This window comes from Bradyrhizobium sp. CCBAU 53415 (assembly GCF_028128735.1).
In the GTDB taxonomy this organism is placed as follows: Bacteria; Pseudomonadota; Alphaproteobacteria; order Rhizobiales; family Xanthobacteraceae; genus Bradyrhizobium.
The window spans coordinates 57,672-288,357 of the sequence record NZ_LBJF01000001.1 but is presented as its reverse complement, the minus strand read 5'-3'; the positions used below and the strand labels follow the sequence as shown (position 1 = coordinate 288,357).

General features: G+C 60.1%; 183 protein-coding genes, 2 tRNA genes, 19 pseudogenes and 1 riboswitch (2 of these 205 only partly in view). Of the genes and pseudogenes, 89 read left to right on the top strand and 115 right to left on the bottom strand.

Going from position 1 to position 230,686, the window contains the following annotated elements; all coding sequences use genetic code 11:
• Positions 1 to 343, bottom strand: partial view of a hypothetical protein gene (locus XH87_RS01220; RefSeq protein WP_271585859.1) — the 5' portion only. The gene continues 176 nt to the left of window position 1, outside the view; only the first 343 of its 519 coding nucleotides appear in the window; it begins with the start codon at positions 341 to 343; the stop codon falls past the left edge of the window.
• Between the two features lie 175 nt (positions 344 to 518).
• On the bottom strand, positions 519 to 1,499 hold the full coding sequence (locus XH87_RS01215; RefSeq protein ID WP_271585858.1) for an AraC family transcriptional regulator: 981 nt from the start codon (positions 1,497 to 1,499) through the stop codon (positions 519 to 521).
• Positions 1,500 to 1,681: 182 nt separating this feature from the next.
• On the opposite strand from XH87_RS01215, the gene XH87_RS01210 reads away from it, so the two are divergent.
• Both XH87_RS01210 and XH87_RS01205 read left to right on the top strand, forming a co-directional pair.
• Positions 1,682 to 2,260, top strand: a complete 579-nt coding sequence (locus XH87_RS01210; RefSeq protein WP_271585857.1) for a VOC family protein — start codon at positions 1,682 to 1,684, stop codon at positions 2,258 to 2,260.
• 1,271 nt (positions 2,261 to 3,531) lie between these two features.
• Entirely contained in the window at positions 3,532 to 5,226 is a 1,695-nt protein-coding gene (locus XH87_RS01205; protein ID WP_271585856.1) for a recombinase family protein, read from the top strand.
• Here the strand turns inward: XH87_RS01205 and XH87_RS01200 are convergent.
• Positions 5,211 to 5,444 (bottom strand): annotated as a pseudogene (locus tag XH87_RS01200) (dioxygenase); the annotation flags it as partial. The gene XH87_RS01205 and the pseudogene XH87_RS01200 sit on opposite strands and share 16 nt — an antisense overlap.
• A 156-nt stretch (positions 5,445 to 5,600) precedes the next feature.
• Between XH87_RS01200 and XH87_RS01195 the strand changes: the two are divergent.
• Positions 5,601 to 5,780: a hypothetical protein gene (locus XH87_RS01195; protein ID WP_035669098.1), complete on the top strand. Its 180-nt coding sequence runs from the start codon at positions 5,601 to 5,603 to the stop codon at positions 5,778 to 5,780.
• Between the two features lie 7 nt (positions 5,781 to 5,787).
• Here the strand turns inward: XH87_RS01195 and XH87_RS01190 are convergent, their stop codons facing one another.
• Positions 5,788 to 7,257 (bottom strand): carboxylesterase/lipase family protein, encoded by a 1,470-nt coding sequence (locus XH87_RS01190; RefSeq protein ID WP_271585854.1) that lies wholly within the window; start codon positions 7,255 to 7,257, stop codon positions 5,788 to 5,790.
• Positions 7,258 to 7,332: 75 nt separating this feature from the next.
• A complete protein-coding gene (locus tag XH87_RS01185; RefSeq protein ID WP_158668861.1) occupies positions 7,333 to 7,542 on the bottom strand; it encodes a hypothetical protein in 210 nt (69 codons plus the stop codon).
• A gap of 229 nt (positions 7,543 to 7,771) precedes the next feature.
• Between XH87_RS01185 and XH87_RS01180 the strand changes: the two genes are divergently transcribed.
• The 3 genes from XH87_RS01180 (at position 7,772) to XH87_RS01170 (ending at position 11,256) form a co-directional block, all read left to right on the top strand.
• Entirely contained in the window at positions 7,772 to 10,462 is a 2,691-nt protein-coding gene (locus XH87_RS01180; RefSeq protein ID WP_271585853.1) for a flavin-containing monooxygenase, read from the top strand.
• 129 nt (positions 10,463 to 10,591) lie between these two features.
• Complete coding sequence (locus tag XH87_RS01175) at positions 10,592 to 10,864, top strand: hypothetical protein (RefSeq protein ID WP_035705779.1); 273 nt, start codon at positions 10,592 to 10,594, stop codon at positions 10,862 to 10,864.
• Between the two features lie 86 nt (positions 10,865 to 10,950).
• Positions 10,951 to 11,256, top strand: a complete 306-nt coding sequence (locus tag XH87_RS01170) for a hypothetical protein (RefSeq protein WP_035705776.1) — start codon at positions 10,951 to 10,953, stop codon at positions 11,254 to 11,256.
• A 48-nt stretch (positions 11,257 to 11,304) separates the two neighbouring features.
• On the opposite strand, the gene XH87_RS01165 is transcribed toward XH87_RS01170, so the two are convergent.
• The 4 genes from XH87_RS01165 to XH87_RS01150 form a co-directional block, all read right to left on the bottom strand.
• Positions 11,305 to 11,457, bottom strand: a complete 153-nt coding sequence (locus tag XH87_RS01165; protein ID WP_199762964.1) for a hypothetical protein — start codon at positions 11,455 to 11,457, stop codon at positions 11,305 to 11,307.
• A 102-nt stretch (positions 11,458 to 11,559) separates the two neighbouring features.
• The gene (locus XH87_RS01160) at positions 11,560 to 12,078 is read right to left on the bottom strand and encodes a septal ring lytic transglycosylase RlpA family protein (RefSeq protein WP_035705772.1); all 519 of its coding nucleotides are present in this window, start codon (positions 12,076 to 12,078) and stop codon (positions 11,560 to 11,562) included.
• Positions 12,079 to 12,421: 343 nt separating this feature from the next.
• Positions 12,422 to 14,074, bottom strand: coding sequence for an NAD-dependent malic enzyme (locus XH87_RS01155; protein WP_081492445.1), 1,653 nt, complete (start codon positions 14,072 to 14,074; stop codon positions 12,422 to 12,424).
• Positions 14,075 to 14,351: 277 nt separating this feature from the next.
• Positions 14,352 to 16,688, bottom strand: coding sequence for a mechanosensitive ion channel family protein (locus XH87_RS01150; protein WP_271585852.1), 2,337 nt, complete (start codon positions 16,686 to 16,688; stop codon positions 14,352 to 14,354).
• Positions 16,689 to 17,430: 742 nt separating this feature from the next.
• Between XH87_RS01150 and XH87_RS01145 the strand changes: the two genes are divergently transcribed.
• Positions 17,431 to 18,315 (top strand): MBL fold metallo-hydrolase, encoded by an 885-nt coding sequence (locus XH87_RS01145; RefSeq protein ID WP_271585851.1) that lies wholly within the window; start codon positions 17,431 to 17,433, stop codon positions 18,313 to 18,315.
• A gap of 9 nt (positions 18,316 to 18,324) precedes the next feature.
• Here XH87_RS01145 and XH87_RS01140 read toward each other — a convergent pair whose 3' ends face one another.
• The 11 genes from XH87_RS01140 to mobB form a co-directional block, all read right to left on the bottom strand.
• Positions 18,325 to 18,600: a DUF3551 domain-containing protein gene (locus XH87_RS01140; protein WP_271585850.1), complete on the bottom strand. Its 276-nt coding sequence runs from the start codon at positions 18,598 to 18,600 to the stop codon at positions 18,325 to 18,327.
• A 92-nt stretch (positions 18,601 to 18,692) separates the two neighbouring features.
• Positions 18,693 to 19,610, bottom strand: coding sequence for a polyphosphate kinase 2 family protein (locus XH87_RS01135; protein ID WP_271585849.1), 918 nt, complete (start codon positions 19,608 to 19,610; stop codon positions 18,693 to 18,695).
• Positions 19,570 to 20,589, bottom strand: a complete 1,020-nt coding sequence (locus XH87_RS01130; protein WP_271585848.1) for a branched-chain amino acid ABC transporter permease — start codon at positions 20,587 to 20,589, stop codon at positions 19,570 to 19,572. Before XH87_RS01130 ends, XH87_RS01135 begins: the two co-directional genes overlap by 41 nt.
• Entirely contained in the window at positions 20,586 to 21,467 is an 882-nt protein-coding gene (locus tag XH87_RS01125; protein WP_158668869.1) for a branched-chain amino acid ABC transporter permease, read from the bottom strand. The genes XH87_RS01130 and XH87_RS01125 overlap by 4 nt, the downstream gene beginning before the upstream one ends.
• A gap of 6 nt (positions 21,468 to 21,473) precedes the next feature.
• On the bottom strand, positions 21,474 to 22,178 hold the full coding sequence (locus XH87_RS01120; protein WP_158668870.1) for an ABC transporter ATP-binding protein: 705 nt from the start codon (positions 22,176 to 22,178) through the stop codon (positions 21,474 to 21,476).
• Positions 22,179 to 22,181: 3 nt separating this feature from the next.
• Positions 22,182 to 22,949, bottom strand: a complete 768-nt coding sequence (locus XH87_RS01115; RefSeq protein WP_158668871.1) for an ABC transporter ATP-binding protein — start codon at positions 22,947 to 22,949, stop codon at positions 22,182 to 22,184.
• Between the two features lie 15 nt (positions 22,950 to 22,964).
• A complete protein-coding gene (locus XH87_RS01110) occupies positions 22,965 to 24,275 on the bottom strand; it encodes an ABC transporter substrate-binding protein (protein WP_271585847.1) in 1,311 nt (436 codons plus the stop codon).
• A 94-nt stretch (positions 24,276 to 24,369) separates the two neighbouring features.
• Positions 24,370 to 25,074 (bottom strand): NUDIX hydrolase, encoded by a 705-nt coding sequence (locus XH87_RS01105; RefSeq protein ID WP_271585846.1) that lies wholly within the window; start codon positions 25,072 to 25,074, stop codon positions 24,370 to 24,372.
• Positions 25,075 to 25,104: 30 nt separating this feature from the next.
• On the bottom strand, positions 25,105 to 26,124 hold the full coding sequence (locus XH87_RS01100; protein ID WP_271585845.1) for an ABC transporter substrate-binding protein: 1,020 nt from the start codon (positions 26,122 to 26,124) through the stop codon (positions 25,105 to 25,107).
• Between the two features lie 285 nt (positions 26,125 to 26,409).
• Entirely contained in the window at positions 26,410 to 27,666 is a 1,257-nt protein-coding gene (locus tag XH87_RS01095; protein ID WP_271585844.1) for a molybdopterin molybdotransferase MoeA, read from the bottom strand.
• Between the two features lie 9 nt (positions 27,667 to 27,675).
• Entirely contained in the window at positions 27,676 to 28,203 is a 528-nt protein-coding gene (gene mobB, locus XH87_RS01090) for a molybdopterin-guanine dinucleotide biosynthesis protein B (RefSeq protein WP_158668874.1), read from the bottom strand.
• A 209-nt stretch (positions 28,204 to 28,412) separates the two neighbouring features.
• Between mobB and XH87_RS01085 the strand changes: the two genes are divergently transcribed.
• Positions 28,413 to 29,303: a formate dehydrogenase accessory sulfurtransferase FdhD gene (locus XH87_RS01085; RefSeq protein WP_271585843.1), complete on the top strand. Its 891-nt coding sequence runs from the start codon at positions 28,413 to 28,415 to the stop codon at positions 29,301 to 29,303.
• Entirely contained in the window at positions 29,284 to 29,940 is a 657-nt protein-coding gene (mobA, locus tag XH87_RS01080) for a molybdenum cofactor guanylyltransferase MobA (RefSeq protein ID WP_442868229.1), read from the top strand. The genes XH87_RS01085 and mobA overlap by 20 nt, the downstream gene beginning before the upstream one ends.
• Positions 29,941 to 30,098: 158 nt before the next feature.
• Here mobA and XH87_RS01075 read toward each other — a convergent pair whose 3' ends face one another.
• Genes XH87_RS01075 through XH87_RS01065 form a run of 3 tightly spaced genes read right to left on the bottom strand, consistent with a single transcriptional unit; the run spans position 30,099 to position 34,050 of the window.
• A complete protein-coding gene (locus XH87_RS01075; RefSeq protein WP_271585841.1) occupies positions 30,099 to 32,060 on the bottom strand; it encodes a molybdopterin biosynthesis protein in 1,962 nt (653 codons plus the stop codon).
• A 1-nt stretch (position 32,061) separates the two neighbouring features.
• Positions 32,062 to 33,168 carry a molybdopterin-binding protein gene (locus XH87_RS01070; protein WP_271585840.1) on the bottom strand — a complete coding sequence of 369 codons (1,107 nt, stop codon included), beginning with the start codon at positions 33,166 to 33,168 and terminating at the stop codon, positions 32,062 to 32,064.
• A 54-nt stretch (positions 33,169 to 33,222) separates the two neighbouring features.
• On the bottom strand, positions 33,223 to 34,050 hold the full coding sequence (locus XH87_RS01065; RefSeq protein WP_158671146.1) for a substrate-binding domain-containing protein: 828 nt from the start codon (positions 34,048 to 34,050) through the stop codon (positions 33,223 to 33,225).
• On the opposite strand from XH87_RS01065, the gene XH87_RS01060 reads away from it, so the two are divergent.
• The 3 genes from XH87_RS01060 (at position 34,049) to XH87_RS01050 (ending at position 36,543) form a co-directional block, all read left to right on the top strand.
• Positions 34,049 to 34,180 carry a hypothetical protein gene (locus XH87_RS01060; RefSeq protein WP_271585839.1) on the top strand — a complete coding sequence of 44 codons (132 nt, stop codon included), beginning with the start codon at positions 34,049 to 34,051 and terminating at the stop codon, positions 34,178 to 34,180. The genes XH87_RS01065 and XH87_RS01060 overlap by 2 nt on opposite strands.
• A 154-nt stretch (positions 34,181 to 34,334) precedes the next feature.
• Positions 34,335 to 35,228 carry a helix-turn-helix transcriptional regulator gene (locus tag XH87_RS01055; protein WP_035705705.1) on the top strand — a complete coding sequence of 298 codons (894 nt, stop codon included), beginning with the start codon at positions 34,335 to 34,337 and terminating at the stop codon, positions 35,226 to 35,228.
• 100 nt (positions 35,229 to 35,328) lie between these two features.
• On the top strand, positions 35,329 to 36,543 hold the full coding sequence (locus XH87_RS01050) for an ABC transporter substrate-binding protein (RefSeq protein WP_271585838.1): 1,215 nt from the start codon (positions 35,329 to 35,331) through the stop codon (positions 36,541 to 36,543).
• A 116-nt stretch (positions 36,544 to 36,659) separates the two neighbouring features.
• Here XH87_RS01050 and XH87_RS01045 read toward each other — a convergent pair whose 3' ends face one another.
• The gene (locus XH87_RS01045; RefSeq protein ID WP_271585837.1) at positions 36,660 to 37,634 is read right to left on the bottom strand and encodes a TAXI family TRAP transporter solute-binding subunit; all 975 of its coding nucleotides are present in this window, start codon (positions 37,632 to 37,634) and stop codon (positions 36,660 to 36,662) included.
• 108 nt (positions 37,635 to 37,742) lie between these two features.
• Here XH87_RS01045 and XH87_RS01040 point away from each other — a divergent pair, with 108 nt between their 5' ends.
• Both XH87_RS01040 and XH87_RS01035 read left to right on the top strand, forming a co-directional pair.
• Positions 37,743 to 38,717, top strand: coding sequence for a Bug family tripartite tricarboxylate transporter substrate binding protein (locus tag XH87_RS01040; RefSeq protein ID WP_271585836.1), 975 nt, complete (start codon positions 37,743 to 37,745; stop codon positions 38,715 to 38,717).
• 417 nt (positions 38,718 to 39,134) lie between these two features.
• Positions 39,135 to 39,210, top strand: a tRNA-Ile gene (locus tag XH87_RS01035).
• Positions 39,211 to 39,227: 17 nt separating this feature from the next.
• On the opposite strand, the gene XH87_RS01030 is transcribed toward XH87_RS01035, so the two are convergent.
• From XH87_RS01030 to XH87_RS01010, 5 genes are all read right to left on the bottom strand, one after another.
• Entirely contained in the window at positions 39,228 to 40,478 is a 1,251-nt protein-coding gene (locus XH87_RS01030) for a tyrosine-type recombinase/integrase (protein WP_271585835.1), read from the bottom strand.
• Between the two features lie 481 nt (positions 40,479 to 40,959).
• Positions 40,960 to 41,466, bottom strand: coding sequence for a transcription elongation factor GreA (greA, locus tag XH87_RS01025; RefSeq protein ID WP_271585834.1), 507 nt, complete (start codon positions 41,464 to 41,466; stop codon positions 40,960 to 40,962).
• A gap of 185 nt (positions 41,467 to 41,651) precedes the next feature.
• Positions 41,652 to 42,053: an Hsp20/alpha crystallin family protein gene (locus XH87_RS01020; RefSeq protein ID WP_271585833.1), complete on the bottom strand. Its 402-nt coding sequence runs from the start codon at positions 42,051 to 42,053 to the stop codon at positions 41,652 to 41,654.
• A 76-nt stretch (positions 42,054 to 42,129) separates the two neighbouring features.
• A complete protein-coding gene (locus tag XH87_RS01015; RefSeq protein WP_271585832.1) occupies positions 42,130 to 42,600 on the bottom strand; it encodes an Hsp20/alpha crystallin family protein in 471 nt (156 codons plus the stop codon).
• A 202-nt stretch (positions 42,601 to 42,802) separates the two neighbouring features.
• A complete protein-coding gene (locus XH87_RS01010; RefSeq protein WP_271585831.1) occupies positions 42,803 to 43,039 on the bottom strand; it encodes a hypothetical protein in 237 nt (78 codons plus the stop codon).
• Between XH87_RS01010 and XH87_RS01005 the strand changes: the two genes are divergently transcribed.
• Positions 43,038 to 43,619 carry a hypothetical protein gene (locus XH87_RS01005; RefSeq protein ID WP_271585830.1) on the top strand — a complete coding sequence of 194 codons (582 nt, stop codon included), beginning with the start codon at positions 43,038 to 43,040 and terminating at the stop codon, positions 43,617 to 43,619. The genes XH87_RS01010 and XH87_RS01005 overlap by 2 nt on opposite strands.
• 318 nt (positions 43,620 to 43,937) lie before the next feature.
• Here XH87_RS01005 and XH87_RS01000 read toward each other — a convergent pair whose 3' ends face one another.
• The 3 genes from XH87_RS01000 to XH87_RS00990 form a co-directional block, all read right to left on the bottom strand.
• The gene (locus XH87_RS01000) at positions 43,938 to 44,333 is read right to left on the bottom strand and encodes a DUF2958 domain-containing protein (protein ID WP_271585829.1); all 396 of its coding nucleotides are present in this window, start codon (positions 44,331 to 44,333) and stop codon (positions 43,938 to 43,940) included.
• Positions 44,330 to 44,551: a hypothetical protein gene (locus XH87_RS00995; RefSeq protein ID WP_271585828.1), complete on the bottom strand. Its 222-nt coding sequence runs from the start codon at positions 44,549 to 44,551 to the stop codon at positions 44,330 to 44,332. The genes XH87_RS01000 and XH87_RS00995 overlap by 4 nt, the downstream gene beginning before the upstream one ends.
• A gap of 728 nt (positions 44,552 to 45,279) precedes the next feature.
• Complete coding sequence (locus XH87_RS00990; RefSeq protein ID WP_271585827.1) at positions 45,280 to 45,465, bottom strand: hypothetical protein; 186 nt, start codon at positions 45,463 to 45,465, stop codon at positions 45,280 to 45,282.
• A gap of 1,443 nt (positions 45,466 to 46,908) precedes the next feature.
• On the opposite strand from XH87_RS00990, the gene XH87_RS00985 reads away from it, so the two are divergent.
• The 6 genes from XH87_RS00985 to XH87_RS00960 all read left to right on the top strand — a co-directional run bounded on the left by XH87_RS00985 (position 46,909) and on the right by XH87_RS00960 (position 51,963).
• A complete protein-coding gene (locus tag XH87_RS00985) occupies positions 46,909 to 47,100 on the top strand; it encodes a hypothetical protein (protein WP_271585826.1) in 192 nt (63 codons plus the stop codon).
• A gap of 120 nt (positions 47,101 to 47,220) precedes the next feature.
• Complete coding sequence (locus tag XH87_RS00980) at positions 47,221 to 49,098, top strand: phospholipase D-like domain-containing protein (RefSeq protein ID WP_271585825.1); 1,878 nt, start codon at positions 47,221 to 47,223, stop codon at positions 49,096 to 49,098.
• Positions 49,099 to 49,165: 67 nt separating this feature from the next.
• On the top strand, positions 49,166 to 50,056 hold the full coding sequence (locus tag XH87_RS00975) for a S1/P1 nuclease (RefSeq protein ID WP_271585824.1): 891 nt from the start codon (positions 49,166 to 49,168) through the stop codon (positions 50,054 to 50,056).
• Positions 50,057 to 50,226: 170 nt separating this feature from the next.
• Complete coding sequence (locus XH87_RS00970; protein WP_271585823.1) at positions 50,227 to 50,490, top strand: hypothetical protein; 264 nt, start codon at positions 50,227 to 50,229, stop codon at positions 50,488 to 50,490.
• A gap of 369 nt (positions 50,491 to 50,859) precedes the next feature.
• Complete coding sequence (locus XH87_RS00965; protein ID WP_271585822.1) at positions 50,860 to 51,252, top strand: avidin/streptavidin family protein; 393 nt, start codon at positions 50,860 to 50,862, stop codon at positions 51,250 to 51,252.
• 303 nt (positions 51,253 to 51,555) lie between these two features.
• The gene (locus XH87_RS00960) at positions 51,556 to 51,963 is read left to right on the top strand and encodes a hypothetical protein (RefSeq protein ID WP_271585821.1); all 408 of its coding nucleotides are present in this window, start codon (positions 51,556 to 51,558) and stop codon (positions 51,961 to 51,963) included.
• Positions 51,964 to 52,183: 220 nt separating this feature from the next.
• On the opposite strand, the gene XH87_RS00955 is transcribed toward XH87_RS00960, so the two are convergent.
• Positions 52,184 to 53,176: a sensor histidine kinase gene (locus tag XH87_RS00955; RefSeq protein WP_271585820.1), complete on the bottom strand. Its 993-nt coding sequence runs from the start codon at positions 53,174 to 53,176 to the stop codon at positions 52,184 to 52,186.
• A gap of 236 nt (positions 53,177 to 53,412) precedes the next feature.
• Between XH87_RS00955 and XH87_RS00950 the strand changes: the two genes are divergently transcribed.
• Complete coding sequence (locus XH87_RS00950) at positions 53,413 to 53,778, top strand: response regulator transcription factor (RefSeq protein WP_271585819.1); 366 nt, start codon at positions 53,413 to 53,415, stop codon at positions 53,776 to 53,778.
• A gap of 198 nt (positions 53,779 to 53,976) precedes the next feature.
• Here XH87_RS00950 and XH87_RS00945 read toward each other — a convergent pair.
• From XH87_RS00945 to XH87_RS00925, 5 genes and pseudogenes are all read right to left on the bottom strand, one after another.
• Positions 53,977 to 54,056 (bottom strand) — tRNA-OTHER (locus tag XH87_RS00945).
• Between the two features lie 247 nt (positions 54,057 to 54,303).
• A pseudogene (locus XH87_RS00940) lies at positions 54,304 to 55,116 on the bottom strand (glycosyltransferase family 4 protein); the annotation flags it as partial.
• 132 nt (positions 55,117 to 55,248) lie between these two features.
• Positions 55,249 to 55,464, bottom strand: a complete 216-nt coding sequence (locus XH87_RS00935) for a hypothetical protein (protein ID WP_271585818.1) — start codon at positions 55,462 to 55,464, stop codon at positions 55,249 to 55,251.
• Positions 55,465 to 55,494: 30 nt separating this feature from the next.
• Positions 55,495 to 55,959, bottom strand: a pseudogene (locus tag XH87_RS00930) (hypothetical protein).
• A 12-nt stretch (positions 55,960 to 55,971) separates the two neighbouring features.
• Positions 55,972 to 56,172: a hypothetical protein gene (locus XH87_RS00925; RefSeq protein ID WP_271585817.1), complete on the bottom strand. Its 201-nt coding sequence runs from the start codon at positions 56,170 to 56,172 to the stop codon at positions 55,972 to 55,974.
• Positions 56,173 to 56,443: 271 nt separating this feature from the next.
• Between XH87_RS00925 and XH87_RS00920 the strand changes: the two genes are divergently transcribed.
• Positions 56,444 to 56,863, top strand: a complete 420-nt coding sequence (locus tag XH87_RS00920) for a hypothetical protein (protein ID WP_271585816.1) — start codon at positions 56,444 to 56,446, stop codon at positions 56,861 to 56,863.
• A 58-nt stretch (positions 56,864 to 56,921) separates the two neighbouring features.
• Here the strand turns inward: XH87_RS00920 and XH87_RS00915 are convergent, their stop codons facing one another.
• On the bottom strand, positions 56,922 to 57,344 hold the full coding sequence (locus tag XH87_RS00915; RefSeq protein WP_271585815.1) for a hypothetical protein: 423 nt from the start codon (positions 57,342 to 57,344) through the stop codon (positions 56,922 to 56,924).
• A gap of 80 nt (positions 57,345 to 57,424) precedes the next feature.
• Entirely contained in the window at positions 57,425 to 57,775 is a 351-nt protein-coding gene (locus XH87_RS00910) for a DUF1236 domain-containing protein (protein ID WP_271585814.1), read from the bottom strand.
• Between the two features lie 155 nt (positions 57,776 to 57,930).
• On the opposite strand from XH87_RS00910, the gene XH87_RS00905 reads away from it, so the two are divergent.
• Complete coding sequence (locus XH87_RS00905; protein ID WP_271585813.1) at positions 57,931 to 59,331, top strand: TAXI family TRAP transporter solute-binding subunit; 1,401 nt, start codon at positions 57,931 to 57,933, stop codon at positions 59,329 to 59,331.
• A 12-nt stretch (positions 59,332 to 59,343) separates the two neighbouring features.
• On the opposite strand, the gene mdoH is transcribed toward XH87_RS00905, so the two are convergent.
• From mdoH to ku, 4 genes are all read right to left on the bottom strand, one after another.
• Positions 59,344 to 61,464, bottom strand: coding sequence for a glucans biosynthesis glucosyltransferase MdoH (gene mdoH, locus XH87_RS00900; RefSeq protein WP_271585812.1), 2,121 nt, complete (start codon positions 61,462 to 61,464; stop codon positions 59,344 to 59,346).
• Positions 61,452 to 62,912, bottom strand: a complete 1,461-nt coding sequence (locus XH87_RS00895; protein ID WP_442868238.1) for a glucan biosynthesis protein G — start codon at positions 62,910 to 62,912, stop codon at positions 61,452 to 61,454. The genes mdoH and XH87_RS00895 overlap by 13 nt, the downstream gene beginning before the upstream one ends.
• Before the next feature lie 399 nt (positions 62,913 to 63,311).
• The gene (locus XH87_RS00890; RefSeq protein ID WP_271585810.1) at positions 63,312 to 63,563 is read right to left on the bottom strand and encodes a hypothetical protein; all 252 of its coding nucleotides are present in this window, start codon (positions 63,561 to 63,563) and stop codon (positions 63,312 to 63,314) included.
• 51 nt (positions 63,564 to 63,614) lie between these two features.
• The gene (gene ku, locus XH87_RS00885; protein ID WP_271585809.1) at positions 63,615 to 64,535 is read right to left on the bottom strand and encodes a non-homologous end joining protein Ku; all 921 of its coding nucleotides are present in this window, start codon (positions 64,533 to 64,535) and stop codon (positions 63,615 to 63,617) included.
• A 391-nt stretch (positions 64,536 to 64,926) separates the two neighbouring features.
• Here ku and XH87_RS00880 point away from each other — a divergent pair, with 391 nt between their 5' ends.
• Positions 64,927 to 65,175 (top strand): hypothetical protein, encoded by a 249-nt coding sequence (locus XH87_RS00880; RefSeq protein ID WP_271585808.1) that lies wholly within the window; start codon positions 64,927 to 64,929, stop codon positions 65,173 to 65,175.
• 173 nt (positions 65,176 to 65,348) lie between these two features.
• Here XH87_RS00880 and XH87_RS00875 read toward each other — a convergent pair whose 3' ends face one another.
• Positions 65,349 to 65,543: a hypothetical protein gene (locus XH87_RS00875; protein ID WP_442868228.1), complete on the bottom strand. Its 195-nt coding sequence runs from the start codon at positions 65,541 to 65,543 to the stop codon at positions 65,349 to 65,351.
• On the opposite strand from XH87_RS00875, the gene XH87_RS00870 reads away from it, so the two are divergent.
• Together XH87_RS00870 and XH87_RS00865 are read left to right on the top strand one after the other, a co-directional pair.
• Positions 65,542 to 65,706: a hypothetical protein gene (locus tag XH87_RS00870; protein WP_271586592.1), complete on the top strand. Its 165-nt coding sequence runs from the start codon at positions 65,542 to 65,544 to the stop codon at positions 65,704 to 65,706. The genes XH87_RS00875 and XH87_RS00870 overlap by 2 nt on opposite strands.
• A 279-nt stretch (positions 65,707 to 65,985) precedes the next feature.
• Positions 65,986 to 66,180, top strand: a complete 195-nt coding sequence (locus XH87_RS00865; protein ID WP_271585807.1) for a hypothetical protein — start codon at positions 65,986 to 65,988, stop codon at positions 66,178 to 66,180.
• A gap of 306 nt (positions 66,181 to 66,486) precedes the next feature.
• Here the strand turns inward: XH87_RS00865 and XH87_RS00860 are convergent.
• Together XH87_RS00860 and XH87_RS00855 are read right to left on the bottom strand one after the other, a co-directional pair.
• Positions 66,487 to 67,168: pseudogene (locus XH87_RS00860) on the bottom strand (branched-chain amino acid ABC transporter permease); the annotation flags it as partial.
• Positions 67,168 to 67,949 (bottom strand): annotated as a pseudogene (locus tag XH87_RS00855) (ABC transporter ATP-binding protein). The pseudogenes XH87_RS00855 and XH87_RS00860, both read right to left, overlap by 1 nt.
• Before the next feature lie 93 nt (positions 67,950 to 68,042).
• Here XH87_RS00855 and istA point away from each other — a divergent pair.
• Positions 68,043 to 69,350 carry an IS21 family transposase gene (istA, locus tag XH87_RS00850; protein WP_271585806.1) on the top strand — a complete coding sequence of 436 codons (1,308 nt, stop codon included), beginning with the start codon at positions 68,043 to 68,045 and terminating at the stop codon, positions 69,348 to 69,350.
• Positions 69,350 to 70,024 (top strand): annotated as a pseudogene (gene istB / locus XH87_RS00845) (IS21-like element helper ATPase IstB); the annotation flags it as partial. The gene istA and the pseudogene istB, both read left to right, overlap by 1 nt.
• Here the strand turns inward: istB and XH87_RS00840 are convergent.
• Both XH87_RS00840 and XH87_RS00835 read right to left on the bottom strand, forming a co-directional pair.
• Complete coding sequence (locus XH87_RS00840) at positions 70,022 to 72,124, bottom strand: recombinase family protein (RefSeq protein WP_271585805.1); 2,103 nt, start codon at positions 72,122 to 72,124, stop codon at positions 70,022 to 70,024. The pseudogene istB and the gene XH87_RS00840 overlap by 3 nt on opposite strands.
• Entirely contained in the window at positions 72,118 to 72,606 is a 489-nt protein-coding gene (locus XH87_RS00835) for a hypothetical protein (protein WP_271585804.1), read from the bottom strand. The genes XH87_RS00840 and XH87_RS00835 overlap by 7 nt, the downstream gene beginning before the upstream one ends.
• 20 nt (positions 72,607 to 72,626) lie before the next feature.
• Between XH87_RS00835 and XH87_RS00830 the strand changes: the two are divergent.
• Positions 72,627 to 72,842 (top strand): annotated as a pseudogene (locus tag XH87_RS00830) (ATP-binding protein); the annotation flags it as partial.
• A 204-nt stretch (positions 72,843 to 73,046) separates the two neighbouring features.
• On the opposite strand, the gene sfnG reads toward XH87_RS00830, so the two are convergent.
• Together sfnG and XH87_RS00820 are read right to left on the bottom strand one after the other, a co-directional pair.
• Positions 73,047 to 74,153, bottom strand: coding sequence for a dimethylsulfone monooxygenase SfnG (gene sfnG / locus XH87_RS00825; protein ID WP_271585803.1), 1,107 nt, complete (start codon positions 74,151 to 74,153; stop codon positions 73,047 to 73,049).
• A gap of 765 nt (positions 74,154 to 74,918) precedes the next feature.
• A complete protein-coding gene (locus XH87_RS00820; protein ID WP_271585802.1) occupies positions 74,919 to 75,200 on the bottom strand; it encodes a DUF3551 domain-containing protein in 282 nt (93 codons plus the stop codon).
• A 554-nt stretch (positions 75,201 to 75,754) separates the two neighbouring features.
• On the opposite strand from XH87_RS00820, the pseudogene XH87_RS00815 reads away from it, so the two are divergent.
• From XH87_RS00815 to XH87_RS00805, 3 genes and pseudogenes are all read left to right on the top strand, one after another.
• Positions 75,755 to 76,419 (top strand): annotated as a pseudogene (locus tag XH87_RS00815) (cyclic nucleotide-binding domain-containing protein).
• 123 nt (positions 76,420 to 76,542) lie between these two features.
• Positions 76,543 to 76,959 (top strand): hypothetical protein, encoded by a 417-nt coding sequence (locus XH87_RS00810; protein ID WP_271585801.1) that lies wholly within the window; start codon positions 76,543 to 76,545, stop codon positions 76,957 to 76,959.
• A 147-nt stretch (positions 76,960 to 77,106) separates the two neighbouring features.
• A complete protein-coding gene (locus XH87_RS00805) occupies positions 77,107 to 77,310 on the top strand; it encodes a hypothetical protein (protein WP_271585800.1) in 204 nt (67 codons plus the stop codon).
• 905 nt (positions 77,311 to 78,215) lie between these two features.
• Here XH87_RS00805 and XH87_RS00800 read toward each other — a convergent pair.
• The 10 genes and pseudogenes from XH87_RS00800 to XH87_RS00755 all read right to left on the bottom strand — a co-directional run.
• Positions 78,216 to 78,533 (bottom strand): annotated as a pseudogene (locus XH87_RS00800) (pantoate--beta-alanine ligase); the annotation flags it as partial.
• A gap of 469 nt (positions 78,534 to 79,002) precedes the next feature.
• Positions 79,003 to 80,340, bottom strand: a complete 1,338-nt coding sequence (locus XH87_RS00795) for a glutamine synthetase (protein WP_271585799.1) — start codon at positions 80,338 to 80,340, stop codon at positions 79,003 to 79,005.
• Positions 80,340 to 81,626: an ATP-grasp domain-containing protein gene (locus tag XH87_RS00790; RefSeq protein ID WP_271585798.1), complete on the bottom strand. Its 1,287-nt coding sequence runs from the start codon at positions 81,624 to 81,626 to the stop codon at positions 80,340 to 80,342. Before XH87_RS00790 ends, XH87_RS00795 begins: the two co-directional genes overlap by 1 nt.
• Complete coding sequence (locus XH87_RS00785; RefSeq protein WP_271585797.1) at positions 81,623 to 82,525, bottom strand: DMT family transporter; 903 nt, start codon at positions 82,523 to 82,525, stop codon at positions 81,623 to 81,625. Before XH87_RS00785 ends, XH87_RS00790 begins: the two co-directional genes overlap by 4 nt.
• 129 nt (positions 82,526 to 82,654) lie before the next feature.
• A complete protein-coding gene (locus tag XH87_RS00780; protein WP_271585796.1) occupies positions 82,655 to 83,440 on the bottom strand; it encodes a gamma-glutamyl-gamma-aminobutyrate hydrolase family protein in 786 nt (261 codons plus the stop codon).
• Positions 83,441 to 83,469: 29 nt separating this feature from the next.
• Positions 83,470 to 84,528 (bottom strand): dhydrorhizobitoxine desaturase, encoded by a 1,059-nt coding sequence (gene rtxC, locus XH87_RS00775; RefSeq protein WP_271585795.1) that lies wholly within the window; start codon positions 84,526 to 84,528, stop codon positions 83,470 to 83,472.
• A gap of 31 nt (positions 84,529 to 84,559) precedes the next feature.
• Positions 84,560 to 87,037: a 2-aminoethylphosphonate--pyruvate transaminase gene (locus tag XH87_RS00770; RefSeq protein WP_271585794.1), complete on the bottom strand. Its 2,478-nt coding sequence runs from the start codon at positions 87,035 to 87,037 to the stop codon at positions 84,560 to 84,562.
• A 2,148-nt stretch (positions 87,038 to 89,185) separates the two neighbouring features.
• Positions 89,186 to 91,069: a sulfate adenylyltransferase subunit CysN gene (cysN, locus tag XH87_RS00765; protein ID WP_271585793.1), complete on the bottom strand. Its 1,884-nt coding sequence runs from the start codon at positions 91,067 to 91,069 to the stop codon at positions 89,186 to 89,188.
• Entirely contained in the window at positions 91,069 to 92,118 is a 1,050-nt protein-coding gene (cysD, locus tag XH87_RS00760; RefSeq protein WP_271585792.1) for a sulfate adenylyltransferase subunit CysD, read from the bottom strand. Before cysD ends, cysN begins: the two co-directional genes overlap by 1 nt.
• Before the next feature lie 120 nt (positions 92,119 to 92,238).
• Positions 92,239 to 93,393, bottom strand: a complete 1,155-nt coding sequence (locus XH87_RS00755) for a sulfotransferase family protein (RefSeq protein ID WP_271585791.1) — start codon at positions 93,391 to 93,393, stop codon at positions 92,239 to 92,241.
• Between the two features lie 1,043 nt (positions 93,394 to 94,436).
• Here XH87_RS00755 and XH87_RS00750 point away from each other — a divergent pair.
• Complete coding sequence (locus XH87_RS00750) at positions 94,437 to 94,664, top strand: hypothetical protein (protein ID WP_271585790.1); 228 nt, start codon at positions 94,437 to 94,439, stop codon at positions 94,662 to 94,664.
• Positions 94,665 to 94,941: 277 nt separating this feature from the next.
• On the opposite strand, the gene XH87_RS00745 is transcribed toward XH87_RS00750, so the two are convergent.
• A complete protein-coding gene (locus XH87_RS00745; RefSeq protein ID WP_126261845.1) occupies positions 94,942 to 95,130 on the bottom strand; it encodes a hypothetical protein in 189 nt (62 codons plus the stop codon).
• Positions 95,131 to 95,756: 626 nt separating this feature from the next.
• On the opposite strand from XH87_RS00745, the pseudogene XH87_RS36695 reads away from it, so the two are divergent.
• Positions 95,757 to 96,450 (top strand): annotated as a pseudogene (locus tag XH87_RS36695) (transposase).
• Positions 96,451 to 97,080: 630 nt separating this feature from the next.
• Here XH87_RS36695 and XH87_RS00725 read toward each other — a convergent pair.
• Entirely contained in the window at positions 97,081 to 97,356 is a 276-nt protein-coding gene (locus XH87_RS00725; protein WP_333909162.1) for a heavy-metal-associated domain-containing protein, read from the bottom strand.
• A gap of 89 nt (positions 97,357 to 97,445) precedes the next feature.
• On the opposite strand from XH87_RS00725, the pseudogene hemN (XH87_RS00720) reads away from it, so the two are divergent.
• Positions 97,446 to 98,789, top strand: a pseudogene (gene hemN, locus XH87_RS00720) (oxygen-independent coproporphyrinogen III oxidase).
• 140 nt (positions 98,790 to 98,929) lie between these two features.
• Here the strand turns inward: hemN (XH87_RS00720) and XH87_RS00715 are convergent.
• The 5 genes and pseudogenes from XH87_RS00715 to XH87_RS00700 form a co-directional block, all read right to left on the bottom strand.
• On the bottom strand, positions 98,930 to 99,370 hold the full coding sequence (locus tag XH87_RS00715; RefSeq protein ID WP_271585789.1) for a hypothetical protein: 441 nt from the start codon (positions 99,368 to 99,370) through the stop codon (positions 98,930 to 98,932).
• Between the two features lie 23 nt (positions 99,371 to 99,393).
• Positions 99,394 to 100,511, bottom strand: a pseudogene (locus tag XH87_RS00710) (cbb3-type cytochrome c oxidase subunit I); the annotation flags it as partial.
• A 129-nt stretch (positions 100,512 to 100,640) separates the two neighbouring features.
• Positions 100,641 to 100,781 (bottom strand): hypothetical protein, encoded by a 141-nt coding sequence (locus XH87_RS00705; protein ID WP_271585788.1) that lies wholly within the window; start codon positions 100,779 to 100,781, stop codon positions 100,641 to 100,643.
• A gap of 60 nt (positions 100,782 to 100,841) precedes the next feature.
• Positions 100,842 to 100,991: a hypothetical protein gene (locus XH87_RS36690; protein WP_442868237.1), complete on the bottom strand. Its 150-nt coding sequence runs from the start codon at positions 100,989 to 100,991 to the stop codon at positions 100,842 to 100,844.
• A 27-nt stretch (positions 100,992 to 101,018) separates the two neighbouring features.
• A complete protein-coding gene (locus XH87_RS00700; RefSeq protein WP_271585787.1) occupies positions 101,019 to 101,246 on the bottom strand; it encodes a hypothetical protein in 228 nt (75 codons plus the stop codon).
• Between the two features lie 1,369 nt (positions 101,247 to 102,615).
• Between XH87_RS00700 and XH87_RS00695 the strand changes: the two genes are divergently transcribed.
• The 8 genes from XH87_RS00695 to XH87_RS00660 all read left to right on the top strand — a co-directional run bounded on the left by XH87_RS00695 (position 102,616) and on the right by XH87_RS00660 (position 110,374).
• Positions 102,616 to 102,957, top strand: coding sequence for a hypothetical protein (locus XH87_RS00695; protein ID WP_271585786.1), 342 nt, complete (start codon positions 102,616 to 102,618; stop codon positions 102,955 to 102,957).
• A 101-nt stretch (positions 102,958 to 103,058) separates the two neighbouring features.
• The gene (locus XH87_RS00690) at positions 103,059 to 103,187 is read left to right on the top strand and encodes a hypothetical protein (RefSeq protein WP_333909161.1); all 129 of its coding nucleotides are present in this window, start codon (positions 103,059 to 103,061) and stop codon (positions 103,185 to 103,187) included.
• Positions 103,188 to 103,298: 111 nt separating this feature from the next.
• Positions 103,299 to 104,729 carry a PAS domain S-box protein gene (locus tag XH87_RS00685; protein ID WP_271585785.1) on the top strand — a complete coding sequence of 477 codons (1,431 nt, stop codon included), beginning with the start codon at positions 103,299 to 103,301 and terminating at the stop codon, positions 104,727 to 104,729.
• Complete coding sequence (gene fixJ, locus XH87_RS00680) at positions 104,726 to 105,331, top strand: response regulator FixJ (RefSeq protein WP_271585784.1); 606 nt, start codon at positions 104,726 to 104,728, stop codon at positions 105,329 to 105,331. The genes XH87_RS00685 and fixJ overlap by 4 nt, the downstream gene beginning before the upstream one ends.
• Positions 105,332 to 105,697: 366 nt before the next feature.
• A complete protein-coding gene (locus tag XH87_RS00675) occupies positions 105,698 to 105,922 on the top strand; it encodes a hypothetical protein (RefSeq protein ID WP_271585783.1) in 225 nt (74 codons plus the stop codon).
• Positions 105,923 to 106,092: 170 nt separating this feature from the next.
• Positions 106,093 to 106,776: a helix-turn-helix domain-containing protein gene (locus XH87_RS00670; RefSeq protein ID WP_271585782.1), complete on the top strand. Its 684-nt coding sequence runs from the start codon at positions 106,093 to 106,095 to the stop codon at positions 106,774 to 106,776.
• A gap of 148 nt (positions 106,777 to 106,924) precedes the next feature.
• Complete coding sequence (locus XH87_RS00665) at positions 106,925 to 107,554, top strand: hemerythrin domain-containing protein (RefSeq protein WP_271585781.1); 630 nt, start codon at positions 106,925 to 106,927, stop codon at positions 107,552 to 107,554.
• A gap of 1,380 nt (positions 107,555 to 108,934) precedes the next feature.
• On the top strand, positions 108,935 to 110,374 hold the full coding sequence (locus XH87_RS00660; RefSeq protein ID WP_271585780.1) for an IS1182 family transposase: 1,440 nt from the start codon (positions 108,935 to 108,937) through the stop codon (positions 110,372 to 110,374).
• Positions 110,375 to 110,600: 226 nt separating this feature from the next.
• Here XH87_RS00660 and metE read toward each other — a convergent pair whose 3' ends face one another.
• On the bottom strand, positions 110,601 to 112,946 hold the full coding sequence (gene metE, locus XH87_RS00655; protein WP_271585779.1) for a 5-methyltetrahydropteroyltriglutamate--homocysteine S-methyltransferase: 2,346 nt from the start codon (positions 112,944 to 112,946) through the stop codon (positions 110,601 to 110,603).
• Positions 112,947 to 113,048: 102 nt separating this feature from the next.
• Positions 113,049 to 113,251, bottom strand: a riboswitch (cobalamin riboswitch).
• An 807-nt stretch (positions 113,252 to 114,058) separates the two neighbouring features.
• On the opposite strand from metE, the gene XH87_RS00650 reads away from it, so the two are divergent.
• Entirely contained in the window at positions 114,059 to 114,886 is an 828-nt protein-coding gene (locus XH87_RS00650) for a nodulate formation efficiency C protein (protein WP_271585778.1), read from the top strand.
• 576 nt (positions 114,887 to 115,462) lie between these two features.
• Here the strand turns inward: XH87_RS00650 and XH87_RS00645 are convergent.
• Positions 115,463 to 115,645: a hypothetical protein gene (locus tag XH87_RS00645; protein ID WP_271585777.1), complete on the bottom strand. Its 183-nt coding sequence runs from the start codon at positions 115,643 to 115,645 to the stop codon at positions 115,463 to 115,465.
• Positions 115,646 to 116,725: 1,080 nt separating this feature from the next.
• Here XH87_RS00645 and XH87_RS00640 point away from each other — a divergent pair.
• Both XH87_RS00640 and XH87_RS00635 read left to right on the top strand, forming a co-directional pair.
• Positions 116,726 to 117,442 (top strand): thermonuclease family protein, encoded by a 717-nt coding sequence (locus tag XH87_RS00640; protein ID WP_271585776.1) that lies wholly within the window; start codon positions 116,726 to 116,728, stop codon positions 117,440 to 117,442.
• Positions 117,443 to 117,452: 10 nt separating this feature from the next.
• Positions 117,453 to 118,196 (top strand): carbonic anhydrase, encoded by a 744-nt coding sequence (locus XH87_RS00635; RefSeq protein ID WP_271585775.1) that lies wholly within the window; start codon positions 117,453 to 117,455, stop codon positions 118,194 to 118,196.
• An 876-nt stretch (positions 118,197 to 119,072) separates the two neighbouring features.
• Here the strand turns inward: XH87_RS00635 and XH87_RS00630 are convergent.
• A complete protein-coding gene (locus XH87_RS00630) occupies positions 119,073 to 120,227 on the bottom strand; it encodes an 8-amino-7-oxononanoate synthase (protein ID WP_271585774.1) in 1,155 nt (384 codons plus the stop codon).
• 1,920 nt (positions 120,228 to 122,147) lie between these two features.
• Complete coding sequence (locus tag XH87_RS00625) at positions 122,148 to 122,327, bottom strand: hypothetical protein (protein ID WP_271585773.1); 180 nt, start codon at positions 122,325 to 122,327, stop codon at positions 122,148 to 122,150.
• 300 nt (positions 122,328 to 122,627) lie between these two features.
• Between XH87_RS00625 and XH87_RS00620 the strand changes: the two genes are divergently transcribed.
• The 3 genes from XH87_RS00620 (at position 122,628) to XH87_RS00610 (ending at position 127,918) form a co-directional block, all read left to right on the top strand.
• Positions 122,628 to 123,620 carry an acyl-CoA dehydrogenase family protein gene (locus XH87_RS00620; RefSeq protein WP_271585772.1) on the top strand — a complete coding sequence of 331 codons (993 nt, stop codon included), beginning with the start codon at positions 122,628 to 122,630 and terminating at the stop codon, positions 123,618 to 123,620.
• Positions 123,621 to 124,186: 566 nt separating this feature from the next.
• On the top strand, positions 124,187 to 124,990 hold the full coding sequence (locus XH87_RS00615; protein WP_333909160.1) for a glycoside hydrolase family 12 protein: 804 nt from the start codon (positions 124,187 to 124,189) through the stop codon (positions 124,988 to 124,990).
• A gap of 2,571 nt (positions 124,991 to 127,561) precedes the next feature.
• Positions 127,562 to 127,918, top strand: a complete 357-nt coding sequence (locus tag XH87_RS00610) for a hypothetical protein (RefSeq protein ID WP_271585770.1) — start codon at positions 127,562 to 127,564, stop codon at positions 127,916 to 127,918.
• 768 nt (positions 127,919 to 128,686) lie between these two features.
• Here the strand turns inward: XH87_RS00610 and XH87_RS00605 are convergent.
• Complete coding sequence (locus tag XH87_RS00605; protein WP_271585769.1) at positions 128,687 to 129,355, bottom strand: FkbM family methyltransferase; 669 nt, start codon at positions 129,353 to 129,355, stop codon at positions 128,687 to 128,689.
• A 1,134-nt stretch (positions 129,356 to 130,489) separates the two neighbouring features.
• On the opposite strand from XH87_RS00605, the gene groES reads away from it, so the two are divergent.
• Positions 130,490 to 130,804: a co-chaperone GroES gene (groES, locus tag XH87_RS00600; protein WP_271585768.1), complete on the top strand. Its 315-nt coding sequence runs from the start codon at positions 130,490 to 130,492 to the stop codon at positions 130,802 to 130,804.
• A gap of 85 nt (positions 130,805 to 130,889) precedes the next feature.
• A pseudogene (gene groL, locus XH87_RS00595) lies at positions 130,890 to 132,561 on the top strand (chaperonin GroEL).
• A 693-nt stretch (positions 132,562 to 133,254) separates the two neighbouring features.
• Here the strand turns inward: groL and XH87_RS00590 are convergent.
• A pseudogene (locus XH87_RS00590) lies at positions 133,255 to 133,612 on the bottom strand (integrase core domain-containing protein); the annotation flags it as partial.
• A 167-nt stretch (positions 133,613 to 133,779) separates the two neighbouring features.
• On the opposite strand from XH87_RS00590, the gene arfA reads away from it, so the two are divergent.
• Together arfA and XH87_RS00580 are read left to right on the top strand one after the other, a co-directional pair.
• On the top strand, positions 133,780 to 135,321 hold the full coding sequence (arfA, locus tag XH87_RS00585; RefSeq protein ID WP_271585767.1) for an arabinosylfuranosidase ArfA: 1,542 nt from the start codon (positions 133,780 to 133,782) through the stop codon (positions 135,319 to 135,321).
• Between the two features lie 399 nt (positions 135,322 to 135,720).
• Positions 135,721 to 136,020 carry a hypothetical protein gene (locus XH87_RS00580; protein WP_271585766.1) on the top strand — a complete coding sequence of 100 codons (300 nt, stop codon included), beginning with the start codon at positions 135,721 to 135,723 and terminating at the stop codon, positions 136,018 to 136,020.
• A 798-nt stretch (positions 136,021 to 136,818) separates the two neighbouring features.
• Here the strand turns inward: XH87_RS00580 and XH87_RS00575 are convergent.
• The 3 genes from XH87_RS00575 to XH87_RS00565 form a co-directional block, all read right to left on the bottom strand.
• Positions 136,819 to 137,091, bottom strand: coding sequence for a hypothetical protein (locus tag XH87_RS00575; protein ID WP_271585765.1), 273 nt, complete (start codon positions 137,089 to 137,091; stop codon positions 136,819 to 136,821).
• Between the two features lie 331 nt (positions 137,092 to 137,422).
• The gene (locus tag XH87_RS00570) at positions 137,423 to 138,796 is read right to left on the bottom strand and encodes a M16 family metallopeptidase (protein ID WP_271585764.1); all 1,374 of its coding nucleotides are present in this window, start codon (positions 138,794 to 138,796) and stop codon (positions 137,423 to 137,425) included.
• On the bottom strand, positions 138,793 to 140,112 hold the full coding sequence (locus XH87_RS00565) for a M16 family metallopeptidase (RefSeq protein WP_271585763.1): 1,320 nt from the start codon (positions 140,110 to 140,112) through the stop codon (positions 138,793 to 138,795). Before XH87_RS00565 ends, XH87_RS00570 begins: the two co-directional genes overlap by 4 nt.
• Before the next feature lie 805 nt (positions 140,113 to 140,917).
• On the opposite strand from XH87_RS00565, the gene XH87_RS00560 reads away from it, so the two are divergent.
• Complete coding sequence (locus XH87_RS00560) at positions 140,918 to 141,082, top strand: hypothetical protein (protein WP_271585762.1); 165 nt, start codon at positions 140,918 to 140,920, stop codon at positions 141,080 to 141,082.
• 196 nt (positions 141,083 to 141,278) lie between these two features.
• Here XH87_RS00560 and XH87_RS00555 read toward each other — a convergent pair whose 3' ends face one another.
• The 3 genes and pseudogenes from XH87_RS00555 to XH87_RS00545 all read right to left on the bottom strand — a co-directional run.
• Positions 141,279 to 142,295, bottom strand: a complete 1,017-nt coding sequence (locus XH87_RS00555) for a tyrosine-type recombinase/integrase (protein WP_442868227.1) — start codon at positions 142,293 to 142,295, stop codon at positions 141,279 to 141,281.
• A complete protein-coding gene (locus XH87_RS00550) occupies positions 142,277 to 142,570 on the bottom strand; it encodes a hypothetical protein (RefSeq protein ID WP_271586591.1) in 294 nt (97 codons plus the stop codon). Before XH87_RS00550 ends, XH87_RS00555 begins: the two co-directional genes overlap by 19 nt.
• A 134-nt stretch (positions 142,571 to 142,704) precedes the next feature.
• Positions 142,705 to 142,863 (bottom strand): annotated as a pseudogene (locus XH87_RS00545) (transposase domain-containing protein); the annotation flags it as partial.
• A gap of 157 nt (positions 142,864 to 143,020) precedes the next feature.
• Between XH87_RS00545 and XH87_RS00540 the strand changes: the two are divergent.
• Both XH87_RS00540 and XH87_RS00535 read left to right on the top strand, forming a co-directional pair.
• Positions 143,021 to 144,631 (top strand): acyl-CoA dehydrogenase family protein, encoded by a 1,611-nt coding sequence (locus XH87_RS00540; RefSeq protein ID WP_333909170.1) that lies wholly within the window; start codon positions 143,021 to 143,023, stop codon positions 144,629 to 144,631.
• A gap of 35 nt (positions 144,632 to 144,666) precedes the next feature.
• Positions 144,667 to 144,819 (top strand): annotated as a pseudogene (locus tag XH87_RS00535) (transposase); the annotation flags it as partial.
• A 3,680-nt stretch (positions 144,820 to 148,499) separates the two neighbouring features.
• Here the strand turns inward: XH87_RS00535 and tnpC are convergent.
• From tnpC to tnpA, 3 genes and pseudogenes are all read right to left on the bottom strand, one after another.
• Positions 148,500 to 150,071 (bottom strand): annotated as a pseudogene (gene tnpC / locus XH87_RS00530) (IS66 family transposase).
• Positions 150,072 to 150,198: 127 nt separating this feature from the next.
• Positions 150,199 to 150,551 (bottom strand): annotated as a pseudogene (gene tnpB / locus XH87_RS00525) (IS66 family insertion sequence element accessory protein TnpB).
• Between the two features lie 21 nt (positions 150,552 to 150,572).
• Positions 150,573 to 150,968, bottom strand: coding sequence for an IS66-like element accessory protein TnpA (gene tnpA, locus XH87_RS00520; RefSeq protein ID WP_271585760.1), 396 nt, complete (start codon positions 150,966 to 150,968; stop codon positions 150,573 to 150,575).
• Positions 150,969 to 151,556: 588 nt separating this feature from the next.
• Between tnpA and XH87_RS00515 the strand changes: the two genes are divergently transcribed.
• Positions 151,557 to 151,772 (top strand): transposase, encoded by a 216-nt coding sequence (locus XH87_RS00515; RefSeq protein WP_442868226.1) that lies wholly within the window; start codon positions 151,557 to 151,559, stop codon positions 151,770 to 151,772.
• Between the two features lie 406 nt (positions 151,773 to 152,178).
• On the opposite strand, the gene XH87_RS00510 is transcribed toward XH87_RS00515, so the two are convergent.
• The 3 genes from XH87_RS00510 to XH87_RS00505 all read right to left on the bottom strand — a co-directional run bounded on the left by XH87_RS00510 (position 152,179) and on the right by XH87_RS00505 (position 156,431).
• Positions 152,179 to 152,853 (bottom strand): YopT-type cysteine protease domain-containing protein, encoded by a 675-nt coding sequence (locus XH87_RS00510; RefSeq protein WP_271586560.1) that lies wholly within the window; start codon positions 152,851 to 152,853, stop codon positions 152,179 to 152,181.
• 909 nt (positions 152,854 to 153,762) lie between these two features.
• The gene (locus XH87_RS36685) at positions 153,763 to 154,086 is read right to left on the bottom strand and encodes a DUF7694 domain-containing protein (RefSeq protein WP_442868236.1); all 324 of its coding nucleotides are present in this window, start codon (positions 154,084 to 154,086) and stop codon (positions 153,763 to 153,765) included.
• 2,111 nt (positions 154,087 to 156,197) lie between these two features.
• Positions 156,198 to 156,431, bottom strand: coding sequence for a hypothetical protein (locus XH87_RS00505; RefSeq protein ID WP_271585758.1), 234 nt, complete (start codon positions 156,429 to 156,431; stop codon positions 156,198 to 156,200).
• Positions 156,432 to 157,897: 1,466 nt separating this feature from the next.
• On the opposite strand from XH87_RS00505, the gene XH87_RS00500 reads away from it, so the two are divergent.
• The 11 genes from XH87_RS00500 (at position 157,898) to XH87_RS00450 (ending at position 169,256) form a co-directional block, all read left to right on the top strand.
• Positions 157,898 to 159,367: an acetyl-CoA carboxylase biotin carboxylase subunit gene (locus XH87_RS00500; RefSeq protein WP_271585757.1), complete on the top strand. Its 1,470-nt coding sequence runs from the start codon at positions 157,898 to 157,900 to the stop codon at positions 159,365 to 159,367.
• A 1-nt stretch (position 159,368) separates the two neighbouring features.
• Entirely contained in the window at positions 159,369 to 159,872 is a 504-nt protein-coding gene (locus XH87_RS00495) for an acetyl-CoA carboxylase biotin carboxyl carrier protein subunit (RefSeq protein WP_271585756.1), read from the top strand.
• Position 159,873: 1 nt separating this feature from the next.
• Positions 159,874 to 161,481 carry an acyl-CoA carboxylase subunit beta gene (locus tag XH87_RS00490; RefSeq protein ID WP_442868225.1) on the top strand — a complete coding sequence of 536 codons (1,608 nt, stop codon included), beginning with the start codon at positions 159,874 to 159,876 and terminating at the stop codon, positions 161,479 to 161,481.
• A gap of 695 nt (positions 161,482 to 162,176) precedes the next feature.
• Positions 162,177 to 163,190 carry an anthranilate phosphoribosyltransferase gene (gene trpD / locus XH87_RS00485; RefSeq protein ID WP_271585754.1) on the top strand — a complete coding sequence of 338 codons (1,014 nt, stop codon included), beginning with the start codon at positions 162,177 to 162,179 and terminating at the stop codon, positions 163,188 to 163,190.
• Between the two features lie 258 nt (positions 163,191 to 163,448).
• Complete coding sequence (locus XH87_RS00480) at positions 163,449 to 163,634, top strand: hypothetical protein (RefSeq protein WP_271585753.1); 186 nt, start codon at positions 163,449 to 163,451, stop codon at positions 163,632 to 163,634.
• Between the two features lie 395 nt (positions 163,635 to 164,029).
• A complete protein-coding gene (locus tag XH87_RS00475; RefSeq protein WP_271585752.1) occupies positions 164,030 to 164,539 on the top strand; it encodes a flavin reductase family protein in 510 nt (169 codons plus the stop codon).
• Positions 164,540 to 165,068: 529 nt separating this feature from the next.
• Positions 165,069 to 166,193 (top strand): M20 family metallopeptidase, encoded by a 1,125-nt coding sequence (locus tag XH87_RS00470; RefSeq protein ID WP_271585751.1) that lies wholly within the window; start codon positions 165,069 to 165,071, stop codon positions 166,191 to 166,193.
• Positions 166,194 to 167,159: 966 nt separating this feature from the next.
• Positions 167,160 to 167,423 (top strand): hypothetical protein, encoded by a 264-nt coding sequence (locus tag XH87_RS00465; RefSeq protein ID WP_271585750.1) that lies wholly within the window; start codon positions 167,160 to 167,162, stop codon positions 167,421 to 167,423.
• A 167-nt stretch (positions 167,424 to 167,590) separates the two neighbouring features.
• A complete protein-coding gene (locus tag XH87_RS00460) occupies positions 167,591 to 167,911 on the top strand; it encodes an AMP-binding protein (protein ID WP_333909169.1) in 321 nt (106 codons plus the stop codon).
• 27 nt (positions 167,912 to 167,938) lie between these two features.
• Positions 167,939 to 168,511: a hypothetical protein gene (locus XH87_RS00455; protein ID WP_271585749.1), complete on the top strand. Its 573-nt coding sequence runs from the start codon at positions 167,939 to 167,941 to the stop codon at positions 168,509 to 168,511.
• A 25-nt stretch (positions 168,512 to 168,536) separates the two neighbouring features.
• Entirely contained in the window at positions 168,537 to 169,256 is a 720-nt protein-coding gene (locus XH87_RS00450; RefSeq protein WP_271585748.1) for a peptide ligase PGM1-related protein, read from the top strand.
• Positions 169,257 to 169,738: 482 nt separating this feature from the next.
• On the opposite strand, the gene XH87_RS00445 is transcribed toward XH87_RS00450, so the two are convergent.
• The 16 genes from XH87_RS00445 to XH87_RS00370 form a co-directional block, all read right to left on the bottom strand.
• A complete protein-coding gene (locus tag XH87_RS00445) occupies positions 169,739 to 170,416 on the bottom strand; it encodes a 2OG-Fe(II) oxygenase (protein WP_271585747.1) in 678 nt (225 codons plus the stop codon).
• Entirely contained in the window at positions 170,394 to 171,518 is a 1,125-nt protein-coding gene (locus XH87_RS00440) for a GFA family protein (protein ID WP_271585746.1), read from the bottom strand. Before XH87_RS00440 ends, XH87_RS00445 begins: the two co-directional genes overlap by 23 nt.
• 1,338 nt (positions 171,519 to 172,856) lie before the next feature.
• On the bottom strand, positions 172,857 to 173,699 hold the full coding sequence (locus XH87_RS00435) for an electron transfer flavoprotein subunit beta/FixA family protein (RefSeq protein ID WP_271585745.1): 843 nt from the start codon (positions 173,697 to 173,699) through the stop codon (positions 172,857 to 172,859).
• Between the two features lie 587 nt (positions 173,700 to 174,286).
• Positions 174,287 to 176,041 (bottom strand): nif-specific transcriptional activator NifA, encoded by a 1,755-nt coding sequence (gene nifA, locus XH87_RS00430; RefSeq protein ID WP_271585744.1) that lies wholly within the window; start codon positions 176,039 to 176,041, stop codon positions 174,287 to 174,289.
• 362 nt (positions 176,042 to 176,403) lie between these two features.
• Positions 176,404 to 177,240, bottom strand: a complete 837-nt coding sequence (locus tag XH87_RS00425) for an SDR family NAD(P)-dependent oxidoreductase (RefSeq protein WP_271585743.1) — start codon at positions 177,238 to 177,240, stop codon at positions 176,404 to 176,406.
• A gap of 636 nt (positions 177,241 to 177,876) precedes the next feature.
• The gene (locus XH87_RS00420) at positions 177,877 to 178,083 is read right to left on the bottom strand and encodes a hypothetical protein (RefSeq protein ID WP_271585742.1); all 207 of its coding nucleotides are present in this window, start codon (positions 178,081 to 178,083) and stop codon (positions 177,877 to 177,879) included.
• Complete coding sequence (locus XH87_RS00415) at positions 178,080 to 179,192, bottom strand: nodulation protein NodZ (protein ID WP_271585741.1); 1,113 nt, start codon at positions 179,190 to 179,192, stop codon at positions 178,080 to 178,082. The genes XH87_RS00420 and XH87_RS00415 overlap by 4 nt, the downstream gene beginning before the upstream one ends.
• 171 nt (positions 179,193 to 179,363) lie before the next feature.
• Positions 179,364 to 181,388, bottom strand: a complete 2,025-nt coding sequence (locus tag XH87_RS00410) for a carbamoyltransferase family protein (protein WP_271585740.1) — start codon at positions 181,386 to 181,388, stop codon at positions 179,364 to 179,366.
• Positions 181,389 to 181,714: 326 nt separating this feature from the next.
• Positions 181,715 to 182,503, bottom strand: coding sequence for an ABC transporter permease (locus XH87_RS00405; RefSeq protein ID WP_271585739.1), 789 nt, complete (start codon positions 182,501 to 182,503; stop codon positions 181,715 to 181,717).
• Between the two features lie 3 nt (positions 182,504 to 182,506).
• Positions 182,507 to 183,427 carry a nodulation factor ABC transporter ATP-binding protein NodI gene (gene nodI, locus XH87_RS00400; RefSeq protein WP_271585738.1) on the bottom strand — a complete coding sequence of 307 codons (921 nt, stop codon included), beginning with the start codon at positions 183,425 to 183,427 and terminating at the stop codon, positions 182,507 to 182,509.
• Between the two features lies 1 nt (position 183,428).
• A complete protein-coding gene (nodU, locus tag XH87_RS00395) occupies positions 183,429 to 185,138 on the bottom strand; it encodes a nodulation protein NodU (protein ID WP_271585737.1) in 1,710 nt (569 codons plus the stop codon).
• Between the two features lie 13 nt (positions 185,139 to 185,151).
• Entirely contained in the window at positions 185,152 to 185,781 is a 630-nt protein-coding gene (gene nodS, locus XH87_RS00390) for a nodulation methyltransferase NodS (protein ID WP_271585736.1), read from the bottom strand.
• An 11-nt stretch (positions 185,782 to 185,792) separates the two neighbouring features.
• Positions 185,793 to 187,154 (bottom strand): chitooligosaccharide synthase NodC, encoded by a 1,362-nt coding sequence (gene nodC, locus XH87_RS00385; protein WP_271585735.1) that lies wholly within the window; start codon positions 187,152 to 187,154, stop codon positions 185,793 to 185,795.
• Positions 187,155 to 187,171: 17 nt separating this feature from the next.
• Positions 187,172 to 187,831, bottom strand: a complete 660-nt coding sequence (nodB, locus tag XH87_RS00380; protein WP_271585734.1) for a chitooligosaccharide deacetylase NodB — start codon at positions 187,829 to 187,831, stop codon at positions 187,172 to 187,174.
• Positions 187,828 to 188,460 (bottom strand): NodA family N-acyltransferase, encoded by a 633-nt coding sequence (locus tag XH87_RS00375; RefSeq protein WP_271585733.1) that lies wholly within the window; start codon positions 188,458 to 188,460, stop codon positions 187,828 to 187,830. The genes nodB and XH87_RS00375 overlap by 4 nt, the downstream gene beginning before the upstream one ends.
• Positions 188,461 to 188,512: 52 nt before the next feature.
• Positions 188,513 to 189,103: a NodY gene (locus XH87_RS00370; RefSeq protein WP_271585732.1), complete on the bottom strand. Its 591-nt coding sequence runs from the start codon at positions 189,101 to 189,103 to the stop codon at positions 188,513 to 188,515.
• Between the two features lie 191 nt (positions 189,104 to 189,294).
• On the opposite strand from XH87_RS00370, the gene nodD1 reads away from it, so the two are divergent.
• The 6 genes from nodD1 (at position 189,295) to XH87_RS00340 (ending at position 196,505) form a co-directional block, all read left to right on the top strand.
• The gene (gene nodD1 / locus XH87_RS00365; RefSeq protein WP_271585731.1) at positions 189,295 to 190,239 is read left to right on the top strand and encodes a transcriptional regulator NodD1; all 945 of its coding nucleotides are present in this window, start codon (positions 189,295 to 189,297) and stop codon (positions 190,237 to 190,239) included.
• 650 nt (positions 190,240 to 190,889) lie between these two features.
• The gene (gene nodD2 / locus XH87_RS00360; protein ID WP_271585730.1) at positions 190,890 to 191,882 is read left to right on the top strand and encodes a transcriptional regulator NodD2; all 993 of its coding nucleotides are present in this window, start codon (positions 190,890 to 190,892) and stop codon (positions 191,880 to 191,882) included.
• 524 nt (positions 191,883 to 192,406) lie between these two features.
• Complete coding sequence (locus XH87_RS00355; RefSeq protein ID WP_271585729.1) at positions 192,407 to 192,616, top strand: hypothetical protein; 210 nt, start codon at positions 192,407 to 192,409, stop codon at positions 192,614 to 192,616.
• Between the two features lie 127 nt (positions 192,617 to 192,743).
• The gene (locus tag XH87_RS00350; RefSeq protein WP_271585728.1) at positions 192,744 to 193,457 is read left to right on the top strand and encodes a MerR family transcriptional regulator; all 714 of its coding nucleotides are present in this window, start codon (positions 192,744 to 192,746) and stop codon (positions 193,455 to 193,457) included.
• A 338-nt stretch (positions 193,458 to 193,795) separates the two neighbouring features.
• Positions 193,796 to 194,908: a branched-chain amino acid ABC transporter substrate-binding protein gene (locus tag XH87_RS00345; protein ID WP_271585727.1), complete on the top strand. Its 1,113-nt coding sequence runs from the start codon at positions 193,796 to 193,798 to the stop codon at positions 194,906 to 194,908.
• 565 nt (positions 194,909 to 195,473) lie between these two features.
• Positions 195,474 to 196,505: an LLM class flavin-dependent oxidoreductase gene (locus tag XH87_RS00340; protein ID WP_271585726.1), complete on the top strand. Its 1,032-nt coding sequence runs from the start codon at positions 195,474 to 195,476 to the stop codon at positions 196,503 to 196,505.
• A 16-nt stretch (positions 196,506 to 196,521) separates the two neighbouring features.
• Here XH87_RS00340 and XH87_RS00335 read toward each other — a convergent pair whose 3' ends face one another.
• Positions 196,522 to 196,740 carry a hypothetical protein gene (locus XH87_RS00335; protein ID WP_271585725.1) on the bottom strand — a complete coding sequence of 73 codons (219 nt, stop codon included), beginning with the start codon at positions 196,738 to 196,740 and terminating at the stop codon, positions 196,522 to 196,524.
• Positions 196,741 to 198,389: 1,649 nt separating this feature from the next.
• Here XH87_RS00335 and XH87_RS00330 point away from each other — a divergent pair.
• The 5 genes from XH87_RS00330 (at position 198,390) to XH87_RS00310 (ending at position 206,249) form a co-directional block, all read left to right on the top strand.
• Positions 198,390 to 198,767 carry a NolY gene (locus tag XH87_RS00330; protein ID WP_271585724.1) on the top strand — a complete coding sequence of 126 codons (378 nt, stop codon included), beginning with the start codon at positions 198,390 to 198,392 and terminating at the stop codon, positions 198,765 to 198,767.
• Positions 198,768 to 199,501: 734 nt separating this feature from the next.
• Entirely contained in the window at positions 199,502 to 200,632 is a 1,131-nt protein-coding gene (locus XH87_RS00325; RefSeq protein WP_271585723.1) for a TlpA disulfide reductase family protein, read from the top strand.
• Positions 200,633 to 201,221: 589 nt separating this feature from the next.
• Positions 201,222 to 203,054, top strand: a complete 1,833-nt coding sequence (locus XH87_RS00320; protein ID WP_271585722.1) for an ABC transporter ATP-binding protein — start codon at positions 201,222 to 201,224, stop codon at positions 203,052 to 203,054.
• 1,373 nt (positions 203,055 to 204,427) lie between these two features.
• Entirely contained in the window at positions 204,428 to 204,673 is a 246-nt protein-coding gene (locus tag XH87_RS00315) for a hypothetical protein (RefSeq protein ID WP_271585721.1), read from the top strand.
• Between the two features lie 850 nt (positions 204,674 to 205,523).
• Positions 205,524 to 206,249 carry an outer membrane protein gene (locus tag XH87_RS00310; RefSeq protein WP_271585720.1) on the top strand — a complete coding sequence of 242 codons (726 nt, stop codon included), beginning with the start codon at positions 205,524 to 205,526 and terminating at the stop codon, positions 206,247 to 206,249.
• 351 nt (positions 206,250 to 206,600) lie between these two features.
• Here the strand turns inward: XH87_RS00310 and XH87_RS00305 are convergent, their stop codons facing one another.
• Together XH87_RS00305 and XH87_RS00300 are read right to left on the bottom strand one after the other, a co-directional pair.
• The gene (locus tag XH87_RS00305; RefSeq protein ID WP_271586558.1) at positions 206,601 to 207,326 is read right to left on the bottom strand and encodes a LuxR family transcriptional regulator; all 726 of its coding nucleotides are present in this window, start codon (positions 207,324 to 207,326) and stop codon (positions 206,601 to 206,603) included.
• 49 nt (positions 207,327 to 207,375) lie between these two features.
• Positions 207,376 to 208,242 carry a hypothetical protein gene (locus tag XH87_RS00300; RefSeq protein ID WP_271585719.1) on the bottom strand — a complete coding sequence of 289 codons (867 nt, stop codon included), beginning with the start codon at positions 208,240 to 208,242 and terminating at the stop codon, positions 207,376 to 207,378.
• A gap of 492 nt (positions 208,243 to 208,734) precedes the next feature.
• Here XH87_RS00300 and XH87_RS00295 point away from each other — a divergent pair, with 492 nt between their 5' ends.
• The 3 genes from XH87_RS00295 (at position 208,735) to hemN (XH87_RS00285) (ending at position 212,402) form a co-directional block, all read left to right on the top strand.
• The gene (locus XH87_RS00295; RefSeq protein ID WP_271585718.1) at positions 208,735 to 209,451 is read left to right on the top strand and encodes a sulfite exporter TauE/SafE family protein; all 717 of its coding nucleotides are present in this window, start codon (positions 208,735 to 208,737) and stop codon (positions 209,449 to 209,451) included.
• A gap of 1,065 nt (positions 209,452 to 210,516) precedes the next feature.
• Positions 210,517 to 210,738 carry a hypothetical protein gene (locus XH87_RS00290; RefSeq protein WP_271585717.1) on the top strand — a complete coding sequence of 74 codons (222 nt, stop codon included), beginning with the start codon at positions 210,517 to 210,519 and terminating at the stop codon, positions 210,736 to 210,738.
• Between the two features lie 329 nt (positions 210,739 to 211,067).
• Positions 211,068 to 212,402 (top strand): oxygen-independent coproporphyrinogen III oxidase, encoded by a 1,335-nt coding sequence (gene hemN, locus XH87_RS00285; protein WP_271585716.1) that lies wholly within the window; start codon positions 211,068 to 211,070, stop codon positions 212,400 to 212,402.
• Positions 212,403 to 212,817: 415 nt separating this feature from the next.
• On the opposite strand, the gene XH87_RS00280 is transcribed toward hemN (XH87_RS00285), so the two are convergent.
• A complete protein-coding gene (locus XH87_RS00280) occupies positions 212,818 to 213,336 on the bottom strand; it encodes a hypothetical protein (RefSeq protein WP_271585715.1) in 519 nt (172 codons plus the stop codon).
• A 917-nt stretch (positions 213,337 to 214,253) separates the two neighbouring features.
• Here XH87_RS00280 and XH87_RS00275 point away from each other — a divergent pair.
• Complete coding sequence (locus XH87_RS00275; RefSeq protein ID WP_271585714.1) at positions 214,254 to 215,657, top strand: carbohydrate porin; 1,404 nt, start codon at positions 214,254 to 214,256, stop codon at positions 215,655 to 215,657.
• Between the two features lie 705 nt (positions 215,658 to 216,362).
• Here XH87_RS00275 and XH87_RS00270 read toward each other — a convergent pair.
• Both XH87_RS00270 and nopM read right to left on the bottom strand, forming a co-directional pair.
• Positions 216,363 to 216,653 (bottom strand): hypothetical protein, encoded by a 291-nt coding sequence (locus XH87_RS00270; RefSeq protein ID WP_271585713.1) that lies wholly within the window; start codon positions 216,651 to 216,653, stop codon positions 216,363 to 216,365.
• 52 nt (positions 216,654 to 216,705) lie between these two features.
• Complete coding sequence (gene nopM, locus XH87_RS00265) at positions 216,706 to 218,451, bottom strand: T3SS effector NEL-type E3 ubiquitin ligase NopM (protein ID WP_271585712.1); 1,746 nt, start codon at positions 218,449 to 218,451, stop codon at positions 216,706 to 216,708.
• A 1,031-nt stretch (positions 218,452 to 219,482) separates the two neighbouring features.
• Here nopM and XH87_RS00260 point away from each other — a divergent pair.
• Complete coding sequence (locus tag XH87_RS00260) at positions 219,483 to 220,988, top strand: NEL-type E3 ubiquitin ligase domain-containing protein (RefSeq protein ID WP_271585711.1); 1,506 nt, start codon at positions 219,483 to 219,485, stop codon at positions 220,986 to 220,988.
• Positions 220,989 to 221,469: 481 nt separating this feature from the next.
• Here the strand turns inward: XH87_RS00260 and XH87_RS00255 are convergent.
• Together XH87_RS00255 and XH87_RS00250 are read right to left on the bottom strand one after the other, a co-directional pair.
• Positions 221,470 to 221,616, bottom strand: a pseudogene (locus XH87_RS00255) (IS5/IS1182 family transposase); the annotation flags it as partial.
• Positions 221,617 to 221,646: 30 nt separating this feature from the next.
• On the bottom strand, positions 221,647 to 222,306 hold the full coding sequence (locus tag XH87_RS00250; protein WP_271585710.1) for a helix-turn-helix domain-containing protein: 660 nt from the start codon (positions 222,304 to 222,306) through the stop codon (positions 221,647 to 221,649).
• 193 nt (positions 222,307 to 222,499) lie between these two features.
• On the opposite strand from XH87_RS00250, the gene XH87_RS00245 reads away from it, so the two are divergent.
• The gene (locus XH87_RS00245; RefSeq protein WP_271585709.1) at positions 222,500 to 223,654 is read left to right on the top strand and encodes a Fic family protein; all 1,155 of its coding nucleotides are present in this window, start codon (positions 222,500 to 222,502) and stop codon (positions 223,652 to 223,654) included.
• A gap of 43 nt (positions 223,655 to 223,697) precedes the next feature.
• Here the strand turns inward: XH87_RS00245 and XH87_RS00240 are convergent, their stop codons facing one another.
• Entirely contained in the window at positions 223,698 to 224,411 is a 714-nt protein-coding gene (locus tag XH87_RS00240; protein WP_271585708.1) for a hypothetical protein, read from the bottom strand.
• Between XH87_RS00240 and XH87_RS00235 the strand changes: the two genes are divergently transcribed.
• Positions 224,392 to 224,808: a tyrosine-type recombinase/integrase gene (locus XH87_RS00235; protein WP_333909159.1), complete on the top strand. Its 417-nt coding sequence runs from the start codon at positions 224,392 to 224,394 to the stop codon at positions 224,806 to 224,808. The genes XH87_RS00240 and XH87_RS00235 overlap by 20 nt on opposite strands.
• Before the next feature lie 431 nt (positions 224,809 to 225,239).
• On the opposite strand, the gene XH87_RS00230 is transcribed toward XH87_RS00235, so the two are convergent.
• Together XH87_RS00230 and XH87_RS00225 are read right to left on the bottom strand one after the other, a co-directional pair.
• A complete protein-coding gene (locus XH87_RS00230; RefSeq protein WP_271585706.1) occupies positions 225,240 to 226,298 on the bottom strand; it encodes a pectinesterase family protein in 1,059 nt (352 codons plus the stop codon).
• 247 nt (positions 226,299 to 226,545) lie between these two features.
• Positions 226,546 to 227,844 (bottom strand): glycoside hydrolase family 28 protein, encoded by a 1,299-nt coding sequence (locus tag XH87_RS00225; protein WP_271585705.1) that lies wholly within the window; start codon positions 227,842 to 227,844, stop codon positions 226,546 to 226,548.
• A 755-nt stretch (positions 227,845 to 228,599) separates the two neighbouring features.
• Here XH87_RS00225 and XH87_RS00220 point away from each other — a divergent pair.
• The gene (locus XH87_RS00220) at positions 228,600 to 228,824 is read left to right on the top strand and encodes a hypothetical protein (protein WP_271585704.1); all 225 of its coding nucleotides are present in this window, start codon (positions 228,600 to 228,602) and stop codon (positions 228,822 to 228,824) included.
• On the opposite strand, the gene XH87_RS00215 is transcribed toward XH87_RS00220, so the two are convergent.
• Positions 228,793 to 229,191: a hypothetical protein gene (locus XH87_RS00215; RefSeq protein WP_271585703.1), complete on the bottom strand. Its 399-nt coding sequence runs from the start codon at positions 229,189 to 229,191 to the stop codon at positions 228,793 to 228,795. The two genes, XH87_RS00220 and XH87_RS00215, sit on opposite strands and share 32 nt — an antisense overlap.
• Before the next feature lie 89 nt (positions 229,192 to 229,280).
• Here XH87_RS00215 and XH87_RS00210 point away from each other — a divergent pair, with 89 nt between their 5' ends.
• Positions 229,281 to 229,682, top strand: coding sequence for a Fic family protein (locus XH87_RS00210; protein ID WP_271585702.1), 402 nt, complete (start codon positions 229,281 to 229,283; stop codon positions 229,680 to 229,682).
• 439 nt (positions 229,683 to 230,121) lie between these two features.
• Here the strand turns inward: XH87_RS00210 and XH87_RS00205 are convergent.
• Positions 230,122 to 230,686, bottom strand: a protein-coding gene (locus XH87_RS00205; RefSeq protein ID WP_271585701.1) for an IS3 family transposase (it continues 667 nt past the right edge of the window). Within the gene, positions 230,122 to 230,686 belong to an annotated coding region that runs on past the window's edge; the region does not span the whole gene.

Sequence of the window (230,686 nt, the reverse complement as noted above, 5' to 3'; positions counted from 1 at the left end):
ATTTGACCATCGTCGCGAACGGCATCCAACTCTCGGTGACATTGCCGGCTCTGAGCCGCGATATGTATGCGTTCGGGGAGCTGCCGGCTCGCTTCTCAGCTTCGGCGACCTGTCGCTTGAGGCTCGCCACTTCGCGTCGCAGCGCCATGTTCTCCTGATTGGCATCCGCGAGCTGCGCTTGCAGATCGGATTGTCGCTCCGAGACCATCTTTCCGCGCTGGAGCGCGTTGGGATTGATGTGTGTGAAACGGAGTAGAGCCCGCATGGCGTGACCGCCGAGAGCGGCCCTTATGTCCGGCACGGGCAGTCGGAAGTGATCGGTTAGATGAGTGAAGGCGTTCATTGGATTGGGTAGCCCCGCGTTCCACCCCGACATAAGCCTGCCGCGCCGTCTCGCAACCCCGCTGACTCGCTTGGAGGGCCTTTAGACGAGTCCGCTATCTGGTGTAGACCGGACCAGCCCGGAAATAGGGTTGAGGTCGCAGTTTGACCCAAGGCGGACATCGAACAGCAGGAGGTCATTTGAGTGCCGGTGATGACTTACCTTTTCGCCATGAACCGGGCGGAATGCCGACATATTTCTTGAAGGCCCGATTGAACGCGGCTTCGGATTCGTAACCGACCTCGGCGCCGACCTGCGCGACGCTGACGCCTGGCGTGCTAAGGCGCCGTATCGCAAGTTGCATGCGCCATCGGCCAAGATAGTGTATTGGCGAAACGCCGACATAGTGTGCAAAGCGATCGGCAAGCACCGATCGCGACAAGCCGACTTCACCGGCAAGTTCAGCGAGTGTCCAGGGCTTGCTGGGCTGCCCGTGGATCAATCGCAGCGCGTGCCCGACATGCCGGTGCTTCAGTCCCGAAAGCCAGCCCTTCGAATCGTCCGGAAGATGCGCGATGTACTGACGCACCACTTCGACGAACATCACTTCGGCAAGCCTCGCCAGCAGGCTTTCGCTTCCGGCGCCACCGCGGCCGGCCTCTTCAGCAGCGACGCGAAGCATGTTGGCCAACCAGCTCTGGGCCGCTGCTGACATCTGGCTGAGAAGCATAGGTGGAAGGGCTTCGAGCAGCGGATTGAACGGTCGTGCATCGCAGCCGAAATAGCCGCAAACCAGATGGCAATACTCGGCATTTTCGTTGTCCAGACGTGTCACGATCGGTAGAGGCCGATCGTTCGGACGAGCATACTCCTGGAGATCAGGAAGACCGCGCATCCCCGGTGCGGAGCTCAGGACATTGGCGTCGCCCATCGGATAGATGACGATGTCGCCCGCGTTGAAACGCTGGCTCGAGTCGGAGCTGTCCGCGAGGCCAGCCCAGCACGAGCCCGATAGGATGGCATGGAAGCTGATCACATGCTCCGCCTCCGGCATGACCATGGTTGCGATGGCGGCTGAAGGCGGCGATTCGCCGACCCACGGGGCGTGGAGGTGCCGTTCGAAGAAGACGGCGCCCGTCAAGCGCACGGTCTTCAGCACGTCCGAAAGAACATCCATAGAAGCGCGCCTCCTCGTCTCGGACGATCGAGCAAGAAAAGCAGACAGGCGGGCATACCAGCACAGTCGTGCGTGCCGTACAAATCGCGCGCATCGGCGCGCCAAAGACAAGTTGGCGGTGAAGCCGGCTGGCAAGCCGACGCCGTTTGGACGGACCCGCATCAAGGCAAGGAGGCGGTACTATGGGATCAGATGCTGCGAACCACACACCGGCCGCGCCCGTCGGGGTGAACCATATCGTGCTCAACGTCCGTAACATGGACGAGAGCCATCAGTTCTGGACTGATGTTGTCGGGCTGCGGCTGGTAGGAGAATTCCGGCAGCGGCCCGGCCGGCCGCCGACGCCGCAAATGCGGTTCTACAGCGGGACCGGGATCTCAGGCATCCATCACCACGACATTGCGCTGGTCGAGAATCCAAATCTACCACCACCGCCCAGCGAGTGGAAAATGTGGGACATGCCGATGGCGATCAACCACATCGCGATTACGTTTGCGAACCAGCAAGCCTGGCTGAGTCGTCTTGCCTATCTACAAGCGAAAGGCGTGAAATTCGACCGGCGAATCGATCACGGGATGACCCATAGTCTCTATCTCCATGATCCCAATGGATATGGCGTGGAGCTTGTCTACGATCTGCCGCGCGAGGTGTGGGAGAACGATATCGACGCGGCGCTGAACTTCGCGGAGCTGCGGCCGCATGAGGGTGCCGAGGCGCTTAACGACCGCACGGACGTGCCGATGTTCGGTTCACGGAACTAACAATATTTCGGCCTCGCTACGCGCGTCTCGGAAGTCTGCTGTTGGCCCTTCTCGGACCTTCCGTAAGGGGCGCTTATTGAGCCGCTATCAGAGTAATAGCGGACCAGCGGTGCGAGCGGAACCGGAACCCCTAGGAAAACTTTCATAGCTGGCGATATGCCGGACTCGTGCGTGACCCGATGCCGGCCACCCCTCCGGAAGAACCTTTTGCGAAGCCCCTGACCCTTCATTTCCAGTAGCTAGCCCCGCTGATGCGCTGGCGATAAGGGGACGCTCCATACAGCGGAGGAAGGAAGAGCGATACCGAACTATTACTGACTCTCCTATTGGAGGCTCTTGTTAGTCGCTGCCATTTGCGGCGTTCCCGCTGTGACGGCAGCGCGACATGATTGAATGATCGACATTTTCGACTGTCGCATGGACACCGCGTCGCCATCTGATCGCGAGGCCGTGTCGCCTATTCACGGGTATGGCCGCGCGCAGCGCGCGGCCTGCCTATCGCGCGAATACGCGGTGCCCAGCTTTCTTCCACGGCTGGGTACGAGCGAGCGAGTGGTTAAAGCGTCGCTCCGTGCAGACAGATATCCGTTATCGTGTCTCAGAACAGTTTTAGGCATAGCTTGCCCATCGAGGGGGAACAGCTTTTGATTTGACCGTTGATCTCACGGCATCGATGGTTGGACACAACCTATTCAAAAGGTCAGCCGGGGTCGCTCTGTCGGCTTTGCGTGCTGCTTGGCGGCGGTGGCGCTATGTACTTCGCGCAACCATCCGCGAAGCAACGGCCATGATGGTCGGTGCAAACCGGAGCCATCTCCGAGACCGCTGTGACCGTTACTCCTGCAACGACCTAGACGGCGGCCTCTCGTTTTGTCGCGGTTCGCGATACCTCTCGAAGGTAAGGCTGGCCTTTGTTTCCCCGGAGTCATGTTCCCCCGGTTCGGCCCATTAGCGAGAGCCTGATCCATCTGCCTGCGACGACGACAGAGACCTATGGTGACCTTGCAGCTAGTGGCCGGTTGGCTCGATCGCCACACAGACCGCGCAGGGTGTTAAAGATCGAGATGGGGAAATGCTCCGCGAATGCAGGCACATAGCGAGGTTTTTGCGCCCACGACTCCGGTGATGCGTCTGCCGCCGCTCCGTGTTATCCGAGTGCTATTCCCGACACCGCCGTGACGACCAACGACAACGTGCGTCGTGGGACTGCGACTCTCCCTGATACGTCGATCCGCGCGGCCGACACGGGCTATGATCTTTGATCAAGCCGAATGGAACGCATGCCAATGACTAGGACGAAAACGGCGGTCGCTTACGCGCGGTTCTCAAGCGAACTTCAAAAAGATCGTTCGATCGATGACCAAGTTGCTCTCTGCGAGAACATCGCGAGGCAGCATGGATACCGCCTCGTTAAGGTCTACCATGACCGCGCCAAGTCGGCCGCGACGATGTTCGAGCGCGATGGGCTGCTCGATCTGATGAAGGACACCAAGGCCGCGAAGTTCGACGCCGTTATCTGCGAGAGCCTTGACCGCATCAGTCGCGATCAGGAGGACTTGGCCGGCATCCACAAGCGGCTGCGCTTCCGCGAGATCGCGCTCATCACGAGCGAAGGCGTCACCACCGATATTCACGTCGGTGTGCGCGGCATCGTCGGCTCGATGTTCTTGACCGATCTCAGCGCCAAGGTTCGCCGTGGTCTCAATGGCCGCGTGCGCGAAGGCAAAATCCCCGGCAGTGTCACCTATGGCTATCGCTGCGTGCCCGGCAAACCCGGCGAGCGCGAGATCGACCCGGAGCAGGCAAAGATCGTGCTCCGCATTTTCAACGAATACGCCAGCGGAAAATCAGTGCGAGAGATCGCAGCGGGGCTGACCCGTGACGGCATTCCGACGCCTCGCGGCGGGAAGCATTGGGTCTATCAGACATTCATGTGCGGCCGGCAGGGCGGCAGGGGCATGTTCGGCAATGTGCTCTACACCGGCAAGATCGTCTGGAATAACAGCCGCACCGTGCTCAATCCGGAGACGGGCCGGAAGCTCAAGCGACGAACGAAGGCGGAGGACGTGATCGAGATCGACGCCCCGCATCTCAGGATCATCCCGCAAACGCTGTTCGATCGCGTCAACGCGATGGCGCGGGACCGGGCTCGCTCGATGTTCGGAGGTTCCGGCAAGCGGCCGGGAGGGAACCCGGAGCGGTCGGTCAGGGATAGCCTGCTCCGAGGTATGCTTACGTGCGGCGTATGCGGCAGTCACATGAGGGTGGCTCAGAAGGCCCGTGACGGCTCTCCAAGAGTCGCCTGCGCGGTGGCCGACCAGACGGGGGAATGCAGCCACCGAAAGACCTACACGCTCTCAGTGCTCGCGACAACGCTTCTGGATGGGCTTAAAACTCACCTCACCGACCCCGCCGTGCTGATCAGCATCACGAGAGGGTTCCATGACGAGATGGCACAGAGCCGGAAAGCCGTCCGCGTCGATCGGGACGCGACGCAGCGCCAGCTCAACCGCGTCAACGTCCAGCTCGATCGGTACGTGACCGCGATCGGCGAGACCGATCAGCCGGTGACGATCCTGATGGAGCGCATCAAGAAGTTGGAACAGGAGCGCGTCGGGCTCACCGAGAAGCTGCGGCTGATCGATGCCGAGAATGCCGGCAACGTGGTGGAGCTTCACCCCAAAGCCATCAGCCAGTTTGCCGCGAACATCGAAACGCTCCACGCCGCCTTGACCACGATCGATGACCCGGAGACGGCCGAACCATTCCGCGTCGCCTTCCGCAATCTGTTCGAGACGGTGAAGGTACACCCAACCGAGCCGCGTGAACCGTATGAGCTGACACCGTTCCTGCGGATCAGTGCCGTGACCGGCATCAATCTATTCCCACCGATGCGCAGTCCGAAAGAAATCCTTGCAGATCAAGGTGTTGCTTGTAGCGATTTATACAACTCCGGGAAACCGTAATAGTCGTAGACCATCGGCGGATGCGGCGAGGTGGACACGGTGAAGGCATCGGCCTCCCAATGTCCGGTGATGACGAGCACAGCCTTCGGTCTCTCGGGGAGAAGCTGCGGCAGACGACCGAACGCCTCGGCGGTCCTGGCATATTGCACGCGCCTGTCCTCCATGAAGGGCCAGGGGCCGCCGCCATGCGACAGGAAGAGGGTCGGAAATCTCGTCATGGGGCTCGTCTCGTTGACAACGGGCGCGTGCGAACTGTCCGCACGATCGGCGGCGAGCATAGGCAAAGCAGCATGGTTAGCAAGTCGTTAACGATTTGCCGCTCAGAATCCCCGGTGTGGCCGAAGCAGTCGGCCTGAAGACAAGTGAGACGTGAGATGAGGAAGTTTGCGCTGGGGGACGTCGTCAACAGTGACAAGGGCCGCCGCGGCGTCGTCCGCGCCGCCTTCAAGTCCAGGGAAGGCCAGCAGTTCTACGCCGTCGAGAAGGACGGCGCGATGGACTATCTGGAGGAAGACCGGCTGACGCCGGCACCCCGCGTGGAGCTCGCGGCTTAAATCCAACTCAATTCCTGCCCTCACCTGCGAGCCGATCGAGGCGCCCCGCCAAGGGATCGTCTCCGCTCGCGATGCGATCATTCGTGATCAGCAGCAGGCGATCGCCGCTGGCCGCGTCCCAGCGCGGCAGGTCGGGACCGTTGGGATCGCCGGTCCTCGCGAAATTGATCCAGTAGGCGCGCACGCGGCTTGCGACCGCGCGATCACGTCGCGACAGGATGCCCGCGCCGGGAACGCCTTCCGCACCGAAGATAAACTGCAACTCCCGCCCGTGGCCAGCTTCCGGATTTGCGCGCCGGGCCTCCGGCACATAGGCGAAGCGATAGCGAAACGTCGGCGCACCACTTGCGACGTGCAGGCGAGCCAGCAATCGCACCGGCTCCGAGAAGACTTTGTCGGTGTAGAACCTTGCCGCGAGATCCGAAGGTCTGGCGACGTCCGGATAGAGCTTGCGCAGTTCGCTGCTGGGAATGCCGGACGACGCAAGCTCCTTCTTGATATCGACCTCATCGTCCAGACCCGTCTCGTCGTCGTTCGAGCCGATGATCAGGGGAATGCGACTTTGACGTCCGGCCGCAAAGCCTGGCGCAAGGTCCTCGGCTACCAGACGTCCATCCATCATCGGCGCGAAGCTGCGGGGCGATTTCTCGAGCAGATGCTTTTCGACGGCAAGCAGGCGCCGCGGCTCGGCCAAGCGCAAATCTTCCTTCGGTCCAAGCGCGGCCACGAACTGCCGACCCACCGCTTCCGCCTCTTGCACCGAGCGCAGGCGCGCGCGGCCGGGCATCGATTGCAGAATGGCTTTCTGGAACAAACCACGCGTTTGCGCAGACAGCATCAGAAGCGCGATCGACGTCGCGCCTGCGCCACTGCCAAACAAGGTGACGTTGTTAGGATCGCCACCGAACGCCGCGATGTTGTCGTGAACCCAATGCAGCGCGGCGACCTGGTCCATCAGGCCGTAATTGCCGGAGCCGCCTTCCGACGAAGCGGGATCCACGAGCCAGCCAAGCGCGCCGAGGCGATAATTGGCGGTCACCACGATGAGGCCGGCCTGCGCCAGCCTGGCGCCATCGAACCGAAGATCGTTCGCGGTGCCGCTGACGAAGCCGCCGCCATGGATGAACATCATCACCGGCAGCGGACCGTCGACCCCGAAAGGACGGAACACGTTCAGCGTGAGACAGTCTTCGCTCGCATCAGGCAGCGCCGGCTGAAGGCACGGCGCGCCGTACTCGTAGGCGGTGCGCATCTCCGAACTTTCGGGCGTCGGCTGCGGCGGGCGCCAGCGCAGCGCGCCGACCGGCGGCGCCGCGTAGGTCAGTCCCTTGAAAGACGCTACCTCGCCTTCCACGGCACCGAGCATCTGTCCTTCACGCGTCAACGCGAATGGAAACTGTCCGACCGACTGAGCCACAGCCGATCGTACGCAACACAGGACTGCGGAAGCCGCAACAAGTGCAAGCAAGGACCGCATCTTCGAAGGGTCTCGATGAAGGGCTGCCGGCAGGTTATGTCGAGGGCCGTCAGCGAGGCAAGCCTCGCGCCCGCACTAGCTGCCTTTGTGCATCAACTCCGCCAGCGCGCGACGCGCGACGATGCCGAGCTCGCCGAGCGTGGAGTGGCCGGACTGCGCCGCCTCGATCAGGCGCTCGGCGATGAATCTGCGGCTGTCGTGATCGCCGCCGTGCGGCAATTGGCGGCACGTCTCCTCCAGGACGACGTCCATGTTCGCCTTGGTTCGCTCACTCAACTCTGTCATGGCGCCCAGTCAGTATACGTGGCTTGTAAGCGCAAGCATACACAGAAGGATGTGGTCTGATTACCCCGGACAATCCCGGCGATTGTGCATCGCGGTGCGTGCATTGGCGCAATGTTCGCCCAGCCACGATGACGCCGCAAGCGACTACCGAAGATTGCACTTGCTCTGATGACAAGCCGGGCCTGCAGCGTTAGCCTGCCGGCAAAACAAGATACACGGGAGGAATGCCATGCCTGACGCGATGGTCGCCGCACGTGAGTCCAAGGCGGCAAGTGGAACAGCCCAGCAGGTCGATGTTGCCGTGGTCGGCGCCGGATTTGCCGGGCTCTATCTCCTGCATCGCCTGCGCAAGGCCGGCTTCTCGGCGGTCGCCCTCGAAGAGGCCGACGATGTCGGCGGCACCTGGTACTGGAACCGCTATCCGGGGGCGCGCTGCGACATCCAGACCATCGATTACAGCTACACCTTCGATCCGGAACTCGAGACGGCCTGGAGCTGGTCGGAGAAATACGCGACCCAGCCCGAGATCCTGCGCTATCTCGGCTTCGTCGCCGATCGCTACGATCTCAGGCGCGACATCCGCTTCAAGTCCAAGGTCACCGAAGCCAGATGGGATGAAGCGTCCGAGCGCTGGCAGCTCACCATCGACAACGGCCCTCCGGTCTCCTGCCGCCATTACATCATGGCCACCGGCTGCCTCTCCGCGCCGAAGCCGCCGGAGATCGACGGCGTCAAGGACTTCAAAGGCGAGGTCTATTTCACCGGCCGCTGGCCGCATGACGGCGTCAATCTGGCGGGAAAGCGCGTCGCCGTGATCGGCACGGGCTCGTCGGCGATCCAGTCGATCCCGCTGATCGCCGAGCAGGCCGCGCATCTGACCGTGTTCCAGCGCACGCCGAATTTCGCGCTGCCCGCGCATAACGGCCCCGCTCCCTCCGACCGCACGGGCCTGCTGCAGGGCGACCGCGCTGCCTATCGCGAGCAGGCGCGCCAGTCGATGGCCGGCGTGCCCTATCCGCAGCAGACCGCCGTGAGCTGGCAGCTCACCGACGCCGAACGCCGCGTACGGTTCGAGGAGGCCTGGGGCAAGGGCGATCTCGTCTACATCCTGACGCAGTTATGGGCCGACCAGGCCGTCGACGTCGACGGCAACCGGATCGTCCAGGACCTGATCCGCGAGAAGATCCGCGCCGCCGTCAAGGATCCCGAGACCGCCGCGGCGCTCACGCCGCATGACCATCCTTTCGGCGCCAAGCGGCCGTGTCTCGATACCAACTATTATGCGACCTACAATCGACCGAACGTCACGCTGGTCAATCTGCGCCAGGAGCCGATCAAGGCGATCACCGCAAGCGGCATAACCACCGACAGGCGCAGCTTCGACCTCGATGTCATCGTGTTCGCGACCGGCTTCGACGCCATGACCGGCGCGATCCGCGCCGTGCATCCGATCAGCGGTCGCGGCGGCAAGTCGCTGACTGACGTCTGGGCGCAGGGACCGCAGACCTATCTCGGACTCACGGTCGAGGGCTTCCCGAACTTCTTCATGATCACCGGCCCCGGCAGCCCGTCGGTGCTGTCGAACATGGCGGTGTCGATCGAGCAGCATGTCGACTGGGTGGTCGATCGCCTGGCCGCGCTGCGTGATGCCGGGTTCACCACGATCGAGCCGACCGAGACGGCGCAGGCCGGCTGGGCCCGGCACATGGCCGACTGTTCGATGCTGACGCTGCACCGGCTCGCCAACACCTGGTACACCGGCGCCAACGTGCCCGGCAAGGTGCAGGGCCTGATGCCCTATACCGGCGGCGTCGGTCCCTATCGCAGCATCTGTGACGAAGTCGTCAGTCGCGGCATGCTCGGCTTCAGGCTCACCGGCCCCAATGGCGCCGTGCAGTGCAATGACGGCGAGGTGGTGCGACTGCAGCCAGACGTGCGCCTGGTGCTGAACCTGCTCGCAACGCTCAACCTGCCGCCGATCGAGTCGATGGGCGCGGAAGGCGCGCGCGCCTTCGTCACCGAGTTCAACAAGAGCCGCCCGGCAGGACGGCCGATCGGCGAGATCGTCGACGGCACCCTGCCCGGCGCCGGCGGGCCGCTGCCTTATCGTGTCTACAAGCCGGCAGCGCCTGGGCCACATCCGGTCGTGGTCTATTTCCACGGCGGCGGCTGGGTGCTCGGCGACGAGCAGTCGGACGAGCCGTTCTGCCGCGACATGGTGCGGCGGACCGGCATGATGTTCGTCAGCGTCGGTTATCGCCACGCGCCGGAGCATCGCTTCCCGACGGCCGCAGAAGACGGCTATGCGGCAACGCGCTGGATCGCCGAGCACGCCGCCGAACTCGGCGGCAAGCCGGGCCCGGTCCTGGTCGCGGGCTGGAGCGCCGGTGGCAACATCGCCGCCGTCACCTGCCAGCTCGCGCGCGATCGTGGCGGGCCCGAAATCGCGGGCCAGCTCCTGATATGCCCGGTCACGGACTGCAGCTTCGATCGCCCGTCCTACAACGACAATGCGACCGGCTATTTCCTGACGCGCTCGCTGATGTACTGGTTCTGGGATCTCTACTGCTCGCCTGCGGACCGTACCGATCCGCGCGTATCGCCGCTGCGCGGCAAGGTCGAAGGGTTGCCGCCGGCCTTCGTGGTGACCTGCGAGTTCGATCCCTTGCGGGACGAAGGCGTTGCCTATGCCGAAGCGATGGAAGCCGCAGGCGTCCCGGTCGGGCAGCTCAGGGCGCACGGCCATTTCCACTCGTCCTTCACAATGGTTGATGTGGTGATCACCGGGGCGCCTGGCCGAGTGCAGATGGCCGAAGCCTTGCGCCGCTTCGCCGGGCTCCCGCCGGAGGTCAGCAGCGGTGACGAGCACGGCAACGGTCAGGCGAGCCCGGGACACAGAATCGCGGCGGCGGCGAGCTGATTGCGACGAGGCGGCGGGAACCTTTTCCCCGCCGTTGCGTTGAGTACCATGGCATTGAGACGCAGCGATGAGTGTGGGCCCCGGCATGCAAGTCCGCGTGCTGGGGTTTTTTTTGCGTGAGGCGAGGCGATGGGAGGCGCGACCGCGGATTCAAAGGTCGATTTTGGTGCGCTTGCGGTGCTGCATAAGTGGCCGTCGCTCGCAAACCAGCGCCGGCCGGACTGCGAGTCATACCAGATAAGGGAAGGCACCCTCGACGAGTGCATCTCGGCCTTCATGAAAAAGCCGGCGGCGACCCGGCATCTCTATGAGATCCGGACGATGGCGCAGCCGCCACTCGTGACGGAGATCCTCTCGCCCGAGCATGTCACCGAGCTATCGCGGTTGAGAGAATTTCTCTGACGGTATTTTGCAGGCACGCAGCATAGGAACCTTCATCCGGTCTTTCCCGTTGTCAGCGATCGGAAGCCAAGGCGTGAGTGCCTCTGATGCTTGAAGCTGGCGTACCATCTCCCGTCGTGCCCTATGGCGCAGACCGGACTCTGTTCGTGGTGATCGATCGCCTCGACCGGGCGACCGAAATCCGCGTGGAGCGGAGCGATCTCGAAACCACGATCAGCGATCTCGTCGCCGGCTGCTTCAGCGATCCCGTCAGGGTGATTTCGTTCAACACGCTCGAGCATTGGATGAAGGACATCTCGACCGATGTCGCCGGCGAGATAAGGGCCCGCTGCGACATCGACGGCGTGACGCTGCCCGACTATCTCAGCGACTTCGTCGAGAGCCATAGCTGACTGCGTGCGCGGAGCAATGCACAGGGCCTTCACAGGGCCTTGGAGGGATCAAGCGCGCCGCTTGCCGGCGATGACCTCGATCTCGCGGCGTCGTTCGCCGGCGAAGGTCAGGAGCTTTTCGATCGTCAGCGTATCCGTGATCCGTTTGGCGAGCCGCTCGGCGCGCGCGGCCTGATCTTCGAGATACTGAATCGTGTTCAAGCGCCGCCTCCCCGAAAGCCCCGATTTATGCGGGCAGCCATGATGCTTGAGAAGCCGCTAACGGGCGGTTAAGCGCGGCGTTCCGGGCCGGCGAATCTCGACCTATTGCACGACGTCGAGCCTGACATTGGTGATGCCCTTGTCGACCATGCCGAGCGCCTCGGCGGCGGAAGGCGAGATGTCGACCACGCGTCCTCGAACATAGGGCCCGCGATCGTTGACCCTCACGGTCACGAAGCGGCCGGAGGACACATCGGTCACGCGCAGCTTCGTCCCGAACGGCAGGCTGCGATGCGCCGCGGTCAATTCGTTCTTGTCGAATTTCTCGCCGCTCGCGGTCTCCGTATCCGAATAGAAGCTGGCAACGCCATGCGAGGCCGTTTGCTTTGCGTCACCAACGGGAACGCGAACCCGGCTGATCGGCCGCCGATGCAGCGCCGCAACCCTGTGCGGACGTTCGACCGCGACCTGCCGGTTGGGGCCGGCAAGGTCGGCCTTTTGGCGGCCGACGGGCGACTGCGCGCACGCCGCGAGCGACGCGGCGCCGAGGGCGGCGAGCAGCAGCCGGCATGAGGTTGCGAGGGAACTCCGGGCAGTTTCGGCACGTGCAATGCGAGACATGGTACGCCCCTCCGAACGGTCGGAATTTCGGTGGGCAATGAGGGCAGAACCTTGTCGGAACAAAAGCGGCTCTGCGGCCGCGGCTGTTTCGCATCAGCTGTGGCGATTCCACCACACTGGCGCGTTCTGAATCGGGACGAAAGGGTCAGGCTCGCGCCCTCTCCTCGCTCTTACGGGCAGGGCTATCGCATCTGAATTTTGCAGAGGTCGTCATTGCCCGGGCTTGTCCCGGGCATCCACGTTCTTCGCGCCGCCCGACAAGGCGTGGATGGCCGGGACAAGCCCGGCCATGACGATGTGGAGACGTTAGCGTGAACCGAGCCGTTCTGGTGCCGCAGGCCGGTCAGTAGTGCGGCTCGTACATCTGCGACTGGACCAAGGCCTTCACGTCATTCGGCGCAGGTCCGTCCGCCAGCCCGCGCTGATAGGCGACGTCGGCAACGGCGGCGGCGATGCGGACCGAGACCTCGCGGATGCGCGGCAGTGCCGGATAGAGACTGCCTTGCGCAAGGTCCTCCTTGCCGACGCAATCGGCGAGCGTGTGGGCCGCCGCCATGAACATCTCGTCGGTCACCAGCTTCGAGCCGCTGGCGATGACGCCGAGGCCAACGCCGGGGAAGATGTAGGAGTTGTTGCCCTGGCGCGGCACGAAGCTGCGGCCGTTGAGCTTGACCGGATCATACGGGCTGCCGCACGCAAACAGCGCGCGGCCGTCGGTGTAGCGATAGGCATCCTCGGCCGAGCATTCGGCCTTCGAGGTCGGATTGGAGAGCGCAAACACGATCGGCTTCTCGTTGAGCTCGGCCATCGTCTTGAGCACTTCGGGCGTGAAGGCGCCGCCAACCGCGGCGACGCCAATGATCGCCGTCGGCTTCAACGTCTTGATCGCGGTGAGGAAGTCGGCGATCGGCGCCTGGTCGGCATGCGCATAGCGGAGCTTGTGGCCGGAGAGGCCTTCGCGGCCGCCGACGACGAGGCCGCGGGAATCCACCAGCCAGTTGCGCCGGAGCGCGTCCGCCTCGGAAGCCCCTTCCGCCATCATGGCGGAGACCACGAGATCGGCGATGCCGGTCGCCGCCTCGCCCGCGCCGAGGAACAGGATGCGCTGATCCCCGAGCTTGCCGCCGGAGATGCGCAGAGCCGAGAACAGCCCTGCGAGCGCCACCGCCGCGGTGCCCTGGATGTCGTCGTTGAAGACGCAGGCTTCATCCCGGTACTTGTGCAGCAGCTTGAAGGCGGAGTGATTGGCGAAATCCTCGAACTGGATCAGCACGCCCGGAAAGGTCTTTCGCGCGGCTTGCATGAACTCGTCGACGAAGCTGTCATAGGCCTCGCCCGTCAGCCGCCGCTCGCGCAGGCCGAGATAATAGGGATCGTTCAACAGCTCTTCGTTGTTGGTGCCGACATCGAGCACGATGGGCAGGCACAATTCGGGATGCACGCCGGCACAGGCCGAATACAGCGAAAGCTTTCCGACCGGAATGCCCATGCCGTTGGCGCCGAGATCGCCGAGACCAAGAATGCGCTCGCCGTCGGTGACGACGATCAGCCTGGCAGGATAAGGCCAGTTCTTCAGGATCTCTGCGATCTGGCCGCGATCGCGCGAGGAGATGAACATGCCGCGCGGCCGCTGGAAGATCAGGCCGTATTTCTGGCAGGCGAGCCCGACCGTTGGCGTGTAGATGATCGGCTGGACCTCGTCGATATTGTCGACGACGACGCGGAAGAACAGCGCCTCGTTGCGGTCATGCAGCGCGTTCAACGCGACATATTTTTCGAGGTCGGTCGGCAGCGCTCGCAGATTGGTGAGAACGCGCTGGGCCTGCCTCTCCATCGTCAGCACGCAAGGCGGCAGGAGGCCGCGCAGGCCGAGCGTCTCGCGCTCCGCTTCCGTGAAGGCGGTGCCCTTGTTGAGCAAGGGATCGCGCAGCAGTGCCATGCCTTGCGGCGGATTGGACGACGTCGGTTGGGCAACGACCCGGGCAGGTCTATTCACGAATTCCCCCAAGAGCTTCACATTGAACCGCGCGCATTGTCGGCCAGCGCGTCATCCAGATCAAGGACGCAGACATTGGAGCGCCGATTGCCATCTCGCACCGCAGCGAGATTGCCGCGAACGAGTGGCAGTTGCGCGAGGAAAGGTTAACGTGGCGAGACGGACCTCTCTCCTAATGGCGAGGAGCGCGGCACACGTCTCCGGGCGTGCTTCGCATCGCCGGGCGGACCATGAAGGTACCGATCACGCCGGCGGCGCATCGTTTGGGCCGCGCGGACTATCCGACTGCCCGCCGCGGCGCCAGATTGGCCGCGCTATCCGCCGGTGGCGCGATGTGCATCAAAATGGTCTGGGTGGCGGATGCGACCTCGATACCGTTCTGCTGGAAGCGCAGCTTCATGCGCCGGTTGAATTCGCGCTGGACCGGCCAGCGCCCGGCCTCGGTGCAGCGGATCTGGCCGACGATCGACACCATCGCACCGTCGACCTTGTCGACGCCCCACAGGTCGAGGTCGCCGCGGATCAGTGCGCGGAATTCCGGCTCGCGGCGCATCTCGTCGACGATCTCCTTGAGGATCTGGCCGGCTCGGTCGGTGTCTTCCTTATAGGCGACGTTGACGCTGACCGAGGCGTTGCCGGCGCCGCGGCTGGCATTGGTGATGGTCGTGACCGCGCTGAACGGCACGATGTGCACGGCGCCGTCACCGGCGCGCAGGCGGATGGTGCGGATCGAGACGTTTTCCACGACGCCCGACAGCCCCGAGACGCTGACATTGTCACCGACCTGGACCGTGTTTTCCAGCAGCAGGAACAGGCCGGTGATGAGATCCAGCACCAGTTTCTGCGAACCGAAGCCGATGGCGATGCCGACGATGCCGGCGCCCGCGAGCAGCGGCGCGACATTGACGCCGATCTCGCTGAGCGCAGTGAGGCCGACGACGGCGGCGATCAGGCAAAGCAGCGCCGTGCGCAACATCGGCTGAAACGTACGCAGACGCGCGGCGCGGGCATAATGACCGTCCCGGGACAGCGTATTGATCTGGCGGTCCAGGAGCGCATTGCCGGCTTCCCAGATCGCCGCTGCGATGAACGCGGCGAGGCCGATCGTCACCACGGCCGAGATCAGCCGGCTGCCGATCTGGCCGCCATAGAACCAGACGATGGCGTCCACGCCCCAGACTTCGAGCACGGCGACGAAGCCGATGAAGGCGATCGCGCTGGATACGATCTTGCGCAGCAGCGGAAGATAGCGATTGGCGCGGACCTCGAGGCCCGGAAAGCGCTGGAGGATCTCCGGCTTGATGCGGAAGCCGCGGTCGATCAGGCCCAGCGTCACCATGATGACGACGCGCGTGACCAGCGCCACCGCTATGGTGCCGACGAAATATTGCAGCAGAAGCGAATAGCCGTTGCGGATGTTGAGCGCCCACACCGCCCAGAGCGCAAGGTCGAGCGCGATGGCAAGATAATGCCAGCCGCCGGCGATCCGGTTCCGCAGGCGGGCCGCAATCCCTTGCCGCTCGGCCGGCGCACGGATGGCATCGGCGACCTGGCGTCGGCATTGCAGGATGATGACGACGATGAAGAGGTGCACGACCAGCATCACCATGCGCAGCAGCGCGGCATAGCCGGTACGATGCAGGCCGAGCAGCAAGGCCACATTGGCGAAGGCGATGCCGGAGACGCCGACGCCGACGATGCGGCGCGCCCAGATCTCGATATAGGCGGCGGTTTCCGCGCGCACTGGAAACAGGCCGAACGGCCCTGCCAGCGCCCGGACCATGCAGATGAGCCCGCGCGAGAACGCGTAGGCGTTGACGACTGCGAGGATCACGAGGCGGACGGTCGTGGGCTCGCCGATCTCCGTCCCGAGCAGCGCCGTGGCGGCGCCGACGAAGACGACCACCGGCAGCAGTTCGAGCACGAGGCGTCCCACCACGAAGGGCAGCCGCAGCAGGACCTGCCAGACCCGCGCAAGGCTGTGACGGCGCTTGCTCAGCTCGGGTGCGGGCGTGACATCGGCCACCGATGACGGCGGGTCAGCGATGGAAAGCATCTCGGCCGGCAGCTGCGCGGTTTGCGGCACGCGTCCTTCCAGGAACACGACCGGACGCCGGATCAGGCGAAAGATCACCCACTCGGCTGCAAGGGCGCAGCCGAGCACCAGCGCCAGCTTCCAGGCGATCTCGATCAGGAGGTTGTAGGCGGCGGGATCGTTCGCGGTCCGCAGGAACCAGTAATAGAACGCCGGAAAATGCGTGAGTGTCCGCGCCATGCTGGCGATCTCGCTCGAGATCGCCCCGATCTCTTCCGACAGCGTGAGCAGGAGCTGCGCGCCGAGACCGTCGGCCGCGAGCGGGATCGGCGATTTCTGTTCGGGCGCGGCGGCTGCAGCCTGCTGCTGACCTGATACATCCGCGATTGCGCGCAACGTATCGATCATCTGCGCGCGCTTCTTGTCGTCCTGGAGGGTTTCCAGCGCGCGCTTCGCCTGGTCGGGCGACAGTGTGGCAGCGCTATTGGCCGGCGGCGGAGGCTCGGCACGGGCGCGGGAGGAAGATGGAATCGTGAGGAAGAGAGCGGCGAGGAGCGCCGCGGCCAGCTTATGCGACACGAGGATTCCCTAAAAAATGAAATGCGCCGGCGACGTCGGGACCGTCGCCGCCGAAGCGCATGCGTCGCATGCGTCATGTCGGATTGCTGCTATTCGCCCCGGCCCTGTGTCGGAAGTTGGCCTTTGAGGCGACATTCTCTTGGCATTTGCCGCAACGCAGGATCAGGAGCCGCCCTCAGCGAAGCGCCTTCAGGCCCCGTGCGCGCAAAAACCTCTCCCGTCGTTGCGAACCGACGGCGAGGAGGAAGACGGCAGAAAGCAGAATGTCAGCAGAAAGCAGAATGTCATACGTCTTCATCGCGACGGCCTCGTCACGGCCATCCGACGCGATCGAAATGATGCAAAATACAGCGCCGGGAAGGTAGGGGCCTTGCCTCACTGATGCGGCCCGCTAAACCTTGTCCCGGCGTGCCGTTCGCGGTTTCCGCCGCTATGCGATAGTCCGAACGAGCTCCATCGCAATTAACGCGGCTGGATTTGCGGAGGTGGCGTCATAGACCTCCCCTTGCTCATGAGATGGACGTTTGCGTGTCGCTTGTTTGCGACCCTTGGCATGGTCCTCCTGCGACACAAAACTGTCAAGCCGGATCAAAGGCTTTGAAATCACAATTGAAGACGCGTTCCGCACCGTTCCCGCGACAGATTGGCCCCGTAACGGCGGCGGAATAAATCCCTGACGGCAGCGTTTGTATCGAAGGGAATATCGCCTCTGTCGCCCTCGTTCCCTTCCGGAAAGCCAGAGATGAAAGCACCATTTTGCATCGCCATGCTCGCCGTCCTCGTCACCGGATCGGCATTCGCACAGAACGCGCCGCAGACGTCCACCAGGAAGGTCGACGGCACCGACAACGTCTACATCTTCCGCTATGGCGGCCATCAGGCGATGTTCGTGGTGACGCCGCAAGGCGTGATCGCGACCGATCCGATCTCCTATTTGCGTCCCGCCAAGCCCTATATCGACGCGATCAAGGCGGTCACCGACAAGCCGATCAAATACGTCATCTACAGCCACCATCACTACGATCACATCGCCGGCGGCCAGCCCTTCAAGGATCTCGGCGCGACTTTCATCGCGCACCGGCGAACCAGGGAGCGCCTGCTCGAGCTGAAGAAGCAGAAATCCCTGCTCGCGGACGTGGTGATGCCGGATCAGGTGGTGGATGACAGGAAGAGCATCACGCTCGGCGGCACCACGCTGGAGCTGAACTACGTCGGCCGCAACCATTCCGACAATTCGCTGGTGATGCGGCTGCCGAAGCAAAAGCTCGTCTTCGTGGTCGACTTCGCGCCGATCGAGCAGGTCCAGTTTCGCAACATCCCCGACAACGCCTCGCCGCTGGAATATATCGCCTCGCTGAAGAAGCTCGCCTCGCTCGACTGGGAGCGGATGATCCCCGGCCATCCCTATGCCGGCGGCCGCTTGGGCACCAAGAAGGACGTCGAGGACGACATCGCCTACATGGAGGATCTCTCCGCCGAGGTGAAGAAGGCGGCGGACGCCGGCACGTGCTTCGACACCGCGATGAAGGACGTGAAGCTGCCGAAATACGCCAAATGGGCGAACTACGAGACCGGCCTTCCCGCCAATGTGGAGCGCTTCTGCTACTGGTGGGCTCGCGGATATTGAGCAATCAGCTCAGCGGACACGCCTGCCGGTTCTCGCCGGCCGCACTTCGGAGGCCTGCGCGAAATACGGATTCGTCAGGCAGGTCGCCGGTCGCCCCGACGCAGCGGCCTGGCACTGGGCGAAGGAGGGAAAGATGCAATCCATCCGCTCGCCCTCGAGCTCGCCGAAGACGTGCAGGCAGACCGGCGCGCGTGGGTCGTAGGTCTGGGCGCACGCGGGTGCGCTCATCGCGAACGCGGCAAGGGACATGCCAAGCACGGACACGGCGAGAACTGACTTCAACACGGCAAACCTCGATTCCGGAGACGGTGCACGGCGGATCGAGGGTAGAGCAATTTCGCTCCCGGTCAAAGCCCGGCATCGAGCCGGGGGCCGCCTCACCGCTTTCCCTTTCCTTCGCGTTCCAGCGCCTGGCGCACCTGCTTGAACTCTTCCAGCGAGGCCTTGTCGGCGCGGGGGAAGCGCAAGTCGAGCCTTTCGAGCGCCGCGTTGATCACCGAGCCGATGACGACGCGGGCGAACCATTTATGGTCGGCGGGCACGACGTACCAGGGCGCGTGGGGCGTGGCTGTGTGGCGGACAATGTCCTGATAGACCGCCTGGTAGCGCGGCCACAGCGCGCGCTCCTTGATGTCGTCCATGGAGAACTTCCACTGCTTGGCCGGATCCTCCAGCCGCTCGAGAAAGCGCTTGCGCTGCTCCTCCCTGGAGACGTTGAGGAAGAATTTCAGCACCACGGTGCCGTTGCGGCAGAGATAGCGCTCGAAGGCCGAGATGTCCTCGAACCGCTCCCTCCAGATGTGCTTGGTCACGAGCCTTTGCGGCAGCTTCTCCTTGGCGAGAATCTCCGGGTGTACGCGCGTCACCAGGCATTCCTCGTAGTGGGACCGGTTGAAGATGCCGATGCGCCCGCGCTCGGGCAGTGCGATCATATGGCGCCAGAGGAAGTCATGATCGAGCTCCTTGCTGCTCGGCGCCTTGAAGGCATGAACCTCGCAGCCCTGCGGATTGATGCCCTCGAAGATCGCCTTGATCGCAGAGTCCTTGCCGCCGGCGTCCATCGCCTGGAACACGATCAGGAGCGACCAGCGGTCCTGCGCGTAAAGCTTCTCCTGAAACTCGATCAGCCGCTTCTTGTTCGAGTCGAGGATCGCCAGCGCCTTCTCCTTGTCGAGATCGCCCCTTTCGTCGGTCTTGTGGTCCTTGAGATGAAACTTGCCCGAACCATCGTGGCGGAATGGCGCGATATAGCGGTCAAGTTCCTGGGCGAGCGATTTGGACGGCTTCTTGCTCATGAGCGCGGGGCACCTTGCGTTGCGGCTTCAATCGGTCGAGCAAGCTACCAAGGATGCCCTTGGGAAGGAATATGATGAAAAGCACGAGCAGCACGCCGTAGACGAGGTTGTCCCAGCCCACCGCCCTGGTGCCAAAGCCGATGCGCAAGGTCTCGGCGAGCAGAATGGTGATGATGGCGCCGACGGTCGGGCCGAGCGAGACGAACAGGCCGCCGACGATGGCAGCGAACACCATCTGGAGCGACACCGCGATGCCGCTGACGGTGTCCGGCGTGATGAACATCTGGTACTGGCAGTAGATCGCGCCGGCGAGCGCCGTCATCAGCGCGCTGAGCAGCGTGATCTTCAGCTTCTGCGCGGTGACATCGACGCCGGCCGCGGCAGCGGCGTCCTCGTCCTCCGAGATCGCCTCCAGCGCATAGCGAGCCATGCTGCGATCGACCCAGTGCCAGACCACGATGCCGAAAAGCCAGATTCCGAGCGCGATCAGGTACCAGGTCGTCTTGTCATCGAATTGCAGCGCCAGCAGCTTGTTGCTAGATGCCCGGTTCGGCGTGTAGCCCAGCGAGCCCCCGGTGTAGTCGCGCGTCGCGGTGATGACCTGGAGCACGATGCCTGACAGCGCCAGCGTCACCAGCACGAAATAGTGCCCGGTGATGCGGAAGCGGAAGCAGGGATAGCCGACGATCAGTGCCAGCGCGCCGGCCGCGATCATGCTGATGGGAATGCCGATCCAGGGCGACAGGCCGAGATGATTCCAGAGCAGCGCTGTGACATAGGCCCCGATCCCCATGAAGCCGCCATGGCCGAGCGAAACGAGGCCAAACCGCCCCATCATCGACCAGGAGGTGTAGGCAAACGACCAGATCAGGATCAGGACCAGAATGTGCAGATGATAGGGATCGCGATAGACGAAGGGCAGCGCGATCAGCGCCGCCAGGCCTGTTCCCCAGGCTGCAAGCCGCTCCTGCCCCATCATCGGCGCCTCGCAAGCAGGCCCGCGGGCCGGATGAACATCATGACGATGAAGAAGGCGAAGGCGAGCACATAGCCCCACTCGAGATCGGAGAACAGGCCGCCGAGCGAGATGATCTCGGCGAACACGAAGGCGGCGATGAAGCCGCCGATGAAGTTGCCGAGGCCCCCGAGCACGCAGATCAGGAAGGTGATCGGCCCAAAGGACAGGCCGACGAAGGGGTGAACGTCATATTGCAGCACCAGGAGGCAGGCGGCGAGCCCGGCCAACGCGCCGCCCAGCGCCGAGGTGATGAGATAGATCCGCCTGGCATCGACGCCCATCAAGGCCATGATCTGCCGGTCCTGCGAGATGGCGCGGATCGCGGTGCCGGTGAAGGTGCGCGTCATGAACAGATAGACGGCGACCATGCCGACCAGCGCCGCCACGAACGATAGCAGCCGTGCGTAGCTGAAGTTCATGTCGCCGAAGGCGAGCACCGGCAGGCGGATGCCGAGATTTCGGAAGTCGATGCCGAAGGCGACGGTGGCAAAGCTCTGGAGCACGAACAGCACCCCGCCGGTCGCGAGCAACTGGTTGATCGGCGGCGCGGTCAGCAGCGGCGCGATCACGAGATAGTGCAGCGCCGCGCCGAGAACGGCCACCAGCAGGATGGTGAGCGGTGCGGCGACGAAATAACTGACGCCGTAATACTGCACCATGAAGTACATGGCGTACATGCCGATCATCACGAGCTCGGCGTAGCAGATCCAGGTGACGTCGATGACGCCGAAGATCAGGTTGAGGCCAAGCGCGAGCAGCGCCAGCACGCCGCCGAGCAGGATGCCGTTGATCACGGCCTCCAGCAGATAAATGTCGAAGACGTCCAGAAATGCCTGCATGCCCCCTCACACCCCGAGATACGCTTCCTTGACCGTGTCGCTCGCCAGCATCTCGGCCGAGGTGCCGGACGCGCGGATCGCGCCCGCCTCGATCAGATAGGCGCGGTCGACCACCTTCAGGACCTGCTGCACGCTCTGCTCGACGATCAGCACGGTCAGCCCGCTGGCACGGATCCGCTTCACGAGCTCGAACACCTGCTGCACCACGACCGGCGCCAGCCCCGCCGAGGGCTCGTCGAGCAGCAGGAGCTTTGGATTGGACATCAGCGCCCGGCCGATCGCGCACATCTGCTGCTCGCCGCCGGACATGGTTCCAGCCATCTGGTGGCGGCGCTCCTTCAGGCGCGGAAACAGGTCGAACACGACCTCGAGCCGCTCGGCATAGTGCCCGCGCGCTTCCTTCATGAAGGCGCCCATCTTGAGATTGTCGTCGACCGAGAGCCGCGGAAACAGCCGCCGGTTCTCCGGAACATGCGCAATGCCGAGGCTGACGATCTTGTGCGCCGGCGTGGCCACGACGTCGATACCCTCCATCCGGACCGAGCCGCGCGAGGGGCGGATCAGGCCGGAGATGACGCGCATCAGGGTCGTCTTGCCGGCGCCGTTCGGGCCGATGACGCCGACGGCTTCTCCGGCCTTCACGTCGAGATTGACGTCGAACAGCGCCTGGAAGGTGCCATAGCCGGCATTGACGGCGCGAAGCTCCAGCATCGGCTAGCCTCCCGCGCGGCGGCGCGCTTCGGCGGCCGCGGCCTGCGTAGTCTCGGCATCGGTGCCGAGATAGACCTCGATGACGCGCGGATCGCCGGCGACCGCGCTCGGCAGGCCTTCCGAGATCTTCTCGCCGTGATCGAGCACCATGACGCGGTCGACGACGCGCATCAACACGCCCATGATGTGCTCGACCCAGATGATGGTGATGCCGAGCTCGTCGCGGATGTTGCGCAGCATGTCCGCAGCCTGATCCATCTCGGCCTCGTCGAGACCGCCGAGGCTCTCGTCGGCGAGCAGCAGCTTTGGCGCGGTGGCGAGCGCCTTCGCGAGCTCGAGCTTCTTCAGGCCGGCCGCGCCGAGGCCATCGACGCTGGCGTGGCGATCGGTCGGCAGGCCGACCATCGCGAGCGAGCGTTCGGCCGCCTCCTCGGCTCTAACCCGGCTGTGGCGGCCCTGGCCGTAGAAGCCGGCGAGCGCGACGTTCTCGAAAATGCTCAGGCGGCGGAAGGGGCGCGGGATCTGGAAGGTGCGGCCGATGCCGCTGTTGATGATCCGGTGCGGCGCGAGGCCTGCGATCTCATGCCCGGCGAACAGGATCGATCCTGATGTCGGCGCCAGCGTGCCGGAGAGCATGTTGAAGATCGTGCTCTTGCCCGAGCCGTTGGGGCCGATCAGGCCGAGGATTTCGCCCTGATCGACCCGGAACGACACGTTGTTCACGGCGGTGAAGCCGCCAAACCGCTTCACCAGCCCGTTCACTTCCAGCACCGCCCCTCTCCGCCGCTACTGGTTGCTGTAGGTGGTGCCCTTCGGCAGCGGCAGCACGGCCTCGCGCTGCGCCTGGCTCTTGGGCCACACAACGTAGGATTTGTCGTCGACGTACTGGATCACGACAGGGAACGAGCGCTCGTTCTGGCCGGCCATCGGCGAGCCCTCGCCGTGGAATTTGACGCCGAAGCCGAGCATGGTGCCGCCTTCGGGGATGTCGGTGTCGAGTGCTGCCTTGCGCAGGGAATCGGGATCGATGCCGCCATATTTCTTGATCGCTCGCGGCAGCACGTCGGTCAGGAACAGGTAGGTGTTGGACGCAGCCATGCCGACATGAGCCGAACGGATGGCGACGCCCGGCTTGCGCTTGTCGAACTCCTCGCCAATCGCCTTGATGATCGGCGGCAGCTTCGGATCCATGCCCTTCTGGTTGGCGAGCCAGATCGAGATCGGATCGGTATTGAAGAAGTAGTTTACATCGGCGCCCAGGCCTTCCTTCAGCTTCTCATAGACCCCGTAGCCGGCGCCATGTCCCACCAGTGCACCGAACTTCAGCCCTTGTTCGCGGGCTTGCCGGAGCAACAGGGTGATGTCGGGATTGTAGCCGGTGTGGAAGATCACATCCGGCTTTGCCCGCTTCAGCTTGGTGACCAGCGCAGACAAGTCCGGGGCCGTGGCCGAATAGCCTTCCCTGAGCACGATGTTGAAACCGGCCTTCTTGGCACCGGCTTCATTGCCTTTGGCAACGTCGACGCCGTAGGCGCCGTCCTCATGGATGATGGCGACCCGCAGGTCCTTCGGATCCTTGCCCAACTTCTCCTTCGAGTTCTGCGCGATGAAGTCCATCGTCATCATGCCGAACTGATCGCCGGAGGCCTGCGGTCGAAACACGTACTTGTAGTTCTTGTTCTCCAGCACCGCGGACGAAATGCAGGTCGTGATCCACATGAACTTCTTCAGCTGCTCGACGCGCGCTGCAACCGGCACGCACTGCGCCGAGGAAAAGAAGCCGAGCAGCATGTCGACCTTTTCCTGCTCGATCAAACGGATCGCTTCATTGATGGCGACGTCCGGCTTGCTCTGAGCATCGGCATAGATCGCCTCGATCTTGTAGCCCTCGACATCCTTCGCGCTGTACTGATCCAGCATGATTCTTGCGCCGGTATATTGCAGCTCCGAGCCGCCGCCGGCGAGCGGACCGGTCAGATCATAGATGACACCGATCTTGAGCTTCTTCTCCTGGGCCTCGGCGGACACCGCCAAGCCTGTCGCTGATATCACGACCAACAGCCCACGTACCAAGCGGGCAGCCATGCGCAGGCGCATCAAAACCTCCCTGGACGATTGTGCATTGCATTCTTGTTGCTTTTGCTTTTTGCCCATCACATGGGCTGAGCGCGGCGATGTCAAGCCTCGCGCATCAGCGCGAGGCGAACTGGCGCTCGACGAAAGCCGTGACAAATCGCGGCATGGACGGTCTGAGATCGCCCATATCGCGCACGAGATGAATGGCCGACAATTCCGGCTCGGCCTCGCGCGCGAGATTGGCTTCGATCCGGGCGCGGGCCTCATCGCCCGGCACATCCAGGTTGAGGACCTGAATCATTGCAATCGCGCGGCCGCTGACGACGCAGTGCCAGTCCGCCTCCGCCGTGTAGTCCGCGGCGGTCAGGCCGGTCTCCTCCGCGATCTCGCGGACGACGCTGCCGGGGATGTCGAGGGTGCCATCATTGACGTCATCGAGGTCGGGCGTGCCCGAAGGGAAATAGATGCGACCTGCATTGGCGGTGTGCTGCGCCATTTCGCCCATCACGAAAGCGCCGTCGGACGTGCGCAACGCGCCCATGCCGAAGCCGTTGAACACGGCCGGATCTGGAAAGCCCCAGTCACGCCAGGCGAGGAAGCTGGCGAAATCGGTCTCGAAATAGGTCGCGGCGAGACGGCCGTCCGTAAACACCGCGTCCCGACCGAGCAGGACGCGGCCGTTCCAGATCTTCGGCCGCTCGCGTTGTTTCTCGGCGAAATGCGCCGCGATCTCGGCGTGCCGCTCCTCGGCGAACCGCCACGCGACCGACCGCACGGCAAGATCAAGTGTTCTGACGCGATGAATGACCGGAGAGGTCATGACCAGGCGACCGCCACGCCTTCGCGTCGGCTATTTGGCAGTCCCCGCGGACTTCTTGGCATGGTCGACGAATTTGTTGGTGAAGGTCTTGCTGACGTCGATCTTGGCGTTGGCCACCTCGGGCGAGCCGACGCTGAACACCGCGAGCACGGCATCGGCGCCTTTCGGGTCCATCTTGCCGGTCTCGGAGTACATCGGGATCGTGTTCTTCAGCGCCGCGAGATAGAGATCCTTGTTCTTGCCGACCGTTTCTTCCGGCATCTTCGCCATGATCTCCTCGGGCGAATGCGAATGAATCCAGGCCAGCGTGGCCAGGATCGCGTTGGTGAGCGCCTGCGTTTCCTTCTCGTGGCCGCTCACCCAGGCCGCCGTCGAATACAGCGCGCCGCCCGGATATTCGCCGCCGAAGGTCTCGAGCGTGTCCTTCTGGGTGCGGGTGTCTGAGAGGATGCGCAGATCCTTGTGGCTGCCCTGGAGCACGGTGACGGAGGGATCGAGCATCACGGCGGCATCGATCTGGCCCTGCTCCATCGCGGCGACCGCGGTGGCGCCGAGGCCGACGCCGATCACGGCGGCACTGGTGGGATCGAGACCGTTCTTCTTGAGCATGTATTTGAGGAAGAAGTCCGTGGACGATCCCGGCGCGCTGACGCCGACCTTCTTGCCGGCGAGATCCTTGACCGACTTGATGTCATTGGTTCGCGAGGGCGCGACCACCAGCACGAGACCGGGATAGCGATCATAGACCACGAAAGCCTGGAGTTCCTGCTTCTTGGCGGCGAGATTGACGCAATGGTCGAAATAGCCCGACACGACGTCGGCACTGCCGCCGAGCACGGCCTTGAGCGCGTCCGAGCCACCCTTGAGGTCCACGAGTTCGACATCGAGGCCGGCCTTATCGTATTCGCCGAGCTGCCTGGCCAGCACCGTCGGCAAATAGCACAGGCAGGAGCCGCCGCCGACCGCGATGGTGACCTTGCTTTGGGCAAGCGAGGTGGTGAGCGCCAGCGCCAGCAGCGCGCCGGCGAGCCTGGCAATCGTGTTCTTCATTGGTTTCCTCCGTTCGGCCGGCGGCACCATAGAGCAGCGGAATGGGCTTGAGAAGCACTGCCTGGGTCGGCTGGCCGTCGGCCTTTCGGCGCAATAGCATGCCTTGGCAACAACGCCGCATGGCGGCGCCAAGCCGATCAGCGGTCGGGTCAAGGCCATCGCGATCAAGACGCCGCCGCAGGCGCCTGATGACGTCAAGCTGCTGGATTGTAGCAATGGCTCCCGCCTGCAAGCGGGAGAGGTGAACGAGCCGCAGCGATCGATTCAACCTGAAGCCATTCTGCTTTAGAGCAGATCGGCGTAGGACAGGAAGCCCACGTCCTGCCCCGGCTCGACATTCGTGATGTCCTCGCCGAGTTCGACGAGGCCGTCGGTCTCGACCAGCGAGGACAGCAGCCCGGCCCCTTCACGCGGGAACTTGGTCGCCTCGAGCCCACCGTCCTGCGCGCGCCGCAGCGAGGCGCGCACATATTCGCGCCGCCCGGCCTTCTTCCTGTAAGTAAACGCCGCCCGCAACGGGATGGGCGTCGGCGGCTCCGGCAGGCCACCCGCCAGCGCCAACACGGTCGGCCGCACCACATGGACGAACGTCACGAAACTCGCGACGGGATTGCCGGGCAATCCGATCAGCGGCGTGCCGTCGATGATGCCCATCGCCACGGGACGGCCGGGCTTGATCGCCATGCGCCACAGCACCAGCGAGCCGATGCTCTCGACCGCCGCCTTGACGTGATCCTCCTCTCCGGTCGAGACGCCCCCGGTGGTGAGGATCAGGTCATGGTGACCTGCGACCCGCTTCAGGCCGCTCGCGAGCGACGTTCGCTCGTCGCGCAGAATGCCGAGGTCGCTGACCTCGCAACCGAGCCGGCGCAGCATCGCCATCAGCATGAAACGGTTGGAATCGAACAGCTGCGAGGCCGCGCGCGGCTCGCCCGGCGACGCCAATTCGTCGCCGGTCGAGAACACGGCGACACGGATGCGCCTGACGACGTCGAGCCTCGTCAGGCCGAACGCGGCGGCAAGGGCGACATGCTGCGGCCGCAAGCGCTGGCCAGCGCGGAGCGCGAGGTGACCTTGCGGAATGTCCTCGCCTGCAGAACGGACATTGGCCCCACGCTTCAGTCCCGGCGGCAGCACGATCTTGCCGGAATCATCGATGCGGACGTCCTCCTGCATGAAGACCGTCTCCGCTTCCGGCGGCATCGGCGCGCCGGTGAAGATGCGCGCGGTGTGACCGGGCTTGATCGGTGCTTGCGCAGGGCCGCCGGCCTGGATGCGACCGTCGAGCGGGAACGCCCGTTCGGCGCTTCCCGGAAGGTCCGCGTTGCGCAGGGCGTAGCCGTCGACGGCGGAGTTGGTGAACGGCGGCAGCGGCAAAGGTGCGGCCACATCGCGCGCGAGCACGCGCCCGTCGGCATCGGCGAGCGCCACAGTCTCGAGCTCGGCAATCGCGCTGACGCGCGTTGTGATGAGGCCAACGGCTTCGTCGACCGACATCATCGGGCCGCCGAAGGCAAAGCAATCGTCCGATAGTTGCGCCATGGTGCCTCGTCAGCGCATCGCAGCGCTCTTTGCCATCGCTTCCTCGAGCGGCATCGCCGCGCGCAGCAACAGCGCCGCGGCAGCCGCGATGTCGTCGAGATGGACAGTCGGCAGCCTTGTGTCAATCGCGACGTCGCTCGCGATCCCGGCAATCCCGGGATCATCGGGAAACAGCAGCGGCTTGCCGTTGCCGGCGCGATGCACCTCGATCTTCCGATGCGGCTCGCGCTTGAACCCCTCGACCACGACGAGATCGACCGCGGAGAGCTTGCCGAGCAGCTCCGGCAGCCGCGGCTCCGCCGCCCCGCGCAACTCATGCATCAGAGCCCAGCGGTTTGACGAGGCAACCAACACCTCGGCGGCACCGGCCTCGCGATGGCGCCAGGAATCCTTGCCGGGCACATCGACGTCAAACTGGTGATGCGCATGCTTGATCACGGAGACACGCATGCCTTGCGCGCTGAAATGCGGGATCAGCCGCGTCAACAGCGTGGTCTTTCCGGCACCGCTCCACCCTGCAAGGCCGATGACTTTCATGCCCTTCGATCTCCGCCAACGGCTTTGCCAGCCGATGGAACCTCCGGCCTCTTCCCCGTCATTGCGAGCGCAGCGAAGCAATCCGGACTGTCGCCGCGGAAAGATTCTGGATTGCTTCGCTCCGCTCGCAATGACGAGCGGAGGCATTTTGCCCATTCCCAGCCATGCTTATATCGGCTTGACCCGAATGTCATGCTAACGTCACGGCCATGATGAAGATCGACAAAGCCCCGGTGCCCCTGATCGTCCCCAACCCCGACGACCCGCGCCTGACCCAGAGCGTGACCGGCACGGACCAGACCGGCGCCAGGGTCGAGATCAAGGTGCCGATGGAGCGGCCACTGACGCTCTACCTGAACGCCCAGGAGATCGTCACCATGATGACGATCGGCGACTATCCGGAATATCTGGCGCTCGGCTACCTGCTGAACCAGAACATGCTGAAATATGACGACGTGGTCACCGACGTCGAATACGACGACGACCTCCAGGTGGTCGTGGTGCGCACCGAGCACCATACCAATTTCGAGGCCAAGCTGAAGAAGCGCACGCAGACCTCCGGCTGCGCGCAAGGCACCGCCTTCGGTGATCTGCTGGAGGCGGTCGAGAGCGTCGCACTGCCGAAGGCAGAACTGCGCACCTCTTGGCTCTATCAGATGACGCAGACCATCAATACCATGCCCTCGCTCTATCTCGAAGCCGGCGCGATCCATGGCTGCGTGCTGTGCAGGGAAGGAACCCCGCTCTGCTACACCGAGGATGTCGGCCGCCACAACGCCGTCGACAAGATCGCAGGCTGGATGTACCGCCACGGCGTCGCGCCTGGTGACAAGATCCTCTACACCACCGGACGCCTCACCTCGGAGATGGTGATCAAGACCGTCCGCATGGGCATTCCGATCCTGGTGTCGCGCTCCGGCTTCACTGCCTGGGGCGTCGATCTCGCAAGGCAGGTCGGGCTGACGCTGGTGGGGCGCACCCGCGGAAAGCGCTTTATCGCGCTCGCGGGCGAGGAGCGCATCGTCTACGACCAGAACCTCGCCTATGTCGAGGAGGAGTCGGCCAGGCACAAGCGCAAGGGTGAAAGTGGTGACGACTAGGTTTCCGGCAACGAGCGTTCCGTCGACCCTCGGCGTGCTGCTCGCCGGCGGCCTTGCACGGCGCATGGGCGGCGGCGACAAGCCGATGCGGACCATCGGTGGGCGCACCATTCTGGAGCGCGTGATCGCGCGCCTATCGCCCCAGTGCAGCGGGCTGATCCTCAACGCGAACGGCGATCCCGCCCGCTTTGCTGCCTTCGGCCTGCAAGTCGTCGCCGACGACGTGCCCGGCTTTCCCGGCCCCCTCGCCGGCATCCTGGCTGCGCTCGACTGGACCGCGGCGAACCGGCCGGAGGTCGAATGGGTGCTCAGCGCCGCCGGCGACTGCCCGTTCCTGCCGCGCGATCTCGTCGCACGGCTGCATGAGGCACGCGCGCGCGAGAACGCGCAGCTTGCGGTCGCCGCATCGGGCCAGCAGTCGCATCCGGTGATCGGCCTGTGGCGCATCGCCTTGCGCGAGGAGCTGCGCCACGCGCTGGTGGTCGAGGACCTCCGCAAGATCGACCGCTGGACCGCGCGCTACCCGCTCGCGACGGTGACGTGGCCGGCGGAGCCGCTCGATCCATTCTTCAATGCCAACACGATCGAGGACATCTCCGAGGCCGAACGGCTGGCGGCGCTGGATGAGGCGTCCTGAAGCGGTGTCGGCTTTGGTGCAGCAATGCGGCTTATCCTTCGAGACGCCCAGCGAGCGGCGTGCGCTCGCGGAGGGTGACGAGCGGGGGCGTGCGCACCAGCGGACTGGCGGGGGATAGTCCGCATCTCGCAGCAGAGCTCTGCTCGAATGACGCCCATCTACGCGGGCCGGAAGCCCGCGCGCTCGAGTGCCGCACGCGCCGCATTCGAGCCGAGTGCGTCGAGAAAGGCCTGCACTGCAGGCCGGTCCTTGCGCGCGCTCACCAGCGCAAAATCATAGTGCTCTTCCGCCAGCGGAATGAAACCGAGGCCGGCCGCATGGGCCACCGGCGCAATGGTCATGCCCCAATCAGCGCGATGCTGCGCGACGGCCGCGGCCACGGCGTTATGCGAGCGCGGCTGGTTCCAGTAGCCTTCCGGGCGCGCACCGCCGAGCAGCCGGTCGATCAGGATGCGCGTGCCGGCGCCCTGGTTGCGGTTGACCATGATGCAGGCGGGATCGGCGAGCGCTGCGGCAACGGCGTCCTTTGCCGTAAGGCCCTCGAAACGCCTGTCGCCCTTGCGAAAGACAATGCCCTGCATTCGCCGCCACCCCGGCACGAGCTCGAGCCCCTCGACGAGATAGGGCGTGTTGTAGGTCTCGCTCTTGTCGTCGAACAGATGGATCGGCGCGAGATCGCATTCGCCGCGCTTGGCCGCCGCAAGCCCGCCGAGGCTGCCGACCGAAATCGAGCGCACCGTCAGGCCGGCCTGCGCGAGCCCGGCGGTAACGAGATCGAGGCCGGTGCAATGGCTGCCGACGATGACGAGATCGGGCACCCGCACATGTGGCGTGAACAGCGTCACTTCGGCTTCAGTCCCGGCCGGCATCTGGTCGGCGAGCGCCTCGATGCGCAGAAAGCCGTCGGCCTGCGCAAATGACGTGATCGCGCCGGACCCCTTGCCGGAGGGATAGGCGATGAGGCCATCCCTGCCCTGGACCAGCGAAACCATCACGAATTCGGTGCGGCCGAGCTCGGAGGCGATGCGCACCGGCACGGTCGCGTTCACCTTGGCGTCCGAGCGCGGCGGCAGCCCGGCCATCCTGCGCAGCATCGGAACGATCATGTCGTGGAAGGTGAACATCGCCGAGGTCGGAAATCCCGGCAGGATCACCACCGGCTGGCCGTCGCACACCGCAAGGCACAGCGGCTTGCCGGGCTTGAGCGCAACGCCATGCGCGATGATGCCGGGCTCGCCGAGCCGGCCGATGATGCGATGGGAAAGGTCGCCCGCGCCTTTCGACGTACCTCCCGACAGCACCAGCATGTCGGAGTCCGCCAGCGCGCGGCGCATGGCCGCTTCGAGCCTGGCTTCATCGTCGGGAACGGCACCGAGGAAAACCGCCTCGCCACCGTTCTCGTCGACGGCGGCTGCGACGATGGCGCCGTTGGTATCGTAGATTTCGGCAGGCGCGAGCGGCCGGCCGGGCTGAACCAGTTCGTCGCCGGTGGAGATCACGGCAACCCGCGGCTTGCGCGCCACTGCGACCTCGGCGATCCCGCAGGCCGCGAGCATGCCGATCTCGCGCGAGCCGATGATGGTGCCGGCGCGCAGCAGCGCCTCGCCGCGCGCGATGTCGGATCCGGCGTAGGAGACGAATTGCCCCGGCGAGACGGCGCGACGGACCTCGATCGCATCTGGCCCGGCCGGCTGGGTGTGTTCGACCATGACCACGGCATCGGCGCCGCGCGGCAGCGGACCGCCGGTGGCAATCGGCGTCGCGGTCCCGGCCGCCACCTGCAGCCTCGGCGCGGTGCCGCAGTGAATGGTCTCGCCGTTCAGCGCGAGGCACACGGCGGCACCTTCCCCGGCCGCCGCGAGATCGGCGGAACGCACGGCGAAGCCGTCGACATTGGAACGGTCGAACGGAGGAACGTCGATCGGCGCGGTGATGTCTTCGGCGAGTGCTGTACCGAGCGCAGCAGCGAGCTTGCGCGATTCGCTCGGAAGCCCGCGCGGGAACAAGGCGGCCTCGAAGCGCGCCAGGGCCTCCTCGCGTGAGAGGATCCTGAGGAACTGCTCCTGTTCGAGCGCGCTACGGTCTGGTGATTCCGGGATCATCGTCATGCCAGGACCCATGTCACTCCCGCATCAGATAGGCATCGATCGGCGTAGCCGCCGCGAATCCTTCGTGGCTGGCGGGGATGAGCAGCCATGCGTCCGCAAGGGTGATGGCCTGAAGCGGCCATTCGCCCACGGCAAGCGGCATCCAGGCACGATCTCCCTCGGCCAGCAAAGCGACCTCGGCGATGCCGACGCTGGATGCGATCTTTCGCGCGAGCGGCAAGGTCACCCGCCAGCGCGGCCGACGCGCCGACAGACGGTCGACGAGCGGCAGCACGAGCGCGAGCCACGCCGCAAGCGCATGATCGGGCGAGCCGGGCAAGGCGACGACGGGAACCGGTCCGAGCCGCCCGACCGCGGCGGTGCGTCCGGGCTGGAGCGCAAGGCCGTGCGCCATCACCTCACCGCGCTGGGCCAGAGCGGTGATGGCGGCGTCCCGGCGTCCGACGCCGCTGCCGCCGACCGTCAGCAGGAGATCGCACGAGGACGCATCAAGCGCATCGGCAATCGAGGCTTCATCGCGTGCACGAGCTTGACGCGTTTCCACATCCAGTCCCGCTGCGCGCGCGATTCCGGCGATCATATGCATCGTTGTCGTTCCGTCCGGCACGTTGACGATGCGCAGCCGGGGCCGCCGCACGCCGAGTCTCTCCAGTCCCGCAACGCGCGCCATCAGGAGATCAGCCGCACCGACCGGATTGCCCTCGGCGCCGGCAGGTGCGCCTTCCGCGATGTCGCTGCCGGCGCGCCGGACGCCCTGTCCGGGCACGCCCTCCGCCAGCACCTGCACGAGCGGCCCCGAGACCTCCACCGCGTCGGCATCGAGCACGCAGTCGGATCCCGCCGGCATCGCTTCGCCGGCCTCGACCCACGAAGGCACGCTTGTTAAAGGCAGTGGCGAGTAAGAGGACGCTCCGACGAGATCATTGGCCCAGAGCGCCCAGCCGTCCGCGGCGGCGATGTCGTGAGGCGGCCAGGCCGCGAGCAGCGGCGTGCCCGCCGCGATGCAGCCGGCCGCTTCCGTCAGCGGCAGCTCCACCGCTGCAAGCGGCTCGAGCCCGTTCAGCACCGCGGCGAGCGCGGTGTCGAGCGGCGTCAGCGATGGCGGCATGCGCTGGGTCATGCGGCATGATGGACCATGCATCGCCCGCTTTGGCAACCGCCGGCGATGCCGGCCTCAACCGCCCGACCTGTCCGAATTGGGGAAGAACAGCTGCTGCCCGTCGACCTTGTAGCCGGCGATCGCCGTCTGCCCCTCCGGCGAGGTCAGCCAGTCGATGAAGGTCTGCGCGAGGTCCTTCTTCACATTCGGAAACTTCGCAGGGTTGACCAGCATCACGCCGTACTGGTTGAGCAGCCGCCTGTCGCCTTCGACGACGATGTCGAGATCGCCGCGATTCTTGAACGAGATCCAGCTACCGCGATCCGACAGCACATAGGCATTCGCGGCGCGCGCCGCGTCGAGCGCCGAGGCCATGCCCTGCCCGGCCTCGCGATACCAGGCGCCCTTGGCGGCGGCGATGTCGATGCCGGCGACGATCCAGAGCGCGAGCTCCGCGGCGTGGGTGCCCGACCGGTCGCCACGCGTCACGAACGGCGCGCCCTTGGCTTCGATCGCCTTCAGCGCCGTCGCGATGTCCTTGCCCTTCACACCCGCGGGATCGCTCTTCGGCCCTATCAGCACATAGTCGTTGTACATCACGTCGTAGCGCTTCACGCCAAAACCGTCGGCGACGAACTTCTCCTCCTGGGGCCGCGCGTGCATCAGCACGACATCGACCTCGCCCCGTCGCGCCCCGTCGAGCACTTCGTCGGCGCGCCGCGCGATCACGGTGACCCCGATGCCGGTCTTGTCGCGGAAGATCGGCAGCAAATAATCGAGCAGGCCGGATTCCTGCGTCGCCGTGGTCGTGGCGAGGACAATGCTGCGGTCCTCCGCGGATGACGCCGCAACGCCCGCGACAAGGCCGCAGAGAAGCGCAAATGCAACGGACAGGCGGCCCATGATCGGGGTTCCCTTTGGCTATGACGCGATCATGATGATGATCGATTGCGCCGCACTCGTGACGCGTTTTCGCGCGGCCCGGCCGGGAAATTTCGGCAACACCGCCGAGGCGCACCGCGTAAGCGACTGATTCAGGATCGTTCACCAAAGCAGAAATCGCGCGTGCGGATGTGTTGCAAAGCAGCGGGATGATCGGGCATGGTTCCCGCGGACAGAAATTGAAATGCAGAATTCCACCTGCGTCGGACGTCAAAAAGAAGCAAGAATTTGCATAGGAATGCAGGATGGAATTCCTGACGACCAGCGAAGCCGCCGACTACCTTCGGCTCGGCGAACGCAAGCTTTACGAACTCGTCACCACAGGTGCGATCCCCTGCACCAAGGTGACGGGAAAATGGCTCTTCCCGCGACACGAGCTCGACCTCTGGGTCCTGTCGGGACTCGCGCGTCCGGCCGGCATGTTGATCGCGGAGCCGCCGCCGGTCGTCGGCGGTAGCCAGGACGAACTCCTGGATTGGAGCCTCCGCGAATCCGGCTCGGGCCTGGGCTCGATGAGCGAGGGCAGCGCGCGCGGGCTGGAGCGCTTGCAGCGCAACGAGGTGATGGCTGCGGCAGTGCACTTCCACGCCTTGGACGCCTCCGACAATCTCGCCGGCGATGCCAGCATCGAAGCCCTGCGGGCCGCGCCGGACCTGCATGATGCGGTGCTGGTCGCGTTCGTGCGCCGCGAAGCAGGTCTGGTGCTGCCGCACGGCAATCCCAAGCGGCTGCACGGCCTGATCGACGTGCTCGCACTCGGCGCCCGGATGGCGACGCGGCAACAGGGCACAGGCGCACAGATGCTGCTCGACGCGCTCCTGAGACGCGCCGGCGCCTCGACACGCGACTTGCGCCGTATCGAAACGTCGGCCCTGACTGGGCCGGACCTTGCCGAACTGGTCCGCGCCGGCCAGGCCGATTGCGGCATCGCGACGCGCGCGGCGGCGCGCTCGGCCGGTCTCGATTTCGTGCCGCTGGTCTGGGAGAATTTCGACCTCGCGATGCGGCAGCGCAGCTATTTCCGCCCCGCCATGCAGGCCTTGCTCCACTTCCTGAACGAGCGGCGCCTGCGCCAGCGCGCCGATGAGCTGACCGGCTACGATCCCTCGCCCGCAGGCCTGATCCGCTTCGCAGCCTGACATTGACGCCCGCCCCCAAATAGTTGCAAAAGAAACCAATTCGGCCGGGCATACCCGGACGCAACACCGGCCAACGAGCCGGCTCAAGGGGAGGACAAGCGTGAATCCAACCAGATTTGGACTACCGGTCGCGGCCGCCTTCGTGGCGGCGCTGCTTTCAGGTGCGGCGTCCGCGCAGGTTTCCGACGACGTCGTCAAGATCGGCGTGCTCACCGACATGAACGGCCCCGCCTCCGCGCCGACGGGCCAGGGTTCGGTGACGGCGGCGCAGATGGCGATCGACGATTTCGGCGGCACCGTGCTCGGCAAGCCGATCAGCGTCGTGATCGGCGACCACCAGCTCAAGGCCGATATCGGCGCTTCGCTCGCGCGGCGCTGGTACGACGTCGAGCAGGTCGATCTGATCGTCGACGTGCCGGTCTCGGCGGTCGGGCTTGCGGTGCAGAACATCGCCAACGAGAAGAAGCGGCTGTTCATCACCCACTCCACCGGCACCGCCGATTTCCACGGCAAGTTCTGCTCGCCCTACGCGATCCAATGGGTGTTCGACACCCGCGCGCTCGCGGTGGGCACCGCGGATGCGGTGGTCAAGCGCGGCGGCGACAGCTGGTTCTTCATCACCGACGACTACGCCTTCGGCCATTCGCTGGAGCGCGACGCCTCCGCCGTCGTCACCGCCAATGGCGGCAAGGTGCTGGGGTCGGTGCGGCCGCCGCTGGCAACGCCCGACCTCTCCTCCTTCGTGCTCCAGGCCCAGGCCTCCAAGGCCAAGATCATCGGCATTGCCGCCGGTCCCCCCAACAACATGAACGAGATCAAGACCGGCGCCGAGTTCGGCGTGTTCAAGGGCGGCCAGCAGATGGCGGCGCTGCTGGCGCTGATCACCGACATCCACGGCCTCGGCCTGCAGGCAGCTCAAGGCCTGCTCCTGACCACGTCGTTCTATTGGGACATGGACGACAAGACCCGCGAATGGTCCAAGCGCTACTTTGCCAAGATGAACAAGATGCCGTCGATGTGGCAGGCCGGCGTCTATTCGAGCGTGATGCACTATCTCAACGCCATCAAGGCGGCCGGCACCGACGATCCGCTCAAGGTGGCCGCCAAGATGCGCGAGAAGCCGATCGAGGATTTCTTCGCCCGCAACGGCCGTCTGCGCGAGGACAATCTGATGGTGCACGATCTCTGGCTGGTACAGGTGAAGACGCCGCAGGAGAGCAAATATCCGTGGGACTATTACAAGATCCTCACCACGATCTCCGGCGACAAGGCGTTCGGGCCGCCGGACCCGGCGTGTTCGATGGTGAAGAAGTGACGATCGCTTAGAGCGATCGTCATTCCGGGATGGTCCGAAGGACCAGACCCGGAATCTCGAGATTCCGGGTTCGGTGCTGCGCACCGCCCCGGAATGACAGTCGCCTCAGGCGACCGTTATTTCATCACGCCGATCTCGCGAAGATACTTCATCACGCCCGGATGGATCAGCTCGACCTTCGGCGCGGCCGCGACCGTGTTCTCCGCCGTGGTCTCGCAGGCCTGCGCGAGCTTCCTGCAGAACGTCGCCTCGACGCCGTGCAGCGTCTTCGCGAGCCGATAGGCGACATCGTCAGGCAGATCCTCGCGGGTGAGGACAAAACTCCACGAGCCGAGCGAGGCGATCGACTCCGTCTGCTTCGGATAGGAGCCGGCCGGCACCGTGAGCGGCTTCAGGAACCCATGCCTGGCGCGGATGCGCGCGATCTCTTCAGCGCTCGGCGCGATGAAGCGCGCGCCCGATGCGCTCGCTGCCACAGCGGCAAAGCCGGGCCAGCCGATGCCGGCGCCCCACAGCGCGGCGACGCGGCCATCCTCGACCATCGCCGGGCCGTCGCCGGCGCGGTCGAGATAGACGGCCTTGAAGTCCTCGTTCTGCTTCAGGCCGAGCCCGTCCAGCACATAGCGCGCCAGGATCGGCAGGCCGGAGCCCTTCGCGCCGAACGCGACGGGCTGACCGACGAGATCGCGAATGGTCTTGTAGGGACTTTCCGCCCGCACCACGAACATGCCAGGGTTGGAATAGATCGCGGTGAGGATCCTCAGCGCGACCTTGGCGCGGCCGATGCCGGCAAAGGCCTCGTAGGCCGGCTCGCCCGCGACGAGGGCGAGATCGAGCTCGCCCTTCTCCAGGAGCGGGATGTTCTCGTTGCTGCCCTTGGTGTTGCGCGGGACGATGGACATCTGCGGATCGGCCGCGTTCATCGCCTCAGCGAAGGCGTTGCCATAGAGCGGAAAGCCGCCGCCCGGCGTCGCGGTGCCGAGGCTGATTGTCTGGCTGATCGTCGTGGTCGGAATGGCCGTGCCTCCGGTTTGGGCGGCAGCGGGGCTTGCGAGCAGCGCCGCGCCGATGAGGATCATTGCGAATCTCATGGTCGCTCCTCGCGGACCTGCGTCAATACCGACTCAGAGACGATGTAGGCAGCAGCCCGATTTTGTGAAAACATGCAGCCCAACGACAATAGAACAATGGGAGGTGTCATGTTGCGAATTTTGCGTAAGGGTGTTTTCGGGCTCGCAGTTCTCTTAGGTCTTTTCAGCGCCACCCCTCCCGCCTCCGCCGCCTATCCCGACCGTCCCGTGCACTGGCTGATCGGCTTTTCCGCCGGCGGCCCGGTCGACATCGTGGCGCGCATCATGGCGCAGTGGCTGTCGGATCGTCTCGGCCAGCAATTCATCGTCGAGAACCGCACCGGCTCCGGCGGCAACATCGCCGCCGCCGCCGCGATCAATTCGCCACCGGACGGCTACACCCTGCTGTTCGTCGCCCCCAACAACGCGATCTCGACCTCGCTCTACAAGAAGCTGCCGTTCGACTTCCTGCGCGACACGGTGCCGGTGGCCAGCATCATGCAGCTCACCAACATGCTGGTCGTCTCCAACGCGTTCCCGCCGAAGTCGGTCAAGGAGTTCATCGACTACTGTCACGCCAACCCCGGCAAGATCTCCTATGCCTCGTCCGGCAACGGCACCTCGGTGCACATGTCGGCCGAGCTGTTCAAGGTGATGACGAAGTGCGACATGGTGCACGTGCCCTATCGCGGCTCGGCCATCGCCTTCCCGGACATCATCTCCAACAAGGTGCAGCTGATCTTCGACAACCTGCCCTCGGCGATGGAGCAGGTGAAAGGCGGCACCGTCCGCGCGCTTGGCGTGACCTCGCCGAAGCGCTGGCCGAGCGTGCCCGACGTGCCCGCGATCGCCGAGACCGTGCCGGGCTTCGAATCGGTCGGCTTCTACGGCATCTCCGCGCCGAAGGGCACCCCGCCCGAGGTGATCGAGATCCTCAACAAGGCCGTCGGCGAAGCGCTGAAGGATCCGAAGCTGGTGGCGCGCCTCGCCGAGACCGGCGGCATCCCCAGGCCGATGACGCCCGCCGACTTCGGCAAGCTGGTGGCTGACGAGACCGAGAAGTGGCGCAAGGTGGTCGAGTTCGCCGGGGTCTCGGTGGACTAGACAACGCTCCGCTGCGGGCTGCGCCGCTTGCGGGCAAGACGTTTGAGGGGGCGCGCGGGCCCCCTCAAGACAAAAGTGCGAAAACAACCCCATGCACAGTAGAACAATTGAGCAATCACAGGGGGTTACGGAAGCGCCAAATGGGCAGCGGCCGGACGATCGCGAGGGCCGTTTGACTTGTCGGGCAAAACAGTGGCAGAATGCGATTATTCCGAATTCAGCGATCGTCCGGCGCGCAGCGTGTCCCGCAGCCCGCGCTCCGCTCCATCAGGCCGCTCTGTTCGACGCGTTGTCCTGACACGACCGAGGACCCCTTCGCCTTGAAAACGCGTGAGGATTGCACCCCCGCCTCAGGCCCTGTAAACGAACCGCGCACCGTTGCCGGCCGCCCCCAAAAGCGGCGGCCGCCTCGCGGCGGGGCCTGTAGCTCAATGGTTAGAGCCGGCCGCTCATAACGGTCTGGTTGCAGGTTCGAGTCCTGCCGGGCCCACCAATGGAATCAGTAACTTATCAGGCTTCGTTCCGTCTGATTGGAATCACCGCACCAGAAACCGCACCAGATACGTGCGCTTTTCGTTCGCCAGCTGGATCGTGCTTGGCGATTTTCTCGACGGCGTCGGACAAATAGTCGGGATGGTGATGGCCATACGTGTTGAGCAGAACCTCAAGCGACATTCCGAGATATCCTGCCGCCTGCCAAGGATCTGCCCCTCTCTGCATCAGCCAAGTAGCTGCGGTGTGTCGCAGAGTGTGAGGCGAAATTCCCGGACCAAGCCCTGCAAGCCTCACAGCACTGTTGAACGCCGTTTTGACCGAGGCAACGGGCCTTCCATTGTACTCGACGAAATGCTTCGCCTCTGGATCAATCCGATGCCAGCGCCGTAGATGAGCAAGCAAGCGGACGGGGATCGGTACTGTCGGTTGCCGCTTGTTGGTTTTGGCGCTGCCCTGTTTCAGACGGTAGTAGCGGCCGCGCTCCAGGTCGACATAGGAGCGACCGATCGCCGGAATGGGAGACGCGGCTGCAATGGCTCCCGCACGGGTTCCGCTGTAAATGCCCAACAAAATGAACCGAGCAAGATGGCGAAGGGGACGCTTGCTTGTCGGGACCTTCACGTCGTCCATCGGACGGCGCGAGCCTTTTTGCATTTCGCTATAGCGCCAGCAGGTCCAAACCAATTTGGCCGCATCGCTGCGCGTCAGCCATTTGTCTCGCGGTTGGCCCTTCTCCGGCAGGGACACCTTCACGATTTCCCGATGATATCCCTCGGCTGCATGGTGACCAATGGCAGCGCGGAGGTCTTCAAGGTCTCGGCGCGCGCCTCCCCTCTTGCCGCGCTTCTTGGCGTACGAGCGACATGCCTCCCCATTTACGTCGCCCAGCATTTTTGCTCCCCACCACTCGTTCAACCGTTCGATCCGCTTCTTGAACTTGCGGATATCGGGGAGCGTATCTTCGCTCTCGCTATCGACCTTGAAACGGCCGCGAAGCTTGTCCAGCTGCGCGTCCATATAAATCGAGAGGACATCCGCGATAGGGATATCGTCTATGTGGCGAATTCGTCGCTTCGGGGTGTGTTTAGAGCTTATGTAGTCTCTTAGCTTTTCTTCCGCGGCCGCAATCTCATCTGCAGCGCAGCCTGTGCTGACATCCCGGCCGTTGTCTCTGATGATCCAGGTTGCCTGGTGAGTGATCTTTCCGCTCTTGTTTCGGCGGGCAGCCTTGAGCTGAAGTCGGGCCCCCTTGCGTCTTCGCGGCATAGCTCTCGCATCCGTTCGATATGAGCCAGTGTTGTAAATTCTTTGCCGGCAATCTTCTCGATAACCAATCGATTACGATCGCGCTCACGACGCAAACCCGCGACCGTCATTCCTCCCAAAGGAAATGCGATCTTCACGGCATCAACAAGGCGAAGAGGGGTATCAGGTGTAATTTCAGGTTGCATTCGACTTGGCATCGACGCTCATGGCGCGGCTGTTAAAGACCGAACTAAGATGTCGGCGCCTTGTTGGGAGTAAAGCTTTCCCTCCTTCCATCGCAGGATTGGCGATTTCCTCGCAAAATTGAGCAGACGGGGCAACTTGAAGGAGAGACTGAGCAACAGTGTACACGACGCTTACTCAGGTGGCTGCAGCCGGGCGATCTAACCTACGGTCTGGTATTGGCTGACTCAGTTATCGGAGAACCTTAGACTTAACCGGCTCCGCTAGGGACTGAGGCAGCCCGCGGCCACTTTTAGCCTCAGACCTGTTCTTGTCTCTTTCGCTTGGCCTCACACCATTTCACTTGCAGGATTTTGAAGGCCTTGGCGCCACCTGGCGCCTCGACGAGTACGGTCGCGCCTTTGGTCTTGCCAATCAATGCCTTCGCGATCGGTGAAGTCACTGAAATCTTTCCCCCGTTCGCGTCTGCTTCCGGCTCGCCGACGATCTGCCAAGTCCGTTTCTCACCAGTATCATCGTCGACCAGCGTCACGGTGGCACCAAATTTGATCGTATCGCCGGAAAGCTTGGATACGTCGACGATTTCCGCACGCGCGAGCTTGTTTTGCAACTCGGCTATTCGAGCCTCGTTGACATTTTGCTCCGCCTGCGCAGCCTGATATTCCGAGTTCTCAACCAAGTTGGCTTCGCTGGCGATCGCCTGCTGAATTTGCTGAACCAGACGAGGTCGTTCGATTTTGATGCGGTGCCTCAGCTCGTCTTCGAGAGTGGCGTGACCCGCGGCGGTCATGGGAATAGTTGTCATCGAGGTTCCGCATCAAATCATTTCTTAGTGGTACAGATCCTGGCTTCGCAGCGGGCTCATCTCTCATCCGGACCGGCGGCCGAAGCAGGAAGCTAAAGCTTCCAGCCTGCGGCCTCCTTGCGCCGAACTGAGCAGATTTGGGACCGTCGGCTCTCTCGATTGACGAGAAAGTCTTCGCTTCACGGCTATCCGCTGACCTGAATGGCACGCGGCTTCGCCTTTTCAGCGAACGGTAGCCTGAGCGAAAGCACACCATCCCTGAGCTCAGCCGCGATCTTACCCTGATCAATCGTGTCGGAAAGCCGGAAGCTCCTCGAGAAGTGGCCGACGTTATATTCGGTATAGAGCGGCTGTAGGCCCTGGTATTTCGAGAAATCAAGCTTGCCGTCGACCTTGAGCACCTTATCCTCGACTCGGACATCGACGCTGTTCTTGTCAACACCCGGCATTTCGAGGACTACATTCAACCCATCCTTTGTCTCATAGATATCAGCGTTCGGCACGAATATCCGCGCCGGGATAGTGGTCTCTTCCTTCTTCTCTACTTCGCGCTTCTGTGCGACCTGCAGTTCCTGTTTCGAAGCCATGTTCGTGCCTCCTCGAAAGCTCTTAGCCCATCCCGCCCTCTCCGACAGCGGCAAGGAACGGGTGACGGCTTACCATTCAGGTGATTTTAATACTGCGTGGCTTGTCGCTTTCCGCTCGCGGCAGGAATAGCGCCAAGATGCCGTCCCGATATTCGGCCTTGATTCCGTCCGGATCGATCTGCACTGGGAACGATAGTGTGCGGTCGAACTCGCCCGAGGTGCGCTCACGGCGGTGCAGGCTGACCTCCTCTGGATAGTCAACCATTTTCCTGCCGAAAATGCGGATGGCATTTTCCTTTGCCTCGATCTGCAGGTCGCTCTTGCTGACACCTGGCAGCTCGACGATGGCAAGTATGTCGTCGCCTTGCTGGAAAACGTTGATGGGCGGGAACGGGCCGCGACTAGCCGTTAGATCCTGCAGCCAATCGGAGGACAGGGTCGCCTCTAGCGATCGTTGAAGATTGAGTAGCGCATCGAACGGATCGGCAAATCCCATGATCATGTTTGCACCCCAGTTAGCTTGTTGGTGGGGCGAGGAAAGGATCATGGTCGCCCCTCGGTGCTTTGACTTAGGACGACCGTTGGCGCTGTCAAGGGGCGAGTGCTAAGCGCCGAAAAATTTCCGTGCTCCGCTTAGCGGTCTTGTTTCAGCATACCCTCCTCGACTGCTGCACGGGTGGCATGGAGCGCATCGTCAACGCGGTCCTTCTTCTCCTTGACCTCAACCTCGGTAGCGCGGCCGACGCGGATCACAGCAAGGTATCGACAAGCTGCTCGGTCAGGTTGTCGCCGAAAATGACAAGCTCGCCAATCGAGCCCTCACCCGGGAGAGCTTCCAGACTGCCGTTCAGACCTTGGATACCCTGTACAAGGATCTTGACAAGGCGGCGTCGGCCGTCGAGGCATTCGGCACGACGAGCAAGCCCATCGCGGCGCCGAAGAGTAGCACCGAGAGAGCTCACCCGAACGAACACGAGTACCGCCATGCAAGCCCTCGGCATAGACGTCCGCATTTGGGCGGTCCTGTTTCTAGCCCTCACGTTGCTTTTTCATCTTCTCAATCGCAAACCTCGGGCGTTGGTTGACGCGGCGGTTTCCCCGCTGAAGGTCCCGGAGCGGCGTCCCTGGGGTTATACCGGACTTGAGCTTCAAGAATTTCGCGAGACGGCGCTTCAGGCGACGGCTGAGAGGGGACGAAGCGCACTCGATCTGTACCGTAAGACGGTCCTGTTGATCGATATAGGATTTGCCATCTCTCTCGCTTTCGCCAGTTTCTTCCTCTGGTGGAGTGCCGTCCCGACCATGGGCCCGAACGGGTTGGTCAATTGGATTGCGACGATGGGATGGATTCTGTCACTCTTCTACGGTGGGTTCGACATTGGAGAGGACGCCAGTCTGTATTTCCTGTTGGGATATGATTCGACCGGCTCAGAGGCGGCAAACTTTGCAGCCGGATGTACTATCGGCAAGATGATCGCCATCACGGGTTCGCTGTTTGGGCTTGCAATCTTCCTCACGCTGGCGTTGATGGATTGGATTATCGCGGGATTTGGCGCGAGGCGATAGAACCGCGCCGGGCGAACTGGCGCGGTCCTGTGGTGGTGCCAGCTCAGGAGACGTCAGGATTTGATGTGGTGAGATTCCGGGCCACCTTGAAGCCGCGGCGCGGGCCGCCGCCCTCGCCGCATCACCTACGAACACGATGTCCATATCCTCGGTGACAGCGACGAACAGGGGCATGACGCCGACCTTGCCCTCACCGACATGCTCCATGAGTACCACTGCCACGCTGGGTTTGCCGTTGATGAGACAGCTGGCGAGGGAGAGCTGGGTCCTCACGGCCCTGGAAGGCACGAACATGGCCGGGTGTGATGAAAGAGGTGCTCATGGAGCACCTCCCTTCGTCACGTCGTGCACGTCGATATTTTCAACGATGCATCCGGCCCTTCTGGCGGCTTCGATATAGGTCGAGATCGGTCCGCGTGCGGTGAAGTGCAGGTCACATTCGATGCCAAGACCAAATCGGCCACGATAGGCAGCAAGTTCGGTCAGGCTGACGGTCCCGAATTCCGGGAAGCCCATGCCGAGATCGCAGAGTCCCCAGGCAACGGTTTCGTCCGAGGGATCAATCTCGGTGAGAAGCCAGGTAGCGGCACCGCAGGGATTGAACAGCTTCACGACCGGATAGAAGTCGATCTCGTCCGGCGTTCCCTTAACGCCCGCCTGACGGCGGCCGTTGTCGAGAAGCTTCGCGCGCTGGGCGGAAGTGAGGAGCTTCATCGCGCACCTCCTTCGTTTGCAGCGTCCGTCTCCGACTCGATCTCGCGGATGACGATATCCGCGTCGCCGACCGGCATCAGGTTGAACTTGAGGTTCAGGCCTTTGCCGTCCCGGTTTGCCCAGGCGGCCCCGATTTCGGCCCAGTAGGAGGTGCCCTTGTCGCCCTTGCGGACCGCATAGATGCGGTGCATGGGTTGCTTCGATTCCTTGACGATCATGTTGTGTCCTTTCACCAATGAGACCGCCGGGATGGCAATCTCGTTGCCGTTCGGGACAACCGAGGCGAATGAGCGAGCGGTCAAAAGCGCGAAGCGCCTTGCCGTAATGGGAGGCAGGCCGTAGGCGGGCACCGTTCGGTTTTGACGGCGAGCGCGCCTCGGTTATACGAAACGGCAATGATGAGAGATTGCTTCGCGGCGGATAAGACGCTGTCCGGGCACAACGACGTCAGAACGAGCGCATGGCACCCGACCGATGCAGTCGCATGATCGATAAGACACCGCGCGGCTGAAACGAAGCAGCAAGCAAATCAAGCCAATGGCATCTACACTCGAGCGAGGATTTCGACCGGCGGTGTTCGACTTGCGGATAACTTGGCCCATCGGACGCGGTTGCAGAGGGGATCCCAAGCGTCCAGCTGAGCAGCCGACAACTGATACGGCTCAGTTAGCTACCAGGGACAGATCCGGATCTCGTTCCATAGGCAGCTCCCGGATGCGCATTGTGCCGAGAAAGCTGCTCCGGGAGCTGGATGAGCTCTGAGCGAGGTGAGCCTGACGCCTGTCATTCAAAACTTTCACATTTGAAGCAGCGCCAGATGGGCGGCCCCTTGCTTCTCGGGGAAGCCAACGTCATCGCATTCTTGCATCGTGGGCAGGTCGGAACGGGTTCGGCTCGCGTCTGGGCGCATCAAAGTCCGAATGTCAGGCTCGAGTGAGATTCTCGTTCAGGGGCGTCGCGTTGGCGGGTTGGCCATCAGGCGCCGCAAGCGAGGTTGCAGGTGCCTTTGCGCGAGGCACTCCGCCAGCTCAATGACCGAGCGGCGCAGGGCTGCATCGTCGATCCGAACAAATACGCGCATGATCCGGAGTCCCTGCAACTCGCGCATTGCTGATAAACTGTTGTCATTCATTTCCGAAATCGTCCCGAGCCCCCTGCTTTTAAGCAATGGGGTAGCGAGCTTGCAATGAAGCCACGCATCAGGCAACGGTTGCATATGCGTAGTGAAGGGGGGCAAGTGGCAAAATGGCACTGCCCCAAGTCGGGCTTGCTGGCATATATGTCGGAAGCTTCAGCCTACGCGCCGGATTTTCTTGATGCGTGCTTGGAGCCGGTGTCTCTCACGGCCGACGTGTCCGGCTTTCGTTCCGTAAATCGTCTGAGGGGGCAAGTCAGAACTGAGTGCATAGCATGCAATGCGCTCCGCCGGGCTTGTCTCGTACTCTGCACAAGCTATTGAGCCGCCAGCAGCCGGCGCAGCCATTTCTGGTCCGCCTCCCGCCGGGCGTTGAAGCGATCGACGCATTTCTTGGAGCAAAGGGCCGTTCGCCACCAGTAATGGCGGACCAGCCCGAACCTTCCACCGCAAACCGCACAGCACCTTCGTTGTTCCGAACTATGAGAGTTATTGCGCATTTGTCGCCTCCTTTGGCGGACGCTCGTGCGGCAACATCGTGCTCACACGTTAAGCGCGGCATCCCTTCTGTTAAATCTCGCTGCATGTACGGGCACCGGGCGCACGAGCTCGGCTCTTTTGTGCGCCCTCGTGGCGAAGCGATACGCTCGATCGCGGTGCGTCGCCTGATTGATCGGCGACTATAGTCAGGTTTTGATCTCGATTGATGCAATGAGCAGTGCGAAACGGATTAAATCCTGCACGCATGCATGCTTCTCCGGCGTTTTTCGCTGGATGCCCTCTTGGGGTAGCAGCATCCCACTTGTACTCCTCAGCGCCCTCCCTGGCATTGTCAAACGTTCCGCCCCACGACCGGCCGTTCTGGGAAACTCTCAGCTGAAAATCTCCGAGTTGGATAGGCTCGTATCAATAAGAAAGTGAGGAGGCCGAAATGATCTGCGGTGGGCGGCTCTCCGCGCCGCCAGATGCAAGCGGTTTTTGAAGAAGATTGGCATGTAGGCTGTTGGATAGCGCCGGACGCACCGGCCGTTGAGGAGAGAAAAGCGATGGCCTTTTTTCGTGAATCGGCGCCGACTTCGTTTCGCGCTACCGATCTATGACAGACCACCGAAGCGCGATGTTTCGGTTGTCGATGGAAGCAAGGTCACTCTCGGCGACACGACCATCGATGTCCTGATCACGCCAGGCCACACCATGGGGACGATCTCGCCGATCTTCGATGTCCATGCGGGGCTTAGAAGCACCGCACCTTGCTGTGGGGCAGCACTGCCTTCAATTTGGCCGCAAGCCAGAACGGTTGCAGGCCTATATCGATTCGACAGCGCGAACCCGTGAGATAGCCAAGCATAGGGCGTCGATGTCTTCATATCGAACCACAGCGCTTACGACGGCTCGGTCGAGAAGCCCGACTGGTCTCTTTTTTTCGTCATGCAGCGAGGCGTGTCCGCCGACCCGGCTGTTCAGGTTATGTTGAATGGCGAGGGTTTCTATATTCCAAGGCCACAGCTCGGCACGGTCGAAGAGGCGCGGTCACTCCAGGTGCTGGACCTAGTTTCTCAGGCCATTGCCATGGCGACATCGAAGGACAGCCTGCCGAAAACCAATAGCGTAAGCCTGGTCGCCGTGCGCTGACCTGATCGCCAACCGCAATTCAGGTGACCTCGTCGCAAGGCGAATATATTTCTCGGCACATCTTGCGATTGTCACATAACGCGGGCAACAATTGGGGCGACGAACCAACAGGAGGGGCTGGTGGGTAAGATCACGCGTGCGGTCGCATACTGCAACAACGAGGTCGCCTTCATCGCCTGGGACGTCGACGAGATGATCCCGGGTTGCCTTGGCTTCGATATTGTCCGGGTATATCCGGACGCGGGCGAGCGCCGGGCTCTCTCGGCCTGGGTGCCCTTCGAGGGACAGCACAATCACGGCTGGAAAGAGCAGGATACGGGGGTCTGGCCCGTTCAGAAGACGAACTGGCGCGATCTGACCTTGCGCCGGCGCCGTGATCGTGCCGAGCGCCGGCCGGACAATGTGCGCGTCAAGTACGAGATCCGCCCGGTAGGTCGTATGGCCGATGGTCTGGAGCCCGTGCCGGTCCGGCAGAAGAAGACCTATGACGGCCCGATCATCCCGCTCGGCTATCTCGGCGAAGCGGTGGAGACCAATGTGATCCTCATCACCTCTGACTACGGGGAGGTGAAGGCAGCCTTCAACAATGGGATTATCGCCGGACAGTGGCTGCGGCACGCCATCGAGGAGGAGAACAAGGACTTCAACAAGGATGTGCTGATCGCGGAAGTCCAGGACCAACATAGCGCCATACGCGAGTATCTGTCGGGAGACCTGGTATCATTTCTCAAGAGCATGATCGACCGGGCTCTTGATAAGGGCGGCAAGGTCTTGCTCGCGCTTTATGAACTCGACGATCCGGAGCTGGTCGATCTTCTGATCCGTAACAAGGCGATCGTCCGGATCATTCTCTCGAACTCGAGTGCCGACCGGGACACGGGAGAGTGGGACAAGCGCAATGCACCCGCGCGTGCCAGGCTCAAGGCCAACAAGGTCGAGGTCCAAAACCGGCTCTTCAATAACCGACATATCGGCCACAACAAGTTCGCGGTCTATCTGGACAGCCACGGGGATGCCCAGGCAGTGATGACCGGCAGCACCAACTGGACATCGCTTGGCCTCTGCGGCCAGACCAATAATTCCATTATCATCGAGAATGCCGACGTCGCCGAAGGATACCATGCCTATTGGCAACGACTGCACGATGATGAGATCGATGACCCCGATCCACCCTCCGCATCAGGCGCCAGCAACGTGCAGGGTGAAGAGCTGCGCAATGAAGATCAGACAGCGGTCGCGGCCAATCTGACTTCGTCACGGGCGCGGCTCTGGTTCTCGCCGAACACCAAGGCGAAGACGCGGAACATCAAGAAGGCGCCGCCCGATCTGGATGAGCTCTTCAATTTGATGACGCACGCCGAGCAGGCCATCTTCTTCCTTGCCTTCCTCCCTTCGCGCGGCGGCCTCTACAGCATCATCGAAACCGCCAGGCAAGCCGGTGAGACCAATCCCAATCTCTTGGTCGTCGGCGCCATCAGCGATCCGACCGCCATGCCCGGCTATCAGGCGAAGAAGGACGAGGACGGCGAGGAAGAGGACGAGACACCGGAGGAAGCTGCGGCGCGGAAGCCCTATGTGTATGATGAGCGCCACACGCATATCGTGCGGGCGAGCAATCTCGGCGCTGGTACGGCACTCGGCGATTTTGAAGCCGAGATCCTCAAGCTGGGCACAGCGATTGTCCACGACAAGGTGGTCGTCATCGACCCGCTGTCCGACAACTGCACCATTGTCACGGGAAGTCATAACCTTGGTTACAAGGCGTCCTACGAAAATGATGAAAACATGCTCATCATCAGAGGCGACAAGAAGCTGTCCCAGGCCTATGCGGTGCATATTCTTGATGTGTACGACCATTACCGGTATCGCGCCTGGCAGGCCAAGAACAAGCTCGAGGGAAAGCCGGTCTTCCAGGGGCATATTGATTTGAATGATCGTTGGCTCGATCGGTACGTCAACGGTCCCAAGGGGGATATTACCGAGTACTTCCTGACTTGATTGGCTCCTGCGCTTTAGATGCGTCGTTATCGATGTTGCCCTTCCTGTTTTTTAAAAGGATTCCATCATGCGAGTTGCTCTCAGCCTTGCCGCTCTCGCCTGCGGCGCGCTCCTGAACTGCATCCAGACCGACAGCGCACGCGCCTGGGGTGACGAGGGGCACCAGGTGGTTGCATTGGTTGCCCAGTCTTTCCTGGAGCCGGACGTGCGCAAGCGCGTGAACGCGCTGCTGGCTGCCGATACCGACCCGTTGACAGGCCATGATATTGCCTCTGCCGCGACCTGGGCCGACAAATACCGCGACGCCAATATTGACAATTCTCGCGAGCGCACGCGGCAGTGGCACTTTGTCGACATCGAGATCACCGCACCGAACCTTGATCAGGCGTGTTTCAATCACCCCGCGCTGCCCAATGGCAAACCGGCATCCGATGGATCGAAGGACGACTGCGTTGTCGACAAGATCGAGCAATTTTCGTCAGAACTTGCGGACCCTGCCACCGACGCCGAGGAGCGCGTGGTCGCCTTGAAATTCCTGCTTCACTTCGTGGGCGATGTGCACCAACCCCTGCATAGCTCCGACGATCACGATCGCGGCGGCAACGACAAGCGTGTCTCGGCTGCCGGCCTGAGCGCCGGCAATTTGCATCATTTTTGGGACACCGAATTCGTCGATCAACTTGGCCCGGACGCACGAACGATCGCCTCTGACCTGATTGGCCACATCACGAAAGAGCAGCAGACCCAGTGGCAGATTGGGGTGCCCGCCGATTGGGCGAAGGAAGCTTTTGCCATTTCGAAAGATGACGCTTATGGGGCCCTTCCCTCACCGAACCAGCGCGGAAGCTTTCGGTTGACCGACGAGTATGTCACAACGGCGACAAACGATGCCGCGCTGCAATTGAGCAAAGCGGGGGTACGCCTTGCCATGATTCTCAATCAGGCGCTCCGTAAATGACGAGGTGAGCATCAACCCGATGCCGAGCCCGTCTACTTGCGGCTCCTGAACGACAGCGCGAGAGTAAACGGCACAAGGGCATCGTTGTCTTCTCTAAAAAGTACGCGTTGGTGCATGCTGCTGGAGAATGCCGATGTGGACGGCCTTGGGTGACCTCGAGGTGGTTACTGGTGCTGAAATACGCGGGCCTGTGTCTCGCCGCAGGTTTCTCCATATGGGGCACTGTCAACGAACTGACCGATAAGGCATTGGACGGCACGCGCCGGCTGACGAAGGCGGGGCTGGTCGCCATTTCGTTCACGGTGCTTGGCCTGATTATCAGTCTCGTTTCAGAAGATCTTCAACGCCGTGAGAATGACGCGTCGCACGCGGCCCAGGTTGCGGCCGAAGCGAAGCTCGCACCAACGAAATCATTGTCTCGGGCCAGCCACTGACGAGCCTCAAGCTCCACTGGCAGTTTGCAAGCAGGGACCCTCAGCTCGAACAAGCGATTGCGGACGGCTCGAACGAGGTGACCCGGAATTCTGAGGATGAGCAGGGAGGAGTCCCGGTTGCGCTTAGAGATCAGACTTTTGAGGGCATCTAACCAACCGATCATGGCTCGGAGTTCGGCCGCTTGGCCAACCGGCTTGCGGATGCAGAGCCCGCGGAGCTGGAGCGACGTCGAGATCCAGCATGAATTCGTGCATATGCGCCGCAATCCTTTGCTGAACGCGAGATAAGAGCAGCGAACGTCACCTCAGATTGTATCAGACTGGCGATCCAAATTGCTGCTTTTAGGCGAACACTTTTGGGGCTTCAATATGAAGAGACTTCTGGCATTTTTGTTGATCGCGCAGTTTTGCTTGGCCATCGGTCAGGCCTGGGCGCAGGGGCTTCCTGCTCCCTCATACTGGAAGAATGAACGGGGCTCGGAACTGTTTGTTTGGTCCGTCAATGGCGGGGCCATACAAGGGACCTTCACAAACCATGCTCAAGGGTTTGCCTGCCAGGGCATCCCTTATCCCGCATCGGGAGCCGTCGGTCCAACCGGACTGTATTTTGTTGTTACTTTCGGTCAGTGCAATTCTTTCACCCAGTGGGTTGGAAAGATTAACGGTCCTCAAATGCCAACGTCATGGACGCTGTTCTACGTTGATAAGAATGGCAAGCCCAGCAAGCTGAAGGGCGCCGATACATTCACACGCGTATGGTAGTCTTCAGCTTTCTTGCGACGTCGACCTTAGATCGAAAACTCGCGCTCGCGAGTTTCGACCTGAGGTGAGCGTGCAAGCTCCGTCCGGTCAAGTGCTCGACAGCCTGCAGGCCATCCAGGAAGGGCCGAAGACTTCAAAAGGGCCTCCCCAGATTAGAAAAAGGACAGTCCAAGCTTTGACCAAATTTGCCGGATCATCCGTACATCAGCATTTTTTCAGGTTCTTGTTTTGAAGTCCAGCGCGGGGTCCGGCAGGTGCCGCTAAGGTGTGCGGCGTTCGTGCTATCGCGTTTGGTTAGAGAAATTGAGTTTTCAGGTCTCGATACTTAAAATTCTCGCCGGCCAACCGGAAGGCCGCGCGAGTCTCGCCGTCCTGAAGCACTACCTGGCGGTGTTCTACACCAGCGGTCCGGACTGGACGGCTCGCATGAAGCGATTGGCGGAGCGGGCGCCGGATCTCAATATTTTCGGACAAGGGCTGGTTGCGCGAGAACCCGGACAGTGGATCATAACGGAAAAAGGCCGGGCCTTTCTTGCTTTGCTGGAACAGACGGGCCTACCCACCTCTCAGGAGCGAGCGCTCGAAGGCACGGGCGAGAAACCTCTCGCAAGTAAGCTTCCCGCGCTTGCCCCGGGCCGACAAGGCCACAGCGCCAGTCGCAGGCATCGCCGACGTAACTGCCTGAGGACGCGCGATGGCCGGTCCACCTAGCCCTTCTGTAAGGCTGACTAGCGACCACAGTGTGGCTGCATACGTGCCACGGCAACCTTGCGTATGGCCTACGCGTAAGACCTTGATGCCTCTGCAAATCATGCTTAGATCGGCCTCGTTTGAAATGGAGATGTTGTAGTGGCACCCGGCATCGTGAAGTGGTCTAGCGCGACAAAGGTGTGATGCACCTCATAAGAGCGTCAAAACACACATAAGTTCGTCACGTTTTGTCGGTCTCCGGAAGCGCGACCGGACGAAGGTTTGCATCGATGATGCGCCTCAGATCGGCATCAGTGGGCCGGCCGCTGATCGTGATCCTTCGTTCGACGCTGCCATACCCCGGGGACGTACTGTTCCGGATTGCAGACATCTCGCTGGTCTGGCTCTCGTCGACGTGGCCGAGCGCGACCTGTTCTAGGAAGTTTAACCTTCCAGGCTGGACGATGCGCGACCCCAATCCGCCGGGCTCTGCCCCCTCGGGGAGGCCGACTCCGTTATCGGAGACTGACAGCTCGATGCCGCTTCCGCTCGCGAACGAGACCGCGATGTGGCCGGGCTTGTCGCCGGAAAAAGCGTACTTCAGCGAGTTCGTCACAAGCTCGTTCGTGATCATGCCGATCGCGAGCGCATGGTTGCTGGCGAGGTCGACGTCCTCGCAGGCCACCTGGAATGCTATTGGTCCGGAAGCCGCCAAAGACTGGAAGACCTTCTCAACGACGTTGTTCAGAAAAAAGCGCATGTTCACCGAGCTCGAATCCCGCTTGGGAGAGAGATGGTCGTAGGCCTCCGCCATCACCTGCAGGCGACGCGCGTTGGCTTGCAGCACGGCTGCGACTTCGGGACCGCCGTGCCTGGCCTCCAGCCTGATCATCCCGCCAAGGATCGCGAGGTTGTTCTTGGTCCGGTGGGCCATCTCCTGCAGCAGCAAGGCTTTCGTTTTGTCAGCGAGGACGACACGGCGCAGTTCAGCGCGCTGGAATTCGGCGACAGCGGCCGTCCCGGCGGCAGTGATTGCAAAGAGCGCATTGGTCGCGAAGTAATCGATGCCCTTGCTGCCGGCATAGCTGAGATAGGCCCCAACAGCTACGGCAGCGATCGCAGCGAATATTCCGGACCCGCGGTCGAAGATCAGTTCCGACAGAAACACGCCGGGGAGCAGCAGGAACCCGGCGAGCCGGTCTGCATCTGCAAGGCCATCTGCAACACGGCGCACCCCAGCATGATGCTCGCCGATATGCCGTACCGGACGGGCGTCGGGAGGCGGTGCTCCACACCAGCGGGTAGAGCCTGTTCATGGATTGAAAGCCACTCGCCGCGGACGGCCGTTCCTCGCGCGATCGCTGATTCCACCCGACCGGCCCATCTGGAAGAGAGCCATCGGATTTCCGGGAACGGCAGAGCATTTGCGCCGTTCGATGCGTGACACATGCGATCCATCAAGAGCGACCAGTGAGCATACTTCTCGTCGAGGACGACCCACTGATCCGCGAGTTCGTCGTCGAGGCGCTTCGCGAAGCAGGCTATCACGTGATCCACGCGAGTACCGGCGAGGAGGCGCTGGCCTGGTGCAAACGCCGGGTCCCGGATGTGCTGGTCACCGACGTCAGGCTGCCAGGACAGGTCGATGGTTGGCAAATCGCGGAGCGTTACCGAGAGCAGTATCCGGAGCTGCCGGTCATCTACGCGACCGGGTTCTCGCCCGTCGCTCCACGCCCCGTCCCCGGCAGCCGCATCGTGAAGAAGCCCTTCCATCCGGAGGAGATCGTTCGAATAGTAGAGGAGCTCGGCCAGACGAAGGGGACGCCCTCGGCTTAGCTGTTCTACTGGCTGCCGCGCCTTTCACCGATCTCAGCAGGGGCGATGCGCGCAGAATCTCGGCAAACTGTCACGAGGTCGGGTCGAGATTTCTTCCTGCAAGCCAGAAGATCGCTGCTCGGCAAAATGACGGATGCGGCGCAGCGTTAACCAATCGACGTGCGCCGGGAGTAGCTTCGCCTGCCAATGGAAACGTTTTGGAGACCCGGCCTGGATTCGAACCGGGATAGAAAGTAGTCCCCTACTCTTGCGTGAGATTCCGCTTCCGCCACCGGGTCGATGGGACCATCGGCTGCTGTGAAGAGATCAGCAATAACCTTTCGCCCCTTTCGAGCGACTTGATCGCGCCGCTCAACGCTTCGGATCCCAGCGTCTCCAGATATTCGGCATCTCTGCGGCAACGTATCATTTCATACTTTCTGGACGCCGGTGAGCTGCTACACTTCGAGAACAAAAGGGTTTGGGGGCGGTGCCGCATTGCCATGAAATGGTTCCGCTCCGAACTCGTCCGGGACAATCCTACGCGGGCGTCCCGCACGCCATCGCCTCGATCATGACGAGGCCGAAAGGCTCCGGCCAGTCGATCGGAAACAGCAAGGCGGCGGCGCCGGCGAGGAACGGCTGCTTGCGCGCCTCGTCCACTTCGCCGACCAGCTGGATGTGCACGCAGTCGATCTCGGGTTCGAGCTTATTCTTGAAGTAGGCCGTCTCCGCGCGCGGTATTTTGGCCGCGATCCGCAGCGGCATCCGGACGGCGCGCGCGATGCGTATGGCGGCTTCCGGCCTCTTCTGCGCCGTGAGTCGTCCGAGAAACGCCAAGTACGACCCGACGTCGTAGGAGGGGCGAAACAGGTCCTTGGGCAATCCGTGTTGGATCGTCGCGATCCAGTTGGCACCGGGAAGCGGACGGCGCTGGTTGTCGGAGATGGAGACGAAAGGGGCCTCGGCGAAAGTCCCGATCACTTCGGACAAGCCGGGCAGGTCGAGACGGCCGTGCATCGTCGTCAGAAACGGCACACCGGTCCGGCTCAACACCGGCAGCGGCAGCCAGTCGACATGGGAATGAATGACGTCGAATTCGCGCGCGCGCTCGGCGATGGCCTCGATCAGGAGCGCGCAGGCCGCGTTCGCGTCGACCCCTTTCCGCCCCAGGCGCAGCGCGCGAGGCCACACCGCGTGAAGCCTGCCCTTTGTCTTCGAATCGCCGCTCGCGAACAGAGTGACGTCGTGTCCGAGGCCGACCAGTTCGTCCACCAGCCAGGCGATCACGCGCTCCGTCCCGCCATACAGTCTGGGAGGAACGCTCTCGGCCAAGGGCGCAAGCTGGGCAATCCGCACCGAACTAGCCTCCGAACGCGAGACGCAGGCCGATCACGACGACCGCGGAGATGAGAAAGGAAATCGCGAGCAGCGTCCAAGAGGGCCTTGTGCTTCCGCGGGCTAGGCGCGCCACGAGCATTTTGATGGTCCTCAACATCCGTCCCCGAAGAACCGGTGCAGATAGGCAATCCCGAAGCCGGCGAGCTCTTCGGTATCGCTCTCCCGCTCTTCTCCTCTCCTCGGCAGATGGCGCTCGAGAAGGCAGCGCCTGTTGTCCTGCGGGTCGACGTCAGGGTGGCGCGCCCGGTAGACAGACCAGGCTGTCTCCGTGGCGTTCTTCAGAACGACTTCGTCGACCATCTTCATGCTCTCGCGGCCAATCCGGTCGCTGGCAACTCAAGGCGGTCGGCAAAGTTTCCGTTTTTTCCCGCTCGTCCGTAGTCGACCGGAGTAGGCGCGCCAGCTCGCTTTGGCGCGGGCTCGCTCGCGTGCCGCGCGGCGGCGCTGCAGACGTTCGCTTCGGCCGGAGCGCCTAGCGGCCAGAAGCGGGGACGCCTGGGCTGTAGCCGAAGGCTCCGCTGCGGGCGCAACGCTCTCCGTCCGCATCTCGCCAGGCTTCGCTTCCATGAACTCGAACAAGGCGCGGCCCTTCTCAGTGATCCGCCAGCCGCCATTCAGACGCTCGACCAGACCTTGCGAAGATGTCGAGAGTGGGCGCACGCGCGGCGAGGCGCTTGGTCCGCTCGGCCCAGTCGCGCCCGCTCGTCGCCATAATCGCCATGTCGCGCTTGAGGTCCGCCACGACGCGAATCCGTCGGGATAGCTCACCAGGATCTTGAGCACAGTGACCTGGAAGATCACCCGGCGTCCCGGCTATCGCCACATCGAAGGAGCCTCGTGAAGTGCCTGGCGACTGACCTTCTTCAGGCTCTCTCGAGCAGTGTCGCCATTGGCCGCGGCTTCCAGAATCCGAGAAGCTACGCGGACCCGAGCACCGGTTTCGAAGCGCGAGATGTCTGCGCAGACATCGTCGAGTACGGCGCGCAAAAGCGCGGTCGTGGCCGGATCGAACATGGGAACCCCCGAAAGGCGAGAGAGAAATCCTAGCGCAAGAAATCCGACGGCGAATTCAACATTGTTAACGTGGCCACGTCGCGGGGCTTCTCTCGCGCCGCAGCATTCCAGTCCGAACTCCGCTGCGCAGCGGCGTTCATGCTCGAAGCTCGACGCTTCGAGCGACGTTGACCCGGGGCCGATATCCCGTTGCCCCTCGTCGCCGGGGCAGCAACCATTGCCTATTTTTCCCGTTATCGCGCAGGGCATGCGTAGCGTGAAAGGAGTTCAGATGAAGAAGCTTGCAATGTCGGCGCTGATGGTCGGCGCCCTTGGTCTGGCCTCGGTGGCCTCGACCTCTCCTGCCGAAGCTCACTGGCGGGGCGGCTGGGGACCGGCCCTCGCCGGCGGCCTGGTTGCGGGAGCCGTGATCGGCGGGCTTGCCTCCACGGCGTACGGTTGGGGACCCGGCTACGGCTACTATGGCGGCCCTGGCTACTACGGCGCAGGTTATTATGGCGGTCCTTACGCCTACGACTACGGCTACGACGAGCCGTATCGCTGGGGCGGCGGCTATACCACGACCTACTACACTGCGCCCGTCAGCTACGGTTATCGCTATCGCCAAGTCGCCCGCCCGGCCTACGCCTATTACGGCGGATCCTATCCGATCGTTCGGCATCACTGGCATCGGCACTACCGGCACTGGTGAGAGCAGCCCACTCAAGTCAACGAAGGCCGCACCTCGAGGGAGCGGCCTTTTTCTTTGCTCACCACCATCCGCCGGCAAACGAGTCGGGTCGCTCGAACGCGAGACGTCGGTCGGGTGTCCTTTTCTGTAGCTTTGCCGCGCGCTTCGGATGGGGGCGGGCCGCTGCGGAGGCGCGCACAGGCGCCTCTTTCTTCAACTCGACGACAGGTGCTGCAGGCATTGCGGCCATGGCTTCGCGCACTTGTTGCCCGGGTTCTTCGATGAGCGGATCGGCCTGAGCGATTGTGGGCAAATCGGTGCGGGCACGCGTATCGAATACGATCTTCTCCGGAAGACTCCTCGCCGAGGTGATCCGGATGATGGTCCTGTCCGGATCGGACGGGCCCGCCTTCTCAACCGGCGCCGGCAGATACCGGTCCGCAGCGAAGAGCAGCGCCAGCAGCAGCCCACCGACGAAGACGAAATAACGAATGATCGGCATGAACGGCCGCTCGCAAATGAGAAATCAGGTACCGGCGGGGGCCGGATTGGAGTGGCGGGTCGCTTCGTTCGGCGCCACCGCTACTGGAGGGATTGGTCGATCTCCTGGACGACCGTGCGGGTCGACGGATCGACCAGCATCACGCGCTCGCCCGAGTAGACATAGCGGTACTTGGTGAGCGAGGGACGCCAGTCGGCAGGCACCGCATCGAGTTCGACTTCGCGCGGCACTGGCTGGCCGACGAGAATCTTCTCGCGGGTCTCCACCGGACGGACCTTGTGCTCGGTGACATAGGTGCGGATCTTCGTGCGGTATTCCGGCTCGATCTGTACAGCGGCAGCGTGGCCGGTGGTGGTGACGACGGTGGACTGCGCCATCGCGCCCGTCGAGATCATCACCGCCATCGCATCGGTCAGCAGAAGCTTGTTCATCTTTCTCTCCTCGCCGCCATATGCGGCATGCGAGAACCCACGAATAATGGCAAGGTTCCCGCTCGTCCGCAGAGGTCCTCGCATGCGACGGAACATTCAGGTCCGGCGAAGGTTCGCCCCAAGCTCCCAGGCGCTTGCTCACGGAGAGCCCGCTGATGCCACCGTCCGATGCAGTCAGGAGTGCCCCCGATCGACGCCAACGAAGGCTCCTGATCCTGTTGGCGTTAGGATTCGTCGTCTTCGGCGCCGCTACCGCGGCGCTCTTCTACGTCCTGCAGCCCGAGACTCTTCGGATCGCCGTCGGCCCCTCGGGCAGCGAAGACCACCAGGTGGTCCAAGCGATGGCGGAGGCTTTCGAAGAGGAAAGCAGGACGGTTAGACTGTCCCCTATCGCCACCGCCGGAGCGGCCGAATCCCTTGCCCTCCTGGGCGCCGGCAAAACCGACCTGGCGATCGGTCGCGGCGACCTCGTCATGCCGGCTGATGCGCAGACACTGGCCGTCCTGCGTAAGAACTATGTCGTCATATGGTCGCAGTCCGGACGCGCAGGCAAGGACTCCAAGAAGAAGGCCGCCGCGAAGATCGGAGAGATCGCCGATCTTGCGGGGCATAAGGTCGGCATCATCGGAAAGACCGACGCCAACGTCGCGGTTCTGCGGACAATTCTAGAGGGCTCAGGCGTGCAGCCCGGCAAGGTTGCCACGGTTCAATTCGGGACCGAAGAGATCGAAAAGCTTGCGCAGGACACCACGCTGGACGCGTATCTCGCCGTCGGTCCGCTCGACAGCAAGATCACGGCCGCAGCCATCGCCGCGACGTCCCGGTCTCGCGGAACTCCGAAGTTTCTTCCGGTCGATGCATCCGAAGCCATCGCCTTGAAGCACCCTCGCTACGAATCCGAAGAAATTCCGGGCAGCGTCTTCAGTGCGAACCCAGCATGGCCGGAGGACAAGGTCGACACCATCAGCGTCAACCATCTCATTCTGACCAGAAAAGGACTGTCGGAAGCCAAAGCGGCTGCCTTCTATCGGCAGCTGTTCGCGGTCCGCGACACGATCACGCAACGTGTCGCCGGCGCTGCGCACATCACGAAGCCCGACACCGAGAAGGAAGCGGAGCCCTCCGTGCACAGGGGCGCGGCGGCGGTCATCAACGGGACCGAGCGGACCTTTCTGGACAAGTACAGCGACTACTTCTGGTTCGCTTTGCTTCTGCTGTCCGGGATCGGTTCGGCGGCTGCCTGGCTGCGCCGCTATCTGAACCGGGACGAGCGGGATGACAACACCGGCTACCGCAATCGCATTCTCGCCCTGGTCTCGGAGGTCCGGGATGCCGGGTCCGAACAGGACCTGCTGGCGTCGCAGCGGGAGGTCGATTCGATCATCGGCGAAACCCTCAAGTGCTACGACGAGGGAGCCATCGAACAAGAGGACATGGCCGCAGTCGGCCTCGTCCTTGAGCTGTTCAATCATGCGGTCGCGGAAAGGCGGGCGGCGCTGCAGGGCGGCGCGATCGAAGCAAGGGCTTCGAGCCCGACCCTTGCCTCTCGCCGATAGGCGCACCCGGCCTCATCGCTTCTGCAACACGGTCGAGAGCGCCGAACCGTCGTTCAAGATCGAGAGGACCTCCCGCAAGGACAGATGCTCTGCGGCCTCCTCGAAAGTATCGCTCGCCTCGACCTTGGCGCGGCCGACCGCCAGGTTGGCATCGACCGTGTCCGGCCTGGCGGCGCGAGGAGGTGGCAGCTGCGCCAGATGGAAGGCTAGGAGCGCGGCGTCTTCGCGCAGCTCCACCAACGCGGATCTGATCCCTACATCCGCAGACGCGCTCAATTCGTTAGCCCGGCGCAGTACCGCAGGCGGCTCTCGGTCTTCCGGGGTGGCAAACAATTGGCCGGACGCGGGCTTGGCCGTCAGCGCGCCGATAGGAACGGCGAACAGCAGTCCGACGATGACCGGCGACATCCAGAGCAGAAGGGGCAGCGAAACGGCGTACGCGCTTGCCGCCATTAGAACGCCGCACAGGGTCGGGACGCCGTATTTCCGATAGAGTTCGCGGCGCTCCACCGTGCCGTCGTCGCGCCTTTGCGTCTGCCAGCCGGCATCGCGGCCCGCCAGAATCTCGACGACCGCGATCGACTGGAAGATCATCATCACGGGCGCCATCAGCGCGGAGACCACGATCTCTGCGAAGAGTCCGGCCGAGGCTCGCAATGCACCGCCGAACTGGCGTCGCATCGAGTCCTGCATCCAAAGCAGGATCAGGCTCAGCAGCTTCGGCAGCAGCAGCAGACCCATGGTGGCGACGAACACCCAGATGGCGAGCACGGGATCCTGGGCCGGCCAAGTGGGAAACAACGAGAAACCCTTGGGAAAATACTCCGGACGCACGAAACGGGCTTGCAGCGAAATCAGCATGCCCAGCAGCAGGAATAAGAGCCACAGCGGTGCCGTCAGATATGCCCCTATCCCCACCATGAAATGCAGGCGCGACACCCAATGGAGACCTCGCGCCGGCACGACAGCGAGATGCTGAAGATTGCCTTGGCACCAGCGTCGGTCGCGCGCCGCAAAATCGAGGAGCGAAGGCGGCACCTCTTCGTAGCTGCCGCCAAGCGTCGGCAGCATGTAGATGCCCCATCCGGCCCGACGCATCAGCGCAGCCTCGACGAAATCGTGGCTCAGGATGTGCCCGCCGAATGGCTTGCGCCCGCGCAGCTGCGGCAGCGCGGCCGACTCCGCGAAGGCCTTTACCCTGATGATCGCGTTGTGGCCCCAGTAGTTTCCTTCCGAGCCGTGCCACCAAGCGACGCCGGCGGCGATCATGGGGCCGTACAGGCGGCCCGCGAATTGCTGGACGCGGCTGAACAGGCTTCGCGCGTTGATGACCATGGGAAGCGTCTGGACGAGCCCGGCGTTCGGGTTGCTCTCGATGGCATGGACCAATCGGACGATGGTCTGCCCGCTCATCAGACTGTCGGCATCGAGCACGATCATGAAGTCATACGCGCCGCCAAACCGCGTGACCCACTCGGAGATATTCCCGGCTTTGCGCGCCGTATTCTCGGCTCGGTGGCGATAGTACAGCCGTGGCGTTCCGACCGCCTGTCGCAGCGCGAGGAGCGCTTTTTCCTCCGCGACCCAGATGTCCGGATCGGTGCTGTCGCTCAGAACGTACCAGTCGAACAGCCTTCCTTGCGAGGTCGTCTCCAAGGATTCGATGATCGCACGGAGCCGCGCCGTCAATCGGTGCGGGTCTTCGTTGTAGGTCGGAAGCAGCATGGCCGTGCGGCTTGCGATCGCCGGCAGTTCCGCATCTGGCGCGACGGCGTCCGGACGATGGACCAGCAGCACGAAGAAGCCGGCAAGCGCGGAGGCGAACGAAAAGGCGACCCAGGCGAGCAGGACCAGGAAGAGCGCCAGCACCACCGCTTCGAGGACGGTGACGCCGCCGACCTCCAGCACGCGATACATCTCATATCCGCCGCCCGCCGTGAGCGCCGCCGTCGAGAAGAGGATGAGGCCGCGCCGCCAGGCCATTGCGGGGGCAACCGGCGCAGGAATGCGGTCGGGTACCCGGTCCTTTCCGAGGTCGCCGGGAGCCATGGAAAGTGGGGACTCGTGCGGCAGCAGGCGCTGGTTCCCGATATCGCCGGCGATCGGTCGCGGGGCCGTGCTCACGGTGCCCATCGATAGACCCAGATTTCCGACAAGGGCTTGTCTCCTTCGGTAAGAAACGCGCGCAGCTCGATCGGCTCGCCTTTCACCTGGCACTGGAAGCTGAGCCGCCAGCCGCCGGTGTACGGATTGGGCTGCGTGACAATGTTCTTCAACTCGGACTTCTCCGCCGTCACGACGCCTTTGACGCCAGCGGGATCGACGCCCTTGAGGTTGTCGCCGACCAGATCGAGCACGAACATGCGCGCGTCCTCGCCCCTCGCCCCGATGCCACTTCGCGTGAATCTGGCCAGCGAATGCGGTTTCGGGCTGTCCGGACCCCAATGCTGCCTATAGGTGTAGATGTATTCGCCCTTGGCCTGCAGCGGGTTTTTCGGCCGCCAGAATGCGGCGATGTTGTCGTGGACCTCCTCCTTCGTCGGGATCTCGAACAGCATGACCCCGCCCTCGCCCCAATCACCGATCGGCTCTATCCACAGACTTGGGCGTTTCTCGAAGCTGGATTCGATGTCCTGGTAGGCGAAGAAGTTTCTCTCCCGCTGCATCAAGCCGAACCCGCGCGGATTGAGATCCTGAAAGGTGCTGATCTGCAGGTCGCGGGGGTTGCTGAGGGGCCGCCACAGGCTTTCGCCCTTCCCGTTGAAGATCGCAAGGCCATCGGAATCATGGACCGACGGACGGAAATCGTCGATGTCGTTGCGGTCGTTCGGACCGTAGAAGAACATGCTGGTCATGGGCGCGAGACCGGCTCGCTGCATTTCGACGCGCGGGTAGACCGACATCTCGACATCGAACACCGTGGTCTCCCCGGGGCGCACGGTGAATCGGTAGCTCGCGGCGCAGCTCTTGCTGTCGAGCAGAGCATGGATCACCAGCGAGGTCGCACCCGGCGCCGGCCGCTCCAGCCAGAACGTCTTGAAGAACGGAAATTCCTCGCCCTTGGCTTCGCCGGTATCGATCGAAAGACCCCGAGCGGAGAGCCCGTACGTCTGCCCCTTGGCCACGGCGCGGAAATAGCTCGCGCCCAGGAAAACACAGACCTCGTCGTAATAGTCGGGACGGTTCATCGGCGCATGGATGCGAAAGCCGGCGAAGCCGAGATCGATGTCCTCGAACGGAGGGACCTTCTCGCCGAACGAAAAGTCCGCCTTGCGGTACTTGAGCTCGGTTGCCTTTCCGTCCGCGACTTCGAAGATGCTCACCTTGTTCTTGTAGAAGAAGCCGCGATGGAAGAACTGTGCTTCGAACGGAAGATTCTTGCCGCGCCAGAGCGCGCGCTCCGGCAAAAAGCGGATCGAACGGTACTGATCGTAGTCGAGGTCCTTCAACCCACGTGGCAGCTTCTCGTCCGGCGCCTCGTACGGTTTGCCGGCCAGCGCACGGGCCAGGTCCCTCACCGTGGACGGCCCGAACGCGTCATCCGACGCTGCGGCGAAGCCGCTGCGCGAGGCGAGCAGCAACGCCGGCAGCACCGCCGACCCTTGAACAAGTTGGCGTCGGTTCACGTGCTCTCCTATTCGCTACTGCTGCCGCGGCCATGCAACGGCCGCCGCGCGAGCGAGTTCCACCGCGCGGCCATCATTGATGTCGCGCCCCCGTCTCAATTAAGCAGACGCGCGCGGAGCTTTCTGATGATCTCCCGGAGATCGGCGGCGTATTCCTCAGCGGCCCCGGCGCGCGTCCTTCAGGCGAGCTCCTCTGGAGGTCGGCTTTTGCTGCGCTGATGCCGATTACGATGCTTTTCCAAGCCCATAGCGGCGACTTCGCCGCCGGACCCATTCGCCAGATCAATGGTAATCTCGGGAGCTCGGTTCGCGCTGCCCGCCCAGGCCCTGCGATCGCGTGCTGATCGGCAGCCTCTAACGGCGACCAGCAAACCAAATGCCGAGCAGAAACGCGACAAGGAGCGACTGCAGCGGGGCTTTCACGGTAACTTTGCGCAGTCGTTCGGCCCAGCGCACCGCTGCATCCTGCGAAGTTGGCGGGATTGCCCTGCCGTCCGCGGACCCGGTCTTCGCGCTCGACCCGTCCGCCGAAGCCCGCTCGAGGCCGCCCTGCTCGTCCGTCAATCCGGAGGCCTCCGTCATCGCCGATGTCTCTTTCATATCCATGCGAACCTCCCAGAGCGGCGTCACAGAAACCGGCCTCCCGCGTCTCGGTTCCTACGCCGACTTCCGCTGCGGCCTGGCTGCCGACTTCTTCACGGCCTCCTTCGGCTTCTTGCCTTCGATCGGCATCAGCATCTCCTTCTGACCGCTCGCTGCCTTTCTGGGTTTCTTGGCCGGCTTGCCCGTCTTCGCCGGCGCGGCCTCCTTGCCGACCGATCGGCGCAGCGCCTCCATCAGATCGACGACGTTTGTTGCCGCCGGCTTGGACTTGGGTGTGATCGGCTTGCCGGCGCGCTTCTGGTTGATGAGGTCGATCAGCGCGGTCTCGTAGTGGTCCTCGAACTTCTCGGGCTCGAACCGCCCCGCCTTCTGGTTCACGATGTGCTTCGCGAGGTCCAGCATGTCCTTCGTGACCTTCACGTCCTGGATCTCGTCGAAATACTCAGCCTCATTGCGCACCTCGTAGGGATAGCGCAGCAGCGTGCCCACCAGGCCCTTGTCCATCGGCTCGAGCGCGATGATGTGCTCGCGGTTCGTCAGCACGACGCGACCGATGGCGACCTTGTTCATCTCGCGGATGGTCTCGCGGATCACCGCGAAGGCGTCGTGGCCGACCTTACCGTCCGGCCTGATGTAATAGGGGCGGATCAGGTAGCGCGGGTCGATGTCGGCCTTGTCGACGAACTCGTCGATCTCGATGGTGCGCGTGGACTCGAGCGCGATCTCCTCGAGCTCCTCCTTGGTCACCTCGATGTACTGATCCTTGTCGAGCTCGTACCCCTTGACGATGTCTTCGTTCGGCACCTCGTCGCCGGTGCCGGCGTCCACCTTCAAGTATTTGATGCGATGCCCCGTCTGTCGGTTGAGCTGGTTGAAGCTGGTCTTCTCGCTCTCCGAGGTCGCCGGGTAGAGCGCCACTGGACACGTGACGAGCGAGAGTCTCAGAAACCCTTTCCAGTTAGCTCGGGGGGGCATGTACCCAGAACTCCGATCGGGGCGGGCCTGGATTCAAGACGAACGGCAGGCGGCAGTTCCGAGACGCGGCCTGCCATCCCCGGAGATATTCATCCGACTTCGACCGCTGCCCCACCGGAATTCGGAGGGAGCCTCTTGACTCCTGGGAACGAAACAGGAACATAATCGGATGAACGCCACTTCCGAGCAGGCCGCATTGGCCCCTGACGATCTTGAGGCCGCCACCGACTAGGCGATCGCGGCCTGCGGAGGCGACCAAGGGAAGCGGTCAAGGCCCTGATCGTGGCCAACGATTTCCTGGAGACCCAGTTCGAAGAGCTCCGGACGAAGGCGTCGACCGGCTACGCCCGTGGACGGCTCCCAGGAGCGCGAGAACGCAAGGATGGGGCAGATGGCTGATGTGACGTACTATGTCGCTCTACCGTTCGTTTTCTTCGACGACGGCCTAACCGCCGGCGAGGCGACAGAGTGCCTCAGCGCCAACGCCGCGGTGATGAGGGCGGAGGCGCTGTCCCGCAAGCCGGGTCACGCGGGCGCGATCGCGTTCAGCCGGACCGGCGATCCGTCTAGCGGCGACTTCAGCGACGCCAAGCTGATCCGGAAGTTCGGCGAGGTGCCGGACGACCTCAGCACGCTGTGACCGACGAAGGTCACTCGTCGCTCGGGCCGGCGCCATCTTCCGGCGCGAGCAAGCTCAGCGCGGTCTCGATCTGCGCGAGCAACCTTTCGATCTCCTCGCGCTCGTTCGGCCCAGGGGCGCGGTCCCTATAAGCAGCGGGCCGCGATTGAGGCGGTCAACTGAAGGCCGAGCAGTTATCGCGGGAGGCGGCCCCGGCCGCATCGAGCGGCATGACCGGGATCGATGTGCTTGGGCATGTTCTTCTCGACTTGCGGCACCATGCGGGCAGGATCGGGAGCGCCAGGAATGCCGCGCGGGCCGAGCTGCTCGCGCGCAATGTCGTCCTCGGTCTTGTCAGGCGCTATGCCGTTGATCGGGCGCGGACGCATGATCCTCTTCCCCGGGCGCATCGGCGGTCAATCGCCCGACGCACCGAGCGCCGCTCCAGACCTCTATGACCGGATGTGCCTCGAGGAGTTTCGCGGCTCGACACCTTGCGTCGTCATCGGCGCCGCACTCCAGCTCATAGACCGCATGGACGACGCCGCATAGATCGACTGCATAGGCCACATAACGCATGGCGGTGCACAAAGCGCGATGTTCAGCACACCCGAACGACTCGCCCGACAGGCAGTTTGTTCCTACGAATTCGGAATGTCGTCAATCCGGTCGCTCTGAGCTAAGCGACCGGAAAGCCAAGGCATATTTGCCGACGGACGCTTCGTCCTGTGTCGCGCCGACCTTGCCTCTCGTCGGATGCGTCAGACCACTTGACGCGAAGAGCGTCGCGCATTGAAATCTGGCTTTCAGTGATGTTGCGGGGGTGGCGTCGTGGAAGAGTTCTACAGAGGCTTCGCGCAGCGGGCGCGCGATTTGGCGGAGAAGGCGGATCCGTTCACCCGACGGCGGCTGCTCGACCTGGCCAAACGGTACGACCTCAAGATCAACGGGTCGAGCTACGCACGGATACCGCCGCCGCGCGCAACGCCGCCGACAGCGCTCTTCTCGGGCTCCGGCGAGGCCTGACTCAGCCCTTCCTGTCCTTCGGGGCCGGAGAAGCCCGGCGTTCGTATTCTTCCGCGAGCGCAGTGAGCCGCTCGATCACCTCCGGATCGGTGATGGAGGCACCCAAGCGCCGGCACCTTTGGGCTTCCGCGAGCCATCGAGTCTTCTCGTCTTCCATGCCGCTTCCAACCCGCTTGCTCCCAGCAGGTTGCGGCCTCGGCCAATCTTCAGCCGTCCTTCAATGCATTCTTGACGTCCTTCGCAGGCCAGCTCTCGCCGGCGGGCCTGACACGCACCTTCCCGCCGCCTCCGACCAGCTCGTGCGTGCGGGAGCGCCTTCAGCACGACGAGCGACAGCGAGAACTGCACGCCGAGACGCGCCCCATAGGAGCCCAGCTACGAGGGCGACGATCCCCGCGGCCGTCCAAACCGAGGTCCAAACCCGCGGCAACCGCAAGCCGACCGCTAGCGCCGCAAATTGATCATCGGCAACGGCGCGAAACGACAGCCCGGTGCGGGTGTAGCGAAAGAAGAGTGCAAACAGCGCGACCAGGCTGCCGGCGACCGCCGCGGCAAACAGGTCGAACCGGCTGATCAACACGCCGCCCACCTCGAACGGGGTGTCGCAGATGCCGATGTCGAGGCCATGCACCTGCGTGCCTCACAGAAGCTGGGCTGCGTCTTCGATGATGTAGGAGAGCCCGAGCGTCGCCATGAACAGTGTGATCGGCGGCTGGTTGACCAGCGGCCGCAGCACCGCGCGCTCGGTGGCGATGCCCAGAAAGATCATGGTGACCAGCGTCGCTGCCAACGCCGCAAGAAATGGCGCGCCGCGCTCCAGCAGACTGACGAAGGTCAAGGCTGCGAACAACAGCATGGCGCCTTGTGCAAAGTTGAGCACACCGGAGGACTTGTAGATCAGCACGAAACCGATTGCGACCAGGGAGTACATCACGCCCGAAAGCAGGCCACCGATCAGCACTTCGATCAAAAACTGATAGTCGAACATCAGACCGCAAGCTCCGTATCGTCCTCGTGTGCGACGCCGAGATAAGCGTCGATGACCGCAGGATCGACACGGACTTGGTCGGGGGTACCGTCCGCGATCTTTCGGCCGTAATCGAGCACGGCCACACGGTCGGACAGCCCCATCACCACCCCGATGTCATGCTCGATCAGGACGATTGCTGCCCCGAAGCTGTCGCGGGCGTTGCGCACATGCTGCGACAGTTCCTGCTTTTCGGTGAGAGTTACGCCCGCGAACGGCTCGTCTAGCAGCAGGATCTTCGGCCTAGCGACCAGCGCCCGCGCCAGCTCGACGCGCTTCTGCACTCCATAAGGGAGGGTTCCAGCCAGGCGGTCGCGGAGTTCTGAGAGATGCAGGAATCCGATCACTTCTTCCGCGGCGGCACGACTCTCGACCTCGATCCGTCGCGCCAGCGGCGAGCCGATGATCTGCCGCAGAAAACCTGTGCGTTGACGATGCGCCAACCCAATCAGCACGTTGTCGAAAAACCGAAAGTCCCTTGAAGAGCGCCAGGTTCTGAAACGTCCGCGCTACGCCAAGGGCTGCCAGCCTCGACGTCGGCACATCACGCGCCAAACCACACGTCTCCGCGATCGGGTCTGTAAAGCCCACTGACGACGTTAAGGAGCGAGCTCTTTCCGGCGCCGTTCGGTCCAATGACTGCCAAGATCTCGCCCGGAGCGACCTCCAGATCGACCTCGCGGAGGGCTGCGATACCGCCAAATGTCAGCGAAATACTTGCACGCCCAAGCGCCGGCCGCACGGGGGTCTTGGCAGACTGTCGCGCGCCATGGAAAACTGCCCCCTCGGCGCCACGAGGAATTGCCCCCTCCTTGGATAGCTGAGGAGAGAGCGAATGAACGAGGAACGAATCACGGAAGGCTCGTCGTGGATTGATCCACGGGGGCAGGTGATGAAGACGCCGGATGACGTGGCGGAGATGTTGCGCCTGAGGGCGTGTGGCTGGGGTCTGAAGCGGATTGCGCGGCAGCTGGGGTGCAGCCATCACACGGTGAGGGACTACGTGGCGGCGGGCGGGGTGAAGCCGTTCAAGTCGCCTGAGCGGGCGAAACGACTCCATGGCCTCGAGGGTTGGCTGCGCGAGAGGTTCATTCGGCATCGCGGCAATGCGGATGTGGTGCGCCAGGACCTGTTGGCCGAGCAAGGCGTGGCAGTCAGCCGGCGGACGCTGCAACGCGCCGTGCAGCCCTATCGCCAGGCGCTGAAGGCCGAAGCGCTGGCGACGACGCGGTTCGAGACGCCGCCCGGCCGACAGCTGCAGATCGACTTCGGGGAGCGTCTGGTCGAGATCGGCGGGGTGAAGATCAAAGCATTCGTGTTCGTGGCGACGCTTGGGCATTCGCGGCGGCTGCATGTGCGTGCGTTCCGGGCCGAGAAGCAAGAGCACTGGTTCGCCGGGCTCGAGAGCGCATTTACGACCTTCGGCGGCGTGCCGGAGGAAGTGCTGATGGACAATCCACGCGCGCTCGTGGTGCGCCACGACGCGGTGAGCCGGTCGGTTCAGTTTAACGACAAGCTCATCGCGTTCGCGAAGCATTGGGGCTTCCGTCCTCGCGCCTGCGCACCGTATCGGGCGCGCACGAAGGGCAAGACGGAGAATGGCGTCGGCTACGTGAAGAAGAACGCGATCGCGGGGCATTCCTTCGCGAGCTGGGACGCATTCGAGGCGCATCTCGCCGAGTGGGAGCGTGAGGTGGCGAACGTGCGTATCCACGGCACGACCGGCGAGGCGCCGATCGCTCGCTTTGCGCGTGACGAGGCACACCGGTTGAAGCCGCTCGGCGGGCAGCCGTCGTTCGGATCGTTGCGCGAACTGGCCCGTGTCGTCAGCAACGATTGCGCCGTCGAGATCGACACGAACAGCTACTCGGTGCCGTGGCGGCTGATCGGCGAGCGCGTGGCGGTGACAGTTGCGGCGGGCGAGGTGCGCATCCGCCATGGCATGCGCGAGGTTGCGGTCCACAAGCAATCGGAGGGTCGCCGGCTGCGGATCGTCGATTCCGCCCACCTCGACGGGGTTGCCGGTCGCGATGGCGCGGTCTGCCGACCGGCAAACGAACCGACAGTGCCGGGGTCGTCTCCACTGCCCTCGTTGTTGCGTCCTCTTGCCGAATACGAAGCAGCGATCGGAGGGAGCTTCTGATGGCGCGCACAAAGAAGGCTACCGAAGCACCAATCGATCGGCTCGAGGCCATGCTGGCGCGATTGCAGCTCTCCGGCATCCGCGACCAGCTCGACAACCTGCTCGACGAGGCGGCGCGCGCGAACCTGTCGGCGCGTGAGACGCTGATCCTGCTGTGCGAGCGCGAGATCGCGCGCAAGGATCATCGCCGCATCGAGATGGGGCTGAAACTCGCACACTTCCCGACCGTGAAGGAGCTTGCGGGCTTCGACTTCGAGGCGCAGCCGTCGATCGATCCGAAGCAGATCCGCGACCTGGCCGCGTCACGTTGGATCGCCAACGGCGAGAACGTGCTGCTGCTCGGCCCGCCGGGCGTCGGTAAGACGCACTTATCGATCGCGCTCGGGCGAGAGGCGATCCTGGCCGGTTACACGGTGCAGTTCACCACGGCGACGACCCTGGTCGCTGGCCTGGCCAAGGCGCATGGCGAGCGACGCCTGGACGAGAAACTGCTCGCGCTGGCGAAGCCAAAGCTGCTGATCATCGATGAACTGGGCTACCTGCCGCTGGAGCCCGACGCGGCGCATCTGTTCTTCCAGTTGGTCAGCCGCCGCTACGAAACCGGCGCCATGCTGATCACGTCGAACCGCAGCGTTGCCGAATGGGGCACCGTGTTCGCCGAGCCGATGACTTCATGATGCCTCCTTCTTCGAACGCTTGGTGCGTCGCACCCGCTTGCGAAGCTGACTGATTTGTTCGTCTGAGAGCTCGATCTGCCATGGCTGGCCTTTGGCTAACTGACGACCCGCCAGCAATCCGCGCGCAAGATAATCGAAGATTGTTTGCGGGGTTACTCCAAGCTCAGCCGCCGCGCCCTGAATCGAGAAGCTACCGTCGGGCCAGCGCATCGGATTCTTGTCCACGCCATTGATTTTGACGGTTGGAATGCCCCAGCGGGCCCGCAACAACCAGACGTTCTCGCCTTTGAAGGCGCAGCCTCGGGCCGCGACGAAGCCTTCCTGGTTGAGTATTGCCGCGATCTCGGCATCCATTTTGTGTTCAGCATTCAACTCGACGATCCGTTGCCGCAACCGATCAATGTCGATGTAACTGCGGTAGGTGTGAACCCGCCGTTGCGCGTGATGCTCGCTGGTTGCGCCGGTCTGCCAGACGATCTTGAGCCACACCTGACCTCGGGTCCGCTTCTGATCAAGAATGACTTCGCGGATGACAAATCGCAGAACGCGCTTGCGATCGGCTGCCGACGTGGTAGCCGCGTTCCAGATCCGTGGCAGGTTCTCTCCGAGCGCTTGGAGCCCTGCGCGTTCCGTTGGGCCAATCAGGAGCGGCTCTTGCGCGCGCCAACGCGCATGCTGCTGCTCGACCGACTCGACGACACGCAGCTTCTCTTCCCAGGCCCGCTCAAGTGAGCGCGCCACAAGACGGTTCTCGGGCTCTACGGCGTCATACTGACGCCGAGCGCGCTCGGCCTCGTAGCGGGCGCGCTCCACGCGAAGCGCCCACTGGCGCTCGAGCTGACGGCTCTCCTGCTCCAGTTGGCCCGCCGCCGCGAGTGCGATTGCAATCTGATCCGGCACCAGGGCGTCGAGGACCACCCGCTCGACCAAGGCGTCAACGGCCAAGGCCCGGACTTCCTGGCACAGAACACTGCCTTGCTGGTCCCGATCCGAGCGGCAGCAATAGACCGGATAGTCAGCATTCGGGCCAGTGTAGCGCATGCTCATGCGCCGTCCACAACGGCCGCAGATCGCAATTCCTTGTAACAGGGCTGCCCCCTTGCGCGGTACGCCAGCGTGTCCCGCTTCATAGCGGAAGACGTTATCTGCCAGTCGCCCCTGGTTGGCCATGAACTCCTCCCAGCTGATATAGCCTGGGTGAGCGGCGTGGAGGCAAACCGCCCAATCCGCGATCGCCACCTTGACCGTTCCCGTCAGCGATCCCGGCCGGCATCGGCTCGGATCTTTTTGCCGGCGGCCATAAACATACGCCCCAGCATAAGCCGGATTTTGAAGGATACTAAGGACGCGTGCACTATCTGGCGCACGCCAGACGATCTCGTGTGGAGATGGCCCAAGCAGCGGTCGAACCGGCAAGGACAATCCGTTCCTGTCCAAGTAACGCATCACACGGCGAGCGCTTTGCAGTTCCCGGAATTTGGCGAACACGAGATGAAGACGGGCCTGCACCTCCTCGTCGGGATTGAGAACAATTGTGCCCACTCGATCGTAGACGAGCCCGGCTGGTAGCGGCAGCCGCAGTTCGCCCCGCGCCGCCTTCTGGCGTTCGCCTTGGTGCAGGCGCATCCGAAGCTGGTGCAACTCCGCCTCGCTCATGATGCCGGACAAGCCCAACAGCAGGCGGTCGTGGTAGGCGCGCGGATCGTAAAGCCGCTCGCCATCCGCAATGAGCACGCCGAATACCGAGCACAGTTCGAGAAGCTGATGCCAGTCCCGGTTGTTGCGGGCCAAGCGAGAAGCGTCGAGACTCACCACCAGACCGGCGTTGCCAAGGCCGATCTCGGCAATGAGCTTCTGGAAACCATGACGATCCACGCCGCCAGCACCGGATTTGCCCAGATCCTCGTCAATCACCTGAACGCGCTCGGGCGGCCAACCCAGACCGATGGCACGATCGACGAGGCGGTACTGTAGCTCGGTGCTCTCCTGATGCTGGCGCACCTGGTTCACGGATGACTGCCGCACGTAGACATAGGCCAACTTGGCTCGGTGTGCGGTCGTGAGCCGCTCGTCAGCGATGTTCGAGCTGATCAGCACGACCCAGTCCCCTTCCGGGCGTGCCGGGGATCGCTCGCATTCGCCGCATCAGCGCGGCGATCGTTTGAGCGATCTGGGTTTGCGTCGCGGTCGACAGATTCGGCCACAGGCGCGGAATGCCGGCCGTCGGATGGCCGGGTGGATTTGCTAACGTCGGCAGGGGTCGATACGCAACGCGACCTGGAAGCGGTCGGTGGGCCATCGCGAATCACCTTCTCGTCGAGAAGGCTCAGACTCGCGCTCAAATGTTGCATCAATGGGATCAGCGTACGTGCACTGACGCGCGGCAGATCGGCCGCGTCCGGGCGGGAAGTGATCGCCGTCTCGGCAAGGTCCGTCGACGCGATCCGAACCGCCCGCCGCCGTCCGTCCGGCAGCGCGACGACGACGTAGGCGGGACCACGCCCCGACCGCTCCTTCAGCACCTCAAGCCGGTGCCCAAATAGGAAATGATGCGGGTCGGTGATCGTGACGTGAAACACGACCCGTTCAAGAATAGGGGTATTCTGCCGTGTTCGGCGATCCGGTGGTCGCCACTGCGATCCTCGACCGGCTCTTGCACCACAGCCACGTGCTGACCATCCGCGGCGACAGCTACCGGCTCCGCGCCAAGCGAAAGAGCGGCCTCATCAAGCCGCCCGCCGCTGACGGCCCTCCGGTCGGCTCCGCCTCCCTCCGTCCCGTCAGCGGCGGAGCCAACCCTGAACCGACATCATGAACCCGAGGGTGGGGGCAGTTCTTCATGACGCAAAGGGGGCAGTTCCGGATGGCGTTTGACAGCAGACTCGCCAGCGCCCCCTCCAGCGCCTGCTCGCGCGTTCCGCCCGATACAATCGAGTATCGGCGTGGGGGGATCTCCTCCAGGCGAAAGGCGCCCGCCCCTATCGCAATCGCGGTCACGTAGCTCACCCCCGCTTTGCGCCTATTCTGCGGCCTGAACGCGCACAGGCGTCCTTGCCTCGAGTTCGCGAACCAGCGGGATCACATGCCTGCCGAAAAATTCGACCTCTTCCTGGAAATGCAGGAACCCGAGCAGGATCAGGTCGGCACCGGCTTGTTTGAGCTCGATGATCCGTTCAGCGACTTGCTGCGGCGTGCCGATCAGGTTCGACCGGAAGCCATCGTTGTATTGAACGAGATCCTGGAACGTGGATTTCGCCCAATTGCCCTCGCGCTCGGGGCTGGCATTGCCGGCGTTCTGGACTTCGTGGTGGAAGCCGCGAACCGCTACGGGAATCGCGTTGTCGAGGACCTCCTGCAGCACGTCCCTGGCTTCCTTTTCGGTCCGCCGGACAATGCCGAATGCGTTGATGCCGATCTTGGTCTTAAACCTCTTGCCGAAAGTCTTCTCCTTGAACCTGATGTCCTCGACCTGCGCTTTTAGTCCCTCTGGCGTATTCCCGTTGGTGAAATACCAATCCGATACGCGAGCCGCCATATCGCGGGCGGCACGAGAAGAGCCACCCTGGAAGATCTCGGGCAGCGGATCGAGTGGCTTCGGCTTGAGCGAGTAGTCGTTGAACCGATAGAAGTTTCCCTTGAGTGTAAAGCTCTCTTCCGTCCAAATCCCGCGCAGAGCATTGATGAACTCCTCCGAACGCCGGTAGCGCTCGTCGTGATCGAGCCAAGGCTCTCCGATTGCGTGGAATTCGCCGCGGAACCAGCCGGATACAATATTGACCGCAACGCGCGCGTTAGTGAGCTGGCTGATCGTCGCAATCTGCTTCGCCGCTACGGCCGGATTCCATGGCCCGGGGAGGAGAGCAGCGATCACCTTAAGCTTTTCAGTCGCAGCCAACAGCGCATGCGAGAAGCTGACCGGCTCATGCTGCTTGTCGGCTCCGTAACCCGCCGTGAACCGGATCTGGCTGAGGGCGTAGTCGAAGCCCGCCTTTTCGGCAATCTGGGCAAGCTTCCGGTTGTAGTCGATGTCCCAGCTGGTACGCTGCTCGATCGAGGAAATCACCAGGCCGCCGGATACGTTCGGCACCCAGTAGGCGAATTTGATCGGTTCGTTGTTCACAGACATCCTGGTTTGTCCCTTGAGAATGACACTTACTGCGAGGTAGGCGCGGTATGAGTGCGCAGCACCATGCGACCACGCCGCTCAAAACGAGCGGGTGCGGACACTGCTGTTCAGCCAGCGTTTGCGTTATTGATTTCGAGGAGCTAGAGCGATCTCAGGCCAAATCGCCTTTACGAATTAAGACGCCGCTCAGGAACAACACGAACACAACTGGTCGACAAGCTTGCTCAGAATCGAATGCGTAACGCTGTCGAAGACGTAGTTGCGCATTATCCGCGCTCCTGATCGGCACCATCGCCTGATGATCAATCCTCTCAGAGATTGTTCGACCATGCGAGTCCAAGACGAACTATTTTTCGCAACGCGGAGATAATCAGCTTCCTTTTGTTTTGCGGCGAACGCATCGTTTGTTGCTGTGTGGGTGCAAGCAGATCATTTCCTCGCCGCGCAGAAGCTCATTCAATCGCCACGGCCGTACGGCCGCATCGGCATAGCCACCTGCACCAAATACTACGACTTCGGCCGCTGACTGGAATATTCCAATCGCATTCGCCGGCATCTGAGATCACTTGCTCTACCGAAGAGATCGGAGACATCGAACTCGTATGAAGGGAGCGGCTATTGTCGTCCAACATGCAAGCACGCTCGCACTGGACGCAATCAAACGAACGACCCAACGGATTTCAGCGCAGAATAGGTGGGGTCGAGCGAACGGCAACAAGAGTCTGAACGACCCCGCCCGTTCATCCAACGCCGTCCTTGGCTGACCTAACGACGTTCGCTCCAGGCCAATTGCCTTCCCTCGCGCTCGAAGGCGTAGATCGGATTGATACCGCAGTAGGCATATGTGCCGGATGCGGTAGCCATGCACTGGCTATAGGTTGAGAATTGGCAGTTGCCCGGATATCCCCAGGTTCGGCCCTGCAAGCAATAAACGTCTTGGGGAGTCGGAGGGGTGTGCGAATGAACACGTGAAGCAGCAGTCGAGCCCGATCCAAAGCCGACAAGGATAGGAAGTGCCAGCGCTCCGATGGCGAGAAGATAGCGCATGAGATCTCTTGCCTCCGTTAATTAGCTGAAGGATAGAGGATCCGAATTGGACAGTTTGATCTTAATCAATGTCAGGTGGCGGGTCCAGTTGGACTATCGTCAGCAAGACAGTCAGCCGTGGCAGAGCCTCGAGCGAGACACTCCAGCAGACGTTGGATATGAGGTTGGGGCAAGAAGAGGGCCGAGCGGGTTAACGGACCCCGTCCTTGGTCCTGGCACACTCGCTCGCAATTCCAAGCCGCCTTCCAACGACACTCCGCAGTAAAACGCATCTTTTCAGCGCGACTTGGCTCCTTCGCGCAGCAGAACACTCGTATAGCATTCAAAATCTAGGATCGCTTCGTTCGCTCCGACGCGTGTTGCTGGGCACCTATCGTCGTCGATCAGAGGCCACATATTGCGTCACTCAACTGTTGCGCGGGCAGTGCGACACAATGACATAACTTCTTCTTTTCATAGACGCTCAATACAACCTGCAGGCATCCATAGATTGCGCCCGATTATTAGCGAGGCTCCAACTCATTTCGCATATTCTGGTTCAGGAGTGTCGGACCATGTTTGTTAGCATCACCACAGACCACCCCGCGTCAATTCGCTCAGTGAGCTCGGCTCGAATCCGATCGTCAGCTTGAGTGAATTCACTTGCAAGAAAGGTCAGACCATCTACATTGAGAGTGAGCTAGCCGAGTACGTCTACCAGGCCAGGAACGGCGCGGTACGGACCTGCAAATTACTCCCCGATGGACGGCGCCAGATTGGCGCATTTCATTTGCCGTGCGATATTTTGGACTCGAGAACGGCGGAGCCCACCGATTTACGGCGGAAGCGATCATCCAAACCACTGTTCGCCTGATCAGGCGGCAACATCTTGAGACGGTGGCCGAGATTGACGCGGTTGTCTGGCGCACCTTGCTCAGCTTGACTACGAATAACCTGCAACACGCCGAAGACCATATGGTGCTGCTCGGACGCAAAACTGCTCTGGAGCGCGTTGCTGCGCTCTTACACGAGAAGGATGAAACGGCTCACGGCTGCTGACGTGATCTCGTTCCCAACGTCTCGGCGCGACATCGCGGATTACCTTGGTTTGACCGTCGAGACCGTTTCACGTGCTCCCCTGCGCAGCAACTACCGCACTTTCAGGAATAGATTTATCTCATCTCCGAGGCGCGACCAATCAGCTGTCGAGCGCTATTTCCCGAACGCTGCGATGCTTTGAATGGCGCGCCGCTTCGAACGATTGTCTTGGATCCCGCAGAAATACAGTTTGGCAACGACAGGGACCTGTTCTTCGTGAGCGTGGATTTTCACTCTACTGAGTTGACCGGAAAGAAGCAGGACGATGACTACTCACCTCGCGAGCCTCACCATCAGCGACGGAGAAATGGAGAAGCGCTTCGCTCCGGTCTTCGAGGGGATCGCAGCGGGTGCGGTGGAGCGCGAGCGAAACCGCGCCCTCCCGTTCGAAGCGATAAAGCTGCTCAAAGAGGCAGTCTTTGGAGTCTTGCGGGTTCCGGTCGAGTTCGGTGGTCTCGGCGCATCGCTTCGTCCGACCTTCGATCTGCTCACTGCACTTGCGGTTGCGGACTCCAATCTGCCACAGGCGCTGAGGGCACACTTCAACCTGGTCGAGGACTTGCGCCCGAACAAGAATATCGGGCATTCTCGTCGTTCCCGACGTCGTCGCAATTCTTTTTCGGACTTGAGAGCGCGGAAAGAGGCCCTTCGACGGGCGGATAAGAACCATCGCACTTCGTGATCTCACTCGTTCCTAGCCTACTAGCAGCAACCGGGACGATCGGCAGGGTTATTGGCTCGCCCCTATCGGGTCGAGTAGCCCCTCAACCAGCTTGTAACGCGCAACGAATAGGTCTTTCATTAACAATAGCTCTGTTTGAGAGGTTCGATGTCTCTTTCGATTGGATTGATTGTGGACGGCTATGTGAAACTAAACAACCGTATCGCGCTGGAGAACCTTCTGGCGCATCGGCGGGAGCTACTGCAGCAGCTGAAGTGCGTTACCGGAATTGATCCGAAGCAAGCGGTCGCTCAGGTGAGTCAAGAAATCGCAGTGATCGAAAGTGCACTTGCGGCGCTCGCGCCAGAGTAAACAGCAACGGCACACCGGCTCGGGTCAGTTGCCCGACTCCCTTTTCCGTGCCCATAATTTCCGCGGCTATCTGGCGCCAAATACTGAGTCGCTCCGCCAGTGCCGCTTTTTCGGTCGAAGAGCGGTTTAATCGATCCGCCGCCCGTCGGCACGTCAGCTATAGCGAAGGCCGGGGCTGCGTGCGCAAAGCGTGGACGCGCTGCCTTGAGTGCGAAATGCTCAATTGATTCAAAGATCTGCCGCTCGCAGCGAGCGACGCGTCAAGCGATTCACATATGCAAATGCGCCCTGGCGGTCGCATGGCCCTATCGTGACGGATTAGGCACAGAATCGGGGGAAGCAGGATTGAGCGACGGCCCTTCTTCGCAAAGCAGATTTTTCGTTCGCAAAGGCGGATGGTCTATAATCGAGAACGTAAGAGGCTAGCGCTGATTGGGACCAGCTTAGCAGCCAATCTAACCATAGAGCAAGCCGGTGAAGTGGATCTTCACCGCTCCGCAGGAAAACAAGGTCTCATTTTGAGCAGAGCATTTGAGATGGCAAATTGTGTGATCGTTCGGGCCTACGGAAGGCAACTTGATCAATTGCGGGGAGAAGCCTCCCGTATTTCCCGAGGACTGAGAGTCGATTGGTGGATTGAACGCGGAGAGCAAGGAGCGCGATTTTGCTTCGAGAACGAGGAATCGAAAAAAGCTTTCGCCTCAATCTGCGAGAACCTCGCTATTGCTTTTCAGGAAGCTTAGAGAGTTTATTTCAGCATGCATGCTGATCTGAACCGGCGAGATCTGAAGGAGCGTCCTGGCGCTTTGAACGCTGGAAAACCTTCGCGTTAGCTGTCATCATTGCAGGCCGACGAGGACCAAAAAGATCAAAGCCAACCAAGATCGGCTGCTTGCGCGCTGAGCTTAAGGCGATTCCGCTCCCGACTTGAGGATTATATTGTCGATCAAGCGCGTTGAGCCGACATAGACTGCCGCGCAAAGAGCCGCAGGGCGAGTCCAAGGGCTCGCGACCGCCTTGAAGGTGTCGGCATCGATGAGCTCGACGTACTGCACCCGACCGACTTCATTCAAATGCCGCCTGGAAATTGTCACGAGCTTCTCGACGTCACGCTCGCCGGCCTTAAACGCGGACTCTGCCACGAGTAGAGCGCGACTGATTGCAACCGCCTGCCGACGCTTCTCTTTGTTGTGATAGCGGTTGCGACTGCTCATCGCGAGCCCGCGCGAAGCGCGGTACTAGTCAGCACCGATCTACGCCGGCCTCATCGTAGCCGGCGGCGGCTAAGCCATCGTCTGGTGGCGCTGCCCCCATCGATGCTGCGCCTCGCGCCTTGCGAGGCTTCGCGGTTCGGCTACAGCGTCGCACACGGGCCTCTTCGGCTCGTCCTCTGAGCATAATCGCCCTTGCGTTCCCACTTGAAGAAGTCGAGCACGTCTTCATTGATGCGAACGGAAATGGCCTTGTTCGTGGCTAGGATTACCAACATCGCATCGGAGCAATCGCGGTTGCTGCCACAGAGCAGATAGCAGCAGACCTCCTCAGCCTTCCCAAGGCCCACACTCAACGACTGACGCACATTTGCTCTGTATGAAGTCTAAAATCAGCGGCACAGACAGCCCCAATAGCCCCGTCGGCAACATTTACCTGACGGCGGGAGAAATGAGGTTCAGAACTGTCGAAGAGCTCAAGCTAAATGATCTCGAAGTATCTCCGACGTTCAAAGTCGGTCACTCGATGTTGAACGGCTTCCCACTCCCAATGGCGCGAGCAAGAAAATGCTTCAACAAACCTTTGTCCGAAGACATCATTAGCCGCTGCAGACTGTGCAAACCGAGATGTTGCATCTGATAGGCTTTGAGGCAGTCTCGCGGACGGAAGACACGTCTCCACGCTTGCATCACCGACGATCGAAGCCGGTAGCGCCACGCCTGTCTCGATGCCCAATATTCCGGAACCAATCGCACATGCGAGCGCGAGATATGGGTTCACGTCTGCGCCAGCCAGCCTATACTCCAGGCGATGGGCAGATGGCTCTCCCGGAATGGCGCGAACCGCGCAGGAGCGGTTGTCAACTCCCCAGCTTGGACAAATTGGTGCCCAGCAGCCAGGTACCAATCTCTTGTAGCTGTTGACGTTCGGCGCAGCGAGCACACAGAACTCATTCATGTATTCTAGTTGTCCGCCGATAAATTGCCTCATAAGCTTCGAGACATTGCCGAACGCATCACTATCGTAAAACGCATTCTGACCATCCGAGGACATCGAGATATGAATATGGCCGGACTGGCCGGGCCATTTCTCGGAAACCTTGGCCATGAATGTAGCCATCATGCCTCGCGTTTGCGCCCAGGCTTTTATCATCGACTTGAATATGGTTGCTCGATCGGCAGCTTCCAGCGCATCACAATGACGAAGTGACGCTTCGACCACGCCAGGTCCCGTTTCAAAGTGTAGTCCGCTGAGAGGTATTCTAGCCTTCTCACAAAGCGCCAAGATCTCATCGAACAGCTCATGTTGCGCGACAGAGCGCGCAATCGAGTAGCCGAACGGGCCGCGCGTTAAAGGAGCCCATTCGCCGAACGGCTTTTCTTCAATCGTGTCTGCGCTCTCCTTGAACAGCATAAATTCAAACTCGAACCCGGCAGTGCAGCCGTATCCGTGGTCAGCAGCCCTTCTCAGGACCTTACGCAGAATACCGCGCGGGCAGATGTTCTCATGTGCGCCGGTGAACTCCGCGAGGTAGAGATATTGATCGCCGACATAAGACACCGAGCGGCCGGTGCCTGACAGAATACGCAGGTCAGCATCTCCGAACGCTGATAGCGGCTTTTGCGTGAAACTGGCCGGAATGAGCCGGTCCGAACAATCCCACGCCAGCACCGCTTCAGAGAACTTGATAACTTTATCTCCATCCGAGAGATCTTCACCTAAGACGTGTTTGCCTCGCAGAACGCCATCGAAGTCGCTTACGCCGATCATCGCCGCGCGGGCTGGATTCGCTCCGGTCAACCTGGCATCCGTTGGCATTAGTCGTGATCCTGCGTCACTAAATCGAACACCTGGTCCATCCGCATTGCTCGCAACTTGCGATAGTCATGCTCAAGCTGAGTCACGTCGTTATTCACGAGATAAACGATGCCTGGCGTCGACGCCAAATCGATCGTGGGAACCAGCTCTTGACCAATCGGAACGAATGCAATGGCATCCGCGAAGCTCGGGAGCTTGCGGATTGCTTCGAGGCCCGGGTAACCGGCAACGACACCGCCCATATCTGAGATCAGCGAGACGCATAGTGCGTGAGCCTGCCGCTTGTAGGGCCCGCGCAGCCTCATATATTCACCAAAGCCCTTGGGATCTGCGTAGCGCCAGGCCGTCAGCGTCATATGATTGTGCCCCAACGCCATCGTTCGTGCTTTTGCCGACATGGTCCCTTGAAGCCTCGCTCCGAAGTCCACCAGAACCGGCCCCCGATGATCGACGATGATCTCAGCATGAGCCGGTCCGTCGACGATCTGAAGTGCCTGCAACGCACGCACCAAGTAGTCGGACAGTTCCTGAACAATTGGTTCGCTGCCCCCCAACAATCTCTCGAGTGAGCAGACTGATGATGCCCCCTCAATAGGAACCGTGTCGTAAGTCCAGGCCTCCGTAACGAAGGCTTCCCCGTCGATCGAGACGGCATTTACGGTGTATTGCTGGCCGTTTATTTTTTCCTGCCCAAGGGCAAAACGATTCAACGCTCCGACACGGTTCGTCTTCCCGACAATTGCGCTGAGAGCCCGCTGAATATCCGCATCTGTCGAGCAAAAGAATACATCCTCGGTACCCGTACTGTTCAGCGGCTTGATCACGATCTGATCGAACCTCGATTCACGCTTCCAGCTCGCGATCTCTACAGGACTGTCGGACACGACTTGTCTGATCGATCGCACGCCTGCAGAGGTCAGCGCGCAAGACAATCGCGCTTTGTCACGCCGAGCAGCGGATAGCGCGGTCCCATTTGAAGGTAAGCCCAGCCGCTCCGACAAAGAATCGGCGAGCTCAACTCCGGTCTCGCAACCCGCGATAACGAACTCCAATTCCCTGCCATGGAGAGCCTGAAGATGATATTCAACGATGTCGTCATACCCCATGCGCTCGCTGGGGCGAATGACTTCATCATACAGATCCGCATTGAAATGCGATTGGAATATGGGTGGAATCTGTGCAGCCGACATCACATGCACCGTTCCAATTCCATAGCGCTTGAATTCTTTCGGCAGGTATCGGCCGGTCGAGTATGCGTCTACGATTACACAATTCCGTTCTTTCATGCGGATCTCCGATACTGCAGGTAGATGTTGCCGACAGCGACAGCCGTGATGAGAACATTTCCAATGAACGTATGTGACGAAGGCACGATGCGAGAATCGAAGTACTGGAACAGGAAGGTGACGACAGGGGCGGTGGACAGGACCATGTTGACGGTGAAGGGCTCTACGCGGCGAATGCCCTGCTGGATCAAGAGCAAAGGAACAATGATCGTCGACAGCCCGATAGTTGCGATCGCAAACCAATGCTGCGAGATCTCAGGCACGATAGATGAATGGTCGACCAGTCCCAGCAGCAAGAGAATCGTTGCATAAAAGCGATGCGCCAGCACTTGTCGGCCGGAAAAACCACGGTCGAACAGCAGTTTGACAAGTAGATTTGTAAGGGCCAGCGATAGGCCGGCCACGACGGCCAAGACGATGCCAAAGGACGATCGAGCCCCCCACTCCACGCCTGCGTTGCCGCTGGCCGAGATCCAAATCATGTAACTCCCGATCGTTGCGATCGTAACGCTCACGACAATATCGGATGCTGGAGGGGCACCCTGGCGCCTGATCAATGCGTTTAACCACACTGTTGCGGTGGGTCCCAGCGCCACCATGAAGGCGACGACGATCGCAGGTTCAGCGTATTTCAGTCCGATAAATAGGCCGATCCAGCTGATCGCCGTCACGACATTGAGCGCGACGAAGACTAGGAGCGACCATTTCGCCACCGTTGCCTCGCCTCCCTCGTGACGAGCCAGGACATTGAACATCAGACAAACCACAGTGAAGGACAGCAGGAGCGCGACGAACACATTCGCTTGCTGAAAATACGATGCCGCATAAACCTCGCCTGCCGCGCTCAGGACGACATAAAGCGCCACAAAGAAGACTCCTAGAGCGAAGCGATTCGTCAATCGCGCACTCTTCCTGTGCCCGCGAGGCGGCGCACGGCCCTCGCAGGACCAGGCGCGTGCATCGGCTCCGAGGGACTCCCCTTTCGACCCGGACGCACCACGTTTGGTTTGAAATGTCACAATCCGCCTCTAGTGCTTCTTAGTTCGGCAGTACCCAACACACGCCTCTCCAAATGCCTTGAACAGTTGCTTGCTGAGGAGATCGGTTGAGACGTGCCATTCGGGGTGCCATTGCACACCGATTTGCAGCGTCGGCGCGCCAATGACCGAAGCCGCCTCGACCAGACCGTCAGGCGCCCACGCCTCACGCCTCAGCGCCGGGGCAAGGGCCTCGATGCCTTGATTGTGCAGCGAGTTGACTTGCGCTTCGAGCGCCCGCGCGATTGGAAAGAGCACGCCATCGGAACAAATCCTGACGCCGTGCGCAGCGTCATACTGACGGTCTCTAGGACGATCTGGCTTCTCGGCATGCATCAGGCCACTTTCCGGCCTCCACTCCGCAAGCGATGGGCGGAGTGTGCCGCCGAAATAGACGTTGAGCTCCTGAAGTCCACGGCAGATGCCCAGAATAGGCATTCCGAGCGCGATCGCGCTCTCTATGGTTACGGCAGAGAGCCTGTCCCGCGGACGGTCAAGGATCCCAACCCCAACGTCCTGCCGATCAGCCTCCGGCAAGGACGCAGGCGCTCTCAGGACGGCCGGGTCGATGTTCGATTCATCACCTGTCAACACCAGGCCGTCGAGCCGGCGCATGATCGCCGGCGCGACCTCCTCCCTCGCATCTTCCGCGTCGACCGTCGGCAATATGACGCAAGCCACTCCCGCATGACGATGGAGCGCCTGCACGTACTTGCGCCGCAACCAGTCGCGATGCACACCATCGACGAAAAGACGGTTCGAAGTGACCCCGACCACGGCTCGCGCGCGTTCTGGCCGCGGCAACGTCACGCCACCTGCCCCCGCGTGCGCACTTCGGCAACCGACTGTTCATACAACCGTCGATTTCGCTCTTTCAACTGGGTGATGACGCTAGGTTGACCTTGAGGTCCCTTGACAAAGAGCCCGCCCCAGGTAGCGGCAACCTTCGCGTAGTTAGGATCCTGCATTCGGATTTTCTGAGCTTTGCGCAACAGCCAAAACGGGATACCCGGCGAAAGGTGATGCTCAAGGTGGTACTCATCCAAATTCTGTCCGAGGATGGCCCGCTCGATGAAACTTCCTTTCCGATTCCTGGTGAGATAGACGTTCTGCGTCTCGGTTTCGCACATTGGTGAGTGCTCGGCGAGCTCAATAAACCAGCCGAGGACCTGAAACGTGGTGAGATAGGGCACGATCCAAAACAGGACGACGATATGGAGGAGCCCAAGAGCATATGAGCCGCCCAGGACGCTAATCCAGAAGAGATAGAAGCCATACTTGTCGATAAGTATGCCTGAGCGGCTCTGATCCTCAGGATCTGTGATTGAAAACCGATTGGTCCAAAGATACTTCAGATACGCCACTGTCGCGCCGCCCAAGATCGGCTTCCAGATGATATTGAAAGCGTACCGCTGCGGACGCTGCACGTCGTAAACGCCGCTGGCCAGGAAGAACTTCAGGTCGGGATCCTTGTCCGGGTCGCCGAGATAGGGATGATGCAAATAGACGTGCGAGATGCGGTAGGCCCAGTGGCGCTGAAACAAGGGATAGGAAGCGAACAGAATGCCGAGCACATAATTCCAGGTCGTGTTCTTCGCGAGCGTGCGGTGAGCCGCGTCATGAGCGATGGTTGTCAATCCGCGCTGATAGGCACCAATCAGAAGAACGGCCAGCGGGTAGAGCCACCATGAGACGGACACAGTCGCGAGCGTGCACGCCGTGATGACAGCGTAATCTTTGGCGATATAAGCCGCTCCCGTTATGTTGTCCGGCCTCAGCTCGGAGAGCTGCCTGTTGATCTCTCGGCTGAATTGAACGGCCTCATAGCGTGATGACCTCAATTTCCAAGCGTCTGCCTGATTCATGAGAACCTCCTCCTAATCGCCTTGCAGGTTGTCAGATTGCGGAAAGCGCCTTGTCCAGATCGCGCAGGATGTCGTTGACATCTTCGATGCCGACGCAAAGCCGGATCGAGCCGCCAAATATGCCGGCGGCTTCGCGCCTTTCTCGCGGGACGGTGGTATGGGTCGTCGAGACAGGATGGGTTACTAGCGTGCGGGCATCCCCTACATTCGAAACGTGATACATCAAGTCGACGTTCTGGATGAACTTGCGCCCAGCCTGTTCGTCCTCCACTTCGAACATGACCATCGCCCCGTGTCCGTACGCGGTATTGAGTGTCTGTTCGACGATTTCCCGATCGGCGCCCTCAAAGAGCCCCGGGTAGAAGACACGGCGCACTTTAGGATGCTCCTTGAGCACGTCGGCCACGATCCTGGCATTTGCGCAGTGCTGCTTCATGCGAAGGGGCAGCGTTTCAAGCCCCTGGATCAGTTGAAAGCTAGCAAACGGGGAGATCGCCGCGCCGGTATCGCGCAACCAGGTCATGCGAGCCTTGAGGAGAAACTCGCTCTTGCCAAGATCGTCTACATCGCGCACCGCGTTATGCCAGACAATTCCGCCATGCGCATCGTCCGGACGGTTGAACAAGGGAAAGCGAGAGGCCCCCCGGTAGCTAAACTCGCCGTTGTCAACGATCAGTCCGCCGAGCGTCGTGCCGTGGCCGCATACATATTTCGTTGCGGAGTACGTCGTAATCGCAGTGCCGAGATCTGACGGCCGGCATACCAGTGGCGTCGTCGTATTGTCCACGACCAAAGGCACGCCGTACTTTCGACCGATCTCCGCCAGCTGCTTGACGGGGAGCGGAATCAGACAGGGATTCGAAATCACTTCTCCAAACAGGCATATCGTGCGATCATCAATGGCACGTTCGAACGTCTCAGGCCTTCGAGGATCGGCCGTCCTCACGCTGATCCCAAGGCGCTTTAATGTGTTGTGGAGCAGGTTCCAGGTATTGCCATATAGATACGGAGAGGCGACGACGTTGTCCCCCACTTCACCACTTGACAGGTTGACGATAGCAAGGAACGTCGCCGCTTGGCCCGACGCAACGGCGAGCGAGTCGCTTCCCATATCGACGGCGGCGTAGCGCTTCTCCAGCGCGCGGGTCGTCGGATTGATGATCCTGGTGTAGGTGAATCCATCGGCCTTGACGTTGTAGACGTCAGCAATGTGGTTTAGATCGCCATCGAGTTCATAAGCCGTATTCTGGTAAATCGGCACTGCGACGGCTTTCGTCACCGGGTCGCGTCGATAGCCCGCATGCAGAACAGCAGTCTCGGCGGAAAACGGCAGCCGAGGGTCCCCAGCCGCTCGAGCCGGCATCTTTACGCGAGCCGCGCAAGCCTCTTGGCCCGACATCGGCCTTGCTGACCGAGCCTGACCGGACCGGAAATATGTACGAAACGCGCACCCCAACTGCTCGATCCAGCTGGATTGGATTTCCCCAATGCAACCAACGCGAAAACTCCGCGTCGCAAGATGCAGCTTCGAGTAGACGTATAGGTTGTGGGCCGCCAAGTGGCGATACAGCCCATCGAATCCTGCCTGATCCACGATTCCGGACGGCGCACTGAACGCGACGCAGACCGGCGACTGCAAGTCCGCGGACAGCAGCGGAGACACCACTCCCTCGAGTTCTTTGACGAGATCGTCCCTGACCTTCTCGTACCTGCAGCGCCTGGCGTCGATGCCCTCCTCGTGCAGAATCTTCAGGGCCTTTGTCGTTGCCTGAACGATGTGGGTGGGAGGGGTCGACCGCCACTCACCGGTGCGCTCGAGCGAAAGCCATTGATCTCTCACGTCGAGCACAAACGACCTCGGTTCTTGAACCGCATTCTCCAGCAGCTCGCGAGACGCGATGACAAACGCTACTCCCGGCGGCCCTTCTATGCACTTGTTGCTCGACGTGACCAGGACGTCTGGTCCACGCTCGCTCAGGTCGATATTAAGGGCGCCGAAGGAACTCATCCCATCGATGATGGTCTTTACGTCACGTCGCCTCGCCTCCTCCACGATCGCGTCCAGCGGATTGACGATTCCGGTTGTTGTCTCACAATGCACGAAACACAGGTGCGTAACGCCAGGATTTCGGCTCAGATGCTCGCCAATTTCTTGAGGATCCAAAGGATCGGTCGCTCGCTTGACAAGGTTCAGTGCTTCGACGCCCCACAGCCGCAAAATTTGTAAAATGCGCTCGCCATAGATGCCGTTTATGCAAACGAGCGGCTTGTGGGCTCGGGACACAAATGAAGAGAGAGCGGCTTCCATCGCAAAGGAGCCGCCTCCCTGAATAGGCACGACCGAATAGTCGGCAGCATTTCCCAGCAAGTTCAGCATCAGCCGCCTCATGCAGGCGGTCACTTCCTTGAACTCGCAATCGCGCGATGCGAGATCAAGCTGCATCTGGCTTCTGACCGCCAGCGATAACGACAATGGACCAGGCGTCAGCAACGAGCGCTGTCTTGTCAAACCATTCCTCCTCAAGTTGTATTCGTCAATGACCTGGAGTACGCCCACTCCACCAGGGAGCCCCCCTGTGGCGAGCGTCGACTTCTCGGTTCAACAGCTTCGGGTCAAACGCGCGGGCGCGCTTCCGGTCAGTGCCCGAAAACCCTGCCGGATGACAATCTCCCTATCTCATCGCAGATGCAGAGCGATCTTTCACAAAGCTCCTCAGCAATACCATTCATCACCTCCTAGACCGCGTCCTCGAACGCAACTGGCGCCGACGCGCGCTTGCATCCAGCCGTCACGAATGCGCAGGTTTGAGCGCGGTCGCCCTCTTGCGTCGCGAAGCGGCAGGTCGGCCGACCGACTTACGCGTGAACCTGTGCCATTCAGGCAAACTTGACGTTAGGAAAACGATGAGGTCGGATCATCGCGCCCGGATGCAGATCAAGGCATGGCACACTTGATGAGGTCGTTGGCAGCGGGAGTCTGATGCATGGGCTTGAGACTTGATGCATTCGCACTTCGTCGCTCGTTGGAGGGTTTGGGACGCTGATGCCTGTCGTTGTCCATTTTTCGAGATCGTACAACTTGACGTTAGGGGCGTTTCAACCCTCTCCGGGACTTTTCTCGCGAGACTTTTTTCCTGACGTACCTCCATCTGGCGGCGACAAGCCGACGTAGACAGCAGAGTGCGGAGATTCGCGGCGAACTGGAATAATTTGAGAGTTCGACAGCAGGACCGTCGGCATTCCGCCTGCGACCGCATCCCTGCAGGTAATGGCCCAATCTTCCGGTTCGCGTACGGTTCTCGCAATACCCCCAGATGGAGGTACCGAGCTTCTCCCGCATGCCGGCGAGATCCTCCTGGATACTGGGGTTGGAAAGTGTACGGCCTCGTCGCACATGAGCGCCGCTATCACTTCGTTGTGCTTGAATGGAGCGACCTTGGCAGGCTGTGGTCGAGTCCGTGAAGGTGATCTGAGCTACCTTGCGATTGCTGTCCCTTTAGCAACGATCAGTACGACACCTTTCGGCGAGTCGCCGCGACGCAGAACATGTCGCCCTGTGTTAGAACCACATCGAGCCGACTCCAGATGAGTGGCACGTGTCCCTCTGTGAGCGCGATCGTTAGGCTGACAGCATCTCTCGTTCTGCACGCCGCTCGCGGCGAGAAAGTCTCACGGAACAATCATCGCCGTGCTGAGCGTACCGCGGTTAACGGCTGGTCCAAAGCGTGAGCCCCAAGGTGACCGGAGTTACATCGCGTCGCGGCACTGAATGAGCGCAAGTACCTCGGCCGTGAGGCGCTCTGGTTCGACGGATCGCACCTCCGAGCCGTTCTGCCCGCGTTGGCCCCTCTGCAGCGTCCTGCTCGTTGATGGCGAGCTCGCTTTCGACGCTGTCTACCGCGCGGTCGAACAGGTTGCCGGTTGACCAGAGCGGATCATCAAGAGATCGTCCTTGTCGCTTGCCATGGATGAGCTCCCCTTGCCTTTTCGGCCGCGCCAATGGCCCGGCGGAGGTCCGTAGGGGAGCGCAGGATGGCTAAGGTTCGCGGCTGCTTTGTGTCGCAATGCGAAGGGGCGGCGTAGGCAGGCGGTGTCCGCCGACGAGCGGCGAGCCAAAAGGAAGCAAGCTTCGTTGGCATGGCCGCGAGAGGAGGGAGTCCTGGTCGACTGCTAAGTTCGGATTGGTCAATGTACTGGAAAGCAAGCGCCCGCTCGCCAGATGCGGCCAGGCCCGCGGCCCCTCATACTGCGCGAGAGATCGAAGCCGGCCGAGACGCTGCCGGGCTCGGCTTTAACGGGAGCTCGGCGTGTCGCTGGCCGCACGCGCAGCAAGGAGCGCCAAGCGAAAAAATCAACCTATTGGAAGTCGGACTTCCTCTCTGGCCTTTGTCATCGCGTCGTAGATTCTGATCTGGAGCATGGGACGGCGTTTCTTGAGCTCCTCCGCTCCCGCCCATGCTCCATCTCTGCTCGCGTACTCGGTTTTGAATTGACCATCGACTTCGAGCACATAACCGGAAGCGGGCAGTCGACGAGTGGGTGCGACCATTTTGTTCCTTTAGAGCCAAACGTCCGATCGCAGGCCCGCCTGAGCTGAATCGCCTCGGCCGGGGCCAGCTGGATAATGTGCGAATCGATGGTACGACGCGAGGGACATTTAACCATCAAGAATTGAGCGCGCCATCAAGACATCCAGTACCGCTTCCGCCGAATGCTCTGGGGTCTGCTCCATAGTCCTGAGATGAACCTCCGGTGTCGTTGGTACTTCGTAGCACGAATCGATCCCGGTGAAGTTCTTGATCTTGCCGGATTTCACCTTTGAATACAGGCCTTTTGGGTCTCGCCGCGCGCATTCCTCAATTGGCGTATCGACAAAGACTTCTATGAACTCTTCCTTGCCAACCAGGCTGCGCACCCTGTCCCGTTCGGCCCTAGTGGGCGAGATGAACGAGCAGATCACGATCAAGCCGCTGTCCGCCATCAACTTGGCAACTTCACCGACACGCCGAATGTTCTCAGCGCGGTCCGTCTCCGAGAAGCCGAGGTCCGCGTTCAACCCGTGCCGGAGGTTATCGCCATCCAGCAGCATGGTATGCCGCGACATCGCAAACAGCTTTTGATCAACGAGGTTGGCGATCGTCGACTTTCCCGCGCCAGACAGGCCAGTGAACCAGATGACGCAAGGCTTCTGATTCTTGAGCGCGGCGCGCTCCCTCCTATCCACGGATAGCGCTTGCCTAGCAATATTGGTGGCCCGCCGCAGCGGAAAGGCAATCATGCCGGCCCCAACCGTACGATTCGTGTAACGATCGATGACGATAAATGATCCGGTCTTTCGATTGACGTCGTAAGGATCGAATATTGCGGGCACTGCGGTCGCAACATCGCAGAAGGCGATCTCGTTGAGGGAAAGCGTCCCGGCCGCCAGATGCTCACTGGTGTTGACGTCGATCCGATGCCTAATTGCGGTAATGCTGCCGGAAATCGTCTGCGATCCAATCCGCAGGACGTAATTGCGTCCGGGAGCGAGCGGCTCCTTGTCCATCCAGATCACATAAGCGGCAAACTGGTCGGCGACCTTCGGTCGGTCATCCGGTCGCGACAGAATGTCGCCACGGCCGACATCGATTTCGTCTTCCAGTGTAATGGTAACCGCATCTCCGGCTTCGGCGCCGACAAGGTCGCCATCGTGGGTCACGATCCGTTTGACGCGCGTGGTCCGTCCCGACGCGGCGACAACGATCTCGTCTCCTGCCGAGATCCTGCCGGAAGCCACCGACCCGGCATAGCCCCGAAAATCCGGGTTTGGCCGGTTCACCCATTGGACCGAAAAGCGGAAAGCCTGGCTTGCGGTGCCGGACTGGATGTCAATGCTCTCCAAATGCTCGAGCAGGCAGGGACCATGATACCAGTTCGCATGAGCGGAGCGGTCCACTACGTTGTCGCCGTAGCGGGCCGAGATCGGGATCGGAACGATCGAGGTGAAGCTGAGACCGGCAGCAAAGGCCAGATAGTCACGGGCAATCCGATCGAAGCACTCTTTGTTGTATGCGACAAGATCGATCTTGTTCACTGCCAGCACGATATGACGAATACCGAGCAGCGAACAGATAAAGGAGTGGCGGCGGGTCTGAACCATCACGCCTTTGCGGGCATCGATCAGGATGATGGCGAGCTGTGCATGCGAGGCCCCGGTAGCCATGTTGCGGGTATACTGCTCGTGGCCGGGAGTGTCGGCCACCATGAAGGAGCGCCGCGGCGTCGTGAAGAAGCGGTAGGCGACGTCGATCGTGATGCCCTGCTCCCGTTCGGCCTCCAACCCATCCACGAGCAGCGCGAAGTCAATGTCATTCCCGGTGCTACCGTGCTTGATGCTGTCGCGTTCCAGCACCGTGAGCTGATCGTGATAGATCATCTTGCTGTCGTGCAGCAATCGGCCGATCAGCGTCGATTTGCCGTCGTCCACCGAGCCACATGTGATGAATCGCAGCTGATCCTTTGTCCTGGCCGGGACCGGTTCCGTTGTCGGCTTTGCAAACATCAAAAGTAGCCTTCCCGCTTTTTCTTCTCCATTGAAGCGGCTTCATCCGTATCAATTAGGCGTCCCTGGCGCTCCGACACAGTCGCAGTCTGCATTTCTGCAACGATGTCTTCGATCGTCGTCGCATCGGATTCAATAGCCCCGCTCAAAGGATAACATCCAAGCGTGCGAAAGCGAATCATCCGCATTTCCGGCGTCTCGTCGCCGTTAAGCGGCAATCGCTGGTCATCGACCATAATCGTCGCACCATTTCGACGCACTATCGGTCTTTGTTTTGCGAAGTAGAGCGGAACGACCGGAATCTTCTCGAGCATGATGTATTCCCACACCTCGAGCTCGGTCCAGTTTGACATCGCAAACACGCGCATGGTTTCGCCCTGGCGGATCCGTGTGTTGAACAGGTTCCAGAGCTCCGGCCGCTGGTTACGGGGGTCCCATACATGTCCGGCCGAACGGAAGGAGAGTATCCGTTCTTTTGCGCGACTCTTTTCCTCATCACGCCGGGCTCCGCCAAAGGCGGCATCAAATCCGTGGAGGTCGAGCGCCTGCTTCAGCGCGTCGGTCTTCATCACCTGGGTATGGAGCGCGGAGCCGGAATCGATCGGATTGATCCCGCGCGCGATGCCTTCCTTGTTGACATGGACGATCAAGTTGAGGCCGAGCCGCCTGGCTGTCGCGTCCCGGAAGCTGATCATCTCGCGGAACTTCCAGGTCGTGTCGACGTGAAGCAGGGGAAAAGGCAATTTTGCCGGATAGAACGCCTTGATCGCAATGTGCAACATTACGCTTGAGTCTTTTCCGATCGAGTAAAGCATGACCGGCCTTTTGAACTCAGCGACCACATCACGCATGATTTCAATCGATTCAGCTTCGAGGCGGCGCAGATGTTTCGGCAGCATATGTCTTCTTTTCGATGCAGGATCTTTGTTCTTCGCCGTTTTATGGCTCCAGCCTAGAGCGGGAATATCCGCGGCGGAAACGGCGGGCCAGGACGCATGGCTCGTTAGCTCAAGCCCCGTTGGACACCAGACTTGCAGACGCGGGAGCATATCGCATTCCGCCGCTGGTGCGGCCGGCGCCTGCGTCACACCTGATCGGGATCAGCTCGTGCGGGTTAAGGATCTTGGCTAAATCAGCCAGCGTGTTTTGATCGCAAGCATTCAGATCCCCTAGGGGATATTGAGGATCCGCTCAAGCCGCGCGACTTCACCTCGCAACATCTCGATAGCCGCGTCGCGGTTGCGAATGGCATCCAGCCCCGCAGCTCGATCAGCTTCTGACGCCAACAGCGTCTGTTGCAACTGGGCAGCCATCGTGTGGACCGGCTCTCCAGCGTGAGATGGGCCGGATAATGCTCCCGCCTTGGTACTTCGCGAATCCCACCAGGTTCGGAATATCTGACGATAAAGTTCGGTTACCTCCCCTCCCCTATCCAGGACCCCGACTTGCTGTGCATGTAGCAGTTCCTGCTCATATCCGAGTTCTACCAAAAGCTCGGCGCCGACCAGATCGGTCACGGTTTGCATCTCTTCGACGCTCAATTGAGATTGCCACGCCTTGACAGAGCTTTGGTCGACGGCGTTTCGTTCCAGGATTTTTCGGTCTCCGAAGCTGCTCGATCGAAGATAATCTGCTTGTCTCATCCCCGCCGATGAGACGGCCGCTGGATCACAGCCGAGCCCCGTCAACAGACGCCGGATTTCCTCGTCCGGATGCGTCACGAGCAGTTCGTATTGCACGCACTGTGTCTGCGGGCGAGTGCGGTGCGCGGCGAGCTTGGGAAGGCCCAGAACCAAATCGGCGAGTGAAGTTATGATGCCGTCGGGCAGACGGAGCATGAGATCGGAGAGACTGGAGACGCTGACCGGATGCGAGCTTTCTGCCCGCAGTGGGATGCCCCATGTCGATTTCAGTGAAGCGGCGATGGCATAGGGATTGCGCATCAGAAGGATGTGTGGCGCTTCTGGATAGACAGATTCAAGAAACTCAAGCGCCGTCCAATAGCGTGGTGTCTTGTCTAGGATGATGCGCTTGCCCGCTTCTGCCAGATACTGATCATAAGCTGCATCGGCAAAAGCGCGGCTGGCGATCGTGCGATCTATCCGCCCCAGGAATTCGGAGGTCGCGGCCTCAATCAGTGAGCTACCCGCCGGATGGCGCTGATCCACCCTGCCAAATGCTTCAAGTGCCAGCATCAACCAGGGTTCAGGCGGAGCCACAATGTCTGGATGGTGCTGGAGCAAATGCGCCAGGAGTGTCGTCCCGGATCGTGGAAGACCGAGGAGAAAGCACACCGCAGGCGAACGGCCAAAACGTCCGCTCATCGTTCAGACTCTCGTGCTTGAAAAGCGAACCCTGTCGGCGCTCGCTCGATTGAGCCACACAAAGCCAGCCGCAAAGCGCTAAAACGACAAGAATTTTGTCTGCCACTCATGACTTGAGAACCGCTCCGTTCGATCGATCGGCTGGATCAAAGGACACCGCAATCGCCTCCTTGATTACTCGACAGTTAAATCGAAGTCACGCGCCGGCTCAATTGCACGAAGATTGATCGCCGATATGGGAAGGTTGAAACGAACTATACGGACGTTTGCCGAAGAACGACCGCGGCACCTGGAAGGTTATTACGTATAGTCACAAGCTGCCTGGGGCACTGAAGACATAAATGCGACATGCACCTCGCTGAGGCTCGGCATACACGAAAGAAGTCAACAGCGGACAGCTCGGCGAGTGCGGCAAAGAAGCAGACTATGTCGTGGACATCTCACCTGGCAAGGTGCAGCAATCTTGTCAGGGCGTATCGCTCCCGACGAACCGTGAATGCTGCCGTTGGTCCGCCAAGGCACACAGAGCCATAGCTCCGGCTGGCCTGTTGTTCGTCCGAACTATACCAACGATTTGATTTACCTGCTCCTGCAGCGTTGTCCTCCTCCTAATCCGCGCTAAGGTAGATTGGTAAAGAATGGAACTGACTTAAGATGCCGCCGGATTTACCTGATCCAGCAAGCGCGCTTGGCCGCTCAGACACCTACGCTGGCCTTGAGTCCCTTGTTGACTTGAATCAGCTGACGCCTTCCGAATTGCGCGACGATGCTCACTTTGCGCCGCTGCTCGCGAGGGCTCGTTCAGACACCTACGCCGGTCTTGGGTCTTTTGTTGATTTGAATGCGCCGCCCTCGTCCGAATTGGTCGAGGAGGTTGATTCTGCCCCAGCGTTTCCGGCCCCCACCTCCGTTGCTCGGATCGAAGGTTTGGACCCCACAGCCCGTTCCCGAGGTCCCGGACAGGTCCTCGGGGACACACAATGGCTCGGCGATGAGCACATCCAGAGAGATTATGAACTATCAAATACGCTTGGCGGCCGTCGATGGCAACGCGCGAAGTCGATTTCAGCGGCTCATCGATCGAGCTGGCGACGATACTGCCGACTTCCTTGGGCGACAAGGGGATCCACCAGCTGCGTCCGGGCGGCGAGATTCGGATGGTTCTCCTGCAGCCACTGCTCCAGCAGCTGGATTCGTTCCGATTCATAGAATTGCTTGCAGAAAAGCGGTCGCGCCGCGCCGTTACCATGACCAATCGTGGCCAGCCGTAGCTCTCGCCAACGATCCGCTGCTTCTCTTCGAATATGCAGTCGCGCCGAGCGCCCGTTGAGCATGCCGCGCCAAGCGGCCTTCGCCGTCAATACCTCCTTTCAACACTCAACAAAAATGACGAAGCATTGGAGCCCATTCCGCGACAATGAAAGGCCAAGTGCGTGAAAAGCTCTTTTCACCGCAATTGGCAGGTCCAATTTGCGATACAGTTTCAATGGCCATAAGGGCGGCCCGCGCGCCGCCCTACTGGGCCACTTACTAGCGCTCATCAATAGGCTACCGCTGATGTCCGAGTCCGATTCCGAGATTTAACGCCTTCTGACGTAGCGCACCGACGCTGCGTTTGGTCATTTTTGCTATTTTTATGACCGGGGTTCGAGCCTTCGAATGGACTTTGAGCTCTTTGATATCTGCCTTGGTCCACTCGCGCCGCTTAACGCGTTTCTTGGTTGCTTTTTTCACCATGAATGCTCCTTTTGAGAGGAGCGGCTTGTATCATAGTTTTTTCGGAGCGACGACCGTAAAAAAGGCAATCTTGGGAACTCGCGCAAGGGTATAAGCTCGGTCCTGTGTTCACAAGACAAGGCGTCTGGAGTAGTGCGGCTGTGGAATTCTAAACTTCGTACAGACCGTGTTGAGGGGCTTCGTTATAATTGAATGCAGCGCCCTCGACGGCTGTTATTCGAAGCTGAGACCGTAGACTAACATGTTTCTGGAAAGAAATGAGCAAGCCAATCGCGGTCAACCTGAACAGCTCCAACTCGGGCCGATTCGTGATTTGTATTAAGCCTAGAGCGATCAACCGTCTGTGAGACATCGTGGGGTCTCTTACTATGGTCGCCCTTACGACGCTTGGCGCGCTGCGTTGTCTAGATTGCCAGAGCCTCCATCGGGCTGGGCGCGAATACTAGCCTAGCACTACTTTGGCAGATTATCGCTTTCGCCGCGGCTTTTAGGATTCTCGAATCGATTTTTCAATGATTCATGGGTGGTCGGCTCTCGGAGGGCTGACCATGGCGGAATGGAAAGACGAGCTCGAACGCTGACTGAAGCCGTTGCTGGGTCGGTTGGGTCATAAGACCCGGCAGCGGATGTGTCCGCTGTACGTTGCCGGATTGATCGATCCCGGTGATCGTAAAAGCGTTCAGCCGATGGCGGAGCGCCTTGCCACGGGCAACTACGATCAACTGCACCATTTCGTTGCCGACGACGTCTGGGACGCGACGCCATTGGAATCCGAGCTGCTCAACCAAGCTGATCGGCTCGTCGGCGGCAAGCGGTGCTGGTCATTGACGACACGGCAATGCCGAAGAAGGGCGAACGCTCGGTTGGTGTCGCGGCTCAATATGCGTCCTCTCTTCAAAACGGCAAATTGCCAAACGCTGGTATCGCTGACACTTGCGCGGCGAAGTGCCCGTGATGGTCGCATTGCGTCTCTTTCTGCCTGACAGTTGGATAAGCGACGTGTCTCGTTTGAAGCGCGCTCGCATGCCGGTCGAACACCGAACGCCACGGTCCAAGCCGGAGATTGCTTTGGCCCTCGGCACCTCAAGGTGTATCCGGTTGATGTACAGCTTATTTGGCCGATTACCAAAGTCCGCGGGAAACCACGAAAGCACCACGTACCAGATATCTTATCGATTGCGGCAGAACAAATGCTGGCCGGCCAACGCCAAATGGAAAAACCGTGAATTGGCGCAGCGGGACGAGAGGTCGGCTGAAAGCCCGATTTACTGCTCTCCGTGTCCGCACCGCCGACGGCCCTCCGCAGCGGATATGGGATAAGGGTCAGCAGCAACTCCCGGGCGACGAAGCTTGGCTCATTGGCGAGCAACGTGCCTCAGGGAAGAAGAAATACTATCTCGCCAACCTCCCTGCGACGACGGATCTGCGCACACTGGCCGCCACCATCAAGGCACGATGGATTTGTGAGCAGGCACATCAGCAGTTGAAGGAGGAGCTTGGACTTGATCACTTCGAAGGGCGATCATGGCGATGGTCTTCATCGCCACGCACTGATCACAATGATTGCCTACCCCTTTCTGCAACATCGTCGCCTCGCATACGCGGGGCGGAAAAAAAGAATCAACGGGCCTCCGCCTCAGCCAACCATGCCCGCCGTACGTCACGCCATCGTCGACCTCATCCTTCCGCCGTCTCAACGGTGCCCACATTGTCGGAAACGTCTCCGTGAAGGACTTCAACACAAAACGATTCTGGCAAAGTAGCGCTAGATCGGTCTCGTCTTCGTGTCCGTCGTCCGGTCTACACTCAACGTGCCGGATGGGCAATGTGTGTGTAGGGATGAACAGCTTCCACTTCTGTTGACGAAGGACAGAGAACGGAAAGACGTTGTGGTTTCAGCGTCCGCGATGATTTTTTAGAGAGGCGCGTGACCGATTCACGGTCAACGCTTTAGCTTTGATGGCACGCTCTTCGTTCAATTCGCTTCGGTGTGATGAATCGATATTTCGCGTAGAGAGACCGCAGACGCTTGATAGTCCTCGACGGAGCGAGCCGGTTATCGATGAGGTTCACGCGTGCCGAGGTCACATCCGGAATGCTCGACAGATTGCGCTCGATCTTTCCTATGCAGCCCGTGCAATTGATGCCCTCAACCGCGAGGTCGAGTTGGACGAGGGCCCTGCCTGTCCTCTTCAGATAGTAAGAAAAGTCGATATCCGCCTGCATGCACATGCGCCCTCAGTCGAGGACGATGCGGTTTCTCGACAGAAAGATGCGGCGTCCGTCAGCGTCGCCCTCTCGACAAAGGAGACGGAATGCGACCCGATTTGGCGCAATCGTATGGCCAGGACAGCCTGCCCCGCTATACGAGCTATCCCACGACACCCCACTTTTCATCAGATATCGGCGAAGCCGATTACCGGCAATGGCTCGGATCGTTACCGGCTCAAGAACCCATTTCGATCTATCTGCACATTCCGTTCTGCCGATCCATATGCTGGTACTGCGGCTGTCATACCTCCGTGACCAGGCGCGACCATCCGATTGCAGTCTATGCCGCGGACTGAAGCCCAGCTGGTCGCCGAGGCGATCGGCAAACGGCTTCCAATCTCGCATATCCACTTCGGCGGCGGAACGCCGACGATCATGACGCCCGAGACCTTCGCAGATCTCGTGGGCACGCTTCGCTACTCATACTTAGTGGTACCCGGCGCGGAGATTGCTGTCGAGATCGACCCCCGCACGCTGACGGAACCGATGGCGGAAGCTTTGGGCTATGGCGGTGTCACCCGCGCGAGCTTTGGCGTTCAGAGCTTCGATCCCATGGTCCAGCGCGCCATCAATCGCATGCAGAGTTTTGCGCAGACAGCTGCGAGCGTCGATCTGTTGCGTAGCGCCGGCATCGGTCAGATCAATTTCGACCTGCTCTATGGCCTCCCGCATCAGATGGTTGGTTCGTGCCTCTACACCGTTGCCAAGTGTATCGAGCTCCGTCCCGATCGTTTTTCGGTTTTCGGCTATGCGCACGTTCCGTCGTTCAAGAAGCATCGGCGCAAGATCGATGAGGCCGCCCTTCCCGATAGCGTCGCGCGACATCTCCAGTCCGAAACGATTGCCGAAGCGCTCGTCGAGGCCGGCTATGTTCGTGTCGGCTTCGACCACTTCGCGCTTCCGGATGACAACCTTGCCGCGGCGAAGCGGGACGGCCGGTTACGTCGAAACTTCCAAGGCTATACGGACGATTGCGCCGAAACACTGGTCGGTCTCGGCGCCAGCGCCATCGGTCGGATGACGCAGGGCTCCGTCCAGAACGCCATCGGGACGCGCGACTATCTGAAGCAAATCGCGGAAGGCGAACTCGCTACCGTCAAGGGCTATGAGTTCACGGAGGGCGACCGGTTCCGGGCCGACCTCATCGGGCGGGTGATGTGCGATATGGCGTCGACCTGTCCAAGGTCGCCCGATCTCATGGCCGCGACCCGCGGACGGCGATCGTCGACGAACGGCGGCTCGCGAAATTGCTCTCGGATGGCGCCGTGACCATGGATGGCGACCGGCTCCGCGTCCACGATGGCGCAAAGTTTCTGGTCCGAAGTGTCGCCTCCGCATTCGACGCCCATCTGGCCGGGTCCAAGGCGACTCATAGCCGCGCAGTCTGACCGGCGAGCGATCACGCGCGGTGCAGGATTCAGATCGAGCGAACCCGGCACACCCCTCGAACAGTGCTCCTAGCTACCTCGGCCCACCGAGGTCGGCTGAGCGGTTGCGTCAGGGGCTGCTCGTCTGGAAACGAAGCTTCTCAGCAGCAGAGCGGACCGCGGTGGAGCGCGATCTCGTCGGCCTTCTTGGCCTTCTGCATTGCGCCGATGGTCGGGCCGCTAGGACAATAGCGAGCATAGTTTAGGTCCGCGCTGCGGCGCGCAAGATCATGGCTGCAGCGGGTTTTGGCAACGCAGAGTGCGCAGATGCCGGACATGTCGCGCAAGACGTCCGGACATGCCTCTGCGATCGCAGCCTCATCGAGACCAAGCTGCTGCAATAACTGCGTCAACTTCTTGGCGCCGCGTCCATGGGCGGCCAGCTTTTTAAGCTGGCTGACGGGCATTCGCAGATCCCTCGCGATGGCCGCGATTTCGGTTTCGTCGAGATTGTGTAACTCACGGCCATCCCGGTCCACACCGAGCCAACGCGCAACTCTTTCAACCAGGCCTTCGGTGACTGACCGTAAAGTTGATGTCATCGCAGCCTCCATTTGCATTCCCCGAGGATGCGCAGCACGGGATCGGTCCGCAGCTTGTCCCAGGCGCCCGACAGTGTCATGAGGCCGTTAATCATGCCGCCCCAGGAGGGCATCCACAGCATCACCGAGAACGTCATGCCGAGTGTCTGAGTCCAGTTGGGTAGCGCCGTGTAGTGCAGATGATGCGGCCCAGTCCAGATGTAGAGAAAGATCAGCGCTCAGAAATGGATAATCGACAGGCGATAGGAATAGATCGGTCGCTCGACTCGCTTCGGGATGAAGTAGTACATGATCGCGAGGAAGCCGGCGGTCAGGAAGAAGCCGACGGCATTGTGGCCGTACCACCACTGGAACATCGCATCCTGAACGCCGCCCCACGCGATGTAGGACTTCGAGCCGAACACGGATGCCGGCAGCGCCTGATTGTTACCGAGATGAAGGACCGCGATGGTGACGATAAAGGCGAGATAGAACCAGTTGGCCACGAAGATGTGCGGCTCCTTGCGCTTGATAATCGTCCCGAGGAAGATGAGCAGATACGTTACCCAGACGATCGTCAGCCATAGATCCGAATACCATTCAGGCTCGGCGTATACCTTTGACTGCGTCACGCCCAGCAGATAACCAGTGCCCGCGATCAGGATGAAGAAGTTATAGCCGAGGACGACGAACCGTGTCGCCGGGTCGCCGGCGAGGCGCGCCCGGCAGGTCTTCTGCACCACATAGAAGGAAGTCGCGATCAGCACATTTCCGCCGAACGCAAGCACAACCGCTGACGTAGCAGCGGATGCAAGCGGCCGAAACTCGTCCAGGGCAAATCGAAATTCAGCAGGGGCCACACCAATTGGGACGCGATAATTAGTCCGACGAGGAACCCGGCGCTCCCCCAGAACATCGCCATGACGGCACTGAACTTGACCGGGCCCATGTTGTGGTTCGGCCAGCCGCCAATCTCTGGACGTGGCAGCAACGCACGGTCGTAGTATCGATTCACGATCGTGAATGCCGCCGCGATGCTGGCCAGCGCTCCGAGGGCTGCGTGGAATGCGAAGGCTGAATCAACGGCTTTAGTAGCCGCGATGACACAGAAGAAGGCGAGCGCGGCACAGAACAGCGTGAGCCCCGCTTTGCCGTGCGTCATCCACGTCGCGGATTGGGATCGGTTCATTGAGTCCCTCGTGAACGTGAGCTGTCCTGCCGGCCCGTCTTCCTTCTGCGTCCGGCCCTGGTTCGAGCCAGGAGAACGGGTCTTGGCTTTGGGGTTCGGAGATCAGAACGCGCGACGCTTCGGTTCAGCCACGGTCACCGGCTGACTCAGCGGCGCTCGGATATTTGCCCAGGCGAGGGCCGCGGCGAAGACGACGAAGATGGACGTGACGACCGCGCAAACCAGAACGGCATCGAGGGGCATGAGAATCTCCTTTTGAGGTCCCGACTATCGTCACTTTCAGGAAAGCGTCTTTGACCTCGATCAATTTTGGGGATGCCGCGTCTCACGCACCGCACAGTGCGAGCTGCCTGGCGCGTTCCAGATCCACGACACGAATGCCACCCGTATATGCATCACGCCGTCAGGCTCGAGCTTCGTGAAGATCCGGCTCACCGTCTCGATGGTGAGAATTCGCAGGCCTCCCTGGCCACACTCAGGCTAACCACCCCATGCCGGCGGCAATGCAGGCGGGGTTCGAAGCTCCATCGCATCGGCGAAGACTGTCCAATCGTGGACACCTTTTTGCTTGCAGAAATCGGTCTCCGCCTGCTGTGCAGCAGCACTCAGCGAGGCGGCATCGACCTTGAACGATGCTTGACAGGCACGATGCTCGTGGCCGGTATCGTCACAAACGGTCTTAATGAACCGAACGTTAAATGAAGGCATGGCGCCCTCTTGCTGTGGGTTTGCTTATCCCCCATTCTGTCATTAGCGCGACAAGAGTATTTGATCTGTCTCAAGCAGCATCCCAACGAGTTTGTCCGCTCCGTCCGCCGAGACAAGGTCGAGCATGGGCAGCGCGGCGCGAGCGCTCCTGTTGTCCCGCAGACCCCGTAATCGCTATCTGTCCAGCCTGGCAGATCGCACTCTGTTTTGAAGTGGCCGAGGGACAGCGCCTTCCGGTCTGCTCTGCCATCGACCGACAAAATTCAGGCGCGGATCGAGGAATGTCTCGAAGAGGCGGTTGAGAGCAGCATGAAGCCGTCACGCCCGGGATACCGACAATTGATCTCTATCAATCTCATACTCATTCGCCGGCAACATGGAACCTCGACGCCGCGAACGTTACACGCGATGCTTGGTGGTCTCACGAGGCATTGCCGCAAAGGCGGGGTCATTGGCCAATCACCGGCCAGAGCCATTTCTGACGCGCGGCGATGGCCGGGCGCTATCGACGGCGAGACCTACGCGAACGTGATCGTGGGCAAATGAGACGAACCGCCGCGGTCTAGCTCCTGACGGTCCACCCTGCCGCCGCGACAGCACAGCCGATGATCAGGCCTGTCGCCGCCAACGTTTCGATAAGCCCAAGGTTCAGGACTTCCGCGCCAAGGCCTAAGGCTGCGATCAGCGCCGGCAAGGCTGCCGAAATGCGAGGCGAGCAATCGATGGACCATCTCCTTTCCGGCTCTCGCAGCATTGAGGACACATGCTGTCGTGGCCCAATCCGCGTGCGGTGCGCCTCAAATCAACCTGGCTACACGCTGGCGTGTTGCGGACCAACGCGAGGCCCTGGCGGATCGCGCGAGTTGGAACATGTCGTCTGCAAGGCGGCCCTGTCCAGCTCGCAACGGCCGCTCGACCTCGGCCGTTCTGGCCGCGCATCCGCTCTTTTTGACCTGTATCAATTACTGCGGCGGCCGCCAACTGATAGAAGCGATCTTCCCGTCCAAGGTCAGACACATGGCAGATAGAACGACTTGGCGCCCCATCATCTTTTCATGTCCAAATACCGGCGACCGAGTTCAAGGACTGCTGCCGGACGCACCCGAGCCGGGTGCCGATGACCTGCACCCGATAACCTGCGCCGCTTGCGATGGCGTCCACTTCATCGACCTGCGGACCGGCGCTATGATCGGGGCCGAGCGCAGCTAGGCCCATCCGAATGGCGTCAAGCGAATTCCGTCGTCTTCCCGTTCTCGCTTGGGGATGCCGCCCCGCTCGCAAGGGCGCGGCTGACGTCATCACAACCCAACGCCCCACGCTGACGCCCCGCGGGACAAGGAGATTTCTCACCAACGAAGGATGTTTCGACATGACAGACTACGGCGACATTTGTCCCGCCGCGGGCCAGATTGCGGGAGCAGCAGTCCACTCAGCATTCTGCAGAACAGCGATCAATACCAACCGCCGCGAGCTTGAGCTGATCCAGATTTATTCGACCGAAGCCGGGGAGTTGTTTCGCGCCGCCAATTCTATTATTTCGTTTGGCGAGCGGATCATGTCCCGGCACGATAAGTTCAACGACGCCACGGCCGATAAAACCCCGGCCGCGACTGACGCGCTCGAGACCACGCGCCGCCTGGGCAATATTGGGCTGAGCCTGTTCGCGCGTAGGCCAAGCGATCTCGTCCGTAGTGTTCAGAAGGTTGCCTGAATTTGTCAGCCCGCGGCCATGAACACCGTCCAGGATCTAATGACAACCTGATCTGGGAGCGGCTCGAATCGGCGCCCTTTGATCGGGATCTGGAGATTGCCGTGATCGAGGGTAATACCATTCACCGGGTGGTCTTTCCTTGCCGCCGGATCTTCGGCGGCTGGATCAAGGCCAAGACCGGAGAACATGTCGCCGTGCAGCCGACGCACTGGCGCATCTGGCCCGGATAGCGGCGGCCGTCCTGCGCAATAGATTGGCGTGAGTTGAGGCGCGGCTGCGTCCGGTGGCTCTCGTGGGTGGACAATGTAAAGTCGATCGAATGAGAGGGTCTGCCAGGAAACATGTCCGACCACATCTGGTACCGCTATGGCACTGCCGCGGCAGCCGCAGCGCTGGCTCTCGTGGCGCGCGCGGCGCTAGATCCGTATCTTCAGGACCGAACGTTGACGATCATTTACCTTCCGGTCGTCGTATTTGCAGCTTTCGCCGGCGGCCGCGGTCCGGCGATCTTCGCTACCCTGCTCTGCCTCGTCACCAGCGTGGCATTTCTTGGAAAAGGTCTCATCACCGATTCCGCAAACATGATCGATATCGCGGAATTCGCGGTACTTGGTCTCCTGCTTGGCTTCATGGGCAATCGGCTGCGGCGGGAATCAGAGCAGGCGCGGTATCGGCTAGCCCATCTGCAGTCGATCCTGGACATCGTGCCGGAAGCCATGATCGTGATTGACGAGAAGGGCATCATTCGCTCGTTCAGCGCCGCGGCAGTGCGTTTATTTGGTTGGTCCCCGGACGAAGTGGTCGGAACGAATATATCGAGGTTGATGCCGCGGCCCTACCGCGCCGAGCACGACCGCTACATCGAACGTTATCTGACCACCGGCGAGCGGCACATCATCGGCATCGGCCGCATCGTGGTCGGCGAGCGGAGCGACGGCTCGACCTTTCCGATGGAGCTTGCCGTCGGCGAGGCCAACGTGCGCGGCGAACGGTTCTTTACCGGCTTCATCCGAGACCTCACCGAACGGCGGGCGCAGGAACGGCGCTTGCAAGAACTGCAATCTGAACTCGTGCACGTGTCGCGGCTGACCGCCATGGGTGAGATGGCATCGTCGATTGCCCATGAGATCAACCAGCCACTGTCCGCAATTACAAGCTACATGCGCGGCGCAAAGGCTCTGTTGGCGTCCGACAAACCGGACGCCAACCGCATTGGTGATGCACTCGAACACGCCGCCCAACAGGCTCTGCGCGCCGGCGATATCATCAGGCGCCTGCGGGAATTCGTTGCCAAGGGCGAGACGCATCACACTGTGGAGAATCCATTCACGCTCCTTGAAGAGGCTGTGGCTCTGGCCCTTCTCGGCGCCAAGGAGCAAGGTGTACGCGTGGCTATCCGCAGCGACCGCGATCTGCCATCGATAATCGTCGACAAGATCCAGATCCAGCAGGTCGCGCTTAACCTGATACGCAATGCAATCGAGGCGATGGCTTGCTGCCCGCGCCGCGAATTGACCGTCGGAGTTGCCAAGGTCGATGGCCTCGCCAGGTTTACCGTTGCTGACACGGGCCCCGGCATCAGCCCTGATATCGCCGACCGCCTGTTCCAGCCCTTTGTCACGACCAAGGAGCATGGCATGGGTGTGGGACTATCAATCTGCCGGACGATCATCGAGTCCCATGGCGGCCACATCGCCGCGGAAGCGAATCCGAGCGGCGGAACCATCTTTCAGTTCACCTTGCCACTTGCGGAGGTTAGTGAAGAGGCATGATTGGGCGACGCATTCTTGTGATCGACGATGACGCCGCGATGCGGGACTCGCTGGCGTTTCTGCTTGATGTTAACGGTTTCTACGTAGCAACCTATGAAACGGCGACCGAGTTTCTCAATGACGGCGCGAGCGGTCCGGTTGACTGCATTATATCGGACATCCGCATACCGGGTATGAGCGGTCTCGAACTGGTCCGCAAACTGAAGGCCGATCGCGTCGACTGCCCCGTCGTCCTGATAACTGGTCATGGCGACGTATCGCTCGCAGTTGAAGCGATGAAAGCGGGTGCGGTCGACTTCATTGAGAAGCCGTTCGAGGAGGAGGTGCTACTGCGTGCGATCAATAGTGCTTTGGAAGCGCGGCCAACAAAGCCAATCGATGACGCAGCGAAACTGGAGGCGGAGGCCCGCCTCGCGGACCTCTCGTCGCGCGAGCGCGACGTCCTGCAGGGACTATTAGCCGGCAAGATCAACAAGGTGATCGCCCATGACCTTGGCATCAGTCCCCGGACGGTCGAAGTTTACCGTGCGAACCTTATGGCCAAGACCAATGTCCGCAGCATGTCCGAGTTGATGCGGATCGCCATTAACGCGGGACTCTAGCAGCAACGCAAATGGCTTATTCATGCATTCAAGCTGATGCAGCAGCTTTGACTTCCTGTATGGTCTTCCGAAATACGTTTTTCGTCTTATCGCGCCAACGGCGCGGGCCCCGACGTGGCGCGCCGGATAAGACGATCACCACATCCGAGCGATGCATGCCTTCGAGCATCCCGGTGAATTCCGAGAAGCGCCAATTCGGGTGCAGCCCTGATATCTATCGATTGAGGGAATCACGATCCGAAACGATCCAACAGAACTGCCGGCGTTGTCATCAATATTCCGCGAGCGGCTCTGATTGGCCTTCCAGCGGCAGTTCAAGAATCCGAGCATTGGCGGATCCGCAGAACCGCGACGAACGAGCCCTGCATGACCTTCGGTTGCTGGCTCGTTCTTCCTCCAGCAGGCCTGGTTTGCCATGACATGAATATCGAGCCGGCAATGGCGAGGGACGGCATCCAAGTGTCCCGGCGTCCAAACAAGACTTCCTGCGGCAAGCCGAAAGTGGCGGCGGACGACAGCGTTCGGGCCTGGCTGGAGCTCTTCACGGGCGCGGCCGACGAAGCCAGCATGCAGCTTTCTAATCCGATTTGAGCATGGTTGAGCAACCAAGGGACCGCGCCGAACCATTCAAGACGCCCTCCTCAGGGGCCTTACGTGTAGATACTTAAGGGCTTCTACCTAGGGGGAACATCCAAATTTCCCAGTTCGTCAGGAGCAGCCAATGTCTGCGTCCCGTCGACGTTCGCAAGATAGGATCCGCCATGCACGCTCAGGTCGCCAGTTTTACCGAGACCAGCCGCCGTCCGACCAGCGTCTTGCGTGGGCAACCTCATGGTTGTGGACCGTTTGGCATGATTGCGACACCGATGCGGTTCACTCGCAATAGCGAGATCTACAGCGAAGACGAGGCAGCCGAATACCTATATCAGGTGGTGTCGGGCGCTGTGCGAACCTACAAGATTCTGGAAGACGGACGTCGTCAGATCGGTGCGTTTTATCTGCCCGGTGACATCTTCGGCTTCGAGGCCGGAGGAAGCCATATCTCTTCGGCCGGAGCGATTTGCGAGACACAGCTACTGATGGTGAAGCGTACCGCCCTCATTGTTCGCGCCAGTCACGAGAGGGAGCTAACACGGCAGCTGTGGGACGCGATGGTGCTCGAGCTCCGCCGCTTTCAGGAACATATGATGCTCCTGATCAGCAGCGCTGAAGACCGGGTCGTCGCCTTCCTGCTCGATATGTCTCGCCGCGCTACGAAGAACGGTGCCATCGAACTGCCCATGTCACGGCAGGACGTAGCCGATTATCTTGGCTTGACGATCGAAACGGTGTCGCGCACCTTTACCCAACTTGAGCAGAATGGCGTGATCGCCCTGCCGACCTCACGCCGAGTCGAGCTGCGTAACGACAGATTGCCCAGGAGCTTTGTGCAAAACCTAGGCTAATTTGATTTACACCAGCTCAAATTGAACCGCGCTACTTTTTTGCGTCGAAAAGCGCGGACAAATTGCAGCGCAAAGGGCACCGAAATCGGGCGATCTTGCAAATGGCAGAAACGCCCCCAGCCTACCTTGTGCCTCCAGGAACACCGCAATGATCATCGATCTTTTGCTTCGAGAGCATCGCAACATTGATCTGCTTCTGGTCGCTCTTCAACGCGAATTGGACATTTTTGAGAAAGGAATCCGTCCCGACTATGAGGTCATTCGCGCGATTATCAGCTATTTCGAGGTTTACCCGGAGGTGTACCATCATCCACAGGAAGACTTGATTTTTTCCAAGCTCAAGACTCGCGATCCGGATGCAGCCGCAATTGTCGGCGATCTCGCGCTTGAACATTATGAAGTCGTCGACCGTTTGCACCACTTCGCGCAAGCTATCGACGCCATCCTCGCGGATCGTGAACTCCTTCGGCAAGATGTCGGCAATATCGTACGCGACTTTATAGTACGCGAGCGGCACCACATGATGTGGGAAGAACGAGATTTCTTTCCCGCCGCCCTGAAGGCTCTCTCGGCTCGGGATTGGACCGAAATCGCTTCCGCCCTCACCGATCATGGAGATCCGCTATTCAGCGAGACAGCGGCAGCGACTTCCGATGCGTTAAGAGCGCATATTCTGCAATTGCAGCAAGAAGCTGAGACCGAACGGAGCTCGGTCGCGTTTTCGTCCGGCAAGGCCGGCAACCCGCGACACGGCGCCGAGACGGATGGGGCGTATTGACCACTGCCGTTTCACGCCAGGAACTGGACGTTATGCTCATCCTGTCGAAATGAAAATGGGGTTGCTCGCTGGCACTCAGGCCGCCGTACCGCCAAGATGGCTTCTGCACAATATGATCGCTTCGTCGACCACCGGTGCAAGCGGCATGGCCGCGCCCTCCTGAGCTCTGGTTCCACCATGTGACCGTCGCAGGTTTGGCCTGCCCAGTAATATCGCGCGAAACGGACGCCTCTGATGTCCGCCGATCGATAAGGACGAGCGATTGCGGCCGCGCGAGTGCGGCGAAACACTCCCACTCCTTGAGCCCCGCCCGGCACGCTCTGAATCATCCGACCGCAGCCGGTTCGACTCACTGCACGCCAACTGCGAGGCACTGACAAGGGTACATTCAGCACGAACGGCAAGGCGCTGGACCTCGATCGCCTGGCCCGGTTCTGACGCGATTGGATCATAACGGGCTATAGGGACAGCGTCGAGCGCTACCTCCAATCCGAAGCGATCGCGGAAGCTTTAGTTGACGCTGGATACGTACGTGTCGGCATCGGTCACTTTGCCATGCCGCACGAAAGTCTTGCCCGGGCGAAGCAGGCAGGCAGGCTGAAGCGCAACTTCCAGGGCTATACTGACGATTGCGCGGACGCCCTCATTGGGCTCGGCGCCAGCGCCATCGACGCGGCAACAAGGGTTCGTCGCGAACGTTGTCTCGGCAAAGGACTACCTTGCTCGGATCACCGAGGATCGGCTCGCCACCGCAAAGGGCTTGCCCACTGACAGAGGAGAGCGCGTCCGCGCCCAGATCATCGAGCGAATCATGTGCGACATGGTAGTCGATCTCTCCGAGAGATCCCGTCGCCACGGTCTGGATCCGAAGTTCTCGCCGTCGTCGATCGTTCTCGAATCGACAGCCTTATCGCAGACAGCTCGTGGTGATCGACGATGGCCGGCTTTCCGTAGCTGATGGGGTCGAGTTCCTGCTCCAGCGCGTCGCATCGGCGTGCGACGCTCATCTTCCTCGGTGCGGGGCTGTCGGCAACCGCTGCCAACGTGCTCATGAGCGACAAACCTTGGTTTAGATTTCTAAATCTCAGGCTGTACGGTCGCATACCACGGCATAATTGAGCTACGCTGAGCTTGTGCTTCAACTGGGCTCAGATTTTCGGCGAATGTCCTCGCCGTGATCGAACCGGCGGCTGTCCTCCCTCCGCCGATGGAGGTCTGCGTCAGCGTCGCTCCTCCAGACTTTCGCCCGGCCCGCTAAGCGGGGCCGGGCATTTTTTTGTGTTCCCACGGTTCCCTCGATTATCGAGAGCGCAAATGACCCTGGCTGCGTGAAAACGACGAGTCAGATAGGGATCGTCTGGGGGTTTTTGGAGACGATCAATGAATCGGTTCATTGAAGGGGCGGACCGAGCGCAATCGACGCTGTTGCCCGAATGCCTCGACGACTGGGTCGATGAGAGTAATCCGGTTCGCGCGGTCGATGCCTTCGTCGAAGCGCTCGATCTGGCAGAGCTGGGCTTCAAGGACGTCGAGCCTGCGGCAACCGGCCGGCCCGGTTATCACCCTGCGGCGCTGCTCAAGCTCTACATCTACGGCTATCTCAACCGCATCCAGTCGAGCCGCCGGCTGGAGCGCGAGGCGAGGCGCAATCTTGAGGTGATTTGGCTGTTGCAGCGGCTTTCGCCCGACGACAAGACGATCGCCGACTTTCGCCGCGACAACGGCCCCGCCATCAAGAAGGTGTGCGCGAAGTTCGTCGAGCTTTGCCGGCAGATGGGCTTGTTGATGAAGGCGAGCGTCGCCATCGACGGCTCGAAGTTCAAGGCGGTCAACACGCGTGACAAGAACTTCACGAAGGGCAAGGTCGAGCGCCGTCGCCAGCAGCTGGAGGAGAGCGTATCGCGCTATCTCGCGCAGCTGGACACCGCAGATCTGCAGGAGCCATCTGAGACTCTCGCCGCGAAGACGGCGCATCTGAAGGAGAAGCTCACCAAGCTCGCGAGCGAGATGCAGAAGCTCGAAGCCTGCGAACAGGCAATGCTGGCATCACCGGACCAACAGATCTCGCTGACCGATCCCGACAGTCGGTCCATGGCCACGAGTGGCCGCGGCTCCGGTGTCGTCGGCTACAATGTGCAGGTTGCCGTCGATACCGAGCACCACCTCATCATCGCGCACGAGGTGACGAATAGCGGCTCGGATCGTGCACAACTCGCCAACATGGGTAAACAGGCCAAGGCCGTGCTCGGCGTCGACAAGCTCGAGGCCGTGGCCGATCGCGGCTACTACACAGGCGAGGAGATCAAAGCCTGCGCCGACGCCGATATCGCTGTGACACTGCCGAAACCGAATACGACGGGCATGGAGGCGAAGGGCAAGTTCGGCAAGCACGACTTCGCATACCTGGCCAAGCAGGATGTATATCGCTGCCCGGCGGGCCAGTTGCTGGCGTATTGGCTTACAACAGTGGATGGCGAACGCACCATTCGGCGCTACGCCACGAAAGCTTGTGGAAGCTGCCCGCTTAAGGCGCGCTGCACCACGGCCAAGAACCGCGTCATCTCCCGTTGGGAACATGAACACGTCATGGAGGATGCCCAGAGGCGGCTCGACGCCGATCCTCAGGCGATGCGTCGCCGTCGCGAGACGGTCGAGCATCCGTTTGGCACACTGAAGATGCGCATGGGCGCGACGCACTTCCTGACGAAGCGGTTGCCGAAGGTCGCCGCCGAGATGGCGCTGCACGTGCTCGCCTACAATCTCACACGCGCAATGAACATCATGGGTGTCGGTGCGCTGATCGCGGCGATGCAGGCATGAGGCAGGAGCGCTGTCGTGCGCGTGCCGCCAACCTTTATCAATCGATCACAGTGACCAAGGGAAGCCAATGGACCGGCTTCCGGCACCTTGCCGGAAAATATGCCACTTTAGCGCCAGCTGGCCCTCACAGGGGCCGTTCACGGCCGCGTCACCCCGCGCTGAAGCGTTTTCACGCAACCAAGACCACAAGCGGATCAGCTTTGTCGAGAAGAGACCCAAGCCCGGATCAATGGCCTCGCGTATCGGATGCAGCGCGCAGTTCGCGGGCGGCAGCGACCATGTTCGCCAGCGCCGGCCGAACCTCCTCCCATTTGCGCGTCTTCAGGCCGCAGTCCGGATTGACCCAGAGCTGCGAATCCTGCAGCCGTGTCCGAGCCAACGCTATCAGCTTCTTGATTTCGCTCGTCTCGGGAACGCGTGGAGAGTGGATGTCGTACACGCCCGGCCCGATCTGATTTGGATATTCGTACTTCCTGAACGCCTCGAGTAGTTCCATTTTCGAGCGCGACGTCTCGATCGAGATGACATCCGCGTCCATTGCAGCGATCGCACCGATGATGTCGTTGAACTCCGAGTAGCACATATGCGTATGAATTTGCGTTTGATCAGCGACACCCGATGAGCAGATGCGGAAGCATTCCACGGCCCAGTCGAGATAAGCCGTCCAATCCGATCGGCGCAACGGCAATCCTTCGCGGAGTGCAGCTTCGTCGATCTGGATCATGGTCGCACCAGCATTCTCGAGATCGCGAACTTCGTCTCGGATCGCGAGCGCAATCTGGCGGCAGACCTCGCTTCTGGGAATATCGTCGCGAACAAAGGACCAGTTCAAGATCGTCACCGGTCCGGTCAACATCGCCTTCATCGGCTTCCTCGTTAGTGATTGCGCGTAGCGCCACCAGTCTACGGTGATCGGCTTCGGCCGCAAGACATCGCCAAACAGGATCGGTGGCCTGACGCAGCGCGAGCCGTAGGATTGCACCCATCCGTTCCTGGTAAATGCGAAGCCGGCGAGTTGCTCGCCGAAGTACTGCACCATGTCATTGCGCTCGAACTCGCCGTGCACGAGGACATCAAGACCGATGTCCTCCTGCCAACGTACGGCGCGCGCAGTCTCCTCCTTGAGGAACCTGTCGTATTGTTCGTCACTCATCGCGCCTCGCGCATGCGCCGCACGGGCATTCCGGACCTCTGTGGTCTGCGGAAACGATCCGATCGTCGTGGTAGGAAAAGCCGGTAGTCCGAAACGATTGCATTGGATCTCGGCACGACGGGCAAATGGGCTGGCGCGCCGGCGCATGGTTTGGTCGATCGCTCTCATCCGGACAGCGACATTGGCATCATGGATTTTCGGCGAGGTCCGGCGGACAGTCGCGGCGCATTCCGACTCGGCAAGAGCTTGCGCAACATTCTGGTCGCCTGCGAGTGCCCGCGCCAGGATCGCAAGCTCACGCATCTTCTGAACCGAGAAAGCAAGCCAGCTCTTGACGTCGGAAGCGAGCCCGGTCTCGAGTGCCACATCGACCGGCACATGAAGTAGCGAGCAGGATGGCGCGATCTGTACACGATCCTTGCCGAGCTTCGCAATCGCAGGTTCCAGCCGCTGGCGGAGCGACGACAAATTCGACCGCCATACATTCCGGCCGTCGACGACACCGAGCGACATGACGAGATCACTTCGGCCGCCAGCAATGATCTCATCCAATAACTCTGGCGCTCGAACCAGATCGAGGTGCAGTCCGGCAACTGGCAGGCTCAAGGCGGTGTCCAGATTGTCGCCGAGGTCGCCGAAATAGCTGGCAACCATGATCTTGATGGCCGGCCCCTCCTTGGCGAGCCGGTCATAGGCATGTAGCAAGGATTTTCGCGCCCCCTCATCCAGATCAAGAACCAGGCAGGGCTCGTCGAACTGGACCCAATTTGCCCCGCGTTTGGCTAATTCCTGCAGAACCTCGATATAGGCCGGTATCAGTTGATCCAGTAGTGAGAGTGGCTGGAAGGCAGGATCGGCACTCTTGCCGAGCTTTAGGAACGTGACCGGCCCGATCAGGACAGGGCGGGTCTGAAAGCCGAGGGCCTTGGCCTCCTCATACTCCTCGATCGGCTTGCGAGAGCACAGTCTGAAAGTCTGCCCGCGGTGAAACTCGGGGACCATGTAGTGGTAGTTGGTGTCGAACCACTTGGTCATCTCCTGCGCGGGTGCGCCAAATCTGCGCGGTCCGTGACCGCAACTCGCATCCTGCTCGTCGTATTGTAAACCGCGGGCCATGGCGAAGTATGTCTTGAGCGAAACGGGTTCGGCTTTCGAGGCGTAGATGTCCGGGATGGCCCCAACCATGACACTTGTGTCGAGCACCTGGTCATACAGCGAGAAATCGTTCGATGGAATGACCGTGACGCCGATGGATTTCTGACGAGCCCAGTTCGCGGCACGCAGGCCAGCTGCGTCCTCGAGCAACTGCTGTTCGCTGCTTTTTCCGGCCCAGTAGCTTTCGAGAGCGAGTTTGAGCTCGCGCCTTGGACCGATGCGTGGCGTTCCGAGCGTGGCAACCGGAAGGGAGAGAAGAGACATAGCGTTAACCCCATGTTGGGGGCAAAGGCCATGGCGGACGCAGGCAGGGGAAGTCGCGCGTGCGACGGCTGCTTGGCGCACCACCGGGACACCCCGCCCGTGGACGAATATATTGTCGGGGCAGGTCTCCTGGCTCGCGGGTCATCGCTGCTGTCCGGCCTTCCCGAAGCCGCGCAGGCTTCAGTGACATCGTTGGACAGCGGCTCGCCGCTCACAGTTGCGGGGGCAGCGCCGGCATTTTCACCGGCTTCCCTCTTAGCTCCGGATCAAATGGAAACCGGAGAACCTCGACGACTTGGATTATCGGCAAGAGAACTCTGCGGTCAACCTCTCAGATTATGTCTCAAGCTAATGCTGCGACATCTGCTACGCGAATGACCGTGCATCTCTATCGTTGACCTCGATATAAAGGCGTTCTCCAATCAGCGATATCGAAATGGTATCGGAGCTGCCTGCGCGTGCGTGTTGAATAGGCCCAAGACACCTGGCCAAAGCAAGCAACATACCCGGCGAGCACGTTGATTTGCGGTGCCAGCCAGACTTCACATGCTCGGCGATGATGATCGGCTTCGCGTCGTTCGCCATCGATACAAAGCGCACTTGACTGAGGCTGTTCTCGACTTCCGAGGCGCCGCATGTCGCCAAAGGAGCGCCAAACGCGCCATGACCCCGTGGCCGCAAGTGCCCAAAGGCATGGCAGAGATCGAAAAGCCCACATTCCGGCAACGGTACCGAACCAAACGGTTCAATGGCGGCAAACGCGCCGAATATCCGGTGCGTGACGATGATGCATAAGCCGCGATGGATAGGCTGAATGGAACGATCGAAACGTCCGCAAGTCGGAAAGTCGACAAAGAGGACACAAAAGCGGTGCGAATTGCCGTCTACTACCTGGCACGAACAATGCAAGTCCTCGGCATGCCCAGACTCCTCCTGCTGGGCATGTCCAGCACAGCAAATTGGGGCTGTCGCTGGCGACTGAAGTTAGCGGCGCGTGACATGAAGGGGAGCGCCTGGTCGCGCGGGACACCAGCGGTCGCCCCGTCGCGTCGCCGCTAACTTTTTTGCGCTCGCGCATAACAGGTTGAAGTTGCCCGCTTTGGAAGATGTGGATGAAACCAGATAGGCCGACGGTTCTGAAGAAAATGTCTGGAAGTCGCGCGCTATTATTTTGTCTCGGTCGATCCCTGATCTGCCTGGCCGTGCTGGCTGCGACGAGCAACAGGGTTTGCGCCAACGACAGCCCGCTTATCGAAAGAGTCAAGTCAACGTGGCGAGCGCAAAACGGTGAGACGATAGAACAAATTATCTCCAACGTCTCGAAGGTGGCACAGTTCGTCCCTCGAATGTGGGGCGTCGCTGAACTTGACCAAAATGAATATGTTTTCGTTTCGTGGACCAGGCACCAGGATGTTAAATCAGACGAACAGTACGCTATCACCTGGAAGGTCGCGCTCGACGGGACGATTGAACTTGCGTCGACCTATGCAAAGCCGATGGAATTGGGCTGGCGCGCCTTGGCGCTCTCGTTGATCGCCAGTGAAGTCAGGGATGGCGAAAGGGACGCAAATCTTCGCTTTCTGCATGACCCGACCAACTTCAACTTTGTGACGACCACGCAAGGCCGGCTCGGCGATCTTCTACGGCAGGGCCGCTGCACTATCGTTGAACCTGTTGGAGTGGACTACTTGCCGAAGCGGAATGACAAGCCGACCGAGAAAGGTGATCTGTGGCGCGTTTTGCTTTTGGTGAACTGTAATATCCCAGGGCCCCGTTATTTTACCCACAACGGGGTCATCACGTTCGAAAAGAGCGAAGGACAAGATTGGGAGCCGCAATCCTCCCTTGCCAAGCGTATCGCGGCCTTTCCTCCTGGCTCCTGGTTCGATCGCATGGAGCCAAAGGAACGCGAAGAGTTAGAGGGGCCAAGGCCTCAGTAAATGGTCGCGCAGAGCAACATCGCGCCGCAGCTCCTTCAGCGCCGAGCGCCTCGGAGCAACCGCAAGACATATGCGCTCTAAAGTCGCGCCGTTTGCGGCTCCGCAACAGTCCGCGAACCTCTCCCGCAGCCTTCAGGCCGTCATCGGAAAAGTCGGACAGCACGATTGCACTCGGCTCTTTCCGCGAGGAGTCGAGCTCAGCGGCGCGTGCCAGCTTGCGAGAGCCGGTTTGGCCCCGCCGCACCCCACGCGGTGAGAGGACACCAATCTGCGAGGGGGCCAGCTCTCGATGCTATTCTTCACGGGACCGGGCCTGGAGATGCCTCGGGCCCAAGCCCGATCTGGCGTGCGCCGCGCATCGCGCGACTGACTGGCACCTCAGGAGCGCGAGCATAGCGACGCCGAAGGCGGCACGCGGGACCGAGCGCTGCGAAGAAACCGATTAAGAGGATACCCGGGAACGGGGCAGTATCAGCGAGGCCGGCATACCCCCTGACGACGGGCCCTTTTTCCGAGTGGCCCCGGCAAGGTGCCGCGGAGCCGTGCGCGAGGCATCGGGACCGAATTGAGTCGGATCTAGATTTCCTCGCGCGCATTCGTCTGCGCGTCATAGATCCGGATTTGAAGCATGGGAAAACGCTTCTTTAGTTCTGCTCCACCTGCCCTGGCGCCGTCTCTGGTTGCGAATTTGGCTCTGAGTCGGCCATCCACTTCAAGCGCGTAAGGAGAGACCGGCAATTCACGGGTGGCTGTAACCATTTCGTTCTCATTGTGCGGTGAGGTGGTCGAGAATGATGCGTAGCGTGAGTCGGCCGAACCGCACCAGAGATACCTGCACGAGAGCGGTGATGGGCCAGTACATGTTGTGGATTGACGCCTCGCACTGAATGGCATCAGGATGGCCATTCGCGATCGTTCGAACAGGCGGGCGGCTTACCGCTTGCCCGGTGCGTATACGACAGAGCCACGGCTCGACATGGTTGCCCTTTCAAATTCCCTGGCGCAAACGTACGCCCTCACGCCGGGCTTGGTGGGTAAACCTCCACTTGTGATCATGGGCAAGCGTACTACGAAAGAGCGGCCGCCCGCCGCGCCGCCTGGGTCATGAACGATCCGGTCCCAGTACGAACGGGCGGCGGCACCACGAACGATTAGCGCGGAAGTGCGAAAAGCCACAATGCGATTGGCATCAACGACCATCCCGGCTGGCTCTACGAAAGAGGGCTCTGAGTTTTGCGCGGTTTGCGCAAACGATGCCGATTCATTTAACAGCGAGCGTTGAGCTGAACTCCGTGGCGCCTTGTCCAAATCTCAGAGGAGGCGAGACCAGATTTCTTTCGAACATCGGTCTTTTCGTGACAAGACTTTACGGCGAAATGTCATCGTCCTCGTTGAAACCGTCGGCAGCCTTCTGTCTGCCGATGGAGGTTGGCACGAAGATAGCAAGGTTGCTCCTCCACGCCTGACTTCCACTCGACCACCAAAGTTCACAGGCGCTTTGTTCTTCAAGCGCGGGAGAAACAGCGTTCCGAGTTTCGGCTTTCTCCTGCATCGCGACTTCGGCACTGAGCGATGGGTATCTCCTCCACAGGTCGAGAGGGTGCCCGCCCAGTGAGAGAGACCGGCGATGCTCGAAGGATACCGCGACAAGCACACCCGAAGAAATCGCTTGAACCTCACGCAGCGTCAGGTCGTAGCTTGGAAATGACGGCCAAGCTTTCATAACGCAAACGTCGAAAGATACGGGCCGAATAACGGACATAGTGCGTTTAAGCAGTTGAATGCGGCGGCGCCGGATTGTGCGTAAACATGGATCAAGAGCGAAAGGCTATTTTCGGGATGAAACGCCGCGTAATGATGGTCGCATTGTTCGCTCTCATCACATCTCCGGTCTGCGCGGCGAAGCTCAGCGGCCCTCCGCGCATCCTCGACGGCAATACGATCGAAATCGAGCAAACCAAGATTCGGCTCTCAGGCATCGAAGCTCCTGAGACTGATCAGATTTGCCTCGACGCCCACGGCCGGAAATGGGCTTGTGGCGTCGCTGCTCGCGACGAGCTTATCAAGCATTCGAACGGACGAACGTGGGATTGTCATACCACAGGAGTTGATGAATACGGTAGGTCACGCGGCGGTTGCTTCATCGAAGGTGAGGACGTGAACGCCTGGATGGTACGCTCCGGCTGGGCACTATCGTCGGGTCCTACCTACGTTATCTCTGAGGTTGTGGCGAGCAAAGCCGATGCGGGGCTGTGGTCGGGGGCGTTCATCGCGCCCTGGGACTGGCGTCGCCGCAACAAGGGGACGATCATCATCGGCGCGAGCTCGGTTCCGATCGACGCTCAGGAACTCCTGCTCGGATCCGCGCTGCTATCGGACCCGCCCTCGTCCGAGTGTCTGATAAAAGGCACCGTGGACCGCAACGGCGAGCGCACTTATCACCTGCCCGAGCAACTCAGTTACGAACAAATCGACATGACGAAGAAGCCCGGTGAACGCTGGCTCTGCAGCGAAGCGGAAGCCGAAGCCATCGGGTGGCGCAAGGCCGCGCGATGAGGTGACACGCATGCATGCAAGCCGTTCTCCGAATATGCCCTATCTGACCAAGATCGCGCCATCGCGCCGCTCGCTGTTGCTGTTCGCTGTTTCGGCGGTTTGCCTCCGGCTTGGCAACAACATTGTCAATGCGAAGGAAGCAAAAGCGCCGCCCAAGCCAGATAACTTGCTCTCGCCGGATGCTGCGCTGAAGCGGCTGATGGAAGGGAACGATCGCTATGTTCAGGGCGCATCACGAGGCGACGATTTCAAACGCGAGCGTCCGATTTTGGTGGATGGGCAAAATCCATATGCGGCGGTTCTGAGCTGCGCCGATTCACGTGTGGCGCCTGAACTTGTCTTCGACACCGGACTTGGTGATCTGTTTGTCTGCCGTCTCGCCGGCAACTTCGCCAACGATGACACGCTCGCCAGTATGGAATATGCGGTCGCCGTGCTGAATACGCCGTTGATCCTGGTACTTGGCCACGATCATTGCGGTGCGATAGACGCCACCATCAAGTCGCTCCACGATGGTAAGCCGCCGCCGGGTCACATTTCATCCCTCGTCGCTGCGCTTGCGCCTGCGGTAAAAGGATCTCGCCAGCAAACCGGTGACACGTTCGCTGATGCGACCCAGCAAAATGTAATCGATAATGTCAACAAGCTCAAATCGACGGGGCCGATTCTAAACGCGGCAGTTGAGCAGAACAGACTGAAGGTCGTCGGGGGCCTGTATCGGCTCGATACCGGCAGGGTCGATTTGCTGAGCTGACGCTGGCACCTTCGCGCGGCCGGCCAGTCGTTTGCCGCCTGATACAGGCTTCGGTCGAGTTCCGCGCAATTCGCTCGTCCATCGGCTGCATCAAATGCGCCGAATACAATCCGCTTCACAATTGTCGTAGCTTCGGGAAGACCTCTGGTATGCGTGGCCTCTTAATTCTCCTCGTATTCTACGTGCTCATGTTGGCAACGCGCGGCCAGCACCAAGAAACACTCATATCGCGACCGGCAGCATTCATGCCTCCACGTTGATGCGCCAGGCCAACAGAGGTGATTCAAACGGCAGATCGCGGTGCGAGGTAAGCAGGGTCTGAGCTCTCGCCCTCCGGAACACGCGACAATTCCGGCAGACTCTCACTCGCGATCAGGCAAGCCATCTATGGTTCTGCTTATGATCATCCGGCTCAGCCAGGGCCGAAGATCAAATAGAGCAGGATTACGACGACGATGACTGCCCAGCCCGCCGATGTAAAGAAAAATGCTACTCGCGTCGGAATCGGTCGGTCTCCCCTGCATCAGCCATTTGGGGAGACAGCAGTATCGGAGAAGCAGCCTCGTTCACATCTGTCTTGGACCTGTACCTTGGATCAGCATGAACAGAAACTTGTCGCGCGTACGACAATTGCGACCACCGGTTCGAACGGAGAACAATCTTTGTGCCCTCTCCGGGGTTCGTCAGGCCTGGCGGTCAACTATCCACGAACGCCTTGACGTGCCATCCAAAGAGCGTTCCTCGCTCTGCGCAGGTCGGGCTTGTGATTTGGATTTCAGAACTGCGCATCCACGGAGCATGTTTGCGCGCGGGCGCGCACCTTTGAAGATCGTTTTGCCGATGCGGACATCAGCCTCATGATCACCGCTAGCGCCCTCATAGCACGTCGCCCCAAGTCTCTTCGACCAGCGCATCAATCATATCGGATACATCAACTCGCTCGACGTTAAGCGTCAGCGAGATCCGCAACCTTGCCGTTCCCACAGGCACTGTCGGCGGCCGTATCCCGCGGATATCAAAGCCGCGCGCCTGCAGTGCAGAGGCGAGCCGCATCGCGCGGGCGTTATCGCCCACGACGTAAGGAATGATCTGAGAGTTCGAAGGGCTCGGGCGCCCGCACACAACGAGCTGACGATGTGTAAAGTCGACCAGATCGATCAGGCGTTGCTGTCGCTCAGGCTCCTCCTGCAGGATCAAGAGTGCTTCTCGCACCGCGACAGCCATAAGGGGGGATGGCGCGGTGGCGAAAATGAATGGACGGCACCGATTGACCATGAAGTCGCGTAATACGCCGGAAGCAGTGACAAGCGCGCCCGCCGCGCCCAGCGCCTTTCCGCAGGTGTGGACCACCACCAGATCTTCGCGCCCCTCGTAAGAAGCGGTCAGCCCCCGTCCCTGCTCACCGTAAACGCCTGTGGCATGAGCCTCGTCCACGATCAGGAAAGCCTCGTAGCGCTCGGCGATTGCGACCAGATCTTTAAGCGGCGCGAAGTCACCATCCATACTGTAGAGGCTCTCCACCACGATCCAGATGCGCCCCATTCCGCCGTTGGCGCGCCAGTCGCCAATGGTATCTTCAACTGACTGTAGATCATTATGGGCGCTTATCCGAAACTCGGCTCGGCCCGCTCGCGCCGCTTCATGAATGCTGGCGTGCACGAGCGAATCCAGAACGAGCAGATCGCCCCGCTGCGGCAGCGTCGTCAGAACTGCAAAGTTTGCGATATAACCGCCGCCAAAGAACAGCGCTGCCTCCGATCTGAAGAACTGCGCCGCCTCGGCTTCGAGAGCTTCGTGCTCCTCACAATTGCCGCGCAGCAGCCGTGACCCACCAGCTCCGATCGGCGTGCCGGCCTCAAGCGCGGTGAACAGAGCTTTCTTCATACGCGGCGCGCTCGCCAGGGCCAGATAATCGTTCGAAGCAAAATCAGTGCCTGCGCGCGGCTTTAGGCCACGCAGTCGCTCGTCTCCTCTGAGGGCTTCTAGGGCCGCGGCATAGCTGTTAAGCTTGCCTATATAGGCTCGGCACATTGCTCAATCCGCCAAATGCCATCAATCGTGAAGCGACCGTGATGGTTACAAAAAGAAGATGAACGGTCCGCCGTGCATTCTTTCAAGCCGGCCGGACGCAACTGTCTCCCATCAACCGCCACGATGCGCGGCCTTCACGTTTTTTCCTCCCCGAAGGACGCATAACTGCAGCCAGTCCCGCGCCCATTGATTGCCACCATTATTGGCGATTGGAGTGCTTCGATTACGTAGGTGACCCCGCCTCCGTTTCGATTTTGGCAGGTCACGGCGTATGTGTTGATCAACTATCCCACCCCCGCGGCAGCGCGCGATCGAGCCTTCGTCGCACAAACTTTCTTGTATCACTGGCGCGCCACGTATTTGCAGGAAGATCGAACGCGCGCTGGCCAAAAAAAGCCGAGCGCCGCCGGTGCCATCCGTCATGTACCGCCGTCTGGCGAACAAGTCCCCTGCTCGGGTACATGTCGCGAGCAAGCGCACTGCGATCGCGCAATGCCGACAATCGGCTCGTGCTTGACGTCATTCCATAGGATATACGGTCAGGCAGAATGAGCATACCGAGGCCTCCCTCGACTTGCTCGTCCATGCCGGTGATGCCGCTGCATCACCTTGATGCCAGCTCCACGCGGAGACACCTGCGCCCCCAATCCTTTCCACCTAAGGGCCTTTCCGAAGGCCCGCCGAAAGAAGGAACCGTTGCGGCGCGGACGATTCCGCGCAGCATGGTTATTTGGCAGATTGCGCTTCGCCATGCGCGTGCAACCTCCGTACTGACCGGACAAATGCACACTCTCTCAGCGAGAGTGATCTGATCGCATCATAAGCGCACGGTGCGTACCGGAGCTGGCGTGAGAAGATTTCCAGTTTCGGCGTGCCGAACCACCGCCCCCCTTGCCGCGCATCACCGCGGCCGCACTGCGATGCGGCCAATCTCACGATAGTTATCTGACAGATTTGCGACACCAGCTTCGCATTCATGCTTCGTTGCATCGTCTCGTTCGCCGCCAAAGATGCGGCTCACATCATGAGATGGTCGATGGTGTGACTGTTCTCACTACAATCCCGCATGCGCGCCCATCGAGTTTGCACGCAAGAGCAAGACCGACGACTCCGACAATCTATTTGAGGTTCAACGAGACGGAACTCGCAGAGCCATAATCTGTACCAGCAGGCTGTCAGGCTCCTAAGGCCGCTCTGGGATCTACGGTTCGCGGCCGACGCAATGTATCCACGAAGGTGCGGTTCGGTGCGACAGGAGGAATGATCCAAGTAGCAGGCGCACCGCGCCTACGGGCGTACCGGCAATCGATGCCAACGGCTTCCGGAATCAAAGACTTCCAAACCCCTTTGGAGCAGCTCGCCCATTTTTACTGGATAACAGGGCGCTAGGTTCAGAACGTGCGATGCCTGACCCACGGCGACGCTCGATAGTCCGCGCGCATCTGTCCATTTCGTACAATATTTGCGCTATTTGCACCGGCGCACCCGGCCATGGAGCCAGATCAGGTCGTGTTGCGCTTATGCAGCCTGACGTCCGCTTCTAACCGACAGCTCACCCACAGTCGCGACAGTTGTTGGTCATGTCAGGAGATCGGAGCGGGCCTGACACTGCGGCAGGTAAGCCGAGCCCGACTGGTCCGCGGTCGAGGTCCACTTCAGTCGTCCGCTCCCGCCGTGTCCGGTTGATGACGTGTTGTGCCTGGAAACAGACATGCAGGTGCGAGCATCCTGCTGGCGCGGCACGGGCCACGTGATCTCGCTCGATTCAGACAAGGCCGGCAGACCATGTTTGATGGCACGTCAATTGCTGGGGGAGATGGAAAAGGAGCCGCAGGCTTGGCGACCTAGCGGTCAACGTGGTCCAGCCCCAACTGTGACGGATCGTCCGCTGGAGAACACATGACAAGACATGCGCTGCCGTCAACCGTCGGAGACATGGTGCAGCAGAGGCGGATCGATCTCGTCGCCGCATATCGTCTGCCTTGCCGGTTCAGCCTCGATGACAGCATCGACAGCCACAGTCAGCCTTCCCCGCCTCAAAACCTTTTCCTTCCAATCTGTCGGGATGCGGTTTGGAGTGGCAACCGCCTGCAATCTCATCAGAGCAACTCCGATGGTTTCGACAATCCCTCCGGCTGGGTATCAATCCGGCCGGCTTCACCATGCGCGCGCAATCCATATCAATGACGCGCGGCGTCGATCGGCTCAAGACACCGAGGACAGTTTATGAACGCTCCGCCAGAGAAGATCACTCCAGAAACCGACGCTACGGCTGCGACCTGGGACAATCTGTCGCCGCTGCTGGTCAAGATCCGCGCGCGCCGAGACGAGTTCGCCCGCGCGCAGAAGATTCCAGACGAGATCATCGAGGGCTTCAAGCGCGTTGGCGTCTATCGGGCTATGGCCGCCAGGCGATTCGGCGGCGAGGAGCGGACGCCGGCCGATTTTTGTCGCCTGATCGAGCGCATTTCCGAAGCCGACGGCTCCGCCGGTTGGGTCGCTAGCTTCGGCGATGGGGCTCGCTACCTTGCTGCTCTTCCGGACGAGACCCTTCGCAAGGTATACGCGAATGGACCTGACGTGGTGTTGGCGGGTGCGCTTTTCCCGCTCCAGCCCGCCAGGCGAAGCACCGACGGGTTTGTCGTGAACGGCGTGTGGCCATTCGCCAGCGGCTCACCGGGCGCGGATCTGATAGGCGTTGGCATCACTGTGGAGGACGATCCGACCGGTGGCCTTGCGCGCGTAGCCGTAATGCCTGCCGAGAAGGTAACAATCCGCCCCAATTGGGACGTCATCGGCCTGCAAGGCACCGGCAGCCACGACGTCGTTGTCAACGATGTCATTGTGCCGGAGGAATGGACCTTGATCCGGGGCGGTCCGCCGACACTCGACGGGCCGGTTTATCGTTATCCGTCCGTGACTTTCGCTGCGCAGGCGCATGCGATTGTCGGCATCGGTATTGCGCGCTCCGCGCTAGACGAGGTGATCGCCATGGCCGGAAGCCACGCCTCGATCACTGGCGCGCCCGTGATGGCAGAGCGCGGCTATATCCAGCTGGAGATGGCCAAAGCTGAAGCCATGCTGCGTTCCGCCCGTTCTTTCTTCTATGATGCGACCGAGGAGCTGTGGAAGGAAGCGCTCAAGGGGGCAGTAAACTCGAGCACGGCGACGCTGATGCGGCTCGCCGCGACGAACGCTGCGCGGCAGAGCGCTGAGGTCTGCAAGATTGCAAGCGGTCTCGCTGGATCTGGGTCGCTCTCTACCACCAGCAATTTGGCGCGCGCCATGTGCGACAGCTTCGTGGTTGCCCAGCACGCAGCCTTAAACGAGGGAACGCTCCAGAGCGCCGGACGTCTCCTGCTCGGAAGTGCTCCACAGCCGGGCTTTCCATGAAGTCATTCACGAGCAATTCTGCACGCGCCATGCGGTCTACCGCTAGAGGACCTGGCGGCGTGCCAGTCTTGTTTAAAGGACAAGCGAGGCCTCTCATAAGCCTCTATGCCCCTGCCTTGATCATTGTCGTGTCGAGTACGATCCACTTGCATTTCAGCGCAACGGCTTGCGGTTCAACTCTCACGAACCTTCCAAGCCACCGTCGCTGAAGGGAGCAAGCGACGTCGGCCCGGCAGGCCGGTACAGGGACAGACACGCGCTTTTCGACCACCATGGCAGCAAGACGGGAACGTCAATTTGGAACACAGTGACCTATCCGGCGCGATCGTGCCCGAACCTCGCACGTGTTGCTTACTTCGCACTTTGCTGCGCTTACCCCAACACTTTCAAAGAATCATAATCACCGTAGATAGGCACTAGTCAGCTTCTCGAAAGCCAACCCTCCTAGCATTCGAACCTGGTCTCTAGATGCCGATGTCGCCTATGACTGGACTGGTCAGGAACTCGGGGTACCCGCTCGACGGATCGGCAGTAGACGTTGTTCGAATATGAGCAAGGAGAGCATTATGGATTCCAATCGGATAGATGGTGCCGGCTCGCCAGGGTCCCCAACGGGGTACGTCCGCACACAGGAGGACCATAATCTATTTAGGCAGGCTATGAGTGAAGCCGGGCCATCGTCTGCTGCGCCTGCATCGGCAAGGGCTCCGATTTGGCGTTCGAGCGATCCATACGGGACCTTTTCTCGCGATGGCTACTCTTGGAACAACGACGTATGGGGTGCGGGCGCTGGGCCTCAGACGATTTCGGCTTATGCAGTCAACCAGTGGGGCGTGTGGTCGAACCAGCCTAATACTGCTGGGATCAAGAGTTATCCGCACGAGGCCTTCCATATCGGAAAACCGCTGAGATCAATCAACGCTCTGCGCTCGAGCTTCAATCAGGATGTTCCTACTCACGGTGCCTGGGACGTCGCGTACGATATCTGGGACAGCTCAAACCAGCATGAGATAATGCTCTGGACCAATTACACCGGAAATGCGGACGGCAGCGTCAACGTCAAACCAATTTCTTATCATTATCGGCAGGATCCTTCCGGCGCAGCGATCCCGGTCTACACCAACGTCGACGTGGGCGGAGCGACTTGGAACGTTTTTGAAGGCTTTAACGGTCACAAGGTCATCTCACTCCTGCGCACGTCGAAGACCAACAGCGGAACAGTGGACATCAAGGCTATCCTGCAGTGGATCAAGTCGAAGGGCTACTTCGGCGATATAAACGTCGGTAGCGTTCAATACGGCGTCGAGATCACCTCGTCCCCAGGGGGAATGAACTTCAATTTCAAAGACTGGACCGTGAGCTCAAAGTGAAGATCGCGGGCGAAGATGTGATCTGCGCTTTGCCATTGAGAGGCGCCAACCCGCACTTGCCGCCTTTCCGAGCGCGGAGAGACGACCGCGGAGCGAAGCATGAACCCGGCAGCGGAATAACTTTGTCTGGCGGGGTTGGCGTCGTGGGGCGGGTCGGGGGCGGCCTCCGCGCTGCGGATTACAATGGCTTTGGGTCTACCGGCCCTCATCTGTCGACTGATTATTCGATATACGGCCGAACGCGTCACCTGCATTGCGTCTTTCGGCCCTCGGCATTCTCCGCGACATTGCGCAAGACGAGCTCAGAAAGCTGCACAACCAGTTGTTTGAGTCTCACTATTTCTTGCCTGCACCGCGCCAACTCGCGCTCTTCATCTGTCATTATCGATACTTCACAGCGGTTCCCAGCCGCATAATTCATGTTGAACCTCTATCCGAGCAGGTAAGCGCGAACGACGCCTCGCGTATACTCTTGCTCAGGATTGTACCGGCAGACCGGCCTTTTTGCCTTAGTAAACATCGTACGCAGCGATCCGCGATCTCGCCGCCTCCGCTTAGTGTGCCATCCCGGCTACAGATCTGAGCGTCTCGTACAAAAACTCGATTGCCAGACGAAGAGATCGGGTTTGTTCTCTTCGGGCCGGCTCCCGCGCGATAGCCACATTGGAGCTCAATTGCCTTCCTGATCTTGCTCCAAATATTTGAGCGTAGGGACAGCGTATCAAAAACCCGACCTTTCCGAGGTATGATCCAAAGCTTCGTTGGTTTAGTGGTCTGTGTGGAGAACGCCAAATCCAGGCACCAGTACGTGGACGGCGCCTCGATCTTGCCCGTGCTCGCCGACGCGGACTCGTCGTCGTTGTGGGAGTCTGCGAAGAACGCCAGCGCGCTCCAGAAAATCTGCCTCGTCAGGCAATGAGGAGCTCTCGACCACAGGAGAACGGCTATCCATATTGGCCAATACCGCTCTGCATTTCGCTGTGATGGACCAGCCGAATAAGCACGTTCCACAAGCCCATTGCAAAAGATGCTCAGATCGGGCATTCGCGCCGCAAATAGGCTGGTGCTCTCAGACCATTCCTGTCCACTCTTGGCCATAATGACGATCTTGACTTTGAGATCGTCGACGCTGGCCATGCCATTCGGATAGCCAACAAGAAGTTCACAATGATGACCTGAAGATTCATGGTCGCCACTTACAAACCACGTGATCTTCTGGAAAAAACGAACACATATGACATCACACAAGAAATATGATGCGCAATGTGCCTTGAGCGCTCACGCGTATATGCCCATCCAAAAACGGAATGCGATACGCCACGTCGACGGCTGGCGGATCAGTTAGCTGTCTGCGAGAGGTCGGCGGCTTGAATTTTATGCGGATCCGCTCGAAAGGCCTTGAATCGCACGTAGCGTCACGTTGTACCATTTTGAAGTAGCTGACGAGGATGCCCGGCAAGCGGACCGGCCCGCTGTTTGCTGCTGACATCGGTGAGACGATGATACCAATGCGGTCGTGCGTACAGCAGAAGGCGACGCAGGTGCACCAATCCCGGCCTGGGATCGCGCGAAGGAGCTCCGAGTGCTCGCATGCGAACAACAAGGTACTTCTTCTCAGCCCCAGGGGATGCTGGGTCGCTGCGCTCTTCGGGCGGCACTTTGATGCCGTGCGAACAGCGACGGATCATCACTGTCGGCGCCGCTCATTTTATCATCACGACTTCGACGATCCTCAGGACAACGGACAATACGTCCTTCCAGGTTTGTGCCAGCCGGTGTTGAGCCGCATTCCGTCAATATCGTTTTGAAAAAGGGAACGATGCGAGATTTCTCCGATCATTGATCATGTCGCAGAATTTGCGGTGACCGTTTTGCCGCAAATAACCGTCGACAGCTCTCCCTCTGTCGACGACTGACTTCGGCCCGGCCATCGAAATGAGGCCGGGCTTTTTTTGCCACCGATGAACGACAGTTTGGAGTGTCCTGGCCCGCGGTGTCCAATGATCGCGAAGGGTCAGGGGAACAGAGACAAACGTAAGCGATTGATTGGAGGATAGTTCGTCACAGCTGAAAGCGATTGATCCGATCCTAGCGCCCGAGCTGCTCTGGCTGCTCGCCTCTATGGGCCGTGGCGGCGACCTCGTGGCCGTCGACGCCAACCACGCGGCCACCCGTATCGCCGCCACGCCGCTCGGAGCGCCTGATGCAGCTGCCGGGCATGCGTTATGGAAAGGACCGTCCGCGCTATCCTAACGCTCTATCCGCTCGACGATCTCGTCGATCCGTGCGCGTGATGATGCCGGTCGACGATCCCGACCGTGTGCCCAGACGCAGCGCACGGTGATATCGAGCGCTCGGTCGGCCGTCCCATCAGTCCCGGCAAGCTCTCGCGTCCGGATTTTCTCGCGCTAGGGCTTCGGCGTCGTGCAGGTGGATGACAGCAGGGGATATGCGTGCTTTCTGATCAGGAAGGGCGTGACCAGCTAACAGAAAAATTCTGCGCAAGATTGCGCAGAACTCTGCGCCCAAATTTGAATGGCCTCCACGCAATCGACCGACTATTGTCGATCCATGTCTCGCCTTGTGTGTCTAACTGCTACTATCATCCTGCTGTTGCCGGTCGTCGCGAACGCTGCGCCAATTCAAAAGCGGCCCAAGCCGGTCTGGCAAGGTTACGGCTTCCTGCCCGGCTATCGCCAGCCGCTGAGCAACAGCATTCCGCTCTACAAGCAGAAGGACGCGATGCGCCGGCTCTCGCGCGCCGACCGGCGCCACTGGTATATTGACCCAGTTCCTCAGTATTACGGTTGGGATGGCGAGTGGCACTATTTCGGCCAGCCCGGCTTCCGCAGCGGCCGCTACAATGGCGGCAGTTTCGGGCCGTGCTGGACGCGGACGCCGATCGGGCCGATCTGGAATTGCGGGTGATCGGGCGACGCGGCTAGGAAAAACTTCGCGCCATTGCGCCGAGATTACGTCGAGGCGTTTACTGACGTCCTCGCCGATCTTCGTCATCGCGCCGCAGTCGCACGGGCAGAGCGAGCTCGCAGATTCGATGATCAGCTCCGCCTGCGGCAAATGAGCAGGCAAGTAACCGCGATTGCGATGGCGATCTTGATCCGATCCGGCGCGAGATCGGCCGCTGATGGTCGCCGCCGCCTTCTCCTGCGCTGCTCCAGGACGCCTTGCGGGACAATCGGCTGCTGCAGTTATGCTGGACGCCTCACGGCGATCTTAATCTGGAATGAACACATACTACAGCTCGCCTTCCCCAACAATAGCGACGCCAAGCGCGTGCTGAAATCCGCCCATCTCAAGGAACTACGAGAACTGATACAATTGCTTTGGCATTTGTTCAAAGCAGTGCACCAGTTCCTAGAGGCCAGACCATACAGCAGCCGTTCAGGCGATTCAGCGCTTCGAGCGCCGGCTGGCAGTGTTGATTCAAGCATCTGAAAGGGCTCGGGCTGCTGACCGCGAGGTCGTCGGTCGTGCCGGCTCGCTAAATAAATGATTGCCAGAAACCCACAACCCGCCCGACGCGGACATCGTGCGCGGGGTCTGCAATGGCAACCGGAAACCGGAGCGCCCGTCCGACCACCGATATCCGTTCGAATGATCACCCGTTGTGCAGCTTTGGCGGCATAAGCGCGCTGGTCAGGTTTTCCAGCGATGAATGAGGCGATCGAGTAGCCACTAGAAGCGCGTATTTTTGAGCAATACATCACCCTCCACTGCGCGGGGATAGTGGGCCGCCACTTCGAATGATGGCAACAGGTCAAGAATGGCTTGCAGGGACAACTGCCCTTCGTAGAGCTCGCGGTCGCTATATTCCGTGTAGACAAAGCGCGTGTTGCTCAAGGTCTGCATGCCGCCGGCGATAACATCGGCCTCGGCTCCCTGGACATCCATCCAGATGAAATCGACCGTATTCAGCTTGGCTTCGCTGCACCAGTCGTCCAGCCGCCGCGTTTCAACCGAGACAGGGCGATCGAACCGAACCCAATCATACTCGGTAAGATGATTCTTCGGGCGGCGTATTGAGCCGGAGAGGTCCCATTCCTTCGCATCACCATCTGCATTGCTTGGATGAAAGTCGATCATCCCGTTTCGATCACTGATCGCGATTTCAAGCAGCTTTACCCTATAGAGGGATGGGCCCAGCTTCTTCTTGAAGCGCGCAATCGCTCTAGGGTCCGGCTCAAAGCAGTAGAGCTGAGCTTGCGGGCAGAGGTTGAGAAACTGTTGCGTATCGGTCCCGTCATTGCAGCCGATATCCAGGATGACCGGATTCGGCTTCTGAAGAAGTGAAACAATGTGCTGGTGTACTTCTACTTCTACAGACGACACAGGTGCTTTTTCCATTGGGCGCGGAGATCGGATGAATTCGTCTTTGACGCCGCAATCACACACCAGACGCGCCGGCACAACGTATATCAACGTATATGATTCATATGCCCGTCAGTCCCCCTGATCCATGACAGCTATTTGGATGCCATCAACATCAAAAGGGAAGCCGGTCGGACCGACAGGCGCAGCGACTGCCCTGTAAATGCAAATTCCCAACCCAGCGTCGGCAGACGCGCCCTCTGTGAGCTAGATCGTCCTGCGGTTGTTTTTCGGGCGACTGAAAGATCGGCTTCGCTCGAATGTCACCCGTCGGCTATTCTCCCTGCAGCGTGCCGGGCAGAGTGATCTCTCGTGCGCAGCGATAGCCAATCACCTCCACAGTTGCGGAAATGTGCGCTGCCGACTGCCGCTCGCCATCTCAGATTCGTTGACGCAATTTGTGAGCAGCTCCGGGCGATTCCTTCCTCGCAATCATCTGTTCTTCGGAGAAGAGTGTACGCGGTCAAAGCCCCGGCGCGCGGGTTGCTGCGCGCAAGCAAGCCTCCGCGGCGATCGTCGCAGATCTCTTCGATCACTATCGGTCTACGAACGATCGGGGTAAATTCAACAGGTTTTGAGCGACCGTACCACGGCTGGACATCGACAATTCGATACAATTCGATGATGGCCTCTCTTGGAGCACGCCGACTCTTACAGAAAACATCGCCTGAGTTTTCAAGATAGTTGGCATATTGTTATCATACGGGACTACGTCAGGTTTCATCGAGCGCCGCTCTTTGATGAGACTTGTGCATCGCACGCTTCGCTGGCGTGAGCTGCTAGATGCTGCCGTCGGACGAAGCAACCATGTGCAGCACGGCTGCCGTCCTCGAAAGACGCGCTTGGATCGGTGTAACGGCCGTCCGTGCAATGTCGAGGAACGCTGGGCTCAATCCGGGTGTTTCGACGAGGCAATGTCATTTTCGCAACAGCTTGGCGGGCTGTGTACCTGAGGGCGTTTGCTTCCGGACAAAGACACGCGCAGGACAGGCAGCGATTCAGCAGAACTGCAGGCATGGATCGTTCAGCTCATTTGGCCTGACTCTTGCTATAATTGGGCTGGTCACAATGTGCCTATCTCCAACTTGTTCAAACGCTCAGGAGACCTGTATGAATTTCCGTCCGCTTCACGACCGCGTCGTGGTCAAGCGCATCGAGGCCGAAGAGAAGACCGCTGGTGGCATCATCATTCCAGACACTGCCAAAGAAAAGCCCTCGCAGGGCGAAGTCATTGCAGTTGGCCCGGGCGGCCGCGATGAGACGGGCAAGCTGATTCCGATCGACATTGAGGTCGGCGACCGCGTGCTGTTCGGCAAGTGGTCCGGCACCGAGGTCAAGATCGACGGGCAGGACCTGTTGATCATGAAGGAGAGCGACATCATGGGCGTTCTCACCGATGTGTTTTCCAAGAAGAAAGCCGCCTAACCCAGCGCTCGCGCAGCTCACCCCCTGCCGAGCGGCCCACCGGGCGCGCTGAAGGATGAGAAAATAAGAACTGAGGGAATTCTTTATGACAGCCAAAGAAGTCAAATTCGGAGTAGACGCGCGGGACCGCATGCTGCGCGGTGTCGACATTCTCGCCAATGCCGTGCAGGTCACGCTCGGTCCGAAGGGCCGCAACGTTGTGCTCGACAAGTCGTTTGGCGCACCTCGTATCACCAAGGACGGCGTTGCCGTCGCCAAGGACATCGAACTCGACGACAAGTTCGAGAACATGGGCGCCCAGATGGTGCGCGAAGTGGCTTCGAAGGCGGCGGATGCTGCCGGCGACGGCACCACCACCGCGACAGTGCTGGCCGCCGCGATCGTCCGTGAAGGCGCCAAGTCGGTTGCCGCCGGTATGAACCCAATGGACCTGAAGCGGGGGATCGACCTCGCGGTCGAAGCCGTGGTGGCAGACCTCCGGAAGAACTCGAAGAAGGTCACTTCGAATGAGGAGATCGCCCAGGTCGGCACCATTTCGGCCAACGGCGATGCCGAGATCGGCACGTTCCTTGCCGACGCTGTGAAGAAGGTCGGCAACGAGGGTGTCATCACCGTCGAGGAAGCCAAGTCGCTCGAGACCGAGCTCGACGTCGTCGAGGGCATGCAGTTCGACCGCGGCTACATCTCGCCCTACTTCGTCCCCCCCCCCCCCCCCCCCCCCCCCCCCCCCCACCAACGCCGACAAGATGCGCGTTGAGATGGACGACGCCTACATCCTCATCAACGAGAAGAAGCTCTCCTCGCTGAACGAGCTGCTCCCGCTGCTCGAGGCCGTGGTGCAGAGTGGCAAGCCGCTGGTCATCGTCGCCGAGGACGTCGAGGGCGAGGCGCTCGCCACCCTCGTCGTCAACCGCCTCCGCGGCGGCCTGAAAGTCGCGGCCGTCAAGGCGCCAGGCTTCGGCGATCGCCGCAAGGCCATGCTGCAGGACATCGCGATCCTGACCGGCGGCCAGGCGATCTCGGAAGACCTCGGCATCAAGCTCGAGAACGTCACGCTCAACATGCTCGGTCGCGCCAAGAAGGTGATGATCGACAAGGAGAACACCACGATCGTCAACGGCGCCGGCAAGAAGGCCGACATCGACGCGCGCGTGGCCCAGATCAAGGCGCAGATCGAGGAGACCACCTCGGACTACGACCGCGAGAAGCTCCAGGAGCGTCTGGCCAAGCTCGCGGGCGGCGTCGCGGTGATCCGCGTCGGCGGCGCGACCGAGGTCGAGGTGAAGGAGCGCAAGGATCGCGTTGATGACGCGATGCATGCGACCCGCGCGGCTGTCGAGGAAGGCATCCTGCCGGGCGGCGGCGTCGCCCTGCTCCGTGCCTCCGAGCAGCTCAAGGGCCTGCGCACCAAGAACGATGACCAGAAGACCGGCGTCGAGATCGTGCGCAAGGCGCTCTCCTGGCCGGCCCGCCAGATCGCGATCAACGCCGGTGAAGACGGTTCGATCGTGGTCGGCAAAGTCCTCGACAACGAGCAGTACTCTTATGGCTTCGATGCACAGACAGGCGAGTACAGCAACCTGGTCTCCAAGGGCATCATTGACCCGACCAAGGTTGTGCGCATCGCGGTCCAGAACGCCTCCTCGGTGGCGGCGCTGCTGATCACGACGGAAGCGATGGTTGCCGAGCTGCCGAAGAAGGCCGCGGCTGGTCCAGCAATGCCTCCGGGCGCCGGTATGGGCGGTATGGACTTCTGATCCACCCTCTCAAAGTGTCGATGAAATGCAAAACCCTGGCAGGAATGCCAGGGTTTTTTGCTTCAGGATGCAGCGTAGCATTGCACGCCGCCCCAAAGGCCTACCCCGTCGGCCTATCCATATGAGCGGCGGTAGAGCCCAGGCCTAATTTGCTTGTGACTCTTCTTCGGCGGCGACAGGGCCTCGGCCAAGGTAAAACGGGTTCAACACTGCGATGGACCGGGCCTGTCGCTATTTGAATCTCACGAAGCTGCCTCTGCTCATCCGAGTGTTCGAACCCTTCGTCTGGGGCATATCCGGTGCCGCCCTACCCGCTTTCGGCCTTCTTGCCTACTTTCCTGTCCTGACGCGTAGTCCCAAATGCCCAAACGCCCCTTCCTGGAGTTTCGCACTTACATCTCGTGGCCACTTGTTCGAAACGCTCAGCGAGAATGCTCATTGTCAAAAACCACAAGGTATCCTGCGGAAGTGCCATGATTAATGTACGCTTAATTTTGTTCTCGCGGACGGGCTCCGCTTCGCCTACGGGCCCCTCAACTCCGCCGCAGCGTCCTACCATGGATATCTGTTTTAGAGAGCGTGTGTGTCAGCAGGTTGTACAATTGATGCTGTTGAGCATACGGCCAGGCAGATCACGGGGAACGACTCTTGAGGATGCAGCGACACCGGTTTGGACCGCCTAGGAATGGAGTTTTACGACTCTGAACACGGTGGAGGGCTGGTTACGCTGACGTGGTTTTGCGGCAAAATCGGCGGTCTGTTGCCGATTGCCGCCCCGGGGGCGTTCTTCGTTGTAGTATTTGCGCCAAGTCTCCACCTTTCCTGGGCGTCTGCAGGGCTGAGGAAGCAATCGGTGTTGAGGCATTCGGCCCGCAAGCGAGCGTCGAACACCTCGATGAACGCATCGGCGTTTGGCTTGCCGGGTTGCGAGAAGTCCAGTGTGACGCCGCGCTGGTTAGGCCGCAGGCCAAGATTTGCGCGACACGAACTCGCTGCCCTGATCGACCCGGATCGTCGGCGGGGATCCCGCTTCCTTGCAGGCCCTTTCCAGTCGACGACGTCGCTGCCGCGGAAGGCTCGCGCTCCGCAAATCACTCAATAGATGCGGATCGGCTTCATAGAGCTCTCTCCGTGCAAACGGCACGAATCTTGATTTGTTTCTCGCACAGCAGCAGCCACCTCGTAACTGTCATCAGCCCCAGGCCACCCGAGAAGGACATGAGGAAAGCCAAAGTTCTGATCGACCGCGACTTCACCATTGGTTACACCGACCCTCGTCTTTTTGGTGCTTTCATCGAACATCTGGGCCGATGCGTCTATGGCGGCATCTACGAACCCAGCCATCGGACCGCAGACGCGAGGGGTTTTCGGAAGGACGTGCTGGCGCTGGTGAAGGAGCTCGGCCCGACCCTCGTTCGATATCCTGGGGGCAATTTTGTCTCCGGATACAATTGGGAAGACGGCGTTGGGCCACCGGAGAGGAGGCCGGCGCGCCTCGACTTGGCCTGGTTCAGCACCGAGCCGAACAGCTTCGGCACCAATGAATTCATGGACTGGTGCAGGGCCGCCGATATCGCGCCGATGATGGCAGTCAATCTGGGGACCCGCGGCGGCGATGCCGCTCGCAATCTGGTCGAATACTGCAACCATCCCGGGGGAACTGCGTGGTCGGAGCTCCGCCGCAAGCACGGCTGGCAGACGCCCCATGGGATCAAGCTGTGGTGCCTCGGCAATGAGATGGACGGGCCCTGGCAGATAGAGCAAAAGAGCGCCGCCGCCTACGGGGCAGTTGCAAGAGAGGCGGCCAAGATGATGCGGCGGGTGGACCCTACCATCGAGCTTGCGGTGTGCGGTTCATCGTTGCGCAACATGCCTAGTTTTGGCCAATGGGAAGAAACGGTCCTCGAACACACCTTCGATTACGTCGACTACATTTCAATCCATACTTATCTCGAGAATTACAGTCAGGACACCGCATCGTTTCTCGCGAGCACCGACCTGATGGACAGCTTCATCGAGGAGGTCGTCGTGCTAGCTGATGCGGTTGCGGCCAAGCGGCGCTCCAAAAAACGTCTTATGCTGAGCTTCGACGAATGGAACGTCTGGTATCGAACGCGCAACGAGGTTGCCCCGGTGGTGGACCGCTGGCCAGTGGCACCACCCATCCTTGAGCAAAGCTATACGATGGAGGACGCGCTCGCCTTCGGCGGCGCCTGCATTTCCCTGCTGAATCACGCCGATCGGGTGAGAATTGCCTGCCTGGCCCAACTCGTGAACGTTATCGCGCCGATCATGACCAAGACAGGCGGAGGTGCGTGGCGCCAAACCATCTTCTTTCCTTTTGCGCATATGAGTCGCTTTGGTCGCGGCATGATTTTGCGCGCGCAAGTCGAGACGGAGGCCTACTATGCGTCGTACAACAATCCTGACGGTAGACCGGCCGAGACCTTTCCAGTGCCTGACGTGCCGTATCTCAAGATAGCGGCCGTCGCCGAACAAGGGGGCGGCTTGTCGCTCTTTCTGATCAATCGTGATCTGAAGCAGGAGATGGAGGTGAGCGTCGAGGCCAGAAGCTTTGGTCCCCTGACAGTTCGCGAGCGGCTCGAGCTCCGGCACGATGATCTGATGGCAACAAATACCGAGAATACGCCGGACAAGGTCAAGCCAGCGCCCTTGCAAAGCGTGGCCTTTGACCGCGGGAGGTTGCAAGCGAGGCTCAAGCCGGCGTCATGGAATGTGATCTACCTGGATGCAGACTGAGAAGATGAAGGGGCCCGCGAAGGCAGTGTCAAAGGATCAATCACCATCGCGGCTTAGGTTCTTTCTTGAGCATGATTTCTTCGAAACCTAGCCAAGCTTCCTTTTGTCCGCCGCCATAGAAAAGACGAGCCTCTTGGATTGATCCGAAGGCGAGACTAAGGGCTCAGCAAAGCACCGCTACGTCGCCCAACCGCACGTTGCCGTGCGCGTTGCGTGTCGCCGCATATGCGGTTGGCATTTCCGCGAAATTGCCCCGAAATCCCTACACGATGACCACACGAAGCAGATTGATGCACCCCGCGCCATTTGCACCATCTTATGCGATGCGAACGGTCCGGTGCATGCGAATGGCGGGAAGTCACCGAATCGTCTCATCGCGAAGCAATCCAGGAGATTTGGATGAACTTAGTGAAAACCTCTGCCATCGCGTGCGTTCTTTCGGCCTTGCTTGTCGGCCCTGTCCTCGCGCAAGCACTTCGTTCCGAGTCCACGAAGCCCCACAGCGACTTGCAAGGCAAGAAAACACAGGGAACCAAGATCGGTGATGAGGTTTTGAGCGCGCACCCCGGCTCCGTGGGCGGAAAGGTGGGCATAAAATCAACCAAAGGGACTAAGGGTACGACCGGCACCACCGGCACGGCCCCGTCCAAAGCGATTATTGACGATTCGGCAAATAGCGGCAGCGCCGACAGCGACTGAAGCCAGCGCGTACGCCCCACAAAGCTCTGGTTGGCAACTGTGGCTGAAGGTTTTCTGCCAACAGCGGCCGCGGTGAAAGCGTTAGCATCCGATTCAAATCGTTCGGGATTTGCCAGAGCTGTTTGTGGCGAAAGAGTCCGGCCTCCTTTCGGAGGCCGGACGGAAGTCTGACGCTCGTTCGGCGTTCTCAAGATGACCGTGCTGTCAAAGACTTCTTAACGTCGGCGGCGTCGGGATCGGCCCAATCGCCGCTTTGCAATGTCCAAGCTGCGAGACTGGCTAGCTTTCGGCAATCGTAAGGTCGCCAGATCCACTTGAGGTCTCCGATGCTGGGGTCAATTTCAAAGTGGCGGCGTACCTCGCGCGGGAATCGCGCCGAACAACCCGCGCTTCTGGCCGGAGATGACGGCGCGGCGGGAATTTGCGCGTTATGGCCGCGGGATATCATCGCGACCTATGTGCCAAATAGCTGGTCGCAATCCCTCCGCCGATCGGCACTTTCGAACGCCCGAGCGTGACGACGCGGTAGTTCGGAGCAAGATCCTGCGACCTGTAGAAAAGAACGCCACTTTTCAGCGTAATGGGGGCACATGTGCGACGGAAAAACCCTGGCACCACGAGAGCTTGAGAACTTTAACTGTTCGGAATGAGCCGATTGGAGAGGTCCGCAAGTCCAGGGCCAGCTTATCAATGACCGAAGTGGCGGAAAACTCTCGGCCCACAGGTTTGCCCTCGAGCACTGCTTGAGCTGCATAACTAAAGCGGCCTCCGGGCTCGTGAAAGGTTCAACGAGCTGTTCTAAGCTTTGGTGATCGGCTTGATCCGGCGCAGCAGCGAATTGGCATATTCCTCGCGCTCGCGCATGAAGCGCTCTTGGTGCGCTTTGAACCTCTCGACCCGCTTCCTAATTTGATCGCGTTCGCCGCCACCATAGTCGGGCAGGCTGACGCCATCCCGGTCAACGACTTCTTTCAGTTGAGGCCGGCGCTGCCCGATCTCCACCTTTAGCGATCCGGCGAGCGCCATCGCTTCAGCGACGAACGCATCGAGTTCGCTCTTCCAATCACGCATTGACGCTCTCCCGCGCAGTACGGCGCGCTACGCGAGCCGCGACATGGCCCGGACGCTGGTCGCTACAAAGGGCAGCCCCAATCCTCATTTGCTTGTCCTTGAAGGAGGCGCCGACGATACTGCCGGCGGGCCTCGGGGTTCGAATTGTGAAGAAATGCAGTCCAGCCCCGTGCCAGCGATCCTCTAGAGCCACAATGCATCGTCTCCTTGTTTTGCCGTTGAGAACGCTACGCGGCCCGATGCGGTTTCCGCTGCGCCGCGAAGCGCCACATATCATACAGATGAGAGGTGCCGACCTCGAGTTATGGAGCTCTGCTGGCAATGAGGCACTTCAGTCCGACTTCGGCGCGGTCGGTGCGGCGGGCTGCGCGGCCGCCTGGGGCGCCCGGCCAACGACCACGGTCAGGAGCCCTTGGCCCCACAGGCGCTTGGCGGCCGCCTTCGCATCGTCCAGCGTCACCGCATCGACGATCGCGTTGCGCTTCTCGATATAGTCGATCGGCAGCTTGTCCTGCTGATACTGCAGCAGTGCTTGCGCGAGCTTGGAGGAGGTGTCGAGCGCCAGCATCTGCGAGCCCTTGAGGTAGGACTTGGCCTCGTCGAGCTCCTTCTGCGTCGGCCCCGCCTCGGCGATGCGGCGCACCTCCTTCTCGATGGCGTCGATGGTGTCGCCGGCGCGGTCGGCGCGGGTGCCGGTATTGCCGATGAACAGCGCCGAGTGCTCCATCCACAGCAGCGATTCGAACACCGAATAGGCGAGACCGCGCTTCTCGCGGACCTCGCGATAGAGCCGCGAGGACAATCCGCCGCCGCCCAGGATGTGATTGACGACATAGGCCGCCATGAAGTTCGGATCGTTGCGCTTGAAGCCGGGACCGCCAAAGGTGATCACGGTTTGCGGCACGTCGAGCTGCACGAAGGCGCGCTGTGGCGGCTTTGCGGCTTCGATGTCGGGGACCGGTGTAAGGCTGGCCTTGGCGGGCAGGCCGCCGAAAGTGTGGTCGAGCAGCTTGCCCAGGGTGGCAGGATCGACGTCGCCGACGACCGCGACCTTCAGTGTGTCCTTGGCGAGCACGCGGCCGACATAATCCTTCAGGTCCGCGATGGTGATTGTCGGCACGCTGTCCAGCGTGCCGTTGGTCTGCCGCCCGTAGGGATGATCGCCAAAGGCGGTCTCCAGGAACTTGCGGCTTGCCAGCGAGGTCGGATTGGTGCTCTCGCGGCGCAGCCCCGAAATGACCTGCGAGCGGATGCGCTCGACGTCGGCGCTGTCGAAATGCGGCGAGGTCAATGCCATCCGAAGCAGATCGAAGGCTTCGTCCTTGTTGTCGCGCAGCATGCGCAGGCTGCCGCGGAAGGTGTCGCGGTTGGCGCTGAAGCTGAGCTCGATGGCGCGGCGGTCCAGGCGTTCGTGGAAGGTCTTGGAGTCGAGATCGCCGGAGCCTTCGTCGAGGAGATCGCCGACCAGATTGGCGACGCCCGCCTTGTCCTTGGGATCCTGGGACGAGCCCCCCGCAAACGAATATTCCATGGCGATCAGCGGCACCGTCGCGTCCTGGACGAACCAGGCCTCGATGCCGCCCGGCGAGACGAGATGCTGGATCTTTGCGGCCGCCTCGGACGGTGAAACCGCGGCCAGCACCAGCGCAGCGCCGGTGACGAAGGACAGGGCGATCTGTCGAGCGGCAAGGAAGGGATGTGTCACGAACGCTTCTCCTCGCGCTTGGCGGCAGCGGTGTCCTTGATCAGATAGCCGGTCACCGAGCGCTTCTTCTCGAGCCACTTCTGTGCGGCGGCGCGAACCTGCTCGGCGGTGACGGCGCGGATGCGGTCCGGCCAGCTACGGATGTCTTCGATCGACAGGCCCGTGGTCAGCGCGTCGCCATACCAGTGCGCCAGCTCGGCCTGGTTGTCCTGGGCGTAGATCGCTTCGGCAATGAGCTGGGTCTTGACCCGCTCGAGGTCCTCGGCGCGGATCGGGTTCCGCACGATATCGGCGATGACGCCGTCGACCACCTGCTCGACCTCGGCGAAGCTGACGCCGGATTTCGGCGCGGCCGAGATCGTGAACTGCGTCGGATCGAGCGAGGTGCTCGAATAGCTGGCGCTGGCGGAAACCGCGAGCGACCGATCGACGACGAGCGCGCGATAGAGATAGGAGTTGTTGCCGCTGCCCATCAACCGCGCGAGCACATCGAGGGCCGCACTCTCGCCAGCCGCTGCCGTCGTCGCCGAGGGCACCAGATAGTAGCGCCGCACGGTGGGCTGCTCGACGCGCGGATCCGACAGCGTAACGGTGCGCGGAGCGGCCGGCTCCGGCTCCTGCGGACGGATGCGTTGCGCGGGGATCGCCGGCTGTGCCGGGATCGGACCGAAATTGCGCTCGACCAGCGGGCGCACGTCGGCGAGCTCGACGTCGCCGGCGATCACCAGGATCGCGTTGTTCGGCGCATAGAAGCGGCGGTAGAAAGCCAGCGCATCCTCGCGATCCAATTTTTCGATCTCTTGCCACCAACCGACGATCGGCCGTCCATAGGGGTGATTGAGGTACAGTGCCCGCTGAATTTGCTCGCTCAGACGCGCCGCGGGACTGTTGGCAACGCGCATGTTGCGTTCTTCGAGCACGACGTCGCGCTCGGGCAGCACGTTCTCGTCCTTGAGCACGAGCCCGGTCATGCGATCGGCCTCGAACTCCATCATGGTCGGCAACTGTTCGCGCGGCACGTGCTGATAGTAGTTGGTGTAGTCGACTGAGGTTGAGGCGTTCTCGTTGCCTCCGGTGCGATGCACGGTCTTGGAGAATTCGCCGACCGGGTGTTTTTCGGTGCCCTTGAACATCAGGTGCTCGAGGAAATGTGCGAGCCCCGATTTGCCCGGTGTCTCGTCAGCCGAGCCGACCTTGTACCAGATCATCTGCGTCACCACCGGTGTACGATGGTCCGGGATCACAACCACCTGCAGGCCGTTGCCAAGCGTAAAGCTGGAGAGCGGCACGGAGCTCGAAGGAGTCTCGGCTGACATGCCTTGTGTCAAGAAGGCGCAGGTCAGGACCAGCGCTAGAAGGCACGCAACCGATTGAGATGAAGATGTCGGCAGCCTTGACAGCACTCGAACTAGATTTTTCGGAACGAAATCGCGGTGGGACGGGTGGTTGGGCGCGGCATTGTTATCGGCATGGTTCGTCCGTCGCTGAAGCGGCACGAGCTTTTGCAAGCTCCGTCGCAGTTGTTTCTTGATAAGGAATAAGATCACGATCAATGTCATCTATCTGCTGCTCCATGGTTTGGATAGCCAATCACCAGCTCGCGCTTGCTCGAGGGGTATTATCCTGGTCCGGCGGCGTCTCCGGCTAACCCAAAGCATTAGTCGTGCCAGAAGGAACTCTTTGAAATTACAACTTGGCCGCCCAAGGCAGCCTGTTCGCATCTTCACACATCGTCGGACCTCGGACACGGTGTGCGCTTTGCAACAAGTCTGGCTATCGAGAGGTCTCTTGCTTGCGAAGCGGGGTTGGCCCCCCTAGCGCTTGCCGTCTTGACCGACTCGGTTTGTTGGTGCTGCACGTCTGTCCGCGCTATGCCGAACAGCCACGGAGTGGCGGTGAACATGATCTAAATGCCATATGTCATGTATCGCCATGCTATGCTGGCGATCGGCGCATGACGGATCTCTCCGCCGGCGGCTCTCTTTGGGACGTAGGCATCCGGCGACGGCCCTGGCTAACAAGGAATCGGCGGTTCACGAGCGGCTGACTTCAAAAGGGATGTTCAGCGATCACCTGATCCTGTACGATTGAAGGCATCGTCATGGCCGAGGAACACCTGTAATGACCGACGACGAAGTGAAGGAGGCGCTTGAGGCGCTTGCCGAAGAGAACCACAAGATAATGAGGCGCGCGGCCATCGAAGCCGATCGCCGCTACGCCGAGGCCGCCCAAAAAAAGGGAATGGCTAGGGCGCCAGAGGATAGCGACGGACCGTCAGAACCTTAGATGCATTGATCAACAGATCTCCGATCACTTCATAGATCTACGGAGCTGTGCTTACGCCGCGTGATGTCATTGAGCTTGGCAGTTTATACCGCCCGCCGAACTATGCCGAACGGATTTGGTATGGCACGCCGTTGTCACGCTGGCGCCGTCGATCGCGTGCAGGGCAGCCCCATTCCATTCGGCATAGTCTGGTCGTTTAGAGCGCCTCGAGGAAGGCGAGTAGGCGGTCGTTCGGCTGGAAGCGGGTTCGCTTGCCGCGCTCGTACGGCTTGAGCTTCGCCAGGGCATCTTCCTTGAGAGCGAGGTGGGCGTGCAGGTACGTCTGCGTCGTCTCGACCGATTCATGACCGAGCCACAGCGCGATCACGGAGCAGTCGACGCCGGCTTGCAGCAGTTCCATCGCGGCGCTGTGCCTCAGCACGTGCGACGACACGCTCTTGGCCTTCAAAGAAGGGCAACTCTTGTGAGCGGCACCAACATGCTTTCCCAGCAGGGACTGGACGCTATCAGCACTGAGCCGGCCCCCGTGCACGTTTGGGAACAACGCTGTTGCTCCTTTCCGCAATGGTACCTTGAGCCATGCCTGGAGCGCACGCCGCGCGAGTGTGGTCAGCGGAGTGGTCCGCTCCTTCCGCCCTTTACCGACGCATCGTACGTGTGCACCAGACCCGAGGTGGACGGCATCCTGGTCAAGGCCAGTCAGCTCTGAGAGGCGCAAGCCCGTCTGGGCCGCGACCAGCAGCAAGGTGTGATCGCGGCGACCAAGCCACGTCGTTCGATCGGGCGCGGCGAGAACCGCCTCGATCTCGGGGCGCGTCAGGAAGTGCACGTGTCGCTTGTCATGGCGCTTGCTCGGTATGGCGAGCACGCGCTGGATCAGCGCACTGTGTGCCGGTTCCTCGAAGGACACGAATCTGAAGAAGGATCTGATGGCGGTCAGACGCAGGTTACGCGTCTTCGCGCTGGCGCCGCGCTTTACCTCGAGATCGGTGAGGAACGCGCCGATGAACGTTGCATCCAGATCGGCGAGCGTCAGGGCCGATGGTGGCTTCCGCAGCCGCACCTGTGCGAACATGAACAGCAGCCGGAACGTGTCTCTACAGGAGGCAACCGTGTTGCCGCTAACATTGCGCTGGCGCATGAGGCGCTCGGTGAAGAAGCGCTCGATCAACGTGGCGACGTTGCAGGCGGGCTTCAGGGCGTCACCTCCCATCGCCGATCGAGATGCCGCGCCGCTTTTTCCATCAACTCGGGGCAGGCCGAGAGATACCAGTAAGTATCGCGCACGCAGGCGTGGCCGAGGTAAGTGGAGATCACTGGGAGTTGTTGCTCGATGTCCTTGCCTTCGCGATACCAGTCGAGCAGCGTCCGGATGGCGAAGCGATGACGGAAGTCGTGCACGCGTGGCCCGGTACGATCACCTGGGCGCCGCAGCCCGATCTCTCTGGACAATCGCCAGAAGACGCGATGAACGTACTGATGCAGCAATCGACCTCCCTGTTCGGCAACGAAGAAGGTCGAGCCGCAGCGTGATCCGAGCAGCGCATCGCGCCGGTGGGCGTAGGCAGCGGCCGGCGGGCTGGCTTGCGGCGCTCGAATGATGGCACCGCAATCTTCTTGGGTGCCATCTGCGCCGCGGTCTCAGCTTGCGCAGCCTTCTCCTCCAGATCGGCGAGCTGTAGCTCGAGCTGGTCCAGCGATGCGCCTCGCTCGGAGGACTGTCCGAACTGCCCATGCCGGAGCTTCTTGATCGTGAGTTTGAGCTTCTCGACCAGAGCCAAGCTGGGCTGGAGTGATTGTCACCATGCCATCAGCCGACGACGGCCAGCGACATGCCCCTCCATCGTGCCAAAGGATCTTGATCAGCTTGCCGCTCTTGCCAATAAATCCAAGTCCCGGACAACGGGATCATACTGTGCCGACATCCACACTATACTAATGTGTAACCGAGCTAACCACGGGGATGAATTGGCACGAAGCGCGGCCGGGATCATTGTGGGCCTTATGGCTATGTACACTCAGGTTCACGCCCAATTCGGGGAGACGCAGGAGCGCAAAGGCCGTGCAGCTGCACTATACTCCAGTTTGATCGCTGACCTCAGTCAGCTGAATTTCGCAGACGCGGATGACCGCCGAGCATTCCCTCCGACCCTACACAGCATATTGGTAAGGCATGGACTGTTCGGGCTCACCACACCAGGAGAGCACGGCGGATTAGCTCTTCCCTTGCAAGAGGCCATCGACCTCATCTCCGCCACTGCATCCTTCGATGTCTCCGCTGCCTCTACGCTCGTCATCCATAACTTCCTGGCCTTGCCCTGCATCGAAGCGGCACCGCACATCCCCGAACAAAAAACTATCATTTGGGGTGCAACACGCGGCGATCTCTGCGCTTTCGCTTTGACGGAGCCTGGAGCTGGCTCTGCCCCGAGGCATATAGAGGCTTCGGCTCTCATGCGCGAAGATAAAGTTCATATCTCTGGCCGCAAGATCTGGATCGGGCTCGCTGACTGGGCTCGCTGGATCGTTTGCTTTGCGCGCGCGTCTGGTCCCGATGCGAAAGGTCGGCTCGTTGGTGTACTCGTTGACAGGCAGGCTCCAGGCCTAAAGGTCACGCACGAGCATCGCACACTGGGTCTACGCGGCATTATTCAGAATACTCTGGAGTTCCAGGGTGTCGAGGTGCCGCGTGCTTACGTGCTCTCTCGCGATCAAGACGGCTGGGGCGCGGCGGCATCTAGTATGAACCGCGGCCGTATCGGTGTGGCTGCTATGGGTCTTGGAGCGCTTGAGCGCGCTATCCAGGTCGCAGCCTCTTATGCAAGCCATCGTCGACTCGGTAAACTGCGCATGCTCGAGAACAGCTACATCGAGCAGTTATTTGGGCAGATGGTGCTGCGGCGGGAAGTCGTGAAGGCGATGCTGGCCGCATCCTGCCGACTTGTTTCAGCGCAGGGCGCGCCCAACGTCCACCTTGCGTCGGCAACGAAGGTTTTGTCCTCGGAGTGGTGCGGCCTTGTCGCTGATCAATGCGTCCAGCTGTTAGGTGGCCGTGGTTACGATGAGGGAACGCCTTTAGCCAAAATCTATCGAGACGCTCGCATCCTCCGCATCTTCGAAGGTCCGACTGAGGCGCTCCTAGCACATCTCGGCCGCTGCCTCCTCTCTAAAGCTACGCGTGACGAAATAGCCGATCTCTTTCGGTCAGTTGGTGCGGCATCAGTCCATGCTGCTGCCATTGAGGAGCTCTCTGGGCTCGATGAGACGGACGGTGCCGTGCTGATCCATGCTGGTTGGCTCACCACATTGGGACTGGCAAAAGCTGTCATGTCTGCTGGATGCTTCTCTGTCTCAGATTGCGCCGTAGCAGCGGTTGACCTGGTCAGCTCCGAACTAGCAACTCTCCGTACTCGCGCGCCGGAACGGCAATCTGTCGAAGTCCGCAATCGGGCCAGTCGGACTCTGACCACCTTCCTTCAAGACGCGGCTTGTTCTATTCGCTCACCTGTTCTCACAGACGATTACCTTAGACTGGTGCAGTATGTCTGAAATCTAGTGGATGCCGGACGTCTTTCCACCTGGTGGTCGCCGTGATCGTCGCCGTCGGCGTCGACAGATATGGCCGGCGCGAGGTGCTCGGCATGGACATCGGCCCCTCCGAAGCCGAGACGCTCTGGACCGCTTTTCTGCGCAAGCTTGCCCGCCACGGCCTGCGCGGCGTCAAGCTGGCCGTCTCCTCATGAGGGCAATTAAGGCGCGTCGAAGGTGCCCAATGCCCCTTGGCAGCGGTGCCGCACCCAGTTCATGACTCGTCTGGGTTGGCAACCCCACCGGATGCAAGGGACAGCGGACTAATGCACTGTCCGATCCAAGCTTCGAACGCGGCTGGATGCACGAGAGCGGCAGCTACGCGAAGGTTACGCCGAAAGAGGTGGGAGCTTTTCGCCTGAATGGAGCAGCAAAGAGTGGCTGCAATGAAGCGATGGTACAAACTAAAAGAGCCGTCGCGGCTGACCACCAGGAGAAGGGGATAGCCGCGACAACGGCGGGTCCTGAAACCCAAGAAGCCCCGCGATAATTAAGAGCCGCGACGCAGTCTCGTTTTTGGTGGCGACGGCCTCGTCAGTTTCTCGAAAGCTTTTCCATATAGTACGATCTCAATTGATTTCATGGCGTGAGGTTAGCGTGGACCCGCACAATTTTGACTCATGCAATGTCACTGCTGACCCGCAGATACAGGTCTCGCAAGAGCATCAACCGGACCGAACCGGGCAAGAGGACTTTGAGCAGCAATTACACGAGGCGCGACAAGCCAATAACGGGATGCCTGACAGGGGGCCACGCCGTAGCCTCTCCGCCAATGTGTCTAGCGACAGCCAGCAGTCCCCAGGCGAGCCGGTGCACTTGCCAGGAGCAACCTGTTACCAGGCGAGGAGGTCCTCATCAACGATGAGCATGACATAGCTGAGGTGAGAGTAGCGAAGAGGCCGAGGACCCTAAACAATCCGCAAGGCGTTGCCATTGAGCAGCAATTGAGCGAGATCGCCAGTTCAGGTGGAGGTGGTGGAGCAATGCCAGCCGCCTCGGCGCTGCAGCCGGCTCGGTCAATGGGAATTGTGGTGGGGCGGCAGGACAGCGGGCCTCTGTATGCCGAGGATGCTTCCGCTATTTCGGGGCTTGAGGATGCCCTCATCAAGGCCGGGTGGACCAAAGGTTCCGCCTATGCAAGGTCCCTTCATGGCTTTAGCCGCTGGGTTTTCGCAAACAACAAACCGAGCATTGTTGCTCGGGTCGACAGTAAGTCGCTGACCGATGGCAGCGACGTGCTTGGGTACATCGGAAAGAGTAATGACACACTACTCCTTAAGGCAATTGACTATCTCCGGACCTGGTGGTCGACGGGCACCGTGCCAATCGCACGCCGCTCTAAGCGGAATCCTCACCCCCAGAACGTGGGCCCCATCCATTCCGAAAGCGCGGTACGGATGGAACCGAGGCGCCTCGACAATGCCGTTGCGCAGCTTAGCGCGTCGTCGGCGCCGCAGCCGGCTCAGTCGACGGGGATTGTGAGAGGACAGGACATGCGGCCTCTTTCTTCCGAGGATGCTCCCGTTGTCCTGGGGCTTGAGGAGGCCCTCATCAAGGCCGGGACTAGGCGCCTCGACATCGCCGCTGCGCAGCTAAGCGCGTCCTCCGCGCTTGTGACAGGGCCGGACATGCGGCCTCTTTATTTCGAGGATGCTCGCGATATCTCGGGGCTCCAAGAGGCCTTCATCGAGGCTGGCATGTCAGTCAGCACGTCAAGAGTCTACGCGAGTTTTCTTCGTAGCTTTAGCCGTCGGCTCCTCGCAAAAAACAAAACAAGCCTTGTTGCTCAGCTCGACAGTGAGTCGTTGAGTGGTGACGTGTCCGGGTTTATCGGAACGCGTAATCCCGCCGGACTCCTTATGGCAATAGACTATCTCCGGACCTTCCGGTCGACAGGCACGATCGCGCTCCCCCGCGCCGAGCGCAATCCCGCGCCCCCGGACGTGGCTCCCATTCGTTCCCAAAGCGCCGTACTAGTGGAACCGAGGCTCATCGGTGACGCCGCTGCGCAACACAGCGCGTCGCAGGAAGCGGGCAGTCGGCGAGAGGAGTTTCGGGAAGGGCAGGAGGATCAACCCGCCCCGTCGGCTTTCGTCCAAGAGCACGTCGCGTTCGATCAAGAGCTTCGGCGAGTACTGGATCATCAACCCATCCTGTCGCCAGTCTTCGTCCCTTCAGAGGAGCTTCAGCGACTGGAAAAGGATTTGGAGGACGAGCTTCACGCCCGACGGGACGATCACGCCACCCCGTCGTTCTCCGCCGATCCAGAAGAGCTCACTTTCAATCTAGAGCAGTTCTCTCCAGGGGAGCTTCGGCGATTACTTGATGATCCATCCATATTGTCGCCACTTCCCGTCGATCCAGAGGACTCGACTTTAAATTCAGGACAGTCTCCTCCACCAAAAGAGGTTTGGCGACTACTCCCCCCCCCCCCCCCCCCCCCCCCCCCCCCCCCCCCCCCCCCCCCCCCCCCCCCCCCCCCCCCCCCCCCCCCCCCCCCCCCCCCCCCCCCCCCCCCCCCCCCCCCCCCCCCCCCCCCCCCCCCCCCCCCCCCCCCCCCCCCCCCCCCCCCCCCCCCCCCCCCCCCAGGCCCGGCAGATCAGTCGGCTCACGAGCCGGGTCCGCTGCCGAATCTATCAATGTACCTCCCCCTGGGCTTCCAGCACGGCGCCGACATCGCCGCTGCGCAGGATCATCAACCCATCCTGTCGCCAGTCTCCCCCCCCCCCCCCCCCCCCCCCCCCCCCCCCCCCCCCCCCCCCCCCCCCCCCCCCCCCCCCCCCCCCCCCCCCCCCCCCCCCCCCCCCCCCCCCCCCCCCCCCCCCCCCCCCCCCCCCCCCCCCCCCCCCCCCCCCCCCCCCCCCCCCCCCCCCCCCCCCCCCCCCCCCCCCCCCGCCACCCCGTCGTTCTCCGCCGATCCAGAAGAGCTCACTTTCAATCTAGAGCAGTTCTCTCCAGGGGAGCTTCGGCGATTGCTTGATGATCCATCCATATTGTCGCCACTTCCCGTCGATCCAGAGGACTCGACTTTAAATTCAGGACAGTCTCCTCCACCAAACGAGCTTTGGCGACTACCGAATGATGAACCCGCGCCGTTGGAGGTGGCATCTAGCTCAGGCCCGGCAGATCAGTCGGCTCACGAGCCGGGTCCGCTGCCGAATCTATCAATGTACCTCCCCCTGGGCTTCCAGCACGCTCAGTAAGGTGTTCGACCTTCGTTTCCAGGCGAATGACCCGGTCGCGGGTATCGCCGTCGTCGATCATTTCTTGATCGCCCGAATTGCGGCGACCACAACGACTGCCGTTGACGCACCGATGAAGAACGAGGTGAAGATCTCATGCTCGGTCTTGTCCCACGCGGATTGACTTTAGTTCCGCCAGACTGCCGCTCGTCCTCGCCCGTCGGGGGTACCCCATGAGCTACCGGATCGGCTATCTGGTCAGCGATGGCTGACACCACGGCTCGCAGCCGGTCTCGGAAGTCCTGACGGAACTCCTGCCGACCCAGTTCTCGCGCCCAGCCAAGTCTCTATCTAGGGCGAGCTATATTCGATCAGCTTGGGGTTCTGAGTCTTTATAGTCGGTCCAGGCTTTCCATGATCGCCAAGTCTGAGGCAACATCGGTCCGTCAAAGTCACGAAGACTAGTTTCGTCCACGGCTATCTCCCACCACAACGCCTAATCGATCAACGCATGGTGGAAGGGCCTGCCAATGAGAGAACCGTAAGCGCGCATTTTACTGCACAGGCTGCGCGCGCGGGTGGTTGCGGCGTGGTGCCGGCCCCAGCGGGATCATCGGAACGGCTTGGTTGATCTGAGGGTTCGAACGTCAGCCGCAATTCTCAGCTGGCAGGTGTTTTTGAGCGGTGCAGTTGAACGGCAACAGATCTTCGATATCGGTGTCGGGCGCACGCTGAGGCAATTCAGTGAGCGCGTGACGTAGCCATGCATAGGGATCGACGTCGCATGCCCGGCATGTCAGCACCAAACTGTAGATCACAGCGCTTGCCTTGGCGCCGGCAACGGTGTCGCTGAACAGCCAACTTTTTCTTCCGGTGCAAAACGGCCTGATGTCGCGCTCCAGAACATTGTTGTCGATTGGCGCAAGACCGTCACTGGTGTAGCGGGTCAGATAGTCCCATTGGTTGCGCGCATAGGCGATCGCCTTGCCGGTCAAGCTTTCGGGCAGGACCTTCGGCGCCTGGTCGTCGAGCCACGTCTTGAAGGCGGCCAATACCGGCAGGCTATACTGCTGGCGCAGCCGCAAGGTGTATGCGGCGCGCGTTTCGCCGTCGGGCGGCGTCTTGCGCGCCACCCTCTCGACCTCATACAACGCCTCGAAGAACTTGAGCGCCTGCAATGGCGGCCCGCCGGGCGGCTTCCTGGCCTTGAGCGCATCGGTAAATTTCCTGCGGGCATGCGCCATACAGCCGAGATGGGTCGCGCCTGTCAGCGTGCGCTAGGCGTCATAGCCATCGCTCATCAACAAGCCACGATAGCCGGCCAGGAACGCCTGCGGATACTCCTGACCGCGACCGGGCTGGTAATCGAACAGCACGACCGGCTGCGCGCAGTCTTGGCCGCTGCGGTAGGCCCACATGAAGGATTTGGCCTGCGCGTCCCGGCCCTCCTCTTTCAGAACCTGGACCCAGGTTTCGTCACCGTGGACCAGGGGCTGCGCCCTGAGTTTTTGCTGTAGCGCGTCACAGACCCGATGCAGATGCAATTCCCTCGCCCGGATCACCCAGTTGCCCAGCGTCCCGCGGCTGATGCTGACGTCGGCCCGCCCCAGCGCGTCCGCCACACGATACAGCGGCGTGCCGTCGACGTATTTGTTGGCGAGCACTAGCGCCAGCGTCGATGGCGTGGCGACGCTGCCCGGCAACGGCTGCGCCGGCATCGGCGCGGTCACGATCGGGGTGTTCAGCGCGGTGCGCTCGCAGTGACGGCGGGCATATTTGAACCGCACATGTTGCAGCACCACGCCTTCACCTCGACGTGCAACTGCTCGGTGACGGTCTCGCCCATCCGATGCATCCGATTGTGGCAGCACGGACAGTCCTTTTGATCCTCACCCAGATCATGTTCGACGCGCTGGCGCGGCAGATCGTCAGGCAGCGGCTTGCGGCCGCGTGTCTTCGGGCGCCGGCTTTGGAGCCTCCGGCAATCCCATGTCCGGCACGGCGACCGCCTCGACATCGCCGTCGTCCCGGCTTTCAGCGGCGGCCTGCTCGGCTTCGTTGAAGATGCGCTCCTTGAGCTTTTCGCTCTTCGGCGCGTAGCGGTGCAAGCGCTCCAGGCGCAACTGCTCCTCAAGATGAAGGACGCGTTGCGCGAGTTTCTCGTTCTCCGCCTTCAGCGCCACGATCTCGGCCGCGTGCGCCGCGATCAGGGCTTCCAGCTCGTGCGTCGTGGGCTTGCGACTCGTCGTAGTCTTGAATCGAAGTCATGCCGCCGCGTCAACCGGGTTCCATGCGGTTGGCGGCGTCATCCGATAGCGCCGATGACGCCGCCCGCATCGAACACTGTCAGCCCACGCCGTGATATTGCCGCACCGAATGGCGCCGCACCGCCGCGATGTCGATGCCGTCAAGCAGCCAGTGCAGCTCCTCCGTCGTCAGCGTCAGCACCGCCTCCTGGCTTCGGGGCCAATGGAATCGGTCCGCCTCCAGCCGCTTCAGCAGCATCAAAATCCCGACCGATCATAAATCAGCAGCTTGACCCGGTCGCGGCGGCGATTGCAGAACGCGAACACCGTGCGCTGGAACGGATCCAGCCCCATCGACTGCTCGACCACGATCGCCAGACTGTTGATCCCCGCCCGGGAGTCAATCGGCGCGCGGTGAAGGTAGACTCGAAGATCAGACGCCAGCCGGAACATCGCAACGCCCCAGCGCTTCAATCATCGCCGACAGCAACTGCGCGTCGCCGCCTTCCAGCGAAGCACCACGCCGTTGGGCATCGATGCCGTCAGCCGCCCAGCAGAGGATCGCTCCGTAGCGCAAAAGGCGATCGCGCCGGCAGATCGGGTTGGCCGACGCGCGCTCACCGGAGTAAACGCCGGCGCAATCGCCGCCCGCGCCTCCGGCTGGCCATTTCCGTTCTGAAGTTGTCGCTTGGCAACCCACCGCAGCAGGTTCGCGTTCACGCCGTGTTGCAACGCCAGCCCCGCCAGCGACACCCCAGGCTGCAGACAGGCCTCGACCAGCCGCTGTTTGCTGCCTGGGTCATAGCGACGCCGGCCATTCCGCAACACGCCGAGCGTCTCAAGCTTAAAAGATTTTTCTGGAGTGATCATCGATGGTGTCCACCTTGGTTCATGGTGGACACCTCATCCCATCCGGACAATTGCACAGGTGCGTAGAAAACAGCGCTTACAGTTCATGCGCAGCGCGCTGGCGAATGTCGGCAAAAGTGGCCTTCCCGTGGTCTCCGCGAGTCGCGTCGGGTTCGTCAGCTTTCGGAAAGCTAGTCCGTGCACAATGCCGTTGAAGTTAGCGGCGCGTGGTAGGGACAGCGCTTGCCCCGTGTATGCGTGGGGCTTTTGGGCGCCGAGTCACGTTTCTGCTAACTTCAATCAGTGCGGGCGTGGCAGGGACAGCGTCTGATCCATCCAGCCCGACCAGCGCCGAGTCGCGCCCGCGCTGCTTCCGGTATCAGACTGGGATCATATCTAAACCACCGGGCGACGTCTTCCAGATCAAGCTAATAGCCAGCTTGCGCGCGCTCCGCGGAGAGGGGCTCCGGGCCGTAAATTCAGAATGTCACCTCGCATTATTCGGGAAGTAAATTGTCAAATGACCTTGTAGTCCAGCTCGGTGCAAAGTTTGACCGTCAGGCTTGGAACGAACACAGCGCATAGTGTTATCACTGTGTCGGTTCCGGTTTGGAGGTCTTCGCCAGAGCTGGACGTCAGCGGAAGTGCAGCGATGAGGACAAGGCGCGGATTGTTGCGGAGCTCGTGGCGAGCGTCGACTCGGTCGTGCGCTGGTGCGACGGCATGCATTGTCGTCGACAGCAGCTGTTTGGCTGGCGACGTCAGTACAGAAGTGGCCGGCGACGATTCGAAATGCAGCTTGTGCCGGCTGTGTTGGATGCGTGATGCCTGTCCTTAGCCCGGAGCGCAAGGGCGAAAGGCGTCGAAACCCACACGAGGAGCTTAGCCAGCTTTCAGGCAAGCTCTAACAGGCCGTCGGTCCCGCTTGAGCGCAAGCGCAGACCATTCAGGCTTTGACGCGCGATGGCACATCAACCTGAGTGATCGGCAGCCTCTATCTCTGAACATCCGCCCCCCTGCGCTGCTTCCGAGAGCTTCCGTCGAGAGTACCGCTCCAACATCTGAAGGGCCGCGGTGAGCTCCGGTGTCACGTCGGGCGCACGTTGAGGGCCGCAAAATCCGTGTTCCCGGCCCTGGTGTTGCACTGTCGGAGGCGATGCGGTTGTCCGGCATCGATCACGAAAGGATCCGCGCGTTGGATCGGAAAGCTCCGTTGGAACCTCCGAACCACTCACGTCATCCTTTGTGTGACGACCGTCGATATATCAAGTCCATTCGGCGGGCTGCTGTAACGGTCGGCAAGACTTTTGAACAAATCAGCCATCTGATCTGACCGAACAGTAAATTCTCCATAGTTAGGATCAAAGAGGGTCGTCATTCCATTCGATGTCGACGTTGCGATCAGGTGGGCGCCACCTGCGGCGAAACGCAAGCTAACCAAATAGATCGATGGATCGTGGGTGACCTCGTTCACGATCTGGTCAATGCGCGAAGATGTACCAAACCTATATCGCGTTTGTTCGGCGGACGGCTCTAGGCCGGCTTCGCGTAACATCATGTTTCTTGCCTGAGGATTGTGAGAACCTTCCGCTGTCTTGAGGTGCTCATACCGCTGCTGCAGCACTGCCGCTGAGCTGTGAATTTGAGTACCCGGCCGCAGCGCCCTCATCCGGGATGAAGGGCTGCTTGGGAGATTGCGGATCCACTCCGCTGCCAACCCAACGCAGATGCCGTTGACATTGGCCTCGGGCAATTCAGCAGTCCTGTAATCGAACAGAGGAGCGATTGGCCTCGCTGGAGAGGGTGGATTTGAGCTGGAGGACAGAGAGGATATGCTGGGATCCGAGGTGCTTGGGCTGTAAATGTTTGCATCGGAGGTATGTGGCTTGCTGCAGCAGAGCCCCATTTTGTCGGGCAATTCCCCAGCTGGCGGACCCTCCCGTCGAGCGAAATCCGTCAGTGTTTGCGCAAATTCTCTGCTGTCTTCCGGCTGACTCGGTTCGTTAGTTTGAGTAGGGCGTGTGGATTGGCCATTAACTCGATTATACATGGCGGTTCGCCTGCCTCTTCAGCGTAGGTTTCCTCAGAGCGAGGGCGGGCTGTTTACGCCCTGCCAGCGAACGCTATTGCGGCAAGCTGACGACGAGCTGACAACCAAATAGGCCTGGAGAAGCTACGCCTCAGTTGGCTATTTGGTGACTCGACCGTCTCTGCTCATCAGCCCCGCTCCAGATGAGGGGTAGTGGCCGACGGGCTACCGGCTCTTGCACAGCGACCGGCAGGCCTAGCTTGAGCAATCCGGATGCGGTCAGGGTGATGCCGACCCCGGCTCGTGGCCGAGGCGGCGCCTGGACAGCGCCTTCCTCAAACTGAATTCGGTCGTCGCTTTGGCTTCGATCTGGCCATTTCGCGTTATGCCGTTCGGTGGGCACATGCTTTTCGTTCCAAAGAGTGCGCAATCGCTTCGCCGGATCGTCCAGTGATTGCTTGTGAGCGGTCGTCACGTCGTTGTTGCTGCCGAACCGACAGCACGGTTCCGCAAACACTGGTTTGAATGCCGCCAAGACGCCCAACTCCAACTCGTTCCTTCGACAATATTTGGTCGCAAGCGCATACGAGATATCTCTTGAACCGGGTCCGTGGACTGTCAGCAGCTCCTTTGAAAGCAGCGAATTCAGACTCAGCACCCCTGCACAGTGCAACAGACCGGTCCTGACATAACTCCGCTTGTGACGCCTCATTCCGGCGGCGCCGAACCGGTGCTTCTGCACCCGCTCGGCCTCATCTTCCGCTCGGATATCCTTAACTCAGCCCATCACGCTGTCGCGCTCATCTGGGCAAACAACATTGCCGCTTCTGATGGCCCTAGCCCAACTATGCCTACAAAGCTCGGCGGTGGCATTGGGATGTCCCGATGAGTGGGTCTCCACAGGTGCAGGCAATATCGGCTGTTATTCACATACTGCGAATGTGGCGGATGCAGTTGCATGACGCACTCCTCTTCATCCCAGAACAGGTCTTTGACAAAGCACATCTCTTCCCAATTCGGACAGCGCCGCGGCGTCGAGACCGCGACATGCTCCCAGCCAGGACGGACTAATCCACTTATCTTGAGTTCACACCCGCAAGGCCCCTGCACAAAGAACAGGCCGCAAGGGCCGGATCCAGGAAGTGTAGCGAACTGGCCGTATTGCACGCGGCCGGCCTCCAGCTTCTCTATGATTTGCGCTCGCACGCCCCCTCCTTTGCCTCTCGGATGGCCTTAAAGTCGACGTAGATGACGTTGTCTCGCAACTCATCAACCCGCTCGGTCCTCGGCCCAGCGTTCCTATACCAGTCTTCAGCGAACCATCCGAGAAAGCGGCAGATGGCCATCATCACTCGTTCTCCTCTTTTTAGCCTTCTAACGCCCGCATTGTGGCCGGACTAACGCTCTCAAGGCCGCTGATTGCCTGACTACGAGCCGTGCACGATCTGCGCGATGGCGATTGAGCCCGCATTGCACCTTCCTGCTCATGGTGGTCCGACGGGCTCGCTCACCGGACAACTCAGTCATCAAGCCCCTCCCTTGCGAGGCATCTTGCTCATCGATGCCACCCAGTGCGGGCCGCACATCGGCTAACAGAGCGAGCTCATCAGCAATAGAAATACCCGCGAACGAGCTTTCGCGCTTCAAGCAAGGGTTCCTGGCCGTGCCCATTCATGGTTTCATGACGATCTGTTTGAGCACATGAAATGGCGGCTCTAGGCAAACCGGTGGCGCACCAGGTGACGTTTCGCGGCGATATTGATGCTTCGTGAGGTCGTACTTGATCATTTGCAGCCTTCTCGCCGGGTCCGAAACAGTGCCAATGCGCCATCTGTGTGACCACGACTGAGTTGTATGGGGGACAAATCGAACGGGTTCGCACCAGAGCCGCCGACGCCTAGTAAGAACTGACTTCGAGCTGATAACATCCAGAGGATCGACTGCCATCTCGGTGCCTTCCTGTACGCTCGCGATCAGAGACCATGATTAATCGATCTCATTGACTGCAACTGCGATCGTCGGCCGCTCTTCCCGCGTCACTACGATGCAACTCCTAACGCCTTGTTTGCGGTATGGCGCTTGCGAAGCGCTCACCCTTCTGCTGCTAATGCGGGTGTTCTCTTTCAGACGTCCACGTCACGAATCCGACCAGCGACTCCGTGTCGCCAACGCCGACAGACGTGATTTTTTTTGCATCAAAGCGGATTCCGGCACTTATCCGTCGTGGCATGTAGATTGCTGTAGTGAGGGAGCGCGACCTCCCTGTACCGACGATGCGCGAGCATATCGTCAGCCGGGCGCTCGCCGCGTAACAAACAATGATTCTGATACTCGCGCTTTGAAAGAGGACTGCGAAGGTATGAGAGATACGAGGCATGCAAACCCTGGCATTTTTCCGTGGACCAGCGCGACCTATGATGAAATGGCACATTGGCGCGCACCAAAGCACCCAACGATCAAGCATTACGGCGCCGATCGTCGCTCCTGGCAGGCGCAGAGGAGGTGGAACCTGTGGCCTCTGGCCGCACTCCTCATAAATGCGCTGCTTTGGGCTGGTATTTGCTGGATCATCGCAGCGTTCTTCTGAAGTACTTTCGCGGATGGCGAAGGCACGAGGGGCTTTCCGGCGCCTCTCGCATTCCCGCGGCCGCAACGTATGCGCACCATCAATCGGACGTGGAGACCTCCCTCACAGACTTGGTTCAAGCCCACACTTGGCGCGGCTACCTGAATATAAAATCCGCCCCTCCGGCCAACGCAAACGAAATATTGAGGCATGACGCAGATGTCTCGAGTTGGCGAAATTGATATGACGCCAGCTTGCCCGGCTGGATTGCAGCCGCGACGAAGTGCCAAACACTAACCCGTAACAGCTCAACACGGCCACACGCGGATGGCATCCGGCCTTCTACGTTCAGCGCGACGCATTGACCGCAAATGAAGGTCTAGCGTTCCGCATCCTCATAATGAGAGGATTAGCTTTCGAGAAGCTGACTAAACGAGCAGACCTGAAGTGATCGTTGGGCAGGGGGCCTGCTCCGCCCTCGACGTACGTGTCGCGATTGGAGCGCGGCACAGGGCCGTCGGGATGCCTCGCCTTACCGTGTCGCCTCAACGTCACGTGCAAGCGCCACTGACTTGCCTGCTGAGAGAGCTTGCCTAGCCATTGGGCCGGGTCGCGATCAACAGGCTGGGGCGTTTTATCGAACCGCACCGACGCTTTACAGCTCTTGCTCAGGCCACGTATCGTCCTCGTTTCTGTGCGTCTGCCACGCGTGGGCACGCCGAGCCAGCTTGTCGTATTCCATGGCAATCTTAAGCAGCCTGTCTCTTGGTTTGCCGTCGGCGAGCGCTTCCGCCTTCTTTCGCGTTGCTTCCGCACGGCTTCGCCAGTGTTCGGGCTGGTAGAGCTTACTTTTCGGATTCATGCCGATAGCATGCAATTCGTAGATCAAAGAAATGCGACACCGGCGCTCCGTATAATCACGTAACAGCGACGCTCGTGGCCCCGGTTGCCGAAGCGGACAGTCGCCATGCACAGCCGCTATTCAGAAACACCAAAGTGCGCGCTGCAGCCGAAGCTCGTACGAAGAATGCACAGCTCCGACATCCTCAGACGATCGGACGCACGAAGAGGCTTGAATCGCACGTAGCGTTAGATTGTACGATCCTGGACAAGTGGGAACCACCTCCGACAATCCAGACGCTTGCTGACGGGTCATGAGAATTGCGAATGTCTCAAACATCTAAACTCACCTGGCACGAAAGGATTATAAGATCCTCCAGATGCACGCTCGTCCGCGCTTCATCGGAGGCTTTTCCTGTCGCGGCTGGACGAAATCCCTCGTTTCGAACTCTGCACGGCAGGCGCACCCATCACCGTAGCCTCACCGGAACGGACGCAAGACGAAGGCTCCATCCGAGACCCTCCACCCGACGTCTTCACATAAGGTGGAACACAGGCGCGATTACACCAAACATAGTCTCGGCGCGCGCCATGATGGTTCGCTCTGCACGATCGTATGCATCATCAACAATGGCTTGAGCGCACGTGGCTTTTGCCTGTCTCGCCGCCTCGTGGCCCGGGCCCCTTAAGCCCGGCGTCGCGCCGGCTACGGTGTCATTAGTTGGCTGGTGGGTAGGCTGAGCCAGAGTACCTAAGCACATGTCCCGCTCAAGCAATGCCTCGCGACATCCAGGCATGCACCAACCGCACAATCACCGGAAGCTCCGAAATGATCACTTGTTGGGCCCGCTCACCCGCCAGAGCGTCTCCTCTTCGCGGGGCTCCGCGACTACGGCAGGTGTCGTTTCTGTCACGCCGGACAGATGACCAGCACCGTGCAGTCAGACCGCAAAAGTAGAAGAAGGAGCTTGCCGGCGCAGCACTTAAACAGTTTCGGCCTGTTTCGCGGTCGACAGGTCATGTTGACGTTTCGCGCAGGAAGAAGAATACCGCAGCCCCACCGACTTGAAGGGATATCATGACTCAAAATCAACGAACTCAGCTGACTTCGCACCTCAAACTCTACTACTGCGCCATCGCTCTTGCCCTCGCAATGACAGCTGTAATGCCCAGGCTGGTCAACGCGCGCGATCAAGCGCCGACCGCAGAGGAGAAAGAGGCTTGCATGGAGGACGTGTTCCGCCTTTGTAGCAGTCACATACCAGATCCCATCGCTATCACTGCCTGCCTCAGATCCAGGCAAGCGAGCCTGAGCCAGCAATGTCGCTACGTGATCTCCGTGCGAGACACTGGCAAGAAAAGCAGCGACTCGAAGTGAAGATGTGGCGGCCTGTTCGTTTGCCTCTGCCACAGAAGTGGTCCCGGCCGCCCGCAGGACGGTCCGAGGTTAGGTGACGAGCATGGCCGTCTACAAGACCGACGCTCTAGTTCAATCGCGCTTGTCCGGATAGGCGAATGCATAAATTGCCCTTCGATACCGTTCTGATCGCCAATAGGGGTGAGATAGCCGCACGTATCATCAAAACCTTGAACAAGCTTAGGCTTCGTTCTGCAATTGTCTACCATGAGGTTGACGCGGCAACCCCGGCCGTCTCAATGGCCGACCTGGCTATTCCGATCAGCGGCCGCACGCCGATCGCAAGCTATCTGGATATCGCGCAGATCATCGCTGCCGCCCACAAGGCGAACGCCGGCGCAATACATCCAGGTTATGGAATGCTTTCCGAGAATGCGGAATTTGCCAGTAGAGTGATAAAGGCCGGTATTGTGTTCATCGGACCCGCTCCAGAAACTATCGAACTAATGGGCGATAAGATTCGCGCTCGTAATTTCGTTCAAGGCAACGGCTTTCCGGTCGCACCCTGCGCCATCGAGGAAGATGATCCGGCGACATTCATTTTGAGAGCGCGGGCTATTGGAGTTCCTTTGCTCGTGAAGCCATCAGCTGGCGGTGGCGGCAAGGGAATGCGGATTGTACGGGACCTTGCTACGTTGGAGGCGGCCATTGAGCAGGCGAGCAGTGAAGCGCGTCGCTACTTTGGAGATGGCCGACTTTATGTTGAACGACATATCGAAAACCCGCGACATATTGAAGTACAGGTACTCGGTGACTCCTTCGGTAACCTGGTCCATCTCTTCGAGCGCGAATGTTCGGTGCAGCGCCGTTTCCAGAAGATCATCGAGGAGACGCCCTCGCCGGCGCTATCACCAGAATTGCGGACCCGGATTTGCGAGGCCGCCGTCGGCATCGCCCGTGCAGCGAACTATCAGAATGCAGGAACGGTCGAGTTCATTTTCAGCGGCGGAGAGTTCTACTTTCTGGAAATGAATACACGCCTTCAGGTCGAACATCCGGTGACCGAGATGATCACCGGCGTCGATCTGATCGCCGAACAAGTCTATGCGGCAGCGGGCCGAAAACTTGCACTTTCGCAGTCCGACATTGTTTCAAATGGGCATGCAATCGAGCTCAGGCTTTGCGCGGAGGCTCCCGAACGCGGATACGTCCCGACCACCGGCAAAGTACTTCTTCTCGAGTATCCGAATGGCGTACGAATCGACAGCGGCATCATGCAAGGCCAGCACATCACGCCGGCATTCGATCCCATGCTCGCCAAGATCATCGTGCATTCACCGAACCGCATAGAGGCTGCTCTGAAAGCCCATCGCGCCATTCGCGAACTGGTTCTACTTGGGTGCGAGACCAACGCGAGCCTGCTCGCCCGGATTCTCTGCGACGAGGCATTTCTTGGGGGGCAGTTCCATACGGGATACCTCGAAGAAAATCCACATCTCGCAGCCGGCAACTTTGCTGCCGGAATGTCTGCGTTCCTGGCATCTGCGGCTCTCCTGACAAGACCGGTCCGCGAGTCGGCCGATGCCGTGCCCGAGCTTCACGCAGTGCTCGGTAGTTGGAGAAATTGACGTGTATCACTCATTCGAGGTCGACGGCGTATATCATGAATTGTGGCTTTCACCCAGCCAGCAGGGCTACCGGCTCCATCTCCGAGACCAGGTGATTACCCCTGTCGCGTTCACCCATTGCAATGACAGTAGCGGCATCTTGACCATTGCGGGCCAGAGCGAACCGGTCAGGTTCGCCATCGAGGGAGAGCTCATTCACCTCCACATCCGCGGCAGGACGCGCATTTTGCGCTACAATGACCCGTTGCGAGCGTGCGCATCCGGGAATAACGAGACTCACACTCTGGTGGCCCGGGCGCCGATGCCTGGCTTTGTTGTTGCGATCACAGTTTCGCCTGGTCAATCGATCTCGGCGGGAATGGCACTGATGCTGATTGAAAGCATGAAGCTGGAAACGATCATACGCTCACCACAGGATGGCATCGTCGATCGAATTCACGTCAAGGAAGGTGAGAGCTTCGAGCACGACGCTGTGTTGGTCACGCTCTCTAAAGAAGGGCGCTGAAATGCAGCGGATTGGTTCCGTGGCGGACGTGAACTCGCAGGAATTTCGTTGCAACGACCTGCACAACAGGCAACTTGCCGGCGAATTGAAGGAACGCCAACGCGTTGCCCGCTTCCACCGGCCCGAGCGGGACTTTGAGCGGCTGCGTCGGCAGAATAAACTGTTTGTCCGTGAGCGACTCGCGGCCCTGCTCGATCCGGAAACTCCGTTCCTAGAGCTTTCGACGCTGGCAGCTAACAAGGCATACGACGGCGAGGTACCCGGCGCCGCCCAACTCGTCGGCATCGGCATTGTGGCGGGGCGCGAGGTTATTGTTCACGCCGACGATGCCAGCGTGAAGAGCGGCGCATGGTATCCTCTCTCGGTCAAGAAGATCGTGCGGGCACTGGATATAGCCATCGAAAACCGTCTGCCGGTGGTTCACATGTGCGACTGTGCCGGCGGATTCCTCCCTTTGCAGGCGGAATTCTTTGCTGATCGCCACCATGCCGGTCGAATTCTCCGCAATCAATCCGTTCTCTCGGAGATGGGAGTGCCGCAGGTCGCCATCGTCATGGGCCACTGCACCGCGGCAGGGGCCTACGTCCCTGCGCTTAGTGAATACAACATTATCGTCGAAGGTACTGGAGCGATTTTTCTCGGCGGCCCTCCGGTCGTGAAGGCTGCCACCGGCGAAGAAGTGTCCGCCGACGAACTTGGCGGCGCCCTCATGCATACCAGCGTGTCGGGCACCTGTGATTACTTCGCAAGCTCCGAAATCCATGCGATTGCGATTGCCCGCGACATCGTTGCTCGCTTCCACCAACCGGCGAAGACCTCGATCGATCGAGTGGCCCCCAAGCCGCCCGCCTATAGCGCGTCCGAACTCTACGGTCTCATTCCAAAGGACGCGCGAGCGCAGTTCGACATGCGAGAGATCATCGCTCGTCTGGTCGATGGCAGCCGATTTCAAGAATACCAGCCGCGCTATGCAACATCACTCGTTTGCGGCTTTGCGCGGCTTCATGGATATCAAATCGGGATCCTTGCCAATAATGGCGTGCTGTTCGGCGACAGCGCGCTAAAGGGGGCTCATTTCATTCAACTGTGCGACAAGAACCGGACGCCCCTGCTCTTCCTGCAGAACGTAACTGGCTTTATGGTTGGCCGCGAATATGAACGGCGTGGGATCACCAAGGACGGCGCCAAGCTGATCATGGCGGTATCTGGAGCGTCCGTGCCGAAGTTTACGATCATTTGCAATAGCTCGCACGGCGCAGGAACTTACGCCATGTCGGGACGCGCGTTTGATCCTCGATTCGTGTTCAGCTGGCCGAATTCTCAGATATCTGCGATGGGTGCCGAGCAGGCCGCCGGAGTTCTCACCCACGTCAAAGCGAGACAATTGGCTCGCGCCGGAGGGCGCCTCTCGGAGCAGGAATTGGCAGCCATTCGAGCACCAATTCTTGAAGAATATCGCGAGCGGTCAAGTGCCTATTATGCGACCTCGGAAATCTGGGACGACGGCATTCTTGATCCTGTCGATACCAGAACTGCCCTCGCAATCGCATTGAGCGCTTCGCTCAATGCGCCGATCGGTGCGCCGCAGTACGGCGTATTCCGACTGTAAGACAGGACCGAACACGGGTGACTCACCGCCTCATGCGGGCGGATCAACGGGACGCGTCGATCGTCTATGAAGGCTGTCCTGCGCACCTTCATTTACAATCAGGTGGGGTTGTTTGATCGCATCAAGAATCAGGTCAATGGAGTCTCGCTCAGCGGCAAGCCGTACCGTCGCAGAATGGCCTATTCGCGACCTTGATGCGTTCCATCAAAACAATCGATTTCGCCGATCTTGCCTAAAAGCCGCATAGTCGATCGTGATCTACGGAGGCAGCATTCAAGAATGTCGTTTGGCAATCGATTTCTTTTTTCAGTCCCTTGCCGGTCAAATCGGCTTGCGCGCTTGGGCGTCTGCATCCCAGAAGTTCGCTCCCGAGCGTCACATAGAGGCATCACGCGGCTCGCCACCGTCTCCTTGGTAAATTGGCACGCATGAGGTCGATCGGACGACCGTGAGGTTAAGGTTGTTTTGTAGAGCCCAGCTGGCGCGAGACAGTGCCATCGGTCCTAGCATCAAAATACTACAGCGTTCTAGGCTAGCTGGCCGACGATCTCCTCTCGACGGCACCACAAAATGGAGAGCTTGACCCTCACGTGGCGTCAGGTTGTAGCCTCGCTAAGGGCGCCCACACTCAACCGACTGCCGCCTCGAGCGTCGCGGAAGAGATCGAGGTTTGTGCAAGACACGTGTAAAGTTCGATGGAAGAGCTTAGATCGATCATCGGCAAAGTTGCCACCGGCGCCACTCTGACACGCGAGGAAACTGCGTCAGCCTTCGACAGCATGATGTCGGGTTACGCAACTCCCTCGCAAATCGGCGGCTTGTTGATGGGGATGCGCGTCCGGGGCGAGACGATCGAAGAAGTCACCGGCGCCGCCTCCGCGATGCGGAATAGAATGCCGCGCATCGAGGCGGCATGCGACCCCGTCGGTATCGCCGGCATGAGCGACACCCCTATATATTCGGTCAACGTGTCCACGTGTGCTTCCTTCATCGTCGCCGGGGTCGGCATTCCTGTCGCCAAGCATGTGAAACACGCTGCGTCTTCGGGTTCAAGCGCCGCAGACGTGTTGGCGCGCCTCGGCGTGAAGATCGATCTCAAGCCTGAAGCCATTGCACGTTGTGTGCACGAAGCCGACATAGGCTTCATGTTTGCGTCAGCCCATTATCCGGCGATGCAGCGCGTCGGCCAGATCCGGAGCGCACTTGGAACCTACACGATCTTTAATCTGATCGAGGCTCTGTCCAATCCGGCCAGGGTCAAGCGGCAGATCGTTGGGGTATTCTCTCCCGAATGGGTCCAGCCTTTGGCGTACGTCTTGAAGAACCTTGGTGCCGAATCGGTATGGGTTGTTCATGGCTCGGACGGCCTCGACGAAATAACCCTCACCGGTCGAACCTTTGTAGCCGCGCTTGAGGCGGGTATAGTCCGCGCCTTCGAAGTGACGCCTGAAGAAGCCGGGCTCCCCCGCTGCCGCAACGACGCGTTGGAGAGCAGCGATGCCGAGGCTAATGCCGTTGCGCTGCAGAATGTGCTTGATGGCGTACCAGGTCGTCTTCGCGACGCTGCGCTTTTGAATGCGGCGGCGGCATTGGTCGTGGCCGGGCGGGCCTCGACCCTGCAGGAAGGTGTAGCACTTGGACAAGAATCACTTGATGGCGGCGCCGCAGCCGATCGACTGAAGCGCCTGATCGCGGTGTCGAACGCGTGATAGCCGAGCTGGCCGATGTTCCGGTACTCCGACCAAGACTGCTGCTCACGAGCGCCAAAATATTACAGCCGCGAATGGGCGTCACTTCTACGGGACTTCGAGGAGCGTGCGCCGGCTGCGCTCGCCCTGATCAAAGCAAGTCGCGCTGAGCACGCGGCCCGAGAGCCAACTTTTATCGACGAGAGCCTGTTGCAGCCCGGATTGCCGCCGAGGTGAGGACCCGCGACGAAGCGCGCTGCGCGCCAAAGGAGAGACTCGATGACGTCCTGGCTGAAGATTGAAGCACAAGGAGCTATTGCAGTGACAGAGCACATCATTCGGAAGTTCCGGGAATTGATCGATACAGATAGCTCGATCCCGCCGGAGCTGCGGGGTGCACTACACGCGACGCTCGATCAGCATCTTCTCGAGGCAAAAAAGCGTATTCTCCTAAAGGTGCATTAGGTGCGCCGATGCCGTCTGCATGCGGAGAAACTCCGGCAGGCGCGCGCCGGTACTGCAATCGGCATCATCCCATCCGCACGGGCCGAGCGAGGTTCCAGCCCAGTTGGTCGGATCGCGACCACAACTCCATGTGCACTGGCGCGTCGGCGGCCGCTCAGCGCGGTTCCTGCTTGAGGAGGCTCCTATTGAAACTCGTGGCGGCGGCAATTCTCAGTTCTGCCGCTGCAATCGCCAAGCCGGGTAACAAGACGAGATACTGCACGTCCGTCTGGCCATGATTGTAGCTCATCCAGAGGGCATCGAGGTCATACCCGAGCTCGATCTGAGCTTGCTCGTCACGTAATTCCGCCCATACGGATCAAAGTCGGAATCGGGTACAACTCCAGAGGCAGATCATGAGCCACCAGTTTGAAATGCCGTCTATCCAACCGGCAGAATTCCGTCAGGCGATGCGTAGTCTGGCGAGCGGTGTCGCCATCGTGACGACCGGAACGGCAGCCGGACGACGTGGACTCACGGTGAGTTCTGTGACGTCCATCTGCATGGAGCCGCCGTGCCTGGTCGTTGGCATCAATGCCTGCTCCGAGGCACATGGTGAGATCCTCGCCAGCGGCAGCTTTGGAGTCAGTCTTCTGCGCAGTGACCAGGAAGACCTTGCCCTGCATTTTGGCGGTCGGGACGGGCCCAAAGGCGTTCACCGCTTCGATACAGCGCCTTGGAATCAAGGCGTTCTCAACGTACCGTTATTGCCGAACGCATTTTGCGCGCTCGAATGCATTTTATATGACCACAAGGTGCTTGGCACACATACCATCTTTATCGGACGAATTATCGCGACCCGACAAGGCCATGGCAATCCATTGATCAACCTCCGGGGCGCGCTTCGAACCTTACTGCTTGACTGAGCGCGGATTGCGCAGATGCAGGGAGAGCAGAACGGTGGATGGCCTCAATCCCACGCTTCCAGCGACAGTCATCGAACAATCGACCGGGCTGCAACTGTTTCACAGCTCGCATTGAACGGTCCCCCTCAGCTCCGGCGATTTCGGCGCTTCGTCGCTCGTGCGATGCTGGCGCTTGCCGGCGATCTCCCGCGTTGAGACGCGTGGGGGTCACCTGGTCAGGCAATGCGACTTGCGCGGATGTCGCAGCAAGGTCCTGATCAGAATAATTGCAGCTCACCAGAACGGGCAAGTCCAGGACGGCCGTCTTCTTGGTCCGCACAATCCCGTCGAAAACTACCAGCTTTGGTAGCTCAGTTAAAATCGACAGGCGCGTACATCATTGCCGCAGCAAGATCGGATTCAGAGGCACGCCTGGGTCACAACGGTTGGTGACTCGCTAGACGTTCGGCCTCGATTCTGATGTGAGTACATGGCGATGGCGTGATCTTGCAGAAGCGATGACAATCGAATTCAAAGGCGTCAGACAACTATGTCCAGCAACGCGTTCGAAATCGGCCTGATACTCGAGGGCATTCGCCGCTGGGTCGTGATCGAATCTCCGACGGAGCGGCCGGATCAGATCAACAAACTGGCTGATGTTGTCGCAGCAGGCTATCGCGACCTGCCGGCCAGCGTCGAGCGCATTGCGGGGCGTGACGGCTGCGGCGATCATTTGATCACTCGTTCTTCTTGGGGCCAGGGCGTACCGGGCGTTCTGGTGTTGAGCCATCTCGACACCGTTCATCCGATGGGATCCATCGCACGGCTACCATTCAAGATCGACGGCGACAGTGCGTTCGGCCCCGGCATCTACGATATGAAGGGTGGCGCCTATCTCGCCTATCACGCATTCCGGCAAATCTGCGACGATGACGCACGTCCGCCGCTCGGCATCACCCACCTCTACGTCTCGGACGAAGAGATCGGCAGCCCAACCTCGCGCGCGCTAATCGAGGCCGAGGGCCGCAAGGCCAAATACGTGCTGGTGACCGAGCCGTCGCGCGAGGGCGGCAAGGTCGTCACGGGGCGCAAGGGCGTTGCGCGCTTCGAGGTATTCATCAAGGGCGCGCCCGCGCATGCCGGCACGCGCCCCGAGGATGGCCGCAGCGCGATCCGGGAACTCGGCCATGTGATCCAGACGCTGGAGGCGATGAACGATCTCACACGCGGTATCACCGTCAATGTCGGCGTCGTCCGCGGCGGCACCAGGCCCAACGTGGTCGCGGAACTGGCCTATGCGCAGGTCGATATGCGCGTCCCGACCATGGCCCACGCCGACGAGCTGGTGCCGAAGATTCTCGGCATCAGATCGCGCACCGAGGGCGTGAGCGTGAAGGTATTGGGCGAATTGAACCGTCCGCCATATGAGAAGACCAGCGCCGGTGCCGCACTTTACGCACACGCCAAAAAGCTTGCCGCTGAGCTTGGCTTCGAGCTGCTCGACGCGTTCAGCGGCGGCGGCTCCGACAGCAATTTCACCGCGCCGCATACCGCGACGCTTGACGGCCTTGGCGTCGACGGCAAGGGCGCGCATACGCATCATGAGCAACTCTACATCTCGTCGATTGAACCTCGTGCGCGGCTGCTGTACCGCCTCTATCAGACGCTGCGATAATCCCGCACCAAGCAAAGTCAGCGACCGCGACGTGCGTTGGATCACGGGCGCCGGCACATTTCCAGGATCGTTCCTCGCCCGCCCCCAAAGGGCTACAGGCCGCGTCCTCATCAGGCCGACCTCGTCGAAAACTATCGTCGAATGCTGCATTTGGCATTGAAGGCTCAGCGTCGGTAGAAGTGACAGAGCGGTTCAATGACGGCGCAGCGGAGGTCAGGCACGCAATGGGCTGCAAAGGTAGCGAGCACTTGGTTGCGAAAGGGCGAGCGTTTCCGGATCTCAAGGGGATGACGAACTCTCCTGACGCAAATCGCAGCGCTGAATGCGTGCGATACCAGACCGGCCGGCGGCCCGTTTCCGGCAGCCTGAGAGCTTGGCCACGTTCACACAGGCTGCCCAAAAGGGCTTGAATCGGACGTAACGTTAAGTAGTAGGGTCTTGAGGTTGGATCTTGGTCTGCCGCCGGGATTGTGAAGGATTGCGAATGTCTCAGCTCGTCAGATCCACGCCCCGATGGTCGGTCATGATCCTCATTCCCGGTGGCTGGTCGGTCGGAAGGGCTCTGCAGCGAGTCCCGATTGCGGCGCTATGGCTCGCGCGCAGCTTTGAATGGCTCGCCATTCCGGAACCGAGACTATGTGGCTGTTCTGGGCCGGGACACCAGAGAGCCGATGAGGTCAGAATTGACCGACGTACACCGCCATCCGAACCCCCTACGGGGGGACGCGGCTTCCCGAATCTGAATCAAGCCCCTCCTCTAGCGCGACACCGCGCCAAAATCAGTTCGCCGGACCGGCTTTCCGCTCTGTTCAAACTGCTTTCCCGTGGTGGCAAGGCATTTCCATCGCGCAAAGGTGCGACAGACGGCGGGCCTGCGCAGGTTTTCAAAGAGCCTGAGCTGCAGTTGTCGCTCCGCGTGACCAGCGCGGCATTGGAAGATATTGCTTGGCATTATGGAGCGGCAAGTTGAAAGAGCCCGACGGCGTCAAGAAGGTCCTGTTGATCGACCATATTGAAGGCCAATGCCGTTGCATCATCGGCTTCAAAGATGGAGATGCCAGAGAGGCCTATATGTGCGGCGAGCCTGTATATCAAAGACGCGGCAAGAAACTGTCTTCGTGGTGTGTCTATCACTACGGACAGATGCACACGACCGCCGCCCAACAGGACAGAACGAGTGATCAATCGGCCGAGATCCCTCAAGCAATATCCATTGTTCGCAACCCATGACAACCATCAAAAACCGGGTCCTACCAAGGCCGTGTGATCATAGCCTGTACAAGAGCCGACCAAAGCATGTGATCGGGGCCTCGCCAAGCAGTTCCGGGTTGCGGCGGAAGCGCATCGCAGCAAACGTACTGTGCGGGCCTGACGCGCATGAATAACGAGTTGGATCTCTGCGGCCTGATCGAGCGAAACGCTGCGTATGCCCCGACAAAACTGCGATCCATTTCGAAGGGCAGACTCTCAGCTATGTCAGCCTCAACCGACAGACTGAGCGGATCGCTCGCGCCTTCAACAGCCAACTCGGCGTCCAGAGCTCAGACCGGATCGCGATCCTCAGCTTCAACAGGCCTGATTATCTGGTGCTGCAATGGTCGATGGGAAAGCACCGACCTATCCTCTCTCGGAGCAGGACGGCGCCAAATCAACCTTCGCTCAGTGCCTCACCACGGCGCAGCAAGTTCACCATTGTTGGCATCGCGATCCCTGTCTGATCGCGCCCAAATGCCCGGAGGTCGCGGATGCCGCGGATCCTGATCATGAATGCCGGTACGGCTCAAATGTCGGGCGCCGATCTGACACGAGCTCAACTTTCGCTGGCCGCCAACTCGGCATACCGTTCAGCGTGGTTTGCTCATGAGGGTGACCTGATAGTATCCCCGGTAGTCATCCCGGCGGATCTGCTATCCTTCATTGGCGCGATGCTCGATTTCGACGCATCGAGTCTTTGTCTGCTTGTACCTGAAGGCGGCCGCCAATCTCCGGTCCTTGATGATTGCACACTTCTGTCCAAGACTGTTGTTGAGCGAATCAACAGACACATTCGTCAGAAATCAACCTGGCGATTGTATCCCTGCTACTCTACGGAAGGCGTCGCACGCCTGGCGGCCATGCTGGGCATACCGCAGGCCGGCGACGACTTCGCTCTGCAGCGAGGGCCTGATCTGTTGAACCGAAAGAGCCACTTCCGTCAATTGGCGACAAGCGTCGCACTTCCACTGCCCAATGGATCCATCACGACGGACTCAAACGAACTATTCAGAGCCGTCACTTCCCTCAGAACCGAGACCGGAAGCGTCATTGTAAAAGCTTGACAATGGAGCCGGTGGAGTCGGAAATGTGATCCTGACCGGCAATGAAAGCGATCCACTACCTGGGGCAAGAGATACCCGGCGAATTCCATGGCCGTCGTTTGATCCTGACGCGCTTTGGTCTGAGATGACAACGGCATCGTGTAAGACGCTGGTCGTGGAGTCGTACCACCTGGCCAAGTCTTTGTTCTATCTCGAGTATGAAATCGAGGATGATGGTACAATCGTTTTCATGAGCAGTGGAAACATACGTCTACGTAAAAGCACGGATCCATCCGAAAGAGCTCTGATCTGGACAGGACTTGAGCTTCCAAGCGACCTGGGGAACGAGCAATGGTTGACTGCCCAGGCGCATGCCTACCGATTTGTGGCGCTTGCGCGAGACCTCGGATATCGCGGAATGATCAACATTGACGCCATTTTCGCAGATGACGGACGGTTGCTGTTTAATGAAGCGAACGGCCGCTGGGGTGGCGGCTCGGTGTTACACAGCATTGCCGTCCGGCTGCTGGGCTTCGACTATTCCGCTTGCAACGTTATTTTATCCGCGAGAAATGTTCGATCACGATCCCTCCAAACAGCGCATGATCGTTTCGTCAAGGAAGGATTTCCGTTCGACCGCATACGCAAGGAGGGCGTGATCCCGCTTGCCGCCGACGAAGACGCTGGCACGGTGGAGTGCCTTGTGATTGCGCGCGATAGGCCCGCGGCCCGCGATCTGGAGCATCGGCTACTGCGAATGGTCTGATTGAGATCCCAGCGACCATATCTTCAACCGCTCAATTCATCCGAACTTGTCCCTGCTTTCGATCGAGCGCGGTACCTGACCGCGTGACGTGAATGTCTGCCTCGTCTCGCTCGAGCTCTGTCAGCCCCAATCGCGACCACCCCGCGCCGCGCAACCTGGGCTTTCGTAGGCCCCAGCGCGGTAAGGATGCGCGGCTCGCCCGGGGCCGATCGAGCAGCAGCGCGCGCAACGCGAGTCTACCATCGCGCGCGGCGACACGCCTCCCGGTTTGACGCAGCGACGATGACTTGCCACAACTACTCTGAGCAACCTGCGCTCGGATTACGCGTGGTGGCCTTTACAGGCATCAAGGCTAGCCGTGGCTTCCGACCGGCCTTGTGGCTGCCTTTGCGAGGGACAGTCTGAGCACAAGATGGCCAAGCTACCACCCTCTCTTGAGAGCTCACCCGTTACCATTCGAAAGCCATTTCAGTCACCTCACCTCATAGGCCAGCGGTCGAGTTTTCGATGATCCGGCGGTTTGCGCCGCTGCGTTTTGAACAGAAGTAGACCAGCGATCGGCGCTCGCCGGTCAGCACAGGCTTCACCTCATGCTGGAGCTTACATGTGGTGACAAGCACGGCGCCAAATGGCGGTCGGAATACCTGGTGTTCGTACCCGCTTGGATATACCACGAACTCACCCCCCTCGAAGTCCCTCGCCAGCTGCACAATCACCGAGTACTCGAAATCCGGGTCGCTCGCAGCATCCAGATGAATGCCAACAAAGGAACCAGGGGGCATCCGATGCATTTGGCATCGGCGAATCACGTAATCTGACGTGGCTCCCAAAATCTTTTTGAGCGCGAAGCTGCGGTCTTTCCTTTCAAGTAGTTCCATGATCTGCCCTGGAGCTGCACCACTCGCGTCGCTAGGAGCGCGGCCGGGCGGGTCTACCCTCACGCGTTTGACGAAAACATTGTGCGAGTCGCCGGCATCTCCCTCCCTCACTTCTTCTTCGGGAATCTTAGCCTGCAGCTGATCGATCTTGGCCAAGTCATCTTGGGTGAACAATATCTGGGGGCCGATCACGACCGTCCCCTTCACCAACAGCTCTATGCGGTATTTTGTCAAAGCTTCTTCTGAAAGCAGGCGGGATTTATGATTCATTGCGCGCGCCATTCGAGTTCACTCCAGGGTTTTGATCTTCGACGCAGGACTCCAGGTCCTGGTGCATCGAGCGGAATGCTTGCTCCCAATGCTCGCCATCGAACTCGCTTATTGTTATGCGTTCGATGGTCCTGTTATCCAGGCATCGAATATTTACGCTGAATCCGGAGGGGTTCGACCGCGGCCTATAGAATGGCTTTACGCCACAAACCCGGCAAAACGTGTGCCGAGCGATGTTCTTGTTGAACTGGTACGCCGTGAGGAATTCTTCGCCGCACTCAATGCCAAGCTTATTGCCAGGTACGAGCAAGTGCAGAAATCCAGACATTTGGCAGATTGAGCAATTGCATCGAACTGCAGAGAGCTCTCGCGGCGCTCGGACGTAGAACTTGACAGAACCACAATGACAACGGCCATGGTGTTCGATCTCCGAGTGATTATATCTCTCAAGTGAGACAATTCGGAGCAGATCGCGGCACCATTGTAAGCTGAGCCGATAGGCTCGATCGAATTCATCCAAAAAGCGATCATTACGGCCAGCCGGGACAAGTTCGCCAATCAGCCGGCTTGTCATTTCTCCGTGATACTTCTCCGCGGGATCTTCTCCGCCGACATGGCTGCGGAAGTACTCAAGATCGTCGGACCGCGCCTTAAAGGTTTTGACCAGAGTGGTCCATAGCGACTGGATCATGTCCGCAGCATGTAGCTCAAAAGCGACCATGTAGGCGCAACGCACCAAGGGGTCTTTCGATGACAATCCGGCATAGAGAGAATGCAGGTACCGCTTCGTCGTGGCGCTGTAATTGGGCCGTATTGCTCTGCCGAGTAGTTGCGACGCATCCTTTCTAAACAAGTTCGAGTGGAAGTTTTCAGTCACCAGAATATCGGGTAACGCCGCCTTGCCGCCCTGGAGAATTTGGCCATAACCACCCGTCTCATCCCAACAGATGAAATTTGCGACCACGCTGGTCAGTTCAATGTCCCTCGCAATATCTCGATTGTGGTTCATTGCATCGAATATGAGATCCTTTTGCGACCCCGCCTGCAGGTACGGGAACGCCTGTGACATCGCCAGATATTCAGGCAGCAGGCTAGCGACCTGGTCCTGGGACATCTCCGCACCGAACGGATGCGGGCCGAACAGAGCTCGCGCTTGCTCAGTTAAATACTCGCAGGATATCTGCGGAGGTTGATCCGGTATAAATCGAGACGCTTGAGATGTCATTTGACCCCTGGCGATGAGGAGAGAACGGTCCTTGACGAAGCAACTTCGTGTCCGGGCCAACGATTGGCTGCCGCGAGTACGTTGGTTTCGATGGGCTTATGATCGCGTTCATCAGCCAGGCGAACTTCTTCGTGGCCAGCTTTGCGGTAGCACACAGCGGCATGCTCAGTCCTGCACACGCGTATCGAAGCGAACGCGTTCATAAATTGAGCAGCGGCGATCCAGACGGATTCCGGTCCACGAAAAGTCCGATGCCGCGAATGCCCGGCCCGGCCAGCATTCCCTTGCAGAGTCGTGGTGAGATATTGCGCCGCGCACGCCATCGGCAGGCTAACGTCACATGCGGGAGTGGCGTGTCTGGTTGTCCCGGGGCGCTTCCAGCTTTCGCGATCTGTCGTGAATGGATCGAGCCATCGCGGTTGCTGCTCCTGCCAGTTCATCGAACCGCTTTGAGCTTGGTACAGCATTGCAAGAACCACTCGCATCTACCGGGCTCTTGAGCCTTCGGCCCCAAGCTTCGCGAAATGCTGGCTGCTGGCCGGCACGACCGTCTCAAAGAGACCGCCGCTAGTTTTCGCGTTCACGAGTACCACCACCAAGCTGTGTTCTAGGACCGTTACAGCAATCACCGTGCCAACTCGTGCACTCACTCCATAAGATTCTGAATACGTTGACACAGCGCCCGTGACCGACTCCTTACACCAAGTGTATTGAACCTGACAGGCTTTGCACCGCCGTCAGAAACCAAACAGCGAACAGCAAGCCGCCACTCAAAATGGGTAGAGATTGCCCGGGAGGTGCCACATAGGTGGGTTTTGGCCTGAACAGCGCGACAGAGCTTTGGGCGTTTAACGGCATCGCGCTAGCATGGTGGTCCCGGTCGCTGACGTGCTCCGTCTTCGTTCGTGACAACTACGGCGAAGCAGTTGCCTCAACGCCGTCGAACACGACCATACAGTGGGATCTGGACGCAACGCATGCGCACCCTTTGTCGATGCGCCTGGCAATCGCGGCCAGCTCCGGGCATCGATCGAGCCCATAACGTGGTCTACGGAACAAGCGTAGTCCCAGGTGATCGCGAGCAATCGAAGAACGCCATGGACCAGAACGCGCTGGTCGCGGGCTGAGGTGCGTAGCTACATCTTGAGCGCTCACTGGACGCGGGTGCCCCTTGGCGTTGGTACATCCTTGGACCGTTTCGATCTATCGTTGCCAGGGCTCTCCAGATCAAGCGTCACGCACAAGTGCCGCAAGATCGGCTTCGAGCTTCGGTTGATGCTTGAAAATAGCGTCTATCAACGCCTGCGCCGGTTGCTCGGCGGCCTCAACCAGCGCCGCCTTCTCAGCCCGCGCAGAGGGAGCGAACACTCGCTTGACGACTGTCGGCGATCCCTTGAGACCGCATTTGGAGACGTCTTCGATACCGGCATCGTGCGCGCTCCATTTCACGATTGGGGCACGCGCAGCACGCAAGGCATCCGCCATCGCGCCCCGCCGAATCTGATTCGTTGCCTCCAGCATAGTGATGAGACAAGGCAGCTTCGTGTGCAGCACCTGAACACCACCTTCGGAGCGTCGTTCCGCTTCAATTGTATGGGCGGCGAGATCTAAGGATCTGACCTTCGCAACGTAAGTTAGCTGTAGTACGCCCAGCCGTTTTGCGATACCGGGCCCAACCTGCGCCGTATCGCCGTCGATGGTCTGCTTTCCCGTGAAGATGAGGTTTGTCGGGCCATACTCCTTACCAATTTTTCGGATGGCTGTTGCAAGTGCATACGTTGTGGCCAGGGTGTCGGAGCCCGCAAAGAGGCGATCGGTGAGTAGGACGGCGCGATCGGCGCCATAAGTCAGCGCCTTTCGTAAGGAATCTTCCGCCGATGGCGGTCCCATTGTAAGCACGGTAATTTCGCCCCCGAACCGATCGCGCAGCTCCAGCGCTGCCTCCAGCGCGAAGAGGTCATATGGGTTGATGATGGTCGGCACTCCCTGACGCATGATTGTATTGGTCACGGGGTGCACGCGGATCTGCGCCGAGTCCGGAACCTGTTTGATGCAGACGACATTGTGCACGGTGTTGCTCCAAAAGTTGCGACAGCTGCGAGGAGAACAGCAAATGTTGTACCATCGCCGCCCCTTTGGAATTGGCTTGCCATCAGAGGCTTAGATCGGGTGATGCGCCCCTCTAGCCCGCTTTTCCTGACGAACGAATGCCGACACAAGTGAGGGCTGCGACAGCGCTGTTCCGCAGGGCACGCCAGCTGAGTGACGCCAGGACAGCTTGCGACAGATTACTGCTGCTAATCACGAGCGGGCGGCATTACCGCTTACTAGTGCGAGCTTGATCGACGGACAGGCATGATAGCTTGTTAGATGTCGAGCAATTCGCGATTGCATGGTCCGCAGGTGACGCTCTGCATGTCATGAGCGCGCAAGTCCATCTCTCACCGAACCAGGTGAGCCCGCCTTTCGAGCATTCCGGTCAGCGTTGGCTTGACGCCGAACGGCACAGCAGCCTCGCAAGCGGGCGGGGTGGTTTCGCTCGGGGCCAAGTCGCCGCCGAGGGCGGACGCATTCCCTTCAGATTGCGATGAGATTGCCTATCGGAGATCGTCCTCGTATAGCTATTTGGCAGTAGCTGTTCCGACCGATGTCGTCGTTCAGAACCGCTTTATCTCGATTCCATATTTCCTCAGCGCATAGCCAATCTGGCGCGGCGTTAGTCCTAGCAGGCGCGCTGCTTTTGCCTGCACCCAGCCAGATTTCTCCATGGCCGCAATGACCCGTTCGCGATCGGCCATCTTCGCGCCACTAACGAGAACTGTGCCGGGGGGCCCCAGTGAGGCCAGTTCGCCGCCGACAGACTGGACCGGCTGGGTCGCTTCAGCTAGCGGCATGATGGATTTTGCGGGCACCGGTGGCATGGGTGCGGGCTGGTCTTTCCTCTCGTCCGACGTGCTTTTCCACAGCATCGCGGAAAGGCACTGGCCGTGGCAGCATGCAAAGTCACTTCTCACGATCGATGATCCGGCGCACAGCGTCGCTGTCCGCTCGATGCAGTTTTCGAGTTCGCGGACATTTCCCGGAAAGCCGCAGGTCATCAGTACATCGATCGCACTCGCCTCCAACGTCAGAGTACGGCCGTTCTCGTTATTGAAATTTCTGAGGAACTCCCTGGCAAGCAGCGGAATATCACTGCGTCTTTCGCGCAGCGGTGGCAACAGTAAGGGAACTACGCTGATGCGATAGTAAAGGTCCGCGCGGAACTCGCTCCTTGCGACAGCCTCTTCAAGGTTCTTGTTGGTCGCAGCTATGACTCGAACATCGACCTTAATAGTCTGGTTGCTGCCGACGCGCTCGAACTCCTGCTCTTGCAGAACGCGCAGCAACTTCGCCTGGAACGGAGCTGAGATCTCGCCGATCTCGTCAAGAAAAAGCGTTCCTTTGTCAGCAAGTTCGAAGCGTCCCTTGCGCGAGCTGAACGCACCGGTAAAGGCGCCTTTCTCATGACCAAATAATTCGGATTCCAGAACCGTCTCAGGAAGCGCCGCGCAATTCAGCTTAACGAACGGGCGCCTGGCGCGGGACGATGATTCGTGAATGGCCTTGGCTACGAGTTCCTTTCCTGTGCCGGATTCGCCACGCAGCAGAACCGTGCTGTTCGATCTGGCTACAACCGCGATCTTCTCGAGCAGCCCGCGCAGCGCCGGACTGTCGCCAATGATCCCATGGACGTCTAGCTTCTTGCGCTCCCGGGCGGGTTGCCTGAGCTCCAGTACTTGCTTTTGTAGCCGGTCTTTCTCCGCCATCAGTCGTTCGCGATCGCAGGCGAACAAGCGATGTAACTTCACTGTTTGTCCCACCAGGTTGGCGATCATGGCGAGCAGTCGCGCATCGTACTCGAGCCGGTGACTCGACCTATCGTCCCGGATGCGGTCGACCGTCAGCGTACCCACGACCTTCGGATCAATGCGAATCGGAACCCCGATGAACGACACTGGCATATTCTCGGAGGCGCCGAGCACTTCCCGGTCGACAGCGCTGAATACCGGCTCGGCGGCCACGTTCTCGGCGACAAGAGGCCTGTCTGTCGCGATGATCTGGTCGATTGGGTTCCGCGGCAGTCGCATCCGGTAACGTTCGTCGCTACCTTCGCTCCAGCCGGCGCCCACTGTAATGTCCGGCATGCCGTCGTCGTCGAACAGTGAGACGATGCCGTGTCGCATCTGCACAAACGATTGCAGAAGACCAACAACATTGGCCAACGTCACTTCGAGCCGACAAGGAGCGGTAAGAATTTTCGATATTTCGAAGATGCCGGTGAGCGCGCTCTCACGCAACGGCTCCCCCGAGAGTTTACCCTCGGGCTCAGGTTGCGAGGCAGGTCTTTCGTGTGAGGAAGGGATATCCAGCATGAGGCGGCCTCCGTTGTCTTGATCGTCCTCCCTGGTACCTTGTCCTGGTTGGCGAGCTGCGTTTTGCATGTCACTCTCGATCTAACGCCAAGTGTTGACGAGATGACATAGAACCGTGACACCTTTCCATGGCACGACGGTAAACTTACAGTGTGCCTTCATTCATTTTTGCGGATTGCGTGCGCGTCGTCAGCGGAGAACATAAGTACCGCTGCTGCAGCTCAAGTCAGCTCCGGCGTTCTTGAGAGCGGCGAGAAGCAAGAGACGGACAGGGGCACGCCACAAGGGGCGGGCATCAGCCCGCTCCTTGCCAACATCTTCCTGCACTACATCCTCGATCTTTGTCGCCAAGGCCGGCCGATTCACAGATGTTGCCCACCGTTGATCGGCACCTCGGCCCCCGTGACATAGCTCGCCGCATCCGAGCACAGGAAGAAGATGACCTTGGCCACTTCATCCGGGGTTCCCACTCTGCGCAACGGGATACTTGGCACGACACGCGCTTCTGTGTCGGGCGATAACATGTCCGTCCTGATTTCGCCCGGCGCGATCGCATTCACGCGAATGCCATGCGGCGCATAATCATGGGCCATTTCGCGTGTGAGGCTCGCAAGCGCAGCTTTCGAGGTCGCATAGGCGCTGCCGGCGAACGGGTGCACCCGCGAGCCCGCGATCGAAGTCACATTCACGATCGATCCTGACCCGGCTCTTAGCTCGTCAAACAAACCCTGCGCCAGCAGGATCGGGGCCACCAGATTGAGATGGAACACCCTCATCCAGGTCTCGGTTGACGTCGTCAACGACGTCATCCGATCGCCAGTGGGTGTTTTCGGCGAGACACCGGCATTATTCACCAGCGCGTGCAAAGGTGCGCCGGCCAAGCGTCTCTTGACCTCGGTGATCGCGCGCGGCAGCATTCGATGATTGCTGAGGTCGATTTGGACATGATCCTCGTTCCCTGCCTCCCAGGGGCATCGCTCGCCGTCGAACGGTTGGCGCGCGCAAGAAATGATGCGCCAGCCCGCCTCCGAGAACAGCTTGGCAGTGGCATGACCAATTCCGCGCGATGCTCCGGTGAGCAACATCACCTTCTGCTCTCCGCCATGAACACCGGCTTTATCGGCGTGAAAGGGGCAACCCAAATGTGTTTCGGGCAGCGAGCCTCTGATCAGATCGTCATTTGGCAGATCGAGACCCACGCCCGCCTCCTGTCCTGTTGCGCGCCGCACGCGTAGCAGGATTTGGGCCACGGCGATGCAGGTAAATCCGCTTCCGTTTTGCGTCCTAATGTCGCGCACGCGGAATGCTTGGCGGGTTCAAGACGCGATGCGTTTGTTTTGTGACAGTGATGGTGCATCAGCTACGTAATGAAGCGAGCGCATTCGCCTGCGTCAAGACACGGCTACGAGCCGCGCTCTATTTGCTGATCGCCCAACCGGAAGAGCCGGCGGAGGCCAGCGCCTCTCGTCGAAGCAACGACGATCAGGATAGCGGCCGCGGCCAGTAGCCGCGTCAATTCGAAAACTGACGTTACCAGCTCTGTACGTTAGATTCGCCGGCAACTTGATGCTGACTTCATCGCGCCCTGCTCTGCCATGTCCAGCACTGGCACATCGCGGGGCGGATTGATTCCGGACCACGACCTGGCGTGCTGAATGTTTCCCCAAAATAGTGCAACTCGAGAGCGCCCGTCCGCACCAGCGAGCGCCCGACCGCCACGACGGAACTGGCCGCCTGGAGGGAGAGCCTTTGGATGTGTTCATCCGCGATCGACCACCGACCAGCTTCGACTTGCGGATCCCCCCAAGGCGAAGACTTTGACTTGTTCCGCCGGTTTAACGCGGCGGCGGCACGTTAAGGTCATTGTTGTCGACGTTGAGCTTCAGCGGAAGACATTCGGCCGCCGCGTCGTTCTGTTCTCCGGTGGAACTTCGGGGCAGAGCATCACTTTTGGCACATGATTTCCGCCCCGAAGAGATCTGCCAATACTGCTGGATGCAAAACGCGGCAATCACATCGATCAATCGGGCTACGACTTTCATGAAGCCACGAGCTCTTGCGAGGTTTCTTCAATCAGGATCAATCGGCTCGGATCGTTCAAATCGAATTCTATAACGCGTGGTGCAAAGAGACGCGCATAGCGCGTGAAGGCGCTCGTCGGGGGAAAACGGATCACGGTGTCGCAGCGCGCAAGGAGATACATATCGATCAGGGCGGAAAAGCCTCCCTCGGCTCCGAGCGCGGCGTTGTGCAATGGGCCGGCCTGAGGTGCCTGGAACCGTTTTGGGATCGTGAAGACATCAGGAAATATAGTCGAAACCTTCTCAAGGACGAGCGGGCTGTCCGTGCACAGGAAAGCCCTCACGGGTTTTGCTTGGGGTAACGCCCTGGCCTTATCGATGGCATCACAGACCTGTCGCAAGGCGCGCTCCGGGTCAGCCCAGTAGGGAGCATGCCCCATGATATCCTCGCCGTTGCCATGTCGGACATGGATGCCGATTACGCTGTACGGTTCAAAGTGCTCGCGATAGATAGCATCAATCCGAGCCTGAATTTCAGGTCGTGGCTTGATGCTCCGAAAGATTTCTCGTTCGGCCTCCTGATCGCAGCGCCACATCAGGCAGGCGTCACACACAACCGTATTAGCGTCACTATCTTTCTGACTTTTGAACAGTTGATCGAGCTCGTCGCGTTCGCGGAAAATCTGCTGGTCCGGGCGATAGACGCAATCGATGGATGGCTTGTTCCACCAGGTCGGGAAGAATGGTCCCGGAAATGAGCACTGGTTGATCTCGTCATCGCAAATCACCCGCACACCGGCAATGTCTTGAACCGGTTCGAAGAAGACTGGAAAGGCATTGGTAAATGGCTCATCGAGATAACAAGATCCCCGCCAATCAATGACTAGCGTCCGTCCCGTCTGCTTTGCAAAACGCCAGGCTGCCGCCAGTGACCACAGGCAATCGCCGAGCCCCGTACGTCGCCGGGAAACTACGAACCGGTCATTGCTCGAACCGCTAAGCATCTGCATTGCCTCTTCCCGGGGTCCAGTTTGGACAAGAGACGTCATTGCAGACATCTCACGTATCATCTCGTCCGATGCCATGGCCTGAAATCGCGGTGTCGGCGAGCTGCGTCGGTAGAACTTCATAGCAGCGTTATCCCTGGTGTGCCGCGTTCTTTCAACAGCTTACGTATTTTCTTCAGCGGTGTTACGTCGACGCACCCGATTTCGGTCGGATGCCCGATGGCACCTTGTGCGTCGGATGGCCTGGCTCGCTCACATGCAGGTATAGCCATGGCCATTGCTCATGAGTTCGGGCTATGTTTCGCTTTGCACTTTATTGTGCCCTCGAGCGCGCGGAGGATGCAGGCGAACGCCCCGCACCTCCCACACGAGCCGCAATTCCTTCACGAGATCTTCACGCTTGGCCTGGTCCAGCATGGTTGCGTCGAAAAGACAGCTAAGCGACGCCTCGCCCTCGATCCGCATCAAAGTCTCGAAAAGCTCATGCGAGATACGCATACTATAGTGGGCGGAATGTCCCGTGCGGATCTCGCAGACCGTTTCCTGGCGATCCGGCGCTGTGTAGGAGCGAACACGATGAAGGGATGCATACGGCGGCAATGACACGCCCAGTGCACTCCAATCCTGCAGTGATGCTGGCCGCTTCCTGACGAGGAAAGGGCCAACAACAAGTCCGTCCAGGTCAGTCGTCAAGAACGTGGTGATCGCATCTGACACGGACTGCACGATCGGCTCGGCATTGTTGTTAAATGAGGTATTTAGAAGAATCGGAATGCCCGTTCGCTTCTTGAACGCACTAATTACATCCCAATAGGTGGGGTTTGTCCTGCGCGATACTGTCTGCAGCCGAGCGGTCCCATCAACGTGGGTGATCGCACCGAGCACGTTACGCTTGGCTTCACGCACACGAACCACGAAGTTCATGAAGGGGAGCTGCCGCGTGCCGTCCGGCAGCTCAAAGAACTCGCTCGCATCCTCCTCCAGTACAGATGGCGCAAAGGGGCGATAGCCCTCGCGCTTCTTGACCATCGCGTTGATGCGGTCCTTGTTTTCCGCAGGCCTCGGGTCCGCAAGAATGCTGCGGTTACCGAGCGCACGTGGGCCGAACTCAGACCGGCCCTGAACCCAGCCGATTACAGCACCATTTGCCATCCAGTCTGCCGCACTGGATGCTATGTCATCACTTCGTTGAATGTCGAGGTGGCCTGACCATGCGTTGAGCTCATGCTCTACGGCTTGCTCGTTCCCGAGATCAGGCCCCCAATAAACGTCCGGCAGTCGCTCGCGTGGCGCTGGCCTCCCCAGCTCGCTTGATACCATCAATGCAGCGCCGAGTGCGCAACCGGCGTCATGCGCCGCGGGTTGAACAAAGATGTCATCAAATAGCCCGGAATAAAGCAGCTTACCGTTCAGCGTGCAATTATGGGCTACCCCGCCAGCCAGGCACAAGCGTATCATGCCCGTCGCTTCACGATGGTGGCGCAGGATGTGAAACACGATCCGCTCAAGCGCTTCCTGCAGGGAAGCGCTGACATCTCGATGTTGTTGGGTGAATGGCATTCCTTTTCGCCGAACCTGGATGTTATTGACCAGGGCCGGACCGATTCGATCCAGGTGAACGCGATAGCCACCGCTGTCCAACAACTCGTAGAACTGCGCGAAGAGCTCGCGATAGCGAGCGGGATCACCATACGGTGCAAGCCCCATCACTTTGTACTCGTCGAACAACCCGTAGCCGAGATATCGGATCGTCTCGAGATAGAACAGCCCCAGGGAGTTATGTTCCGGGAAGCTTACAAGTCGCGCAATTTCGGTACCAGACCCCACCGCCAATAAGCCTGAGAGAAAATCGCCACCGCCGTCGATCGTAAAAACGAGACTTTCCTCGAACCCGGACATTGCAAACGCGCTCACGGCATGTGCTTCGTGGTGATTCACGAAGGAAAGCCGGGATGGATCGATCTCGGCCCCGAACTCCCGTGCCAGCAGCTGCCGCAGCAACAGTTTGGGGTCCAACGGAACGGGCTGAGAAACAGAAAGACGCTCGAGCATGGTTTTGCAGTAGGCTTCAGTCGCGTAGAACGCGATACGGTCGATCTCGCCGAGCGAGACTCCTGCGGTCGAAAGGCAGTATCGGATCGAATTGCTCGGGATCTTATTGGAGTGCTTGACGCGGTTGAGGCGCTCCTCTTCGACAGCAGCAATTACGCGGCCATCCTGCACAAGAACCGCAGCGCCGTCGTGAAGAAATGTAGTCGGCAGCTCCGGAGAGCTTTCATAGATTCTATCAAGACCGCCACTCACTCCCAGGCACAACATCCCGTTCTCCATTTTTGATCATGACGGGAAGGCTAACTGCCGCCCCACCGATCTAATGTGTACAGTCACGCCCCGCCGGGTGCGCGGGCCAGACAGCACAACACAACTTTGCAAGGTCCATCTCGGCGCCTAGCGACAGGCGCTCAGAAGCAAGGCTGCTGGCGTCCGACACCGATCGACCGAACAGGCGGCCGTAGACCTGGCTCGATCGCGGCCTTTTAAGGCCATTGCAGAAGCTGCTCTAATAGACCAGGTCACTCCCGAGCTACCGCAGAAGCATCGTGACACTGCATCGATTTGACCTTCTCCGTTTCGCTCAACTCACGTCAACGCAGCAGGCGGCGCCGAAATAGTGCTGTCGACGCGAAAAAGGGCAAAACCGCGTAAACGCAGAGCGCACCTACGTGCAGGGCAGCACTGTCGGCACCGCGCTCAAGCATCGCTGGGCGAATAAGGTCGACCGAATGTGCGAGCGGCAATAAGCCGACGAAGTGCCGAAATGAGTCGGGCAGTTGGCTTGTCGGAAAGACCACGCCACACAGAAACACCATAGGAGTGAGGACAAGTGTCTGGTAAAACACGAAGTAATCGTAACTTGGCGCAAGGGATATGACGACCATCGCCAGGCTGGCGAAGACAAGGCCAGTAAGGGCGATTGTTGGCATCGCATAGAGAATGGATGGCCATGATGCATAACCGAGCGCGGCGGCGACGATCCCGATCGCTGTTCCGGCCAGAACGGACTTACTGGCCGCCCACACCAGTTCACCCAGAACGATATCGCCAAGCGTGAGCTGAGTAGAGAGAATTGCTTCCCAGGTGCGCTTGGCGTCCATGCGTGCAAAGGCTGCATACATGGTTTCAAAGGTCGCCGACGTCATGGCGCTGGTCGCGACCATACCAGCCGCCAGAAACGCGATGTACGACGTGCCCTCGACGCGCCCCAGGATCAGTCCAAGGCCAAAGCCGAGGCCAAACAGATTGGTTAGAGGATCTGCGAGGTTGCCGAGAATCGATGCAAGTGCGACTTTCTTCCATGCGAGGAAGTTCCGACGCCATACCGCGATCCAGTTGTACGCGTTAGCGGGCATCACCGCTGCATAACTTTCACCCATCGCTCACTTCTCCATCTCGCGCCCGGTCAGCCGCAAAAACACGTCTTCGAGATTCGGGGGGCGCTGCAGAATACGAAGGCTCGCATGCCCACGCAGTTGCTCGCGCACCTGCTCCGGATATGGCGCATAACAAAAGAGCGTCTCTCCACTCACTTCGACGCGCCGCGCATACGGCTTGATCAGCTCGCAGAGCTGATGTGGATCACCCCCATAGATTTCGATCACGTTGCAGCCAATATGCTCATCGATCAGGTCGTCTGGCTTGCCTTCGGCGATCTTGCGTCCACCCTCGAGGACACACAGCCGATCGCACAAGCGTTCGGCCTCTTCCATGAAGTGAGTGGTCAAGAGAATCGTCTTGCCCCGCCCAAGCAGAACTCGCAGACGTTCCCAAATCAGGTGACGGGCGTGCGGATCCAAACCAGTCGTCGGCTCGTCCATCACGAGCAGATGCGGGTCATTGATTAGCGCCCGCGCCAGCGTCAGCCGCCGTTTCATGCCACCGGACAACTCAGAGACGCGCGTGTCCGCCTTGCTTTCGAGGCGCGCAAACTCGAGCAGCGAGGGCGCGATCGCCTCGATCTTGCGAGCGCTCATGCCGAAATAGCGGCCAAACACAAGCAGATTCTCTCGCACAGTGAACTCGAGTTCAAGGTTATCGAACTGCGGCACGACGCCGATGCGCACACGCGCCACACGAGCGCGGGAAGGCACAGGCTCATTGAGGACCGTAATCTTGCCTGCGTCCGACGAAATCATGCCGAGGAGCATACGCGCAATCGTACTCTTGCCAGCTCCATTTGGCCCAAGCAGGCCGAAGCATTCTCCGCGCGCAACCGAGAACGACAGTTCATTGACGATGACCTTGTCGCCAAATGACTTTTTCACGCCGGCAAGGTCGATCGCTACAGTGGACATGTTCATCTTAGGCTGACAGAAGTCGTTCCGCAGACGATGGCTTCTTGACGGCCGTTTTGGTCCAGAGCACGCCGTCGCACCACACATGCTCGACACGCCCCCATTGGCAGGCCGCCGCAGCATCCGGGAAGAATCCGCGTCCGTGGAGGTTGGCGCTCGTGTTGCAGAGCAGCGGAATGCCCGTGAGTTGCTCAAATTCGACGAGAAGCGCGGCGATTTGGTGCGGAGAGTTGCGGGAAATTGTCTGCAGGCGCGCCGAGCCGTCAAGATGGACCACAGCGGGGATCTTATCGCGCCATTCCGCCCGGGTCTGGTGATCGAACAGCATGTAAGGATCTGGCGTGCCTGGGCTGAAGATCTCCGGCGCCCGATCCTCCAGACAAATCGGCGCCACCGGTCGGAAGTGCTCGCGACGCTTGATGTCGTTGAGATGATCTTTCATTGCCGGGGAGCTTGGGGCTGCAAGAATGCTTCTGCCGCCCAACGCCCGCGGCCCAAGCTCGGCGCGCCCGGAAAGGAAGATGACAGGCTTGTCGTCGGCGAGAATCGCCGCAAGATCACGCAGACTGCACGGCGCCGCCTCCCATTCCGGCGGAAGCTCGCTGTCCTGCAGGGCCGGACCACTGTAGACTGACCATTCCAATGGCCCGAAGCCATTTTGCGCCGCCATGGCGCCGCAAGCAGCGCCGATTGCCGAGCCGCTGTCATTCGGAAAGGGCGGCACCCAAACATCATCGAACAATCCCGTCGCACGAAGCGCGCTGTTCCACTTTATATTGAGACCGCAGCCTCCGGCGATACATAGATTTCGTGCTCCCGGAAGCGACGAGTGTCGAAGCAGAACCATCGCCATTTCCTTGACAAGAAGACGTTCCACGAACACGTGAAACGACGCAAGGACGTCCTCCGCTCGCTTGGCCGTCAGGCGCAATGCGCTTGCCTCGAAGAAGTCGTGGATAGCTGCAAGAGACGATTCCGCGTTGTTGATGTCAGCGCGGTAGCGACGAGCCTGCTCCGTGTCAGCGGCGAAGCGCTTTTCATAGAGCTCCTGAAACACTGCCACGATGCTTTCGTCGACAGAGCCAAGCGCGATGTAAGCCATCAGCTTGCCGGCGATGCCCAAATCCCAACTGGAGCGGTTCGGCTGCCTGTAAGGTCCGAAGTGAAGACCCGCGGCAGCATAGGCATGGCCGATCATCGGAAACAGGGATGCAATGAGCCGTGCGCCCCGAGGTTCGACATAGTAAAGACGTGGAAAGATGCAGCCATCCCATACCAGACAAAACGCGGGTTTTCCCGCGCTGGCAAAGGGACTGGTGCTATATGCTGACGCGACATGGCCCGTGACGTGCGGGTAGCTCTTATATGGAAACACCTTGCCGCCGAGGATCAGGCCAAAGCCGTCGACGGAATCAAGAAGGCCCTCAGCATGGCGCTCGACATATGGTGCCCCTTTCAGCGCAATCGGCACAGCTCCACTGAGGACCTGGAACTGCGACTCAATCTCCCCATCCCAGCCGTCGATGACGAACTGATCGATATCCCGCGGATCCAGGCCATGCTCCGCCAAGGCGAGCACGACTGCATCGAGATTCTCGACGGATTGATAGCGTGGACTGTTGCCGCGCTTCTCTTGCTCGGTGCAAAAGACAAGCCGCCCGTCCTCGACGACAGCAATTGCACCGTCATGTGTTAATTTGATGCCGCAGATGCGCATACGCCCCCCTAACCTAGTGACCGACGTTTGATGGTTCTGACGAGTGACCCGGCTTCCGGAACCGAACGATCAAGCAGTCTTCGTTGACCAACTCGGTGTGGCAGTGCAGACGCTCCACCTCCGATAGGCTCTTCTTGAAGAGAGCGATCACCGTTTCGGCACCAGCAGCATGACCCCAGCGTTGACATGTGGCATCACGTGCGGACCCGAAAATCAGAGCTCCATTTGGCGCAAGCATACTCACCAGGTTGCGGATGGCCGCATGCATCTCGACAATGTCCTTGAGGTAATAGAGAACCTCGGCCACTACAATCAAATCGAACTGCTCGGTGGTCGAGAACCGTTGAATGTCGCAGGTCACCCACGTGATATGTGACCACTTCCTGGTCCGTCGTCGCGCTCGCTCGATCGCCTGCGGCATGACATCGACCACCGTGAGTCGCTCGCAAAGCGGCGCCAGCATGTCCGTGAATGCACCGGCTGCACATCCTACTTCGAGGGCACACGCAACATCTCCGTTGCAACGCGACATCCGGAGCATTTGCGCATATCGCTCCTGCTCGAATGAACTACTGTCGAGGCGCCATGGATCGTCGACAGCCAACTCTCGCTCTAATAGCTGATGGTTTGCGTCCAGGGTCATGAGCCAATTACCTACTTGCAGGCAGTCGAACGATCGCGACCGCAAACACTCTCCGTCGCCGCTAGGCTCGATGGACGGTGCGAAAACGTACTACACAGTTCCCCTATATTTGCAGGACTTCGTCCAGCGCTCGGGTGCAGGACGACAGGCTGCTTTTCCCCTACGGCCGGCACGTTGGTGACCTTGCGCGATAGCCAATCGCTGTTGCTCAATGTACAAAGCGCATAGGCCTTCAAAGGAAGTAAGAAAACGATATTGATCGGTGTGTGGAGCGAGAAGCCGAGAAACCGCACTTCGCGAGCACGAATGGCTGCCACACTGCACCGGACCATTGTCATTGCTGCAATCGTCACTCCCGTCCACCAGGGTACAGAGCCTGCGATTAGGAGCTGCGCGAGCGCAGCCAGCGATGAAAGGGCGAGAAGCAACGGGCCGAGATTTTGCCCGATAACGTCTAGCGTCAGATAGCCATCGAGCTCTGGCAGCAGGCGTAATGCAAGAAACGTGTCCCGAAAGGTACTGCGCGCCCAACGGAGTTGCTGACGTAGATATGGCCCAAGGCTGTCCGGGACGACCGTTGCTGCGATCGCGTCCGGGACATATTCGGTTCGAAATCCCGCCTTGAGCATGAGGATCGTTAGATGGCGATCCTCGCCGAAATCGCTCGGCTTCCCGCGAAAGAATTGCGCTTCGTATTGATCAAGCAGCAAAGCGAGCGCGGAGCGACGATACATAGCACATGGGCCGCAGCAGCACATGACCGCACCGAAACGAGCCTGTGCCGCGCGCTCTTCGTTGCACGCCAGCCAGTATTCCATATCGATCAGCCTGGTCAGCCAGGTTTTGCTGCGATTGCTCGCTATCAACTGACCCATGGCCGCACCGATTTCCGGGTCACGCATCTTGAATACAAGCTTGGTGACAACGTCAGCAGCAAGTATCGTATCCGAATCGACGTTGAGCACCAGGTCCCCGGATGAGCTGCGTATTGCGGCGATCTGCGCCTTGCGCTTTCCAACGTTGCTTGCCAGCAAGATGATGCTGAATCTCGGATCATTCGCATAGATTTTGTGTACAGGGGCGATAACGTCGCGATTTGCAGATCCGTCGTCGACCACATAGACCTGTAGCTTTCCGGCGTAGTCTTGACTCGCAAGCGACTCCAGACATTCGGCGAGCGTGTTCGGATCCTCGTTGAAGCACGGCACAATGACGTCTACACTGGGAAGAACGACCTCCGATTGTCCCGGGCTGTCCTGCAGCGATGAGTTATTCATCGGCTGGGCATAAAGCGCTTGCGCGCTCTTGTAGATTGTCGAGAGCAGCGCATAAGACGAAACAGCGACGGCACTGGTTGTAGCGAGCAGGTCCATAGGGTGTCAGTTTTTGTTCAATGAAGTTGAGGAAGTGGACGGATTACAAACCCGCGCCGTTGTAGTGCCGGGATCAGATGTGACAGCGCCATCGTGGTCTGATCACGCAGCGTGGCATCAGTGCACGGTCGCTCCTCATCAGGAGGATATCCGTCGTGCAGGAGCACAATTGCACCTGGGCGAACGCCCGCCAGCACTGAATTCACAATTCTATCAACCCCGGGGCGAGACCAATCTCTCGGATCGACCGACCAGTGCACAGCTGTGAGACCAGCGCTCGCTGACACAGCGAGCACCTCTTGTGTCCACATGCCGTAAGGTGCTCGCATGTGCCTGGGTGAGGCATGCGGACACGCCGAACGGATCGCCTCGTTTCCCATCAGAACTTCATCGCGTACCTCCGCTGGTCCGCATCTGGATAGATCCGGATGCGTCATCGTGTGGTTCGCAACCTCGTGCCCTTCCGCGATCATTCTTCGAATGACTTCAGGTTGTTCGGCCACGTACGTGCCGATCACGAAGAACGTCGCCGGAATCCCATGTTGCGCCAGCACATCGAGCACCTCTGGCGTGCAAAATGGATTTGGCCCGTCATCGAAGGTCAAATAGACGGGGCGACTTCCGCTCACGTCAGCGTAGTCGCAACGGACAGCAGATAGGGGGAAAAGCTCTTTCACAACTCAGGCCCGTTCCGATCGATGATCGTCCCGGCCGGCCACTCGCTTATCGAGCGTCCAACCGGGAAAACCACCACGATCACGTCTTCGATGCGGATCGGCGACAAATTGGGATAGACATCCGGATGCGTGGAGCGGACGCGAATGCCAGACATCAGGGTGGCGAGCCCCTGCCTTTTGACCAGTCGGGTCATATGTTTCTCAAGCGCAGGCCGAACCGTACCAAAGCCGAATGGAACCCCAAGCTCATGCAGTATCGGATACGTCACGCGCATTGCGTGGCTGACTCCCAGCCCTTCGAGATCCGGACGCACCGCATACAACCCCAGTTCGGCAACGAGTAGATCGACCCCACCAATCTTGATGAAGCGGCGTAGTAGCCCAACATGAGCAGCTACCCCGCGCGCGTCGTAACCGATAATGCGGACTTCAGGCCTCGCCCCGGCCCAACTTCGGTTGCCCTCAAATGGCTGCGCATTGAACGCACCGGTCGGCCCGTAACTCTTCCGGAAGAACTCGGCGAGTTCGCCATGATCGGTGAGCTGCAATTCGCTTTCCCAGCGACGGCTCCACTGTACTTGAGCACGCGCAGAAGGAGCTTCCGCAGTCGGGGATACGGCAATGTTCATGGCGGGCTTCCTTGCCAGTGGAATTAAGAGCGGAGATGGTCACGTGCGCTCGCTAGTCGCCGAAGCGCTGGTCAACGGTGAAATGCGCTGCTTTGACCCGGCGGAGCGCGGCACTTCTCGAATGCACCGCGCCCTGCGCCTTCGCTCGCGACGAAGCGATCGCATGGTTCGCGCTCGTCATCCGGCCAATGTCCTGCGCGAAATATGCCGGAAGATGCCGGCGAGGCGATTGGACTATCCAGAACCTATCTGCACCGCCACGGAGCTTTTCCGCCTCGTCCAGCATCGCTGTCGACGCCTTGACGTCTGAGGGCAGGCCTTCGATGCGCGGGGCCTCATAGATGGCGCATCGCAGCGGCATCAGATCGTACTGGTTCTTATGCATCTTCGACACGCCCTGAATGCGGTGGACAGGCGAGCCATTTGGAGAGTCGCCTGAATTACTTGGCATCCGCAATCTGCGCCTGCCGCTATGTCGCGACACTAGAATGCGGCTGAACGCGCTCTCAAGTGTACGCGGGTAAACCTCCAATATGGAAACGGATGAAACACGCATACCAACGTTTATCGAGATCCGCCTGACGTCCCGATCGAGCGCGCTTCGCACCGAGAAGAAGCGACGCGGCTCGCACGGCGCGCCCATAGCCGTTCTCGAAACGCATGCGGCGGCTGCTCGCACGTCCAGGAGTTGTTCTCTGAGCCCGCGTGAACGACCGACAGCCATCGTGGTATGCCTGATACTTTTCAAACTGATGTTTGCTATCCAACATCCCGTGATTTGGTAAAATCGATTGTTTCGATAGAACACATCCACACGATGGATAGACCAACAACATGCGGTTCAAGGGACTTGATCTAAATCTTCTCGTTGCGCTCGATGCTCTGATGATGGAGCGCAACCTCACAGCGGCGGCGCGCAAGATTAACCTGAGCCAGCCCGCTATGAGCGCTGCGATCGCGCGGCTGCGCGCCTATTTCCGCGATGAATTGTTTACCATGAGAGGTCGCGAGCTTGTCCCTACACCTGGTGCGGAGACGCTTGCAGGTCCGGTTCGCGAGGCCCTGCTGCACATCCAACTCTCGATCATATCACGCGAGGTGTTCGACCCGACTCAGTCGAGCCGACGCTTTAGGGTCATTCTCTCCGATTTCATGACAATCGTCTTTTTTCGCAGAATTGTGGACCGTATTGCACTGGAAGCTCCCGCGGTTCGCTTCGAATTGCTGCCATTTTCCGATGAACCAGATGAGCTGCTCCGCCGGGGCGAGGTCGACTTTCTCATTCTGCCGGAACTGTTCATGTCGAGCGCGCATCCTAAGGCGACGCTGTTCGAGGAGACCCTCGTATGCGTGGGATGCCGCGCGAACAAGCAGTTATCGCGGCAGCTTACGTTCGAGAAATACAGTTCGTTGGGGCACGTCGCGGCCAAGTTCGGACGGGCGCTGAGGCCAAACCTAGAAGAATGGTTTTTGCTTGAGCACGGCCTCAAGAGACGCATTGAGGTCGTTGTGCAGGGCTTTAGCCTGATTCCGCCGATATTGTTGGACACGAGCCGTATCGGCACAATGCCACTACGGCTTGCCAGACACTTTGAAAAGCGGATGCCACTGCGGATCGTCGAACCACCGCTCCCCCTGCCCACATTCACTGAGGCTGTGCAGTGGCCTGCGTTCCACAATACCGACCCGGCGAGCATCTGGATGAGGCGGATATTGCTGGAGGAGGCATCCAACATGGCATCTGGGCATCAGGAGCCTCCAACTCGCAGGCGTTGCTAGGCTCACTATTAAGCCGCTCCCCACATTCCAAATACGCTATTAAGTCCTTCGCTGTGCTCGGCCCCTTTATCATTTCAACGTCTTCGGGGGCGAAGCTGCTAGAGGCCGCAGGGAAGCGGCGGTCGGTTGCGAAGACTTGCCGGGTGGTGAGCGTGGTGATCTCGCAGGTGTGGTTTGATGCGCTTGCACTGCAAACAGGTGACGCTCGGCAATATCGCGCACGCTTCTTCCAGTACAAGAATATTTGGCTTGCCCAATAAAATCGCTTGAACCCCACACTGCGTCAGGTTGTAGCTTGGCCGGCGCGACTAACGCTGCGCTACGCATCCCGTCGACGGGGCGCTTTGGCGAACTCACGGCGCTGGCCGGACACTGTAGTTGATCTGCCATTAACGAACTGACCGGGTCCTGTTGCGTGGCTCGCCGAAAGCGGCGAGACCGATCCGCTTCAGGACTCCTGACGGTTTTTCGGCCGCTGGTGGTCTGCCTGCCGCCTTGCTCGCCAGTCTTGCGATCATCTCGCGAGCGTCTTCTCGCGATCGCACGGTGGAACCGATGTCCATTCGGGCGACGCAATAAGACCGCTCCAGACGCAGCCGTCGCCGCTCGTTGTATGCACCGCAAGGATGGTTTGTGCTGGATAAGAAGACATGCGTTTCAAAGGTTTGGATCTAAATCTTCTCGTCGCGCTGGATGCTCTGATGACTGAGCGCAACCTCACTTCGGCGGCACGCAAGATTAACCTTAGTCAGCCGGCCATGAGCGCAGCCGTTGCGCGGCTGCGCTCCTATTTCCGTGATGAGCTGTTTGGGATGAGGGGGCGGGAACTTGTCCCGACCTCACGCGCGGAAGGGCTCGCAGCTCCTGTGCGCGAGGCTCTGACGCACATTGAGCTCTCAATTATCGCGCGGGACGCGTTCGACCCAGCTCGATCGAACCGGCGATTCAAGATCGGCCTTTCTGATTTTATAACGGTCGTATTCTTTCGCAATGTCGTGGAGCGCGTCGCGCGAGAAGCACCCGCCGTCAGCTTCGAACTGGTGGCGCTCACCGATGAGCACGATGAACTTCTCCGCCGCGGCGAAGTCGATTTTATTATCTTGCCGGAATTGTTCATGTCCGGTGCGCACCCCAGGTCGGCCCTGTTCGAGGAAAGACTCGTCTGCGTAGGCTGCTGCACGAACAGCCAACTACGACGACGGCTTACATTGGATCGGTATATGTCGATGGGCCACGTTGCGGTTAAACTCGGAGGTGCGCGCAAGATCCCGGTCGAGGAGTCCTTTTTACTCGATCTCGGCCTCAATCGGCGCATCGACATTCTCGTACAGAGCTTCAGCATGATCCCGCCCCTGCTGGTAGGCACGAACCGCATAGGAACGATGCCATTAAGGCTCGTAGAGCATTTCCAAAGAACGATGCCCCTTCGGATTGCCGAGCTTCCGCAGCCATTCCCCGTCTTCACCGAGGCGGTCCAATGGCCCGTGCTTCACAACAGCGACCCAGAAAGCCTCTGGATGCGAGAGATATTGTTGCAGGAGGCTACCCGCATGGCAACTGCACAAGAGCCCTCCATCATCTGCACTTCGGAACGAGCGGACACTGCCGGAGATTTCGCACGATCTGTCTCGCCGTTGTCGTAAGGACGTTCGCAAAGTCTGCGAACCTAAATCGCACTCAACGCACACAGTTTAGGCTCGCCTCGCTCGAACTCATTGTCGCTGGATAAAGATCGCCGCAGCGGACGGCTATCACGACGACGTTGTGTAGCTCTTTCGCACGTTGGCATTAGGCTCGACGTGCGAGCGGCGGCTTGGTCTTAGAGACAGGAACGTGCGTCGCAACCCTGCCGCCGGGCGCACCTGCCTCGATACAGCAGGATCGACACGGGGCTGTGTCGTCGTCACCTCTCCGAATCAGTAGTGGCTCCCGATGAGCGCCAGACGATTCGACTTCTTCGGAGTCGCACCACTGCCCAGTGAGCGTGGTTCCCTCTTGCTCTGTCGAAGCAAGCATTGCGCACGCGTGTTGCCCTGTCGCATCACCCGGGAGTACATCGCATCTTCGTCGCTCCGCGCCGCGGGTCTGACTTCTTTTGGCCCTATCGCAGCCAAACGTCTTGACGACGTGCGCTGCCATGACGCAATGCCAAACAAGGAGCTGAACGTTGGAGCAATGCAGCGGCGTGTTCGATCCGGAAGAGCTTTCCGTCCTGGGAAGCCTTTATGATAGTGCGGTCGCCGCGCTACCCCCATCGATGCGAAATCCGGAAAATCGCACAGCAATCGCCAAACTCATCTTGGAGCGTACAGCGGCTGGCGAGGCTCAACTGGCATGCCTGACGAACTTTTTAATCACCATTTCCCCTCAGGGTTGATCCCCCGCCATTCTGAGGATAGTCACCACTCTCGCGCTGCAATGAAAGACGATCCAGCTAGAGCTTTGAAATAGCTTGAATCACACGTGACGTCAGGTTGTAGGCTTAGGCTTTGAAATTGAGCAACATGAGCAAAGCTACACCACGAAGGCGTCGATGGCGCATTGGCGAACTTGCAGAGGCGACCGGAGTAACGGTACGCACGCTGCATCATTATGAACACAGGGGGCTCCTAGCAGCCTCAGAGCGTACTGACGGCGGTCACCGGATGTACGACCGCGAAAGCGTTCAACGGGTTCACCAGATTCTGGCGCTACGTGAGCTTGGCTTCTCCCTTGTCGAGATCCGTAAAGCTATGGAGGGCACGACCTCACTCACCGACCTGCTGCGCAAACATCTAGAGCGGATAGAACTTCAAGTCGCGCGAACAACTCGGTTGCGAGATCGTCTGCGCAACATGACCATCGACAGTGAGATCCAGGTAAGTGTGGATGAGCTGCCTGCCACCCTGAATGCCATGTCGCAGGTCGAGACGCGTAGTCAGACATCCCGATGCACCTGCAAGCTAGCTGCAGATCGCGAGGAGCGGTGGCGGCGGATCCGCGACGACCTGCGTGATTGTATGGATCGGAGCGAGCCCCCTTGCGGCGAGCGGGCAAAGGCTGTCGCAGTTGCAGCACGCCAGCTGATCCGCGAAATCGCCGGCGCTGATTCACGCGTTTCCATGATCCTGAAGGTACTTGCACGATTAAGCGCCCCCCGTAGTCTGGCTGGTTGGGATCCCTGCCTCATGCAATATCTCCATCTCGCCCTTGGCGGGTTGGAGGATCAGCCGTACTGACGTCCTCATGGCCGGCTCCGCGCAGGATTGCCGATCGGCCTTGGCAGGCTGAAAACGCAATGACGCTTGGTTGATCGGCGGCTCTGATGCGGGCCGACAGCTTTATGGACTCAACCGGACAATCGTCATGACCTCGCCGATCCGCGCTCTTTGACGCCTTGATCGAGACTCCCTTCAAACGGGGCTTGAACCGCACGTAACGTCAAATTGTAGGCTCCACCGTGGTCGCAATCTGGCCGATCTAACGCACGCTTCGCTTGACCGGCGGCCTCGACCTGCAGGCACGCTTGATCTCAGCTGCTGGCGTTTCACTTCAGGTGAGCATTGGGAGCTCTATAATGTTAAATGGGCGTTACGCTTCTGCTGCGAGTGCAGCGCTTCTCTTCTGCGCCCTCGCCTCGGCTGCGCGCGGCTCCGAGGTCAATATTGCCGTGGCTGGCCCAATGAGCGGAAGCAGCGCTGCGTTCGGCTTGCAAATGCGCGATGGTGCGGCTGCGGCGGTCGAGGCGTTGAACGCTTCGGGACTACTTCCCGATACCAGAGTGATTTTGAGTGTCGCCGACGACGCCTGCGACCCGAAGCAAGCTGTCGCAGTCGCGAACAAGCTCACAACAGAGCGGGTCCGGATGGTCATTGGCCATTTTTGTTCCTCTTCGTCGATCCCGGCCTCCGACATCTATGCCGAAGCAGGCATCGTTCAGGTCTCCCCTGGCTCGACAAATCCTCAGCTAACAGAACGAGGCCTTCAGACCGTCTTTCGGATCTGCGGCCGCGACGACCAACAGGGCACCGCTGCCGCTGAGTACATTCACAGGAACTACCCTAACGACAGGATCGCAGTGCTCGACGACAAGAGCACCGCAGGCAAGGGTATCGCCGACGTGGTTGAGGCACAGCTTCATAGGTTCGGTGAACGAGTCATTCGGCAAAGCTACGTCGCCGGCGAAAAGGATTTCAGAGCGCTGGTCTCAAGAATGAAGAAGGATGGAGTGCGCGTCATCTATATCGGCGGCTATCATACCGAAATCGGCTTGTTTGTACGCCAGGCATCAGAAGCAGGAGCGGGCCTCATCGTCATGGCGAACGATCCGTTGATGACCTCTGAATTCTGGGCCATTACCACCAGCGCTGGAAATGGCACGTTGTTCACCTTCATGCCGGACCCCGCCGGGAATGCCAATGCGGCCGGCGTGGTAGCCGGACTCAAAGCTTCCAACCTGTCCGCTGAAGGCTACACGCTTTACGCCTATGCCGCCGTGCAAGCATGGGCAGAGGCGGTGAACCGGAGCGGCTCCCTCAATGCTGCTCGCGTCGCTAGCGCACTGCGTTCACGGGCGATCGATACCGTGATTGGGCCAGTCCGTTTCGATACAAAGGGAGACAATGCGGTTCCTGGTTTTCTGGTTTACCGCTGGCGCGACGGCCGTGTTGAAACTGTCGAGCAGAACTGATTGGCGTCAACGCCGCCTCCCCAAAACCAAAGTCACACGGATGATGAAATGCCCTCAGAACGTTGGAGCAGCGATACTCGCAAGCTCTCTTATACTTGCAGCTTTCGTAGCGTTCGTCGCGTTCGCTGCAGCCCTCGGAGAGCTATCCGATGTCGACCTGAAGGAGACGCTGCGTCCGATCATAGACAAATAGTAGCCGTGCTGGGCTGATCCGGCTCGCAGGCACAGGACCCCTGAAGCGGCCATCTACAATTGTGCTAGGTCCGGCGGCATGGACGGTTCTGCGGCCGAGCGTTGGGACACGCCTAGCAAGAGGAGAAGGCGAAGCTAACGACGCTTCTGGTCGAGCACATGCTCGGTGTAGCGCGCTTCGCCACCTTTTTCCAAAGTAACGGCCGCACCGCAATCTGCGCATTCTCGTGACCCTATCACACGTGCAAGCTCAGATCCAAGCACCCAACGAGGAAACGCCCCAAGCCGTCGAATGAGGAACGACACCTCTTTGAGCGCGACGGCATGAAATAACCAGGACTCGCCACCTGGCCCATAATCGGAGATTGATCGAGTGAAGAGTGGCCTTCCTTCAAGACTAACGTGCGGCATTTTCGACCATTTGGATGACGACGGCCGAGATGCCGCTCGACAATATGAAGATCGTCTCAAGCTCGCGGAGGTCTGTGATTCTCTCGGTTTCTACGCTTATCACGTGGCCGAACACCACTGCACACCTCATGGCAGAGGGCCCTCGCCGAACCTGTTTCTATCAAGCCTCGCGCAGCGCACCCGGCAATTGCGCTTGGGTCCGCTCGTCCTGTTGCTCAACCTTTATCATCCATTGCGCGCATTCGAAGAGATCTGCATGCTTGACCAGTTGAGCGGCGGCAGGCTCGAGCTCGGGATCGGCCGCGGCTCCCAGCCGATAGAATGGGGCTATTTCGGCATCAGTGCAGAAACCGCACCAGGTCGTTATACTGAAGCCGCCGAAATCCTGAATATTGCACTGGAGGGACATACGCTATCCTATCAGGGACACCACTTTGAGCTGAGCGAAATACCCTTAACCTTGAGGCCTCATCAACGTCCATATCCGCCGACCTGGATCGCAAGCAATCGGGCCGAGTCGGCGCAGTGGGCCGCTGCAAATGGCGCCAATCTGGCGTGCATAGGCCCCGCCTCTGTTGTCCGAAAAGTTACGGATGCCTACCGCTCCCATCGAGTCAACAATACAACGGCACACGGCCGCGAGCCATTTCTCGGGCTGGCCCGCATGGTCGTGATTGCGAAGTCTGACCAGGACGCTCATGCGGCGGCCAAAACTGCCTATGGACGATGGCTGGAGAGCTTCAAGTTTCTTTACGAGCTGAATGCCATTCCGACGCCGCCCGCCCTTCCGCTGACCTTCGATGCAGCACTTGAGAGCGAATTGTGCGTCGTTGGAACACCAACTTCCGTCCGACAGCTTCTTCTTCACCAGATGGAAGAGGCAGGTGCCAACTACTTGCTTTGCCAGCTTGCATTCGGAAACCTTCCGCTGGAGATTTCTCTGTACACGGCAGCCGCAATCAAAGCTGAAATTCTGGATAGCTTTGATGGCTAATATCTACATTGGGGAATCATACGCTCGGCAAGGAGACCGGCGCACTGAGATTGTCCGAAGCTGGTTGCGATTTTGGTTGTCGTTTGCCCTGGGCGCGACGGCGATCGTCAGCCTTCTGCTTGTGAGTCTTTGCCAACCGCTTCATCAACTCATCGCCAGCCGAACGCTCTTCGTCCCCTTCGATCTCGGGGGCCTTTTCAATGAAGGCCCGCGATTGCTCAGGATCATCCTGCATCTGCGGGGGGGCCGGAGCTGGTGTATAGTCGCCGTCGAGGTTCCATGGCCTTCTCTGAAGTCAAAGGTATTCGCCACCCTGACCGCGAGCTTTTGTCTTCTCAATCTGGCTGGTCATCAACGAATCGGTAGGCTCGCCGAAAGCCTTAAGCTCACTGAACCAAGCCGGCGGGAAAAACAAACTAACCCGCTTTCGGTGTAGGTGATGAGATTACTCGCGTGCGCTATCCACGAACTGGATGCATGCCATCAATACTTTCGATTTTACCAACTTTAGCCAAATACCTCATAAGTCGATTGCCGGTTTCCGGAAAGCACATTTCACGAATGCTGTGTGACAATGGATCCTTTTTGCTTGCAGCATGGTCGCAGGCCAATTCAAGCTCCTCGCGGCTGCATCGCCAACGCCCCCCCTCAATCTTTGAGTTCGACGCACGTGCGGCGCAAATGCGGTCGGATGGCCAATCGCAACGTCTGGCGCGCAATCTATCGCGCTGTCGCCTCCCCCTTTCCTATCATGCCAAAGGCGTCCAGGAAGATCGGCTGCCACGGACACTGCTTGGCCAGGGCAAATGCGTGCGCTGCATAGAATTCGGGCAGGCGAACTCCCCTCTGTACCGGTGCGGGATGGACTTGTCGCCTTGACCGAGCGGGCAGCGTCGCCAATCCGCCGCTGCGGCGGCCTGCCAACAAAGCAGTGCAGTCAACTATCTGACTACCCTAAGTGCAAGACACATATCCTCCAGCCAGGACGAGGCAGTGATGTCGATCCGTGTGATGAGACCAGCCTCGCGATCTTACCCAGCCCCTAGGCCCTGTGATCTTGGATTCTCACTCTGCTCGCGTGCTCAGTCTTCGTCGGCGGGCGGCGCCCATATGCGCTTCCTACAGACTGACGCCACCCCATGTCATTCTATGCGCCGCCGCTCTTCGACAATATCCAGACGCGGTTATGCCTTGTCAGCAGTCCTTACATCACCATCGGAACGAGCGGTGGCCGTGCGCGATCTGACGATCTTGGATCTCAGCGCGCGCAGCTTCCAGGCGCCCATCCGCACGTTCAGCGTGCCAGGCCTCTCCAGTCAACAACCGCAAAGAGAAACCGCAGACGTATGTAGCGGATGTTGGTTCTGAATCGCCTGGCATGGAGCGGAACATCATTGTGTGGCGGGATGAGGAGTCCAGTACTGGACCAGCTAACGGCGCATCTTCAGCAACATCTTCATCCAGCGCCAAGCGCTCTGTATCGCGCTCTGCCTGGCCAGCCCTTTGGTTACGTCCGGATCACCATGCCACGCGGCAAGAAATCTCGCAGCTGTTCGGGCGTCCGCTTCTCGACTTGCGGTCATCAGCGGCGTCCCCCCGCTGGCTGGAGTCACTGCCATTGCCCCATGCGCTGTACCGTCTCGACGGTCCAATCAAATGACAAGCCATCTACAACGCTGTTCGCAGCGCTCTATAGCATCGATTGCGTCTTTGCAGTCCTTATGCGGCACACGCCTGCCCCTCTGTCTTCGGCGACCGCGCGTGCGCCCTTGCCTGGAGCAGCAGCCATTCGTTCTAGGGCCGCGTCTGCCGTCTCGCGAACAGGGAAGCACGACACAACCGTTACTCAGCCTGCCCTGCATTTAACTGCTCTGGAGCAACACCGTGGAACTTGACCCTTCCAATTCACGCATACAGGACCTCGAAGATCGCATCGACCTGCAACTCGACATCGTGGCCGCCCTCATACGCGAAGAAGGCAACGAGTTCGAAGCGATCCGAGTGCTTAACGCACTCACAAACCAAATGATTACGGCGGAACTAGAGCTCGGCCGGCTCGGCGATACGAGAACCGTAAGCTGCGCCAGCGACCGGCGAACGGCGCGACTGTCGCGAGACCGTGGCGTTTACCACCCAGAAGACCTTCAGGTTTTGGGACGCCTTCTCGACCAGGCAGTGGCGGCATTACCGGAAGTGCTGCGAACTCCCGCCAACCAAATGAAGATCGCCAAGCTAATTCTGGCACGTGCAGCAGCGGAATGAGTTTCCGTTTGGCTTTTCCTGGCGGTTGCCGGCGCGCTTATTTTTATCGCTGGGCTGACAGCCGTGCTACGGCCGTACGCACCAGGGATCGAAGGCTTGGGGTCTATGGCTCACCGACCCGTAAGCGCGCCGCTTCCGCTGGCTTTTCCATATCGCAACTGCTCGCCACCACGTTCGAAAACAGGCGCGCCCTATTAGACCAGCTCGCGCCGGAGATGACACGGTTACATTCGATCCAGCTAATTTAGGGGACAGGGATTACCAAGTTTCCGTTCGGCGGCTCACAACACCAAATCAGTTTTCTGGCGGCGCGAAGCGCGCAATTCCTGTACAAATTCCGACAGCGGCACAAAGCCCGTCGGGTTCAAAACACTGGTCGCCGTGAACTTCCGTTGAGCTATTCATGCGCAATTAGGCACTTAATGCGCGCAGACGATGCTGGCACGGACGTTGCTACTAAGGTGCAGCAGTACTGAAAGTGCTGAGCGCACCCAGACGCGAGTCGAGCGATGCCCTCCTTCCTTGAACCGATGTGGCCCGCTTGTGAGAGGACGAGCGTGTTCCTTGTGACTTTTTGTGTCGTCGCGCTTAGCGCTGGGACACCGACATTCGCTACGGATCTCGCTCGGCAGCCCGTCTACACCAAGGCACCACCCCTCTCGGTCGCGGTCGCGATCGGAAATCAGCTAGCACAAAACGTCGCGCAGCCTCTGACAATAACTTTGGAGAGTAACATGGCGCTGGGCTTAGAATCCCCAGCTCCCCCGATCAAAGTGGAGAACTGGCTGCGTGGTCAGCCCCTCACGAGCTTCCAGCCCGGGAAAGTGTACATCGTCGAATTTTGGGCAACTTGGTGCGCACCGTGTGTGGCGGCGCTGTCCGATCTGGCACAGCTGCAAGAGAAATACAGAGATAGCGGAGTTGAGGTCCTCGGAATAGCAGCTCGTGAGCGCGCTCAAACAGCGGAAGAGGCCCGAAGCAAGTTGGACGCATGGTTGACCGAAAAGTTGCCGAATCTCAACTATCGGGTCGGGTTCGACTACACACGCGAAATGGACAAGCTTTGGATGGATTCCAGCTTTTCTGTTGGGATTCCGACCTCGTTCGTCGTCGATCGTGATGGCCACATCGCCTTTATCGGTTCCCCGACGCAACTCGAAGACGTTTTGCCGAAGATTCTGACAGGCAGCTGGCGCATCAGCGATGAAGCGAAAGCCGCCGATGCAGAGCGGATCGCCAAGGGCGAACGCACAATGCCGATCTTCGCCAAACTGACGCCGGCGATGAAGGCGCAGGATTGGGCGAAGGCGCTTTCGGTGGTCGAAGAGGCCGTTGCTGTTCTGCCGGATGACGTGCACTTCCGCGTGCTCCATGCGGATCTGTTACTTCACAAAATGCATGACTTGCAGGCCGGCCTGCCGGTTATGCGCCAATTGGTTCGTGACGCGATCAACAAAAAATCCGCGCTGTGGATGGCCGGGGCGATGCGCCAACTCTTTGATCCGGCGAATGACAACTCTCATTTGCCGCAGGCCGAGCGCTTTGCGATGGGCTATGAGTTATCCGAACACATTCTGGCAGTAAATGGCCAGGCCCCTAAGTTCCTGTCCTATCCGGCGGTCGCTCAGTACTATTACGAGAGCGGCAACAAGGATCGCGCGATCGAGTTGATCGAGGTGACGCTGAAGTCGCTGGACGACCCCGCACCTATGCCGGACACACTGAAACAGCACGTTGTGTCGGTATTGGTCCAAACGCTGGCCAACTACAAGGGTCAGAAGGCTTGCTATGGGTCGCTTTGTGCGACTCCGCAACCCGGAGTCTCGCAAAGTACCAAAGCGCAAGCAACGGAGGAGCGAAGATGAAAAAGGGTAACGATCTGAGCTGCTCACTGGTCAATTCGTCCATTTATCCGGTGGGCCGTCGGCAATTAGCGATCAGCGAGCACGGCGATGGATCGTTTGTGGCACGTTGGAGGTTCGGATGTTGCTATGACCTCCATCCGGATCGACGCGGAGGTGATCTTCCAGGTGGAGTCGCGCCGCGATCCGATAACGCAAAGTCTATGGCGGCCATATGCTGAACACTTCCTTCATCAAAATGCAACTTTGCGTACAGCCATGGCCGAGGCCGGAGCTAGGTGGACATCCCCACGCTTCTGCAGACGGCAAAGATGAGTGACGCCGATCCCGCCTACCTGGCTCACACAAGCTCGGGTCGCGCAAGGCTGGCTGATGTCTCAGATCGATGCTCTCAGCCCGAGGAGCTCGCAAAGCGTGAGGCGCTTCAGCTAAGCGCTTACGCGAAGAGTGGGTGAAATGGGTAGAAGAGCTCGGCCGCAGCCCCCAGACTCCGGGCATTTATCGCATCCTTCGGACGGCGCGCCAAGCATTGGGCACATCGGGTCTGGATCGAACGGTTTTTACACCGCGTGTGCCACAAACCCATAGCGCCATGACCAGTCAAGATGACAAACGACCCGCCGCAATCGGCTTGGTTCTCCCGTTTGCGTTGGAGCACTGGCTGAAGCAGCCAGTCCGTGCCACGATTATCCTCGTCGGCTTCTTAGGGGCGACGGTCGCCGACCTGTTCATGCCGGTCTATTCCGGGCGTCTAGTGGATGCATTGACGTCGGTTCCCTCCGACCAAGCGGCGCGACATGCGGCACTGATTGCGTTCGCTGGTATCCTTGCGCTTGGTCTGCTCTCGATTATATTGCGGTTTACGGGGTTGCAGGCGATCGTGCCGTTCACGCTGACGACCATGTCGGATGTGGCCCGTGGGGCCTTCATGCGCGTGCAGCGCTTCTCAACCGACTGGCACGCTAACTCGTTCGCCGGCTCGACCGTGCGCAAGATCACCCGCGGCATGTGGGCGCTCGACCTGCTCAATCATACGATCCTGATGGCATTGTTGCCCTCGCTCGCGGTGCTCGTGGGCTCGACGATCCTGCTCGGCCTGCATTGGCCCGAGCTCGGCGCCGTGTTCGGCCTCGGCGCAGTGATCTATGTCGCCATGACGACGGCATTCACGATCGGCTACATCGCGCCGGCGGCGCGCGTCTCCAACGCTTGGGACAGCAAAGTCAGCGGCACGCTAGCGGACGCGCTCACTTGCAATAGTGTGGTGAAATCCTTCGGTGCTGAGATGCGTGAGGATGCGCGGCTTGACGGTGTCGTCAGGCGCTGGCGGGCGAGTGTGCAGCGCACCTGGCTACGGTCCAACGGCACGAGCACGGTGCAGCTCGTGATGCTCTTGTGCTTTCGTGCTTCGGTGATCGGCGGCGCCATCCTGCTGTGGATAGCAGGACGCACCTCCCCGGGCGATGTCACCTATGTGTTGACAAGCTATTACATCATCCACGCCTATTTGCGCGACGTCGGGATGCACATCAACAATCTGCAGCGCTCAGTGAACGACATGGAGGAACTGGTTACCATCTATGGCGAGCCGATCGGCATTGTCGATGCCCCCGACGCCAAACCGATCGACATTCACGGCGGGACGATCACGTTCGAGGACGTCACCTTCCTGTATGACGGCGATCGCGTGCCGCTCTACGACGGACTGTCGATCAACATCCGCGCCGGCGAGCGGATCGGTCTGGTCGGCCGCTCCGGCTCCGGCAAAACCACGTTCGTCAAGCTGCTTCAGCGGCTCTACGACGTCTCCGGCGGCCGGATCCTGATCGACGGCCAGGACATTGCGAAAGCCACGCAGCAGTCGCTGCGCAGCCAGATCGCAATCGTGGAGCAGGAGCCGATCCTGTTTCACCGCTCGCTGGCTGAAAACATCGCCTATGGCCGACCCGGCGCCAGCATGTCGGCGATCAAGCAGGCGGCGAGGCTCGCCAATGCGCATGACTTCATCATACGATCGCCGAAAGGCTACGGCACACTGGTGGGTGAGCGCGGCGTAAATCTGTCGGGCGGCGAGCGGCAGCGCGTTGCGCTGGCGCGCGCGTTCCTTGCAGATGCGCCAGTGTTGATCCTGGACGAGGCGACGTCGAGCCTGGATTCGGAATCGGAAGCGCTGATCCAAGAGGCGATGGAACGGCTGATGAAGGACCGCACCTCGATCGTAATCGCGCACCGCCTGTCGACGGTGCGCGGCCTCGACCGCATCCTGGTGTTCGATCGCGGCAAGATCGTCGAGCAGGGCTCGCATCCGGCACTGATCGTGCAACCCGGCGGCATCTATCGCAGTCTGTTCGAGCGCCAGGCCATCGAGTTCGGTCCGCTCTCGGCGGAACGCCAGCCTAAAACATGGCTGGCCGCATCTCCGTAGGCCTAGTGCTATTTGGCCGTGCTGGAGGGACATGAGCAGGGGCTGATAGTCCCACATCCCTTTTTGCAATCTGGTGACGGAGGCGCGCGTGAGCGTTGATGCAAAGGCGCATGAAGAGTTCTTCCGGACGTGGCTCGCAGATATGGTTGAGCTGGCCCGGCCGTTCGGCTTAAGCGAGGTCCGCGGCGACGGCAGCGGGATCACGGAGGCACGGCGGACGCTGCCGCGGGGTGCGCGGCCAGGCCGGCGGCGTGGTGTGACCCTGTCGAGCCTCTGCCACCTCGTGTGGGGGAGGTGGTGACGCGCAGCAGCGGCCGTGATCGGGTGGTGTTCGGCACGGTGCTGTTCGGCCGCATGCATGGCGGCGCCGGTGCCGCCGCACGATGGGCCTGTTCATCAACACCATGCCGCTGCGGCTCGTCTTGACCGCACCGGCGTCGGGGCAAGCCTGCACATCACACATGCCCGCCTGCCCGAGCTGCTCGCGCATGAGCATGCCTCACTGGCACTAGGAGTTCTTCAGTCAAGTTCGCATCTGATTTCTGCCCGGGCGTAGGGGACCGTAACGACCTCCGCCCAACGTGGTCAGAACAGGTAAGTGGCGTCGCTAATTTAGAGCTTGATGGTCCTCAAACACCTGATAGCTATCGTGGCTTATATGACCTGCCGCCCACTCCAAGGGCTGATAGCCGGGAAGCGCAACCCAACACATGCGTGCGAGACATCGCACGGCTATCGGCGCTTGTGATCCCTCAATGCGTTCGCGCTCGTTGCGGCATTGTATCCTACAAACCCGCAACGACGGCACCCCACATTCCTTTGCCGGACGATAACGAATTCCGTAGAGGAGCATCGCAAGCGCGCAGCATCTCGCTGCCCTTCTCTAGGGCGACTCACCTGGAGCAAAAACGGCGCGGAGAGCAGGATCCCATGCGCAGGGTCGAACAACAGGACGACGGGCCGCGGACACATGTCAGAAAGCAAACAAGCAGCGTTCGGAACACGGCACACGATTCCAAAAACGACATGACAACCAGTGTTGCGATTAGAACGCTTCTGGGCTTGTGACTGCGAAAGGAGCTGAACGGTCCATTTTCATCATGTTCGGCTTTAGTCGTCATTGGCATGGCGCCGATCTTCCGATTGCAGGAAGAAGAGCCCACAAATATTGACCGATACCAAGCAACAAGAGCACTGCGGCAGTACGACGTACGGTCATCGGAACTTCAACAAACATCTATAAACTTCATTGAAGCGCCGAGAGCGGCTCGATAGCAAGCGGGCTGCGGCTCTGATGTCTTGCTTGCTGGGACAAGCCACAGACTCTCGGTTGCAAGGTAGTGCCTTGTATCAGGACGTCGAGGAGTGTTGAGATGGATCAGTTCTTATCCGAGCAAGTGCAGGTGCCGGATGCTATCGTGAGCGTCGCATTTGATAAGGCTTGGCGCTTTGTCGAGAAGGATCCGTTGCTGGCGCATAATCTCAGGACGGTCCTTCATAGCCGGTTGCGCACTTTCCTTGAGTGTTCGATAAGGAACGGCGAACGGAATACTTTGAATCTGGCAAACGAGGCGATACGCAATTTGCGGGCTGAACTCGCGCCGCCGACCGAGCAATAAGGCGCCTGCACCTCTACTGGCAAAATGGGTTTGGCTAAGGATCTTGGGAACTTTATGCGTCAGGAAAACAACCAGGTCAGAGTGTGGTCGAGCAGACCTTCCTCCGCTCATGTCTGCCCGGTGATGACGAGCACGTTCGCTGTTGTCTGTGCGGCTCTTCTGGCGACCCAGACCAGTAAGCTGGAACTCAAAGGCGGGGAGACAGGACAGCCGCCATTCGCTGGCGCCGGGAAAAGGCATACCGTTTTCTCCTGACCATGGGCTCGACACGAGCTCGCGCAACTTCAAGGAAGAGCCTCGTCAAGTGCAGCCGCCTTCTTGACATCCCTCGATCGAGGTAGAGATTGAGGACCATCGTACTACACTTGTACTAGGTCCGGAGCCAAAGCGATGGAGGCCTGTGATCGATCACCACCGCATCGCTCACAATCGCTAGCGGCAGCATGACCGTCCTGCCCGAGGGATGAGCCTCAGCGCCCGATACGCGTCCTCGCGACCAGCGGTCTTCATTTGCCGAACTTCGTGGACAGCGAGCATACACGGGGCGTGTTGGCGAAGCCTGGCTTGGCGCTAGTCAGCGACAGAGGGAGCCAAACACGTCGCGGCATTGCGTCGCATCGTAGGCCATCATGAACGGATCGCATTCAAAGGAGGACCTGCGCCAAGTGATCACTGTCAGGCCGCAGCATTTCGGTCGAGGCTGCGCATGGCAAGTTGCGCACTTCACAATCTGACGCGGCGTGCGATTGGACCCATTTCTTTCGAACACATGTTGTGCCGCAGTTACAGCAATTCGCGATCATATTGTTAAACGCACGCCGCCGGGGGTAGCGAAAGGAACGACACTCGAATGAAGAATTTTCTGATTCTGACCGCATGCATCGGCGCACTCAGCGCGGCCGCTCCCGCATTCGGCACGGACCTCTCCGGGCAGCCCGTCAAGATCAAGGCCCCCCCGCTGCCGGTCGCAGCTCCAATTATCGATTGGTCCGGCTACTATATCGGTGTCAATGGCGGCTGGGGCACGAGCCACAATTGCTGGGATTTCAATGGCGTCACTGCCGAGGGTTGCCATGATTCGGCTGGCGGCACCATTGGCGGCCAGATTGGCTATCGTTGGCACATCTTCAATATGGTCTACGGCATCGAAGGCCAGGGCAACTGGGCCGACTTCAACGGCTCCAATGTCAGCACCGCCTTCCCAGCAACCACCATTGGCACCAAGACAGATGCGTTTGGTCTGCTCACCGGCCATATCGGCTACGCCTTCAATGCTGTGCTGCTTTACGCCAAGGGCGGTGCTGCCGTGACCAGCAACACCTATTACATCAACTCGGCGGCTACTGGCACCGAGATTGCCAAAAACAATGATGTGCGTTGGGGTGGCGCGCTGGGCGTCGGTGCCGAAGTCAGCATCACGCCGAACTGGTCAACTGGCGTCGAATATACCCACCTATTCATGCAGCGCAGCAACGTAAGCTTCCCAGCGGCCCTTGGCGCCGATCGCGTCCACCAGGACGTCGATCTCATCACGGCACGGCTCAATTACAAGTTTGGCCCGGCGTTTGCCAAATAGCGATCTCCACGCGATTGCTTGAATCGGGAGCCCCGACGACGGTCGGGGCTCTTTCTTCAGATGCTCCTCTCCCTCGCATTTCTGCCGCACTTCCGAAGCACCGGGCCCGAGCTCGGCTAAGTCTGGGTCACCGGCTGGATGGAACGACGGCGCCTGACTCCGACGCTGGCGGACCAGGTCAGTCGATTCGACACGTCGTCGAGGGTTATGGAGCTCCACAACCTCAGGCCGCGTGAGGTTTGAGATCGCTTGTCTCGATTATCTGCGATTTGGCCAAAAGTGCCATGCTGAACTTGCCAGAAGCTGCAAGAAAATTTGGCAGTTGGAGCTTGTCCCGTTCGACTGATAAATTCAAAGAACATCGAGGCGAATAGCTATAGCGATCGCTTGAAGCCGGCTGGTCGCACCCAACTTTCGCATCGCATTCTTGATATGAAAATTGACTGTATTCTCGCTGATTCCCAGGATCACCCCAACTTCCCATGACGATTTCCCCTCGGCCACCCACCGCATGCAACTGATCTCCCGCTGCGATAGTGCAACTTTTCGGTCGCAATCATTATTGGAGGAACGAGCGATCTCGCCAGAGGCGGTGTGAAAAAGGCAGGCCAGCGCGTTGAGATGACCGATGCGGTCCTGAGGATCAGCATCGTCGGACGGAGATGCAAACGACACCACAGACACCCGCCCCAACGGACCGAACAATGGTACGCTCATACCATGCTTCAGGCCCGCCTCTCTCGCCTCGTCCAGTACGCGTCTCTCGTCTGGTTGAAGTTGATGGCGGTCGGCGAGTTGATCCCACAAAAAAGGCCGCGTATGCATCGGCGTCCGCCGCACCACCGGATCGATAGTATGGTACTTGCGTTTGAAGTACCGGTCGCACCAGTCTGGCGGCCACTTCACAGCCACAGTCGGAGGTGGATACTCCGGCAGCCGAAGCGGCTCGACGAAATTGAGAGCGCCGTAAGCGACTTCACTGAACCCTTCTTCAGTGGCACGGCTTACAAGGAGCTCGAACAGCGCTCTGAGCGAATGCGTCTGGTTCGCGCATTCCGTGAAGCTAAAGAGGTCCATGATGGGACGCCGATCAGGCTCACTGTCACTGTGTTCGATTGCGCTTGTTTCAGGCGGAGCCGCAATCCGTTCCATGACCTGAACTCTTGGGTTTGTGCTTAGTGAATTCTGAGCGCTCGCACGCTGCGTCAGACCGTTCCCGAATTCGTTGCCTTGCGGCCGGCTGTGCCGGCATGATCGTCCCGTCAAACAGCCGAGATGCCTCCACCATCCCTGGTCCGAGCTGAACGGCACGCCGCAATCCAAGCGCCGTTGCACATGCAAAGTGATCGGTCGAGCTCGCCGATGACGCACTGGCCAAATCGGGGATCACCGCGCCCTCATCCGTGTTGATGGTCTGTGCCATCGATGCCGACCCAACGCTGAACCGCCTTGCTGATGCCGGCGGTGATAAAAGGTCCGAGGGCCCTGGCCACTCAGCTGCCGAAACCAACCAAACAGCACCAGCGGCTATAGGCTCGGCTCTGTTCAGATTGGATGGCGAGAAACCGGGGTCCTGTCCGAACGACGCTTCGCTTTGTCTCAAGCAGAGGAGATCCTGGCAACTGAACTCCGCGATACAGGTGAGATAGACGACGCCGATACGTTTGGCGGTGCCGGACTCGACCTGCGCGTGGTCGGTCTGCTTGCCGACGAAGACAACAGGAGCGTCATTTTTCTTCCCAATCTTGCGAACTGCCATCGCTAACCATTGGCTGATCCTCCGCCCTATGACGGCGTCGGGGCCGCGTCGATAAGCAACACGGAACAGCCGAAGCCGAAGCCATACTCCTCGCATGAAGGCCTGGCGTCTCAGCGGGGCGGTCCGGCAGGTCCGGCGCAAATGGATCGAACGGGCAGAAAATGGCGACGTCAAAGGCGCAATGGGAGATAAGCGTGGTCGCGAGACCTGCTTGATGCAGAGGACACTTTGCATGCTCATCTCCGGAGGGAGAGCCCCCGGAGCGACCAGCAAGTGTCGTACCAACTTTGATTTCGCGAAAATCAACCGTCAGGACAAGGTTTGTAAGGCGGATGGTTGGTTCGACAGAAGTGCATGAAGCAATCATGACATCGGGAGGAAACGCGACAGGGCTATTTGCGCCAGCCGCGGCACGAGGTGACCTAGCCGAAGAAAGGGTGCAGGTCCCTCGGCGGCAGCTTCGAGTCTATGGACTTCTAACCGTCGGCGCCCAAACGCAGCCCTCTCGCAGCCCAGTCAAGTACCAACCTTGGCAATTGAGGATGACGGTGACACATGGCAATCGTCAAGGAACTTGAGCTGACTGTACCTTGGCCCGCGCGGATCCCCGAATAAGCGCTCGGAATAGGCCGCCCAGCGGAACGACAATTGCGCCGGCACCTTACGCTCGGATCATGATGCGGTTGGTGCAACCAAGGCGAAGAACTTCGCCAAAATCGGTGAAGTATGGTTTCTCTGCTCTTCGCAATCGTCTCACTGCTCTATGCGACTGTTGGCCAAGCGGGTGGCACCGCATTCCTGTCGCTAATGGCTTTTTCTGGTATGCCATCGACAGAGATGCGCCCGACGGCGCTTGCTCTCAACATTGTTGTCGCGACTTATTCTACGTGGCTCTTCAACCGCATCAGAGTCGTAGACTGGATAATCCTGCGTCCGCTTCTGCTTTCATCGATGCCAACGGCGCTTGCCGGTGGCTTTATTGTGCTCGGGGAACACATTTACAAGACACTGACGGGGATCGTCCTTCTTCTGGCGAGCGCCGTGATGATCATGCGGCGCGGACGAGCATCCGATCGCGTTTGCGAAACTCCGCTCCGGGCAAGCGTGAGCATTGGTGCGGTTCTTGGCATGGTCTCCGGCCTGACCGGCGTGGGCGGCGGAGTATTCCTGGCCCCGACGCTCATCGCACTGAATTGGGCATCACCTAAGCAGAGCGCCGCGCTATCACCCCCTTTTATCCTGGCTAATTCCGCAGTCGCCTTCGTCGGAGCTCTTTTCACCGGCCAATTTCCGTCCTCGGATTTGGCGCTTTACGCAATCTCCGCGCTTGGGGGTGCCGTCGCAGGAACGGTCATAGGCCTGAGATGGTTGAGCCAGACAGCTATCAGGTTCATCCTCGTGGCGGTTCTGGTCGTTGCCGGCATCCAATTGGTTCGCGCTTGAAAGTCTCGAGCCCCACTTTTTGGGGTTGGGAAGCGCCCAGCGCGGTCAGATGGAGGTGCAACACGATGCAAGCCGCGAGTCAGTCGAGTCCGAGCGCCTTGCCCAACTCTGCAAGCAGCCATGGAGCAGCACGTCTCCTACTAGGATAAGCCGTATGGTCGAGCGACGGTGGGGCGCACTACCTCGCGGAGCGCTGATCGTCATGAGCCGGGCGGTCAGTACCAGGTCGCATCCGGTTCGCGCTTCCCAATGGGCGGGAGGGTCAACGTCGAGCGGGGCGTACGAGCAGGATGAGGCGTACGCCGGTCTCGTCTATTCTGTGCGAGGCAGCTTCAATCAAGCGCGCAGTAGCTGCAGGACCAAGAGCACCTGATGGACGGAGCGGGAATGGGACGCCGAGCCAAGGCGCCCCGACGCACTTTGCCGGGTTGAAAGTGCGCCGGGCCCGCCCCAACATCATCAGTACATCCGTGATGATGCTGGCGGCAATGAGACAAGGAGCGTGGCGGAATTGAGGCTCATGCATTTTATACTTGAAATTCAAAAATGTTTTAGTGAGCTGCTCCAAAGCACTTGAATCGCACGTAGCGTCACGTTGTACGATCGCGCACTTGGCGCTCTTCATCTAGCAAGCAACTTATTTTCCGTGACACGCCGGCCTTCGAAGGAGGCCTCCGACTCGTGGCATCTGGCGGAGAGGTCTGCGCATGTCGAAGCTAAGCGGCGAGACGCCACTCGCCTCCCCAGCAAGCCATCGTCCATTCTTTCGCGCTAGGATTCTCAAAGGATGCTACCGGCCGGACGACCGATCGAACCGTCGACCTGCTGACGTCCGCGCCCAACTCTCCTTAACCGATCGTGTCCGTAGGAAACGGCTGCGAAGGGGCGCTTCGAGCTCGCGCACTTCGCCCTGGGATTTGCTGCAAGCCTGCTCCGCCTTGCGCTTCAACTCCTTGATCGTCTGGGCTATCGACTCAATCGTTTAATCCTTCCGCAAGCGCGTGGGTTCGTCAGCTTCCTGCCTGGTTTGTCCTGGATGTCGCCGATTGAGACCTGTACGCGCTGTTGGATGGTCAGATTCAGTTCACGTTTCTCTTCATCAAGGGCACGTTGTTTGCGGATCAGCTCGGCTTGAGCCTACTGCGCCTTAGCAAGCTTGGCATTGTTGGACTCCAAGTTTTGACGAAGCTCGGCTGCTTCGGCAGTTTGTGTCATCAGCTCGGCCGTCGCAGCGTCTGGAGCCTTCTCCGCTTCCATGGCGACGAGCTGGCCGCGCTCGGCAGCTAACCGTTCGGCGACCTGGTTCTCGATCTGCTGGCGCTGCGTGGCCCTCGCTCCTGGCGCAAGGCTCGGCCTTGCAACTTCGGCATCGTTGTCCGCCGATATTTCCTGAAAGCGCGCTCATACGAGAAGTTCATTCTACCCACAAGCATCCAGATAATGGCCAACGAGAGGCTCTCACGCGCACTCTCAGTCCCGGCCGCTAAGCCGCGTTGGCAGTGACATCGAGAGCGGGACCAGATCTCAGGAACAGTTAGGCGCGTTTGACATAACGCAAAGACACAAGAGAGGGCATCGGTCAGCTTTACGCTCTTTGAGCATGGGAAACTTAAGCCTTGCAGACCTCGCTCTTGAACAAGTATTGCGATGCTCGCCTGCCTTGGTACACCATCTACCCAACCGTACCGGATTTCTCCGCGATCTTCGGTGCCAAGTCTTGTGAGACATGGTTGAGGCGGCTGCCGCCGGACGAACCCGTATCGCTCTACGTCCACGTTCCGTTCTGCCGCTCGATCTGCTGGTATTGCGGCTTCCCTACGAGCCTCACTCGCAGCGAGCGACCGATCCGCAATTACTTGGCGGCAATGCACGAGGAGGTACGCTTGGTCGCAGAGCAAGCGCCGCGCGCTCTGCCGGTGAGTGACGTGCATTTCGGCGGCGGAACGCCGACTACCATTGCGCCAACCGATTTCCTGGCCTTGATCGAACTCCTGCGCCGCTGCTTCGCGTTCAGCAAATCAGCTACCATCGCCATAGAGATCGACCCGCGTGCCTTCACGGCCGAGATGGTCGAAACGTTACAAGCGGTCGGGGTCAACCGCGCGAGCATCGGCGTGCAAAGCTTTGACCCCGTGGTTCAAAAGTCGGTCAACCGTGTGCAGAGCGAGGTGCAGACGGCTTCTGTCGTCGAAAGTCTTCGCCAGCATGGGATAAGCCGCATCAATTTCGACCTTCTCTTCGGACTGCCGCATCAGACGGTGCAGTCCTGCGTGGACTCCGCGCGGACGGCTTTGGCCATGCGGCCAGACCGGCTTGCGGTTTTTGGCTATGCTCACGTCCCCTCCTATATGAAACGTCAGCGCCAGATCGATGAGGCGGCGCTGCCGGACAATGTCGCCCGCGCTGAGCAAGCTGCGGCCATTACAGATACACTGGTCTCGGCCGGCTACCGCCAGATCGGGCTCGACCATTTCGCCCTGCCCAACGACGAGCTCGCGCTGGCGCAGAAAGCCCGTGAGCTGCGTCGCAACTCCCTTGGTTATTCGGCTGATACCTGCAACACCGTGATCGGCTTAGGTCCGTCAGCCATCGGCCGTTTGCGTGACGGTTACGTCCAGAACGAGATCGCAACCGCTTCCTATCAACAACACATTCAGGCTGGTCGTCTGGCAACCTCAAAAGGCTACTGTCTCTCCGCCGAAGATCGCCTCCGCGCCACAATTATCGAGCGTCTGATGTGCGATTTGCAGGCCGACGTACCAGCGATCTGTGCTGCTCACGGATTTGATCCGATTCCTCTTCTCAGTTCGGCCGACCGCCTGGGAATGCTTGCCGAAGACGGGATAGTGGACATTGAAGAGGGATTCATTCGGGTCAAGCAGGAACACCGGTTTGTCATTCGTGCTGTTGCTGCCGCATTCGACGCTTATCTCGACCGTACCCCCTATTAACTAAGCCACGCATGTGAGCAGATCCCAAACATCTAAGCTCTTCGCGAGGGAATGATCCGAAGAGGCGCCTCCGGCAGACCGACCAGATTTCAAGGAAGCAGCGGCGGCGTGATGACACGACCTTTCAGATATCGCCTCAAACCGGCGAGGGCTGACTAAAAGGAAGCTGATTTAAAGGAGAGGCGCAGGCGGATTCCACCGTTCAGGGCCACGCCTCGATCATGCGGAAATGGCTCTGTCCCGCCTCCCCCGGGGAGTGCTCTCGATGATGGTGATGCCTCAGCGACATGCCGCTGAAGACGCCGGCGCCCGCACAAGCTTCGGATATTTTACGGTCGGAGGCAACTTTGCGAAGTTACGGTCCACCTCCTCGAGCGCAGTTGGAGACTCGACCACGCTGCAGCGACGTGAGACCTCAAGGCTCGGCGGTCTTCGGTCCTGCGATCACTGGCGCGCCTCCGACGGAAACAGGTCCCTGCGGTTTGGACCGCCCGAGGCGTTTCCTGGCGGCGCTTGGAACAGCCCGGGCTGGCGACAAAGGAGGCACGGAAGCAGCAGACGGCGCAGGTGTTGAACTCTGCAGCGAATCGATCCGAGAAGTCAGCACGGTGATCTGGTCCAGGATCCCTTTGAGGACATCCCGCTGGGCATCGATCCGGCGGTTGAGTTCTGCGATCTCATCGCCAGCCCTCTGCTGAGCCCAGTTTATCTCGAACAGGGATGCCCTGTCCTCCGTTGACAGGCTCATCGTTGAAGCGACTTCCCTGCTTTCCGGCGTATGGACAAACTCTTCAAAGTTAGCCCAAAGCCAGGCGCCAGCAGCACACGAGCCGACGAGGACGAGCGGGAACACTAAAACCGGGAGAATCCGTCTTGACGGCCGGTGCAAGAGCGGCCGCAAGTCTGAAGCGGCCTCTTGATCATTCAAGTCCATTGTCCCTCGCCCAACATCCCCATTCCAGCAGGCTTATTTCGTCGACGCGACAGCCTGCGTGCCTCTCGCGCTCCAGGAGCTGCCAGCGTCGACGATAATCAATCTTTGCGATCCTGATCGGCTGCCCCTGCTCCTATGAAAGCTCCTTCGTAGCAACGCAACGCGACAATTTGTGCGCGTTCTCCATGATAGCGCCACCAGCGAGCAATGGTTCTCGTCTTCGTCGGCGATGGCGCAGCATTTTCTCAGCATTCAGAAGAACCTTGCAGATTTTCTTACCTTGCCGCTGCACGAATGCACACGGTCGACTGATTCCTGCAGTGCGTTCGATGGAGCCCGCCTCAGGCCTTGCCGAGACCAGCAACTTCATCTGGCACGCGCCACGTAAGCGCCACGGCCGATCGGCCGAGCCGCAATGGCCGACTGGACCGGCAATCATTGCGCCTGGTCAACCATCAATTCCGGCAGGTTGTTCGAGATGACGGGCACGTGGCAAGCGTGACCAACGACCGCCCACGTCAAGGATTCGGATGCAAGACCACAAGCAAAGTTTCGGACCAGATCATCGCGCCGCGAGCTGAGAGGTTCGGGAAGTCTGAGTGGTTCTCTTAGGATCATCGAGTTCTAAGTCGTCTCCCTTGCCCTCGGACGCGAAAACGCACGGAGCTCATTCTGGGCCAATCAGGCCGCGGTTCAATCTATTCATGGCCGACAGGGACCCGAAGTGCGCTATGCGTGATTGCTTTCTTACGACGACCTCGCCTCGGACATACTCGGCTACGGCAGCACTTTCTTTCAATTTTAGACCAAAGGCAAAGCAACGTGGGCTTCTTATCGCACTTTCGCTAGCGGCTTGTCTGGTCGGCAGTTGCGTACTGGCACAAACCGCGAGCGGGCTTGATCCCAGTAGGCCCCCTGTGGATCAGGCCAGCAAAAGACGAAAGGCTTCCGATCGGGCCGCAAAGCTCCCGATCGACTTGGTCCGTCAGGCAATCCGCCCTGCTGCCCCGGCGCCAGCAGCAGGTCCCGGTGTGCTTTTCGAACGGCGCGGCAATGCGGACAGGGCTGCTCAGACGAGAACGCAAAAGGCGATCGATCCCTTCGCAAGGTACGACAATCTGCGTGAAAAAGGGTTGTGGTTACCCATCCCTGGTCCTGCAGATACGATTGATCAGGACAAGGGGGGCGTTAGATCTGCGCTGGCGGACGTCGGCATCGGCTACATCGGCTGGACACACAATACCTTTGCAAACAACCAGCTGCCGAATGCAGCCAGAAGCCCTATCGCAAATCAGCTCTATATGGGCCAGAATCCGACCTTCGCGTCGGCAAACTTCATGATCGTCACCTACGATCTCAGCCGGTTTGGCATTGCCGACGGACAGATTGTCGTGGGAGCCGAGCAGCAATATTGGACCTGGGATCGCCCAGGGCCAGATCGAGTGGGAATCAATACGCTCGCCTACTACAGGACTTTCTTCGACAGGACACTAGAACTCAAACTTGGCTACCTCAGAAACCAAAATGAATTCACCGGCACATTGTTCGGAGGGATTACAGGATCGAACATGTCTGCCTTGTTCCAGGCAGGGATGAGCACCAATGCCGCGCCCACCCCGGCGGTCAATTTGAAGTACAATTTGGACGATCGCTTGTACAACAAGGTCTCCGTTCAGCGCTCAATCAGTCCAGATGGTTCCTATGCCCACATAACGGAGAATCCCACTGGCTTGAACTGGAGCACGGCCAATGCAGGCATCCTTTTCGTTGAAGAAGCCGGCTATAAGAGCAAGGCTGCTCCCGGCGTACCCGACACGTGGCTGCGGGCGGGCGTTGGTTTCAACAGTAGCCGCTACACGAATTTGGCGGATCCCAAGCAACAAAGGGAGAGCGGGAATAATTTTTACTACATCGCTGCGGACAGGCAGCTCTGGCAGAGTGACGCCCCTTGGTCGCCGTCTCGCGGCATCTATAGCGGCTTCTCCGTCATGGGAGCTCCACCTGACCTGAACAGGATCAGCCGGTATTACGAGCTTCGTCTTTATGCGAAGGGAGCTTTTGATAGTCGGCCCAGTGATCTGATTGCTCTCGTCGCGACCAAGACGGCCTGGAGCAAGCTTGCAGTGGATGCTGCTCTTGCCAAAGGCCAGCTTGCGCACCGCGAGACCACAGCAATCACGGGAACATACACCGCGCATCTCGCTCCGGGGATATATGCAAGTGTCGGACTGTCATACATTCATAACCCGACAAGCATCACACACACGCCTCGAACGGAACACGCGCTCAATCTGTTGGTGTCTACGTTGATATTCTTCTGATCATCGCAAGCGCCGTTCTGCTCCCACCTTCTCGTGACGCATGGGACCGGAGCTTCGCGACTCCGATCTTGCAATGCTACTTGAGCAAGACGCGTCGCGGTTCCACTACCGACTTTGTGCTTAACCAACTTCATGCCCTCATTCGCGTCCCCTTCGAGCTGCTAAGCGACTATTGTGAGGACTTGATCGTGCGGGCCCCGGAACTGCGATGGTCAAAACGCTTCGCGATGCGGACTGGTACGAGTATGCGCGCGCCATTCGAAACACGGTGTCGCACAACTTCGAAAGGGACGTTCCGCCCTTAGAGACGAGATGGCGCCCAGTGGGCGACGAACAAAGCCTGTTCAGGCATCAAACAACCCAAGCGTCTTTTTCGGGAAGATGTGCAGGCCATCCTCAATTCGCAGCAGTAGCGCCGAACGCCTCTCGGCGCTCGGGATCGGATAGGTTTAAAATTGATCCAGCGTGCAGTTCGCTTCGGCTTGGCAAGCCAGTCGGCAATGAAGATGCGGCAGACTTCAAGTCGCTCACTTCAATCGGCTCAGTCTTGACCGAGGGACCCGCAAGGCTTGTCGTGCAGTCTCGGGACTGAGCCGATCAAGCGCTGCGCACCACGACGGCTTGGCCATCGTAAGCTGCGAACGCAGTGCGTGCTTGAACTCACAACTTGCTTGCCAAGATGAAGCTCGCGGGAAGGACCCGAAGTCAATAGACCTGCCGGACAAGTAACTGCGTCGTCAAGCCGAGCTGGTTGGCTGCGGTAGCGCCTCCGGAAGCCATGATTTCACCGCTGCGCGCCTTGGTCTCCTCAACAACTTTTCGACGGACTGAGCTCTCGTCCCGAAGCGGCTTTCGACGGGACGCGGATACTCCCTCGCCTCGCGCGCGGCAACTTTCGTCGCTCAGCAAGACCGAAAGGGCCTCATCGACGGCAGCGCACTTTCCAAGGTGCAAAAGCACCTTGGCAGCGATGGGCGAGGCTTCACGATCGATCATTACGTACCGCCCGCAGAGCAATGATAAATATCTCTGCGGCCGTTTGGGAGCCTCATAGTTTGAGGCCGCGCTCTGCGAGCACACGGTGCATGACCTCGCCTTTGATCTCGCCAGCGATCTCGTTTCGGACTTGGGCGCCGAGCACCCTCTCGGCATCCGGATCGCCTAGCAGGCCATGCTCGGCCAGTCGCTGATCCCAGCGGGTTTGAAACTCCTCGCCCATGGCTTCGACGAGCCGGTCTTGCATCGCGGCATATTCGTCCGGAGCGATGCGCCTCAGCACCGTCTCCCAGGGTTGCCAGCGGCTTGCCATGTAGTCGGTGAACTGACTTGCTTCCCGCTCCCGGACCAGGTCGAGCGCCTCCGTCGCATCTTCCTCGCTTACGTGAGAGACCGCCAGGAAGCGCATGTCAGGGGCGACATGACTGAGCTCCAGCGGCTCGCGCAGCAGATGTTGATAGGCCAGGTAGTTTTCGACGTCGTCTACGGTAGGGTCGAGGCTGAGGAGCGAGTTGACCCTGTCGCGCGCGATCCGGTCCAACGCCTCCAAGCGGAAGGCGACACGGCCGCGCTGGATCAGATCGCCAAGCCGATCGTCATACACCCCGTCCTCGACGTCAGCGTTGAGGCGCGCGGTCTGCATACCATTCCAGTGCAAGGTGACACGATCCTCGCAGCTCGCGTTGGCCTCGGAAGCCTGCGCAAAGAACTGCTCGCGCAATGTCGGATTGGCCGCCGCATGCCGCAGATCATCAGCTACTGTCTGCCGAAACTCGTCATTGCCGTAGTTCACGGTGCCTCGTAGCCTCTCCAGGAACTGTGCGTAGTCTCGGGCACCGGGCTCATCCGCAAAGCGCTGCCATTCGGCCAGCGCGGCCGGATCGTCTGCGAGCCAGTGTGCGGCAGCCTCATGCAGCGATTGCTGCGCAAGCTGCGGTGGCGCATCAGCCGCCGCCAGATGAGCGAGGACGTTGTCCGGCAGCGGGTTATCCCGGAAGTCGAGGCTCTCCAGATGCGGGTAGTAGAGGCTATTATTCGGTACAAGAGCATCTAGAAGACCTTCAGGCAGGCTGGTCAGCCGGTTACCGCTGACATTGAGTGATTGGAGCGTTCTCGGAAGAGGGTCGGGGAGGTTGGCCAATTGATTGCCGCTGACATTGAGTTCAATGAGCCACGAGGGCAGTGACTCGGGGATGTCGGTCAGCTGATTGCCACTGACCGCAAGGGAGGTGAGCCCGCTCGGGAGAGCGTCCGGCAGGCTGGTTAGCCGGTTATCGTTTGCGTTCAGGATCTCGAGCCCGGCCGGAAGGTTTGCCGGCAGACTGTTCAAGCTGTTGTCAGCGACCTCCAGCTCAGAGAGGGTCGCCGGAAGATCGTCCGGCAAACTGGTCAAGCGATTATGGCTAATGAGAAGATGCTGGAGACCGGGTGGGAACGTAGTGGGCAGGCTGCTTAGCTCGTTGTGCCTGGCGCGCAGTTGCAGCAACCTTGGCGGCAGGGCGGCGGGAAGAGCGGTCAGCGAGAGCGAGGACAAATCGAGCGAGTGCGAGCCTGTGTTATCCGAATTCCTGATTTGTCTGCGCCCCTGTCGCCTATTCTCGGCTTCGCCCTGCCCCTCTTCGGCAACCCAACTGTCCAGGATCTGCGCGCGCGCGGAGGCTGGGGTCCGATACCCCGTCAAGGTTTCGACCAAGTTGGCCAGGGCACGATTGAAGCCGCCGAGGTAGCTTTCCTGGTCCGCGTCGTCAGAAGGCGCCGAGGAAGAACCTGCACTCCACTGTGCCTGTCCCGTGTTCATCAATTTCTCCATCGTCAGAACAAGAATACCCCCGCTTCTCAAGCTCGCGAAGCAGGTGGTTGCGCAGCGCAATGATCATTCGACCGCCGGTGCACGTGCTCTGCGGCCCGCCCGACTTAGGTGGGTACAGGTTCAAACGAGCGCGACCGCGGCAAATGGATGGATACTGCGCGAGCTTGCTGCCTTTCGTTGACCAGAGTAAGTCCGGTAGGACAGTCAACGGGTAGCGTAACGTGCTGCCGTTAGCAGTTATATCTGTCGATCAGCTGACGGAGTGTCGCTGCAGAACCTCAGAGTTGCTCAGTTTGCCGCTGATGAGCGAAGCCATCCAGCTTGCGGGTGAACCGGTCACGTTTCGCAAAGACCAGCTCGACACCGACTGCCTAGGCATCTGAGAGGGCGCCGTGAACTTGGCCGTACGGACCGCCTGCCGCCCTTCGTGTCCAGCTACTCGGCCGAAAAGGCTCCGCTGGCTTACGTTGAGATAAAGCACCATCACGGCTCTGGGGCTCTATACTGAAGCCGCTGCCGCCTTGGTATCCGCACAAACGTGTAGGCGGGAGATAACTACCCTCGGCCGAGATCGAGTCACTGTTCCAAAATCGTTGTACCGACAGTCATGCCGGCTTCGATGCCATCGTTGCCACCCTACGGTGATAGTCTGTCAGCTTATCGAAAGCTAAGTGTCTTAGGTCCTAGAGCATGTCACCATGGGCTGAGTCTACTCAGTTTCGTAAGGAGGGGGAGATGGATCCTTTTGAGGCAGGACAGATTCAGCGCGGCGGCGGCATCCCTTCTGCATCTTCCGGACAAGAGGGCGGGGAAAACGGCGGCGGCACAATGGAATGCGGTCGTGACAGGCTACGCAGCAAACTCCGGGGACTCAGCGCTTGCAGAGGACGATGAAGACGAGGTGCTTGAGAATTGGGCTGCTGAACCGGAGGTGGGCGAATGCTCGGGGTGAGGCCACTAGACTGGATCTCGAATCGCTGTCCCTTACCAGCCTGCCTAGACTTCCGATTGGTATCGTCGTGCTCGATGTCCCCCTCAATCGGCTTACTACTCTGCCGGATAGCCTCCCTGCTTCGCTCCAGCGTCTTGGTGTTAGGGGCAATCAGCTGACCAGCCTGCCCGCGCTTCCGACCGAGCTCAGAGGTCTCGACGCGAGCTCCAACCGGCTGAGGAACTTGCCTGAGGTCCTACCTGCTGCGCTGGAGTTTCTCGACCTCAGCCACAATCAGTTGCTAGATTTGCCCGAGGTCCTCCCTGCTTCGCTCCAGTTTCTCTACGCCAGCGACAATCAGTTGACGAATCTGCCGGAGGTCCTTCCTGCCTCGCTCCGGTTTCTCGACGTCAGCCAAAACGAACTAACGCGTTTGCCGGAGGCCCTCCCTGCTTCACTGGAGCATCTCGACGCCAGCCAAAACCAGTTGACGAGCCTGCCCGAGGATCTGCTGACGCAGTTGGGCGAAGGTAGCAGCATAGTTCTGATTGAAAATCCGCTGCCCGAGCAGGTTCTGACGAACCTGGATACAGTCCTAAGCGCCGAGAGCTATGTCGGTCCGACCGTCCACCTTTCGCGCGATGACGAAAGTGAATTGTCCGGGACAGACGATGGACAGGCCGATGCTCTCATTGAAACGGTCGCAGACTGGCTCAGGGGCAATCCACAGGACGGCGATCGAGAGGTGCTGGCCGCTTGGCAGAGCTTTGCAGAAGAGCCGGGCGTCCGGGAATACGGCCTTTTCCTTGGCAAACTGTTCGACTCCGTCAATTCTAGTAATGAAGAATTTCGGCGCTCGGTGGCCAATGATCTGCGACAGGCGGCAAATAACCCGCAATTGCATACGCAATACTTTCAACTGGCCCTGGACGCCAACCAGAGCTGCGAGGATCGCAGAACTTTGACCTGGAACGGCATGCAGACCGCACGCCTCATCGCAGACGTCGAGAACGGCGTCTATGACAATAAGGCACGGTTTCCCGATCTCATCGATCTGGGACGCGTCATGTTCCGCCTGGACGCGCTGGAGGGGATTGCGCGCGAGAAGGTTCACTCGCTAGGCTCGGGCAAGAACGTCGAAGACATCGACGCTATTGAGGTCTTTCTTGCTTATCAAAGCAAGCTACGCGAGCGGCTGGGACTGCAACACGCCGCGCCGGACATGCGCTTCTTTGAGGTCTCCGGCGTCACCGACGCTGATGTTGACAGCGCAGAGACATCCGTGCGGAACAGGGAGGCGGCGGAATTCGCCGACTATTTGGCGGTGGACTGGCAACCTTGGGACGACGTGGTGCGTCGCATCGCACCGGAGGACCACGCCAGGACGCGGGACCTGCTCATTGCTGCAATGGGAAAGGAGTTCGACAACCGACTTGAGCAACAGCTCGCCGACAAAGGCTTGAGCGGGGTTGAAGCCGGCCTCGTCGAGGATGCCAAGCGAGAGTTGGGTGCCGCAGTTCGTAAAGAAATCGCCCGTGAGATCAAGGGCGCGCTAAGAGACAAGGTGCTCAATGAACACGGCCTCACCCTGTGAAGCCACCTTTGCTGCAGGAGGCTGTTAATTCCTGCTACAGTTTCCCTCTGGTGCGCCGGTTGGTGGCCGAGAGAATTCGCGTGATCCTCAGCGAGTGCAGCGGAGCGCCGATCTAAAAGCCGGCGCTGCTCGACTCGTTCCAGCGGGTGTTTCCCTAAAGCGACGATGGAATTTTGACTAACTGGACCCGCCTCCGAAAGGCGAAGGAAGGCGAGATCATTGCCGACATTTTACGGAAATAGCTGTCTGACCGTGGTTGCGGCCCCACCCTGATCGCCCAAACTCATATCCAGAGCCTATATCGGTTGTCCCGCCCGCCACCTCCAAGAAAAATCGGAAGCTCGCATATTGCGCAACAGAGTGAGTCCGCAATTGCCAATCGAGCCCGGCTCCAAATGGACTCTTTGCCGCATCCAGGCAGGCAGTTTAGCTCCAGCAATCATATGCTTTTAAAGGCAAAGCAGTTGTCGCATAGGATCTCCTCCAACTGAGCGCGCCGTCGTTCTTCCCCCTTCGCGCGCGTGAAGTTTTTGTCCCGGTTGTTCACGGCCTTGAACTTGCTGCCATCCATGGCGAGGCGCGCCCCGCGTAGTGCCAGGCCGTTGTCCCTTCGGAAGGCCGCAATGGTCATCTAATACCCTCTTGTAATGTCGCCGCGCTAGGGAGCGCAGTGGCGGCGTTGGACTAAGTAGGTGTCCACCACCTTCCCTGCACTTAACCTCTGAGAAGCACCGACTCGCCGGCGCAGCACCTCGCGCTTTTCCAGTACGAACTCGGTAAGAGAGCCGTCGTTGTCAGCAATCTCGAGGCCTTCGCCGAAGCCCTCATGCTTAGCAAAATAAGCGAGCGCCGCTTCAGGACTCAGTTCGCAAGGGACGGTCCATTCGTCCTTCTGTGACGGGTCAAATAGTGGCGTTGCCCGTTGGAGGGTGTACCAATGAACCCGGTCCGAGCCATCGTCGGCCGGCTGTCGGGTCAGTATCTCCAAGGCTTCAACCAGGCTCTTTCGAGAAACCGTAAGGCGCTCAATGTCGGCGGCGGTCTGGTCGATTCTACCGGCGGGGGTCGTTTCGCCCCTCTTCATTTTCTCCGAGCGCAACATCTCCAACTGCTGGTCGATGAGCTTGATGCTGTCGAGATAGCCCATCGCGGTTTCAAGAATAACGATGACGGGGCCCGGGATTTCGCGTTCGCCGGCTTCCCATCTGCGGACAGTGCGCCCATCTTCCACCCGAACGATCCTGGCAAAAGCGTCTGCGGTCAGCCCGAGCGTGGCGCGAGCGTCTTTTAAGGCTTCTGGTGTTCTCACAAGGGTCACTGCATGCTCCTAGGGCCATTGGTCCTAAATCATGTAGGGCCAATGGTCCTATACCGCAAGAGTTCCAGAGTTATTTCTGCTGCTAGAGGCGGCAATAAAAGCGGCAAAGAAAGCGGCGCAAGCGTTTATATAGATATTGATATTGCTATATATTTTAGCGGCAAAGAAAGCGGCAAAAATGGACGTATCAGCAATGGAACCCCTCCTGCCTGAAGACCGGCAGGAACTCGAAGATTTGGCAACCGACCTGGTGGCCAAAGCCAATACGTTGGCCGGACGCCTGCACCCGGTTATGCGGGCTTCGGTGGGCGACCTCGTGCGTTCAATGAACTGCTATTACTCGAACCTTATCGAGGGCCACAACACACTGCCTATCGACATTGATAGGGCGCTCAACGACGACTTGGCCAAAGAGCCCGAGCGTCGCAATCTTCAATTGGAAGCGCGCGCGCATATCGAAGTGCAGCGCATGATCGATCGCGGCGAAGCCCCCTCGCCTGCGCTGTCCGTCGACTTCATTATCTGGACCCACAAAAACTTCTGCGAACGCTTGCCGGAAGAGCTGCTGGTCGTTGACCATCCGACCACCAAAGAGAAGATCAAAATCGTTCCAGGCGAACTTCGGAACGACCACGTCAAAGTAGGATTCCACATACCGCCTCCACCGGCAGACCTTCACGCCTTCCTAAAGCGATTTGCCGAAGGCTACTCCGCGAAGCACCTTTCGAGACTACGCAAGATTATCGGCGTTGCCGCGTCCCACCATCGCTTGGCCTGGATACACCCGTTTCTGGACGGCAACGGCCGCGTGACGCGGCTGTTCTCACACGCACTCTTACGGGAGTTGGATGTCGGCTCTGAACTTTGGGCCGTTTCGCGAGGGCTGGCGCGAAGGGTCGCCGACTACAAAGGCAACTTGCAAGTGGCTGACGAACCGCGTCGCGGCGATCTCGACGGCCGCGGTAATCTCACCATGGCCGGGCTCATTGGCTTCTGCACATTCTTTCTGACGACGTGTGTCGATCAAATCGACTTTATGGCCGAGCTTCTAGAGCCGGAAGAACTGCTAAGGCGAATGGAGATCTGGACCGAAGAGGAGACCCGCGCAAAACGGCTGCCAAAGGGTTCGTGGCCCTTATTACGTGAAGCGGTGATGGCCGGTGAATACGCGCGCGGCAGCGCCCCTGCGCTCACAGGATACGAAGAACGCCAGGCCCGAACGGTCCTCAACGCCCTTATTGAAAAGGGCTACTTGGTTTCACGAACCACGCGTTCACCTGTGAAACTGGGCTTCCCGACGGCGGTGGTCGATCGATGGTTTCCTAGACTTTACCAGCCGGCCGGCTGATTTTGCGGCGAATCCAGAAGTGATCATCGCCAAATTCCGTTCCTCAAGTATCGCAACTTACCAAGCATCGTCTGGAAACCAAAAAAGTTTTCGATGTGCCGATCGAAGGCCCGCCGAATGTGCCGCACATGGGTGGGACGATAGCGGCTCTGAGCCTTGGCATGCAGGCGAAGAAAGCCAAGGTAAATCGGCGCCAGGTTACGCTCCAGGGATAGAACGCGGAGATCGCCTCTTCGCTGTCCGGCCCATCTCCGTGTACTACGGCATTGCGAACTGTGTACGCGTACTGAACATCCTCAGTGATTTGCATTGCGCGACTGCAATCGCCCCAACCGGCTGCAAATGCGCACCGTCGGGCGAGCCCTTGGGACTTGTCCTCGCGCGCCAGGACGGCAAGCGCCTCCAGCGCCGCCACTAGACGAACAAGACGAATCCGATCATGTGGCTCGCTAAACGCTTCTGCGATAAGTGTGTTGGCGTAGCGTAGGCGTTCGAGGACAGGCGACGACGGATCATCTCCCGACACCATCCACATCGCCAAGCTTGCGAGCAGATTGGCGTCCGGGCCGAAGTCATCATCAAGTAGATCGGCCCAGCAGTCATCAAGATGACTCGCCCATGGTCCTTTTGAGAGACTGAAGTTCGGCGAGCCGGCCTTGTTGAAATAAACCTGCGAGGTCTCCCAAACGAATCCGTTCCCAACACGGACATCGTCCATATGATAGTAACCAAACTTTATGCGAATAAGATTGAGCATGTACTCAGCTCACATCCCGCGCCGCCTTCCAGGCCATCTCGTATGTTGTCATCTGAAAGCCGCAAATACTCGGCTCCGAGCTAGGCTCCTGAAGCTCGTTGCACTACGCAGCCGCTCGTCGGAGCCAGGGCCGCTCTTCCTAAATTCACGAGATCGAGGATTGAGGCCGCATACATTCCGTCCCAAGCTGCGAGCTTTTGCAGAGCAAGCGGGCGTCAAACGGGTTGTTACGCCCCACATGTTACGCCACACAGCGGCCACCCTGCTGATTGAGAGCGGCGTAGGTATCCGAATGGTTCAACGTCTTCTCGGACATTCGAGCATAGCAACAACCGAGATTTACATTCACGTTTCCGAGAAGCATCACGGCGAACTCTTGAACGAGCAAATGTCATAGGTACGCTTGCGTCGTGATCACTTTTCAGCCTCCTTGATACGTTCGGCTGCTCGCTGGGGCCGTCGCCGCATGGACCGTGAGAAGAACCTCTTTCCCCGATATCACGATGAAATACCGCCAGATGGTCGAGGACGTTATTATCGAGGCCGACAACATCGTCATCCTACATTTCGACATCACGGATACAGAAATGCAGTTCAGGAGATTCTTGCCGACCCGAAAAGCCGAGCGGCGACATCAAACACTGCCCCGATCCTGGTCGTAGTACGCTTTAGGTTAAAATGGCTTTCTCATTTGATGCGGGCTGGATCGGCCCGAATGTGCCGCGGGCCAAGGAGAGCCTTAACGAGCTCTTCTGAACGTGCGCCAATAGCCGGAGCGCCGCCACACCGCACTCGGCCGGCAGTTTGGTTGCTGCACACGACTGTCCATCACTTCCGCTCTCCTGCCGTCATTCCATCCGAGGATCGCCACGAACCCCTTCGCCGTGAGCCTTGCTTTATGTTCCATCGAGATGGTTCCGTTGGCAGCCAATCTGTGGCACCTTCGAAGAATACTCTCAGCGACCATTTCGCGGCTTCGCCATCTGTCAGTTGATGCGAGCGAGGCTCGCGACCTGAGGGGTTGGCCCCGACGCCGAAAGATCTATATTCGGCATAATAGCTCGTGCTCAAATTGCTGGTCTCGCCAGGAGACCATTCGCGCCAGCCTTCTGCAATGACCTTTGTATCTATCTTTGTCGACAGGAAGACCACTGTGGCGTAGGGGCGCCAGGGGCGGCCAAGTGCGATATAGCGCGCAGCAGTGTCGGCACTTAGCCTGCAATGATCAAAAACATAGCCGCTGTCCTCATCCGGCGCTGCCTTGCTCTGAGCGGTATAGATGACCGCTTGATTGGCGATGCCGTGCAACTCACATTGCCGGAACCAGGCCTTGGCGTTGCCAAATATGAAATCGACATGCCCTTCGATGTAGCAGTTCGAGAAGTATTGTCGTGACATTCTGCCGTTTGGTCCCTTGCCTGCAAACAGCGTGTCCTGGGCGCCGAGCAGGCGGACGCGCGTAACGACGTCCCTGTCTCCGGTAACGGACAGCGCTACCGCCTGCGAGGGTGGATTGGCCGGATTGAGGGCGTAGTCGTTCTGGATGGTGAGATTCTCGAGCCGGAAGTCATCGCCAGCGGCATCCAGCGTCGCCGAACGGGCTGTTCCTCCTACATTAATCGCGCCGTCGCCATACACAATGACCGTATCCTCCGGCTTCCTGCCAGTCCCTTCAATATGAATACCGGGTTTGGAGATTTTGACCTTCTCGCGATAGATGCCCGGCGCGATCAGGACAATTCCGCCTTCCGCCTGCAACGCGTCGATGGCTTGCTGCACGGAGTGATAGTCTGCATTTCCGGCATGCGACACCAATAGTGGCTGAGCGTACGCTGCCGAGATGCAGAAACATCCGGCCAGAAGCGCAGACGGCACGAAAATTCGCATGTGATCTCACCCTTCATTGAGTTCGGGGCGCGCTCGACGCATACCGCCGCGGGATAGCCGGCGTGCATGGTCAAACACATTTTCTTCGCCAAACCAGAAGCTGCACGTCACTCTCGCAATTCCGGCCCTGCAACCCCGGCGGCCGCCTGCAACGAAGTACCGGACAGGAGGCTGACGTTCTGCAACACCAGCGATTTAGGCCCGCCGATGCCGAACTCACCACCCCTTTCGGCGCCGGGTGTCGTGCTTACCGATTGCCGTCGCGGAATGCCCTGGCACATGCCTCCGATCCGCGCGGCAGCGGTTCTGTAGCTCGTCCCGGCAGCGGCGGCGATACGTCAGAGCGATTTGCGGTCACCTTCGCGTGTTCGAGTTGCCAAGTCGCGGAATTGGCAAATCGGACATCCTCGAGTGTCACGTCAAGGGCATGCCGCTCGTCTACGCCGCGCATCAGCAGCACACCATTGTCGCCACGCACATGGTGCAGAACGATCTGCCGATAGACCGGAATCCTCGTGCCTTGTGCGCGCGGATCATATTTTGCGTCGAACGCCACCGGCCACCGGTTGCCTCTTAGACACACGTTCTCATAAGTCACGCGCTCGACCAAGCCGCCTCGACTGACATCGCTCTTGATGCGCAGGCCAGACGTCGTGCCGTCCAGCGTCAGATTACGCACCAGTATGTCGCTAGCCCCCGAATTCACCTCGCTGCCGATCGACATGCCGTGCCCCCAGCCGAAATAATTATCAATGATGGAAATATGGCTGCTTGAGCCATTATCGCCGGCCTTGATTGCGACGTTGTCGTCTCCCGTGCGTATCAAGCTGTGGGTGATGGTCACATCCTGACTGGCGCCGGGGTCGATGCCGTCGGTATTACGCGCATCCGCCGGTGAATCGATGGTGAGGCCCCAGAAAGTGGCACCTTCGACCCGATTCATCGCGACATGGAAATTGGGCGCGTTGCGCAAGGTGACACCAGAGAGCGTGATGTCCTGCGCATGATCGATCTGGATCAAGCGCGGGGCGTTCTGGTTGCCGCCCTCGGCTTGCGCGCGGCGGGCCAGCTGCCACCAGGTTTCGGCGCCGCCGCCCATAATTGCGCCGCCCTGACCATCGATGATGCCCTCCCCGTAGATGCCGCCGCCACGCGTTTTGGAAAAGCTGATGAATGGCCGGCAACCGTCGCCCTTACCCGTGATGCGACCACACTGTCCGCGGCCCCTGTCGTAAGCAGCTGGTTCGGGAATAGCGATCAGCGCCGCACCGCGTCCGATCCATAAGGTCACGCCCGATTTTATCTCGAGTGGACCTGAGTGAAACTCGCCGCGCCCGAGATAAACTGCAGCGCCAGCGGGGCAATGTTGAATGGCGTCCTGTAGGTTAACTGTATCGTTCTTGCCGGAAGGCACAGGGCGATCGCAGACCGTATGAGGTGCAACAGGTTCGGCGATAGTCCGGCGGTCTTGCGCTTTTGCGGCGGGGCAGACAACCATGGAGGCGACTATGGACAATAGGGCCCAGTTGCGAAAACGCTTTGTCATCGACCTCATCGTGCTTTGTCACGCGTATCCTTGCCGCGTCCCTTTTCTGGTATTGAGCGCTGGCTCGATCGAGCCGCCGCGCGCGTCACTCGCCCGCGCAAGATGACATTTATAAGACGCAGCTGACGCCCCGACCTTGCGATCGCGCAGCAGCACCTTGCCTGGTGCGCGAAAAAGACGAAGCGTTCTGCGAGAGTCCGAAAATCCAACAGCGTCGTAACGTCAGCCTGCTCACACTGATTGAGCTCTCAACCGGTCCCGAATTCGGCTTTTTTGCATCTACAATTGCGCGTGAATCCACGCCAGCCTCTCGTCCAGGATCAGTGGGTCAGTGAGTATTCGGGCAAGCTTTCGAGAAGCTGACGAGGCTACGGCCGGCACCCGGATCGCATTCGCACCCGATACCCTCTTCCTGGCGTCTCCCGATCTAGATGACCGCCGTTACCCGCCCTGTCCGGATCGCGCTGTGATCGCTTGCGGGACATCGTCAGCCAGTTCTCGTCATCATTAATGCGATGCCGGATGAGACAGGTCGGCTTCCGCGGTCAGCACCGCCCTGCACGTCTCGTGCCTTGCCCCACGGCCATAGCGGACCATCGTGGTCATTGAACACGCCCGCTCGTTCAACCGCTTGCCGCTTGTAGTCGTCCGTAGACGACCGACGTTGACGTCTTTCCATCCGACACCTCCTGGCTCCTCGAGCCTCCTACAGGTGTCTATCAATTCGGAGGCTCAACCAACGAAAGACAAGCGTCATGGACGAAGTCGCGCTGCAAAGGGCCGAGAAGCAAACAAACCACATCACCCTTGGTGGCAAAGTCCACCTGTACTTCCGCGGGAAGCGCGGCCGGTACCATTGCTCCGCAACGATCGAAGGGAAGCAGTACCGCTCCGCCACGGAGAAGGACGACCTCCGGCAGGCCGAGGAAGTCGCCGAGGAGTGGTATCTCAAGTTGCGCGAGATGGTGAGGAAGCGGTGACCTGGAAAAGGTCACCGCTCGCAAGAAGGAGAAAACCTTCCTGGCCGCTGCTGAGAGGTTTCCGGAAGAGTTTCCTGTGCTGACGGAAGGTCAGCGCAACGCCATCTATGTCAAAGGCCACGAACGTCGAGCGCGCAAGTACCTCATCCCCTTCTTCGGAAAGAAGGGCTTGTCCGAGATCACGGGTGTCCTTATGAACGAGTATCGCATAAGCCGCATCGAGCAGGCCAAAGAGCAGCGGGGAAAGCCACCTGTCCGCGCGATAATGCATCAGGAGATCGTATGCCTTCGGCAGATCCTGAACGCCAGCGGCATCGACCCAGTTTTGAAAGCTGCGCTTGCGCACCTCTGGTTCGTAACTATCCATCCCTCCAGGACGGCAACGGCCGCATAGCACGCGCCATCGCCGACCTCGCTCTCGCCAGATCTGAGCAGAGCGCGCAGAGGTTTTACAGCATGTCTGCTCAAATCCGCCGTGAGAGGAATGAGTATTACGCCATTCTAGAGCGAACGCAGAGAGGTAGTCTTGAAATCACCGACTGGCTAACGTGTTTCCTCGACTGCCTAGATCGCGCCTTCGATGGCGCGGACACCATTCTCGGCAGCATTCTCCGCAAGGCAGACTTCTGGGACCTTCACGCAGCACGGCAACTTAATGAGCGTCAGCGACTGGTGCTCAATCGCCTCTTCGACGGATTCGAAGGAAAACTTACGTCGTCGAAATGGGCAAAACTCACGAAAGTCTCCCAGGCTACCGCCGCGAGGGACATCGACGAACTCGTCGGTCACGGCATCCTCAAAAAGGACGCTGCCGGTGGCCGGAGTACAAGCTACTCGCTTATAGATTTAAAGACCTGATAGTTGACCATCAAAGACGATCAAGAGGATGCATTTGAGAAGACTCTCTCAACGCAACTCAGCCGCAATATCGACTTCCTTAAATTCGCGGAGACGAAGAATGCCGCGCTGCTTACGTTTTCCTCGGCTTGGATCATGGCTCTATCAATCTACTGACCGGCCAAAGCACCCTTCCACTCGGTTATAACATCGCCTTCTGCGTAGCCCTTCCGCTTTTGCGCTTGCCGGACTTATCTGTATTCTTTCATTCGTTCCGCAGGCTTTGGCGCGCTCGGTATACTGATCGATGGCAACCTGGGATGGTTTCAATGTGATGCGGCACCACCCCTCATGGCGAAAGCCGCCTCGCCTCATTCAAGGCTTTGAGGAATTCCGGAGGATTCTGTATGTCCGTGAATTATGAACCGCCCCGGGTTTGCCGGAGGCCATTTGGTTTAAGTTATGCCGCCATGGCCGGCTGTTCCAGCATGGCGTAGTAGCGTTGCTCGGCTTCGGCCGGCGGAATGTTGCCGATGGGCTCCAGGAGCCGCCGGTTGTTGAACCAGTCCACCCATTCCAGGGTCGCGAACTCGACGGCCTCGAAGCTGCGCCATGGCCCGCGCCGATGGATTACTTCGGCTTTGTAGAGACCGTTGATGGTTTCGGCGAGAGCGTTGTCATAGGAATCTCCGACATTGCCGACAGAAGGCTCGACGCCAGCTTGAGCCAGGCGCTCGGTGTACTTAATGGATACGTATTGGCTGCCCCTGTCGCTGTGGTGCACGAGCCCACTGCGATGGACCGGCCTTCGATCATGCAGGGCCTGCTCCAACGCATCGAGCACGAAGCCGGCGTGCGCCGTGCGCGAGGCGCGCCAGCCCACGATCCTGCGGGCATAGGCGTCGATGACGAAGGCGACGTAAACAAAGCCGGTCCAGGTCGCGACATAGGTGAAGTCGGAGAGCCAAAGGACGTTCGGCCTCGACGCCTTGAACTGGCGGTTGACGTGATCCAGCGGGCATGGC

Bases quoted from the DNA above. Each gene is read 5' to 3' on its own strand.
- XH87_RS00350 (WP_271585728.1), top strand. From the start codon at position 192,744: ATGAGCAAAGCTACACCACGAAGGCGTCGATGGCGCATTGGCGAACTT.
- XH87_RS01015 (WP_271585832.1), bottom strand. From the start codon at position 42,600: ATGATCCTTTCCTCGCCCCACCAACAAGCTAACTGGGGTGCAAACATG.
- XH87_RS00560 (WP_271585762.1), top strand. From the start codon at position 140,918: ATGACCGACGACGAAGTGAAGGAGGCGCTTGAGGCGCTTGCCGAAGAG.
- XH87_RS00750 (WP_271585790.1), top strand. From the start codon at position 94,437: ATGGCAACGCGCGAAGTCGATTTCAGCGGCTCATCGATCGAGCTGGCG.
- XH87_RS01215 (WP_271585858.1), bottom strand. From the start codon at position 1,499: ATGGATGTTCTTTCGGACGTGCTGAAGACCGTGCGCTTGACGGGCGCC.
- XH87_RS00280 (WP_271585715.1), bottom strand. From the start codon at position 213,336: ATGGACTTGAATGATCAAGAGGCCGCTTCAGACTTGCGGCCGCTCTTG.
- XH87_RS00230 (WP_271585706.1), bottom strand. From the start codon at position 226,298: ATGCGAATTTTCGTGCCGTCTGCGCTTCTGGCCGGATGTTTCTGCATC.
- XH87_RS01075 (WP_271585841.1), bottom strand. From the start codon at position 32,060: ATGGGTCCTGGCATGACGATGATCCCGGAATCACCAGACCGTAGCGCG.
- XH87_RS01065 (WP_158671146.1), bottom strand. From the start codon at position 34,050: ATGGGCCGCCTGTCCGTTGCATTTGCGCTTCTCTGCGGCCTTGTCGCG.
- XH87_RS00705 (WP_271585788.1), bottom strand. From the start codon at position 100,781: ATGCCCCTCGATGCCGTTCTGGTTTGCGCGGTCGTCACGTCCATCTTC.
- fixJ (WP_271585784.1), top strand. From the start codon at position 104,726: ATGATTGGGCGACGCATTCTTGTGATCGACGATGACGCCGCGATGCGG.
- XH87_RS01060 (WP_271585839.1), top strand. From the start codon at position 34,049: ATGATCGGGGTTCCCTTTGGCTATGACGCGATCATGATGATGATCGAT.
- mdoH (WP_271585812.1), bottom strand. From the start codon at position 61,464: ATGGGCACCGTGAGCACGGCCCCGCGACCGATCGCCGGCGATATCGGG.
- mobB (WP_158668874.1), bottom strand. From the start codon at position 28,203: ATGAAAGTCATCGGCCTTGCAGGGTGGAGCGGTGCCGGAAAGACCACG.
- XH87_RS00320 (WP_271585722.1), top strand. From the start codon at position 201,222: ATGACCAGTCAAGATGACAAACGACCCGCCGCAATCGGCTTGGTTCTC.
- XH87_RS01110 (WP_271585847.1), bottom strand. From the start codon at position 24,275: ATGCGCCTGCGCATGGCTGCCCGCTTGGTACGTGGGCTGTTGGTCGTG.
- XH87_RS00540 (WP_333909170.1), top strand. From the start codon at position 143,021: ATGTGTAACCGAGCTAACCACGGGGATGAATTGGCACGAAGCGCGGCC.
- ku (WP_271585809.1), bottom strand. From the start codon at position 64,535: ATGCCCCCCCGAGCTAACTGGAAAGGGTTTCTGAGACTCTCGCTCGTC.
- XH87_RS00675 (WP_271585783.1), top strand. From the start codon at position 105,698: ATGACCTTCGGTTGCTGGCTCGTTCTTCCTCCAGCAGGCCTGGTTTGC.
- XH87_RS01000 (WP_271585829.1), bottom strand. From the start codon at position 44,333: ATGAAGCTCCTCACTTCCGCCCAGCGCGCGAAGCTTCTCGACAACGGC.
- XH87_RS00470 (WP_271585751.1), top strand. From the start codon at position 165,069: ATGTCCAGCAACGCGTTCGAAATCGGCCTGATACTCGAGGGCATTCGC.
- XH87_RS00660 (WP_271585780.1), top strand. From the start codon at position 108,935: ATGAATCGGTTCATTGAAGGGGCGGACCGAGCGCAATCGACGCTGTTG.
- XH87_RS00805 (WP_271585800.1), top strand. From the start codon at position 77,107: ATGTCTCTTTCGATTGGATTGATTGTGGACGGCTATGTGAAACTAAAC.
- XH87_RS00645 (WP_271585777.1), bottom strand. From the start codon at position 115,645: ATGGTTACAGCCACCCGTGAATTGCCGGTCTCTCCTTACGCGCTTGAA.
- cysD (WP_271585792.1), bottom strand. From the start codon at position 92,118: ATGCTCCCGCGTCTGCAAGTCTGGTGTCCAACGGGGCTTGAGCTAACG.
- XH87_RS00375 (WP_271585733.1), bottom strand. From the start codon at position 188,460: ATGAACATTGCCGTATCCCCGACTGCGGAAGCTCCTTCTGCGCGTGCT.
- XH87_RS00240 (WP_271585708.1), bottom strand. From the start codon at position 224,411: ATGCTCAATCTTATTCGCATAAAGTTTGGTTACTATCATATGGACGAT.
- XH87_RS00820 (WP_271585802.1), bottom strand. From the start codon at position 75,200: ATGCGCTATCTTCTCGCCATCGGAGCGCTGGCACTTCCTATCCTTGTC.
- XH87_RS00305 (WP_271586558.1), bottom strand. From the start codon at position 207,326: ATGGACCTCTTTAGCTTCACGGAATGCGCGAACCAGACGCATTCGCTC.
- XH87_RS01205 (WP_271585856.1), top strand. From the start codon at position 3,532: ATGGAACGCATGCCAATGACTAGGACGAAAACGGCGGTCGCTTACGCG.
- XH87_RS00650 (WP_271585778.1), top strand. From the start codon at position 114,059: ATGAAACCAGATAGGCCGACGGTTCTGAAGAAAATGTCTGGAAGTCGC.
- XH87_RS01070 (WP_271585840.1), bottom strand. From the start codon at position 33,168: ATGACCCAGCGCATGCCGCCATCGCTGACGCCGCTCGACACCGCGCTC.
- XH87_RS01145 (WP_271585851.1), top strand. From the start codon at position 17,431: ATGAAAGCACCATTTTGCATCGCCATGCTCGCCGTCCTCGTCACCGGA.
- tnpA (WP_271585760.1), bottom strand. From the start codon at position 150,968: ATGATCACTCCAGAAAAATCTTTTAAGCTTGAGACGCTCGGCGTGTTG.
- XH87_RS01125 (WP_158668869.1), bottom strand. From the start codon at position 21,467: ATGCAGGCATTTCTGGACGTCTTCGACATTTATCTGCTGGAGGCCGTG.
- nodD2 (WP_271585730.1), top strand. From the start codon at position 190,890: ATGCGTTTCAAAGGTTTGGATCTAAATCTTCTCGTCGCGCTGGATGCT.
- XH87_RS00215 (WP_271585703.1), bottom strand. From the start codon at position 229,191: ATGGATAGTTACGAACCAGAGGTGCGCAAGCGCAGCTTTCAAAACTGG.
- metE (WP_271585779.1), bottom strand. From the start codon at position 112,946: ATGTCTCTTCTCTCCCTTCCGGTTGCCACGCTCGGAACGCCACGCATC.
- nodD1 (WP_271585731.1), top strand. From the start codon at position 189,295: ATGCGGTTCAAGGGACTTGATCTAAATCTTCTCGTTGCGCTCGATGCT.
- XH87_RS01005 (WP_271585830.1), top strand. From the start codon at position 43,038: ATGCAAGCCCTCGGCATAGACGTCCGCATTTGGGCGGTCCTGTTTCTA.
- XH87_RS00990 (WP_271585827.1), bottom strand. From the start codon at position 45,465: ATGAATGACAACAGTTTATCAGCAATGCGCGAGTTGCAGGGACTCCGG.
- XH87_RS00220 (WP_271585704.1), top strand. From the start codon at position 228,600: ATGGACGAAGTCGCGCTGCAAAGGGCCGAGAAGCAAACAAACCACATC.
- XH87_RS00510 (WP_271586560.1), bottom strand. From the start codon at position 152,853: ATGGGGCTCTGCTGCAGCAAGCCACATACCTCCGATGCAAACATTTAC.
- XH87_RS00625 (WP_271585773.1), bottom strand. From the start codon at position 122,327: ATGAGATTGCAGGCGGTTGCCACTCCAAACCGCATCCCGACAGATTGG.
- XH87_RS00405 (WP_271585739.1), bottom strand. From the start codon at position 182,503: ATGGGTGAAAGTTATGCAGCGGTGATGCCCGCTAACGCGTACAACTGG.
- greA (WP_271585834.1), bottom strand. From the start codon at position 41,466: ATGACAACTATTCCCATGACCGCCGCGGGTCACGCCACTCTCGAAGAC.
- XH87_RS01095 (WP_271585844.1), bottom strand. From the start codon at position 27,666: ATGGCGCAACTATCGGACGATTGCTTTGCCTTCGGCGGCCCGATGATG.
- cysN (WP_271585793.1), bottom strand. From the start codon at position 91,069: ATGTTTGCAAAGCCGACAACGGAACCGGTCCCGGCCAGGACAAAGGAT.
- XH87_RS00995 (WP_271585828.1), bottom strand. From the start codon at position 44,551: ATGATCGTCAAGGAATCGAAGCAACCCATGCACCGCATCTATGCGGTC.
- nopM (WP_271585712.1), bottom strand. From the start codon at position 218,451: ATGAACACGGGACAGGCACAGTGGAGTGCAGGTTCTTCCTCGGCGCCT.
- XH87_RS00905 (WP_271585813.1), top strand. From the start codon at position 57,931: ATGCCACCGTCCGATGCAGTCAGGAGTGCCCCCGATCGACGCCAACGA.
- XH87_RS01030 (WP_271585835.1), bottom strand. From the start codon at position 40,478: ATGCCGCGAAGACGCAAGGGGGCCCGACTTCAGCTCAAGGCTGCCCGC.
- istA (WP_271585806.1), top strand. From the start codon at position 68,043: ATGAACGAGGAACGAATCACGGAAGGCTCGTCGTGGATTGATCCACGG.
- XH87_RS00335 (WP_271585725.1), bottom strand. From the start codon at position 196,740: ATGCAGGATGATCCTGAGCAATCGCGGGCCTTCATTGAAAAGGCCCCC.
- XH87_RS00935 (WP_271585818.1), bottom strand. From the start codon at position 55,464: ATGAAGATGGTCGACGAAGTCGTTCTGAAGAACGCCACGGAGACAGCC.
- XH87_RS00685 (WP_271585785.1), top strand. From the start codon at position 103,299: ATGTCCGACCACATCTGGTACCGCTATGGCACTGCCGCGGCAGCCGCA.
- XH87_RS01020 (WP_271585833.1), bottom strand. From the start codon at position 42,053: ATGGCTTCGAAACAGGAACTGCAGGTCGCACAGAAGCGCGAAGTAGAG.
- XH87_RS00965 (WP_271585822.1), top strand. From the start codon at position 50,860: ATGAAGAGACTTCTGGCATTTTTGTTGATCGCGCAGTTTTGCTTGGCC.
- nodU (WP_271585737.1), bottom strand. From the start codon at position 185,138: ATGCGCATCTGCGGCATCAAATTAACACATGACGGTGCAATTGCTGTC.
- XH87_RS00415 (WP_271585741.1), bottom strand. From the start codon at position 179,192: ATGAAGTTCTACCGACGCAGCTCGCCGACACCGCGATTTCAGGCCATG.
- XH87_RS00295 (WP_271585718.1), top strand. From the start codon at position 208,735: ATGGTTTCTCTGCTCTTCGCAATCGTCTCACTGCTCTATGCGACTGTT.
- XH87_RS00575 (WP_271585765.1), bottom strand. From the start codon at position 137,091: ATGCGTGATTGGAAGAGCGAACTCGATGCGTTCGTCGCTGAAGCGATG.
- XH87_RS00925 (WP_271585817.1), bottom strand. From the start codon at position 56,172: ATGTTCGATCCGGCCACGACCGCGCTTTTGCGCGCCGTACTCGACGAT.
- XH87_RS00310 (WP_271585720.1), top strand. From the start codon at position 205,524: ATGAAGAATTTTCTGATTCTGACCGCATGCATCGGCGCACTCAGCGCG.
- XH87_RS00640 (WP_271585776.1), top strand. From the start codon at position 116,726: ATGAAACGCCGCGTAATGATGGTCGCATTGTTCGCTCTCATCACATCT.
- XH87_RS01185 (WP_158668861.1), bottom strand. From the start codon at position 7,542: ATGACAGAGTTGAGTGAGCGAACCAAGGCGAACATGGACGTCGTCCTG.
- XH87_RS00790 (WP_271585798.1), bottom strand. From the start codon at position 81,626: ATGAAAGAACGGAATTGTGTAATCGTAGACGCATACTCGACCGGCCGA.
- XH87_RS00315 (WP_271585721.1), top strand. From the start codon at position 204,428: ATGGATCAGTTCTTATCCGAGCAAGTGCAGGTGCCGGATGCTATCGTG.
- rtxC (WP_271585795.1), bottom strand. From the start codon at position 84,528: ATGAATCAGGCAGACGCTTGGAAATTGAGGTCATCACGCTATGAGGCC.
- nodI (WP_271585738.1), bottom strand. From the start codon at position 183,427: ATGAACATGTCCACTGTAGCGATCGACCTTGCCGGCGTGAAAAAGTCA.
- XH87_RS00555 (WP_442868227.1), bottom strand. From the start codon at position 142,295: ATGGGAGGTGACGCCCTGAAGCCCGCCTGCAACGTCGCCACGTTGATC.
- XH87_RS00890 (WP_271585810.1), bottom strand. From the start codon at position 63,563: ATGGATATGAAAGAGACATCGGCGATGACGGAGGCCTCCGGATTGACG.
- XH87_RS00665 (WP_271585781.1), top strand. From the start codon at position 106,925: ATGATCATCGATCTTTTGCTTCGAGAGCATCGCAACATTGATCTGCTT.
- XH87_RS00325 (WP_271585723.1), top strand. From the start codon at position 199,502: ATGGCGCTGGGCTTAGAATCCCCAGCTCCCCCGATCAAAGTGGAGAAC.
- XH87_RS00480 (WP_271585753.1), top strand. From the start codon at position 163,449: ATGACGTCCTGGCTGAAGATTGAAGCACAAGGAGCTATTGCAGTGACA.
- XH87_RS00725 (WP_333909162.1), bottom strand. From the start codon at position 97,356: ATGCAGGCGGATATCGACTTTTCTTACTATCTGAAGAGGACAGGCAGG.
- XH87_RS01040 (WP_271585836.1), top strand. From the start codon at position 37,743: ATGTTGCGAATTTTGCGTAAGGGTGTTTTCGGGCTCGCAGTTCTCTTA.
- XH87_RS01085 (WP_271585843.1), top strand. From the start codon at position 28,413: ATGATGAAGATCGACAAAGCCCCGGTGCCCCTGATCGTCCCCAACCCC.
- XH87_RS00580 (WP_271585766.1), top strand. From the start codon at position 135,721: ATGAACTTAGTGAAAACCTCTGCCATCGCGTGCGTTCTTTCGGCCTTG.
- XH87_RS00500 (WP_271585757.1), top strand. From the start codon at position 157,898: ATGCATAAATTGCCCTTCGATACCGTTCTGATCGCCAATAGGGGTGAG.
- XH87_RS00670 (WP_271585782.1), top strand. From the start codon at position 106,093: ATGCACGCTCAGGTCGCCAGTTTTACCGAGACCAGCCGCCGTCCGACC.
- trpD (WP_271585754.1), top strand. From the start codon at position 162,177: ATGGAAGAGCTTAGATCGATCATCGGCAAAGTTGCCACCGGCGCCACT.
- XH87_RS01120 (WP_158668870.1), bottom strand. From the start codon at position 22,178: ATGCTGGAGCTTCGCGCCGTCAATGCCGGCTATGGCACCTTCCAGGCG.
- XH87_RS00345 (WP_271585727.1), top strand. From the start codon at position 193,796: ATGTTAAATGGGCGTTACGCTTCTGCTGCGAGTGCAGCGCTTCTCTTC.
- XH87_RS01055 (WP_035705705.1), top strand. From the start codon at position 34,335: ATGGAATTCCTGACGACCAGCGAAGCCGCCGACTACCTTCGGCTCGGC.
- XH87_RS00870 (WP_271586592.1), top strand. From the start codon at position 65,542: ATGATCCTCTTCCCCGGGCGCATCGGCGGTCAATCGCCCGACGCACCG.
- XH87_RS01045 (WP_271585837.1), bottom strand. From the start codon at position 37,634: ATGAGATTCGCAATGATCCTCATCGGCGCGGCGCTGCTCGCAAGCCCC.
- XH87_RS01180 (WP_271585853.1), top strand. From the start codon at position 7,772: ATGCCTGACGCGATGGTCGCCGCACGTGAGTCCAAGGCGGCAAGTGGA.
- XH87_RS01135 (WP_271585849.1), bottom strand. From the start codon at position 19,610: ATGAGCAAGAAGCCGTCCAAATCGCTCGCCCAGGAACTTGACCGCTAT.
- XH87_RS00210 (WP_271585702.1), top strand. From the start codon at position 229,281: ATGTCTGCTCAAATCCGCCGTGAGAGGAATGAGTATTACGCCATTCTA.
- XH87_RS00565 (WP_271585763.1), bottom strand. From the start codon at position 140,112: ATGTCAGCCGAGACTCCTTCGAGCTCCGTGCCGCTCTCCAGCTTTACG.
- XH87_RS00875 (WP_442868228.1), bottom strand. From the start codon at position 65,543: ATGCGTCCGCGCCCGATCAACGGCATAGCGCCTGACAAGACCGAGGAC.
- XH87_RS00630 (WP_271585774.1), bottom strand. From the start codon at position 120,227: ATGTGCCGAGCCTATATAGGCAAGCTTAACAGCTATGCCGCGGCCCTA.
- XH87_RS01190 (WP_271585854.1), bottom strand. From the start codon at position 7,257: ATGCGGTCCTTGCTTGCACTTGTTGCGGCTTCCGCAGTCCTGTGTTGC.
- nodC (WP_271585735.1), bottom strand. From the start codon at position 187,154: ATGGACCTGCTCGCTACAACCAGTGCCGTCGCTGTTTCGTCTTATGCG.
- XH87_RS00235 (WP_333909159.1), top strand. From the start codon at position 224,392: ATGCGAATAAGATTGAGCATGTACTCAGCTCACATCCCGCGCCGCCTT.
- XH87_RS01105 (WP_271585846.1), bottom strand. From the start codon at position 25,074: ATGACCTCTCCGGTCATTCATCGCGTCAGAACACTTGATCTTGCCGTG.
- XH87_RS00440 (WP_271585746.1), bottom strand. From the start codon at position 171,518: ATGTCCCAGGACCAGGTCGCTAGCCTGCTGCCTGAATATCTGGCGATG.
- XH87_RS00445 (WP_271585747.1), bottom strand. From the start codon at position 170,416: ATGGCGCGCGCAATGAATCATAAATCCCGCCTGCTTTCAGAAGAAGCT.
- XH87_RS00370 (WP_271585732.1), bottom strand. From the start codon at position 189,103: ATGGGCGCGCCGTGCGAGCCGCGTCGCTTCTTCTCGGTGCGAAGCGCG.
- XH87_RS00420 (WP_271585742.1), bottom strand. From the start codon at position 178,083: ATGAAAGTCGTAGCCCGATTGATCGATGTGATTGCCGCGTTTTGCATC.
- XH87_RS01160 (WP_035705772.1), bottom strand. From the start codon at position 12,078: ATGTCTCGCATTGCACGTGCCGAAACTGCCCGGAGTTCCCTCGCAACC.
- sfnG (WP_271585803.1), bottom strand. From the start codon at position 74,153: ATGTCTGTGAACAACGAACCGATCAAATTCGCCTACTGGGTGCCGAAC.
- XH87_RS00920 (WP_271585816.1), top strand. From the start codon at position 56,444: ATGAAGAAGCTTGCAATGTCGGCGCTGATGGTCGGCGCCCTTGGTCTG.
- XH87_RS00715 (WP_271585789.1), bottom strand. From the start codon at position 99,370: ATGACATCAACTTTACGGTCAGTCACCGAAGGCCTGGTTGAAAGAGTT.
- XH87_RS00490 (WP_442868225.1), top strand. From the start codon at position 159,874: ATGCAGCGGATTGGTTCCGTGGCGGACGTGAACTCGCAGGAATTTCGT.
- XH87_RS00605 (WP_271585769.1), bottom strand. From the start codon at position 129,355: ATGGAAAAAGCACCTGTGTCGTCTGTAGAAGTAGAAGTACACCAGCAC.
- XH87_RS00755 (WP_271585791.1), bottom strand. From the start codon at position 93,393: ATGAGCGGACGTTTTGGCCGTTCGCCTGCGGTGTGCTTTCTCCTCGGT.
- arfA (WP_271585767.1), top strand. From the start codon at position 133,780: ATGAGGAAAGCCAAAGTTCTGATCGACCGCGACTTCACCATTGGTTAC.
- XH87_RS00700 (WP_271585787.1), bottom strand. From the start codon at position 101,246: ATGCCTTCATTTAACGTTCGGTTCATTAAGACCGTTTGTGACGATACC.
- XH87_RS00475 (WP_271585752.1), top strand. From the start codon at position 164,030: ATGAGCCACCAGTTTGAAATGCCGTCTATCCAACCGGCAGAATTCCGT.
- XH87_RS01210 (WP_271585857.1), top strand. From the start codon at position 1,682: ATGGGATCAGATGCTGCGAACCACACACCGGCCGCGCCCGTCGGGGTG.
- XH87_RS00245 (WP_271585709.1), top strand. From the start codon at position 222,500: ATGGAACCCCTCCTGCCTGAAGACCGGCAGGAACTCGAAGATTTGGCA.
- XH87_RS00610 (WP_271585770.1), top strand. From the start codon at position 127,562: ATGTCTCGCCTTGTGTGTCTAACTGCTACTATCATCCTGCTGTTGCCG.
- XH87_RS00300 (WP_271585719.1), bottom strand. From the start codon at position 208,242: ATGCAAAGTGTCCTCTGCATCAAGCAGGTCTCGCGACCACGCTTATCT.
- XH87_RS01170 (WP_035705776.1), top strand. From the start codon at position 10,951: ATGCTTGAAGCTGGCGTACCATCTCCCGTCGTGCCCTATGGCGCAGAC.
- nodS (WP_271585736.1), bottom strand. From the start codon at position 185,781: ATGACCCTGGACGCAAACCATCAGCTATTAGAGCGAGAGTTGGCTGTC.
- XH87_RS01175 (WP_035705779.1), top strand. From the start codon at position 10,592: ATGGGAGGCGCGACCGCGGATTCAAAGGTCGATTTTGGTGCGCTTGCG.
- nifA (WP_271585744.1), bottom strand. From the start codon at position 176,041: ATGCTGGATATCCCTTCCTCACACGAAAGACCTGCCTCGCAACCTGAG.
- XH87_RS00975 (WP_271585824.1), top strand. From the start codon at position 49,166: ATGCGAGTTGCTCTCAGCCTTGCCGCTCTCGCCTGCGGCGCGCTCCTG.
- XH87_RS01100 (WP_271585845.1), bottom strand. From the start codon at position 26,124: ATGAAGAACACGATTGCCAGGCTCGCCGGCGCGCTGCTGGCGCTGGCG.
- XH87_RS01130 (WP_271585848.1), bottom strand. From the start codon at position 20,589: ATGATGGGGCAGGAGCGGCTTGCAGCCTGGGGAACAGGCCTGGCGGCG.
- XH87_RS00635 (WP_271585775.1), top strand. From the start codon at position 117,453: ATGCATGCAAGCCGTTCTCCGAATATGCCCTATCTGACCAAGATCGCG.
- XH87_RS00695 (WP_271585786.1), top strand. From the start codon at position 102,616: ATGACAGACTACGGCGACATTTGTCCCGCCGCGGGCCAGATTGCGGGA.
- XH87_RS00410 (WP_271585740.1), bottom strand. From the start codon at position 181,388: ATGTTGTGCCTGGGAGTGAGTGGCGGTCTTGATAGAATCTATGAAAGC.
- XH87_RS00225 (WP_271585705.1), bottom strand. From the start codon at position 227,844: ATGACAAAGCGTTTTCGCAACTGGGCCCTATTGTCCATAGTCGCCTCC.
- XH87_RS00455 (WP_271585749.1), top strand. From the start codon at position 167,939: ATGCCGCGGATCCTGATCATGAATGCCGGTACGGCTCAAATGTCGGGC.
- XH87_RS01195 (WP_035669098.1), top strand. From the start codon at position 5,601: ATGAGGAAGTTTGCGCTGGGGGACGTCGTCAACAGTGACAAGGGCCGC.
- XH87_RS00795 (WP_271585799.1), bottom strand. From the start codon at position 80,340: ATGCCAACGGATGCCAGGTTGACCGGAGCGAATCCAGCCCGCGCGGCG.
- XH87_RS00615 (WP_333909160.1), top strand. From the start codon at position 124,187: ATGGATTCCAATCGGATAGATGGTGCCGGCTCGCCAGGGTCCCCAACG.
- XH87_RS01010 (WP_271585831.1), bottom strand. From the start codon at position 43,039: ATGGCGGTACTCGTGTTCGTTCGGGTGAGCTCTCTCGGTGCTACTCTT.
- XH87_RS00745 (WP_126261845.1), bottom strand. From the start codon at position 95,130: ATGGTGAAAAAAGCAACCAAGAAACGCGTTAAGCGGCGCGAGTGGACC.
- XH87_RS00810 (WP_271585801.1), top strand. From the start codon at position 76,543: ATGACTACTCACCTCGCGAGCCTCACCATCAGCGACGGAGAAATGGAG.
- XH87_RS00270 (WP_271585713.1), bottom strand. From the start codon at position 216,653: ATGATCGATCGTGAAGCCTCGCCCATCGCTGCCAAGGTGCTTTTGCAC.
- XH87_RS00880 (WP_271585808.1), top strand. From the start codon at position 64,927: ATGGCTGATGTGACGTACTATGTCGCTCTACCGTTCGTTTTCTTCGAC.
- groES (WP_271585768.1), top strand. From the start codon at position 130,490: ATGAATTTCCGTCCGCTTCACGACCGCGTCGTGGTCAAGCGCATCGAG.
- XH87_RS00910 (WP_271585814.1), bottom strand. From the start codon at position 57,775: ATGAACAAGCTTCTGCTGACCGATGCGATGGCGGTGATGATCTCGACG.
- XH87_RS00620 (WP_271585772.1), top strand. From the start codon at position 122,628: ATGGCCGCCAGGCGATTCGGCGGCGAGGAGCGGACGCCGGCCGATTTT.
- XH87_RS00915 (WP_271585815.1), bottom strand. From the start codon at position 57,344: ATGCCGATCATTCGTTATTTCGTCTTCGTCGGTGGGCTGCTGCTGGCG.